The 167,982-nt window shown below is 33.9% G+C and carries 142 protein-coding genes and 4 tRNA genes; 74 read left to right on the forward strand and 72 right to left on the reverse strand.

Annotated features, from left to right (window positions below; genetic code table 11):
• The 3 genes from N4A35_01875 to N4A35_01885 form a co-directional block, all read right to left on the reverse strand.
• The coding region (locus N4A35_01875) for a hypothetical protein (protein MCT4580140.1) at positions 1 to 2,304 on the reverse strand (2,304 nt) is incomplete at its 3' end.
• 97 nt (positions 2,305 to 2,401) lie between these two features.
• On the reverse strand, positions 2,402 to 6,109 hold the full coding sequence (locus N4A35_01880) for a gliding motility-associated C-terminal domain-containing protein (protein ID MCT4580141.1): 3,708 nt from the start codon (positions 6,107 to 6,109) through the stop codon (positions 2,402 to 2,404).
• Between the two features lie 144 nt (positions 6,110 to 6,253).
• Positions 6,254 to 7,294: an ATP-binding protein gene (locus tag N4A35_01885; protein ID MCT4580142.1), complete on the reverse strand. Its 1,041-nt coding sequence runs from the start codon at positions 7,292 to 7,294 to the stop codon at positions 6,254 to 6,256.
• 132 nt (positions 7,295 to 7,426) lie between these two features.
• On the opposite strand from N4A35_01885, the gene N4A35_01890 reads away from it, so the two are divergent.
• On the forward strand, positions 7,427 to 8,872 hold the full coding sequence (locus N4A35_01890; GenBank protein ID MCT4580143.1) for a HAMP domain-containing histidine kinase: 1,446 nt from the start codon (positions 7,427 to 7,429) through the stop codon (positions 8,870 to 8,872).
• Positions 8,856 to 9,545 (forward strand): response regulator transcription factor, encoded by a 690-nt coding sequence (locus N4A35_01895; protein MCT4580144.1) that lies wholly within the window; start codon positions 8,856 to 8,858, stop codon positions 9,543 to 9,545. The genes N4A35_01890 and N4A35_01895 overlap by 17 nt, the downstream gene beginning before the upstream one ends.
• Before the next feature lie 63 nt (positions 9,546 to 9,608).
• Here N4A35_01895 and N4A35_01900 read toward each other — a convergent pair whose 3' ends face one another.
• The 9 genes from N4A35_01900 to ung all read right to left on the reverse strand — a co-directional run bounded on the left by N4A35_01900 (position 9,609) and on the right by ung (position 17,597).
• Complete coding sequence (locus tag N4A35_01900; protein MCT4580145.1) at positions 9,609 to 10,265, reverse strand: hypothetical protein; 657 nt, start codon at positions 10,263 to 10,265, stop codon at positions 9,609 to 9,611.
• Positions 10,266 to 10,331: 66 nt separating this feature from the next.
• Positions 10,332 to 10,862, reverse strand: a complete 531-nt coding sequence (locus tag N4A35_01905; protein MCT4580146.1) for a GNAT family N-acetyltransferase — start codon at positions 10,860 to 10,862, stop codon at positions 10,332 to 10,334.
• A gap of 285 nt (positions 10,863 to 11,147) precedes the next feature.
• Complete coding sequence (locus tag N4A35_01910) at positions 11,148 to 11,852, reverse strand: ester cyclase (protein MCT4580147.1); 705 nt, start codon at positions 11,850 to 11,852, stop codon at positions 11,148 to 11,150.
• A 457-nt stretch (positions 11,853 to 12,309) separates the two neighbouring features.
• Entirely contained in the window at positions 12,310 to 13,296 is a 987-nt protein-coding gene (locus N4A35_01915) for a BtrH N-terminal domain-containing protein (protein ID MCT4580148.1), read from the reverse strand.
• Positions 13,297 to 13,403: 107 nt separating this feature from the next.
• Positions 13,404 to 13,478, reverse strand: a tRNA-Pro gene (locus N4A35_01920).
• A 68-nt stretch (positions 13,479 to 13,546) separates the two neighbouring features.
• Positions 13,547 to 13,630: transfer RNA gene (locus N4A35_01925), tRNA-Ser, on the reverse strand.
• 91 nt (positions 13,631 to 13,721) lie between these two features.
• On the reverse strand, positions 13,722 to 15,110 hold the full coding sequence (locus N4A35_01930; protein ID MCT4580149.1) for an MFS transporter: 1,389 nt from the start codon (positions 15,108 to 15,110) through the stop codon (positions 13,722 to 13,724).
• An 84-nt stretch (positions 15,111 to 15,194) separates the two neighbouring features.
• Positions 15,195 to 16,916: a hypothetical protein gene (locus N4A35_01935; protein ID MCT4580150.1), complete on the reverse strand. Its 1,722-nt coding sequence runs from the start codon at positions 16,914 to 16,916 to the stop codon at positions 15,195 to 15,197.
• Positions 16,917 to 16,922: 6 nt separating this feature from the next.
• Positions 16,923 to 17,597 (reverse strand): uracil-DNA glycosylase, encoded by a 675-nt coding sequence (gene ung, locus N4A35_01940; GenBank protein MCT4580151.1) that lies wholly within the window; start codon positions 17,595 to 17,597, stop codon positions 16,923 to 16,925.
• A gap of 160 nt (positions 17,598 to 17,757) precedes the next feature.
• On the opposite strand from ung, the gene N4A35_01945 reads away from it, so the two are divergent.
• On the forward strand, positions 17,758 to 17,934 hold the full coding sequence (locus N4A35_01945) for a hypothetical protein (GenBank protein ID MCT4580152.1): 177 nt from the start codon (positions 17,758 to 17,760) through the stop codon (positions 17,932 to 17,934).
• Positions 17,935 to 18,027: 93 nt separating this feature from the next.
• Here the strand turns inward: N4A35_01945 and N4A35_01950 are convergent, their stop codons facing one another.
• From N4A35_01950 to N4A35_01960, 3 genes are read right to left on the reverse strand one after another with little or no spacing between them, the layout of a single operon-like run.
• Positions 18,028 to 20,805, reverse strand: a complete 2,778-nt coding sequence (locus tag N4A35_01950) for a DNA gyrase/topoisomerase IV subunit A (GenBank protein ID MCT4580153.1) — start codon at positions 20,803 to 20,805, stop codon at positions 18,028 to 18,030.
• A gap of 9 nt (positions 20,806 to 20,814) precedes the next feature.
• Entirely contained in the window at positions 20,815 to 21,315 is a 501-nt protein-coding gene (locus N4A35_01955) for a hypothetical protein (GenBank protein MCT4580154.1), read from the reverse strand.
• The gene (locus N4A35_01960; GenBank protein ID MCT4580155.1) at positions 21,312 to 23,168 is read right to left on the reverse strand and encodes a type IIA DNA topoisomerase subunit B; all 1,857 of its coding nucleotides are present in this window, start codon (positions 23,166 to 23,168) and stop codon (positions 21,312 to 21,314) included. The genes N4A35_01955 and N4A35_01960 overlap by 4 nt, the downstream gene beginning before the upstream one ends.
• A gap of 226 nt (positions 23,169 to 23,394) precedes the next feature.
• On the opposite strand from N4A35_01960, the gene N4A35_01965 reads away from it, so the two are divergent.
• From N4A35_01965 to N4A35_01980, 4 genes are all read left to right on the forward strand, one after another.
• A tRNA-Val gene (locus N4A35_01965) sits at positions 23,395 to 23,469 on the forward strand.
• 21 nt (positions 23,470 to 23,490) lie between these two features.
• Positions 23,491 to 23,568 (forward strand) — tRNA-Val (locus tag N4A35_01970).
• A 51-nt stretch (positions 23,569 to 23,619) separates the two neighbouring features.
• Positions 23,620 to 23,877, forward strand: a complete 258-nt coding sequence (locus N4A35_01975) for a GIY-YIG nuclease family protein (GenBank protein MCT4580156.1) — start codon at positions 23,620 to 23,622, stop codon at positions 23,875 to 23,877.
• 306 nt (positions 23,878 to 24,183) lie between these two features.
• Complete coding sequence (locus N4A35_01980) at positions 24,184 to 25,317, forward strand: acyltransferase (GenBank protein ID MCT4580157.1); 1,134 nt, start codon at positions 24,184 to 24,186, stop codon at positions 25,315 to 25,317.
• Between the two features lie 94 nt (positions 25,318 to 25,411).
• Here the strand turns inward: N4A35_01980 and N4A35_01985 are convergent, their stop codons facing one another.
• From N4A35_01985 to N4A35_01995, 3 genes are all read right to left on the reverse strand, one after another.
• Positions 25,412 to 27,655: a family 10 glycosylhydrolase gene (locus N4A35_01985; GenBank protein MCT4580158.1), complete on the reverse strand. Its 2,244-nt coding sequence runs from the start codon at positions 27,653 to 27,655 to the stop codon at positions 25,412 to 25,414.
• Between the two features lie 119 nt (positions 27,656 to 27,774).
• Complete coding sequence (gene folE / locus N4A35_01990; protein ID MCT4580159.1) at positions 27,775 to 28,437, reverse strand: GTP cyclohydrolase I FolE; 663 nt, start codon at positions 28,435 to 28,437, stop codon at positions 27,775 to 27,777.
• Positions 28,438 to 28,440: 3 nt separating this feature from the next.
• Complete coding sequence (locus N4A35_01995; GenBank protein ID MCT4580160.1) at positions 28,441 to 28,845, reverse strand: MerC domain-containing protein; 405 nt, start codon at positions 28,843 to 28,845, stop codon at positions 28,441 to 28,443.
• A 329-nt stretch (positions 28,846 to 29,174) separates the two neighbouring features.
• Here N4A35_01995 and N4A35_02000 point away from each other — a divergent pair, with 329 nt between their 5' ends.
• Both N4A35_02000 and N4A35_02005 read left to right on the forward strand, forming a co-directional pair.
• A complete protein-coding gene (locus N4A35_02000; protein ID MCT4580161.1) occupies positions 29,175 to 29,573 on the forward strand; it encodes an acyl-CoA thioesterase in 399 nt (132 codons plus the stop codon).
• Between the two features lie 52 nt (positions 29,574 to 29,625).
• A complete protein-coding gene (locus N4A35_02005; protein ID MCT4580162.1) occupies positions 29,626 to 30,204 on the forward strand; it encodes a pseudouridine synthase in 579 nt (192 codons plus the stop codon).
• Between the two features lie 574 nt (positions 30,205 to 30,778).
• Here N4A35_02005 and tpiA read toward each other — a convergent pair.
• From tpiA to clpP, 4 genes are all read right to left on the reverse strand, one after another.
• Positions 30,779 to 31,537 (reverse strand): triose-phosphate isomerase, encoded by a 759-nt coding sequence (gene tpiA / locus N4A35_02010; protein ID MCT4580163.1) that lies wholly within the window; start codon positions 31,535 to 31,537, stop codon positions 30,779 to 30,781.
• Positions 31,538 to 31,543: 6 nt separating this feature from the next.
• Positions 31,544 to 32,857 (reverse strand): ABC transporter permease, encoded by a 1,314-nt coding sequence (locus N4A35_02015; protein ID MCT4580164.1) that lies wholly within the window; start codon positions 32,855 to 32,857, stop codon positions 31,544 to 31,546.
• Positions 32,858 to 32,983: 126 nt separating this feature from the next.
• On the reverse strand, positions 32,984 to 34,219 hold the full coding sequence (clpX, locus tag N4A35_02020) for an ATP-dependent Clp protease ATP-binding subunit ClpX (GenBank protein MCT4580165.1): 1,236 nt from the start codon (positions 34,217 to 34,219) through the stop codon (positions 32,984 to 32,986).
• A 77-nt stretch (positions 34,220 to 34,296) separates the two neighbouring features.
• Complete coding sequence (gene clpP, locus N4A35_02025; protein ID MCT4580166.1) at positions 34,297 to 34,992, reverse strand: ATP-dependent Clp endopeptidase proteolytic subunit ClpP; 696 nt, start codon at positions 34,990 to 34,992, stop codon at positions 34,297 to 34,299.
• 282 nt (positions 34,993 to 35,274) lie between these two features.
• Here clpP and N4A35_02030 point away from each other — a divergent pair, with 282 nt between their 5' ends.
• From N4A35_02030 to N4A35_02065, 8 genes are all read left to right on the forward strand, one after another.
• Positions 35,275 to 37,113 carry a 1-acyl-sn-glycerol-3-phosphate acyltransferase gene (locus N4A35_02030; protein ID MCT4580167.1) on the forward strand — a complete coding sequence of 613 codons (1,839 nt, stop codon included), beginning with the start codon at positions 35,275 to 35,277 and terminating at the stop codon, positions 37,111 to 37,113.
• 92 nt (positions 37,114 to 37,205) lie between these two features.
• Entirely contained in the window at positions 37,206 to 37,664 is a 459-nt protein-coding gene (locus N4A35_02035) for a T9SS type A sorting domain-containing protein (protein ID MCT4580168.1), read from the forward strand.
• 6 nt (positions 37,665 to 37,670) lie between these two features.
• Positions 37,671 to 39,173 carry a hypothetical protein gene (locus N4A35_02040; protein MCT4580169.1) on the forward strand — a complete coding sequence of 501 codons (1,503 nt, stop codon included), beginning with the start codon at positions 37,671 to 37,673 and terminating at the stop codon, positions 39,171 to 39,173.
• Positions 39,174 to 39,405: 232 nt separating this feature from the next.
• Complete coding sequence (gene dnaK, locus N4A35_02045; protein MCT4580170.1) at positions 39,406 to 41,298, forward strand: molecular chaperone DnaK; 1,893 nt, start codon at positions 39,406 to 39,408, stop codon at positions 41,296 to 41,298.
• Between the two features lie 192 nt (positions 41,299 to 41,490).
• Positions 41,491 to 42,696: a GAF domain-containing sensor histidine kinase gene (locus N4A35_02050; protein ID MCT4580171.1), complete on the forward strand. Its 1,206-nt coding sequence runs from the start codon at positions 41,491 to 41,493 to the stop codon at positions 42,694 to 42,696.
• Positions 42,697 to 42,710: 14 nt separating this feature from the next.
• Positions 42,711 to 44,447: a glycoside hydrolase family 55 protein gene (locus N4A35_02055; protein MCT4580172.1), complete on the forward strand. Its 1,737-nt coding sequence runs from the start codon at positions 42,711 to 42,713 to the stop codon at positions 44,445 to 44,447.
• A 44-nt stretch (positions 44,448 to 44,491) separates the two neighbouring features.
• Positions 44,492 to 44,785 (forward strand): 4a-hydroxytetrahydrobiopterin dehydratase, encoded by a 294-nt coding sequence (locus N4A35_02060; protein ID MCT4580173.1) that lies wholly within the window; start codon positions 44,492 to 44,494, stop codon positions 44,783 to 44,785.
• Positions 44,782 to 45,261, forward strand: a complete 480-nt coding sequence (locus N4A35_02065) for a hypothetical protein (protein MCT4580174.1) — start codon at positions 44,782 to 44,784, stop codon at positions 45,259 to 45,261. Before N4A35_02060 ends, N4A35_02065 begins: the two co-directional genes overlap by 4 nt.
• On the opposite strand, the gene N4A35_02070 is transcribed toward N4A35_02065, so the two are convergent.
• A complete protein-coding gene (locus N4A35_02070) occupies positions 45,258 to 46,142 on the reverse strand; it encodes a radical SAM protein (GenBank protein ID MCT4580175.1) in 885 nt (294 codons plus the stop codon). The two genes, N4A35_02065 and N4A35_02070, sit on opposite strands and share 4 nt — an antisense overlap.
• 58 nt (positions 46,143 to 46,200) lie before the next feature.
• On the opposite strand from N4A35_02070, the gene N4A35_02075 reads away from it, so the two are divergent.
• Together N4A35_02075 and N4A35_02080 are read left to right on the forward strand one after the other, a co-directional pair.
• The gene (locus N4A35_02075; protein ID MCT4580176.1) at positions 46,201 to 47,058 is read left to right on the forward strand and encodes an acyltransferase family protein; all 858 of its coding nucleotides are present in this window, start codon (positions 46,201 to 46,203) and stop codon (positions 47,056 to 47,058) included.
• Between the two features lie 21 nt (positions 47,059 to 47,079).
• Positions 47,080 to 49,386, forward strand: a complete 2,307-nt coding sequence (locus tag N4A35_02080; GenBank protein MCT4580177.1) for a SpoIIE family protein phosphatase — start codon at positions 47,080 to 47,082, stop codon at positions 49,384 to 49,386.
• Between the two features lie 33 nt (positions 49,387 to 49,419).
• On the opposite strand, the gene N4A35_02085 is transcribed toward N4A35_02080, so the two are convergent.
• From N4A35_02085 to N4A35_02115, 7 genes are all read right to left on the reverse strand, one after another.
• Complete coding sequence (locus N4A35_02085; GenBank protein MCT4580178.1) at positions 49,420 to 51,072, reverse strand: ABC transporter substrate-binding protein; 1,653 nt, start codon at positions 51,070 to 51,072, stop codon at positions 49,420 to 49,422.
• Between the two features lie 2 nt (positions 51,073 to 51,074).
• A complete protein-coding gene (gene bshB1, locus N4A35_02090) occupies positions 51,075 to 51,794 on the reverse strand; it encodes a bacillithiol biosynthesis deacetylase BshB1 (GenBank protein MCT4580179.1) in 720 nt (239 codons plus the stop codon).
• A 312-nt stretch (positions 51,795 to 52,106) separates the two neighbouring features.
• The gene (locus N4A35_02095) at positions 52,107 to 52,469 is read right to left on the reverse strand and encodes a GTPase (GenBank protein ID MCT4580180.1); all 363 of its coding nucleotides are present in this window, start codon (positions 52,467 to 52,469) and stop codon (positions 52,107 to 52,109) included.
• Complete coding sequence (locus N4A35_02100) at positions 52,462 to 53,217, reverse strand: DUF547 domain-containing protein (protein ID MCT4580181.1); 756 nt, start codon at positions 53,215 to 53,217, stop codon at positions 52,462 to 52,464. Before N4A35_02100 ends, N4A35_02095 begins: the two co-directional genes overlap by 8 nt.
• A gap of 117 nt (positions 53,218 to 53,334) precedes the next feature.
• Positions 53,335 to 55,998 (reverse strand): TonB-dependent receptor, encoded by a 2,664-nt coding sequence (locus tag N4A35_02105; protein ID MCT4580182.1) that lies wholly within the window; start codon positions 55,996 to 55,998, stop codon positions 53,335 to 53,337.
• A gap of 8 nt (positions 55,999 to 56,006) precedes the next feature.
• Positions 56,007 to 56,639 (reverse strand): carboxypeptidase-like regulatory domain-containing protein, encoded by a 633-nt coding sequence (locus N4A35_02110; GenBank protein ID MCT4580183.1) that lies wholly within the window; start codon positions 56,637 to 56,639, stop codon positions 56,007 to 56,009.
• A 120-nt stretch (positions 56,640 to 56,759) separates the two neighbouring features.
• The gene (locus tag N4A35_02115) at positions 56,760 to 58,562 is read right to left on the reverse strand and encodes a T9SS type A sorting domain-containing protein (protein ID MCT4580184.1); all 1,803 of its coding nucleotides are present in this window, start codon (positions 58,560 to 58,562) and stop codon (positions 56,760 to 56,762) included.
• A gap of 130 nt (positions 58,563 to 58,692) precedes the next feature.
• On the opposite strand from N4A35_02115, the gene N4A35_02120 reads away from it, so the two are divergent.
• Genes N4A35_02120 through N4A35_02130 form a run of 3 tightly spaced genes read left to right on the forward strand, consistent with a single transcriptional unit; the run spans position 58,693 to position 61,470 of the window.
• On the forward strand, positions 58,693 to 59,739 hold the full coding sequence (locus N4A35_02120) for a T9SS type A sorting domain-containing protein (GenBank protein MCT4580185.1): 1,047 nt from the start codon (positions 58,693 to 58,695) through the stop codon (positions 59,737 to 59,739).
• Between the two features lies 1 nt (position 59,740).
• Positions 59,741 to 60,067, forward strand: coding sequence for a nucleotide pyrophosphohydrolase (locus N4A35_02125; GenBank protein MCT4580186.1), 327 nt, complete (start codon positions 59,741 to 59,743; stop codon positions 60,065 to 60,067).
• A gap of 17 nt (positions 60,068 to 60,084) precedes the next feature.
• Positions 60,085 to 61,470, forward strand: a complete 1,386-nt coding sequence (locus tag N4A35_02130) for a SpoIIE family protein phosphatase (protein MCT4580187.1) — start codon at positions 60,085 to 60,087, stop codon at positions 61,468 to 61,470.
• Here N4A35_02130 and N4A35_02135 read toward each other — a convergent pair.
• From N4A35_02135 to N4A35_02145, 3 genes are all read right to left on the reverse strand, one after another.
• Positions 61,467 to 61,994, reverse strand: coding sequence for a YceI family protein (locus tag N4A35_02135; protein ID MCT4580188.1), 528 nt, complete (start codon positions 61,992 to 61,994; stop codon positions 61,467 to 61,469). The two genes, N4A35_02130 and N4A35_02135, sit on opposite strands and share 4 nt — an antisense overlap.
• 88 nt (positions 61,995 to 62,082) lie before the next feature.
• Complete coding sequence (locus N4A35_02140) at positions 62,083 to 62,325, reverse strand: CDGSH iron-sulfur domain-containing protein (protein MCT4580189.1); 243 nt, start codon at positions 62,323 to 62,325, stop codon at positions 62,083 to 62,085.
• A 1-nt stretch (position 62,326) separates the two neighbouring features.
• The gene (locus N4A35_02145) at positions 62,327 to 64,528 is read right to left on the reverse strand and encodes a polysaccharide biosynthesis tyrosine autokinase (GenBank protein MCT4580190.1); all 2,202 of its coding nucleotides are present in this window, start codon (positions 64,526 to 64,528) and stop codon (positions 62,327 to 62,329) included.
• A 278-nt stretch (positions 64,529 to 64,806) separates the two neighbouring features.
• Between N4A35_02145 and N4A35_02150 the strand changes: the two genes are divergently transcribed.
• The 8 genes from N4A35_02150 to N4A35_02185 all read left to right on the forward strand — a co-directional run bounded on the left by N4A35_02150 (position 64,807) and on the right by N4A35_02185 (position 75,001).
• Complete coding sequence (locus tag N4A35_02150) at positions 64,807 to 65,034, forward strand: hypothetical protein (protein ID MCT4580191.1); 228 nt, start codon at positions 64,807 to 64,809, stop codon at positions 65,032 to 65,034.
• Between the two features lie 76 nt (positions 65,035 to 65,110).
• Complete coding sequence (locus N4A35_02155) at positions 65,111 to 65,611, forward strand: exosortase/archaeosortase family protein (GenBank protein ID MCT4580192.1); 501 nt, start codon at positions 65,111 to 65,113, stop codon at positions 65,609 to 65,611.
• Between the two features lie 4 nt (positions 65,612 to 65,615).
• On the forward strand, positions 65,616 to 66,119 hold the full coding sequence (locus tag N4A35_02160) for a hypothetical protein (protein MCT4580193.1): 504 nt from the start codon (positions 65,616 to 65,618) through the stop codon (positions 66,117 to 66,119).
• Positions 66,120 to 66,229: 110 nt separating this feature from the next.
• On the forward strand, positions 66,230 to 67,507 hold the full coding sequence (locus N4A35_02165) for a serine hydroxymethyltransferase (protein ID MCT4580194.1): 1,278 nt from the start codon (positions 66,230 to 66,232) through the stop codon (positions 67,505 to 67,507).
• 22 nt (positions 67,508 to 67,529) lie between these two features.
• Positions 67,530 to 68,804, forward strand: coding sequence for a fumarylacetoacetase (gene fahA / locus N4A35_02170; protein ID MCT4580195.1), 1,275 nt, complete (start codon positions 67,530 to 67,532; stop codon positions 68,802 to 68,804).
• Positions 68,805 to 68,861: 57 nt separating this feature from the next.
• Entirely contained in the window at positions 68,862 to 69,761 is a 900-nt protein-coding gene (locus N4A35_02175) for an alpha/beta hydrolase (protein MCT4580196.1), read from the forward strand.
• A 41-nt stretch (positions 69,762 to 69,802) separates the two neighbouring features.
• A complete protein-coding gene (locus N4A35_02180) occupies positions 69,803 to 72,007 on the forward strand; it encodes a RelA/SpoT family protein (protein ID MCT4580197.1) in 2,205 nt (734 codons plus the stop codon).
• Positions 72,008 to 72,091: 84 nt separating this feature from the next.
• On the forward strand, positions 72,092 to 75,001 hold the full coding sequence (locus N4A35_02185) for a PKD domain-containing protein (GenBank protein ID MCT4580198.1): 2,910 nt from the start codon (positions 72,092 to 72,094) through the stop codon (positions 74,999 to 75,001).
• Positions 75,002 to 75,005: 4 nt separating this feature from the next.
• Here the strand turns inward: N4A35_02185 and N4A35_02190 are convergent, their stop codons facing one another.
• Entirely contained in the window at positions 75,006 to 75,584 is a 579-nt protein-coding gene (locus N4A35_02190) for a TPMT family class I SAM-dependent methyltransferase (GenBank protein MCT4580199.1), read from the reverse strand.
• A 78-nt stretch (positions 75,585 to 75,662) separates the two neighbouring features.
• On the opposite strand from N4A35_02190, the gene N4A35_02195 reads away from it, so the two are divergent.
• From N4A35_02195 to N4A35_02215, 5 genes are read left to right on the forward strand one after another with little or no spacing between them, the layout of a single operon-like run.
• A complete protein-coding gene (locus N4A35_02195; GenBank protein ID MCT4580200.1) occupies positions 75,663 to 76,370 on the forward strand; it encodes a DUF2807 domain-containing protein in 708 nt (235 codons plus the stop codon).
• 11 nt (positions 76,371 to 76,381) lie between these two features.
• Positions 76,382 to 77,002 (forward strand): hypothetical protein, encoded by a 621-nt coding sequence (locus N4A35_02200; protein MCT4580201.1) that lies wholly within the window; start codon positions 76,382 to 76,384, stop codon positions 77,000 to 77,002.
• An 18-nt stretch (positions 77,003 to 77,020) separates the two neighbouring features.
• A complete protein-coding gene (locus N4A35_02205) occupies positions 77,021 to 77,566 on the forward strand; it encodes an RNA polymerase sigma factor (GenBank protein MCT4580202.1) in 546 nt (181 codons plus the stop codon).
• Entirely contained in the window at positions 77,563 to 78,168 is a 606-nt protein-coding gene (locus N4A35_02210; GenBank protein ID MCT4580203.1) for a hypothetical protein, read from the forward strand. Before N4A35_02205 ends, N4A35_02210 begins: the two co-directional genes overlap by 4 nt.
• Positions 78,140 to 79,225, forward strand: a complete 1,086-nt coding sequence (locus tag N4A35_02215; GenBank protein ID MCT4580204.1) for a DUF4097 family beta strand repeat-containing protein — start codon at positions 78,140 to 78,142, stop codon at positions 79,223 to 79,225. The genes N4A35_02210 and N4A35_02215 overlap by 29 nt, the downstream gene beginning before the upstream one ends.
• Positions 79,226 to 79,280: 55 nt before the next feature.
• Here N4A35_02215 and recA read toward each other — a convergent pair whose 3' ends face one another.
• From recA to N4A35_02270, 11 genes are all read right to left on the reverse strand, one after another.
• Positions 79,281 to 80,291, reverse strand: coding sequence for a recombinase RecA (recA, locus tag N4A35_02220; protein ID MCT4580205.1), 1,011 nt, complete (start codon positions 80,289 to 80,291; stop codon positions 79,281 to 79,283).
• Positions 80,292 to 80,353: 62 nt separating this feature from the next.
• Positions 80,354 to 80,800, reverse strand: coding sequence for a thioredoxin-dependent thiol peroxidase (gene bcp, locus N4A35_02225; protein MCT4580206.1), 447 nt, complete (start codon positions 80,798 to 80,800; stop codon positions 80,354 to 80,356).
• A gap of 94 nt (positions 80,801 to 80,894) precedes the next feature.
• Entirely contained in the window at positions 80,895 to 81,809 is a 915-nt protein-coding gene (gene gldN / locus N4A35_02230; protein ID MCT4580207.1) for a gliding motility protein GldN, read from the reverse strand.
• A 36-nt stretch (positions 81,810 to 81,845) separates the two neighbouring features.
• Complete coding sequence (locus N4A35_02235; protein MCT4580208.1) at positions 81,846 to 83,774, reverse strand: ATP-binding cassette domain-containing protein; 1,929 nt, start codon at positions 83,772 to 83,774, stop codon at positions 81,846 to 81,848.
• 98 nt (positions 83,775 to 83,872) lie between these two features.
• Positions 83,873 to 84,829, reverse strand: a complete 957-nt coding sequence (gene gldN, locus N4A35_02240; protein MCT4580209.1) for a gliding motility protein GldN — start codon at positions 84,827 to 84,829, stop codon at positions 83,873 to 83,875.
• A gap of 17 nt (positions 84,830 to 84,846) precedes the next feature.
• Positions 84,847 to 86,634 carry a hypothetical protein gene (locus N4A35_02245; protein MCT4580210.1) on the reverse strand — a complete coding sequence of 596 codons (1,788 nt, stop codon included), beginning with the start codon at positions 86,632 to 86,634 and terminating at the stop codon, positions 84,847 to 84,849.
• Between the two features lie 70 nt (positions 86,635 to 86,704).
• Positions 86,705 to 87,550, reverse strand: a complete 846-nt coding sequence (gldL, locus tag N4A35_02250) for a gliding motility protein GldL (GenBank protein ID MCT4580211.1) — start codon at positions 87,548 to 87,550, stop codon at positions 86,705 to 86,707.
• A 51-nt stretch (positions 87,551 to 87,601) separates the two neighbouring features.
• Positions 87,602 to 89,077 (reverse strand): SUMF1/EgtB/PvdO family nonheme iron enzyme, encoded by a 1,476-nt coding sequence (locus tag N4A35_02255; protein MCT4580212.1) that lies wholly within the window; start codon positions 89,075 to 89,077, stop codon positions 87,602 to 87,604.
• A gap of 118 nt (positions 89,078 to 89,195) precedes the next feature.
• On the reverse strand, positions 89,196 to 90,149 hold the full coding sequence (locus tag N4A35_02260; protein ID MCT4580213.1) for a type IX secretion system membrane protein PorP/SprF: 954 nt from the start codon (positions 90,147 to 90,149) through the stop codon (positions 89,196 to 89,198).
• A 143-nt stretch (positions 90,150 to 90,292) separates the two neighbouring features.
• Positions 90,293 to 90,649 (reverse strand): gliding motility protein GldC, encoded by a 357-nt coding sequence (gene gldC / locus N4A35_02265; GenBank protein ID MCT4580214.1) that lies wholly within the window; start codon positions 90,647 to 90,649, stop codon positions 90,293 to 90,295.
• Positions 90,646 to 91,665: a hypothetical protein gene (locus N4A35_02270; protein MCT4580215.1), complete on the reverse strand. Its 1,020-nt coding sequence runs from the start codon at positions 91,663 to 91,665 to the stop codon at positions 90,646 to 90,648. The genes gldC and N4A35_02270 overlap by 4 nt, the downstream gene beginning before the upstream one ends.
• Positions 91,666 to 91,763: 98 nt before the next feature.
• On the opposite strand from N4A35_02270, the gene N4A35_02275 reads away from it, so the two are divergent.
• Together N4A35_02275 and nadE are read left to right on the forward strand one after the other, a co-directional pair.
• Positions 91,764 to 92,570 (forward strand): PorT family protein, encoded by an 807-nt coding sequence (locus tag N4A35_02275; GenBank protein ID MCT4580216.1) that lies wholly within the window; start codon positions 91,764 to 91,766, stop codon positions 92,568 to 92,570.
• Positions 92,571 to 92,643: 73 nt separating this feature from the next.
• On the forward strand, positions 92,644 to 93,414 hold the full coding sequence (gene nadE, locus N4A35_02280) for an NAD(+) synthase (protein ID MCT4580217.1): 771 nt from the start codon (positions 92,644 to 92,646) through the stop codon (positions 93,412 to 93,414).
• Here nadE and N4A35_02285 read toward each other — a convergent pair.
• Positions 93,411 to 94,073 (reverse strand): DUF4294 domain-containing protein, encoded by a 663-nt coding sequence (locus tag N4A35_02285; GenBank protein ID MCT4580218.1) that lies wholly within the window; start codon positions 94,071 to 94,073, stop codon positions 93,411 to 93,413. The genes nadE and N4A35_02285 overlap by 4 nt on opposite strands.
• A gap of 137 nt (positions 94,074 to 94,210) precedes the next feature.
• Here N4A35_02285 and N4A35_02290 point away from each other — a divergent pair, with 137 nt between their 5' ends.
• The 5 genes from N4A35_02290 to N4A35_02310 all read left to right on the forward strand — a co-directional run bounded on the left by N4A35_02290 (position 94,211) and on the right by N4A35_02310 (position 100,980).
• Positions 94,211 to 95,632 (forward strand): GWxTD domain-containing protein, encoded by a 1,422-nt coding sequence (locus N4A35_02290; protein MCT4580219.1) that lies wholly within the window; start codon positions 94,211 to 94,213, stop codon positions 95,630 to 95,632.
• 117 nt (positions 95,633 to 95,749) lie between these two features.
• Positions 95,750 to 96,682, forward strand: a complete 933-nt coding sequence (locus N4A35_02295) for a GDP-L-fucose synthase (protein MCT4580220.1) — start codon at positions 95,750 to 95,752, stop codon at positions 96,680 to 96,682.
• A 5-nt stretch (positions 96,683 to 96,687) separates the two neighbouring features.
• Positions 96,688 to 98,301 carry a hypothetical protein gene (locus N4A35_02300; protein MCT4580221.1) on the forward strand — a complete coding sequence of 538 codons (1,614 nt, stop codon included), beginning with the start codon at positions 96,688 to 96,690 and terminating at the stop codon, positions 98,299 to 98,301.
• A gap of 73 nt (positions 98,302 to 98,374) precedes the next feature.
• Positions 98,375 to 99,448 carry an undecaprenyl/decaprenyl-phosphate alpha-N-acetylglucosaminyl 1-phosphate transferase gene (locus tag N4A35_02305; protein MCT4580222.1) on the forward strand — a complete coding sequence of 358 codons (1,074 nt, stop codon included), beginning with the start codon at positions 98,375 to 98,377 and terminating at the stop codon, positions 99,446 to 99,448.
• Positions 99,445 to 100,980 carry a hypothetical protein gene (locus tag N4A35_02310; GenBank protein MCT4580223.1) on the forward strand — a complete coding sequence of 512 codons (1,536 nt, stop codon included), beginning with the start codon at positions 99,445 to 99,447 and terminating at the stop codon, positions 100,978 to 100,980. The genes N4A35_02305 and N4A35_02310 overlap by 4 nt, the downstream gene beginning before the upstream one ends.
• On the opposite strand, the gene N4A35_02315 is transcribed toward N4A35_02310, so the two are convergent.
• The 7 genes from N4A35_02315 to N4A35_02345 form a co-directional block, all read right to left on the reverse strand.
• Entirely contained in the window at positions 100,977 to 101,696 is a 720-nt protein-coding gene (locus N4A35_02315; GenBank protein MCT4580224.1) for a 3'-5' exonuclease, read from the reverse strand. The two genes, N4A35_02310 and N4A35_02315, sit on opposite strands and share 4 nt — an antisense overlap.
• Positions 101,697 to 101,735: 39 nt before the next feature.
• Positions 101,736 to 102,866: a CDC27 family protein gene (locus N4A35_02320; protein ID MCT4580225.1), complete on the reverse strand. Its 1,131-nt coding sequence runs from the start codon at positions 102,864 to 102,866 to the stop codon at positions 101,736 to 101,738.
• Positions 102,863 to 103,453, reverse strand: a complete 591-nt coding sequence (locus N4A35_02325; protein MCT4580226.1) for a sigma-70 family RNA polymerase sigma factor — start codon at positions 103,451 to 103,453, stop codon at positions 102,863 to 102,865. Before N4A35_02325 ends, N4A35_02320 begins: the two co-directional genes overlap by 4 nt.
• A 6-nt stretch (positions 103,454 to 103,459) precedes the next feature.
• On the reverse strand, positions 103,460 to 104,191 hold the full coding sequence (locus tag N4A35_02330) for a TonB-dependent receptor (GenBank protein MCT4580227.1): 732 nt from the start codon (positions 104,189 to 104,191) through the stop codon (positions 103,460 to 103,462).
• 87 nt (positions 104,192 to 104,278) lie between these two features.
• Entirely contained in the window at positions 104,279 to 105,301 is a 1,023-nt protein-coding gene (locus tag N4A35_02335) for a PorP/SprF family type IX secretion system membrane protein (protein ID MCT4580228.1), read from the reverse strand.
• 9 nt (positions 105,302 to 105,310) lie between these two features.
• Positions 105,311 to 109,474: a PKD domain-containing protein gene (locus tag N4A35_02340; protein MCT4580229.1), complete on the reverse strand. Its 4,164-nt coding sequence runs from the start codon at positions 109,472 to 109,474 to the stop codon at positions 105,311 to 105,313.
• 51 nt (positions 109,475 to 109,525) lie between these two features.
• Complete coding sequence (locus N4A35_02345) at positions 109,526 to 110,290, reverse strand: hypothetical protein (GenBank protein ID MCT4580230.1); 765 nt, start codon at positions 110,288 to 110,290, stop codon at positions 109,526 to 109,528.
• Positions 110,291 to 110,422: 132 nt separating this feature from the next.
• Here N4A35_02345 and kynU point away from each other — a divergent pair, with 132 nt between their 5' ends.
• The 7 genes from kynU (at position 110,423) to N4A35_02380 (ending at position 119,918) form a co-directional block, all read left to right on the forward strand.
• Entirely contained in the window at positions 110,423 to 111,697 is a 1,275-nt protein-coding gene (gene kynU, locus N4A35_02350) for a kynureninase (GenBank protein MCT4580231.1), read from the forward strand.
• 253 nt (positions 111,698 to 111,950) lie between these two features.
• The gene (locus N4A35_02355) at positions 111,951 to 113,303 is read left to right on the forward strand and encodes an FAD-dependent monooxygenase (GenBank protein MCT4580232.1); all 1,353 of its coding nucleotides are present in this window, start codon (positions 111,951 to 111,953) and stop codon (positions 113,301 to 113,303) included.
• Positions 113,303 to 114,070 (forward strand): hypothetical protein, encoded by a 768-nt coding sequence (locus N4A35_02360; GenBank protein ID MCT4580233.1) that lies wholly within the window; start codon positions 113,303 to 113,305, stop codon positions 114,068 to 114,070. The genes N4A35_02355 and N4A35_02360 overlap by 1 nt, the downstream gene beginning before the upstream one ends.
• Before the next feature lie 89 nt (positions 114,071 to 114,159).
• A complete protein-coding gene (locus N4A35_02365) occupies positions 114,160 to 114,762 on the forward strand; it encodes a hypothetical protein (protein MCT4580234.1) in 603 nt (200 codons plus the stop codon).
• Between the two features lie 149 nt (positions 114,763 to 114,911).
• Entirely contained in the window at positions 114,912 to 116,618 is a 1,707-nt protein-coding gene (locus tag N4A35_02370) for a M23 family metallopeptidase (protein ID MCT4580235.1), read from the forward strand.
• 58 nt (positions 116,619 to 116,676) lie between these two features.
• Positions 116,677 to 118,302 carry a tail fiber protein gene (locus tag N4A35_02375; protein MCT4580236.1) on the forward strand — a complete coding sequence of 542 codons (1,626 nt, stop codon included), beginning with the start codon at positions 116,677 to 116,679 and terminating at the stop codon, positions 118,300 to 118,302.
• An 11-nt stretch (positions 118,303 to 118,313) separates the two neighbouring features.
• A complete protein-coding gene (locus tag N4A35_02380) occupies positions 118,314 to 119,918 on the forward strand; it encodes a tail fiber protein (protein ID MCT4580237.1) in 1,605 nt (534 codons plus the stop codon).
• Between the two features lie 32 nt (positions 119,919 to 119,950).
• Here N4A35_02380 and N4A35_02385 read toward each other — a convergent pair whose 3' ends face one another.
• Positions 119,951 to 121,111: a formimidoylglutamase gene (locus N4A35_02385; protein MCT4580238.1), complete on the reverse strand. Its 1,161-nt coding sequence runs from the start codon at positions 121,109 to 121,111 to the stop codon at positions 119,951 to 119,953.
• 56 nt (positions 121,112 to 121,167) lie between these two features.
• Positions 121,168 to 123,651 (reverse strand): type I DNA topoisomerase, encoded by a 2,484-nt coding sequence (gene topA / locus N4A35_02390; GenBank protein ID MCT4580239.1) that lies wholly within the window; start codon positions 123,649 to 123,651, stop codon positions 121,168 to 121,170.
• A gap of 205 nt (positions 123,652 to 123,856) precedes the next feature.
• Between topA and miaB the strand changes: the two genes are divergently transcribed.
• The 7 genes from miaB to N4A35_02425 all read left to right on the forward strand — a co-directional run bounded on the left by miaB (position 123,857) and on the right by N4A35_02425 (position 129,711).
• Positions 123,857 to 125,275 carry a tRNA (N6-isopentenyl adenosine(37)-C2)-methylthiotransferase MiaB gene (gene miaB / locus N4A35_02395; protein MCT4580240.1) on the forward strand — a complete coding sequence of 473 codons (1,419 nt, stop codon included), beginning with the start codon at positions 123,857 to 123,859 and terminating at the stop codon, positions 125,273 to 125,275.
• A gap of 12 nt (positions 125,276 to 125,287) precedes the next feature.
• Positions 125,288 to 126,541, forward strand: a complete 1,254-nt coding sequence (locus N4A35_02400; protein ID MCT4580241.1) for a sigma-54 dependent transcriptional regulator — start codon at positions 125,288 to 125,290, stop codon at positions 126,539 to 126,541.
• Positions 126,538 to 127,071: an LPS assembly lipoprotein LptE gene (gene lptE / locus N4A35_02405; GenBank protein ID MCT4580242.1), complete on the forward strand. Its 534-nt coding sequence runs from the start codon at positions 126,538 to 126,540 to the stop codon at positions 127,069 to 127,071. Before N4A35_02400 ends, lptE begins: the two co-directional genes overlap by 4 nt.
• 4 nt (positions 127,072 to 127,075) lie before the next feature.
• Complete coding sequence (locus N4A35_02410; protein ID MCT4580243.1) at positions 127,076 to 128,008, forward strand: hypothetical protein; 933 nt, start codon at positions 127,076 to 127,078, stop codon at positions 128,006 to 128,008.
• Positions 128,009 to 128,011: 3 nt separating this feature from the next.
• A complete protein-coding gene (gene secG / locus N4A35_02415; GenBank protein MCT4580244.1) occupies positions 128,012 to 128,344 on the forward strand; it encodes a preprotein translocase subunit SecG in 333 nt (110 codons plus the stop codon).
• A 151-nt stretch (positions 128,345 to 128,495) separates the two neighbouring features.
• On the forward strand, positions 128,496 to 129,407 hold the full coding sequence (locus N4A35_02420) for a DUF6089 family protein (GenBank protein MCT4580245.1): 912 nt from the start codon (positions 128,496 to 128,498) through the stop codon (positions 129,405 to 129,407).
• Positions 129,408 to 129,498: 91 nt separating this feature from the next.
• On the forward strand, positions 129,499 to 129,711 hold the full coding sequence (locus tag N4A35_02425) for a DUF2892 domain-containing protein (GenBank protein ID MCT4580246.1): 213 nt from the start codon (positions 129,499 to 129,501) through the stop codon (positions 129,709 to 129,711).
• A 63-nt stretch (positions 129,712 to 129,774) separates the two neighbouring features.
• On the opposite strand, the gene N4A35_02430 is transcribed toward N4A35_02425, so the two are convergent.
• The 9 genes from N4A35_02430 to N4A35_02470 form a co-directional block, all read right to left on the reverse strand.
• Complete coding sequence (locus tag N4A35_02430) at positions 129,775 to 131,022, reverse strand: T9SS type A sorting domain-containing protein (protein ID MCT4580247.1); 1,248 nt, start codon at positions 131,020 to 131,022, stop codon at positions 129,775 to 129,777.
• 58 nt (positions 131,023 to 131,080) lie between these two features.
• Positions 131,081 to 131,572: a glucosaminidase domain-containing protein gene (locus N4A35_02435; protein ID MCT4580248.1), complete on the reverse strand. Its 492-nt coding sequence runs from the start codon at positions 131,570 to 131,572 to the stop codon at positions 131,081 to 131,083.
• Between the two features lie 68 nt (positions 131,573 to 131,640).
• The gene (locus tag N4A35_02440) at positions 131,641 to 132,810 is read right to left on the reverse strand and encodes a twitch domain-containing radical SAM protein (GenBank protein ID MCT4580249.1); all 1,170 of its coding nucleotides are present in this window, start codon (positions 132,808 to 132,810) and stop codon (positions 131,641 to 131,643) included.
• A gap of 128 nt (positions 132,811 to 132,938) precedes the next feature.
• Positions 132,939 to 133,580: a nucleotidyl transferase AbiEii/AbiGii toxin family protein gene (locus N4A35_02445; GenBank protein ID MCT4580250.1), complete on the reverse strand. Its 642-nt coding sequence runs from the start codon at positions 133,578 to 133,580 to the stop codon at positions 132,939 to 132,941.
• Positions 133,580 to 134,089 carry a HigA family addiction module antitoxin gene (locus N4A35_02450; GenBank protein ID MCT4580251.1) on the reverse strand — a complete coding sequence of 170 codons (510 nt, stop codon included), beginning with the start codon at positions 134,087 to 134,089 and terminating at the stop codon, positions 133,580 to 133,582. Before N4A35_02450 ends, N4A35_02445 begins: the two co-directional genes overlap by 1 nt.
• A gap of 172 nt (positions 134,090 to 134,261) precedes the next feature.
• A complete protein-coding gene (locus tag N4A35_02455) occupies positions 134,262 to 134,879 on the reverse strand; it encodes a hypothetical protein (GenBank protein ID MCT4580252.1) in 618 nt (205 codons plus the stop codon).
• A gap of 97 nt (positions 134,880 to 134,976) precedes the next feature.
• Positions 134,977 to 135,624 carry a hypothetical protein gene (locus tag N4A35_02460; GenBank protein ID MCT4580253.1) on the reverse strand — a complete coding sequence of 216 codons (648 nt, stop codon included), beginning with the start codon at positions 135,622 to 135,624 and terminating at the stop codon, positions 134,977 to 134,979.
• 34 nt (positions 135,625 to 135,658) lie between these two features.
• On the reverse strand, positions 135,659 to 136,132 hold the full coding sequence (locus N4A35_02465) for a GNAT family N-acetyltransferase (GenBank protein MCT4580254.1): 474 nt from the start codon (positions 136,130 to 136,132) through the stop codon (positions 135,659 to 135,661).
• A gap of 163 nt (positions 136,133 to 136,295) precedes the next feature.
• Positions 136,296 to 136,745, reverse strand: a complete 450-nt coding sequence (locus N4A35_02470; protein ID MCT4580255.1) for a hypothetical protein — start codon at positions 136,743 to 136,745, stop codon at positions 136,296 to 136,298.
• Positions 136,746 to 137,128: 383 nt separating this feature from the next.
• Between N4A35_02470 and N4A35_02475 the strand changes: the two genes are divergently transcribed.
• From N4A35_02475 to N4A35_02485, 3 genes are all read left to right on the forward strand, one after another.
• Positions 137,129 to 138,673, forward strand: coding sequence for a tetratricopeptide repeat protein (locus N4A35_02475; protein MCT4580256.1), 1,545 nt, complete (start codon positions 137,129 to 137,131; stop codon positions 138,671 to 138,673).
• A gap of 117 nt (positions 138,674 to 138,790) precedes the next feature.
• Positions 138,791 to 140,218: a right-handed parallel beta-helix repeat-containing protein gene (locus N4A35_02480; protein ID MCT4580257.1), complete on the forward strand. Its 1,428-nt coding sequence runs from the start codon at positions 138,791 to 138,793 to the stop codon at positions 140,216 to 140,218.
• 309 nt (positions 140,219 to 140,527) lie between these two features.
• The gene (locus N4A35_02485) at positions 140,528 to 141,406 is read left to right on the forward strand and encodes a hypothetical protein (protein ID MCT4580258.1); all 879 of its coding nucleotides are present in this window, start codon (positions 140,528 to 140,530) and stop codon (positions 141,404 to 141,406) included.
• On the opposite strand, the gene uvrA is transcribed toward N4A35_02485, so the two are convergent.
• Positions 141,401 to 144,217: an excinuclease ABC subunit UvrA gene (gene uvrA, locus N4A35_02490; protein MCT4580259.1), complete on the reverse strand. Its 2,817-nt coding sequence runs from the start codon at positions 144,215 to 144,217 to the stop codon at positions 141,401 to 141,403. The genes N4A35_02485 and uvrA overlap by 6 nt on opposite strands.
• 118 nt (positions 144,218 to 144,335) lie before the next feature.
• On the opposite strand from uvrA, the gene N4A35_02495 reads away from it, so the two are divergent.
• The 3 genes from N4A35_02495 to N4A35_02505 all read left to right on the forward strand — a co-directional run bounded on the left by N4A35_02495 (position 144,336) and on the right by N4A35_02505 (position 146,949).
• Complete coding sequence (locus N4A35_02495) at positions 144,336 to 145,157, forward strand: mechanosensitive ion channel (GenBank protein MCT4580260.1); 822 nt, start codon at positions 144,336 to 144,338, stop codon at positions 145,155 to 145,157.
• Positions 145,158 to 145,291: 134 nt separating this feature from the next.
• Complete coding sequence (locus N4A35_02500; protein ID MCT4580261.1) at positions 145,292 to 146,059, forward strand: OmpA family protein; 768 nt, start codon at positions 145,292 to 145,294, stop codon at positions 146,057 to 146,059.
• A gap of 131 nt (positions 146,060 to 146,190) precedes the next feature.
• Positions 146,191 to 146,949 (forward strand): OmpA family protein, encoded by a 759-nt coding sequence (locus N4A35_02505; GenBank protein ID MCT4580262.1) that lies wholly within the window; start codon positions 146,191 to 146,193, stop codon positions 146,947 to 146,949.
• Between the two features lie 56 nt (positions 146,950 to 147,005).
• Here N4A35_02505 and N4A35_02510 read toward each other — a convergent pair whose 3' ends face one another.
• Both N4A35_02510 and N4A35_02515 read right to left on the reverse strand, forming a co-directional pair.
• A complete protein-coding gene (locus tag N4A35_02510) occupies positions 147,006 to 147,620 on the reverse strand; it encodes a deoxynucleoside kinase (protein MCT4580263.1) in 615 nt (204 codons plus the stop codon).
• 32 nt (positions 147,621 to 147,652) lie between these two features.
• Complete coding sequence (locus N4A35_02515; protein MCT4580264.1) at positions 147,653 to 148,663, reverse strand: pyruvate dehydrogenase complex E1 component subunit beta; 1,011 nt, start codon at positions 148,661 to 148,663, stop codon at positions 147,653 to 147,655.
• 155 nt (positions 148,664 to 148,818) lie between these two features.
• Between N4A35_02515 and N4A35_02520 the strand changes: the two genes are divergently transcribed.
• From N4A35_02520 to truB, 10 genes are all read left to right on the forward strand, one after another.
• The gene (locus tag N4A35_02520; GenBank protein ID MCT4580265.1) at positions 148,819 to 149,559 is read left to right on the forward strand and encodes an electron transfer flavoprotein subunit beta/FixA family protein; all 741 of its coding nucleotides are present in this window, start codon (positions 148,819 to 148,821) and stop codon (positions 149,557 to 149,559) included.
• Positions 149,560 to 149,562: 3 nt separating this feature from the next.
• Positions 149,563 to 150,501 carry an electron transfer flavoprotein subunit alpha/FixB family protein gene (locus N4A35_02525; GenBank protein MCT4580266.1) on the forward strand — a complete coding sequence of 313 codons (939 nt, stop codon included), beginning with the start codon at positions 149,563 to 149,565 and terminating at the stop codon, positions 150,499 to 150,501.
• Between the two features lie 189 nt (positions 150,502 to 150,690).
• Positions 150,691 to 151,284: a DUF151 domain-containing protein gene (locus N4A35_02530; protein MCT4580267.1), complete on the forward strand. Its 594-nt coding sequence runs from the start codon at positions 150,691 to 150,693 to the stop codon at positions 151,282 to 151,284.
• A gap of 35 nt (positions 151,285 to 151,319) precedes the next feature.
• Entirely contained in the window at positions 151,320 to 153,125 is a 1,806-nt protein-coding gene (locus tag N4A35_02535) for a Na+ dependent nucleoside transporter (GenBank protein ID MCT4580268.1), read from the forward strand.
• 10 nt (positions 153,126 to 153,135) lie between these two features.
• Positions 153,136 to 154,557, forward strand: a complete 1,422-nt coding sequence (locus N4A35_02540; protein MCT4580269.1) for an aldehyde dehydrogenase family protein — start codon at positions 153,136 to 153,138, stop codon at positions 154,555 to 154,557.
• A gap of 9 nt (positions 154,558 to 154,566) precedes the next feature.
• A complete protein-coding gene (locus N4A35_02545; protein ID MCT4580270.1) occupies positions 154,567 to 156,735 on the forward strand; it encodes a hypothetical protein in 2,169 nt (722 codons plus the stop codon).
• Positions 156,736 to 156,812: 77 nt separating this feature from the next.
• Entirely contained in the window at positions 156,813 to 157,706 is an 894-nt protein-coding gene (locus N4A35_02550) for a permease-like cell division protein FtsX (protein ID MCT4580271.1), read from the forward strand.
• A gap of 12 nt (positions 157,707 to 157,718) precedes the next feature.
• The gene (locus N4A35_02555; protein MCT4580272.1) at positions 157,719 to 157,979 is read left to right on the forward strand and encodes a DUF3098 domain-containing protein; all 261 of its coding nucleotides are present in this window, start codon (positions 157,719 to 157,721) and stop codon (positions 157,977 to 157,979) included.
• A gap of 9 nt (positions 157,980 to 157,988) precedes the next feature.
• Positions 157,989 to 158,783 carry an undecaprenyl-diphosphate phosphatase gene (locus tag N4A35_02560; protein ID MCT4580273.1) on the forward strand — a complete coding sequence of 265 codons (795 nt, stop codon included), beginning with the start codon at positions 157,989 to 157,991 and terminating at the stop codon, positions 158,781 to 158,783.
• 3 nt (positions 158,784 to 158,786) lie between these two features.
• The gene (gene truB, locus N4A35_02565; GenBank protein MCT4580274.1) at positions 158,787 to 159,506 is read left to right on the forward strand and encodes a tRNA pseudouridine(55) synthase TruB; all 720 of its coding nucleotides are present in this window, start codon (positions 158,787 to 158,789) and stop codon (positions 159,504 to 159,506) included.
• Positions 159,507 to 159,519: 13 nt separating this feature from the next.
• Here truB and N4A35_02570 read toward each other — a convergent pair whose 3' ends face one another.
• The 4 genes from N4A35_02570 to porV all read right to left on the reverse strand — a co-directional run bounded on the left by N4A35_02570 (position 159,520) and on the right by porV (position 164,194).
• Entirely contained in the window at positions 159,520 to 159,966 is a 447-nt protein-coding gene (locus N4A35_02570) for a hypothetical protein (GenBank protein ID MCT4580275.1), read from the reverse strand.
• Between the two features lie 37 nt (positions 159,967 to 160,003).
• Positions 160,004 to 161,011, reverse strand: a complete 1,008-nt coding sequence (locus tag N4A35_02575) for an OmpA family protein (GenBank protein ID MCT4580276.1) — start codon at positions 161,009 to 161,011, stop codon at positions 160,004 to 160,006.
• Between the two features lie 9 nt (positions 161,012 to 161,020).
• Positions 161,021 to 162,793 (reverse strand): ABC transporter substrate-binding protein, encoded by a 1,773-nt coding sequence (locus N4A35_02580; GenBank protein MCT4580277.1) that lies wholly within the window; start codon positions 162,791 to 162,793, stop codon positions 161,021 to 161,023.
• Positions 162,794 to 162,922: 129 nt separating this feature from the next.
• The gene (gene porV / locus N4A35_02585) at positions 162,923 to 164,194 is read right to left on the reverse strand and encodes a type IX secretion system outer membrane channel protein PorV (GenBank protein ID MCT4580278.1); all 1,272 of its coding nucleotides are present in this window, start codon (positions 164,192 to 164,194) and stop codon (positions 162,923 to 162,925) included.
• Positions 164,195 to 164,504: 310 nt separating this feature from the next.
• On the opposite strand from porV, the gene N4A35_02590 reads away from it, so the two are divergent.
• Positions 164,505 to 166,508 (forward strand): dehydrogenase E1 component subunit alpha/beta, encoded by a 2,004-nt coding sequence (locus N4A35_02590; protein ID MCT4580279.1) that lies wholly within the window; start codon positions 164,505 to 164,507, stop codon positions 166,506 to 166,508.
• A 3-nt stretch (positions 166,509 to 166,511) separates the two neighbouring features.
• Positions 166,512 to 167,348 (forward strand): hypothetical protein, encoded by an 837-nt coding sequence (locus N4A35_02595; GenBank protein ID MCT4580280.1) that lies wholly within the window; start codon positions 166,512 to 166,514, stop codon positions 167,346 to 167,348.
• Between the two features lie 137 nt (positions 167,349 to 167,485).
• Here the strand turns inward: N4A35_02595 and N4A35_02600 are convergent, their stop codons facing one another.
• Complete coding sequence (locus N4A35_02600) at positions 167,486 to 167,842, reverse strand: hypothetical protein (protein ID MCT4580281.1); 357 nt, start codon at positions 167,840 to 167,842, stop codon at positions 167,486 to 167,488.
• Between the last annotated feature and the right edge of the window lie 140 nt (positions 167,843 to 167,982).

The raw sequence follows: 167,982 nt of genomic DNA on the forward strand, positions 1-167,982 counted from the left end.
GCTATTCACTACTATCGTTATTGCATCTGTATCTGTACACATCGTCGCATTCTGAGTTCCTGTTACCGTATAAGTCGTTGTGCTGGTTGGTGTAACCGTATGTGTTTGACCAGCACCAAGACCATTATCCCAGCTATAAGCATCAGCTCCCATTGCGGAAAGACTTACCGAAGCGCCCTCACAAATGGTAGTAACACCAGCATTTGCTGTAACTGTTGGCCCTGCTATTACTGTTATCGTAATATCTTCGGTATCTGAGCAACCTGAAGCATTGGTTCCAGTTACGGTATAAGTATTGGTTGCTAAAGGAGTAAATGCTGTACCATCCGTCACTCCATTATTCCATGAATAGTTTACAGTTCCTGTACCTGAAAGTGTCACAGAAGTTCCTGAACAAATTGTACTACTTCCCGAATAATTGATTCCTACTGTTGGTAGCGCTCCAATAGTCACCCCTATTGTTGTACTATCAACACACCCATTAGCATCTGTTCCAACAACCTTATATAAACCATTAATCGTAGGCGTAAAGCTAACACCATCTGTCACCCCGCTATCCCAAACATAAGATACACCTCCACCTCCAGTTAAAGTAACGCTTTCTCCAGCACATATACTTGTTCCAGGAGAAGCATTTGCTGTAATGGTTGGAGGAGTATTCACAGTAATTGTTATCGTAGCTACACTATCAGAAGTATTTGGGGCAACACAATACCCTTCACCTGCCACACTATAAGTTGTCGTTGTTGTTGGGCTCACCCAAATGGTATCTGTTGAATCAACTAAAGTTCCTGTTGCGTAGGAACCTGTATACCAAAACCATTCTCTCGTTGAATTTAAAGAACTTGAAGAATTAAGCACCAATTGTACAGAATCTCCTAAGCATATTTGAGCTGATGGCGTTGACGGATTTATTTGAGGGACATTAGCTTGAATACATTGTTGAAAAAAATGCACAGCTCCAATAGAATCTGTATCTGGTTGACTAGGAGGGCTAATCATTGATACAGCGTTTGCATTATTTTCGTCGGTCATATCTCCTATTGCTCCAACGATTAATTTATCATTATCTACCGCTATACAAGATCCAAAAGTAGTTTGCCCAATATTATGAGAGGCTGGAATCAATTGAGTTCCTACACCATAACCAGCCACCCCAAATGGATCGAGCTCATAAGAATAAACTGCTCCCCTAAAAAAAGTAAAACCAGCGCTTTCAGCTGGAGCACCAACGAAAAGCTTATTTCCTTCCATTTCTATTGCTGCTCCATATCCCCCAAACGACAAATTAGTAGTCACATTAGAGACTCTTCCCCCCAACAAATTCCATGTTGTTGAATTCAACCTCTCGAACACTTCTATTTTACCTACTACTTGAGTTCCTACATTATGTCGTGGTGCTCCAGACACGATTCGATCTCCCTCAATTCCTACGGCAAGACCATACTCATCAAAAGGATTCCTTCCCGTCAAGACTTTCTTTTGCACAAAATTCCAAGTTGCACCAGTTTTTTCATAAATGTAAATTGCTCCTGAATTGACTACATTATTCATCCCATTTTGATCTCGATCCTGTTGTGGAGCGCCAACAACAGCTCTCCCTGCACTTGTAATCCCAACAGAAAAACCAAAATGATCATTAGTCACACGATCAAAGGCTACTACTTTTTGCACAAAATTCCATACACCTGTATTGTCTTTTTCATAAAAATATGCACTTCCACCATCAACACCTACAGTCACTCCATCTGCCTCTATCTGATCTGATCTTGCCCCGACAATCATCATATCGCCATCCAAATCCATTGACCAACCAAACAATCCAGAGGGAAGACCTCTATCAGGGGCTACCATTTTCCTAACAAATGTCCAAGTATTCCCTACCAATTCATACACATAAATAGAGCCAGATCTAAAAACATAGTTACCTCCGATTTCATCTGTAGCATCTTGTGGAGCTGAGACTAATATCTGTCCCTCATGAATTTTTACTGAGTAACCAAATGTACCAAGTGCAATTCTATCAGGAGCAACTATCTTTTGGTAAAAATCCCATTCTCCATTATTATTTCTCTTATACACAATAGCAGACCCAGCAAAATCTACATAGTTTGATTCATTTTGATCCTCATCATCTCCTGGAATCCCAACAATAGCGAAGTCTCCATTGACATCTACTGAAGCTCCAAAGACGTCAAAACGTTGCCTGTTAGCATCTACTTTTTTCTGTAGATAATCATAAGTCTGGCCATTTATAGCCAGACAAAAAAACAATATAGTAACACCTATAATAAATCTTAACATGTTTCACACTTTAGAAGCAAAAACTAAAATTAGTTTTTTTTTTAGTTTTCCAAAACTCTAGTTTCATCTATTATCAACTTTAGCTTGGAATTACATTTTAGAAAACAACACATACATTCCCCTCTTTGATTTCAGAAGTTCCATCGTAATAATCGACCTCAACATAATAAACATAAACACCAGAAGGTACCAGTTCGCCTCCAAAAGCACCATCCCAACCGATCTCTTTATCGGTTGATTCAAACATTTTATTTCCCCATCGATCAAAAACAACAAACTTTAAAGATTCAAAACCTTTCCCTCTTACATAGAACACATCATTATCTCCATCGTTATTAGGTGAAAATACATTCGGCAAAAACAAATGATAATCACACGATTCTGTTAAATGCACACTTGCTTCAACATCTACTACACAATTGTTTGCATCTTGAACAGTCACTGTATAAACTCCTTCTCCCACCTCCGAAAGCACCGAAGAAGTTTCTCCTGTACTCCATTCGTAACTATATGGAGCAACTCCATTTGCTTCAACACTAACCTCTCCATCAACATCTCCAAAACAAACGGTATCGTCCTTAGCGACGACCACTAACTCTGGATAAACTTCAATATTTATTGTATCAGATGCATTACAAACACCATTTGTTGTATAAACAATCTCATGTACTCCTTGACCTGCAATTGCAGCATCAAAAGCCCCTGTTACAGCATCCACGCCAACTCCTTGCCATGTTCCCCCTGGAGTAATCGCCTCTAAAACCTGAATTGGAACTCCTCCACACAGTGGGAGAACAGGGGTAATTGTAGCATCTTCTTGTTCATTAACTAGAACTGAAACACTTGACTCTCCAGGACATCCATTTGCACTTGTCACTAACACCGTATATAAATTTGTACCTACAGTAGGAACAAAAGGAACTCCATCAACCACGCCATTACCCCATGTTGGATTCAGTCCATTTCCTAAAGCTGTTAACTCAAGTGTATCCCCCTCACATAAACTTTGTCCTCCTGCTGAAGAAAAAGCCGTTACATTAGGTGATTCATTTACCGTTATTGATTGGGTAGCTGTACCCACACAGCCATTTACATCTGTTCCTGTTACGGTATATACAATATTATTTCCTATCGGTGGATAATAAGCCATATTATCAACAATTCCAACATCCACTCCAGCACTATCCCAAACATAGGTTACCCCACCAAAACCTGTTAACAACACTGAATCTCCTGAACATATAGAACCAGACGGAGACACGGACGCACTAATTGCTGGCAAGCTAAACACCTCGACATCTATGGTATCAGCTCCCGTACATCCATTTGCATCTGTTGCAGTAACTACATACTCTGTACTTCCTAAATTTGGTATAAAAGCAACTCCATCGGCAACTCCATTATTCCATGTGTAGGTAGTAGCTCCGCTTCCTGTTAGAGTTAAACTCTCCCCTATACATAGAGAATCATTTGGAGAAGCATTAGCAGCAATTACAGGTAAATTATTAACAACAATAGTAATCACATCCGAATCTGTACATCCTGTAGCATTTTGTGTTCCTGTTACGGTATAAGATGTAGTAGTACTAGGAGAAACAGTATGACTTTGACCACTTCCTAACCCATTTCCCCACAAATAAGAATCTGCTCCAGCAGCAGATAATGTAACTGAAGCCCCATCACATATTACTGTAAGACCAGAACTAGCTGTTACCACTGGTCCAGCCACAACAACTATTGTTGTATCTTCAGTATTAGAACACCCCGAAGCATTTGTTCCTGTCACCGTATATGTAGTCGTTGTTGTTGGTGTAAAAGCTACTCCATCTGAAACACCATTATCCCATGAATAGCTTGTAGTGCCTGTTCCTGACAATGTTATTGAAGTCCCAGAACATATTGTATCACTACCTGTATAATTAATTCCTACAGTAGGTAATGTTCCCACAGTCAAATTAATGGTTGTACTATCTACACAACCATTAGCATCTGTACCGATAACTTTGTATGTACCGTTAACTGTTGGTGTAAAACTAACTCCATCTGAAACGCTATTATCCCATACATAAGTAACACCACCACCACCTGTTAAGGTCACACTTTCACCCGAACATAATATTGTACCTGGCGAAGCATTGGCTGTAATTGTTGGTGTAGCATTCACTGTAATAGTTATGGTTCCTACACTATCAGAAGCATTTGAAGTAATGCAATACCCTTCACCAGCAACACTATAGGTCGTCGTAACAGTTGGACTCACCCAAATGGTATCTGTAGAATCTACAAGAGCTCCTGTTGCATAGTTCCCTGTATACCAATACCAATCTCTGGCTGAATTTAAAGAACTTGAACCACTAATTACCAATTGTATAGAATCTCCTAAACAAATTTGAGCAGAAGGGATAGATGAACTAATTTGAGGAATATTCGCTTGATTACACTGTAAGAAAAAGTGAATAGCCCCTACAGAATCTGTATCTGGCAAACCTGGAGGACTAACCATCGGAATAGCGTTTGCCCCATTTTCATCGGTCATATCTCCAATTGCTCCCACTATTAGTTTATCATCATCTACAGCTATAGAATTTCCAAAAGCCACTTGCCCTGTATTATGAGGCACAGGCAAAATTGGTACTCCTGCGCCATAACCCGCTGGACCTGAAGAACTTTTTTCATAAAGGTAAACATTTCCTTTTCCAAAAGTAAAACCAACACTTTCAGCTGGAGCACCTACAAATAGTTTATCTCCCTCCATTTCTATTGAGGTCCCATAAGCACCTAAAGAAAGGTTAGTTAACACATTAGAGACTCTTGTTCCCAATGAATTCCAAGTGGTAGCATTTACTCTTTCAAAAACTTGTATTTTTCCAACTACTTGCGTTCCTACATTATGTCGAGGAGCACCTGCAACAATTCTATCATCTGAAATCCCTACGGCAAATCCAAATTGATCATCAGGACTTCTATTATTCAAGACTTTCTTCTGAACAAATCCCCAAACTGCTCCAGTTTTTTCATAAATATAAATAGCCCCTGCATCAGTTATTGTATTCAATCCATTTTCATCTAAATCTTGCTCAGGAGCACCTACAACTGCTCGCCCATCCCTTGATATAGCAACAGCATGCCCATATTCATCATCACCGTTTCTATCAAACGCTACTTTCTTTTGAACAAAATTCCATACACCTGAACTATTTTTTTCATAAAAGTAGACACTTCCACCTCTTGTTGTAAAAGTGATTCCATCTTCTTCAAGGGGATCTTCAGTAGCGCCTATGATCATTAAATTGCTATCTACAGCTAAAGACCAGCCAAAAAAGCATTTTATATTTCCTCGATCTGGTGCTACAATTTTTTGCGTAAATGTCCATGTAGAACCAACCAGTTCATATACATATACAGATCCAGACTTATTGATATTGTTGTTCCCTGTTTCATCGGTATAATCATGAGAAGCAGCAACAAAAATTTGTCCTTCCTCAATAGCTACAGCCGATCCAAACAATGCCCCATTAATTCTATCTGGCGCCACTAATTTTTGATACACATCCCAGTTACCATTATAACTTCTTTTATACACAATAGCAGAACCAGCAGAATCTATAAAGTTTTGCTCATTCTCATCCTCATCGTCTCCCAACATCCCTACAACAGCAAAATCACCTTCTACATCAACGGATAATCCATAGTTATCAAAAGCTTGCCTATTAGCATCGACTTTTTTTTGAATATGGTTATACTGAGCCTTTAAAACAAGACTAAAAACCACAAGAATTCCTATTAACAGAATTTTTTTCATCATTATAACACCTAACTTTAGCTAGTAAATATACTTTTTTTTTTAAGACTTTCAAAAAGAAGTATTTAGCTCAAAAGCAATTCCATTTTTTTACTCATCAATAACTAATGCTTCACCCTTAATTCTGCTACTTTTATATAATTTTATTTAAACTTTTTTTAATGAAAAATGAAAGACTGACCCCTTACCAAATTCACTTCTCACACCTATTTTCTGTTGGTGAGCTTCAATAATATGCTTAACTATCGACAACCCTAAACCTGTACCTCCTGCATGTCTTGCTCTACTTTTATCTACTCTATAAAAGCGCTCAAACAAACGGCTTAAATGCTCTTTAGAAATACCTATTCCATCATCTGCTATTTCGATCAACACATGATCCTCAGCATCAAACAGTTTTACTTTTGTAGCTCCGTTTTCATTACCATAGTTTATCGAGTTGTTAATTAAATTAATCAACACCTGCTCTATTTTATCTTTATCACAAAACACTTTTTTACTCTCAAAATCTGACAAAAGCGACAAAGTAACCTTTTTCGTTTTTGCTTTAATTTCAAAACTATCCAACACATCTTGAACCAAGGCAACAATATCAACTGAATCTTGGTGCAACACAATCCTTCCTGTTTCGATTTCAGTAACCATATCCAAATCCTCTACCAATCTAGTCATCCTGTCCACTCCCTTATTGGCTCTCTCCAAAAAAACACGGTTCATTTTTTCATCTTCCAAACCTCCCTCTAACAACGTTAAAATATAACCTTGAATACTAAAAATAGGTGTCTTTAACTCATGTGCTAAATTCCCTAAAAACTCTCTCCTATACTCCTCTTGCTCTTTTAACTTTTCTATTTCTTCACTCTTTATTTTTCCCCACTTCATCACTTCTTTTTCTGCTTCCCCTAAAACATCCTCCCCCATACTTAAATCCACTTCTTTATACCCTGAGTCATTACTATGAATCACACGGTATAACAGACGAATTTTGGACGTTATTAAGCTTTCTAAGAAAAAATAAACGACCCCATAGCTAATCGCAAAAGATGCAACTGCCACGACAAAGAAACGAGACACATATATTCTTTCATCAAACACTATTTGAAACAAACTAGAGATCACAACAGAAGCTACCGCTAATATTGAAGCCACTACTAACGAAAACTGTTTAGGCGTTTTAATTTTTTTCATAACAACTAACCTTTATTCGCCACAAAGATACACCCTTTATTTGGATATTTTACTTCTTTAAACCCCTGTTAAATACTGTTAAAGAGCAACATCTTTTTAATTTATGATGTATTTTTGATATGCTTTGTGATTATGGTTAAAAAACATTTAATACTCATTTTATCAATATTAAGTAGTACTGCACTAATCGGTATTATTGCAATTCAAGCTTTTTGGATCATGAGTACTATTAATCAAAGAGAGCTACAATTTGATGCTGCCATTAAAAAATCTCTTATTGAAGTTATACACAATACCAATAGATATGAAGCTATAAAAAAGTTAAATTCAGACAAAAAGACGCAACAATTATACAACCTCCTAAACAACAACCTGAACCTATCTAAACAGTTAGGCAGCAACACTCTGGATAGCACCCTAACGATTAATGGAAATCTTCAAGAACTTTGGGGGAACCAGCAGAACATTATGGAGGAATTAGTAAAAGAACTTTTTACTCAAAACTCATATAAAACAATTGAAGAAAGAATACCTCAACCAACTTTAGACAGCATTATTGGATCTGTTTTCACAAAAAACGGCCTTAAAGTCAAGTATTATTTTGGTGTATTTGACAGAGCTAACAACCTAATATACACCAACAAAAGTGATGCTATTGATCAGCTTTTAAAAAGCGACTATCGTTTAAACCTATTCCCCAATGATTTTTTTGGATCGCCAGCTTATCTAGGGTTTATGATTCCCCACCAACGAGCCTATGTCTTCAAATCTATGAGTCTACTTTTAATCCTTTCCACCCTTTTTATCATCATAATTATTTTTACTTTTTATCACACATTCACCATTATATACAAACAGAAAAAAATCTCTATCATAAAAAATGACTTCATTAACAACATGACGCACGAACTTAAAACACCTATTTCTACCATATCACTTGCTTGTGAAGCACTTAGTGACAAAGATTTAGGAAGTTCTGAAACGACTAGAAACAGGTTTGTTTCAATGATAAATGAAGAAAATAAAAGACTAGGGGTTCTTGTAGAGAACGTTCTCCAAAGCGCAGTATTGGACAGAGGTGAAATCCAACTTAAACCAGAACCACTTGATATCAACTCCATTATTGAAAAAGCAGTTAAAAACGTTATTATTCAAGTTGAGAAAAAAAACGGAACAATTGCTATCGAATCAAAAGCCACAAACACCAATATTATTGCTGACAGAGTACACATCACCAATGTCATCTACAACTTATTGGATAACGCTAATAAATACACCCCAGAGTCTCCAAAAATAAACATTTCTACAGAAGATGTTGTGAATGGAATAGTAATCAAAATAAGAGACAACGGAATAGGTATCTCAAAAGAGAATCAACAAAAAATATTCGATCGACTCTACCGTGTTCCAACAGGCGACAGACATGATGTAAAAGGCTTTGGACTTGGATTAAGCTATGTTAAAGCAATTATTGACAAACACCACGGAAAAATTACAATAAACAGTTCTCTTGGAAAAGGAACTACTTTTAGTATTCATCTACCATTAAAACCAGAAAATTATGAGCAAAAAAATTAAAGTACTACTTGTTGAGGATGACCCTAATTTAGGGCTTCTTTTATCTGAATACATTAACGCCAAAGGCTACGAATGTACACTAAGAGTGAACGGACAAGAGGGATACGACACTTTCATTAAAGACGATTTTGATTTCCTAATTTTCGATGTAATGATGCCCATCAAGGATGGCTTTACACTAGCCAAAGAAATTAGAGGAATTGACAAAGAAATTCCTATACTATTTTTAACAGCAAAATCTTTAAAAGAAGACACACTAAAAGGTTTTAACGTTGGCGCTGACGACTATATGACCAAACCATTTAGCATGGAGGAACTGCTTGCAAGAATGAATGCTATACTCCGAAGAATTCCAACGCAAGACGAAAACGAAAGCGGACATTATGAAATCGGCTTTTTTGACTTTGATTATAATCAGCAAATCCTTTCTCATGGTGAGGAATCCAATAAGCTTACAACTAAAGAGAACGAGCTTCTTAAGCTACTTTGCAAAAACAAAAACGGGGTACTAGAACGAAACGATGCCTTAAAAGCCGTTTGGGGAGATGACAACTATTTCAACGGAAGAAGTATGGATGTTTATATTGCTAAACTCAGAAAACACCTAAAAGCTGATCCCAGCATTGAAATAATCAATATCCACGGTAAGGGCTTTAAACTTCTAGCAAAGTAATTTTAACATTATACTGAAATAAAAAAACCGTAGCGCTATAACTCTACGGTTTTTTTATCAAATTTATTTAAAATTCAACTCATCAAAATCTGCGATTTCAGATAATAAATGCAACTTTTGAATAACAAAATCCTCCCTTTTACTCACAAACACTTCCTCATTATTCTCTTCTGAATCCTGATTCACATTTTCCCTCACCTCTTTCTTTTTTGTCAGAAAATCAATACTCATTTCCCTTATTACTACTGGTCCATTTTCCACACTTAAGTTATAAGCAACCAGTTCTAAATCAGATTTCTGACACCTAAAGATATAGCTCCATGCCCCATACTTCCCATAATCATAATGAATATACAACTTCTCATTTTTTATTTTCAAAGAGAGCACTGGAGGAAAACATCCCCCTCCATCCTCATTTTCAGACGAAAAACACTTTAGGTTTTTGATTGCCAAATAATATCGATCAGCACGAGTCAAATAAACCAAAATACCTCGTCTATTTCGGTCTACTTCTTTTCCAAATCTATTGACAACAAACTTCTCCTCTTCAGTTCCTTTTACTATTACAACACAATCATCTACTCCATCGTTATTCAAATCTCCCTGAACTCTATCTACCTCCTTATACCCATTGGGCACAGAATAGCTTTTCTTGCTATTTTGGATAGAACAACTCATCATTCCTCCAATGCTTATTAAGAGTACTAAAACTTTATTCATCAAACATGATTTGTACAACATTTAGATTACCCGCTCAAACACATTACTTTTTAGCTTATAAAGAACCTAAACATTGAGTTTAGCGTAAATATCAACACTAATATACTTCCCTTTTTTTACTTCACAATCTTTCATTCTTCCCTCATATTCAAAATCTAGTTTTGACATTGCCTTTTTACAATTTAAATTATCTGACTCTACAAAACCTTCAATTCGATGTATCCCTAGCTCATTAAAACCATAATCACAGATTAATGGCATCACTTCTGTCATGATTCCTCTCCCCCAAAACTCTGGAAGTAACCAAAGACCAATTTCGGCTTTATTATGTTCTTTTGACCATCCATTCAACCCAGCCGCTCCATAAAACGTCTGCTTATCGACTGAACAAATGGCCCACCAAAATTGCTCAGCCTCTTGAAACCAAGACATCTGCTCTTTTGTGGCTTCGAGGCTATCAAAATTCACTCCATAATACGCTATGACTTGAGAATTAGAGAGCCCTTTATAAACATTATAAAGATCCGTTTCTTCTATTTCTCTTAACAAAAGCCGTTTTGTTTGGATAGGCAAAACCTTTTTTTGTTCATTTTCCATACCATACAATTTTAAAACAAAAATCACCGTAAAACAAATGCTTTAAACTTTTATCTTTTATCTTAATAAGGCTGAATATTTCGAAATTTTGGTAAAAAATATTAAAGTATTCTTTGAATTATAACAGTGAATTATATAAGCAGTAGCGTTTTGTATGCCACAACCTATCAAACCGCAATAAAGTTTAAGCGGACTACAGGCCTAAAATTAGACACTTCCTAACTACTGCTTATAAATTACCTGTCGTCTTTATTCGTTATCTATTAACAAATTAACATTATTAATTCAAATCATTCCGTTTGAATGAGCCATTGTCTCAGGAATCACTTGTTTAACAACCCAATATTCTACAATTAATTGGTTTGACAACCTATAAATTTCATACTGCACAAATCGAGTTTCTTTCTTAGTTATCACAGCTTGTGTCAATACAAAATTCTTTTCACCAATCACTCGATGAAGCTTAAAATTATCATAATCCATTTCAAAATCAGCTATTGATAGTTTAGAAGATAAAAAGGCTGATGTTTGACCCATACGTTTTTCAATCAAGATTTGATTTACAAACCCCTTCACAACCTCCTTATTTACCTCTGTTTGTTCCTGATCATCAATTTCGACAGTTCCAACAACTCTTGGTAACGAGTCAACGATTTCTTGAACAGCATCCCAATGTTCTAAAATTAAACCGTTTTCAATTCGATAAAAGTCTACGGTAGCATTTTCCTTTCCCATAAATTCAATTTGTGAATGAACTGCCACAAAATCACCCTCACTCAGAAACCGCATGAATGGTTGCTTTGGATTTTTAGGCTTAGGCATTTGTTTTAACATTGTCATAAACTCCATAAACCCACTTTTTCCAGTTTTCACTATCGGGTTATGTTGAATGTAATTATCCGCAAGTACTTTATCTGCAAATTTCTCATCTCCTAGTCCAAATACTTTGGAATAAAAGTCTATTATAAGTTGTTTGTTTGAATTTTCCATTTTCAATTCAGTTTTAATGTTATTCTTTTCTGAATTTGTTTTACACGAAACCATAAGAATCACGCAAAACACTAAAGATATATTTCTCATATCTTCTTGTTGTTTAAATAATTATAAAATTTTTGATTACTTATCAATTAGACACAACAATCCCTATAGAATAATGGGCTTGCCAATTAAGTATCTACTTGAAAAAAGTCGGAATTTTCAGAGAAGAAATTTTGTATGTATTAAAACTAATTTTCAACACGACAAACATACAAAATCATATTTTACTCCTCAAACCTTTTTACTGAAAATTTTCAGATAACAATCTTCTATCTTGCCCAATATTAAATAACAACAAACATAATAATAGTAGTCAACTTCGCGACACTTCCTATCAATTTACAAGAAAATTGATGCGAGCTACATTTCTTGAAGACACTACTATAGCAACTATTGTTTTTAAACCTTGCTAAACGCTAACATTTTTCAACCTCTCCATAGCAACTCTTTCTTTTTCAGCTATAGTTAATAAAACATTCGAAGCCTCATTGACATATTTTAAGTCACTTGTCTCTCCAGCTTTATAAAACAATTCAGAAACATTTTTCCAAAGTTGCGCTATTTCTTTAAAATCTTGATATGCTTCATTAATTCCCTCTATTTGTAGAATTTCATTACTCTCTTTTAAAAAGTCTCTGTACAAGTTTCTAAAAAGAGCCCCACCTGTTCCTGCTCTTTCCATTAAAACAGATGTTGTTTGAAAATCTCTTTTTATATCCTTACTATTTTTAAACCACTTTTTGATTTCTGTTGCAGTCTTTGCGATACCTTTGTAGCTTATATTTTTAATTGATGGATTCAAATATTCATTTGCATTATTATTGATAGCTGTTTTAATCGCAATTTTCAACTCTGTTAATTCACCTTTACTACTGATAGTATAGCTTCTATTTCTTGAAGACATTGGCCCTTTTTCATTTCTTGCCAATTCAAGATTCTTTAATGACGTTTTAACTTGTCCTCCTTGTTGATCTGTATCAATCAAATATGCAAATTGTTCATCATATCCATACATTGCAACATAATGACCTGCAAAATGAATTTTACTTGAGAAATACTCCAAATAGTAACAATCTAACTTTACCCCAACAGCTTTACCCGAATCCAAATGACTTTTAACATTATCCCAAGCTTTCTTAATTGATGACGTTTCTTTAACGTCTAAATCCAAATTTAAATTTCTACAAATATTCTCCGTTAAAATATCAGGCTTAACTCTTCCTCCAATAAATGGAAAATCCATAATTTTCATATTCCAGAAAATATAACTCAACCCCTCTCCTAATCCGAATAGCATTGGCTCTGAAAGATGAACCCCTATTTGTTTAAGCAAACTTCCCGTTGCAGTTGATTCACAATGTTGTCCAGCAAATGGTTTAAAGTTTTCTATTCTCATATCATTTAAATTGATGACTCCCTTTTATTACAAGCTGAAAGGTATATGAAAAAGATGGATCTATAAACAAAAAAAGTCCTGTACTTTCGTACAAGACTTTTTCTTCGTCGGGATGGCAGGATTCGAACCTGCGATCTCCTGGTCCCAAACCAGGCGCCTTGACCGGACTGGGCCACATCCCGAACTGTCAAGCGACGGCAAAGATAACAAAATTAATTTAACCTCATTAAATTTCTTTGCCTTTTTTTTGCGGAGAGACAGGGACTCGAACCCTGGCAACGTTTTACCGTTGACAGATTAGCAATCTGCTGCATTACCACTCTGCCACCTCTCCGGTCATTCTTTATTTAAGAACTAATCGAATATTTAAAACTTTGTCTTAAATTTCGGATTGCAAAAATAGGGATGATTTTTTAATTACACAACTAATTTGCAACTTTTTTTATATCTTTTCTTGGAACAAATAATAAAAGTACCAAACCAACAATAAAAAAGATCATCAATGCCATAACAGAATACCTTATATTAAAAGCATCTTCCAAGAATCCAAAACTAATTATACCGATAGTCATCCCTATCTTTTCTAACACATCATAGAAACTAAAATAAGAAGTAGTATCAGTTGTATCTGGCAACATTTTAGAATAGGTTGAACGAGATAATGACTGTACACCTCCCATCACTAAACCAATAAAAAATGCCGTAGTATAAAACTCAAATGGTGTATTAACAAAATAAGCTCCTCCACAAATCAAGATCCATATCACTACAGCAATCAATAGTACTTTTATATTCCCTAATTTTCCAGATAAAAATGAAAATAAATAAGCTCCAGGTATCGCGATTAACTGTATCAGGATAATACTGATTATCATGCTTACTTGCATTCTCGAGGCTACTTCAGGAATTTTATTAACCTCCATCATTCTTGCCTCTTCTGAAAGTCCTAAAGGTATCCCAGACAAATCGACATCTAACCCAATAGACCAATCAATTGCATTGGTACCGAAAAATTGAGCCATGGTCATGATCGTTTGCACAGCCATACTATAGATAAAGAATGCTCTTAGAAAACGTCTAAGGCTTTTCAACGTCATAAACTCTCTCCATACTGACCTTAACTCTTTATAACCACTTGACAAGATATCTTTACTAAACTTCTCTTCTTTGTATGTATTTGGCAAGTACATATAACTAATTTGAGCAAAACCAAACCACCATGCTCCAGTTAGTAAGAAAGCATAGCGCATCATTTGCACTTTTTGTTCTGGACTTTCTTGGCTCATGACCATTGCCAATGAAATTCCCAACAATACCACACTTCCTACATATCCCAGAGAAAATCCTTTTGCACTTAAATTATCATGATCTTTTCGCTCTGCCACTTCAGGTAAATACGAATTATAAAATACTAAACTTCCCCAAAAGCCTAAATTTGCAGTAAGAATGATAAAAAATTGAAAGAACACTGGTAAACTCTCAAAAAAGTACATTGAAACACACGAAGCTACACCGATATAATTGAAAGTCTTCATAAAGAACTTTTTGTTCCCCACATAATCGGCTATTCCTGATAAAATTGGAGAAAGCATAGCTACAAGTAATAGAGATATAGCAATGGTATAACTATAAATTCCAATTCGAGAGAAACTTCCGCCAAGAAACTCAACTACTTCAGGCATTTTAACCTCGTAAAACAAAGGAAAAATAGCTGTGGTAATTACTAAAGGATAAACAGAATTGGCCCAATCATAGAAAGCCCAAGCATTCATGACTTTCTTATTTCCTTTTACAGACTCTATACTTTTTGACATTCGTTCTATATTTAAAAAACACACTCTAAGCAGAGTAGATTTTCGGTAAAGATATAAAATCTATTGACTAGCTCTATTAATTGTTTAGAAAAAGCTCGTAAAACCAAAATGAATCTTTGCTGCTCTTAAATATACAGGAGCTCCCATCTGACTTCCTAGAGCATAAGAAAGTGAAAAGATACCTGGACTAGTCTCAAAGCTAATTCCCGCACCAAAACTATAGGGTTGATCAAAAAGATAATTTTCTCCTACATTTTTTTCTAACCAACCATAATCACCAAATACATATATATTAGAATTTTGCTCTAATAGATAGCGGTACTCCAAACTTGCTACTGCATAACTTGAAACAAAAATAGATTCTTCATCAAATCCTCTTATTGTTTGAATTCCTCCTATTCGGTACAGTTCATTGGTAAAAACATTCTCGTTATAAAATGAAGCTCCTCTCCCTCTGAGCATTATGGTTGCTTTTCGTTTAATTGGAATAAAATAACGTAATTCCCCCTCAATGTTGTATACAAAAGTATTTAACCTTACATTTTCATAGATTTCTTCTGGTAATGCCTGATTTTGTTTTATTCTTTTTCCTCCAACACTTCCCCCAATATTAATTCCATATCCTTTTCTAGGATTAAAACGATAATCTAAATTCTGCAACACGACATTTATTCCATAATTTCGTTTTGTTACGTCTGCATATTCTGGAAGTACTGAAATATTTTGATAATTAGCCGTTGAAAGCAAATTTGAATTTTTATTTTCATAAAAAAACATCACTTTATTCATTCCTGAAAACACGTAATCCACTCCCATTCTTAGATTGGCATCAACAAATGTTGTATCTCTTTTATAAATATTTAATTTAGTATCAACCCCAAACCCTGTATTAAACAGAAAAGGGTAATTAAAACCCAATTTTAAATCTTGAGTCAACTGTTGTGTTTGTCTCCAATTAAACCTTATAAATTCTCCTTTATAGAAACTATTGAGTAACTTCACATCCACGTCGCCGGTTAAAGTAATTGCCCCGTTTTGATCTGGCTGAACTCCCAAAACACCATTAAAATTATTCGACTTAACTGTATTTAGATAGAGGTATACATTACACTTCTTATTGATAAATTCTACCTCAACACCTTTACTCTCTTTCAAATAAGGTATTTCTTTTATTCTTAGCGCAATTTCTTGCAAGGCTTTCTCATTATAGATATCACCAGGCTTAAGTTTAATGGCATTATAAACAGTTGGAATCGAAACCTTATCATTCGTTTTGATGTAAATAGAATCGATAGTAATTAATGGTCCTTTATCCAAAGCTACCCCGGCAAGTATTCCCTCTTTTTTTAGTTCGACATCTTCCAATTGAATACGAGCAAAAGGGTACCCACTGTTTTCCAACAGCTTAATCGTCTTTTGAAACAACACCTTTACTTCTTTCGGAGAAAATGGGACTTTTGAATACAACTTTTCTCCATAACCTACTTTACTTAAGAAAGCAACTGCTTCATGCTCTACTTTTAAGCTAGCCCATTTATAAGAATTTCCTCTATGATATTTCACCCGAATTTCTTTTAAGGAATCTATACTTTTAACTTGATCAACACTTGCCTCTAAATACCCTTTTTCGATCTCTTGATAAACAATTGTTTTTAATTGCTCCCTATACGTTTCAATTTTTAGCTTGTTAAATAATTTCAACCCCTCTGCTTCTTGATCATTGACATAAAATTTCCACCCCCTATCTTGCGCTTTTACCAACAAAGAAGTAACAAAGAATAACAATATAAATAACCAGCGCTTCATTTAAAACTAGACGATTTTCCAATCAATTGCTTTTTCTCCTCGCTTTTTTAACACCTCATTCACTTTTAAGAAATGTTGATTCCCAAACCAATACCCTCTATTCGCACTTAATGGTGATGGATGTCCTGAAGTCAATACTAAATGTTTGCTCTTATCTATCAATGCTACCTTACGCTTAGCAAAGCCTCCCCACAACAAAAAAATCACATTTTCTTTTTGATCAGAAATTGCTTTAATCGTTGCATCAGTAAAACGTTGCCATCCTATATCTTTATGTGCATTTGCCTGCCCTTCTCTAACCGTAAGCGATGCATTCAACAAAAAAACTCCTTGTTTGGCCCAAGGTGACAAGTCGCCACTTTTGGGATAAGGAAAATCAAAATTATCGGAAACCTCTCTAAAAATATTTTGAAGTGATGGAGGGTGTGGCACTCCTTCATTTACCGAAAAGCACATCCCATTGGCCTGACCATAGCCATGGTAAGGGTCCTGACCAATAATCACAACTTTAATCTCTGATAAAGGCGTCATATTATACGCAGAAAAAATACTTGCTCCTGGAGGGAAAATTCTATATTGACTTTTTTCTAAAAGTAATTTCTTTTTTATTTCTGAAAAGTAATCAGCTCTAAATTCCTGACTTAAAGCCGCTAACCAAGACGATTCAATTTTAGGTTCTATTGTCAATTTTAATGGTTTTATGTTAATAACTTTAAAAAACTATCTATTGATTTTGGAAACAAATAATAATATGTTTGCGTTTCAATTAGACTAATTTACTGAATTACTTCTGCAATAAAAGGGGATTTTGTAAATTTTTAGCACTACAAAAACAAACACTATGAAAACGACAAAAGTATTAATTCTAGCAGGAGCCATTTCATTAACGTTAAATTCATGTTTTTTATTTCGTTCTAAACACGAAAGCTGTCCTGCATATGGAGAGGAGATTAAACAACAAAATGAATTGAACCAAGATTTAAAAAACGAAAGAATTAAAGCTACTCAAGAGGCTTAATTCTTTTTCCATATAAATTAAAAAACTCAACTAATAATTAGTTGAGTTTTTTTGTTTATACCTAGTTTAAAAAAAGAATGCTTTATTTTTTTATCAAAACAAACTCATTTGATCTTCATCTTCCTCATCTGTATCTTTTATTGCTCCTTTACTGTCTTTTTTAGACGCTTCTTCATCTGTTGTATTCGTGACTTCCCACTCCACCTCTAAAGGCCCCTCATCGGGTTTTGCAACGGGCTCATTTTGATCCTCAACAACATCACCAATAACTTCTTCAGAACTTTTCACTTCTTCTACCTCCCATTCTTCCCCCTCTTCAGGCGGCAATAACGCTATTGACTTTACCTTAAGCTTTGTTAATTGATTTCCTTGGGCTTTCAATCCTTTAATGTCTATTAACTCATTAACATGTTCAAACTTATCGGGCAAATGCTTAGTCTCTTTAAGATGTTTATTGTAAACAATCTGAATTTTAGGCTCTTTTTGAGTTGTCGCAACGACTAAATGCGCTCCTTCTTCTTCAGAAATAAACAACACAGGTTTAGTCGATGACTCTGCCAAGAAACGCTTCACATAGTACAGTTCTTTCTCTTGATTCCAATAAACACAAGCAATTGGTCGTTCAGGGTACCATTTCTCAATATGGATTAACCCATCACCAAACTTAGTTGCCAATTCAAATCCACTCAATTTATAATGCCCCGATTCATGTAACGTCAAGATTTTATCATCTCCTCTAAATTCTCCTAACAAGGTCCCTCTTCCCTCATCATTTAATCTTCTAACTACACTATCCCACCATACTTTTCTAGCTGCTAATGTTGAACCACCAACTTCTTTTTGTTCTACTTTGCTAATTAACTCTTTAGTTGCACGATTTCCTTTTGACCCTCTACCTTTAATTAAGAGTTCCCCAAAATCAATTTCAAAACGAATTTTCTTTAAATGTGGACGTGGTCGAAGTTTCACCGAGACGACTTCCCTTCTCCCGTTAGGATTAGCAGTAAAATACAAAAGTTTAGAACCTTTGCTTCCAGTAGTTAAATCGTACTCTTTATCACGTGTAATGCTACTAACATGAAAACGCTTCATGTAAGACACTTTATCTTTTCCATCCTGATAAATCATATGATAAATCGTACGTTTATCTCCTTTTTTCCAAACAGCGCAATGGATAATTCCCTTTCCAACAAACTTTTTATCAGCAACCTTTGTCACCAACATCTTTCCTGTCTTAAAGAATACAATAACATCATCTATCTCTGAACACTCTGAAACGAACTCATCTTTTCGAAGGGTCCAACCTATAAAACCTTCTTCTTTATTAACGTATAGTTTTTTATTGGATACAATTACTTTTTTCGCTGAAATACTATCAAACGTCCTTATCTCTGTTTTACGTTCTCTCCCTTCTCCAAATTTATTTTTTAAATCTCTAAAATAATCTACAGCATATTGCACTAAATTATCCAAATGATGCTGTACCTCTTCTATACCAGCTAAAATCTTTGCAATAACTTCATCTGCTTTATTCGAATCAAACTTAGAAATACGTTTAATCTTTATTTCTGTTAATCGAACAATGTCTTCCTCAGTTAAATCTCTATATAATTCAACAACACCCTTAGCTTTATTTTTACGGTTAGGAGTAGAAATATATTGGTGCATTCCTTTATCAATAGCTCCTACTACACCTTCCCAAGTTTCCTCCTCCTCGATATCTCTATAGATTCTATTTTCTATAAAAATTCGCTCTAAAGAAGCCCAATGCCATTGACTCTCCAATTCTCTCTTCTTAATCTCCAACTCTAACTTCAACAACTCTACGGTTCTATCTGTTGAATTTTTAAGCATTTCGTTTACACTGATAAAAACAGGTTTATTCCCCTCTTCAATAACAGCAGCATTAGGTGAAATAGAGATCTCACAATTTGTAAATGCATATAATGCATCAATCATTTTATCTGGAGAAACTCCTGCAGGCAAGTGAATCAAAATTTCAGCTTCTGCAGCTGTATTATCTTCTATTTTACGTACTTTAATCTTATTTTTATCGTTGGCTTTTACAATAGAATCCATCAAAGAATCTGTTGTTGTTCCGTAAGGAATCTGATCGATCATCAATGTCTTTGCATTAACCTTAGTAATGTTGGCTCTAACTCGAACTTTTCCACCTCTTAGACCACCATTATAATTACTAAAATCAGCTTTTCCTCCATGAGGAAAATCTGGATATAAATCGACTTTTCGCCCTCTTAAATAATCAATTGAGGCGTCAATTAATTCAATAAAATTATGCGGTAAAATCTTACAAGCCATACCTACAGCAATCCCCTCAGCCCCTTGAGACAGTAACAATGGAAATTTTATTGGTAGGTTTTTGGGTTCTTTATTTCGACCATCATAAGAAGATAACCACTCAGTTGTTTTTGGGTTAAAGACTGTATGCAACGCAAATTTTGTTAGACGTGCTTCAATATACCTTGGTGCAGCTGCCCCATCTCCAGTCAATGTATTCCCCCAGTTCCCTTGGCAATCGATCAACAAATCTTTTTGTCCAATTTGAACCATTGCATCCCCAATAGATGCATCTCCATGAGGGTGATACTTCATCGTATTACCAATAACATTGGCTACCTTATTGTACCGACCGTCATCTAACTCTTTTAGAGAGTGTAATATTCTTCGCTGAACTGGTTTCAACCCATCTTCTAGTGCTGGAACTGCACGTTCTAAAATCACATAAGATGCGTAATCCAGAAACCAATCTTCATACAATCCTGATAGAGGAATTACATCCACTCCATCACTATGGGTATCATTCTCGTCGAAAGCATCCTCATTGAATTCGTTCTCGTTTTCTATACTCATAATTGCACTTTATTTTCTTAGTCCCTTGTAGGTTATTTCATCGAACAACACCCAACCTCTAGCCGTTGGATAACATTCTTTTAATTTAATCTCATATTGTGTTCTATCTTTTGAAAAAACGATATAAATATCCGCACCATTTACACTGTCTTTATCAAAATTCTTGTAGTCCACCCAATCATAACTGGTCGCTTCCCAAGCTATATCTTCACCTTTTATTTTTTCGAGGGTCTTCGCCAAACCATCGTTGACCTTGGCCACTTTTTTAAGCAACTTTTTCTTCTTCTTATCCTTTTTCTTATCAGACAAACTACTTTTATTCAAACGTTCATCAACATCAGCCTCTGTTGCAATGTAAGCTCTAATAGTAGCTGCATCTCCAGTTTTAATTGCATTAAACAAAACCTCTCCCATTTCTTCAGGTGAAGCAGACACTTGCTCTACTTGCTTTTCTCCTCCACATGAAAACAACAACCAACTTAATATGGCTACTAAAACTATATTTCTCATTTTTCTTCTGTCATTTTATCGACATCCTCTTCATACTTTAAGTTTTCGATAATGAAATTTTGTCGATCTTGTGTATTTTTCCCCATATAGAATGTCAATATTTCCTCTATACTTTGATCTTTCCCTACAATCACAGGCTCTAAACGAATATCCTCTCCGATAAAGTACTTAAACTCATCTGGTGAAATTTCTCCCAATCCTTTAAATCGAGTAATCTCAGCATTTTTCCCCAACTTATCTATCGCGTTTTTTCGCTCAATATCTGAATAACAATAAATCGTCTCCTTTTTATTTCTAACCCTAAACAAAGGTGTTTGTAATATCTTTACATGCCCTTTCTTTACTAAATCGGGAAAGAACTGTAAAAAGAATGTCAACAACAGTAATCGAATATGCATCCCATCTACATCAGCATCGGTAGCAATAATCACATTATTGTATCTTAAATTCTCTAATCCATCTTCTATATTTAAGGCTGCTTGAACTAAATTAAACTCTTCATTTTCATAAACGACCTTTTTGGTTAACCCAAAAGAGTTAAGAGGTTTACCACGCAGACTAAATACAGCTTGTGTACCAACATCTCTTGACTTAGTAATTGATCCACTTGCCGAATCCCCCTCGGTAATAAAAATAGAGGTTTCCTCTCTTCTATCATTCTTTAAATCATTAAAATGAATCTTACAATCTCTTAATTTTTTATTATGAAGATTAGACCTTTTAGCTCGTTCTCTTGCGATTTTTCTAATTCCGCTTAATTCTTTTCTTTCCTTTTCTGATTGTTTTATTTTATTTTCTAAAACTTGAGCTACTTCAGGGTTACGGTGCAAGAAGTTATCTAACTTTTCTTTTAAAAAGTCCATTACAAAAGCACGCACAGATTTTCCTCCTGGTTCTATATCTAAAGACCCCAATTTTGTTTTTGTTTGGGATTCAAAAACGGGTTCCATAACTTTTATACTCACTGCTGCGACTATAGACTGGCGAATATCAACAGGTTCATATTTACCAAAAAAATCTTTAATCACCTTAGCTACAGCTTCCCTAAAAGCCCCTTGATGCGTCCCTCCCTGTGTTGTATGCTGCCCATTGACAAATGATGAATAATCCTCACCATAACTTCTCGCATGTGTAAAGGCAACCTCTATATCTTCCCCCTCTAAATGTATTATTGGGTACAATGGATCTCCATCCATATTGTTTTCCAATAAATCTTTCAGTCCATTTTTAGAGTGAAAACGTTTACTATTAAAATGAATCGTTAGCCCTCTATTTAAATAACAGTAATTCCAAAATAACTTTTCTAAATAATTATTTTTGAAATTGTAGTTTTTAAAGATGTCTCCATCTGGAACAAACTTAACGTACGTTCCATTTTCCTTGTCTGTATCTACAAGATCGAACTCATTGATAACTTCTCCTCTAGTAAATTCAACGGTCTTCTGTTGCCCCTCTCTAAATGACTGAACTTTGAAATAAGAAGATAAAGCGTTAACAGCTTTTGTACCAACCCCGTTCAGTCCTACCGACTTTTTAAATGCCTTAGAGTCATACTTTCCTCCCGTATTCATCTTGGAGACAACATCTTTAACTTTCCCTAAAGGAATTCCTCGCCCATAATCTCTTACAGAAACAGCTCCATCTTTCAGTTTAAGAATAATCTTTCGACCATTCCCCATAACAAACTCATCAATAGAGTTATCCATTACCTCTTTAACCAGGATATAAATCCCATCATCTGCAGAAGTTCCGTCACCTAACTTTCCTATATACATCCCAGGACGCATACGAATATGTTCTTTCCAATCTAGTGACCGAATATTATCTTCCGTATATTCTACTTTTTCAGACATAAAAAATTTAGAAATTAATTGCAATTAGCTCAAAAATACTTAAAACACTCATATTCAAGAGCCAAAATCTTTTAAATTATCAACATAAATACTGTTAATAGCCATATATTTTCTATCAATTAAAAAAAAATCAAATATTTTTCTATTTACTATTGTCAATTAAAAAAAATGACATATATTTGCACCCGTTATTTTGCTAAGGCGATATAACAACTCTCAAATGAGAGGGCGATTAGCTCAGTTGGTTCAGAGCACCTGCCTTACAAGCAGGGGGTCGTAGGTTCGAATCCTACATCGCCCACAACATAACCTCTTATTAAGAGGGCGATTAGCTCAGTTGGTTCAGAGCACCTGCCTTACAAGCAGGGGGTCGTAGGTTCGAATCCTACATCGCCCACCAAAAACAAAAGCTTCACCTTAAACAGTGAAGCTTTTTTTATACCCCTATATCATGAATTTATTTTACACTTATATTCTATACTCTGAAAACTTAAATCAATACTATATCGGATATACTGGTGACAGTTTAGACAATAGAATCAAAAAACATAATGCAAACCACAAAGGATTTACAGGAAGAACAAAGGACTGGAAAATAGCCTATTATGAAACCTTTGATAATAAAACTGATGCTCTAAAAAGAGAAAAACAAATTAAGAATTGGAAATCGAAATCCATGATTATAAAACTTATCAGAGCATCCCGATAAAATCGGGAGGGTCGTAGGTTCGAACCCTACATCGCCCACCAAAAACAAAAGCTTCACCTTAAACAGTGAAGCTTTTTTTATACCCCTATATCATGAATTTATTTTACACTTATATTCTATACTCTGAAAACTTAGATCAATACTATATCGGATATACTGGTGACAGTTTAGACAATAGAATCAAAAGCAATCCAATTATAAACTAAAACAACAGTATCTGTACAATAAAGAACTTAATATGCAAACTGCTTTATTAATCTTTTATTAGTAATATTGCTAGAGTAATTTCTTTTATTAAATAGAATAATGGACAAAAAAATTTATTTCCCTAACTTAAATGGACTAAGGTTTATTGCTGCTTTTTTAGTAATAATTCATCACCTTGAGCAAATAAAGTCAGTTTATGGTATAGAAAATTATTGGGAAAGCATTCCCTTTATAAAAATAGTTGGAAAACTTGGGGTGGTTTTATTTTTTGTTCTTAGTGGTTTTTTAATAACATACCTATTATTAGCTGAAGAAAAAGCTTTTAAGAAAATCAGCATTGTAAAATTCTATATGCGTAGAGTTCTGCGTATATGGCCGTTATATTTTCTCATTATAATCTTAGCTTTTTTTGTACTTCCCAACATTGATATCTTCATTCTACCTGGGTTTGAAAAAGATGTTATTTATTCTAACCTACCTTCCAAACTACTGCTATACGCATTTTTCTTCCCAAACTTGGCGCTTTCTTTATTAGGCACTGTTCCGTTTGCATCACACACATGGTCTATAGGGACTGAAGAACAATTCTACTTGGTTTGGCCTCTAATTTTAAGTTACATAAAGAAAAATCGAATAGTAGCAATGTTAGCTATTATCATTTTCTACATTTGCTTTAAATTCTTTTTACAAACATCTTTTGCAAGTAGTTATGTTCCTTACAGTAATATTCTACTCGCATTCTGGAATTCATTCCCAATTGATTGTATGGCCATTGGTGGCTTATATTCAATTCTGCTATTTCGAAAAAATAAAATATTAAAATATTTAATTCGAAATGATGTATTTTACTTTTCTATTTTTCTTGTTTCTATCCTTATGCTTGCAGGAATAAGAATACCTTACATTCATTATGAATTTTATTCTGTTTTCTTTGGATTAATTATTCTGAACTTCTCTGTTAATGACAAAATAAAACTATCATTGGAGAACAAAACTCTAAACTATCTTGGTAACATCTCATACGGATTATATATGTACCATCCCATAGCTATTGTTTTAGTTACATCGATCTCTCTATCATTAGGTTTATCAACAAACTGGATTCTATACCCACTTAGCGTTATCTTAACAATACTCATAGCCGATATATCATACCGATACTTCGAATCTTTTTTTCTTAAGTTTAAAAAGCAATTCTCTAATATCTTAAGTGGGAACAATAATTTTAAATAAAGCGCTTACGCTTTCTTCTTTGCTACTTAACATTTCATCCTGAAGCTATAGAGCTGATCTAGAATTAATGCCTGAAACGCTCCTTTTATTCTGTTTATTGTTTGATCACTTTTTTTACAAAAACTTGATCCTCAATAACAAAAACACACTGATAATTCCCTCTAGAAAGCTTTGATATCTCTTCCTGAAAGCTGTGCTTACCTATAGCTACGGGTAAATCTCTCTTTAGCAAAACTTTTCCCGTTACATCCATCAACAAAAATTGACCTTTGCCATTTTTATTTGAAGTAATCAAATAATCCAAAACTCCACGAACAGGGTTCTGTAATAATTGAAATGAGAACGCAGCTATAGGACTTTCCAAAACCCCAACAGAATTAAGTACTGTTATCATTGATGAAAGGGTATCGTTATCACATGTTGCACTTTCTGCGATTAAAGTCACTTCATAGCTTCCTTCACTAAAATACTCAGACCAAGGATGCTCTCCTGTACTAGTTAAACCATTTCCAAAATCCCAGACATAACTATCGGCATGACTTGAACCATTCGTAAAATAGGCAATTGCACCAGGTAAAAACAGGGTATCAGTTGAAAAAGTATAATTAGCTATAGCATCAGGCAATACTGTAACAGCTATATTTTGTGTTACCATATCATTATTCCCATTATTTGAAGCAACCAAAGAAACAGTATAAGTACCACTATGCTGATAACTTACAGCTGGGTTCTCAAGACTTGAATATGGACTTCCTTGACCAAAAGCCCACAGAAATGAATCAGCATTTTGAGAGTTATTCGTAAAATAAATGGAATCTCCCTCACAAATTGTGGTCGTTGAAAATGAAAAATCAGCTACTGGTAAACTACCTCCTACAGGAACTCCTGTCCCTAAATATTCTAGTGATGGTTGACTTTCATTATACCCATTATCATATGCCGTCACAAGAAAGTGTGTATTAGCTGGCACAGTATTTAGATTGACTGTTACACTCGTTCCTCTAACATAAAATGCAACCACATTACTGATATCAGAAATATCAATTGGAGAACTGGTTGAAGCATAAACATTATAATATTTTACAGTATCTAAATCTGACGGTAAAGCAGGTACACTCCAACTGATTTGATAGCTCCCATTATTATGGTTTACACTTGATATAACAGGGGCGTTTGGAGGTAGACTATCTTTCCATGGCATGGACGGAATGTTTGCCGGATACAAATACTTTGAGTTTTTTAATTGTGTCATTAAACTATTCGTATTACTATAAATATCATAGGCACTAAACATCGCCTGACCTTTACCTTGATTATTTCTAGCTCCGTCTACTTGACTTAAAATTTCAAATGCTGACCAGTTATTGGCTAACATTCTATATGCAGCTACACCAGGATAAACATGCCTTGAATTGGCATTTTGGACCCAATCATTTACCAAAACATTAAACATCGGATTGGTATTGATATCCCAATATATTTGAGGACAAAGGTAGTCATGTTTATTTTCAACCATCCACTGTCTTGAGTCTTGATAAATTTCGTGATACCCCTCCCAACCAGTAGCATTAGGTATGTTTTGATAGATTCCAATAGGTGCACTTCCGACTTTAACATCAGGTTTTAATTGTTGGATTGTATCATAAGCTTCTCTTACAAATTGATTAATATTTTCCCGTCTCCAGTCAGCAAGTGGCACTCCATTTCCATAAGTATTATATTGTACAGCATCATTAAAATTATCATCAGGATATCGAATATAGTCGAACTGTATCCCATCTACCTCATAGTTATTTACCAATTCAGCAACAAGTGAGACTAAGTAATCTTTGACTTGTGGAACCCCAGGATTTAACCACCATAATGTTGTTCCACTAGAACTCACCCACTGTGTTATCCACGACGGGTGCTGATTAGCAACATGTTGAGCTGAAGCCGGCGAACTAGTTCCTGAATGGACATTATAAGTTACAAACCAAGCGTGCACTTCCATTCCCCTAATATGCGCTTGTTCTATGACATATTCTAATGGATCCCATCCTGGAGACTGCCCTGAAGTACCTGAAAACCATCTCGCCCATGGCTCTATGGTTGAATTATAATTAACATCTCCTCTGACTCTAGCTTGAAAATAGATGGTATTAAAATTTGCATCTAGTAAACTATCTAAGATTCCTTGCAACTCTAATTTTTGAGCCGACTCGCCTGTTGTTTTTGGCCAATCAATATTCCAAATAGTCGTTAACCAAACTGCCCTAACTTCTTCTTTAGGGTGGTTTTGAGCATTAATAGCCACCGCAAAGAACAACATAAAAAGAAATGATATAAAAAGCCTCATCTACTAGATATTTAATCAATATTAAGGCTATTTACTGTGATTTCAAAATAACTTAGAAATCATTCCCAAAGTACTTTAATTTTCTTTCTAGCGCTTTACGATATCTTGTGTTGGTACTCCTACACTTTCCCCATTGATATTAATTCATAAAACTCATTTCTGACAACTTCATCCTCAAAGTCTCCACCATGAGCTACTGATGTTGTAAAACTAGATTTATCTTTTATTCCCCTAGAAGACACACAAAGGTGTTTTGAATGAATAACTACAATAACACTCTCAGTTCCCAGAGTTCTTTGTAAATCATTACAAATCTGTTCACACAATCTTTCTTGAACTTGCGGTCTATGTGCATAATAATCTACCAATCTATTCAACTTAGATAAACCTATCACCTTATCATTAGGAATATATCCTACATGAGCATAACCAATCATAGGTAAAAAATGATGCTCACAAGCAGAATCAATGACAATATCTTGCTCAATCAACATCTTTTTATAATTATACTTATTATTAAAAGTCGTTGTACTTGGTCTATTTTTAGGGTTTAACCCATAAAACAATTCTTTAACATACATTTTTGCAACTCTTGATGGTGTCCCTGCTAAACTATCATCAGATAAATCTAGACCTAACTCTTCCATAATTTTTGAAAAATGATGCTTTATATTCTCTATTTTTTCCTCATCTGATTTAACAAAAGCATCAGGCCGTAAAGGTGTTTCTACACTTGTTGAAATATGATTATCTCCTATAAATTCTATTTTCTCGCTTTCCATAAACTATTTATTTTCTGATTGTACACATACGCCATCTTCACAGCTACAATACTTTTTGTTATATAAATGTAAACCTATTAACATTGCAGAAGGAACATGCTTCAAAACACTTGGAATTGAATAGCCACCTACACTACTATTTATTATTACTAACACAAAAGCTATCCAACTTGCCCAAAAAGCATATATCATCCATTTTTTTGTTGTGTATTTAACCGATGTTGCTACTGCAAAAAAAGAGATTATAATAAAAGCATAATCTAAGTATTGCCACCATTCAGGTGATGATTCACAACAAGTTGCTGTACATGTCTGCGCAACAAAAAGAAATGGTGTTATCGTACAATGTACAATGCATAGTGTACTAAAAAACGCCCCTAAAACATCAGATTTTCGTGTTAGCAACATGATTATTTTTTATTTAGGCAACAAAAATAACACTTTTTATGCAACATTGTTGCATTTTATAAAAAAAGACTGATTAATATTAATGAACAACATCCTCACAATATTAAAAGTTAGCATCAACTGTTAAATGAAAAATGAAATCAAGCAAAGCATTTTGCTTGGTTAAGGTTACTAATTTGAAATAAGATTCATCATTATACTAAATTAATACTCAATTATTAGATTCATTACTTCAAGCAAAAGTTGTAAATTAGTGGAAACGAAATGGAGGGAATAACAATATTTCTATTTTAATATTAGCATGTATAACCATATTAAAATTAAATACGATGAGATTTCATACACGACAATGGGTAAAACCTGAAGACTTAAACCCCAATGAAACATTATTTGGAGGGAGGTTATTAGCATGGATAGATGAAGAAGCAGCTCTCTATGCTATAATACAACTCGAAAATACTCGAGTAGTCACCAAACACATGAGCGAGATTAACTTTATGTCTTCCGCTAAGCAAGGAGATATCATAGAGTTAGGATTAGATGTTGTTAAATTTGGAAAAACATCATTGACACTTCGTTGTGAAGCAAGAAACAAAATGACAAGAGAAACAATTTTGACAATTGCTTCTATAACAATGGTTAACCTGGATGAAAATGGAAAACCCAAACCTCATGGTAAAAAAGCAATAGAATATGTAAAAGATAGGCTAAAAGATAGCCAAACTTAACATAAATATTCTTCACCTCTTATTAATAAGATTTATATTTCACCATTCCCTAATGCTCAATCACCGTCACTTTATCATACATAAACCCTATGGATTTTTATCTCAATTCATCTATGAAGGTAAAAGAAAAAAGAAAAAAGGGCTGCTTGGCTCTCTCCATGATTTTCCTGATGGTACCATGTCAATTGGTCGTTTAGATGAAGATTCGGAAGGATTATTACTACTAACTACTGATGGTAAAACAAGCCATGCTGTAAGAAGTAAAAAAGTAGAAAAAGAATACTATGTTCAAGTTGACGGTAAGATCACCCCCGAAGCGATAGAACAACTAAAAAAGGGCGTTGAAATTGGTATAAGAGGAACAAAATATATGACTTTACCATGTAAAGCAAAAATGCTATCTCCTTCCCCCATTTTCCCTGAAAGATCAAGAAAAATACGTGATGAAAGGCATGGCCCAACTACTTGGGCTTCCATCACAATAACTGAAGGAAAATTTAGACAAGTAAGAAAAATGACCGCTGCTGTTGGCTTCCCTACTCTTCGATTGATTAGGGTTAGAATAGGTAACATTCACCTAAACAACCTCATAAGTGGTGGAGTTATAGAAGTTGAAGAATTAATCTTTTAATTATATGATGGACAACATTCTTGATGATACACCATATAAAAATGAAACTATACTTTTTTCAAAAGCATCAATAATAATTACAAGTATTTTGTTTTCGCCTATTTATGGAGGGTATTTATATTGCAGCAACTTAAAATTTGTAGGTCAAAAAAATAAAATCAATCGTACATTTATAACAATAGTCCTTTGCTACCTATCAATTTTATTACCTCTTATGGGATTTGAATACCCTTCAATATCATTTTACCCCTACAAATCCTTTTTTATTGCAGTTTATTTCTCCCACTTTATCTCTTCTATTTTTATGACAATAATTCTATGGAATAAACAACTACAAAAAATAAGCTATACAACAATTTTTCCTTGGTACAGATTTATCAGTATTGTAATTATAGAGTTTGCATTAATAGTATATAGAACCTGGATTTATTCTGAAAATTATACCCAGCTTAACTTTCCATTACCAAGACATTACATTGATTTTTCTTTACTCAGTTTATTCTCTTTTATTTTTTATTTTTCTTTGGGTGATTTTGTAATTCGGCTAATCTCCAAGCGAAAGAAAAAGTCATAACTATTTCAAAAAACCATTAACAACAGGAATAAATGTTTCTGTTTTTAATGCAGCTCCACCTATCAACCCTCCGTCTACATCAGGATTAGCAAACAGTTCTTTTGCATTCGCTGGCTTACAACTACCTCCATACAAAATGGAAATTTCTTCAGCTATTGTTTGCCCATATTTTTCAGCTAATAACTCTCTTACAAACTCATGTATTTCTTGCGCTTGCTCGGGGCTAGCAGTTACACCAGTTCCAATTGCCCAAACTGGCTCGTATGCCAAAATTACTTTAGTAATTTGTGTTTCATCTAAGTGAAATAGGGCTTTGACCACCTGTTCTTTAACTGTATTAAAATGATTCCCAGCTTCTCTTTCCGCTAGCACTTCCCCAAAACAATAAATCGGAGTTCTGTTGTTTTCAAGCAATACATTCACTTTTTCTTTCAATAACTCGTTGGTTTCCCCAAAGTACTCCCTTCTTTCAGAATGTCCAACCAAACAATATTGAACACCTATACTTACTAACATTCCTGCAGAAAGTTCACCAGTATAGGCACCTTTCTCATGCTCACTACAGTTTTGAGCTGCCAAACGAATACGATTAGTTTTAATTTGAGAAAACTCACTTAAATAGATTGAAGGAGGAGCAACGATAACCTGCACATTTTCATCTAATTGAGTTTCATTGCTTACTAACCCGTTATACAAAGCCAGCGCTTCTTGATGATTCATATTCATCTTCCAGTTTCCTGCAACTATTTTTTTTCTCATATTTTTTTAATTTATTCTTACTCTTGGATCTAAAATCCCGTATATAATATCTACTAAAATTGTAATTAACACAAAAAATGATGAAACAACTATTACTGCGCCCATAATTAAAGGTAAATCATCATTTTGTAACGCCGTGACCAATTCATTCCCTAAGCCATTCCATCTAAATACTCGTTCTACAAAAACCGAGCCTGCTAATAATGATGCAAACCAACCAGATATTGCTGTAACAACAGGGTTTAAAGCATTTCTTAAAGCATGTTTTATGATGACCTTATAATGAGAGAGTCCCTTTGCTTTAGCCGTTCGTATATAATCTTGAGATAACACCTCTAACATCGAACTTCTAGTCAACTGTGTTACAATTGCCAATGGTCTAATTCCTAACGTAAGAGTTGGCAAAATAAGATTCCCCCAAAAATAACGATCTTCAGCAGTAACATCATCAAAATCAACCAATGGACCTTCTGGATCTAATCCTGTTCCTGGAAGCGGAATTGAATTCCCTAATAAGTCTATTTCTTGAAAATTAAAAATACTATAACCAGCTATATATAACACCCAAATTCCTACACCAATAAACCAACCTTTAAATCCCCAACCTAAGATTTTAGTTAAGCTTAGGGATACATTTTTATTGCTATTTAAGTACTTACTAAATACCCCTACTACAACAAATAAAAACAGGAGTATAAAAGGGAAAGTAGGTAAATCTAATTGTTCAGACCAAACCAATCCTCCTACAGTAGAGATGATATAGGCTACAAAAAATGATGGGGCTGACATTCCAGTAACTGCAATTAAAAATGTTGACGTATCATAAAATGTACCTTTATTGATAGCGGCTATGATCCCTAATACAATACCAATAAGAGTGGCTATCCCCACAGCTGAAAGCGCTAATATTGCTGTATCTGGCAGTTTTTCCTTAATCACCGCCCAAACATCTCTTCGCGTACTATACGATCTCCTTAGGTAAGGAGCCTTTAATACTAAAGCTGATTGATCAGAAAGGCTCAACAAGGTATACTTCTCACCATATTTTTGCTCATCTAAATGGTAGTGGCTTTCTTGATGATTTGAATGCAAAGAAATAAAAGACAAATCATTTAAATAGAGTAAATACCTTTGACCTAAAGGTAAATCCAACCCTAAATCTTTTTCGATATTTTTAATAATCTCTTCAGTTGCATGTTGACCACCAACCATTAATGCTGGATTTCCTGGCTTAGCATTAAACAGAAAAAAAATAGCCGTAACTACTCCAAAGAGCACCAAAAAGCCATAAATTAATTTCTTAAATGCAAACTTAAACATCCGCCTAAGATAGCAATAAATTATAGTACATCACTTTACACTAGTGAAAGGTTGAGTTATTTTTAATAAAAAAATCCAAATTTCAGTAGAAATTTGGATTTAGTATCTATGAATAAACTTACTTAATTAAGCCATAGCTTGTACTTGACTAATTTTCGATTTACTAAACTTTAATTTTGCATATTCTAAATCAATAACTAATTCAGTGATATCATTAGATGGAGCTTCAAACATAGCATCAGTAAGAATAGCTTCGCAAATTGAACGCAATCCTCTTGCTCCCAGTTTTAAATCAATAGCTTTTTCCACAATAAAATCTAAAACTTCTGTTTTAAATTCTAACTTAATATCATCTAACTCAAATAGTTTTACATATTGCTTTACTAACGAATTCTTAGGTTCAGATAATATTCTTAAAAGGGTTTCTTTATCTAAAGGATTTAAATGTGTTAACACAGGAAAACGACCAATCAACTCAGGGATCAACCCAAACTGTTTAATATCTAACTGGTTAACATAAGAAAGAATATTTTCTTCATTAAACTCAATAGAATCATCATTTGAAAATCCTATTGCTTGAGTTTTTACTCTCCTTTCAATAATTTGCTTAATACCGTCAAAAGCACCTCCACAGACAAATAAAATATTTTTAGTATCTATCTTAACCATCTTCTGATCAGGATGTTTACGACCTCCTTGTGGAGGTACACTCACAACAGACCCTTCAAGAAGCTTAAGCATCGCTTGTTGAACCCCTTCTCCTGAAACATCTCTTGTTATAGAAGGGTTATCACTTTTACGAGCGACCTTGTCTATTTCATCAATAAAAACAATCCCTCTTTCAGCTGCTCCAACATTATAATCAGCAGACTGAAGTAACTTCGACAAGATACTTTCTACATCTTCTCCTACATAGCCAGCTTCTGTTAAAACGGTAGCATCTGCAATTGCAAAAGGTACATTTAATAGCTTCGCAATCGTTTTAGCTAACAATGTTTTACCTGTACCTGTTTCCCCTACTAAAATCACATTGGATTTTTCAATCTCTACCTCATCTTCTTCTATTGCTTGATTTAATCTTTTGTAATGATTATAAACAGCTACTGAAAGTACTTTTTTAGCATCATCTTGACCTATGATGTATTGCTCTAAATGAGCTAAAATTTCTTGAGGTTTTAATAAAGTTAACTCAGAATTTCCAACATTTTGAATTCTAGCAGCAGCATCTTCTTTTACGATAGCTTCGGCTTGAACTGCACAATTATTACATATATGAGCCGATATTCCTGAGATTAGTAAATCTACTCCTGGATCATCCTTAGATTTACCACAAAACGAACATCTAACATCGTTCTCTTTCATTCTTCTTTTTTTTAAGGGCTACAAAAAACCACCTTAACAATAAGGCGGTTTTTTATCTATACTATTTTATTAGTTAATTATGCTTTTGGTTTACGTTGTAACACCTCATCAATCATTCCATAATCTTTTGCTTCCTGTGAAGTCATCCAGTAATCTCTATCACTATCAGCCCATACATCATCATACGGCTTTCCAGAATGATCTGAAATAATTGTATATAACTCTTTTTTCAATTTCTGAATCTCACGAGCTGTAATTTCAATATCAGAAGCTTGCCCTTGAGCACCTCCTAAAGGCTGGTGAATCATTACTCTTGAATGCTTTAACCCCGTTCTTTTTCCATCTGCTCCAGCACATAATAACACTGCCCCCATTGAAGCTGCCATTCCTGTACAAATTGTAGCGACATCTGGGCCAATATACTGCATCGTATCATAAATCCCCAAACCTGCATAAACCGATCCTCCAGGTGAGTTGATATAGATCTGAATATCTTTCTTAGCATCAGTTGATTCTAAAAACAATAATTGTGCAGTAATGATATTCGCCACATAATCATCAATTCCAGTCCCTAAGAAAATAATTCGATCTCTCATCAAACGAGAAAACACATCCATAATAGCTACATTCATTTGACGCTCCTCTATAATATTTGGAGTCATCCCTACTGGAGTTCTTCCCATTGCTGAGATATAATCATCCATAACCATACTAGAAATACCTCTATGCTTTATTGCATACTTTCTAAATTCGTTTGTATCAAAATTGTTCATTCGTTTCGTTTTTATTGAACTCTAAAAGTAATCATTTTTTTTACACGCTTCCTATTAATTCTTGCTTTAGTTAAGTCTATTTTAGGAAAATTTCACATTCTTTTCAATCATAAAAAAAACTATTCTGCTCAAAAAAAAGTAAGACCCAACACTTCTAACCCTCTAAAAAACAAACTAATAAAAAACAAACCATCATTTTTTTATGATAAGCTTTTCTTTTTTATTTATCCTTATGATGCGCTATCTTCACCTATATTTGTTACCAACTATAATAAATCAATCATGTTATACTTTTTCATACCTATAGTAATATATTTTGTTGTTTTTATTGTTTTTCCATACAAAACACTTCAAATAACATTAAGAACTATAGGTAAGGTTATCTTCAATAAAAAAAGAATTGGATACACCATTCCTAAATCTGGAGGAGCTCTCCTTATTGCTAATCATATTTCTCATTTAGATTTTATTTTGATAACCTTAGCTACTAAACGTAAAGTTTACTTTGTAATGTATGATAAAATTTATTATCACAAAGCTGTTCATTGGCTACTAAAACGTTTAAACATGATACCAATTGCTCCTACTCGCCCTGGAAGCTCTGATAATAATTTAAAAACATTTAATGAAAGGTGTCATAAAATAATAAACAGCGGGAACATTGTTGTCATTTACCCCGAAGGAACGGTTTCAAGAAATGGCCACCTTTTAGAATTTAAAAGAGGGATGGAGTATATAGCTTCAGGTATTACAGCTCCCATAATTCCTCTACATGTATATGGAGCAAATGGTAGTCCATTCACTTTTTCTCTTCAAAAAAACGACTTCTTTAAATTCAAATTATCGAACTTAAGAAAACAAATTATCATTAATGTTGGTAAGCCACTTAGCAACACCACATCTGCATTTCAAGCTAGACAAAAAGTATTAGAATTAGCAGCTGAAAGTGCGTTTTATGCGCATTCAAATAAATACGAAAATTTTACTAATGCCATTTTTAAGCAAAAAAATAACGCGGTATTATTGATGAATCATTCCGCTCCTATTACAGCTAAGGAGCTTAAAATTAGCACTATTGAATTCGCTAAGCAACTTAAACAGATCGTTAAACAAAAAGGCGTTGCAGTAGTTTCTATGGAGGATGAGTTAAAACTAATCCAAACTGTTTTGGCCTTGAGTTATTTAGGAAAAAAAAGCATCTTAATTGATCCCAATGACTTCAATAACTATCTGAGTGATTTAAAAAATAAATACAGTAATTGCATAACATTAACAGATAACCGTTCTATCATTGACGGTATTGATGTGAATACATTCAAATTAAAAACGTCTTTTAAAAGTAAGTTCATTGCACTCCTCCCCTACCTAATCTTTCGAATTACTAGGATGAAAAGAAAATCTGCCACCAGCTTTTCAATTGGGTTTAGAAACTTTAACAATGAAGAGCTAATCATAGACCAACTATCTTTAACAAACATTAATGCTTTTACAGAAAGCATTTCCAACACACACAATATAGCGCAATACGGTTTAACACTTAACCTAAAAAACACCTATTCTGCTATTGGTTTTTTAACTAAAATAGCGCTTCCTGTAATGAAAGGCCTTTCTGCTATTATTAATCATGATAGAAAGAGTATAGCCATTGCAAACACGTTAATAGGGGAACAAACTCAAATTGAAGCATTATACCAAAATACATTGCAAAAAAACTGGGAAAGCATTAAATACATTATTACCGACTATGACCTCAACAAAACAATTGTATCATTATTAGAAAATCAAAACACGAAAATATTTAAAGCTACGGGAATAGAGGGAATTGTTGGCTTATTGAGTATCAACACTCCTAACTATAGAGGTAAAGATATCGCTGGGAAAGTGCTCAAACAAGACGGTAATATTCCCTCCACATTTGGCCGACCAGTTCAAGGAGTTGCTGTAAAAATCGTAGATCCTAATGACAAAACCAAAGAATTAGAAGCTAATGAAAAAGGGTTAGTTTTAGTAAAAGGTCCTCTAGTAATGCATCCTACACACAATACTCCCTTTACTTGGGTTGAGGTTAACTTAAGAGGTTACCTTAACCAAAAAGGATACTTACAACTACTCGTCAATTAACTTCCCTCAAGTACCACTCTACCTAACACTAGGTATTTGAATCGATCACAACATCGAATAGTTTTGTTTAAACATTAAGCAAAACTATTTCTATGTTAAAAAGAATCATATTGGCTTCATTCACCTTAAGTTCATGGGCTTTAATTGGACAAGAGGTTATTGCTCCAGCAGGAAATGCATTCAACAATGGAGGCACTCATTTGTACTGGACCATAGGTGAAACAGTTGTTTCCACAGAGGACGACGGGAATAATATTATTACTCAAGGATTCCACCAACCACAAGTCACAGTAAGTACTGTAGAAGAACAACTTACTACCACATTCTCCATTTTCCCTACCCCTGTGACTAATATTCTTACAATAAAAGCATCTAAGGCGAATCCAAACACCACTGCTTTTATTTCTGATTTGAATGGTAAAAGCGTCCGATCATTTTTACTTACGGAATTAACAACACAACTTAATATTGAAGAACTATCATCGGGTATTTATCTTCTAACAATCAAGGAAGATGATACAATGAATACTTATAAAATCATAAAAAAATAAATTTGTATGAAAAAAATTATACTTTCACTTGCTTCATTTTTTGCTTTTGGATTTTTTGCTTTTGGTCAGACACCACAAAAAATGCAATACCAAGCAGTAGCGAGAGATAACTCGGGAACAATAATCGCCAATCAAGCTGTCAATTTTAAAATAAGTATTGTATCTGGTTCTGCCAATGGAACTGTTGAATATACAGAAACACACAATGCCAACACCAATAACTTTGGACTTGTTAATTTACAAATTGGTAGTGGGACAGTTGTTTCAGGTGCTATGAATACAATTAATTGGGATGCCGCTTCTCATTATGTAAAAATTGAAATGGATGCCAATGGAGGAAGTAATTACCAACTAATGGGAACGTCACAACTTTTATCTGTGCCTTATGCTCTTCATGCTAAAACAGCTGAAAATACTTTTAGTGGAGACTATAATGATTTAACGAACCAACCAACTTTATTAACCTCACCAGATGATGCAGATGCTGATCCTACTAATGAAATTCAAACATTGTCTATTAGCGGTTCAGATTTAACATTGAGCAATGGTGGAGGCACAATTACACTTCCAATGTCAGGAGGCAACAATGGCATAATCACTATTGACAATACCAACTTCAATACAGTTACTACTGGAATAGACGACATTGTAAACATACAAGGAACAATTAACCTAACCTCTAATTACAACAAGTTAAATTATGAGGGGATGTCAATATCAGGAGGTCAATTTATAGGAACAGGAACTGAAGAAATTAGCTTTCAAGACATTAGTGTCATTAAAGGCGTAAAATTTGAAAATGTGACCATTGATGCCGCTGAACAAACCGTTTTTATTGGCTGTAGTTTTACCAACATTTCCGATTTTGGTTTTAATGCAACATTTAACGGATGCTATTTTAACAACTGTAATGTGGGAAGTACTGGAGCTATTGGTTACATCACCAATAGTGAAATCAACAACTGCGATATCAATAGAGTAGTTTCAATTGCCAACTCAAAAATCAGAGATTCAAAGATTGGAGGAGACTTTAATTCTTCTACGTTTTATTCGGTAGGTAATCTTGTTGGAAACACAATTGACGATACTGAAGTGCACTCAAAAAGTGGAAACTTTACAGGAAACAGCTGTGACGATTTTGTTTTATACCTCTATGAGGGAGGGAAACATTCTATTACAGGAAATAGTTTTGACGATGTCTATACTTTAACAGGAGGAAGCAGTCATATTGTTATTAACATGGCTGGAAGCGCTTTAACAGACATCCATATTTCTGGCAACTCATTTTTTGACACAGGAGCTTCTCCATACATTAGCCTTACAGGAAATTTTACAGGATCATATAATTTGGTTAAAATTTCTGATAATTCTTTTGTTAGAGGTTCAAATGCCATTACAGACGCTAGCGCTAACGTTCGATTAGTGGTAACAGAAAACGCTTTAAGAAATGTTAGTTTAGGAGTATCCAATGGAGGAACAACTATCGTAAGAGATAACGATTCATTTTAATTCCCCCAAAATTGAGGATTGAGGCGAGTGATTAGAGCTGCTTACATATAGTAAGCAGCTTTTTTTATGTCTTTTTTTCAGTATTATAGTTATTTAGATGTATAGCAACTGTCGCTTTGTCAGAGAAAATAAGAAAAATGGCATATAATTTTCTTTTTTTTTAGATGGCACAAGAATTGACTAAAGAGAAAATGAAAACAAAAAAATAACGAACTAATTAATATATCGTAAAATGGGAAAAATAATAGGTATCGATTTAGGAACAACCAACTCATGTGTTTCTGTAATGGAAGGAAACGAGCCAGTTGTTATTGAAAATGCTGAAGGAAAAAGAACTACTCCTTCAATTGTAGCTTTTATAGAAGGTGGAGAACGTAAAGTTGGTGATCCAGCAAAACGTCAAGCAATTGTTAACCCAACAAAAACAATTTCTTCTATTAAAAGATTTATGGGAAATTCATTCTCAGAAGTTTCTGAAGAAATAGGTAGAGTTCCTTATAAAGTAGTTAAAGGAGATAACAACACTCCAAGAGTAGATATTGATGGTAGATTATATACTCCACAAGAAATTTCTGCGATGGTACTTCAAAAAATGAAGAAAACTGCAGAAGATTACTTAGGTCAAGAAGTATCTGAGGCAGTAATTACTGTGCCTGCATACTTTAACGATTCACAAAGACAAGCGACTAAAGAAGCTGGTGAAATTGCTGGATTACAAGTAAAAAGAATCATCAATGAGCCTACCGCTGCTGCATTAGCATACGGAATGGATAAAAAAGGTGTTGATCAAAAAATTGTAGTATTCGATTTTGGAGGTGGAACACATGATGTATCTATCCTTGAATTAGGAGATGGTGTATTTGAAGTATTGTCTACAGATGGAGACACTCACTTAGGAGGAGACGATGTAGATGACAAAATCATTAACTGGTTAGCTGATGAATTTAAAAAAGATGAAGGGTTAGACTTAAGAGAAGACCCAATGGCATTACAGCGTTTAAAAGAAGCTGCTGAAAAAGCTAAAATTGAGTTATCAAGTACAACTTCAACTGAAATAAACTTGCCATACATTATGCCAGTAAATGGTGTTCCAAAACACTTGGTAAGAACATTAACTAGAGCTAAGTTTGAGCAACTAATTGACGATTTAATTAAAAGAACTATTGAGCCTTGTAAATCTGCCTTACAAAATGCAGGATTAAACACAAGCGATATTGATGAAATTATCTTAGTAGGTGGATCTACTCGTATTCCTGCTATTCAAGAAGCAGTTGAGAAATTCTTTGGAAAAGCTCCATCAAAAGGAGTTAACCCAGATGAAGTTGTTTCTTTAGGTGCAGCTATTCAAGGAGGGGTATTAACAGGAGAAGTTAAAGATGTATTGTTATTAGATGTTACACCATTATCTTTAGGTATTGAGACAATGGGAGGTGTAATGACTAAATTAATTGATGCTAACACAACTATTCCTACTCAAAAATCTCAAGTTTTCTCTACAGCTGTAGATAACCAACCATCTGTAGAAATCCATGTATTACAAGGAGAGCGCTCAATGGCCGCTGATAATAGAACAATTGGTAAATTCCACTTAGATGGATTACCTCCAGCGCAAAGAGGAGTTCCTCAAATTGAAGTAGCTTTCGATATTGACGCTAACGGTATCATTACTGTAAAAGCTACAGATAAAGCTACTGGTAAAGCGCAAGATATTAGAATTGAAGCTTCATCTGGACTAAGTGAAGAAGAAATAGAAAAAATGCGTCAAGAAGCTGAAGCTAATGCAGATGCTGATAAAAAGAAGAAAGAAGAAATTGACACCTTAAATCAAGCGGATAGCTTAATCTTCCAAGTTGAAAAGCAACTAAAAGAAAATGGTGATAAATTACCTGCTGACAAGAAAACAGAAATTGAAGAGGCGTTAAAAGAGTTAAGAATGGCTCACGCTTCTAAAAATGTAGAGCAAGTAACCCCAGCTATGGATAAATTAAATCAAATTTTCCAAGCTGCAAGCCAAGACATGTATGGAGGAGCTCAAGGACAACCTGAAGGACAAGCTCAACCAGGAGGAGATGCAAATAACGGAGGAGACGAAGAAGTAACTGACGTTGATTTTGAAGAAGTTTAATCAAACTTAACTTAAAAATAAAAACACCTTTTGAATTCAAAAGGTGTTTTTTTATGCCCAAAAATAAGTTCCCTATCAAAAAATAAACCTTCCCTACTTGACTTTTTAATTATTATATTTTAGATTTATACTAGCTGAATTTAAAAAAAAACTCGCTAGATTTTATTGTTTCACCCCATCAACCCCTACAAAATGATTATCCCCCAAAAGCACCCCAATGAAAAGCTAAGGCTTGATTACCTTAGATCTCTCAACATTTTAGATACACTTCCTGAATCTGATTATGATAACTTAACACAAATCGCTTCACAAATTTGTGGTACCCCTATATCTTTAGTTAGTTTAGTAGATGACAACCGTCAATGGTTCAAGTCTAAATTTGGAATAGAAGCTGAAGAGACTCCTAGAGACTTTGCTTTTTGTTCACATACGATCAATGAAAATGCCCCCATTTTTATTGTTGAAGACGCGACTAAAGATGTACGATTTCACGACAATCCCCTAGTAGTGGGAGCACCACATGTTACATTTTATGCTGGAGTTCCTTTAACTGATAGCAACGACTTACCAATAGGCACTTTATGTGTAATCGATAAAGAGCCTAGACACCTAACTCAATATCAAAAGGATTCCCTCATAGCTCTTGCCAAACAAGTTGTTAATCTACTTATACTGAGAAGGCAAAACATCACATTAACCAAAACATTGATTACACTCCAACAAAAAAATAAAGAGCTTGAGAACTTTTCAACGATTGCTGCACATGATTTAAAATCTCCATTAGTAGGTATTACAAGCGTTTCAAAATTACTTGCAGAATCCTACCATTCACAAATAGACGCTGATGGACAGCACATGCTTAATCTTCTTGCACAATCTTCAAAAAAATTAGCCAATATGATTGATAGTCTCTTGACTTATAGTAGAGCTAGTGCTATCAATCAAAAAAAGAAAAAAGATATTACTATTGATGAACTAAAAGAAGGGATTACTGCCTTATTTAAATGTCATGAAAAATTTGAGTTAACATTTGTTACCAATGAGGTAAAAAAACTACAAATTAACCCAACTATTCTAAATCAAATTATCGTGAATCTGGTCTCCAATGCCATCAAATACAATGATAAGCCTATTACCTCTATTGAAATAGGGATTGATGAATCTGCTCACTATTATGAGTTCTATGTTCAGGATAACGGTCCTGGAATTATGGAGAAAGACCTTGACAAAATCTTTATGATGTTTGAAACAGCTGCTACTCAAGATAAATATGGAAACCAGGGAAATGGAATTGGTTTAGCCATTGTCAAAAAATTAGTGGAACGAAATGGCGAAAAAGTAAGGGTCAGTTCAAAAATAGGAACAGGCACAAAATTCTCATTCAATCTAAAAAAATAAAAAACACATCAATTATGAAACACCTTTTTGTATCTTTTCTTTACTTCTTTTTATCCTACATTTATGGTCAAACTCCCATCCACGTATCCCAATTTGGGGCTGTTGGTGATGGTACAACAAATGATTATACTGCAATACAAGCTGCAATTGATAGTGCTGCTCAAACGGGATCTAAAGTCCTTTTTTCAGCCAAAACATACGCTATAGACAACACCTTAAAACTGTATGGTGGAGTAAACCTTATTGGAGAAGGAAAGGGTGCAACAGCTACCTCTACTCCATTTAACGGTACAGTAATCAAAAACATAGGTACTAAGTTGACTGTAAAAATTACTGGACATAATGCGGGTCTACACAACTTAACAATCTATGATACCGACAACGCAGGAGCTGCTGGAGGGGTTAAAATAATAGCTAACAACAGTGACATTGAAAGCATTATTCTTAAGAGCGTTTTAATCTTTGGCTTCACAGATACTTTTGCACTTAAACTAAAAGCCAAAAATGGAGGCGGAATTAGTTATTGCTCATTCTACGACCTAAGAATTAGACATGCGAAAATCGGAATACATATTGACGAAGATGAATCTTCTTATGTTAATTCAAACTCTTTCTACCATGGAGCAATTTCTGGTGGAGGTTTTGATTATTGTTTTCTAGCTGAGGGGGGGAATAACAACATTATTAATGCTATGATTATGGAGCCTTACACTTCTATTAAAGGACACTTTGTCGTTAAAGCGGGCGAAGTTATAGGAAATGACATCAGAATTGAGGGCGCTCAACAACCACAGCATGTGCCTTTAGTCGAATTTAAAGCAGGAACCAAAAATTCTATTCTAAATGGAACTTACTCAGGTGGCCTAACGATAGACAATGGCGATAATACTATTTTATTTAAAAGTGGGAAATCTCTAGGATACCACAACCCTAATTCCAATCTTTTTATTAATTCTAGCTTAAAAGGAACTGCAAACAATACCATTCCATATTGGGAAATTGGAAACACTGCCATAGTCGTCAAAGAAGTTGCTGATGAAATTTATACCAATCAGGAAGTCATTGAACTAACTATTCCACCAGGAATCACTTCCTATTTAAGACCTTCTCCAACGTTTTTACCTAAAGTACTTTCTAATTCAAAATATGAAACGGTTAATTTTGGAGCATTTATAAAAACCGATAAAAGCGATATTATCACTACGATCTGTAAAGCTCCATCAGGAACCGCTACAAGCCTTTACCACCCTGGAAATGACCAATGGCAACTTATTGGTATGACTAGTGCAATATCTGCTACAATCCCATATGATCCTAAGTTTTATATTGATAATTCTAGTTCTTCTGACTCTACAAAAATATACCTGACCTCCCCAACGCTTAACTTTGGCATTACTCCTCCAAAAATTGAAGCAGCACCAATAACTACTTCTGGAGGAATTTTAAATGGTACATTAAGTAATAGTATAACTGCTGTTAGCACACCTACTAGTACATTTTTAACTTTACCTAATTCAGGTAATATTTTTGAGGTTAATGGAACAAATACTATAGCTAGAATCAACCATTTATCCAATGATCGAATGCCTAAAGGAACCGTTATTACCCTTTTATTCAATAATGCAGGAACAAGTCTTGTTAATGGTGCTTATATTAAATTACTTACTGGTTATACATCAACACTAAATAGTTCAATCACACTCATTTCAAATGGAGATGGAACGTGGAGAGAAATGAACAGAAACCTCTAATAGTGCCTTATTTTTTTTAGCTTTGGCTACTGTAAAAGTTAAAAATGGACACACTCAGTAAAAAAGCTATAGAAAAGCACCTCTCTCAATTAGAGGGCTGGAGCTATAAAAATAACACCATCTGTAAAACCTATCGTTTTTCAGATTTTGATCAAGCTCTAAAAGCTATTCATTTGGTTGGTGATTTAGCAAAATCGTTAAATCACCATCCAGACTGGTCAAATTCCTATACACAACTTTCCCTATCAATTACCACCAAAGACATTGGAGGAGTCAGTGATTTAGATTTTAAATTTGCTTATCAAACTCAGGCGCTACTCAAAAATCTTGCACTATGAATATTGCTTCAATTACAGAAATAAGAAAAGAATTAAAAACAATTCCCAAAGAACAATTAATACTCATTTGTTTAGAATTAGGAAAGTTTAAAAAGGAGAATAAAGAGCTTTTAAACTATATTCTTTTCGAAAAAGAGGATGAGCACAGGTTTATAACAGCATTAAAGTTAGAGGTTGAATTAGAATTCTCTAAGATTAACACCAACAGTTATTTCTATATCAAAAAAAGTGTCCGTAGAATATTAAGATTGATAAAGAAGCACATCAAATACTCAAAGAAAAAAGAAACAGAAGCTGAATTATTGATTCATTTTTGCGAACAATTACAAAACATTCATCCTTCAATAAAAAATAACACAACGCTCTACAATATTTATAAAAGACAACTTATTTTGATTGAAAAAGCACTATTGAAAATCCATGAAGATTTACAATATGACTTCGAAGAATCAATTGAAAAACTGCGAAACTTTTAAAGTCCCCTCATCCATTCTGGTCTGAGATTCTCTTGGTTATTTAGTGCTGCTTTAACCTGATTTAAAAGTTGTTCTTTGTCTTTTCCTAATCGACCTTTCAACACTAAGTAATTAGATGCATGATCACTTCTAAACACCGTATCTTCTAATTCTAAATTTTCGATAAACAACTGTAATTCTTCAAGCACTTCTCTTTTGGATAGTTCTATAAATTCTCCTCGATACTCCTCTTTATATTTTTCAACACCATAAGGAAAACTAAGCACCAAAGTTGATGCAAATTCGGGCTGTGTTTCATTCAAAACCTTAGCAGAATTAAGCGCATGTTGATGTGTCAAGTTTTTACCTCCTAACCCTATCAACACCATTACGGAAGCTTTAATACCTGCTTGTTTTAACTTGAGCATTGCCTCCTTTGTAGATTGATAAGTTTCTCCTTTGGAAATATTTTCTAAAACGGTATCATCTCCAGATTCAATCCCTACGTACAACAGTTCTAGTCCAGCTGCCTTTAATTGCTTTAACTCTTCAATACTTTTTTTATTAATATTCGAAGGTAAAGCATAAGCTGAAATTCTTCTCACTGTAGAAAAATTAACCTTTATTTCATTACAGATCTGAATGAGGCGTTTAGGAGATAAAACAAAAGCATCCCCATCGGCTAAAAACACTTTTTGTATTGGAACTTGAAGTTGGGCAACTTGTTTTATTTCTGCTTTTATCTCCTCAAATTTTCTTACGGTAAACTTTTTGGTTTTATACATTTCACAAAATGCACATTCATTGTTACTACAACCTAAAGTAACCTGTAAAATTAAAGACCTTGCTTCACTAGGTGGTCGAAACAATGGTTCGTGATAAGCGATTGGAAAATACATCATTAAAAACAAAGATTTATTTCAGTATTTTTTTGTATGTTTATTAAAGCAAAACAAAAAAATGACCAAATACCTTAGGCCTAAAGATACATATAGAATTCCAAATGAAAAAACTGGAGAAGTAATTCATAAGATTGTCAAGTGGTATTTTAAACCAGAATATATTGGGTTAGAAAATTTAGCTCACGACCAACCTGCATTGTATGTATCTAACCATACGTTACTAGGATTAACAGATGGACCTTTATACATGGCTAAATTGCTTCACAAAAAGGAGATTTATTTAAGGCCTTTAGTTGATAAAATGCAGCGACACATTCCCATTTGGAGAAAATTAATGTCTGATTTCGGCGGTGTAATAGCGACGAAAGAGAACTGTAAAGAACTAATGCAGCAAAAACAGCACATCCTTGTTTTCCCGGGAGGAACAAATGAAGCCTTTAAAAATGATGGAGAAGAATACCAATTGATTTGGAAAGAACGATATGGTTTTGTAAAAATGGCCATTGAAAATAACTACCCCATTATCCCTATAGCTGGCTTAGGGGGAGATGAGTTATACGATATTGTTTTAGACAAAGAAGATATCATGAACTCTTTCGTTGGTAAACTTTTAAAAGACAGTGGAATTGCCAAGAAATACCTAAAAGGCGGGGAAAATATTCCACCTATTGTGGCGGGATTAGGAGGTACTTTTTTACCTAAACCTAAGCGTATCTATTACAACTTTGGAAAAGCTATTAATACCAGTCAGTATCATCAAAAAGTAACTGATGATATTTTAGAGAAAATCAGAATTGAAGTTGAACTCGAGATATACAAAGGGATTGTAAAAATGATTGAATATCGCCAAAAACATGGATTAAAAGACAATAGTTTTATTCGTAATTTATTAAATAATTATAATTTTAAACTTTAGATAGCACTCACCAGAAGAAGTATGAAAAAATTATTCCTTTTTATTCTATTATTCCCTTTGTTCAACTACGGTCAAACTGACTACATTGACTCACTCACTCATAGTACTTATCACACTCCGCATGAAGATGATTCTGTCCAGATGTTTAATTATGTTTTATTGGTTCGAGCCCATATCGCTAATCAAAGTCTTGACTCACTTTTACCAGTTTCAATAAAGGCGATTGAATATGCCAAACAAACTAACAACCCTGAACATTTAACTACTGCATACAACCTTAACGGTGTCTATTATAAAACTAAAAAGGAGTTTAAAAAAGCGATAGAAATCTTTAATATTGGAAAACAATATGCCGAAAAAATAGCTGGACCAGCCAGAATTAAATGTGTATTATATCACAACCTCAACCAATCTCATAATATTTTAGGAAATATTGACTCTGCTGTTTTTTATGCTGAAAAAACATATCAAGCTGCTGTCGCTGCTAAAAATGTAAAATTTCAATCGATATCATTAAGCGCTAAAGCCAGTTACAACATCAAAGTTGGGGCCTATGATAGTGCTCTTGAAAATCTTAATAATTCCTTAAAGTTAGCTATTGATTTACAGGATACTTCAAGAATTATCTCTGCGAATTTAGATATAGGTAAAGTATTGGCAGACAATGATAAGTATGATGAATTAATTGTTTTATACAATAAATTATTAGAAGATTATGATTCTATAACTCTTTCCTCTAAAATGGATTTAATTAATCTCAATATGGGGGCAGCTTATTCTGAATTGGGCAACCAAGAAAAATCTTTAGAACATACTTATAAAGTTTTAAATTCTAACAGTAACCTTAGGAGAGGGCTTGCACATGGTAACATTGGAGAAACCTTTTTAAAACTCTTAAATTCTGGAGTTCCTCCCTCTAAAATTCCTTTATTACAAAATGTAAATTTAGAACATGATGAACAACAAAATGAAGCAATTATTCTCAATATAATTTCTGATCATTTTACCAAAAGCTTTGATGATTTCGACGAAATTAATGCTGCTAATTACAAAGTTTTTCCTTTAAAAAACTTAGGTGAATATTATGATTACACTAAAGATTATAAAAAGTCTGTTCAATCATTTGAAGAAGCTTGGGCTATTGCAGAAGAAAAGAACTTAATGTATGAGAAAAGAGTTATTGCTAAACGTCTTTACGAGCAGTACAAACAATTAAACAAAGCTGAACAGTCCTTAATTTGGCATGAAAAATTTGTGGAAATATCAGATTCATTAAATTCTACTGAAAGTCAACAAGAAGTAGGAAGGCAACTCGCTCAATTTGAGTTTACCAACATTCGTTTAAAAGATAGTTTAGAACAAGTTAAAAAAGATGCTATTCAACAGCTTCAAATTGAACAACAAAATCAAAACATCAAGAATGAACGTTTAAAGAAATATTACTTATATGGCGGGTTAGCAATAGCCTTATTTTTGTTATTATTTTTATTTAGAAGGTTTAACATCACTCAAAAACAAAAACGACTAATTGAACTGCAAAAAGCAGCCATGGAAGAAAAGCAAATTGAACTTTCTAAAACACATTTAGCAATTAAAGATAGCATTAACTATAGTCGAAAGATTCAAAAAGCAATCTTTCCTTCTCAATCAGAAATAACTTCAATTTTCCCCAACAACTTTGTTTTATTTAAACCTAAAGACATCGTAAGTGGAGATTTTTACTGGTGCTATGAAGCTAACAACAAGAAAGTAATTGTACTTGGTGACTGTACTGGACACGGAGTTCCTGGTGCTTTTATGACGATCATTGGAATTAATATATTAAAAGAAATTTTACATGACGAAATTTATGAGAGCGCTGAAATTCTTAAAGCTGTAAATCATAAGTTGAAAAACAGGCTCAATCAAAACAATGATAGTATTAACGATGGTATGGATCTTGGCGTTTGTGTAATTGACGATCAAATGATTGAATTTTCTGGTGCGCACTTCCCTATCTACCACGTTAGTGAAAATCAACTTGTTGAGTATAAAGGAAGTAATATCTTTTTAGGAAATGATGATGAAGTGGGAACGATCAAAACCCACTATATACCTTATCAAAAAGGAGACTTAATCTACCTGGTTACGGATGGATTCCCAGATCAAAGAGGTGGAGAAAAAGGAAAAAAATATTACTACAAACCTTTAAGAACTTTATTACAAAGTAACGCTAAACACCCACTCAAACAACAAAAAGAAAACATCAATAAAGAATTTGAGAGTTGGCTAAAAAATAGTAATCAAAAGCAGATGGATGACGTTTCCATCATTGGAATTAAATTTTAAAGTGACCGAGCTATACTTAATAAAGTTATCGCATTAATTATTCTGGTTTAAAACTCTTACTTTCTTAAGTGATAAAGCATTTAAAGAATTACTTTGAATACCTTCAACATTTTGATTAAAAAATCTTAATGTTTCTGCATAAAACAAAGGTATAGCTGGAGATTCATCGTGTAATATCTGATTCATTTTTTTGTACAACACCATACGGTTACGCTCATCTTTTTCAACTTGGGCTAATTCAAAGAGAACATCATATTCTTGATTTTTGAAATGGGTATAGTTGGAACCAAATTCAGGATAAAAGTTTTTACTATAAAATAATTGGAAATAATTAATTGCATCTGGAAAGTCTGCAATCCATGACTTCCGATAAAAATTAGCCTCAAACTGCGCTATTCGTTGATTCATTGAAGAAACAGAGTTCATATCCACCTTAATTGTTAGTCCTATTTTAGAAAGCTCTCTTTGTAAGTATTCACACATTGTTTTATATTCTGGCGTTGCAGAAAGTGTTATTACAGGAACCGCCTCACCGCTCTCATAACCTGCTTCTTTAATTAACAACATTGCCTTTTCAATATCATACGAATATCCCTCTATACTGAAGTCCTCAAAACCTGGCATTCCCTGAGGTATAAAGCCCTTCGTCGCAGGAACCCCTATATTATTCCTAAGGTATCTAACCATTGCTTGTCGATCTATAGCATATCCTATTGCCTGTCTTATCAATTTATTTTTCAAAGGATTGTTTTGATGATGGTCATTTTCATCCATTAGAATTCCTAAATAGTCGGTATTTAACCAATCTATTTTTTGTAGATAGAACGAATTCTTTAGCTCCTCATTTAGCTCTCCCTCTCCATTAAGTAATTGGTCTTTATCATCTTCATTCATCCCAGAAATCATCTCTAAATTCCCAGATTTAAACTTGATAAACTCTTGGTGCTTATCTTGTATAAAATAGACAGAAACTGCATCTAAATAAGGTAAACGTACACCTTTATGATCTGCTTCAAAGTAATGTTGGTTTTTAGCCATCACTAACTTTACATCTTTTTTCCATTTCTTAAGATAAAAAGGTCCTGTTCCTATTGGGTGAAGGCCAAAATCATCACCAAAATATTCCACGACTTCATAAGGAACAATGGTACAATAGGGTAATGATAATTGGTAAATCAATGAAGGTTGTGGAGTACTTAAATGAATAACGACTGTATTTTCATCAATAGCTTCAATAGCTTTGAAATCAGGACTAGAATTATCCAGATTTTGAAAAATATATTTTCCTGGCGACGCAGTTGTTGGATCGATAATTCTTAAAAAAGAATACACAACATCACTTGCCGTTACTCTTCTTGTTTCTTTACTTCCAAACAAGTCGCTCCTGTTGAAATAAACATCCTCCCTTAAATTGAACTGATAAGTTAACCCATCTTCAGATATTGACCAAGCTTCAGCAATAGATGGTTCCACATTTAAGTCTTTATCTAGACTCACCAACCCATTAAACAATTGTTCTATAGCTAAAAAGTCTTCAAACCTTCTTACATAGGCTGGATCAAGCGTTGAGATTCCTGCTGACTCATTATACCTAAACACTGTTTTTTCTTGCTCCTTTCTTCTATCGTCTTTTAATTGACATCCCCATAAGAAACTAACAGCAATAAATAGAAAGAGTGCTTTCATAACTATTTTAAATCAAATAAATTATTGACTCCCATACTTCTCTCAACGGTAAAACCTTCTCCAAATCTCGCTCCAATTATTCTACCAAAATTTGCAGCTCTACCCTTTAAATACTCTAAAAATTCTGGAGAAGAAATTGGAGTCACAGGCCCTTTATCATCAGGGTTATAAAACTGCGTTTTATAGGCCATTATCGCTTCCATTTTTGTTTCGTAAAATTCATCGATACCAACAACAAAGTCTGGCGTGATCCAATTATCCTGGACATACCTGTAGACTACCTTTGGTCTCCATGGTTTCTGTAAACTTCCATCATTTTGTTGGGTACCTATCTTTACTAAACCAGATAAAAAGCAAGCTCTAGAAACTAAATCTCCCCCTCTTCCATGATCTGGATGCCTATCTGATACCGCATTACACAATACAATTTCTGGTTGGTATTTTCTAATTTGATGAATAACCTTTAATAAGCTCGTTTCATTGATTTCAAAAAAACCATCTGCTAACTGTAAGTTTTCGCGGACTTCAATTTTCAAAATTTCAGCTGCTACATGCGCTTCTTTCATTCTTGTAACAGCTGTACCTTTAGTTCCTAGTTCTCCTAAAGTTAAATCTACAATTCCTACTTTATAACCTTGAGCTATTTGTTTAAGAATTGTCCCTGACGCTGCTAATTCCACATCATCTGGGTGAGCTCCGAAAGCTAAAACATCTAATTTCATACTATATATTGAGATTATCTATAAAGATAATTCAAGATCTTCAGAAAAAATACGTCTGAGCTAAAACTTATTGAAACAGGGGCGTTAATAATTATAATAAAATGCAATAAAAAAGGGGATACTTACGTATCCCCCGAAAAAATCAGTTGCTAAAAGCAACTTTTTATTTGACTACCCCGATACAAATATACAACGTATTTACATTCAAATTTTCAATTTTCGACCAACCTCCTCAAAAAAAAATTCTACCCAGCTTTTTCTTCGTTTAAATTTCAAAACACTACGTATAAACACGCATATTTACATCGGTCTTTATGCTAATCGCTGTTTAATATATTTTATGAACTCCTCAGTTGTCTTGATTTTATACCAATCATCATTGGCAATTAAAACTTTTTCTTTTCCATCAATTATTTTCAACACAAAAGGAGGCGTAAACCTCCTTTTACCTATATTGACTTCATCTTTATAGATAAACTCAATATCATAATCTAATGACTGAATAAAAGTCAACCACTCTTCTTTAGGCCTAAAGCTTCCATGTGTTAATGCACATAGTTCACAATTATAAGTTTTAGGACTAATAATTTTATGTGCAAAATTTGATGCTTTATAAAACCAACCAGATTGAGCATTATACACAAAGACTAATCGCTTTTCAGCTCCACTATTCATTCAAGTTCCAATTGTATTCTAAATAACTTATTTTAGCAGAAGTAGAGACTTTTGTCCCACTATACTTATTGATGTATTCAATAATATTTCCATTCGAGAAATCCTTAGCATACCACTCAAATATCTTAGATATTTTAACCGTGTTTGCTCCCAATTGATTTTTTGTTTTATCAGCAAAAAATTGTTTAGTAACCATTCTTAACTGCGAAGAAAGCTTTTCTGCCGTATATGCTTCATTTAATAATTTAGGACACGATACAGAAGCACAATTAATAGCAAAATGAATTCTTGACTCCCCCATTTTTCTAAGAATATTATTTTCTACATCACCTAAGCTATAAACTTTACCTGCTATTTTTATAAACTTCTTATCCCAAGCTTTATCTATTTTCATAATACTACTAGTAGGATAATGCTCTACAATCAATTGAACAGTAAATGCATTATATACATTAATCCAATAAGCCAATTTTTCATTTCTTGACCAACTACTCGTTGGGCTTTTTGCTTTTAAAGCGGTTAAATAGTTATTCAACTTAACTCTGTCGGCTTTAAATCCTTTGTAATTGACCTTACCTGTACTGGAAACATTTTTTTTCAACAATTCATTCCATATAGAATGATCAAATGCTGCTACATCTGCTACTTCAATACTCTTAATTTGAACAGGTTCTTTGTCTAAAGCATAAGTTCCCGAACTTAGCAACATAACCCCGCTAATTAAACTCAATGTTATTCTTTTTTTCATAGTGTTTGGTGTAATTATATTATCATCAATTTAGCACTTTGGTTTAGTACTACAAAATAAATACCAAAGTCATTTCTATCTATAAGTTGAAAAAAACGATAATTACTGACAAGTTTTTTAAAATTGTGCCACTAATTTTAGGTTGAGTCTTCTTGAAGTGAGAAAAGAAGGAATAGAGTATTGCCTTCCTGTAACATCTGTTATCCATGTATAATTAATGGTATTAGCAATATCTAACAAGTTAAACACTTCTAAAGAAAGCCACATTTTATCAACTTTTTTCAGTAATGACTTCTTACTAAACTTACTTCGATTGGTATGCTCCCCTATTAAGTCTTTACTAAAACCAATATCTACCCTACGATATAAAGGTGTTCTTAAAGTATCTGGGTAACGCTCTGCCCCAGGAGGTCCGTATGGTAATCTAGAACCAACAGCAACAGTTAAATTCACTTTAAAAGTACTCCATTTTATTTTTTCGGTATCCCATTCTTTAGGCATTTTATCCTGAAAAAACATCGAAAAACTGATACGTTGATCTGTTGGCCTAGGAATGTAACCTGGATTTACTTTGGTACTATCCACTGCAACGTCGTCTGCAGTATAACCAAAGATAATTTGTTCTCCACTTGCATTAAAATAGTTATAATAATAATCATCTAAAATATCCTCTTCTGTTTTTAAATAAGATAATGAGGCATAAGATTCTATTCCCTTGATAAACTCCCCATTCACTTTAAAGTCTAAACCTTGTGCATAGGCTTTTGCATTATTTTTTCCATAATACCTTATTCGAACATTATCAATTTCATAAGGGATAATGTCTGACATTAATTTATAGTAAGCTTCTGCACCAAACTTAAAGGGTCTATTTTTGATAAAGAAAGTATAATCTGTTCCCAACACAAAATGGATGGATTTCTGAGCTCGTATAGCTGGGTTTAATTCTCCTGATAAATACCTCATTTCTCTGTAAAAAGGAGGTTGATAATAAAAGCCTGTAGCAAATCTAAAAGACACATTTCTTCGGTAAATATCATTATCCTTAATAAAAAACCATGCAGGCTTATAGGTTAGGTTAAATCTAGGCGAAACAACAGTTTGATTATTGTAAGTCCAGTAATTTGCTCGAACACCTAAATTCGCATTTAAATAACGACTGGAGTAGAAAGTGGTATCTAGATAATAAGATGTATCACTAGTAATTACTGAATCTTGAATAATAACTTTAGTAGAATCAAAACTAAAATCTCTTTCAGTTTGAACAAACCCTGTTAGTCTATTAGAGTTTAATTCAGTTTGGCTTTTCAATAAATAGCTTAACTCTAAATATTGGTAATCTTGAGCTGATGGTAAAGTATATCCGACAGAATCTGCTGGGTGAGGAAGATTAAATCGAGCTGAATCTATATACGTCCATTCACTTAACTTATCGTTAATCAATTCGTGTTGAAACTTAGTACCAAAACTCCATTTATAGCGATCGCCAAAATATCTTCCCTGAACTGAAGCATTAAATACCGAAGCATCTAAGGTATTTCTAGCATGCTCCAAAAAAGCTCCAACCCCACGATTAAATGCTACCTCACCATATTCGTCGCTTCCCAAATCTCGCTCCAACTCATCCAACTTATATTCGCCTAGCAAATCGAAATTTTCAAAAGCTTTTGAACGATAATAGGAAGTAATGTAATTCAATTCAAGTTTATCAGACAATTCTTGATTCAACTTTAAGGCCCCCATATATGTTTCAAACTCTGTGACTTCTTGCCCCTCATAAAACACAGTAAATCTTAATGCTTGGTTGATTGAACCAAAACTCGTCTCCCGATTTTGTGGCACCACTAAATATTTATTTTTAGAATAAGTTCCAAACAAGGTCAATTTTGTTTTCTCATTCAAATAATAATTATACATTCCTTGATAATCAATAAATGTAGGTTTATAATCTCCTTTAGTATCTAATGCTCCTAGTAAATAGGAATTGGTTCGATATCTTACACCAGTAATAAAGTTAGAACGTGTGTTTATGGTATCTTCTACATGAGCTGCAGCCCCCAATAAGCTAGCTGTAAATGACCCTTTGAAACGCTGGGGTTCTCTGTAAGTAATGTCTAAAACAGAAGATAATTTATCTCCATAATTTGCATTAAACCCACCTGCTGAAAAAAGAATATTATCGACTAAATATGGGTTAACAAAACTCAACCCTTCTTGTTGACCAGAACGAGCCAAAAATGGTCGATAAACTTCTATTCCATTAACATATATTAAATTTTCATCAAAATTTCCTCCCCTTACATTATAGCCGGCAGACAACTCATTATTTTGAGAAACCCCAAATTGTGAAAACTGCAACACATTTTCAAGATTTTCAGATGGCGCTGAAATTTGACTAGGCTTAATTGGGTTTTCCCACCTTTCTAAAGTTCCTATTTTAGGCTTTTTGCCTTCTACATTTACAACTCCTATGGAAATATAATCCAACTTAATATCAACTTTTTTAAGTTCATTCGGACTCAGTGTAAAAGCTACTTTCTTAGGGCTATATGCAACGCTAGAAATTTTTATTATAGTTTTCTTATTAGCAGGAATTATTAACTCAAATTCACCTCTTTGATTAGAGACTGTTCCTCTTTTGGTTCCTTGAATACTAATATTAGCATCTTTTACAGGCTGCTCAATCTCATTTTTAATGACACCCATTATCCGAGCAGTATTTTGCCCTAAAATACTAACTCCAAACAACAAGAATAAGAGAAAAAAAATACTTCTAACCATTAGAATGCTTATTGCCTTTTAAAGTCTCCATTTTTCCATGACTGAATAAATTTAGACCAAGCTATAGGGTTTAAAAGATTGTTGGGTGGTAATTGACCAGCGTAATATAGTTTATTTTGTACTTGTTGCATTTGATAATTATAATTCATACTTCCATTCATTGGAATACCATCAGCCATTTCTTTTAATTCAGCCTGTGCTAAATTATGGACAGCTCGTTTATAATCATCATTAGGGATTTCAACATTGACAAAAGCTTCTGCAAATTGCTCTTTAGAAGGCCATGGGTAGATGACGGCTACTGGAAGCATTATTGTATCAGTTGTTAGCACATGTATTAATGAATATCGATCTTCTTTTAAGGTATCTGGAATAACATAATAAGAAGTTTTAAACCCAACTGAAGAAAAGCGAATCGAATCACCTTTATGGGCAACAAAAGAGAAATAACCGAAATAATCTGAAATCGTTCCACGCTTAGAAGACTTATCTAAAACAGTACAATAAGGCACTGGTTCTAGGCTATCCCCAGAAACGACTACTCCACTAAATTGTATTAACTGATGGCGGGTTGTATCCTGTGAAAACACGACTACTTTTCCCAATAACAAAATCACAATTACTACAATCCAATTTTTCATTTTATCGATATTAAAATTATAACCTATAACTATTTTCTTTGGTGTTATATTGTGTAAAAATACAAAAAAAGCCTTGAGAAAAATCCCCAAGGCTTTTTAATTTTTCGATTGATATTTTAGTTATTTGGCAACCACCATAGATTTAGTTATTGTTCCTTGATTGGTTGTAATTGTATACTGATAAACCCCTTGTGACATTTCATTGGTGTTTACATTAATCGCATGCTTTCCTTTTGCTTGATTGATTTCAGTATTTGTGAAAATAACTTTACCATTGATATCAGTAATTTTTAGCGTAACATCAGATTTTTCGTTTAAAACATATCCAATAACTGTTTGCCCTTTTGCTGGATTAGGTCTATTCTGACTTAAAGTTACCAACGCTTCATTTTCTTTTATACCTACACCATAATTTTCAAAATCTAAACGAATGGCCGGAACAAATCCCCATCCTAAATATCTATTGACAGCATTATTAGTTCCAAAAGGACCGTATACTGTTGTCGAAAGATCAGGGTTCCCTCCATTATTGGCACTTAAAACAATTGGCTTATCTTCTGCAAAATCAGACTCTATTTCTATAATATATTCTTTATTTGCCTCTAAAGTTACTGGTGTAGCTAACCTTATTGACGTCCAGTTACCAATATCAGATGGAGCCACATTATAATCAAGAGCTAACAACTCATTCACATCTTGTATTCCTGAAAGAACCTCATGAATTCTAAGTGTATAAAGCTCGTTAGTTGACGTCCCTTGTTCAAATTTAACATCTACCTCATATAACGTTACTTCACTTGTAATTAGGTAGCTCGCTCCAACGGCAATTAGGTCATCATCATCAAAAGTTCTTGTTGAAGTCGTTTCCTTATAATGAGACATCGTAAACTCTGTAATATTATATGTACTTGTACCAACATTATCACTTCCCTCTTCATCTGTAGGAAGCGTAAATGTTTCTGTTAGACTTTCTATAACAGAAGGTGTATACGTTGAGTTTGTTGTCCAAATAGTATCTTTATCATAAGGTTCGATAGAATCCAAAACAATCGTTTCTGTATATACACTTCCAGATGTAGAACCACTGATATCAATAGCTACTGAAACATTATATTGAGTTTGCGTTCCTTTATTGACAATAACTGCACCTGTTTGCGCTATTGACGTTTGGCTTGTTGGCAATTCACTAAATTCTTGAGTTTGATTAAAGTTTGCATCAAACACATCTGCCACAGCTAAATTATTACTCAAAGCATCAAGAACAACAACATTATCTAAATTGAACTGAGCGCCATCTTGCCCTGTATAATGAAAAGCAAATTTCACTTGATTCATTCCAGCTCCAGTAAAGTTACTAATATCTACATACGCTGTTGTCCATTCATATTGTTCCCAATCATTACTATGAGTCGCCTCTAATAAGGTGGTATCATCTTCCACCCATAAAGTATCACTCCAAGTCGCTCCATTGTCTGTTGAAACAAATAAGCTAATATCAGCAAAATCATTAGGGGCCACATGCCAGTGAATACTTGTGTTAAAGTCAAATTGTAAATGAACAGTAGAAGAACTAGGAGTTGATAAATCTATTGCAGGCGTTTCTAAATATTCATCATGAACATCAGTTGCATTATCGAATAAAACAGAAGCACAGCTTCCTGGGTTCCCACCAGAGTTAGCATGCCATTCTTGTTCAGCAGTCGTTATAGTTGAAGAAGAACCACTGTACTCAGTCCATCCTGCAGGCGGAAATGTTCCACTCTCAAAATCTTCAGATAAATAGGATGCTTTAAGCCTAGCTGGTTGTTGCTTAGACGATTTAACATTTTTATTCTTAGCCGTATAATCCCCAAAATAACTACTCTGAGCTAACAAAGTAGAAGAGGCTAAGATAACACTCAAAGAAAGGTAGATATTTCTCATGTTAATTTAATTTTAATTTATTGTTATCACAAATTTAGTGTTTTTTACTGACTGCTATTGGTTTTTTTATCAACAGCGATGAATTAATCGTCTGTTTTTCTTATTTTTAGCCCAAAAGAATACCAAAATTATGAAACAGCTTTTACTCTTCATTCCACTTTTACCACTATTAACATATGGACAAATAACCATCTCCGATAATAATTTCCCTAATAGTGGCGACCAATATGTATATAGTAATGCTAACACAAATGGTTTGGACATTTCTTTAACTGGAAGTAATATAAGCTGGGATTACTCCCAACTTACCAATATAAATCAAGACACAACCACCTATGTAGCTGTTACTTCTACCCCATTTGCTTATCAGTTTTATTTTAACAACTCTTTTATTTACCCAGACTATAAAGCTGATTATGGTATTAAAGGTATTGAGATCAATGCCTTTAATCAAGTAACGATTTCTGATGTTTTTAACTTTCACAAAAAAAATAGCTCTTCACTTGAAATGGTTGGTTTTGGTGCAAACATCAACGGGATACCAGCCTCAATTAAATATGATACTATAGATCAACTATACCCCCTACCCCTTAGCTATGGAGCTAGTGATTCAACCTCGGCATATTACCTCTTAGATGTTCCTTCTCTAGGAGCTTATGGTCAACATATACAAAGAAAAGTAGCAGTTGATGGTTGGGGAAGTATCGTAACACCTTACCAAACTTACAATCAATGTTTAAGGGTAAAAACTACCTTATACCAAAGAGACACACTAAAAGTTCAGCAACCTTTCCCTTTACCAGGTGTAGCGTTTAATAGACCTGTGCAAACAACATATGAATGGTTTGTAAACGGTGTAGGCGTTCCTGTTTTTTCAATAACTCAACAAGGAAATACGATTTCAAATGCCAAATATCTTGATGCCAACACCTCTAGTTTTGTAGAACATCAAAATAACTTTGACCTCAAAATATATCCTAATCCATCTAATTCTATCATCAATATTTCTACTTCACAAAAAGATGGTACGATGCATATCATTGACTACTCTGGAAAACTTCTTTATTCAGGAGCCTACAAAACATCAATTGATATTTCAAATTATCCTAAAGGTCAGTATGTTCTCACCTTAACTCATGAAGGGCAAAAAGGTAGTTTAACAATTCAAAAACAATAAGATGACCATTACTGAAGCTCAAAACATCGTTGACAAATGGATTAAAGAATATGGTGTTCGTTATTTTAATGAATTAACCAATATGGCTATGCTTACCGAAGAAGTTGGTGAAGTTGCAAGAATTATCGCGAGAAGATATGGCGAACAATCTGAAAAAGAATCTGATAAAAACAAAGATTTGGCAGACGAGATGGCTGATGTCCTTTTTGTTTTGATATGCCTCGCCAACCAAACAGGAATTGACTTAGAGCAAGCATTAGCTAAAAACCTTAATAAGAAAACGCAAAGAGATGCCGATAGGCATATCAATAATAAAAAATTGACCTAATTGATATGATTTAATTGATGAATTGGTGGGGTAAAATATCGAACCTAAGTGTTAAGGCTGAAATGAACAGTTCAGAAATAAGGTCTTTACAACTCACCAATCGACTTATTTTTATCTCTGGAATTTTAGCGAGTTGTTATATTCCTATTTTAATATGGATCAATGCTTTTTGGATGACCTTGCAACTAATCCTACTTTCCTCAGTTGCTTTTGTCTTTTTATTTTTCCCAAGAAATAGTAAACTAAATCATGCCACTCCAATCATTGCTTTAGCTGCTATTTATCATATGGCTACTGTTTCTATTGTCATTCCAGGAAGTCAATTGGAACTATATTTAATACTTATTGCTTTAATTCAACTTGCTGCAATTAAAAACCACAGCCTGTCTTATCTTATTTTTGGAACGAGTATTTTTGCTTACTTCCTCAGCGTTTATACACAGACATTTATTACTCCAATTATTGTGATGACTGAAACGCAACAATTAGTAATGGTAATTTTAAATATTTTAGGAGTCTTCTTAGGTGGCTTTTATCTTGTTTTTCAGATCAAATTAACAAACTATAAATATAAAAATGACATCTTAAAAGAAAGGCAAGAGGTCATTAATAAAAATAAGAGAATTGAACGTCAAGTGGGGATAATTGAAGATGCACACAAAGAAATTACGGATAGTATCAATTATAGTAAACGTATTCAAAATGCGATTTTGCCGTCTCAAAAGAAACGAATCAGTCTCTTACCCAATTCTTTTATTCTATATAAACCTAAAGATATTGTTGCTGGAGATTTTTATTGGGTTGAAGAAAAAGGAAATCAAACATATTTTGCTGTAGGAGATTGTACTGGACATGGAGTTCCTGGTGCGATGATGAGTGTTATATGTACCAATGCTTTGAATAGAGCCCTTAATGAATATAACACCCTATCCCCTGACAAGGTCTTGAATAAAACACGTTCTTTAGTAATCGAAAGTTTGGAAACCAATCTTAACAATGTTAAAGATGGTATGGACATCGCTCTGTGTTCGATAGAAGGACAGACCTTAAACTATGCGGGAGCCAACATTAAATTATACATCATTAGAAATAATGAAATCTTAGAATTTAAACCAGATAAACAACCCATTGGCCAATACATCAAGGCAGCAACACCATTTAACAACCACCTTATAACATTAGAAAAAGAAGACTGTATATATTTAGTTACAGATGGCTATGTAGATCAGTTCGGAGGAGAAAAGTTAAAGAAGTTTAAAACACCTCAACTAAAAAAAACGTTATTAGAAGCTTGCAAGCTACCTATTAACCAACAAAAAGATTTTTTAAATCAGACCTTTGAAAATTGGAAAGGGGGCTTAGAACAGATTGATGATGTTTGTATTATGGGAGTCCGTATTTAATACTTAGCGGTTAAAGCTACTTCTATCTTATCTGAAAAACCTTTTATTTTTGCATTGTCTAGCCCAAACATTGTCCCATCAATCATAAAAGAAGCTTTTATTACTGTTTCTCCTGATTTATTGGTTAGCAATCCATGAGTTGAAAAAGGAACAGTTACGCCTTTAATAGTCATATCACCTTCTACTTGAACAATGTGGCGTCCCTCTTTATGAATAGCAGTACTTGAAGAGATTTTACCTGTAAATTTTGCAGCAGGAAACAAACTAGCACTCATATTATTTTCATTAATAAAATGTTCTTGCATCAATCCTTTTTTAAAAACAAAACTTTCGATAGGCACAACAAATAACACCGTTTTTTTATCTAAGTTTATTTTACTCTCAAAAGTATTAGTCTGAGCTTTTACCTCTTTTTTCTCAACAGCATGAAAAAGAATATTTCCTGATTGAACTGATTTTTCTTGAGCCCAACCAACAATTGAAAGTCCGATACAAGTTGCAAATAATAACAGTAAATTTTTCATGTTTGATTTTTTTATAAATGTAGTAATATTTTTAAATGTTCTCTTCTATTTTTCTATGAATCTCCAAAATTTAATGACCATAATGTACTTATAAGGCTAAATGTGCTCCATCACAATATGGAGGGTTTGCTGTTAATTTACAAGTACACAAATTAGCTTGTTGCCTAAATTTTGATTGAAAAACAAGTGGTTTAATTGTCGTTTCTCGATGTTCCCCATCACAGAATGGTTGAGCCTTAGACCTTCCACAAGAACACCATACGTATTGTTTCTGTCTTTCTAGCATAACTGTTTCAGGAATTTTCCCAGCAATAAGTGTTTTACTCTTCATCTTACTTTTCTTCATAACCATAACCGTAACCATAGCCATACCCGTAGCCGTAACCATACTTACCGTAATACGTTTTCCATTTCCCTTGCTTCACTCCATTTAATACGAGCCCAATATGCTGCCCATCCACTTGTTCTATAATATCCTCTAGGAAATCAACTCCTTTTTTATTTGCTTTCTGAGTATTCATTACAAACACAGAAGTATCTACTTTTTTCAATAAAACTACGCCATCACTCACTAAACCTATAGGTGGGGTATCAATAAACACATAATCATAATGTTCTTTAACATAGGTCAGCAAATCATCCATAATTGGTGACAATATCAATTCAGACGCATTGGGAGGAACAGGTCCACTAGATATAATATCCATGTTTTCTTTAAAAGGTTGAATAGCCTCTTTTATTCCGCTATTCCCACTTAATATTGTTGACGCCCCCTTTTGGTTACCTATGCTTAAATATTTATGAATTTTAGGTTTATGCATATCAAAGTCGATCAACAATACTTTTTTACCCGAACGCGCATAAATCATTGCTAATCTTGAAGAAGTAAACGTTTTTCCTTCTCCTGGATGAATTGAAGTTACTAACAACAAATTCGACTGCTCTTTTTGATTCAAGTAACTCAGTGATGTTCTAATCCCTCTTAAAGCCTCAGTTATATTCGCTTTGGCTGGAATATCTATTGTTACATCTTTTACAAAAGGTAAGCTTCCCAAAATTGGGATTGATGTATTCTCAGACAGTTCTTTAATATTCTCATAACGACTATAAAATACTCCCCTAATAAACGTTAAAAACACAGCAAAACAGACTCCAATAAAAACATACATCAAAATCACACTATTTGCACTAGTTCCAACTGTACCTAACACACGAGATTTTTCAATTACTTTTGTTTGAGGCACTATCCCTGATTTAGCAATAAAAGTATTTGCTCTTTTTTCCAATAAGAAAACATATAATTTTTCATTTACTTCTAGTTTTCGATTTACAGATAAGATATCTCTTTTTGTCTTCGGAATACGCTTCACTAACGTCTCAAAATGCTGAATTTCCTTATCTAAATCAACTATCTTCTCTTCAATTGCATTTCTTGTATTTGAAACATAAATCAAAATATCTTTTTTCTGAGAGACAATTGATTCTTGTAGTTTTTCTAATTCTTGGTGATTACTTTTCACCTTATACGACAAATCAATCTTTTTGGTTTGAGTTTCGTAAAACTTAGTCAACGCTATTTTCAAATAAGGGTCACTTTCCAATACATAAAATGATGGAGGCATTAATTTATCTTCATTAGCTTCAATGACATATTTTTTTAAATTATCCAATGAATTAATATCCAATTCCAATTGTCTTCTTTGCGTTTCATAGGTAATCAATTGGTCAAAATAAACTTGCGATTCTCTATTTAAATCTAATATTCCTTTTTGGTCTCTCATCAACTCCAGTTCACTACTGATAGAATCTAACACTTCTATTACATTGTCTAACTGTTTCTGTATATAATTCTGGGTATTATCATTAATAAACAACTGGTTTTCTAGGGTGTATTGAATATAAACCGAACTCAAAGTATCCAAGAACATCTTTGCTCGAATAGCAACAGGATCTTTTAATGAAATCGTTAATATAGAGGTATAATCAATGTTTTTAATCTCCATATTTTGAATCACACGGCTAACCCAATATTGCTTCGAATGAGGTATAAACTGATATTTTGTTTGTGACCTCAGCTCTTTATTTTTCGGTGTAATTAACGATTTATTGTGTGCGGTTAGAATATACTCATTTGTAATTGCTTCTTCATCAAATTTATGTTCATAGACCTTTAACTCTCCATCCACTTCTATTTCGACTCTATAACTAGCACTATCAATGTAATAAAAGTCAAATTTACGTTCATATAAAGACTGGTTTAACAAAGTAACATCTACCCTAAATGGGCTGCTATTAAACATCTCATCTGTTCTAATTCGACCTACGATAAAATAGGAGACATCAAAGTTAAGTTTGGAAAGAGATTGTTCGACTAAATCATAAGATTTTAAAATTCTCATTTGATTTAATATATCTCCATAGACGTTATACAGTCCAATATTACTATTAATTGAGTTTTGATAATCATAAACATCATTAGACTTCAATAAAATCTGAACTTGAGCACTATAATCTTTTACTGATTTGTAACTCATAAATTTACCTACTACACAAAAAAACAATGGAAAAACGATAAAAAGATACCAGTTTTTTGCCATTATCTTCATCACCCACCTCAAATCCTTGAGGGATACTAATGTTTCTTGTTGTTGATTATTATTCAAGCTTCAATTTTTTAATTCAATTATGACAAATATAAGACAACCCACTAAAAGGTTGATATATTTTATGAATAATTCTATTTAATAATAACTAATTCTTAACAACTTATGCTTTTCAATAAAAAAATTATGTCTATATTTGTTCTTAGGAAATGAAATTTTTCAAATACATATCTCTACTAATTTTATTACTATCATTAGTATCCATTGTGTATGGACAACCGGCAGGTGGAGGACCACCTGGAGGTCCTGCAGGTGGTGGCCCTCCTTGTTGGCCTCCTCCATGTATACCTGTTGATGGGGGAATTAGTTTTTTGCTTGCAATTGGTGCTGCTTATGGTGCTAAAAAAGCTTATCAAAACATAAAAGAAGAATCATAAAATACAAAAAGTTGAACTTTGGTTCAACTTTTTTAGTTTAAATAAAAATTAAACCTTAATGCTCAAAAATCCATTTTTGAAATTTATTATCACATTTGCAGTATTAGTTATTTTGTGGTTTAGTTTTTATGAAAACATATATAGTTTATTTGAAGGCGATATTCAAAGGATTATCTCTATTGAATTAGCTCATCAATCCACTTTTTTCATCCAACTGTTAGGTTATTCACCAATCATTGATACCTCAACAGATTATGTTATCACCTCAGTTGAGGGAGATTATATCAACCATGGAGTTTGGATTGGAGAACCTTGTAATGGGCTTAAAGTCTTTGGTTTATTTGCGATATTCATCCTAGCATTTCAAGGGAAGTGGATTCATAAATTATGGTACATTCCTCTAGGAATATTTATTTTACACCTCGCAAATGCTATTAGAATAGCTGTTTTAACTATTATTTCTGCTGAAAACCCTACTTTACTGGATTTTAACCACAATATTACTTTCCAAGTACTCGTCTATTCAATCGTATTTGGACTATGGTATTTTTGGGTCAATAAATTTTCTAAAAAATAGAACGTTGAATCGTTTTTTAAAATATGGAATTGTCGGTTTGGGAATATGTTTTATTTTCTATCTAGATTTTGTACGCGACTATATTTTTAAAAACATTGGTTTTCAAATTTACTACCTACAGCATCTTTCACCTGATGGAACAGCATCAATAGATAGTTACACAGACTCCTTTATTGAAAGTTTTATTAAAGACTACTCTATTAAAGAGTTGAATAATTTAAAGTGGCTATTTACCGCTATTTTTAGTTTCTTATTTGGGGCACTGGGCGCCATCATCAATGGTATTTTTTACCAAACAAGTAAAGTTTCTTATTATTTCTTTATACTCTACACTATTCTTTTCTTAAGCGCTTTTATTATTTATACTAGCTCTTATTTAAGCGCCAACTATACATTTCAAAACAAAGCATATTTAATTGCTATGGAAATTGCTCATTTTTTGCAATCATCACTTCCTACGCTATTCTTTTTAGTTAGCTTTAAGCTATTCTATTTAGATAAAAAATAGCTTTATTTTTCCTCATCTATTCAACACTTTTGATTATTTTTGTTACGGTAGTTGTTGGAACAAAACAAGTACCCTTAATACTAAAACACACAATAATAAATACGCTACGTATGACTCAAGACAATCAAGTATTTGACTTAATCGAACACGAAAGAGTTCGTCAAACAGAAGGAATAGAATTAATAGCATCTGAAAATTATGTGAGTGATAATGTAATGAAAGCTGCAGGTTCAATTCTAACCAATAAATATGCTGAAGGGTTACCTAACAAAAGGTATTATGGAGGTTGCGAAGTTGTTGACCAAATAGAATTGTTAGCTATTGAAAGGCTAAAGCAACTATTTGGAGCTGAATGGGTAAATGTTCAACCACATTCAGGGTCACAAGCTAATGCCGCAGTTTACCTTGCCTGTTTAAAACCAGGAGACAAAGTCTTAGGTTTTGACTTATCTCATGGGGGACATCTTACACATGGTTCACCTGTGAATTTTTCTGGAAAACTTTACACTCCTGTTTTCTATGGAGTGGAAAAGGAAACTGGATTAATAGACTATGATAAAGTAGAAGCTAAAGCAATTGAAGAGCAGCCTAAAATGATTATTTGTGGGGCCTCAGCTTATTCTAGAGATTGGGACTATAAAAGATTAAGAGCAATTGCCGACAAAGTAGGTGCGATATTATTCGGAGATATTTCACATCCTGCAGGATTAATTGCTGCTAAATTGCTTAACAACCCTTTACCGTATTGTCATGTTGTTACTACTACTACTCACAAAACACTAAGAGGGCCTCGTGGTGGTGTAATAATGGTAGGTAAAGACATGGAAAACCCTTGGGGAATTACTACTGCTAAAGGAACTGTAAGAAAACTATCATCACTATTAGACTCTGCTGTTTTTCCTGGAATTCAAGGAGGGCCATTGGAACATGTTATAGCAGCTAAAGCTGTAGCATTTGGAGAGGCATTATCTCCTGAATTTATTACTTATGGTAAACAAGTGATTACTAATGCAAAAGTAATGGCTGATGAATTAGTAAAAAGAGGTTATCAAGTAATTTCAGGAGGGACAGAAAACCATTCAATGTTGATCGATTTACGTTCGAAAAACATTACAGGAAAAGAAGCTGAAAATGCACTTGTCAAAGCCCATATCACAGTAAATAAGAACATGGTTCCATTTGACACTCAATCTCCTTTTGTGACTTCTGGTATTCGTTTAGGAACACCTGCTGTAACCTCAAGAGGAATGAAAGAAACTGAAATGATTCAAATTGTTGATTTTGTAGATCGAGTAATTATGAACCATGAAAATGAACAAGAATTAGAAAACATTAAAGAAGAAGTTAAAAATTTCATGACTGAGAGACCTCTTTTTACATGGAAGTAAAACCACACAATATAAAAACAAGATGAATATAAAAGCAAACGACCCTACTTTAAAATCTTGGATAACTGTTCCAAAAAACAGTGATTTCCCTATTCAGAATTTACCATTCGGGATTTTTTCATTAGAAGGAGACACCCCTAGAGTAGGAGTTGCCATAGGTACGAAAATAGTGGATTTAAAAAACCTTTTTGAATTAGGCTATCTGGGTGATACACCTTTTGAATTAGCCGATTTTGATGCAGCGGTTTTAAATCCTATGATGCTAAGAGGTAAACAAGCGACTAGAATGCTTAGAAATAGAATTTCTGAATTATTAACTATTGATAACTCAGAGCTTCAAAACAACCCTGAAGAAGCTAAACAGATCATCGTAGAAATGTCTGACGCTCAAATGCATTTACCTGTATACATTGGAGATTATACGGATTTTTACTCTAGTGAACAACATGCTTATAATGTTGGATGTTTGTTCAGAGACCCCAAAAATGCATTAATGCCTAACTGGAAACATATACCTGTTGGTTACCATGGTCGCTCTTCATCCATCATTGTTTCTGGAGAACCTATCCACAGGCCAAAGGGTCAAAAAAGACCAAATCCAGAAGAACCTCCAGTATTTGGTACATCAAACTTACTTGACTTTGAATTAGAAATGGCTTTTGTTACTTATCAAGGTAAACCACTTGGAGACCATATTACAACAGCTGAAGCTGATGATTATATATTCGGTATGTGTTTATTTAATGATTGGAGCGCTAGAGATATTCAAGGTTGGGAATATGTTCCACTAGGGCCTTTCCTTGGAAAAAACTTTGCTTCATCAATAAGCCCTTGGATCGTTACTTTAGACGCTTTAGAGCCTTTTAGAGTTCCTGGACCAATTCAAGATCCAAAAGTTTTACCATATTTAGAGTATGAAGGTGATAAGCACATTGCTATTAACTTAGAAATGGCTATACAACCTGAGAACGCTGAGGCTACAGTAGTATCTGACAGTAACTATAAATATATGTACTGGAATATGAATCAACAGTTGGCGCACCATACCATTAATGGTTGTAATATCAATTGTGGTGATATGATGGCATCAGGAACAATATCAGGACCTGAAGAACATGAATATGGATCTATGCTTGAGATTTCATGGAAAGGAAGTAAAAGTGTTGAAATGAAAGATGGATCTCAACGAAAATTCATTCAAGATAACGATACTGTTATTATGAAAGGATATGCTGAAAATAGCCAAGTTAGAATTGGTTTTGGAGAGGTCAGCACAAAAGTTCTTCCCGCTAAATAATTAATCTATTGATTTAAAATAAGCTCTATAAATCTATTTATAGAGCTTTCTTTTTTTATGGATATCCAACACGAAAAATATTTTTTAAAAATAACTGAGAACGACACGATTTGTCTACATCGGTTTTACACTCAAAAAGAAAATAACAATCCAGTATTTATGTTACATGGAGCAATGGAAAATAGTAAAATTTTTCATAGTAAGTCCCAAAAAGGATTTGCTCCATTCTTAGCTAAAAATGGGTATGATGTTTTTGCTGTAGACATGAGAGGAAAAGGTGAAAGTTTCCCAAAAGTTTCTAAACTAAATAAACAGACTCAAACAGATCAAATTCTTCAAGATATTCCTTTGTGTTTATCAAAAATCACCGAACTTACTGGCAAAGAGACTTTCCATTTTGTAGGCCATTCATGGGGAGGTGTTTTACTACTTTCTTTTTTAGCTAGATTTCCAGATACCAAGGTTAAGTCAGCTGTTTTCTTTGGTAGTAAGAGGCGAGTATCCGTCTTTACACTTCGACGAGTATTTTATATAGACCTTATGTGGAATGTCGTTGGAAATCTATGGGGTAATTTAAAAGGTTACGTTCCTTTTACCAAGATGAAAGCAGGTTCTGACGATGAACCTCTAGCTTTTTATCGGGAAATGAATCACTGGGTTTATAGCCGATCATGGAAAGATAAAAATGATGCTTTTGATTACAAAGCCCAATTACATCAAATAGACCTCCCTCCTATTTTATACTACACAGGAATAAAAGACCATACGCTTGGAAATCAAAAAGATGTACGCTTACTCATAAAAGAAACAGGTATAAGACAAGCTTCAAAATTTGTTTTATTAAGTCAATCAAACAACAATTTGGTTGATTATGATCATATCAATATTTTGACACACCCCAAAGCAGAAAAGGATCATTTTATTGAAGCTCTTGAATGGATTAATGATCATTCTTGAATTAGAATTATTATATTTAGATTAAATTATAAACTTTTGCGATGGAGATAGATTACGAAAAGGAAAAAATAGATATAGAAAATGCCTACCAGGATTTAATAGCTTCTGTTAAGGTTCAATTAGATGAAGAAGACGTAAAATTTATAAGAAAAGCATTTGATGTTGCGGTTGATGCACACAAAGAAATGCGAAGAAAATCTGGTGAACCTTACATCTTTCACCCTATAGCTGTTGCAAAAATTTGTGCAGAAGAAATAGGCCTTGGGGCGACATCTATAGCTTGTGCATTACTTCATGACACGGTAGAAGATACAGATATTACCCTTGATGATATAGAGGCTTTATTTGGATTAAAATCACGAAAAATAATCGATGGTTTAACCAAAATGTATGGAATTTTCGATTTATCAAAGTCTGCTCAAGCTGAAAATTTCAGAAAAATGCTCTTAACTATTCCTGAGGATATTCGTGTTATTTTAGTTAAGCTCGCCGACCGACTACATAACATGAGAACGTTAGGTTCTATGCGTAAAGATAAGCAATTAAAAATTGCCTCTGAAACCTCATACCTATACGCTCCTTTAGCGCATCGTTTAGGGTTATATGGAATCAAATCTGCACTAGAGGATTTAGCTTTAAAATACACACATCCAGAAGAATATAAAGAGATAGAAGAAAAGCTTGAAAAATCGAAAGAAGTTAGAGAGCGTTTTATTAGACAGTTTTCAGTTCCTATTATAGAGGCATTGGATAAGCATGGAATAAAGTACTCCATTAAAGGCCGTACTAAATCGATACATTCTATCTGGAATAAAATACACAACAAGAATGTTGCTTTTGAAGAAATATACGATGTTTTTGCCATTCGAATAATCATTGATGCTGAACCAGATTTAGAAAAGTCTGAATGTTGGAAAACCTACTCCTTAGTCACTGATTTTTATCGTCCCAACCCAGATCGTTTAAGAGACTGGGTCTCTCACCCTAAACAAAATGGTTATGAATCACTTCATACAACTGTTATGAGTCCAACAGGTAAATGGGTTGAAGTTCAAATTCGAACAGTGAGGATGGATGAAATTGCTGAAAAAGGATTAGCTGCTCATTGGAAATACAAAGAAAATAAAGATCAAAAGAGTGGGTTCGATCAGTGGATCTCTCAAATAAGAGAATTAATTGAAAGTAAGGATAGTGATGCGCTTGACTTTATTGATGATTTTAAATTGAACCTTTTCTCTGATGAAATCTTTGTATTTACTCCTAACGGAGAACTTAAAAACTTACCGAGTAATGCTACTGCTTTAGACTTTGCTTTTGAGATTCATTCAGAAGTAGGAGCAAAATGTATTGGAGCAAAAGTTAACCACAAGTTAGTACCTCTTAGCTATAGATTAAAAAGCGGGGATCAAATAGAAATACTTACATCAGCAAAACAAAAGCCTAAAAAAGATTGGCTCAATTATGTTGTTACATCCAAAGCCAAGTCTAAGATTAAATCTTCATTAAAAGAAGAAAAGAAATTAATTGCTGCTGATGGGAAAGAAATTCTTCAACGTAAATTTAACAGTTTAAAAGTTGAATTTAATGAAGCCAATTTAGGGGAACTCTTAAAACTTTATGAGCTATCTGAACATACAGAAATGTATTTCCAAATTGCAAAAGGTAAATTAGACCTCTCAAAGATAAAGCCTCTAATTCAAAAAGGAGGAGCCTTAAAATACGGTTCAGTTAGGCAAACCATAAAAGAATCTTTTGAAAACCTTTATAAAAAAGTAACCAGTAAAAAAGAAGAGCTTGTTATTGGAGATAGTAATACTAAATTAGATTATAAGTTAGCACCTTGTTGTAACCCTATTATGGGTGACGATGTCTTTGGTTTTATTACCATTAATGATGGCATCAAAATACACCGAAGTAATTGTCCAAATGCTAAGCAGTTAAGAGCTAATTATGCATACAGAATTATTAATGCTACCTGGAAAAAAGAAGAAGCTACTGAATTCTTAACAGGTGTAAAATTCTCTGGTTTAGATAATGTAGGACTGGTAAATGAAATCACAGGGTTTATTTCTAAAGAAAAAAATGTCAACATGAAATCAATAAGTTTTGACTCCAATGACGGAATTTTCGAGGGGAAAATCATGCTTTATGTTGATGATAAACAGCATCTTTATGATTTAATTGAACACTTAAAAGAGCTAGAAGGTATTGAAAAAGTAGAGCGTATTGATTTACAAAAAGATTAATAAAAGCAACACTTTAACGAACTTTTACGTCTTTAACTAAAGTTGACTCTTATGGTCAACTCTAACACTTATTCACCCACACCTATGAAAAATTGGATTTTAACTCTTATCCTAGTTTTTGTTACAATGTTACTTAAAGCCCAATGTGTAACAAATGTCAATTTAAATACTTGGTCAAAACGCGGCCCATCTTCTGCAGGAAACTGGGCTGTTTCTAGTGGAGGTACTTCGGTATCACAATCGATCAATGGTTCACCTACATTTTTTGTGAATCCTCAGGATTTAATTAATGTTGAAATCACAGGTCGTTTTGGCGTTTCTTCAAGTGCTGGAGATGATGATTTTATAGGCTTTGTTGTTGGCTATAAAGAACCTTCAGGAACTGGATCAAACTACGATTTTATCTTATTCGATTGGAAGAAAAACATCAATCAAAACGCACCTGCGCGTACCATGTTGTATGATGTGAATGGGAATTCAACAAATACCAACTTTTGGGCGCATACAGCGACTGCTCCAGGTGTTTTCAACCTTTTACAAAATAATTCATCTTATCCTGGATGGGTTCACGGTGTGACTTATAACTTCACTTGTTTATATACTTCCTCTAGAATCGTTGTTAAAATAGAAAACGATACCGTAGCTGATGTTAGTGGATGCTTTGAGCCAGGGAAATTTGGCTTCTACAACCTATCACAAGGTGGTGTAAACTACTCTAACTTTTCTTATCGATCTGTAAGTGATTTCTCTATCGCTAATGACTCTATTTGTATTGGAAACTCTATCGCTCAAAATGAAGTTGATTTAGATATTTTTTGTTATGACAATAGTGTAAGCAATCCATACAATACAATTAGATGGGAAATGGGAGATGGAACTGTTTTCAATGATAGTACTGAATTTTCGTATAGTTATACAACAGCAGGTAGTTACAACATCGAATTATATACTGAAGATTTAGGTGGATGTATTGACTCCATTACTAAAACAATCAACGTATTTGACCCTAATGTTTCTGCTGGGCAAGACATCACGATTTGTACTAATGGCACAGTTCCTATTAGTGCCACACCTACCGCTATTGCTCCATTAAGCTATTCGTGGAATTCAGGAGAAACAACCAATGCGATCGCACCTAACACAAGTGGTCAATATATTGTAGAAATTACTGATGCAGCTGGTTGTACCAATACCGACACTATGAACTTAACGATACACGAAGTGCCTCAAGCTGCTCCAGCTGCCCTTGCTGTATGTTTAAACGATCAAACAAGTATGACAGACAATAGTACTATTGGTACAGGAAGTATTACAGGATGGCAGTGGGATTTTGGAGATGGTAACAACTCCAATTCACAAAACCCAACACATACTTATGCTAATGATGGTACTTATACAGTACAATTGACTGTGACCTCTGACCAGAACTGTACAAATACACAATCTATAGCATATACCGTTAATGAATTACCAGTCAGTAACGCTGGACTGGATTCCTTGTTAAACTGCTCTAGAACTTCAATTATTTTAGATGGTTCAGCATCAGATAATGGAGCCAATTATAGCCATCAATGGAGTACTTCTAATGGAAATATTGTATCTGGAGGAACGACATTAACGCCTACAATTGATTTAACAGGAACCTATGTGATTACTACCACGAATACTACAACAAATTGTGTTACATCGGATAGCCTTATGATTACAATAGATTCGATAGCTCCTATTAGTAATGCTGGACTAGACACGGTTATTACTTGTATTCCAAATGTTAACTTAGATGGATCTGGATCTTCTACAGGTAGTAATTATCAATACCTTTGGTCGACTACAAATGGAGCAATTAATACGGGAAGTACCTCTACAACTCCAAATGTGACAGCAGTTGGAAAATATTACCTATTAGTTACAGACAATAATAATGGATGTACGACTATGGATTCTGTTAATGTTGGCATTGATACCATTGCTCCAAATTCAAATGCAGGCTTGGATACCCTTCTAACGTGTAGTTACCCTACAATTAACCTTATGGGGGAAAATTCTTCTACAGGAAGTCAATACACTTATTCTTGGACAACCTCTGATGGAAACATTGTTTCAGGAGGAACAACTCAAGCCCCATCAATAGATGCTGTAGGAACCTATTTTATTACAGTATTAAATACGATTAATAATTGCTCTTCTACAGATTCTGTAAATATTGGAATTGATACTATTGTTCCTGTAAGTAATGCTGGTACTGACTCTATTGTAACTTGCTTGATTCCTGAAATAGTACTAGATGGAAGTCAATCATCTTCTGGGAACTATAGCTATCTTTGGAATACAGTTGATGGCCAAATTGTAAATAATGCTACAACAACAGCTCCTACAATTGGGCTTGGAGGTTATTATTACCTTACAGTAACCAATAATTACAATGGCTGTACAGCAATAGATAGTGTACTTATCTTAGAAGACTTAACTGCTAATGTTTCCATTTTATCATCAAACACACCAGTTGATACCATTATTGGTGAACCGATTTTACCTGTTGATTTTTCTTGGATTGGAGATCCTGGAACTGTAGAATGGACATTAGGAGATAATAACTATTCAACTGATAGTTCATTTACACATAACTATACTTTAAGAGGCAATTACACTGCTTACATTAAACTTACAGACAATGAGGGATGTATCGCTTATGATACTGTTTATGTACAAGTTGGTGCAAGAGACATTATTTTCCCTAATGTTTTTACGCCTAATGGAGATGGGGTAAACGAAATTTTTTCGTTTAGAGGTGAGAAAATCAAAACTTTTGAATGTTTAATTTATAATCGATGGGGACAAGTTATTTATCAATGGGACGCTCCTGTTGGCGGCTGGGATGGTAGAAGTTTTTCAGGGAAAGAACATCCTAATGGAACTTATTACTATTTCTTAAAAGCTATCAATAATGATGGTACAAAAATAGAACAGCAAGGTAATTTTATGCTAATGAGATAGGGACTTAATGCCCTATCTCTATAAAAAGCTCTCTTCCCAGTCTTTCTTTGATCGACTCTTGAGTAATTTCCATTTCTACTGAGGAAAAATGAGGTGTGAATAACTTCAAATAATCTTCTTTATATCCTCCAAAAGGGGGATGTTCCTTATAGAGTTCATCGTGAAACATTAAACCTACTAATTTCCCTTTTTCACCCAGTAACTCTTTCACCTTCATCACATAATCATTCCTTAAACTTGGATTTAAAGCGCAAAAGAATGTTTGTTCGATGATGTAATCAAATTCTCCTTTATATTCAAAAAACCCTCCCACATGAAAGTTTTTAAATTCAGGAACACGATTTAAGAAACTTTTTTTTGTTTCCTCAGCTAAATCAAGTAATGTGATATTTTTAAATCCTTTATTGAACAGGTATTCCCCCTCATAAGCACTTCCACAACCTGGAATAAGTATTCGTATTTCTTTATCTTCTATTTGATCAAAATAATTCGTAATGGCTGGAGCAGGATAACCAATATCCCAACGATGGGTTTTATCAATGTATCTGTTGTTCCAATATTCTGCATTTAAATTTATTTTCATTTTTTTTTTTCGACTTGATGCAACATTTAATTTTTTCGTTGTCTACTAATAACAAGAAACCAAAATTAATAAACCTAAATGATGAAAAAAATAGTTTTTATAATATCTACAACTTTACTTGTAGCCAGCTGTTCAAAAATCAAAAAAGAATCTTCAGGAAGTATCGTTACTGAAGAGCGAATAATAGGAAATTTCAATACGGTTGAATTAATTGATAATATTGATGTTTTTTACACTCAAGATTCTATCCAATCATTGAAAGTTGAAGCTGGCGAGCATCTTATAGATTATATCAAAACAGATATTGTCAATAATAAACTTGTAATTTACGAAGCGAATAATGATATCTTAAATACGAAAAGAATAAGAGTTTATATCTCTAATGATAGTATTAACGCTGCTAAAATTGAAGGAAGTGGCAACTTTAATGGAAACGACATGAATTGTTCTCATTTTGATCTCGCTTTAATTGGCTCTGGAGACGTTAACATTAATGCTACTTTATCTAATTATAACATTACGCTCTCGGGCTCTGGAAATATAAACTCTACAGGAAGCAGTCACCATCAACAAATAGAAGTTAAGGGAAGTGGAAATGTAGGAGGGAAACATTTTTATACGAATAACGCTACTGTTCTATTAAGTGGGAGTGGTAACATCACCTTACAAACAGGTATCAGCCTAATTGCCACTCTTACTGGTTCTGGAAACATATACTATTATGGAAATCCATCTTCTGTAACCACCTCTGTTACGGGGAGTGGAACTATTGTTCACCAAAATTAAAACATACAGCCATGAAACAATTATTTATTACAACTCTATTTTTTTTATGTATTGGAGCTTCAGCACAAGACATCGTCAATGAACAACAAACACTTTTCGGTAGTCATAAAAAAAGTGTGAGGGGGTATATTGCTCTTAATCACAAAGCAATAACGCTAAACAATCAAATTGGTTTATTAACAGGAGGAGAACTCTCGTTAGTTTTTAACCATAAATTAAATGTGGGGGTATTTGGATACGGTATGTACAACGATGTACAGAGTAACTACATTGATCACTACAATCATAGTTATTTCTTTGAATATGGAGCAGGAGGATTAAAACTAGAGCCTGTTTTCTTTAGTAACGCTGTTATTCATTTTACGCTTCCTATTGAGGCTGGTATTGGAGGTGCAGCTCTTAACAGAAGTAGGTTTTATCATGAAGATTTTGAATGGAATGTTGACCATAATTATGATATATTTGGCTTTGTTGAGCCAGGTATAAAAGCTGAGGTTAACTTATTTAAAAATTTAAGATTTGCTGGAGGAATAGGCTATCAATTTACAGATGTTATTAATTTAGCAAACACAGAAAATTACCCACTGAATGGTTGGACAATTAATGCAGCATTAAAATTAGGGTGGTTTTAAAGAATTGGTAATAACGAAGTGAACTCCTTTATCAAAATAACACCTGAATTAATCGAAGATTGCAAATCAGGGAATCAGTATGCCTATAATCAAGTTTATTATGGCTGCGCAAAAGGAGTATTCAATTCCATTATCCGAATTGTTAATCACAGAGAGGAAGCTGAAGATATTTTACAAGAAACCTTTATAAGTGCCTTTAAAAATATCGAAAACTTCAGAAATGAATCTTCTCTTTTTGGTTGGATCAAAAAAATAGCGATCAATAAATCTTTAAACAGCCTGAAAAAAAAGCAATTACAATGGTCTGAAACTTCTATTGAAAACTTAAATATTGAGGAGGAAGAAGATGAATGGGACCATGTAAAACTTAGTGTAAATGAAATCGCCCAGCAATTAAACAACTTACCCAATGGCTATCGTTTAATTATATCCTTATATCTATTTGAAGGTTATAGTCATAAAGAAATAGCTCAAGAGCTTGGAATTAGTGAATCTACATCAAGAACTCAATATGTGAGAGGAAAAAAGAAATTAAGAGCACTCTTAAATACTGTTGCACTATGAAAGAAAAAGATCAATTAAAAGAATTTATAGAAGCTAATCGAGAGGCATTTGACACTGCCACTCCTCCTAGCATAGATTTTTCAAACTTAGCTGATGAAAAGCCAATTATTGAAACGTCTAAGCCCATAAAACGAATGAACTGGGGCTTTATTATGAATATTGCTGCTACGGCTCTTATTTTAATTGGCCTAGGAACGATGACTTATCACCTAGTTAAACCTAACAATAATACGGCTCTTCCTATGGTAGAAAAGCAAGCAACAAATAATAATGTAGCGTTTAGTTTTTCACTCGTTTCTCAAGAAATGGCTGAAGTTGAAAGCTACTATATTCAACAGGTTAATCATAAGCAACAACAGGTTTCTCAATTAGGTTATTCCGATGAAATCAAAGAAGAACTAATCCTTCTTGATGAAGAGTTTAATGCACTCAAAAAAGAATTAGGAAATGGAGTAGACGATCAACTAATTGTAGAGGAAATGATCATGAACTACCAATTAAAATTAGACCTTTTAGAAACGGTCTTGAATAATAGCAATACAGCAGAAAGTAAATCATCAAAAAATGAGCACCATGACACGAATTATACTATTTATTATTAATTGTTTGCTATTCGCTAACATTTTGGCCAATACCAAAGACGATTTTGAAGATTCCAAAACAATCAAAAAAGTGGTTAAATCTAGTGAAGATTTTGAGCTGGAAATAGAAAATAAACATGGGAATATCAAAATTGAAAACTGGGATAAAGACAGTGTTTCAGTTGAGGTCTATATCAAAGTAGAATCCTCAAACCTAGATCGACTTTCAACTATTTTAGACAATATTGATATTGATTTCAATGCTTTTAATGATTACTTAGGGGTCTCAACCGAATGGAATGATATTGGTAAAGGATTTAAAAACGATGTATTAAAGCTGTTTGGAGAACAGTCTGTAAAAGTAGCTTATACAATAAAAGCTCCTGATTATATCTCTGTTGACATAACCAATAAATATGGGAATGTTTCTTTTGGTAATTTTAATGGAAAAATAAAACTTAATGTTTCTCATGGAGATATTAATCTTAGAACTGTTTCTAAACTAAAATCTATTAAATTAAAGTACGGAAAATTAAAAGCCAAAAAAATAGAAAAAGGTGATATTTATGCACGTTTTGCTAAAATTAGAATTGATGAAGTAGATCATGTTGACTTTGATTGTGCATCCAGTGAACTTGAAATTGAAAAAGCAGATCGAGTACTCATCAAATCTGTTTCTGATGATATTGAAATTGAAAAAGCAAACAGCGTTCAAATCAATGCCTCTTTTACAGATATCGAAATTGAAGAACTAAATACTTTACTGAAAGGTAATATTAAGCATGGTAACTTGGATGTGGATCTATTAAACAGCGCTTTTACTGAAGTTACGCTAAACGGTCAAAGTACTGATATTGAGCTCAACTTTAATGAAGACGTTTCTTTTGATTATTTTGTTCAACTAGAAAAAGGAGAAGCATTTATTATTCCCTCAGCTGGAAACAAGCTAAAAGCTGATAATTTATTTGATCATATTCATCAATACGAGGGCTCCTTTGCTAAAACCAATTATAAGGATAACGCACCTAAGATTAGAGTAATCGCAAAAAATAGCTATATACAATTTGACATTGAATAATAAAAAAAGGCTGTATTCATATAAATACAGCCTTTTTATTTTGATCTAACTTAGATTAATTTTCTTTTAAAGCCTCAACAACTTTAGCCTCTAACTCCTCTAACAATTCAGGGTTATCTTCCAATAATTCTTTAACAGAATCTTTTCCTTGCCCTAATTTAACATCTCCATAGCTATACCAAGAACCACTTTTCTTAACAATTTCAAATTCTACCCCTAAATCAATAATTTCTCCTACTTTAGAAATTCCTTTCCCATACATGATTTCAAATTCCGCGGTTTGGAATGGCGGAGCAACCTTGTTTTTTACAACCTTTACTCTCGTTTTATTTCCTATTACCTGATCTCCACTTTTCAATTGGCTACTACGTCTAATATCAACACGAATTGAAGCATAAAATTTTAAAGCGTTTCCTCCAGTTGTTGTTTCTGGGTTACCAAACATTACCCCTATTTTTTCTCTCAATTGATTGATAAAAATACAGCAAGTATTGGCTTTATTGATCGAAGCTGTTAACTTTCTTAAAGCTTTAGACATCAAACGAGCTTGTAATCCCATCTGACTGTCCCCCATTTCTCCTTCAATTTCTGCTTTAGGAGTTAGGGCTGCTACTGAATCGACAATTAAAATATCAATCGCTCCTGAACGAATTAAGTTATCTGCAATTTCTAATGCTTGTTCTCCATTATCTGGTTGAGAGATTAGCAAATTATCGACGTCTACTCCTAATGCTTTTGCATAATATGGATCAAACGCATGTTCAGCATCAACGATTGCTGCAATTCCCCCTTGTTTCTGAGCTTCTGCAATGGCGTGAATGGCTAATGTTGTTTTCCCTGAAGACTCAGGTCCATAAATTTCAACGATTCTTCCTTTTGGAAACCCTTGAACCCCCAAAGCTCTATTTAATGTTATTGAACCACTAGAAATAACTTCCATTTCCTCTGTAGTACGATCTCCCATACGCATAACAGCTCCTTTTCCATAACTTTTATCTAAGCGATCTAAAGTTGCCTGTAATGCTTTTAATTTATTATTATCTAATGTATCTGCTTTCTTTGCCATTGTGTTTTGTTTTGTTTATCCAAAAGTATAACCTCACAACGTATTTTTTTTACGTTCTAAAATTAAGCTTCTAAAATTTGTTCTGTGTGTACTTTAGTTTTAACTTTTTCAATGAGTTTAATAATGATCCCATTTTCAATTACAAAAGTTTTTCGGTAAATCCCCTCAAACTCTCTTCCCATAAACTTTTTGGGTCCCCAACATTCATAAGCATTAATCACTGCTTTTTCTTCGTCAGCTATTAACTTAAATGGTAAACATTGCTTTGCAATAAAGTTCTGGTGTCTTTTCTGACTATCGGCACTTACACCTACGACCTCATACCCTTTGCTTTTTAATAGCTCATAATTATCTCTTAAATTTTGAGCCTCAAGTGTGCAACCAGGAGTACTGTCCTTTGGATAAAAATATAAAATTAATTTTTTATCCGAATAATCAGCTAATTGAATAGGTTCTCCGTTTTCATCAACACTAATAAAATTAGGGGCTTTATCTCCAACTTTTAACATAGTTTCTTCTTATTTTAACTGCTATCAAAGTTAAAAAAACAGAGCTGGAAAAAGGTATATTGTTTTAGAAGTTTATTAACAATACTAAACTAATTTAAAAGTTCCATAAATCATGTTCTATTTGAAATATTTGCTTTTTTAATCGCTCAGCTTCCAACAAAGCATCTATTCCATCATATGGTTGATCAACAAATCGATCATACACATTGCTTTCCTTATGGATATATGAAGCAAAGCGTCTTTTTGTAAATAGATCATCGAATGACATTCGCATCGCATCATTATTTGAATTGTACACCCATGCATTTTGGAATAAATAACGACATTCAGGATAATATAACCAGAATAAATTCTTTTTTCCCATAACATCTCCTGTCTCAGAATTAGTAAAATAAACCACAGGAGAGATTCCTACAATTCTCACATCCATTACCGATCTTTGCTTATCAAAAAACCAATCTTCTTTAATTTCGTAACGGATAATATCCTTTGCTGTGTATTCATTTACTACCGTTTTAAATAATTGATCTCCTGTATTTTCATCGTAAACAAACTCATCATTTTCATCCATTACAGGAACTTCTTCAGTTGAACCAAAAAAGCTTTCTAGTTCTTTTTGAAATTCTGGGTCTTGTGCATTACCATTTTGAGCTTTTACAGGATATTTAAATTGATCATCTAATTCTGATTTAGTTGCATAAATGGTTAAACCTCCTTCGATTAATGCTCCACATTTGATAACATCCCATAAAGACATTCGATCGGAAATGGGTACTAAAGGATAAAACAAGGGGTGATTCAATTTTTCTCTTAAATCAATGGTTCTCCATATTCTTTTAGACCAAATAACATCTGCCGCTCTCAAACTAGCGTATTGAACAACTCTTTTGGTTGGAACATGCTCTTGAAGGTATGCTCCATCTAAAACATTATTTTCAGACCAACCTCCACATTGAGAATAGCCTACATAATGTACTATTATAAACAATAACCAAACAGACCTACGCATCACAACTTAATGGTACGCAAACAGTTAGTTTATGTTTCACCCCTCATTCAACAAACTTAATAGAGACTCCTTTTGCTCTTCTAATTCTTCCCAGTCTGACATTTCTGAATTAAGCTTAGTTTTTAATCCCTCTAAGTCATCAAAAAGAGTGTTCTCAGCATTCGCTGTAAAATCAAAAGCGCTTATTTCTTTTTCCTTCTCTTCTATTTTTAATTCTAATTGATTTATTTTCTTCTCAACATTTGCAATTTGAGAGTTAGTCTTATTGAGCTGCCCATTTATTTTTTTAAGATCTTTATCTCCAACAGGCTTTTCTTTCTTTATTTTTTTTGTTTTAGTTGCTCCTTTTTCAGCATTTTCTTTAGCAACTTTTGCTAAACGGTCTTTAACTGATTCAAAATAAATACTAATGTTATTTTCTTTGATATAATACAAACGATCGCTTAAACCATCTAGAAAATCCCTATCGTGAGAGACTATCAATAACGTTCCTGTGTATTCTTGCAATGCATTTTTTAATACCTCTTTAGAGATAATATCTAAATGGTTAGTTGGCTCATCTAATATTAAAAAGTTATAGGGCTCTAACAATAGTTTACATAACGCTAATCTAGTTTTTTCACCACCAGAAAGTACTTTGACTTTCTTGTCTATATCATCTCCTTGGAAAAGGAAAGATCCCAGTATCTCTCGTATTCTTTTTCTGACTTCACCTGTAGCTACATCATCAATGGTTTCAAAAATAGTTTTATCAACATCCAATTTGCTAGCTTCATCTTGGGCAAAATATCCAATCTTTACATTATGCCCTAACTTTATAGCCCCCTCATAATTAGTTTGGTTGACCATCATTTTAATAAATGTTGACTTCCCTACACCATTTTTACCAATAAGCGCAATTTTTTCTCCTTTAGCAATATTGAATGTTAGTCGTTCAAATATTACTTTTTCAGAAAATGATTTTGAAGCCCCTTCAATTTCTGCTACCAATTTTCCAGATGGAGAGGGTTCAGGAAATCTAAATCTTAAACTAGATGCATCAGTTTCATCTACTTCTATGATTTCCATTTTGTCAATTTGTTTAATCAAACTTTGAGCAAATGCAGCTTTATTAGCTTTAGCACGATATTTATCAATCAATTTCTGCTTATGTTCAATTTCTTTTTGTTGGTTTTTCATTGCAGCTAGTTGCAATGCTCTTTCTTCCTCCCGTCTTACTAAATAGGTAGAATAATTGCAATTATAGTCATATACTTTTCCACTATTAATCTCAAGTGTACGATTGGTAATATTATCTAAGAATTGTTTATCATGAGAAATCAATAAAACAGCTCCAGGATAACGTTTCAGGTAATTTTCTAGCCAATCTATTGATTCAATATCGAGGTGATTCGTTGGCTCATCCAATAGTAATACATCAGGCATTTGTACCAATAGTTTTGCTAATTCTACACGCATTTGCCATCCACCACTAAACTCATTCATCGGACGATTTAAGTCTGCTTCAGAAAACCCCAAACCTTTTAGAATCACTTCTGATTGCTCAGCCACATCATTTCCGCCTCGCATATTAAATGCATCATTTAATTCAGCTAATTCATCTAAAAGAGCGAGAAAAGAATCAGATTCATAATCTGTTCTTGTTTCTAATTCCACATTAATTTCTTCCAGTCTAGATGTAATCTTCTGAATTTCGGAATTAGCCGTCTTCACTTCATCAATGATAGGTTGAACAGAATCGGTAAACAACTCTTGAGGTAAATAACATAATTTGAGATCTTTTGCTATGGCTACACTACCCTCAGTTGGTTTATGATAACCCGTCAACAATTTTAACATGGTAGACTTTCCAGCTCCGTTTTTACCGGATAGCCCAATTTTATCAACTTTAGTTATACGAAACGATACATCTTTGTATAATTCTTTTCCTCCTAAAAAGAGTGATAATTTGTTAACTGAAATCATAAAGTGATTGATTAAATATTAGGTACAAAAGTAATATTAAAAAACAAAAAAGCTCACTATTACTAGTGAGCTTTCAAAATAATAATATAAAGTTGTATTTATAGATTCCAAACATCATGTTCTATTAAGAACATTTCTTTTTTGATACGTTCAGACTCTAATAAAGCATCTACACCATCATAAGGTTGGCTAATGTTTCTGTCAAACACGTTACTTTCTTTATGAATAAATGAAGAAAATCTTCTTTTCCAAAACAAATCGTCAAAAGACATTCTCATAGCATCGTTATCTCCATTGTAAACAAAGAAGTTTTGGAAAGTATAACGACATTCTGGGAAATATAACCAAAATAAGTTTTTCTTCCCCATGATATCACCTGTTTCCTGATTGGTATAATGAACTACAGGAGAGATTCCAATAATTCTAACATCCATTACAGAACGTTGCTTATCAAAAAACCAATCTTCCTTGATTTCATAACGAATAATCTGTGATGAAGTATATGGTACTGCTTCTGTTCTAAACAACTGATCTCCTGTTTCTTCGTCATATACAAACTCATCATTTTCATCCATAACGGGAACTTCTTCAGTTGAACCAAAAAAGCTTTCTAGTTCTTTTTGAAATTCTGGGTCTTGTGCATTACCATTTTTAGGTTTAACAGGAAATTTGAATTGATCATCTAAATCTGCTCCTAATTTATAAACTGTCATAGCCCCTTCTTCCAACACTCCATATCGAATCACATCCCAAAGAGATCTTCTATCAGATAATGGTTCTAATGGATAAAATAGTGGATGATTGATCTTCTCTCTAAGATCAATCGTTCTCCAAACTCGTTTTGACCATAATACATCAGCTTCTCTTAGCGAAGCATACTGAACCACTCGCTTGGTTGGAATATGTTCTTGCACATACACCCCATCCAAAACATTTGACTCTACAGTAACACCTGAACTTGGCAATACTTGTTGAGCAGAAATAGTATTGAATAAAATTCCCTGTGTGGTTAATACAGTAAGTAAGGCGGATATTTTAATACAATTTTTTAACATAATTCCATCTATTTTAATTACTTCAGTTTAAACGATAAACCTCCAATAGGTTGAGCTCTACCACTAGGTCCTTTAGCTTTTATATTCGTAAAAGTTAACATTGACTTCGCTGGCATCTTTTTGATAGCGTTTTTCATTTCTCCAGATAATTTACTACTCTTAGAAGAAATTGATACAGGTTGACCTTTTTTCATTACAACCATATCAAAAGATACTACCTCGTATTTTACATCTAAAGGACTATCTCCAATTTTAGCTGTCAATTTTGATGCCGCTTTTGCCAAACCTCTACTTAATAATGGTTTATCAAAAGTTTGATTAGCAAAATAAGCTTGTGGTTTAGGTAAAGCAAAGATTCTAAACTCTTTATCTACAATCTTTACAGATTTTCCATCTTTATCCTTAGCAGTGATACTTAATGTAGCTTTTTTTGCACTACCAGATACTTTTGCAATAAATCCATCTTTACTTTTCGAGATTTTAACACCTCCAGAAGCAGATAAGTTTACAGTTGATGGATCATAACCAGAAGCTGACACTTCAATTTTGTTATCCCATCCTCTATATAATACATTCATTTCTGAATTTGCAACAGCTCCATTAGGTGCTCCAACGCTATATTTAAATTTCCAAGGTTTCCATTTCTTTACACCTTTTTCTTTTACTGCAATAGATCCTACTACATTGTGCTCTCCTACACCACCACTTAAAGCTAAAGAAGCTCCTGCTTGACCTTTAAACTCTTTCATCGTCCCTTCAGCTCTAGTAGTATCATCAATCCAATACTTTAATTCCATTTTTTCAGTAGAATCATAAGCTGCAATCATCACTTTTAATCCTAAAGAATCACCTTGGTTAATATAACTTGTACTAGAGAATGCCAATGGTTCAATTTTGTTGAACTTAAATGTTGGAGCAGAAACTCTACCCGATACACATTCTATAGCAATTGCTTCGGCCATTTTTACGTCATTCTTTAAAGATGTAAAAATTGTTGCTGCTGCTACAATTACAGCGTGATCGAATTGATAAGCAACCCAAGGATACTCCTTATGGTGGTTATGAACTACTTCAGGTACTGTAAGTAAATCAATAATTCTTTTAATTCTAGCTCTATCCTCAACATGAACAGTAGCTAAAGCTTCTTCAACACTCTTTTCATACTCCTCTACACCGTGGTGATCATCATGAGGCCTTTTAATTTTTGAAGGATCAATGAAGTATTTTTGAATTTTACCACCTTTCTCTTCTTCAAATTGAGCAGTCATTTGAATAAGACTATCTCTAAAACTGAACAATCTAGATTCAATAGCAGCTCCTCTCTCATTAGGTTCTAAAGTACCTTCTTTCATAAATAAGTGTGGTGCTGTATCATAATCATCTTTTTTAGATATAGTATCCATGTTCATTAACTTTAGATATCCTGCTTCATCCTCTACATAGAATGGAACTGGAACAAGCGGGTCACATACATTAATCATACTTCCAGCTTCTGAAACATAGAAATTAGATGTACTTTTAGCTAATTCTCTAATTTCGCTTGCTTTAGCCTGAATAAGCTCTACTTGTTTGATATCTTCTTTCGCGGCCTTTGTTGACTTCATCTCTGTCAACTTATTATCTATCTTAGCCATCATACCTTCAGTTGTACCATTTGTCAACTCTGCGGCATGCTCAAACTTCTCATTAATTGTTAAAAATGCACTAAGAATAGACTTAGATACGTTCATCGCTAACAGGGCCATCAGTACTAAGTACATCAGACCAATAAGTTTCTGTCTAGGGGTTTCTTTTCCTCCTCCCATAATTTTAGTTTTTTAATAGGTTAATACTTTCTTAAAATTGAATTTTGAATTAATAACAATCTAATTGGTATTAAGCTCTATTACCACCACTCATAGCAGATAACATATTTCCATAAACTGAGTTTAACTCTGTTAAGTTCTTACTTAACTCAGCCATCGTTTCTTTATATTTCTTAGTATCATCTAATGATGCGTGTAAATTCGTCATCAATTCATTGATACCTCCATACATCTTCTCAGTAGTTTCTAAGTGTTCAGAAGCTCCTTTTAATTGCATTTCATAAACATTATTTAATGCTGATAAGTTTCCTGAAACTTTTTGCATTGCTTCTCCAAAGTTAGCTCCTTCTTCTTCTGTAGAAGTTAACCCCATTAATGAAGTTGCAGCTTCTTCATAAGCTTCAGATAATTTTCCAACTCTAGATGATGCTGATTTAATATTACCAACAAATTCTTCTGTTGCTGCTGAAGCATCAGAAATGCTTCCTAATTGATTTGCACTAGTGCTTAAGTTTCTTAATCCATCTCCTAAACTAGCAATTAATTCTGGTTCTATTTTAGCTTCAGCTAACATACCATCTAATTGCTCTACAACAGACCCATTATCTTCAGTACTTTCTTCAATAGCTTCCATTACTTCTTCTTCTTCAGCTACTGGTAAAGCATGCTCTCCATCTGCATGACCTAAAGCTAACTCAGGGTAAACAAGTGTCCAATCTGGATCTTCATGTAATGGTTCAAATGCAGATAACACGAATATTCCTGCCTCCACTAACAGTCCAATAGTAAGCATGGGACCTGGGATGTGAAGAATTTTAAATAGTGCTCCTACAATTACAACAGCTCCTCCCCATCCGTAAACGAATTTCATTACTGTTTTAAACTTTCTACTTTCAAAAAAACTACTTCCACTCATTTTTCCTTGTTTTATTTGTTTGACTTTATATTATTTCTAATTATTGCTTATTTATTGATCTCCCTCTTTATTTGCTCCTCCTCTACCTAAATAAGACATGACATTTCTAAATCCAATGTATGACTTAGCAGTATCTTGATACTCATATGATCGAGATCCTGTTTGTAAGAAATATCCTATATCTTTCCATGAACCTCCTCTAATAACTTTTCTTTTCATTGATGGAGGATCATGATCTAATGCATGATATTTATATTCAGGATTCAAATCATGAGAATACTCATAAACTGATTCATCATAAGCAGTACTACACCACTCAGCTACGTTACCTGCCATACAGTATAATCCATAATCGTTAGGATGGTACCTATCTGTTCTAACTGTATGAAAACCACCATCTTCCATATACCTCCCTCTCATTGGTTTAAAGTTTCCTAAGAAACAACCACTAGAGTTTCTGATATAAGGTCCTCCCCATGGATAAGGGCTTCCATCTAATCCTCCTCTAGATGCATATTCCCACTCCGCTTCTGTAGGCAATCTAAAGTCTTGTACATAAGATTCCCAATTTGCATGTCTATAGCTATTCATTAATTGGGTTCTCCATACCCCAAAAGCATTAGCTTGTTGCCAAGTAACTCCTACAACAGGATAACCATCGTAAGCAGGATGCCAAAAATACATATTGGTTTGTGGTTCATTGTAGCTATAAGTAAAATCTCTTACCCAACATAAGGTATCAGGATAAACATTAATGATTTCATGAATAATAAACTTAGAACGATCTTCGTGCCCTCTTATAGCATTATTTTGACCTTTGCTATTTCTATATCCTAAATCTAAATCTTGACCTCTTTTGACTCCTGGTTCATAAGGGAAAGGCTGATCTGGATTATTCATATCCTTTCTATGCTCAGTATCCTCTTCATATTCTGCATTCGATAGCTTTTTAACTTTAGGACGCCCCTTAATAGCAGCCTCCTTTAAATCGATCCAATAGTATTCGAATTTTAACTTTCTGACATCTAACTCTAAACGGTTATAAAAACGCTCATTTTCAGGCAAAAAGAGCTCCGCCAACAACGGATATTGCTCATTACCAGCATACTTAGCAAAATCTAAATTTTCTCGCCAATTTAAATTCCAATCTTCTGCGTCTTTTTCTTCCAATTCATCATCTAAAGTAGGAACTAACCAAGTTGTCTCATCTTCTTGACCTAAAATTCTTCGTGCGATTGAATCCCTAACCCAAAAAACAAATTGACGATACTCATTATTATCAATTTCCATTTGATCCATATAGAAAGCAGCTACAGAAACTGTTTTTGTTCTTGTGTAGTGAACAAAAGGAACATCTTCATCACTTTGTCCCATTTCATAACTACCAGCAGGAATATATAACATTCCATAAGGGTCATTATGATACCAAGTTTGTCTACCTAAAACACCAACTAACTCTCCTCTACTTCCACTCCCACAGCTAATAAGTGTTACTGCGATGATTGCGAAATACAATAATTTTTTCATATTACCTCTTTTGTTAATTTAGCTTCACTTTGTTTTCAACCTCAAAATGTTAATAAATTAATGTTTTGAGTAGCTGTTAACGAAGTGCAGCAAATAAAGTTACAATAATCTTATTTTTTTATAAGAATCTTGGGTTTTTTGATTTCTGTAAGACTGGTGGTTTCTCTAAATTAAAGCAGAAGTTCAACATAAAGTCGTGTGTACCACTACTATAATTTTTAATTTGTGAAGTTGTAATTCCATACGAGTATCCTGCTCGTAAGGTTGCATTTTCTGAAAATTTGTGTTGATATCCTAACATAGGTGCAATAGCATCGCCCAATCTATATGTTAAACCTCCCCAAATCATATCTTTGTATAAAGCATTTACATTTAAGTCGATTTGAGTAGAAGCAATATCAGATTTTACCAATACGTTTGGTCTTAATTTCAAAGTTGGATTTATATCATGTGTATAACCAGCTGTTAACCAGTAGTGGTGTACATTTTGAACATTTAAATCTAACATTTCTGCTTGTCCAATATGGGTTGCAGACAAACCGAAATACATATTAGGGGCATAGTAAAACGCTCCAATATTAAAGTCTGAAACCAACTCACTAATATTAGACACATCTCCCAATACTCCTCCTGTATTAATTGTTGGATCTGAAGAAGCTGGAGTTCCATCTGGGGTTACCCATGTTGCTTCTATACTTTTCTGAACAATACCTCCAGAAACACCAATTCCTAAAATACCTGTTCCAATACCACCTAAGTGATAAGAGTAAGATAATCTAGCGATATTATTTTTCTCAAAACCTAACCGATCGTTTAAGTAAGTAAGTCCTACTCCCCCTCTTAACAATTTAACAGGAGCATGAACATTTACTAAAGCAGTAGTTGGATTCCCCTCGAATCCTGCCCACTGTTCTCTTCCCATAACAGTTCCACAGATAGAATTCGTAATCCCTGCATAACCAGGGTTAAACGATAGATTATCAAACATGTAGTGTGTAAATTGATAATCTTGTTGAGCTGTTCCTGCTAAAGCAGCAACGAAAACAGATAATGCTGTAATTATTTTTTTCATAAACTTCTGATAATTAATCAGTTAAATTAAACATGCAGTTTTACCACTAAACTACAAGTTCGCTAAAGTATATATTTTTTATTAGTATTCAAAAAATTAAACGAGTTTTCTATGTGTACATCACAAAGAATTGTTAATAACTTTTATGGAGCATCAAACTTCCCTGTTGACTTAATTACCCCCATTTTTTCTCCAAAAAACTCAGCAAAATCTCTCATCGCTTCCCCAATACCATCTTCGCTTGTTGCCCTTTGAAATGTATCCGCCATTGTGATGTATGTTTGAAAGAAAAACTTATTCATTTCTTCAACAGACATTTCTTTGGTCCACAAATCCATTCTCAAAGTATTCTTCTCCTTTTCATCCCATACAGAAAGCAAAAATGCTTTAGCTTGTTTAACTTCTTCTGAAGCATCGCTTGCAGACCAAACTATTTTTTCTGGTACATTATTGACATCCAATTCAACTGTCAAATTGATTTCACTTGTTTTTTTACTCATCGATTTCCGTGCTTATATGCTCTTAATATTTTTAGACTATTTTTTTCTTTCAGCAAAGATAAAACATCTACGTCATTTTCATCGACATAATCTCTAACTATTTGCCAACCTACCCAAATACCAACTTTTGATGGAGATTCATTAGGCAGACCTTTAGTAAAAGGTCCATCAACAATATACTGATTGATCGTCATAGGATTTTTAGTATAAAGTACTTCATCATCTACCAATGTTTTCCATATATTATTTTCATTGTTTTGTACCCAATTTAGCTCTTCAGGGGTATAATTTATTTTTACATCATCAGAAACATCTGGTAAAACAGCATCTAACAAATACATAATTTTCCCTAACTCGATTATCTTTGAAACGAAATCATCTCCTGCTTTTTCATCATAAAAACGGTTCAGCAACCAATACTTCATCCCATCTGCCACCATATACCTTTTATCCATATCATTTTTAATAAACTGTGGCAAAACATCTATTGGAATTCTTTTAACACTCCTATTTTCAGGACCTAAATACATATCCAAGCCTATAGCTAATGTATTTTCCATAGGAAATATTTTAGCATTAAAGTTGGAGTAAAACGTCACTAAATCTGGCAAAGAACTATCTGGAAAATAATAATGATAATAAGCAAAAGCCTTTTCAAAGCGCTTTTCATACGCACTAAAATCCTTAAATTCTGCATCTATATCTCTATATATACTTCTAATGACTGAATCTTTTCTGAATTGACTTAACCGAACTCCTATAGCAGGATCGTGAGCAGATCCCTCAACAATCATCTTAGCAATAAATGATTCATATAAAAAGCCATACTTCTCTAATAACTTCCTATTCAACCCATCAATATCAGTTAACCCATCCTGAAAAAGCTCTTGCTCCATTCTATGACACTCTATATCAACATCACTTCCAGACACATCAACAGCTAAAGGGTCAGAACTACAAGTGACTAAACTCAACGTTATTACAACTATAAATACTACAAAACCTATTTTATACATATTCAAAAAAGATGTTTTAAAAGTGTTAAAGATAAAATTTTATTAGATTTGCAACCAACTAAAAACTATTTTAGCTAAATACATTTATTATTTAAACTATGAAAAAGATATTATTACTAAGTATCGCTTATCTAATTGGAAATCTTTCTTTTGCTCAATTAGACAACAACGAAAATAATGTTAAAAACTTTAGGTTTGGTTTAAAAATCGACCTTTCTGTTGATTGGATGAAACCTGAGGACCAAAGAAATTTCAAAAGCAACGGTAGTAGTGTAGGCTATGGATGGGGAGCACAACTAGAGTATAGGCTAAATAAAACAGCTTCTATTGTTACTGGCTTTGGATTACAAACTGCTAGAGGTAAAATTGATTACATTGGAGCAACCTCTTTTGACAGTACTTATTACATACTTAATAACGATCAAGAATTTGTTGACTTTGACACCACTAATTTTTCTGGGAACAATTTATACTGGTTACAGAATAGGAACTACAAAATCAACTATGTAACCATTCCAATCGCTTTAAAAATGAAAACCAAAGAAATTGGTTATTTCACCTATTATGGTACTTTTGGTTTAAATCTAGGAATAAAAACCAAATCAACGGTAAATGATGAAGTAGTTTTAAATACTAGTACCAATAAGACCAACATTGAAAACCTTGACATCAGCAGTGAAACATCGTTCGCTAGAACTGGTTTAATCATTGGCGGAGGTGCTGAGTACACTATATCAGGAAATACAGCTCTATTTTTTGATGTAACCTACAACTACTTCTTTTCTAATGCTGTAAAGAAAAACGATAAGTATTTAGGAGTTTATAAAAATGGTGACTTTAAAAACGACATCAATCAAAAATTTATACCAGGAAGTGTTGCTCTTACAGTAGGCGTTCTATTTTAATCAACATTAACAATACTTTAAAAGCCTGAACTTTATTCAGGCTTTTTTTTATTCACTTATCTCGTATAAAATAATGACAGCTAAATCTAAAATTGACTTTATCGTAAACTGGTTAAACAACTATGCAAACAAAGCTAATATTAAAGGGTTTGTTATTGGTGTTTCTGGCGGAATTGACTCAGCAGTAACCTCTACACTTTGCGCTTTAACTGGAAAAAAAATTATTGTTTTAAACATGCCCATTCTTCAACCTCCATCTCAATTTGACAGGAGTAACGAACACATAGCATGGCTAAAGTCAAACTTTAACTCCATTACATCTTATACTACTGATTTAACAACTACTTTTGAACAAATCAGCAAAGACTTACCTCACACTATTCAAGACCACTTAACAATGGCTAATGTCAGAGCTCGATTAAGAATGACCACACTCTATGCTTATGCAGGCCATCATGGATATCTTGTAGCTGGAACTGGCAATAAAATTGAAGATTTTGGAGTTGGTTTCTTCACAAAATATGGTGATGGAGGTGTCGATTTGTCTCCTATTGCTGACTTAACCAAGACTGAAGTCTATGAGCTTGCAAAAGAACTCAAAATCATTGATAGCATACAAAAAGCTAAACCTACTGATGGTCTATGGGATGATGACAGGAGCGATGAAGATCAAATTGGCGCTACATACCCAGAATTAGAATGGGCAATGGAATATATTGACAACAATAAAACAACTGAACTTTCTGAAAGGGAGCAAGAAGTACTGTCAATATACACTAAATTAAATAAAGCGAATCAGCATAAAATGCAGCCAATACCTGTGTGTATATTACCCAAAAACTAAGTTTTATTGCGTTTTTTCTTACGTAACAACTTTTTCTTGGCCTTGAGTTTTTTTCGTTGTGCTCTTTTTCGTTTCCTCGCAGCTTTCTTCCCCCTTTCAGTTACAGGAGGACGAGGTTTAGGTATTATTTTACCAGCTTCTATTTCTTTCAACACCCTATCTAATACTACGTCTTCTATTTCAGGCGAATAATATTTTTTTAATGTTGTATTATTTAATTTTAAAACAGCTTCCCATGACTTTGCTTTAACTTTACCTCGGTATTTCTCTACAATTTCATAAGCAGTCATACCTGTTTCTTTATGTAAGATCTTCATTAAAAAATGTCCCCTAGTTATTGTCATCTGACTGATTTCATAACCAAACTCTTTTTTCAATTCTTTATAAGCTTTTTTTATATATTTTTTCTTTTGCTTCTTTGAATCAATCAACTTTAGGGTATCCTCTACCTCATTAAACATATCGGCAGCCAATACGGAATACACATAGATTTCTTTAACAAAATATTTCGTTCGACTATATTTTCTTAGATAAGCTGAATCATCAGCAACAACATCTACGCCCTCTAAAAAATACGAAAGGGAATCATCCTGAATCTGCGCAAAAGTAAATTGCACTCCCAACAAAAGAATAATATTTAAACTATACCACTTCTTCATCTTACAACACTATCCATCGTTTTTTTAAGTTTATAAAACAAAACATATACCAATTATTGTTCAAATATACCTTTGGCTAAATAATTGTAATACGATATAAAAATAAACTTATTTTTGTTCTTTATATTTGATTCTGTATGAATAAATTATTACTAATAACATTTACGCTCTTTACATACACTTTGGTAACAAGTCAAGTAGATGCCGTACTTACCGTTAAACGTTTCAACTCCCCAACTCAACCCTACATCGAGAACTACATCAAAATCTATGCTAATAGTATAGCCTTTAGAAAAGAACCTTTTGACGGAGTACAATACAACATACAGATCACTCAATTAATCAGGCAAGACACCAATATTATTGATTATAAAAAGTACACCCTCAAAAACTTAGACAGTTCCAAAAACATTATTTTAGATGATTTGATTGACCAACAACGATTTTACGTTCTCAACAATCAAACATACACCATAGAGGTTATAATAGAAGACTTATTAACCTCTGCGATGATCCCTCTAACAATTGAAAAGGATATCAAAATTGACTTTCCAGAAACCCAAATTTCTATTGCCGACATTGAACTTATTGAAAGTTATGCCAAAGCTGGCTCAGAAAATATTCTGACAAAATCTGGATACAATATCTTACCCATGGTAGAGGACTTTTTTGGAAATGATTTTGATAAAATAGCTTATTACACGGAGATATACAACACCTTAACCCAGCTTGACAGCAATGGAAAGTACATTGTCACTCAGTTTATCGAAAATTATGACAACAAAAGAATTGTAGGTGACTTTAATAAGATCAAAAGGTATACATCTACTACTATACAACCTATATTAAAAATCTGGGACATTGAGAGTTTACCAACAGGAAACTACCATCTCGTTGTTCAAGTCCGTGACAAAAACAATACTGTATTAGCAGAAAAAAAACAACGTTTTCAAAGGTTAAACCTAAGGGAGAGTGTACAAATAAAAGACCTTAACAAACAAGAATACATTAACACATTTGTCGATAACATTCCCAAAGACTCTTTGAATGATTATATAAAATGTCTATCTCCTATTGCAAGTGAACTTGAGCGAAATACGATTAATAATCAACTTGAAGAGTTAAGTGAAAACATGAAAAGAGAGTTTATTTTTCAATTTTGGAAAAATAAAAATGCTGAAAATCCTTTAAGAGAATGGGTGATGTATCAAAAAAGAGTGAGATATGTTCAAAAACAATTTAGCACTAGAAACAATCTTGGCTATGAAACCGACAGAGGAAGAATATACCTACAATATGGAATGCCCAACAGTATCAACGACAAGCCTAATTCGAACTACTCCTATCCATACCAAGTATGGCACTACTATAGAGCTGGTAAATTCAATAATAAAACCTGCATCTTTTATTCTCCCAACATGATTGGTAATGAATACATTCTATTACACAGCGATATTCCTGGTGAAAATAAAGATATCAATTGGCAACGTACATTAAAAAAACGTTCTTCTGGAATAGATAATGAAGAGCTAAAACATCAAAGTTGGGAACAGTATTAACCTCAATCAGCCCCCTTTTACTTCAAAAGATCAATTCTTTCAAAGGATCTATCATCTTGATGAGCATTTCTTAAATGATATGTTTATCTTTGGAAGATCCACTAGAAATAGATTTCGATGCAAAAAAATAGCAAAATATATGTTGCAGGCCACAGAGGGATGGTTGGGTCAGCTTTGGTAAGAATATTAAAAGAAAACGGATATACTAATATTATCTGTAAAACGTCTAGTGAATTAGATCTGAGAAATCAAAAAGCTGTCAATGATTTTTTTGAATTAGAACAACCTGAGTATGTTTTTTTAGCCGCTGCTAAAGTAGGGGGAATTCATGCAAACAATTGTTACAGAGCCGAGTTTTTATATGATAATCTAATGATAGAAACTAACATTATCCACAGTGCTTATCTGAATAATGTTACTCGTTTACTATTTTTAGGCTCTTCTTGTATCTACCCCAAAATGGCTCCACAACCTTTGAAAGAAGCGTACCTACTTACTGGAACATTAGAGCCTACCAACGAGCCTTATGCTATCGCAAAAATCGCTGGAATTAAACTTTGCGAAACTTATAAAAGTCAATATGGTTGTGACTTCTTTTCTGCAATGCCTACTAACCTTTATGGACCTAATGACAATTATGACTTAGAAAACTCCCATGTATTACCTGCTTTAATACGTAAATTTCACACTGCAAAAATTAACAATGAAGAAAGTGTCGAAATATGGGGAACGGGTGCTCCAAAAAGAGAGTTTCTACATGTAGATGACCTTGCAAAAGCATGTTTATTTTTAATGCTTCACCCAAGCCCTCCATCTTTATCAAACATTGGTTGTGGTGAAGATATCAGCATTAAAGATTTAGCCTTGACCGTGAAAAAGGTTACCGGTTTTGAAGGTTCTTTAACTTTTGACACTTCTAAGCCAGACGGCACGCCTAGAAAACTATTAGACATGTCTATATTACACCAACTAGGGTGGAAACACGAAATAAACTTAGAAGAGGGTATTCAAAATGTTTACCAAGACGTTCTTGACAAAAATATATTTTAACCCAATTGAACAACGTCACAAACATATTAGTTAAAATCAAAAAGATCCTGCTTCTTTTTGGGGGAATATTTTCTACTGTTTTTTCTTTTTCCCAACACCAAAATCTACCGATAAACTTTGGGCTATCTCAACAACTTGAATACAATAAAACAACCCATACTAAGGAAAAGCAAAGGTTATTTCATTCGGCAACCAAACCCTATATTACCACCTTTACACCATTAGCGTATTCTCAAAAAATATACAACGACACGGGAAAATACTATTATGCTTTTACTGAAAAACTATTTCAGAAAAATCTTTTATCTGTAGCGGAAGATGACCTAAAATTGGTTGCTGATCCTTTATTTAACTTCTCCTATGGTAAAACCACTGCAAATGATTCTCTTTATAAAATATCTAACAATACCAGAGGTATTAGAGTAGCAGGAGACATTACTAAGAAGTTTTCATTTGAGACTCAAGTTTATGAGACTCAAGTCTTTTATCCCCATTACATAGACAGTATTGCTAACATCAAAGGAACTGCTTTAGGTATTGGTCGATCAAAAAAGTTTAAAGAAACAGGACATGATGTTGCCATGTCAACTGGTTATGCTAGTTACTCTCCCAACCAAGATATTAATATACAATTTGGACAAGGCAAACACTTTATTGGAAATGGGTATCGCTCTTTGTTACTATCAGACAATGCAAGTCCTGCTCCTTATTTAGGGATAACGTTACAGTTTCTGAAAGACAAATTCCAATATAGAAGCATTAATAGTTGGATGCAAAGTTTAACGAGGTTGCCTGCTACAAATTCAGCAGAAGCCCTATTCAAAAGAAAAGGAGCTTCTTTTAAGTATCTATCCTTTATTCCCTCCTCTAATCTTCAAGTAGGGCTATTTGAGGGAGTGATCTACCAGAACTACATCGACTCTATTGGACATGTTGCTCTTCCCTCTTTGTTTTACATACCTGTTATTGGACTTAATTCTTCAATTAATGGACTTTCAAACCCACATAACTCTATCGTTGGAATTAATATTAATTACCAAATCAAAAATAGCTTCTCTATTTATGGGCAACTGATGATGGATGATGTCAAAAAAAATGGAATACAAATAGGAGCTAAATGGTTTAATTGTTTTAATAGTCTTAATAGCTGGGTTCAGGTCGAATATAACTCTGCTTCAGCAAACGCTTATTCAACTATCAATGCACAAATACTTCAATCATATACACATACCAACCAAGAATTAGCGCATCCATTGGGTGCCAATTTTAATGAATTCTTAGTTATGGGACATTTTGAAAAAGATCGGTTATTAGCTACAGGAAAATTTGTTTATTATCATCAAAAAAGCTTTTCTTCTCAAGGATTATCTTCTAGTCCATTAATAGCTACGGATTTAAACTCTAATCAATCTATACTTTACAACAAAAATGTCTCTTTTTCTGCAATAGAAGTGAGTTATTTATTAAATAGAAAAACAAACATGCAACTATTTGGCAGTTATAACTATAGGAACGAACATTACAGCTCTTCAGATTTTCAAATCAACACTAATAATTTTGAATCTTTTTGGATGCTTGGTTTTAGGACTACTCTACTTAATTTCTATCACGATATATAAGAGAGATAACAAAAACTATTACAAACTTCAATTAAAAAGACTTATTTTTGTTAATTGATTTAATTATAATTACATGGCAGGAGAACACATTTTGTGGCTTGGTTTTTTAACCGCTTTTTTTGTTGTTTTATTAGCAACTCCCTCGTTGATTAAAGTTGCGAAATTGAAACACTTAGTAGATGAGCCAAGTGAAGAACGAAAATTGCACACTCGTAGTGTCCCTACTATTGGTGGAATAACCATATTTGGAGCTATTGTTTTCTCCTATTCTTTATGGTTTCCTGATGAGTTCTCATACATAGAAAATGCTTTAATTAATTTTAAAACCATTGTTGCTTCATTGATACTACTTTTCTTTGTTGGCGTTAAAGATGATATTATTGGAACTGCCCCAATGAAAAAATTAGCGGCCCATTTTATCGTAGGGTTTATCATTGTTATTATGGCTAACATAAGAATAGAGAGTATGCATAATATTTTTGGTATTAACGAACTCGATTTATGGCAAAGCTACATTATTTCCATCTTTACCTATATCGTAATTGTGAATGCCTACAACTTAATTGATGGATTAGACGGACTAGCTGGTGGAATTGGATTTATATCCTCAGTTTCATTTGGGTTACTATTTGCTTTTTCAGACAATATACCTTTGGCATTACTTAGCTTTGTTTTATCTGGAGCGCTATTAGGCTTTTTAATCTTTAATTTTTCTCCCGCCAGAATTTTCATGGGAGATTCTGGCTCGCTAACTATTGGAGCCATTATTAGTGTATTGGTTTTTAACGCTATTAATATCCCACACTCAAAGTTACCCGAACTCATTCAAGATGTTAACCTCCCTATTCTTGTAATTAGTATTTTAGTATATCCTTTAGCAGATACCATAAGAGCTTTTACGTTAAGAGCTTTTAAAGGAACCTCTCCCTTTACTGCGGACAAAAATCATATCCACCATAAATTTATTGGTATTGGATTTAACCATGCAAAGACTGTAATTACTTTATACATCTATAACTTAGTCATTATTGCTTTTGCTGTTTTTATTAGGATTCCAAACGCTACGTTAAATTTATTTATACTTATTGGAATAGCCTTGTCTATTTCTATTATACCATCTATTATAGGAAAAATAAGTAAAAAATGAAGCTTACGATTTTCATAGCACTTCTGACATCGATCTTTTATAATCATATAAGAGGGCAACAAGAAATCCTGCCAATATACAATGGTTTAAACAATAGGTATACTGCTCAAATCAATGAGATAGAAAATTTTCACACAGCAATCCAACCTTACAACTTTAACCAAATACAAACTACCTATAGTGACAGCAATTCTACTAACAATAAACTTGATTTATTGAAAAAAAAATATAGAACTAACGCCTCTAAGTATTTTATATCACCAATAGGTGTTGGTAATTTTGGACTAAATAGCTCCAATGGCAACATCAATTACAACACTGCTATTGGAGCACTTTTTCAATATAGTTTTTCTTCCAAATTTGCTACTGAAATCAATTACAAATATTGGGTATCCGAACAACCCAATTATATTGACACCTCGATTTTTTCTAGCAAGATTCTCCCATCAGTTGGTAGATATGGATTAATCCCGTCCCAAACCAATGGTATACATGATTTACAAGGGCATTTATCTTATACTCCTAATCGTTTTTTTAGTTTTTTATTAGGTAAGGGGAACCATTTTTGGGGAGATGGATATCGCTCTTTTTTATTATCTGACAATGCCAGTTCCTACCCTTTTTTTAGAATTGAAAGTACTTTTTGGAAAGTCAAGTACACAAATCTATATGCTTGGCACACGGACATCTCTAGCGGTTCAAGCCAACAAAAGTTTTCCGCATCCCATCACTTAAGCTGGAACATTATTGAGGGACTTAACTTTGGATTATTTGAGACCGTTATATGGGCCGGACAAGATACTTTAATTAATAGAGGCTTTGACATCAATTATATTAATCCCGTAATTTTTTACAGACCTGTTGAATACGCCCAAGGATCTAATGACAACTCTATATTAGGAATCAACTTAAAAGGACGAATAAAAGGTCGACACCTATTATATGGACAACTATTGCTGGATGAGTTTTTACTGGCTGAAATTAGAAGTGATCAAAACTGGTGGGGAAATAAATATGCCATCCAATTGGGGTACAAAAACTATAAATTGTTTAACAACCCCAATCTTTCTTTTTTAATTGAACGAAACATCGCTCGCCCTTTTACCTACTCTCATATTACCTCTACTTTAAATTATGGACATTTAAACCAATCGCTAGCCCATCCTTTAGGCGCTAACTTTAAAGAAACTGTAGAAATGCTTTCATATAAACACAAAAAATGGACCTTTAGTCAACAAGCGAATTTTATCAGTTATGGCGCCGACTCTTCGAATGTTAACCATGGCGGGAATATCTTTTTAAGTTACAAAACTAGAAATGGGGAATATGGTCATAAATTATTACAAGGAGATAAACATCGAATATTTTTTAATAAGATAACAGCCAACTATCGTTTAATTGACGCCATTAATCTTAATGCTTTTGCTTCCGTAACTATCAGAAGTGAAAACACCCCATACCAGAATCAAACAGACTTTTTTATTAACCTGGGGCTAAAAACTCAATTATGGAATAGCTATACAGACTATTAAGTACTAATCACAAAATCATCATCAATTAAAGGTAATCCTTGGTATCTTAAAAACAGTTGGATAGTAGCAATCACATCTTTTTCACAGTAAATAATTATCCTATCCAAATCTTTCTCTTCATAAAAAACATGAGCAACTTGACTCCCATCAATATCATCTTTAGGTGTTGGGATATTAAAGACATAAGTTAGTAACTCTAGCGAAGTATAGTGTTTATAGTCACCAAACTTCCATAACTCCATTGTATCTAGATGCTTGACCTCCCATGGCTTTTTACCTCCCGTATTTAATATATTAGGCAACTTCAACCCATTAATCAGTATTCTTCTTGCTAAAAATGGATAATCAAACTCTTTTCCATTGTGCGCACACAACAAATATTCGTACGAATTAAATTTTGAATTAATTAGATCGATAAACTCCTGTAATAATTGGTGTTCATTTTCATGTGCAAAAGATTTTAAACGAATTTGCTGCTCTCCCCCTTTTTGAACAATTAATCCTATTGAAATACATGCTACCTTAGCAAATTCAGAATAAATCCCAGCCCTTTCATAAATTTCCTCTGCTGTCTTCTCTTCACGTTCCTGCAAAAATCTTGTTTTTTTATCCCAGAGTTCTTGACCTCTTTCATCTAACTCTTGATAATCGTATACAACGGGTACTGTTTCGATATCAATAAAAATAATTTTGGATAAATCTTGAATTGGGAGCATTGCGTTCGGTTTAAAATTCCATTCCAAGATAACAAATTATTATTGACTGCTTAGTTCCTCGGCTAATTTTATTGCTTGATCATGGTAGAAATCATTTCTCTTAATAATTTTCTGAAGCACAATATATGCCTCTTTATTCCTCTTTAAATCGAACAAAGCTAAGGCAGAGTACCACTCTCCCTCTTGTCGAAAAGTATCATATTGATGTTCGTTAACCACTTTTAAATGCTCTAAAGCTTTTTCCGATTGATTGATATTATAGTAACACAATGCTGAGTAAAAGTGAGCATTTAAATCAGAAGGATGTTGTTTTAAAATCTCTTTATATCCTTTTAGTGCCTTTTTAAATTTATTTTTCCTAAAATAAAACTGGATATCCTCTAAATAAGAAGAATAAGCTACTTTTTTCACTACTAATTCATGAGATGGCTCATCAATAGCACTTGAACCATTCTCTCTATTTGCGGGGGTTCCAGTCAATACAAAAACATTTTTTTGAATTGTATACCCTGATTTTATTTTAGAATAATTGACATTAATTAGCCCATTCAACGAAATTAACGGCACTGACTCTGTGGAGACTTCTTCATTTTTTTTAACCTCTATTGCTTTCAATTCTGGACCGTCAACTTTTTCTAATGTAACGATTTTCGCAACAGTATCCATTTCAACAGCTATTAAATTCTTTTTATTTTGCTGTTCCTCTGTTACTTTATGATAATCAACTTGAGCGTTGCTTTCCTTTAGTTCAGACACTTCTATAGCACTATCTGATAATTCTAAAATTGGAGTTGGAGTTGGAGCTTTAATATTTGGGGACTCTTCTAACTTTGGTTGGGGTAAATCAGTAACACTATTCAATACGATTAACCCTTCTTTTTTAGTTGGGTACAATTGATAAACAGCAATGCTAATACCAGTTAGTAAGCTTAATAAAACACCCCATTTAAAAACTAAACTATTGGAAAAAACTTGAGGTTGTTTATTCGCTAACTTATGAAGACTGGTAAAAGCTTTTGGGTTTTGCTTATAACCATCTAATGCATCGCGATAAAAAGAATTCTCATTTAATTCACGTTCAACTATCACTCGATCTTCTTTGGAAAGGTTTCCATCCAAATAATCCTTAAACAATTGTTTATTGAACAATATTTGATTTTCTTTTTTCATTGCTCTTCCCTTATTAATGTTTGGTAATCATTTTTCAATAATAGCCCTAATTTTCTTTTTCCATTCTGAATATAGCTTTTTACTTTCTTCAGTTCAAATCCAGTCAATGCAGTTACTTCTGCATAGCTATTTTTTTGTAAATAAAATAGTTGTATACAAATACGTTGCTCTTCTTTCAACTCTTCTATTTTTTGTTCTAACAGTTGGTACATTGTTTCTTCATTTTGCTTCTGAAAAGCAATGCCCTCTTCGCTTTTTAAGACCTCTTCAAATACTGAATAATCTACTGTATAGTAACTTTTTTTCCGAAGTTGCTGCAAACAATAATTTTTAGTCACCATATACAACCATCCATTAAAATTAGAAAGTTGAGCAGTTTTTAAATCCTCCATGAGTTTTTCAAAAATAAGTATAACAGCATCTTCACTATTCTCCACAGATTTTAAGTACTTTAAGCATACACCGAAGACGATATGATAATACCTTTCATATAGCACTCCGATGTATTTATTGTTATACTTTTTTTGATACTCAATCACAAGCTGCTCATCAGATAATTTCTCGATATGTTTTTTCCTTAAAAACAATAGGTTTTATTGATTTTGTTGTTGTTTAGCTTTATGTGCATTATATAAATCGAAATAGCTTACAGTTTCAACGATAATAACTCCTCCTGTAACATCTCCATACTGAGCTGGCACACCTCCTGTATACACCGACATATTCCCGATAGCTCTACCTGGTATTCCTGCTAGGCTGGTTGATTTAACGCCATCGATATAATACCCTACATCTCCTGTTCTTGCTCCCCTAATATTTACTCCTCCCTCGCTATCTACAGTAACACCAGGTACTGTTACACTAATTAACTCCACAGGACTTCTCATCAACGGACTTTGCTGAATTTGTTTCATCCCTATACTTTGAATAGAAGGGTTTCCTATATCGATAATTGGGGTAGTCCAAGTTTCGATAACAACTTCTGGAAATAATGTACTATTTTTCAGGTAACAATCTTTTATAAAGCTTATTTTCTCTGGTCTTACCTCTACTCCTGCTATTTCTGCGTTGGTCATTCCCACAAAAGAAATTGTAACATTGTATACTCCTGGCTTAAGCGGTTTTAGCTTAAACTTTCCATCAAAATCGGTTGTTGCTCCAACTAATTGCTCTCCAACTTTTACGTAAACATTGGCGAAAGCTAACGGGTCACCAGTCTCTTCTTCAAAGACTTTCCCATGTATTTCTCCAGTATTGTTTTGTGCCTGTATACCTACTGCTAACAGTAGTAGTACTCCTAATAATATTTTTTGAATTGTTTTCATATCTATATTTTTTAAATGATTTTTCTTCTTTATTAAACGACGTTCATTTATATAGATACCATTACATTCAATATTCCATAAAAAAAATTATGTTTTTCTTAATTTTGTTCGATTATCAGCTAAGAAGCCTTTATAAGTTAGCGAAACTTCTATTCCTCCTCTCGATCTTGTTGCTGTTTTAAACTTAGAAACATTAGTATCATAACTCAACCCCAGTCTAAAATTTCTGTAATCAATTCCTGCTACAACAATTAATGCATCATTAACACGGTAATAAGCTCCAAAATCAATATAAGATTCATCTGCATAAGTTGTATGTGAAGATGATTCTTTCATAACACTTCTATACAAAGCTCCTAATAATACTTCATTGTGCTTACCTTGTTTTACATACATTAACTTAGGAACGATTCTTCTCATAGAAAGCGAATTCCCTATAGGCGTTTCATAAGTTGCATGCACAACGAGTTTAGAAGGTAATCGATCTCCTGAAAACAAAGTATAATTCGGTTTATTCACATGAAAGTAAGCTATACCACCAGTAAAGATTTCATCATCTTTAATTCGACTTTCTACAAGCACTCCTCCTGATAAATCGATGTATGCTTTAGCTGAATTGGCAAAACTCTCTCGTGTTGGCAATGTCGAATTATACTCATGATTCACAAACTGATTATCCCATGATAATTCATCAACCATAACACTATTTTGAGCATAGCCTCCTTGTAACCCCAAAGACATTTTTGTATCTCGACCGACTTCTTGGATTGCAGACAATGATAGGTTAAATTGGTTTTGTGTCCATTTGGAAGTTCCAGCTCTGTCTTGAGCAAAACTCAGTCCTACACCAATATCACTCAAGCCTTTTTTAAATGGTCTTTGCTTTAAGAGATTCATATCATAAGCAACAGAAAATGTAGTATAAGGCAAACCAATACTTCCCCATTGATTTTTATAGTTATTAGCTATTCTAAAATCTTTTTGTAAAACACCTGCATAAGCTGGATTTAAGGCAGTAACATTCACATCAAATTGAGAAAAGTGTATGTCTTGCCCATAACTATAACCTCCAATAACTATTAAACAAATTATATAATAATATCTTTTCATATCTCTTTTTTATCGCATTAACGAAACATCTCCTTTAAACTTTTTCCCCTCTCCATTTATTGCAGTTTGTAAATACCACATATAAACACCTTCGTTTGCTGGTTTACCATTTATTGTCCCATCCCATCCTATCGACTCATCATTAGATTCAAACACTTTTTTCCCCCATCTGTCATATACAGAAAAGTAGATTCCATTTAGATACCCCCTTACATACAAGACATCATTTTCTCCATCTCCATTAGGCGAAAATGCAGTAGGGACAAAAACATTCTCAATAGGAACTATAATTACTTGTCGATAAGCTGTACTCGAGCAACCATTGGCATTATACACTGTTAATTCCACTAAATAACTCCCTGTATCGGCATAGGTATGCAATGGATCAAAATTAACACTATCCAAAGCGCCATCATCAAAATTCCACATCCAGATTACAGCATCAGTACTTGTGTTAACGAAAGTTATTTCTGAAGCTGTTACAGGAGTATTATCTGGTGTTAGACTAAAATCAGCAATTGGATAATCGAAAGTGGTAATTAATCCTGGCGACTCAACGGTATCTTTACATCCTACAGTATTCGTTACAATTAAATTCACATCATAAGTCCCGGCATTTTCATAACAATAGCCTTCATACTTATTACTTCCCTCTCCATAACCATTTTCAAAACTCCAATTCCAACTAGAAATTCCAGTACTATCTTCCGACTGGCTAGCAAAATTAACGCATATAGGAGCACACCCACCCGTAGTGTCTTGTGTAAAAATAGCAATGGGCTGATGTTTTACTTTTATAGTATCTGTGTTTAAATTGACACACCCCATATCTGAAACCACTTCAAGTGTTACTACATAATCTCCATGCAAACCATAATTGAAAACAGGACTCTCTTGAGTTGAAGTTGTTCCACCTACATCTCCAAAATTCCATTGGTACGTAATATTTGATCCACTTGAAATAACAGATGTATTCGTAAATACCGTTGGTGGCTCATTCACACATACTTCTGATGCTACAAAACTTACTTGGGGTAAAGGATGAATCGTTACACTCTGTTGCAGATTACTTGAACAATTCTCATTTGAGATTGCTGTCAAAGTGACATCATAAGTCCCCGGAGCTTGGTAAGTATAAGTAGGATTTTGACTATTAGACGGATTAGATAGATCCCCAAAGTCCCAGACATAATTAGTAATTGCCCCAGGAAGGTTGATAATGCTATTATCTGTAAAAGTCACTGCATCTTCTAAACATTCATCCTGCATTGAGAAAGCTACTTGTGGCATAGGATAAATAGTTACACTTCCTACTGCTGTGTCTTTACAGTTTTCATTAGTTGTTACAATTAATTCTATAGGGTAAGTTCCTTCTGAAAAATATCCATGCGTTTCGTTCTGGTTTGTCCCATAATTTAAATCACCAAAATCCCATTCCCATCCTATAATCGTCCCTGAATTGATTGTCGACTGATCTGTAAATTCAGCAGCTACATCTTGACACACATTAGCTGTAGAAAAATTAGCGATAGGAGCTTCAAAAGCTTCAACTATTCTAGACACTGTATCTAAACACCCATTGGCTGTCGCTACGATTTCAGAGACGGTATAACTTCCTGCCATTGTATAAGTATGATAGGGATTTGCAATTGTAGACTGAATTGGAGGTGTTGTGGTCTCACCAAAATTCCATCCGTATGAAACAATAGCATCTCCAACAACATTCGATGCATCAACAAATGATAAAGAATCATACCAGCACTCAGAAGTATAGGTAAAATTAGCAGTTGGTTTTGGAAAAATTTGAACAGGCATTGTTGTATCTTTAGTACAACCTAAAGCACTTGTAATGGTTAATCTTGTAGTATAAGAGCCAGCTGTAAAGGTATGATTTGGGTGTTGAGTTGTGTAATCAACAACACCATCATCTTCTATATCCCAACTCCAAGCATTTATAATTTCAGGAGCTGATATTGTACTAAGATCATTATAATTCACCTCTAAATATTCACAACTATCTACCAAACTAAAATTAGCCACAGGAATCTCTCCCACTACAACATTAATGGTATCCTCAGTACTACATAAAGGAGCAAAAAAGATATCATCTATAGCAAAATCAGCCCCTGAGCAAATCATCGTTAACTCTCTAACACAAATATCAACTGAGGTATTAGTTCCTGAATTCCAAATTTGATTGAGTTCCTGCCAATCACAAGGTGTTGTTGATGTTTGTATTGTCCCTCCTATTTGAGTTCCATTAACAAAAAAGCCAATATTTGCTGTTGATGGCGTTGCATTAGCATTCGTAGCCCAAGCAGAAAATATATAATCGGTATTGGGAGAAACATCTATCGTTTGGCACCATAAATCAGATCCTCCTGCAACTCCATTTGTTCCACATGCTGCATCAACCAACATTAAATTACCAGTTCCTGTTGTATGATCATTACAATTAGCCCCCCAAAGTGTAGCTGTTGTAACAAAGGAATATCCACCTTGCTGCATTCCTGTAGGAAAATAATTATACTGACTTGTAAAGCCAACATTTCCAGCTTCAAAGTCTCCATTCTCCACAAGATTTTCTCCTACATTAGAAACTTTTACAACATATACACCTGTAGTATCAGCCAAAAAAGTTTGACCAGCATCTCCATTATGCCATTCATAGTAATCATATCCTGCACCTGCATCAAGTGTCAGTGTAGCTCCATCACAGAGCGTTGTATCATTCCCTAAATTAACTTCATTAACAGCTGTTATCGTTATTGTATCATAAATACTATCAATAAAACACGGATAATGAGCCACAGATAACACGGTATAATCACCTGGTACTGCATACTGTATCGTAGGCTCCCATGCTGTTGAATTTGGAGTTGATGGTAAAGGAGTTCCTGTTTGCTCCCAAAACCAATCAACATTCAACATACCTGTAGTATCGGATAACTTAAAGTTTGTTGTTTCATTATAACACAAATAAGAGGATTTTATCCTTACTGGTTCAGCGACAAAAAATGCTGGAAAAGCTGGTAGCCCCAATATAGAATACATATTTGTACCACTAAAAGTATTTACTCCAGCAATAGAAATTCCATTATCATCATAGTTTGCTCCAACTCCTAAGATATTAGGATTATTAATTACTCCCAACCTGGTTTGACTCTGTAGCGCAGCATATATTTTCCCATTTGGAGCTAATTGCAACCCACACATTCGATAACCTACTGTATTTGCTGTGGTTCCTACAATTGTTTGTGAAGCAACAAATGCAGCTTGATTAGGAGCTAATAAATCATACTGATAAATATTAGGATTATTTAATCCCGTAAAATAAACAACATTGTTATTAGGTGAAAATTCAGAGCTGTAAGAATTCCCCCCTAAGGTTTGTGTAAACTTAGTGGTTAAAACTCCAGTAGCATTATTAAAATCAAAGACCTCCAAATTAGGAGCTGATCCATTGGCCACACTTACCAATTTACTATTGGGTGAGACTTTAATAGAACCCGTTGCATTTACCCCAGTAGATACTGAAGCACTAATCACCGGTGTTAAATCAACTCCAGTAGGTTTAACATGATATGCTCTCATATTCGTATTTCCTACCTCTTTCCCAATTATCCAATAATCGCAACCGTTAGCATGTTTAGCTACATTTGCCCCCTCTATAGTTGTAGTTCCAAACAAATGAATATTTTTATTGGCCGCCACAACATCTCCCATACCTCCATTTAGGGTCATATCTACTTCTGTATATCGAACTCCAGCATTAACCCCACCAGCTGAGGTTCCATTACTTACTTCTATGGTAACAATATAATACCCATCATATCGTTTAGTCGTATAATTATATGTTGCAGGTTTAGGGCAAATAACTGCTGACTGTGTTGAACTTGGATTACCAAAAAGACCTGTTCCATTTGGCATCAAATTATGATTCTCATCCCATACATTTCTTCCATCGGTATAAAATACTAAACGGCCATCTTTTCCACTAACAGCAGCACTCCCCTCTGATGTAGTTAACCTCCCATTATTTAATACTGTTGGAGGTGTAGTAGAAAAACTTAACCCCGCATAACTACCAAAATACCAATTATTCCCCTCACTTTGAGTATACGCATACTGAACCAGCACGACCAATAAGAATAACACACACTTTTTCACCATATATTCTAGACGTTTATGACCCCTTTATAGTTGCCACTACCAAAATTAAGATTAAAAATGAGACAAAACAAACGTTTTAAGAACACCTTTGTAAAATTGCCATTTAGTTAGCTTCTGTTCTTTGATTGCTCCATGATCCCAATACTTAACATTTACTATATTGTTTCCCATATAACAAATATCTTTTAACACAATATAGTGCCATGGATTTCTAAACCACTTTCCTTTACTCTCCCAACTTATTGTACGGTATAACAAAATTATTTGTTGCTTTTGTTTTAAGAGCATTCGAATTTGTTTGACATTCCACCCTAAAAACATAGAATTTACAACGTTAAGCTTCAGCATATTCTGCAGTAAATTCAAAATCTCAGATGGCCAAGTCATTCCCTCCATCGTACCCTTTTCGAATCCTAAGCTTGTATTTTCCTTGAATCGTATTGCTCCAATTAACACCAAACTAACCCCATTAAATCCTTTAGTAGGTTTAACATAACGAGCCCAAAATTCAACTCGATCTTTTTCCTGAATTTTATACGCATTGATTTCTCCTACGCCTTCACAATATAAGTGTATCGCGAATTTAACTAATTGAAGTAATTCAGACTGAGCAACCACATGAATTACTGCAGCAACTCCACAAGTATTTTTAGATTGAAACAAAAGTTCGCCCTGTGAAAGAATAAACTTTTTTAAACTCTTAATAAACTCCTCTTTGTGAACATGTGTAAAAATAGTTTTTGAAGAGGTTTTATTTTCAAACTCATCACATAAGATTAATGCTTTTTCTATAATATCTTCGTTTATTAGATTCAATTTTACACTCCTTACTTAAATTAATATATTCTCGTATATTTGTGAGAGCTTCAACTACTACACATGAAAACAATCATTTAAGTAAAATGTTTAGTTCCATGTGAAAGATAAAAGTACAACAAAAAAGAACACATGAAATATACTAATTCGTTAGCTTTTGCCAAAGAACTTGACGCAAAAGACCCTCTAAAAGACTATAGAAAGGCATTTATTTTTCCCTCTTTCACCGATAAACCAGTTGTTTACTTCACTGGAAACTCTCTTGGTTTACAGCCTAAATCTGTTAAAGCCGCTATTAATACCGAATTAGATGATTGGGGAAAATGGGGAGTAGAAGGGCATTTTGAAGCACAAAACCCTTGGGTATCCTATCATGAACTCTTGACAGAAAAAACAGCTCGTTTAGTTGGAGCTCTACCAAAGGAAGTTGTTGTTACTCATAGTTTAACAACTAACTTACATTTACTCATGATTTCTTTTTATCAACCCCAAGGGAAAAGGAATAAAATAATTTGTGAGAAAAAAGCTTTTCCTAGTGATCAATATGCTATACAATCTCAAGCAAAGTTACATGGTTTTCAACCAGAAGAGGTCATTATTGAGGTAGGGCCAAGAGCTGGTGAACATCTCATTCGTGAAGAAGACATCCTTGCTAAAATAAAGGAAACTGGTGATGAACTTGCCATGATTATGATTGGAGGGGTAAACTATTATAGTGGTCAGGTTTTCGATATGAAAGCCATAACAGAAGCAGGACATAAAGTAGGGGCAAAAGTTGGTTTTGATCTTGCTCATGCAGCAGGAAACATCAAATTAGAGTTAAATAACTGGGGGGTTGATTTTGCTACTTGGTGTTCGTATAAATATTTAAATTCTAGCCCAGGTGGCGTTAGCGGTCTATACATTAACGAAAAACATGTAGACGACGAAAACCTCCTACGCTTAGCAGGATGGTGGGGACACAACAAAGAACAACGTTTCTTAATGGCCGATGAATTTCAACCAATACCAACAGCTGAATCTTGGCAATTAAGCAATGCCCCAGTCATAGCTATGGCAATTCACAATGCCTCACTTTCTATTTTTGATGAAGTTGGTATGGATGCATTAATAGAAAAAAGAGACCAACTTACTGGTTATCTAGAGTTTATTATCAATGACATTTCAAGTAGATACGAAAATGTAAACTTTGAAATAATAACACCTAGAGCCCCCTTAAAAAGAGGAGCTCAGCTTTCTATTCTAGCTCATGGTAAGGGTAAAGAATTATTCAACTTTATAGCTAAAGAGGGAGTTGTCGCTGACTGGAGAGAACCCAATGTTATTCGAATTGCACCAGCCCCACTTTACAACAATTATGAAGACGTCTATCGATTTGGAAAAATTCTTGAAGAGGCGCTTAGATGATTAGATGATTAGATGATTAGATGATTAGATGATTAGATGATTAGATGATTAGATGATTAGATGATTAGATGATTAGATGATTAAAGTTTAAAAATAAAATGGAAATAACCAATACACATATCACACAATTAACTTTACAAGCATTCGTAATACTGATATTGGGATTGGTTTTGTGGCGTTTAATGGTTGCTTATTCAAAAAAATCATCTAAACCTAAAGGAAGCACTTATTTTGACACAAAATATAGAGATAAATGGAAAAGGAAGTAATAATAGTCGGAGCTGGACTTGTAGGATCATTATGGGCAGTTTACTTGACTAACGCAGGGTATAAAGTTCGTATTTATGAAAGTCGTTCTGACATCAGAAAAGCTGAAATTAAAGCTGGAAAATCAATTAATTTAGCATTATCTGATAGAGGATGGAATGCTCTAGAACACGCTGGTATTTCGGGGGAGATACAACCAATAGCCATTCCCATGTCTGGAAGAATCATGCATAGCCTAAAAGGTGACTTAACCTATCAGCCTTACGGAAAAGAAAACCAAGCTATTTATTCAGTTTCTAGAGGTGACTTAAATAAAAAAATGGTTGAAATTGCCACTCAAAAAGGCGCTGAAATTTATTACAATGAAAAGTGTATTGACTTAGACTCCCATAAAGGGACGATCACTTTCGAAAACACACAAACTAAAGAGCTACAAACGATACATTCTAAATTAATTTTTGGTGCTGATGGAGCTTTTTCAAAAGTAAGGTATGCTGGTTTACAAAAGTTACCTCGATTTAACTATAGCCAAAAATACATTGAAGATGGTTACAAGGAACTGTTACTACCAGCCAATGAAGACGGCAGTTATAAATTAGACAAAAATGCTCTACATATCTGGCCTAGAGGTCGTTTTATGCTAATTGCTCTACCTAATGATGATGGCTCTTTCACGTGCACGTTGTTTATGCCTTATGAAGGAGATAAAAATGCTTTCGAGTCATTAGATACTGATGAAAAAGTAATTGAGTTCTTTAAAACAACTTTTCCCGACTTTTACGAAATTATGCCTAATCTATTAGAGGATTGGCATCAGCACCCACTTTCAGGTTTAGCAATTATTCGATGCTTCCCATGGACCAACCATACAACGGCTTTAATTGGTGATGCAGCCCATGCTACCGTTCCTTTCTATGGACAAGGTATGAATTCAGGCTTTGAGGATTGTTACGTATTAAACACTTTAATGGAAGAACATAACCATAATTGGGATACCATATTTAAAAGCTATGAAAAATTAAGAAAACCTGATGGAGATGCGATTCAAGATTTATCGCTACATAATTACTACGTTATGCGTGACTATGTAGCTGATCCTAAATTCTTACTGCAAAAGAAAATTGAAGCTCATATTTTTGAAAAACATCCAGAAAAATGGATGCCACTCTACAGCCAAGTAACTTTTAGTCATATCCGCTACTCTAAAGCATGGAAAGTTGGTATGCAGCAAGAGGCAATCATGAAAGAAATTATTGAACTTCCAGAGATTGAAGAAAAATGGAATAGCAAAGAAATAGAACAAATCATTTTAGAAAAATTAGATAACATATCTGAATAATGAACAAAGCTCAAATATTCATATTACTCCTTACCTTTTTTACAACTTTCTCTGGGAATGCTCAAGATATTTTTGGGAGACGTAAAAAAGACCTTATTGAATACCGTTCCTATCGTATGGGAGGATGGTTATTTGCTCCTGGACTTACCTACACACCATCTTGGGTACCAAAAGATGATAAAAGGGACATTAATCCAAATGGACGATTAGCTGTTTATGGAGAAATAGGACGTTTCCAAATTTTCTATGAAGGAGGAAACTTCTTTAACTACCTTGATTATAGCCTAGCTTATAAAAGATTGAGCGGTTCCGAAAAGTACAATGATTTAAAATCTGTTTTTAAACAAAATTTTGTTTTAGGAAACTTTAATTTAAATAACATTATTCAATTAAGTGACTACACCTTTATTCAAAATAGTTTAGGTGTAAACTTAGATTATAAGTTTTCCGAAAAATATGATAACGTAAATGGTTCTGGTAACGAAAACACCAATAATCTTTTATTTTCCCTACACTACAAAATAGGCTACGGAATTAAAGCCAAAAACAACTTGTTTATCATCCCAAGTATTGAGGTTCCGATTTTAAATGGATTAGAATGGGAAAATGGAAAATCCACTTATGGCATATTTAGCAGTAGGTATAAGCCTGTTATTTTTTCTGTTCGCTTTGCATTCCTAAGAAAACGAGGAAGAGACGCTTGCCCTGACAATGGATTAAGCCCTGAAGACAAAAAGAAACAAGAAATGCACATGATGGGGCAATGATAACTAATAATTAGATAATGAGCGAATTAGATGATGAGATGATGAGATGATGAGATGATGAGCGAATGGAATAATTATCGGCATAGAGAATGCAGCAGTTTTTTGATTTTTTATTAAAAGCATTCCTAATCTTTTTTATTTTTTCGTCGTTTGCATGTACCAATGTAAAGCACAGAAAGATTCATCATACGAGATTTAACGCTTCCGATTTTGACAGCAAAAATTTCCTCTATGACACAATCAGAATTAGTGTTTTTAAAAAAGGTTATGACGGATCCATCAATATTTACGATGATACCGAATACAACAGCTTAGAACACAAACTTCATTTTATTAAAGAAGATGGCCCTCCACATCATCTCTTATTAAACAACTTCGAAAACAGTATAGATACATTATATTATAAATCAAATTCCAACTATTACATCATCTACAGTTTTGATTCAATAAATGCTACGCTTAATAGAACATCGTATTACAAAGAAAAAATCATTAGTAAAGGAACATACAACATCGATAGTTCTTTCTTTTATACCGAAAGAATTTACAATAACATTAACGGAGCCTGGCTTGATTCTCTGCACTTAATGAAAGCTGTAAAAGCAACTAGACACGGTGAATGGTTTTATTTTGATTCTTCGGGCAATATTGAAACAACTAAGAAATACTATTTTGGTAAAATTTTAAAATAGTTAAGAGCTTTATTCAACAAAACTAATTATCTCATTCGCTCATCACCTATCCCCAATATCTTAACGGCATTGTGTTTGTATCTATTTAAAAGAATTATCGCCTAAAACAAATTTTAGTTTAGTTTTAGCTTTCTAAAAAATAGTGAAACATGCACAAATTACTCATCATAATTTTTAACCTATTTATACTGGGCTTAGCTTTTGGGCAAGTCCCTTATGACTCGACCAATTTTAGAGCACCTTTAAACATTCCTTTAGTTCTTGCAGGGAATTTTGCTGAATTGCGTTCTAACCATTTTCATACTGGTCTAGACATTAAGACCAACCATAAAGAGGGGTATCGAATTTATGCCATTGACTCTGGCTATATCTCTAGAATAAATATTTCACACTGGGGGTACGGAAAAGCTATTTATGTTACCCATCCAAATGGCTATACTTCTGTTTACGCGCACTTAAGAAATTTCCCCAAAAAAGTAGAGAAATTTCTACGTAAAAAACAATTTGAGCAAGAAACAGAGACGCTAGACATACAATTAACTCCAAACGATCTTCCAGTAAAAAAAGGAGAAGTCATTGCCTATTCTGGAAACACAGGAAGTTCTTCAGCACCCCATTTACATTTTGAAATTAGAGAAACCGCATCTGAGTTTCCTGTCAACCCGTTATTATTCAACTTTGATATTCAAGACAATGTTAAGCCCGATATTTTTAACATTAAAATCTATCCAATAAATGGCTCTATTAACAATCGGTTTTCCGAAAAAGTATATTCAACTACAGGCAGCAACGGCAAATACACTCTTAAAGAAAATCCTACAATCACCTTAAATGGTGCTATTGGTTTTGGTGTTCATACTATTGATAGACTAAATGCAGCACGTAACAAATGTGGAATTTACACTATAGAATTAGAATTAGATGGTCAAAAAGTATATCAGCAAACAATGGAAAAATTAGATTTCTCCACCAACAGATATATCAATGCCCATAAAGACTATTATGAGTATCACAAAAGAAGAAGAAGTTTTCATAAATCTTTTAAAACAGCAAACAATGACTTAGAAATTTATTCTAATTTAAATAACAATGGAATTCTCCGTTTTACTAAAGACACTACTCATCAATTAAAATATATCATCAAAGACACATACGGCAACACATCAACTTTGGAATTTAAAGTAAAATCAACCAGTCAATCAATCCCACGACCAACCACTAAAGAAAATGCCACTGCAACCCAAGCTTTTTCTATGGAAAAAGATGGTTTTATTGCTAAACTAGAAGATAAAACACTTTATGAAAACACTCAAATCAGCTACAGCACTGATAAAACCTTATATTCTTCTGCTCCTCTACACAAATTTGGAAATAGTGAAATTCCTCTCCAAAAATATTTTGTCATGAAAATTAAAACGCAAGGAATTTCTAAAGACAAAGAAGAGAAAGCTGTTGTTGTAAAAATTAGCGACGACAAAAGAAAAGCTTTTGCTAAGGGAGGAACATTCAAAGATGGATGGGTTGAAACGAAAGTAAGAGACTTTGGGAATTACACTGTAAAAGTTGATAGCACAGCTCCAGTTGTAACACCTGTAAACATTAGTAAAAACAAAGTTATCACCACACAAAATAACATTCAATTTAAAATCAGCGATAACTTAAGTGGTATCAAATCCTACAAAATATACATTGACAAGAATTTTAAGCTGGCTAATTATATTCCTAAACGAGGGACACTTACACTTCACTTTAATGAATACAATAAATTATCAAAAGGAGCTCATAACCTCAGAATCATTGTGGTAGACGAAAGAGGCAATAAAACGGTAAAAGATTATCCTTTTAAAAAGCAATAACAGTCTTTATCCTTTTAGACTGGATTTTAAAATTTAAATAGTATATTTTTGTTCTGTTATGAATAGATTTATACTTTCTTTGCTGTGTTTGATTGCCATCAAACTTTCGGCTCAAAACGTGGGAATTAACCAACCCTCACCAACACATTCTTTACATATTTCTCCAATCAATAATGGAGACGATCCAATCCGAATAGATGGCTTACAATCTTATAGTATTGGCGACACTTCACTTTTAATCATTAATAACTCAACTGGAGTTGTAAAGTATATTACTTCAAGTGATTTTGTTAACTTAATTAGTAATAATTCTGGTCTCGGGACAGATGATCAACAATTGGATAGTTTAATTTTAAACAACTACATTCTTACAGCTTACCTTGAAGATGGGGGAAATGCTTCTGTTGATTTAACTGCTATACGTGATAGTGCGATAAACTACTTAATTAATAACTCTGACACCTTATTCTCTACATCTTTTACTGACAGTATCATTAGCACTTTATACAATAACGCTGATACTTTGCTTTATAACAGTAATTTCATTAACAACCTGAGAGATTCTATTGATACCGATGTGGATAGTATAAGACTGAATGGCACAATACTTCATGTTTATGAAAATGGAAATGACCTCACAGCTGATTTAAGCTCCTTATCTGACAATGATAATGATCCAACTAATGAACACAATACCAATGCATCTTTAAGTGGAAATATTTTGAGCATTACCGACGCAGGCGGAAGTATTACTGTTGATTTAACACCGCTTATCAATACAGCTGTGGCTAATGCTATTCCCGCTGGTTCAGTAACTGCTTTTGCAGGCTCATCTGCTCCAAGTGGATACTTAGTTTGTGATGGAAGTGCTGTAAATAGAAGTACCTATCCTGATCTCTTCTCTGCCATTGGGACAATGTATGGAGCAGGCGATGGTTCTACGACATTTAATTTACCCAACTATAGTGGTCAGTTTTTAAGAGGAGTCGATAATGGAGCCGGAATTGACCCAGATGCTGCCACAAGAACAGACAGAGGTGATGGGACAACAGGAGATGCTGTAGGGACTAAACAAGGGAATGAACTACTTGCTCATAACCACACTGTAAACCCTCCATCTACTAATACCAGTACTGATGGAGCACACACTCATACTGTTGACCCACCTGTTACCAACACCAGTACTGATGGAGCTCACTTTCATACTGTAAATCCCCCAGCAACGAACACTAATTCAACTGGAGCACACACCCACTCTATTGATCCTCCAGCAACAACTACTAGCACTAATGGGAATCATTCTCATTCAACTGTTACTCAACTCGGGAACAACACTAATGGAGGACCTGACAACTGGGGAGTGCAACATTCCGATCCTGGAGGAGGAAACTGGGGAACCTATACTGGCTCAACATCTGCAGCTGGTAATCATGCTCATACGGTTAACATACCTGTCTTTAATTCAGCGGCCTCTGGAAACCATTCTCATTCAGTTGATATCTCTCAATTTAACTCTGGAAATAGTGGCAATCACTCACACACAGTAAATATTGCTCAATTCAACTCAGGAAATAATGGAAACCACACCCACAGCGTAGATATTGCTCAATTTAATTCTGGAAATGTCGGAGGAGCAGAAACGAGACCTACAAATGTTTCTGTTCTGTGGTGTATTAAATTTTAAAACCAACAACTATGTACCAATTAAAACTTATAATACTAACCCTTTGTATAAGCACACTAGGGTATGCGCAAAATGTAGGAATCAACCAACCTTCTCCTACGCATTCATTGCATGTTTCACCAATCAACAATGGAGATAATCCTATTAGAATTGATGGTTTACAATCTTACAGTATTGGAGACACCTCTCTCTTAATTATCAATAATAACACAGGGGTTGTTAAATACATCTCTTCAACTGATTTTGTAAATTTAATCAGCAACGGTTCAGGTCTTGGAACAGATGACCAGCAACTAGATAGCTTAACTTTAAACAATTATATCCTCACAACTTATTTAGAAGATGGAGGTAACGCCTCTGTGGACCTAGTTGCTATTCGCGATAGCGCCATTAGCTACTTAATCAATAACTCAGATACGCTATTCTCCCCTTCTTTTACCGACAGTATTATTAGTACACTGTATCATAATGCTGACACCTTACTTTACAACAACAATTTTATTAGTAGCCTTAGAGATTCTATTGATACAGATGTTGATAGTATAGTCCTTAACGGAACAACATTGCATATTTATGAAAATGGCAATGACCTTACTGCTAACCTTAGCACTTTATCTGATAATGATAGTGACCCTACGAATGAATATAACAATAGCTTTTCTTTATCAGGGTCTGTTTTACAAATTTCTGATGGCGGAGGAACTATAACTGCCGACCTTGCTCCTTTAATTTATTCTGTTCAAACTCCCGTTGGAGCTATTTTTGCTTTTCCTACTGCTACTCCACCTTCGGGGTATTTAGTATGTAATGGACAAGCAGTAAGTAGAACAACCTACAACAATTTATTTTCTCTTATAGGAACAATGTACGGAGCAGGGGATGGTTCCACAACATTTAACCTACCGAACTATAATGGGCAATTCTTAAGAGGTTTTGATAATGGAGCTGGAATTGATCCTGATGCTGCCACAAGAACAGATAGAGGAGATGGGACAACAGGAGATGCTGTAGGGACTAAACAAGGGAATGAACTACTTACTCATAACCACACTGTAAACCCTCCATCTACTAATACCAGTTCTGCCGGAGCTCATACACACACAGTAAATCCACCGGCTACCAACACCAGTTCTGCTGGTGCGCACACACACAGCATTGACCCTCCTAATACCAATACTTCAACCAATGGTGGACACAACCACAGCGGACGAACAGGAGGAGTTTCTACATTTGATGCTGGAGCTTGGATACCATACGACGATAACTTATCAAGTAATACAGTAAATGAAACAAGCGTAGCGCCAACTACTTGTGGAAATCCTTGGAATGGACATGGGACTGTTGGAAATTTTCTTGGAACAATGGGATGCTCTAGGCTAAACCACACGCACACCATTGCTACTGACGGTAGCCATGCCCATAGTGTTAACATTCCTGCATTTACCTCTTCTTCTTCAGGAAATCATACACACAGTGTTGACATTCCTCAATTTAACTCAGGAAATAATGGTAATCATACACACAGTGTTGACATCGCTCAATTCAATTCAGGGAATGTCGGAGGTGCAGAAACGAGACCTACGAATGTTTCTGTTTTATGGTGTATCAAGTTTTAATAAAAAAAGCGCATTAAATAATGCGCTTTTTTTTATTGTAATTTCTGGTAGGTCTTCCACCAAAGATCAGGAATCTGTTGTTGGCTAGCATCAATATAGTCTTGGTAATTACAAGGAACTAAATGGTGCCTTTCAAACCGAACTCTCTCATGAGGTGGATAAGGAATTTCCATCCACCATCGATCAGATAAGTCACTTTTATAAAAAACCAGCTCATGCTCGGTATTTTCAATATGAATTCGATATTTAGTATAACTTTTCTTAGACCCAACTGGAAAATCTTTCTTACGATTGATAAAACCATCTAAAATACACCAAATCATCTGCCCCATTAATTGTGATGACATTGCATTTTCAACATCTAAAGTAGAGTTGTATTCATACAAACCAATACTAGTTAACTTATCACTCATTCCAGCATAACGCAAGATCTGACACATTTGCTCTGCATAAAACCCATTGGGAGTTGCTGCTTTATTAGCTTTAAAGTCAGAAGCCCTTATCGCTGAGACATCAACACTAATCATATCAGCATTTCTAACAATAGGTTCTGTTTTCGAGATGTCTGATTGTAATTCTCCTAAGCGATAGATATCAAAATACAAATCCTCCATTAACTTTTTGTCAATAGGAGACACAAAGTAAGTCTGATAGCCTAAAATACTTGCATTAAACAAATAATTAGGCTGGTGTAAAATAATTTTATTTAAAAAAGCTTTAGAAGAAAGCTCTTGATTAGCCTCCCCAATATCAAATTGATTATCGATGATGGCTAAATTTACTGTTTGCTCTAACTTCTCATAAGCTTTATAATTGGCATAAGTCAGTTCTTGACTTCCTCCAATTATAATAACAAACACATCTTTTTTTATTAATTGCTCTACTACTTCGCTTAAAGCAAAATAAGTATCTTCTTTGGATGCTCCAGCTTTTATATTTCCTAAATCAACAATAGGTAAATCTTCTCCTTGTATATACAATTGATACAGCTCTCTTCTTACCTCATCAGGTGACTGCGCGCATCCTTTATTATGCTCCCCTCCTCTATCTTCCTGAACTCCTACAATAGCAAGCTTAGCCTGCTCTATATCAGGAAAACTATCTTCGGTATTGAAATCGGTGTAATCCCCTATTGTTCCTTTTTTAAAATCATCAGGCGGAACTACACTTTCAAAGTAAATACTAATATCCATCTTTTATTTCTTGCGAAACTCGTATCGCTCTTTATGTAAGACGAACCAAAGGTTTCTTATTTTTTCTTTTTAGCTGTTGTCTTTCTTGTCTTTTTCTTTGGAGCATTCTCTTCAATAATTGCTTTCACTTGCTCTAAAGTTAATTTTGCTGCATCAGTCGTTTTAGGCATTTCTATTTTAGTCTTGCCTTTTATTATATTAAATCGACCCCATCTTGCTTTCTCAACTCTTATTCCTTCTGACTCCCAATTATGAATAACCTTCTCTATCTCTTTCTTTTTCTTCGTTTCAATTAATTCAACAATATCATCATGAGATAGGTTATCAAAATCATACTTCTTATTGACATTGATAAACATTCCATTCCATTTAATAAATGGACCGAAACGGCCTTTTCCTTTTTGAACTGGCAACCCTTCATATTCATCAACTGGAGCATCTGCTTTTTGCTTTGCTACAATGAGCTCAACTGCTCGATTGAAGTCTACATCTAATGGGTTTTCCCCTTTTGGCAATGATACATAAGCTTTTCCATATTTAACATAAGGTCCAAATCTACCATTAGAGACTATTACTCCCTCGCCCTCATATTTACCTAAATCCTTTGGCAATAAAAATAAATCTAATGCTTCCGCTAATGTTATACTTGATAAAGATTGGTTGGCTTGTAAACTCGCATACTGTTTCTCTTCATCATCCTGACTTCCTATTTGAGCCATAGGACCAAATTTCCCTATTCTAACACTAACCTGTTTTCCTGATTCTGGATGCGTTCCTAAAATACGTTCTCCACTAGCTCTATCAGAATGCTCTAAAGTGTGTTCTATATTTTTATGAAATGGGGAATAAAACTTCTCCAACATTTGAGTCCACTCCATTAAACCTTGAGCGATATCATCAAATTCTTTTTCGACATTAGCTGTAAAGTTATAATCCAATACTTTACCAAAATGCTCGATTAAGAAATCATTCACCACAAAACCAATATCAGTTGGCATCAGCTTATTTCTATCGGCTCCATAGACCTCTTTTTTGACCTTTCTGTCAACAGTCCCACTTTCCAATACAAATTGAGTATAATTTCTTTCTTTCCCCTCTTTTTCTTTTCTTTCTACATATCCTCTTTTTTGTATTGTACTAATAGTTGGAGCATAAGTAGACGGTCTTCCAATACCTAATTCTTCTAATTTTTTAACTAAAGATGCTTCCGTATATCTAGCTGGAGGCCTAGTAAACCTTTCTGTTGCAGTGATAATTTTGGAAGTTAAAGCTTCTCCAATTTTTACAGCAGGTAACATTCCTTTTTGTTCATCATCATTTTCATCATCTGTTCCCTCCAAATAAACTTTTAAGAACCCATCAAATTTAATGACCTCACCATTAGCGACAAACTGCTCAGAAGCTCCACTAACATCTATCGTAATTTTAGTCTTTTCTAATTCAGCCTCAGCCATTTGAGAAGCAATGGTTCTCTTCCAGATTAACTGATACAATCTTTGCTGTTGTGCATCAGCACCTGCACTATGCACTGCAAAATTAGTTGGTCGAATGGCCTCGTGCGCTTCTTGTGCACCAGCCTTGTTTGTTTTAAATTTTCTTGTTTTAGAATAAGCTTTTCCGTAAGCAGAAACTACCTCTTCTGCAGCGTTTTTAACAGCAAAATCAGATAAATTCAAAGAATCTGTTCTCATGTACGTTATTAACCCTGCTTCATATAAACGTTGTGCAAGATTCATAGTTCTTGCCACATTATACCCCAACTTTCTACTTGCCTCTTGTTGTAAAGTAGATGTTGTAAAAGGAGGTGCTGGTTTTCTGACAGCAGGCTTCTTTTCTAAATTATTGATCGTAAAAGTAGCATCAGCACATTTATGAATAAATGCTTCAGCTTCTTTTTCTGTTTTGAAATTTTTTGATATTTCAGCTTTAAAAACCTTTCCATTAACGACAAAGTCTCCTACAACTTTGTACGAACTGGTGGAATCAAAGCTTTCTATTTCGCGTTCCCTTTCAGCAATAATTCTTACAGTTACAGACTGAACTCTTCCAGCTGACAATGATGGTCTTACTTTTTTCCACAATACAGGAGATAATTCAAAACCTACGATACGGTCAAGAATTCTTCTTGCCTGTTGTGCATTTACCAAATCAATATCAATCGTTCTTGGAGTAGCAATTGCTTTTTGAACTGCCTGTTTAGTAATTTCATTAAAAGTAATACGTTTTACTTTCTCTTCTTTTAACTTTAACGTTTCCTGTAAATGCCAAGAAATCGCTTCCCCCTCACGGTCCTCATCCGTTGCTAACCAAACAATCTCAGCAGCTTTCGACAATTTCCTTAACTCTGCTACCACTTTCTTTTTATCATCAGAAACTTCATAATTTGGAGCAAAATTATTTTCAATATCTATCGCTTCTCCTTTCTTAGCCAAATCTCTTACATGACCAAAACTAGATTTAACAATAAAATCTTTTCCTAAATAGCCTTCAATAGTCTTGGCTTTAGCAGGAGACTCAACAATTACTAAGTTTTGCGCCATATTAATTTTTCTTTTTCTGATGTAGTTAAAGCAATTTCAATCTGCAAAGGAATAAAAATAAATCGCATTGTTCAAATCTTAATTTAAAAAATGTAATTTCAAGTACAATAAAACGTTACGATATCAAGACATTGAAATACTTCACGTCATTTTGTCAGTATTTGAATAATAACTACCTTTGGATTTTAAATTTGATAGGAGATAAATGAGTAAAGAGATAGATGAATCACTTCAGGGCACAGCTACTGTATTGTCTAGTATAGATAATGAAAATGCTAAAAAGTTATACTTGGAAAGTTATGGGTGTGCCATGAACTTCTCTGACAGTGAAGTAGTAGCATCGATACTAAAAAAAGAAGGATATACCACAACTCGAGACTTTGAAGAAGCAGATGTTGTTTTTGTAAACACTTGTTCAATTAGAGATAAGGCTGAACAAACTGTAAGACAACGCTTACACATTTTTAAGAAACGTAAACGACAAAAACCAGGTTTGGTTATCGGCGTTTTAGGTTGTATGGCAGAACGATTAAAAGACAGTTTATTAGAAGAGGAAAAATTAGTCGACTTAGTTGTTGGACCAGATGCATATCGTGATTTACCTAATCTATTAGAAAATGTTCAAGGAGGGCAAAGGGCTGTTAATGTTCTTTTGTCTCGAGAAGAAACCTATGCTGACATCAGTCCTATTCGTCTTTCTGAAAATGGGGTGACTGCATTTATTTCGATTACAAGAGGATGTGATAATATGTGCTCTTTCTGTGTAGTGCCTTTTACTAGAGGTAGAGAAAGAAGTCGAAATCCATTATCAATTGTAGCCGAAGCTAGAGAATTAGTTGAAAATGGTTATAAAGAAGTGACCTTATTGGGTCAAAATGTAGATAGCTACAGATGGAATATTAATAAAAAAGGGGAAATTGAAAATCCAGCTATTCCTACCACTTCTTTTGCTGAGCTATTAGAAATGGTGGCTAAAGTATCCCCAGAATTACGTGTTCGTTTTTCGACTTCCCACCCTAAAGACATGACTGATGAAGTTTTGTACACAATGGCTAAGTACAAGAACATCTGTAATTACATCCATTTACCTATTCAGTCGGGAAGTAATGAGATGTTGAAAAAGATGAATAGGAACCATACTGTAGAATGGTATTTAGAACGTATTCAACGAATTTTTGAGATCATTCCTGATTGTGGAATATCCACTGATATCATTACTGGATTCTGTGATGAGACAGAAGAGAATCACCAGGATACTATAAAATTATTTGAGCAAGTTAAGTTTAATTTGGCTTATATGTATTTCTATTCTGAGCGTCCTAAAACGTTGGCAGAACGAAAGTTTGAAGACAATGTTCCAATAGAAATCAAAAAACGACGTTTAAATGAAGTCGTGGCTATTCATAGAAACAATGCTTTAGAGCAAAACAAAAAACAAATTGGAAAAACCTTTGAAGTATTGATTGAAGGAGCGCCTAAAAAGAATAAAGAACAATTTAGTGGAAGAACTTCGGAAAACTTCTATGTTGTATTTCCAAAAGCAGGGCTTAAAAAAGGAGAATATATCAATGTTAAAATAACTGATTGCTCTTCAGCTACACTAATTGGTGAAGTAGTCAACTAAAACGCAACAACTATGAACAGTACAATACAACAAGTTAAACAACGTTTTGGAATCATTGGTAACTCTCCTGGATTAAATAGGGCGTTAGATGTAGCTCTACAAGTTGCCCCAACAGACATCTCTGTTTTAATTACTGGAGAAAGTGGTGTTGGTAAAGAAATTATTCCTCAAATTATTCATCATTATAGTGCTAGAAAACATAACGAATATATTGCTGTAAACTGTGGTGCTATACCTGAGGGGACTATAGATTCAGAGCTATTTGGACATGAAAAAGGTGCTTTTACTGGTGCTCAAGGTAGTAGAAAAGGTTATTTTGAAGTAGCTAATGGAGGGACTATTTTCTTGGATGAAACAGGTGAGCTTCCACTTCAAACGCAAGTCCGCTTATTAAGAGTTTTAGAAACAGGTGAATTTATCAAAGTAGGTTCCTCTAAAGTCATCAAGACGGATGTTAGAATTATTGCTGCGACCAATGAGAATTTGGGTTTAGCGATACAGAACAATAAGTTTAGAGAAGATTTATTCTACCGTTTAAGTACTGTTCCTATAACCCTTCCTCCACTTAGAGAGCGACGTGAGGATATCCACTTGTTGTTTAGAAAATTTGCCTCTACTTTTGCTGATAAATACAGGATGCCTACTATACGTTTAACAGATGAAGCTATTCCAGTATTAAACGGTTATAGATGGCCAGGAAACATTAGACAACTAAGAAATTTAACGGAGCAAATTTCTGTCATTGAAAAAGAGCGACTAATTACTCCTGAAATTTTACTTAAATACCTTCCTAAAGAGCATGAGCAGAACCTTCCTAGCGTTATGGGGAATCAATTTGGAACGAGCGGAACCGGGAAGCAACAAATGGATCAAGATTTAATTTTAAAAATTATTGTTGATCTTAAGAAAGAATTGGCTGAGACCAAAAAAGCTGTTGCTCAACTTCTAAAGGGGAATGCGAACTTTGAATCGATTAGTGATGATACACATCTTACTTCTTATCCTAATGACATCATTCCTACCAACCCAGCAATTACTTACCCTGTAGCTATTGATCACACGCCTAGTTATGATAACGACTATCACGAACCTATTCAGGAGCACATTGAAGTAGAAGAATCGCTATCGTTAGAGGCTAGAGAAAAAGAACTAATCATTAAAGCCCTTGCTAAACACAAAGGGAAACGAAAACATGCGGCCAAAGAATTAGGAATATCAGAACGAACGCTTTACAGAAAGATAAAAGAATACGAAATCACTAAATGAAACGAATTGTAAAAATAAGTTTATTGGTTGTTATAGCATTGAACGCCTGTGCTCTCCCTCAATTTTCCTTCAAAGCTGGAGGAAAGGGCGGAGAAGAAATTCCTGGAAAAACAATTCAAGTTGATTATTTTGAAAATCGTTCTGCCTTAGCAAGTGCCAATACCAGTAATGTTTTAACAGAAAATCTAAAAGATTTAATGCAATCACAAACCAAGCTTTCCTTGGTCTCTAACAATGCTGATTGGAAAATATTTGGAGAAATTACAGATTATAAAGTAAACCCGATTAGTATTCAAGCCAATTCAGAAGCTGCTGCACAAAACCGTTTTACGATGACAGTAGTGGCCAATTGTATTTACGTTACTCCAGAAAATAAAGATAGTGTGGTCATTGATAATGAAAGAATCACATTTTACACAGATTTTAGTAGTTCATTAGATTTCTCTTCTCAAGAGGAAAGCTTGCAAGAGGAAGTCATTGAACAAATCACTCAAGCAATATACGATAAAGCTTTTGGAGGCAGCTGGTAAACCAATGATATTTAATATTGAAAATATAACCCATTACTTGAAAGACGAGCAAGCTTTAAAACAAGCTGACGCTGAAGCTTTAAAACAATTTGTCCAACAATATCCATACAGTGGACTATTGCAGTTGGTTTATTGTAAATACTTACACCTACACAATGACGTTAGATTGGAAGCTCAATTAGAACAGTGTGCTTTGGTCGTAAATGATAGAAAAAGGGTTTATGAACTATTATTTCAACCTACTCTACAAGAACAAATTACCGAACATGATGAGCTCTTAAATACTAGCCCAGAAGAAAAGGAAATAGAATCAAAGGTTAACGAAACTTCTTCTTTAGAGGATACTACAACTGTTTCTGCTACAGAAAAAACAACACTTCCAACTCCAGAAATAGCTAATGAGGAGCAAGAGCCCGAAGAAAAAGAAAAAGAAAAAGAAAAAGAAAAAGAGAGAGAACAGGCTAAAACATTAGATGAACTAGAAAAGAATATACTTACTGAAGCAGTCAATGCCAGTATACAAGTAGATATTTCTGAATATCAATTTGATGACGAAACTCCTCAAAAGGAGAAACCTGTTCAATTAGAAGAAGAAAAATTAGAAACAGAACGTTCCTTTGTTAATTGGTTTGATAAGCCTTCTACTCCTCCCCAAAAAACGAAGACCACAAAGACCATCATTGATGACTTTTTAAACGCCAACAATACTGAAAAAAATAAAAAAGAGGTCTTCTCACCATCCAATATGGCGAAGATGAGTTTAGTTGCCAATAATCAGTTTGTTACAGAAACATTAGCTACAATTTATGCTAAACAGGGACAAATTGATAAAGCAATTGAAATTTATCAGCAATTGAGCTTGAAAAATCCAGAAAAAAAGACTTTCTTTGCAAGCCGAATAAGATTTTTAAAAGAGAAACAACAACATAATAAATAAGATATGGATATTTTAATCGCAGTAGTTTTAATATTAGCAAGTGTATTATTAATTGTAGTGGTTATGGTTCAAAACTCAAAAGGAGGAGGATTAGACCAAAGTTTTGGAGTAACAAACCAATTAGGAGGAGCTGCTCAATCTACTGAAACTATAGAAAAAGTAACATGGTACCTAGCTGGTGGTATTGCTGCTTTATGCTTAGTTTCTGTGATGTTTGTAAACAGTGGTTCTACTTCAAGTGGAAGTGTTAAGACAGGGATTGAAAGTGGTGGACCTAATACAACAGTAACTACGCCAAATGTAACACCTCAACCAACTGGTACAACTAGTAACTAAATATTAAATTAATATTATATTTTGACAAGCCAATTTAAATGATTTTAAATTGGCTTTGTTTTTTATTAAATTCGTCCAATAGATTACCTCAACAGACTTGAAAATAACATTATTAAGCAATATATTTGCCTCAAAATTAGTTAACTGTTAGGTGAAAACTGTTTTAACATCGCTCTATCTTCTCATTATTGCAGGAACTTTGCATGCCCAAGGATTCTACAGTAGTAATGCTTGGAGGACCAAAAGAGTAGAATTAGTAGGAGGCGCTGGAGCCTCTAACTTTCTTGGAGATTTAGGAGGGCGAGATCGAGTAGGGTCTAATTTTGTTTGGGATTTAGAGTGGGTAAAAACGCGTTATGCTGCTCACATAACCTACCAATATTACTTAGCTGAAAAAATTGCCATCAGACCTAGTTTCTATTTTGCTAGAGTTTCGGGAGATGATGCACTAACGCAAGAACGTTATCGTAATCATAGAAACCTAAATTTTGTTTCTAACCTATATGAGTTAAGTGTTACTGGAGAATACCAATTTCTAAAAGAGAAAATAGGAAACATCTATGGTGTAAAAACATCTACCGGAAAGAAGTTAGGTTTAAAAAGTAGTTCTATAGGAATTTATGGGGTTGCTGGAGTCGGAATTGTTTTTTACAATCCTAAAGGGCGTGGACCAAATGGAGCAAATGTTGCGTTAAGAAAACTAGGAACTGAGGGACAAGGACTTCCTGGTGGGCCAAAAAAATACAAACCTGCAACTGTTGTCGTCCCTATGGGGGTTGGATTTAGAAAGTCTATAGGAAAAGATATGGGGCTCAAGTTAGAGCTTACCCATCGTTTTACCTTTTCTGATTATATAGATGATGTAAGCACTAATTATTACGATAATGCAGACATAAGAGCATCAAAAGGAGATGTCGCGGCTTACCTTGCTGATCCTTCCAATAAAAATGACGGATTAAACAATACTCACCATGGACTGCAAAGAGGCGATCCCTCAGATAAAGACAGCTATATGTTTTTAACAATTTCTTTTTACAAGAGAATCAAAACCAAAATTAAATAACCTTTTTATTGTTGCATTGTGACAATTATCACCAATTGTTGCCCTATTCTTTTCTCATATTTGTCGTATACAAACGTTAATCAAATACATTATGAAAAAGAACATGGGAAAAACGGATAAGATCATTCGCTTAGTATTAGCTTTAATAATGGCTGGACTATATTTTGGAAATATTGTTTCTGGAACTTTCGGACTAATACTCGTTGTACTCACCATTATTTTTGTAGCTACTTCTTTTATTAGTTTTTGTCCTTTATATTCAATATTTGGGATTAATACCTGCACATTAAAAGAGCACAAATAGCCAAAATAAAAGCCCATTCTAATAAAAATAGAATGGGCTTTTCTTATGTTTAAGTAACTATTTTTAGAATACCATAATCTTAGCAGATACAGGCGTACCATCTGCAATAATATTCACCAAATACATTCCTGGTGTTAAATCAAGTAAATATTCAGAGATTGAAGAAACATCGTTAAATTGTTTATTTACGACTTCTTTTCCAGATAAAGCAACAATGCTAAAATCAAGTGCTTTATAGGTTTGTTCAAAATACACATTTAGCAATTTATTTGGTGCATCAAAAACAAGCTCGGCAATAACCTCTTCATGTTGTTGTACACTAACTGGTCCGCCTACAGTAACTTCCATTAAAACTGGTAAGTGATCGCTCATATAAAACAACGAACGTGCGACATCTTGAGGTACAGCATAATTATATCCATCGTTAATAGAACCATTATAATGTTCTCCATCTTGACCTACAGCTTCATAAGAATTGGTAACATATTTAGCTCCTTGAGAACCGTTTAAAATATCATTGGAAACAAAAATAATATCAAAACGATCATCCATTCCACCTGTAGATCCTCCTGCATAAGGATTATTAACAGATGAAGCTCTTGTACTTTGAGTATGCACATCTCTATAATTGTAATTATTGTTCCAAGCTCCTGCTTGACCAATTGGGTCAAATAAATTTAGTGTCCCCCCTGTTGTCAACTCAGTATAAGCAGATTCTGAACTGGTGTACATATTAAAATCACCGCCTACAATTACATTTCTTGTACGACTATTATTAGTTAAGTAATTTTTTAACGCCTGTGCTGCCGATTGTCTTTGTTGCGCTTCAGTTGGAGATGAAGTTCCGTTATTACCTGCCTTTAAATGGCAAGCATATAAATACATAAATGTAGTATCATTAGTTTGTGCTAAATTAGGGTCTTTATAATACACTTTATATTCACTTAAGGCCCTAGGACTTGCATTAATATTAGTTTGTTCAACAAAACCTATCTTATTTGAATTATAATACAAGTGATTATCGGTATCTGTTCCATTAGCGTCTTGAAACACTGCTTGCGCATAATGATTGACCCCATCCACATTGAGTGCCTGACTCATGATTAGATTTGCTCCATAGGTGCTTCTCAACTCATTAACAATAAAGATATCTGGTTGTACATATTGAATAATGTTCTTCAACGTATCAGCTCGAGCCGGTACATCTGGAAATTTCAACAAATTGTAATACATTATTTTTAAGTTCTCTTGAGAGAATAAAAATGTACTCAATAAAAGGGCGGTCAATACCAAAGTAAATCTTCTAATCATAACGGGGCAAATATAATTAGAATTTATGAAAAGGGCTGTTTTTCTTCTTGCTAAGACGTTATTCAGCTGCTATCTTTATGGCTTTCAACCTTTTGACATACATAGGATCAGTAGCAAACCCCACTTTTTTTAAGAAAGCATAGTAATCTCCACCTTTGTAGTGCCTATCTTGCCAACGTTTGTAATAACGTACACATTCTTGCCAGTTATCGTACGACAAGTATTTCTTTTTATAATAAAAACCAAAAATATTATTCTTATTGAGCGAACAATGTGTACACTTAAACCACCCTGTTTCTTGGATCGCCTGCCTTAATACAATATCAGCATGTTGCACCCCTTCTTCGATTAATAACTCTCTTAAATTTTCGACAGTCAATAATGCATCATCTTCTGATGGTGGATTACTAAATGTAAAACTACTCAAGACAATAAACAAAGCTGTAACTCCTACGATTTTCTTCGTAAAGCGCTTCAATTTCTTTTTAGCTAATCTATACGCGATTGCATTGTTAGAAATACGTTGTTTTTTTGATTGTGTTAATTTCATTTTTCAAAAATTGCGGGTGCAAATGTATTCCATTTTTTTGAATCACAAAATTTATTTAACAATTTTAGTTAAAAGACTGAAAATGAATCATTTCTCATTTTATTCAACACCATTACTTGTTGTTGAAGCTGCTGATATCCTTTTTCATCATCTTTGGCGAAAAGGTATTTCTCTATGGCTTTAAGTTCATCAACAACTAATTCTTGCGCTTTGTTTTTTCTTAACCAAGCAACATGTTCTTTCAATAGCTGCTTTGCTTTTTGCTTAATTTCCTTTGGTAACACCTGAATATTATAATAGTTAGGACGTTCCAATAAATTGAGATAAATAGCATCTACAGATTGAATCAATTGATGTTCAAAAAAGTAACGATGTAAATCGAATAGCTGCAAAATATTTAGCGCACTTACAGTTGGAGCAATCTCAATCATTACATGTGGACATTCAGCTTTAATTTTTCGGATATTTTGAAGTAACTTTTCCCATTTCAAACCTTTACGAATCACCTCTACTCTTTCCGATAGGGCATCAATACTAATTGAAAGATGGACATTCTTTAACTGTTTCCAATACGCTAAAACCTCTTTATTTTTTAATTGAAGTTGAGAAAGGTTAGTATTGTAACGAATCCGAGTGTTAAAGGACTGCTTTTGAATTAATAAATCTAAAAAATCATAATGTTCTTCCATCAACAAAGGTTCTCCCCCTGCAAAATAGACTTCTTCTAATTCATCACTATAGCTTACAATATCTTCTATTAACTTGGTATTGTCTGTTGTTGCTTTAATGATTGCTTTATCTCCAAAATTATTTTTTAACACCTTGGCTTCTTCAAACCAACTCGAACTCGCTCCATGCCAACAGGTTCTGCATTTTAAATTGCACACATTACTATAACGAATATCAAGATAAACCGGTTTAGTTGGGTGAACATTTTCCAATGCAATAGGAATATAATCACTAAATTTTTCCAAGGTTTCTGTTCGTATACTTGCCTTACCTGCTGCTTCTTTATGATAACAAATTGAACAACGTTTATCTTTTTCTCCATCTAAGAGTTGGCTTCTAAAACGATTAATTTTATCGCCATTCCAAACCGTCTCTACAGACTGATTCCGAACACTACCGTAGGTAATTGAAGTATTACAACACGCATTGGCCTTACCATTGGTTCCAATGTACAAATGCACCCAAGGCATCAAACAAAAACTATCTTTTAATTCTTTTGGTAATGACATTTATTGCTGTTCTAGTTGTTGAATCACGAAAATAATTAAATAAATAGGGTTTAGAGCTCTCTTTTTTAGAATGTGTAATCTAATCTTAGATATTTCCATTTTTAAACTTAATGTTGATAACAATCACCTTACTTTAACACCAAATCTTCGATATCTAACTTTATTAACTCCCATACTTTTTCCTTATAACAGATTGGTAAAAAATCACCCTCAGCTTTTGAAAAATCTATCATTTTTTCCAGTAATTCATGTTTTGAGGATCCATACGGATATCTTTTAATATAAAACCCAATCATTTCATCTAATGTATAGATATCCAAGAGTTCATGGATATCCCAAAAATCTTTTTTACGCCCTCCATTTGCAATGACTTCAAATTTCATCGCAGCAACTTCCTCAATACTTGAGAACCTTATCCCACTTTCAATTATACAAGGAAAGACAAAAGTATCTGTATAAAACAGATCTAATTTTACTAATTCATGCTCATTATTACCTACAAAATAAGATTTTCCAATCCCTACCATTCCAACAGAAGGTTTCTCAACATAAGAAAAAGCTTCAGTCAATCTAGTTTCAAGTAAAGAAAAATCAATACTCCCATAGTCTGCATCTGTAAACAGATCAATATCAACTGATTTCCGATGTCCCAATTGAAGGCTTAATGAAGTACCTCCTACAATCCTAAAACTATCCAACTCTTTCATTGACATTAACTGTTGAAGAACATCCCAGAGTAAGTTTGAAACGGTATTAAGGTATAGTTTCATTATCTTAATTCATATACGCTAACGTTTCTCTCAAAAGAAGGCAGATAACTTCCATCAATTAACCTGACCTCCTCTACAACCACCTCTTTTCCATAAAAAGCTATTATCTCATTAATTTCGATATCATTTCCTCTTTCTAAAATTCGTTGAATAATGGCTTTTCTATTTTTTACCCAATCCAATTTCCTCATATCTGTATCCCAAAAAACTACACTTCTTATTTTAGTAAGATCTGGACCTGCTACTATTTCTGCCTCTGCTTTTACTTTCACATCGTAACTTGCCTGCAGTAACATAAAGTAATCCATTTCTGTATTAAAAACTTTAGACAGTTTAATGGAAAGACTAGGATTAATCCCTCTTCTTTGGTTGACTATAGCGCTGATAGTCTGCTTGTGCTCTCCTATTTCTTGGGCCAACTCAGAACTTTTTAAGTTCTGTTTGCTCAATTCCCTTTTTAACAACATCCCTGGATGTATCCCCTTTATCTTATTTAAGTTCGGTAACATGCTTGAATCGTATTTAACAGGAAGATACAAAACATTTTGATAGTAAACAAAATTGTTTACTATCAAATAGAGTAATTACATTATTTTTAACAGAAAGGCTTCATTTTATATCTTTTTAATACACCAAGCAATAAACAAACTCCCGAAATTCATGTCCAAAGATGGAGTTGAATTACTCTCTATCATCTAAATAACTAGCAGGTCCATGATAAAGTATACCGTTTACAGATTCGGTCTCTCTTTTAAATTGTTCCAGATTGATTGCTCCATCAAAAGTACCTGAATAAATGACTTGCTTTCCTATTTTAAATTTTAATCGAATTTTTGTTTTATAAGAACCCTCATATTTTTTTATTGGTACCATCACACATTTTCCAGCGGGTAACTTTAATGGACTAAAATAACTATTTCCACAACCGCTATATACCCAATATTCTATTGGTTGCCAATCTCCATTCTTATCAATCGCTTCCTGAATCATGATCAAACTTCCATCTTGTCTATCTGCATTAAAAATAGAATCTGTTGTGTTGACCAAGTAAGCTGTAAAATACCCCTTGGGAGCATCTCCTAACCATACAAAGCTCATGGTCTTTAAATCTTTAGGTTTTTGTTGTGTATTAAATTGAAAATAAAGTGCATTGGGCTTCACATCAATTAGAGTTGAATCGATAGTTAGGGGATCACTACTCTCATAAAATGCTCTTTGATTACCTTTTGAACGCTCCTTTTGTCCATACCCCACACCTATACTAACAACAACAATTAATAGCAAAATAATATTTTTCATACACTTCTATTTTATAAACCTAAGTACTTTCCAAAACTCAATAAAACTTAAACCTTATTTTAGGGTGTTTTATTGTGTTTTACAAGAGATATAATAGCTATTTCTCTATAGCAGTTTCAGGAGGGACAATTACTGAGCTTACATAAAACGCAGCGAGTGAATGAGGCATTTTAAAAATACGCATCAAATCTGCAACACCTTCTGCATCATTATAAATCCAAGTGCCATCATGGTCTCCTAATCCTAATTCTTCAACATCAATGGTGATAGGTATTAATTCTCCATCATCATTGTATTGGCACTCAAACAAAGCATCTCCTTCCCTAATTGATGAATCATAATAGTATTTAGTCGTTCCATTCCAATAAGGGACTTCATTTTCTATATCATCTGTAAAGCTGGAAACGATAACTTGATTCTCTTTATCAAAGACGGTATTAAATATCGTACTTAAAACCTTAGTACTTTCATAACAATACACCTTCTCATACCTCAACTCTCCTATAGTTTGTCGTGTACCTATAGAAATCTGTACACCTTTTAGACTGGGATTATTCAATATTTCAGAATGTTTTTGATCTCTTTCCATAAAAACCTCAAACTCAACCAACGCTCCATTTTTATACACCTCTTTCTTTTGATACGCTCCTTTGACCTCAGCTGGTTCTGCATAATAGTCGTCTGTAGGTAAGTCTACCTCTTTTATGACTTCATTCTTTTGGTTTTTGTAGATTATTTTTTTCATTGAGACTATTTTGAAGGAAAAAAAGCAATGAAGTTTACACTTCCAACTTATAAAGATACTCTTCTACCTCTTTTCCTCTTCCATTAGCAAAATCGGTATTTGTTCCTATTTTAAGAAAACCATTTCTTTCTAACACTTTTTGAGAACCATAGTTATCATATACAACTCTCCCCAAAAGTGGTCGATGCATTTCAATCTCAAGAAATAACCTTACTGCTTCCGAAACAATACCTTTTCCCCAATATTTTTTAGCTAAAGCATAAGTAATATCTGAGTCACCTCCCATTACAAACTTTACAACACAACCTACAACAATTTCATCTACTAGAATCGTTTGCATATTTACAGAATCTACAGACAATAACCGTGTCCATTTCTCTAGATAGCCCTCCTTATCATACGGATCTTTTGCTGTAAAAGCAGCCATAATAATAGCATCTTTATCTGCTTGGTTTTGGGAAAAAACTTCTAAATCTGATGTTATAGATTTTTTTAGTGTTATGTTCATGAATACAAGTTTATTACTGGCAAAGAAACTATTTTATTCTGGTATAGTCTCATCTTTTTTCTATGTCCTATCTCTGCAATACTATTTACAAAATATTCGTACCACTTTTTATTTTCATCTACATTCTAGTCCATAGAATCTATTGCCTCTTTTACAAATGTTTTTATTTCCAAAATTCCCACCATTTTTTATTCATAGACATTTCCCATTTACTATATTGTTTATCTATGATTAGCTTGAGCTTTTCATAATTATCCCAACTATTATTCACTTGAAAAACTGAATCGAAATTTGATGCTAATAAATTCGTATAATCATTAAAATAACCTCCAGATTCATAATAATACTTTGTAAAATCAAGCCCCTTTCTATTTAATTCTTGCTCCCAAAATTTACCATCACAGTAATCGAATAAAAACGCTCTTCCAGTAATCGATCTACTTCTCACATTCTCTACCCCTTCTTTTGATTCTTCTTTGTGAAAATCACTAATCAAATCATTATTTATAATCCATGCAAGGTACATTCCTATATGCGTACCACTATTTTCCTCTGGCAGGTTTTCTGGATAATCTTCATTTAAGTGCCAATCTACTCTGTCTATTGATGCCATTTTATTTTGTAAATAACGAAATTATATAAGATTAGTGATATACTTTAAAGATTCATTTTTATCATTTATACACCAAACAATGTAGATAAAACTACTTTATTCCATCTTAGTTTTTTTCAAAACAAAGATACCTAATAATGTAACTCAAAACCTCTTTTTTTTCTACAGCACTTTTTTTATTTCCTATTCCTTAACCGTCATCTTCTCGATACATTTTTGTTTTTTCCAAAAACAAAAACACTCGAAGTGACTAAAACAATGAGATAATTAGATAATGAGGTAATAAGATAATAACACCATCTCTCTTCTTTCTTCTATCTTCTTTACTCTATTCTCTTAACTCTATTTTCCTCCTAAAACATTTTGTCGTTAATTTTTAAACCATGATTTTTGCAAACTATATGCAAAATCGACCAACATATTTTCCTGCACTCTTGTTTGCGTTTACATTTTTATTTTGTGGTTTTTCTGTAAAAGGAAATCAATCCTTAATAGATTCTCTAAAAACAGAACTAAATAAGAGCTTACCTGATACTGTTAAAATTGAAATGCATTATCATTTAGCTGGGTTATCGATTTATAAAGACATCCAAGTCGCAGAGCGACATGTTGATACGGCTATACAGCTGTCTTTAGACCGCAACTTTATAGATGGTATTGGAGAGGGATATGGTTGGAAAGCATTTACCAACCACCAAAAAGGGAACTTTAGTGCCGCAATCGATTGGAATTTAAAATGTTTAAAGATTATTCAAGAACAGGGATATGAAAGTGAATACCCTAGAATACTTAACAATTTAGCAACTTTACATTTGGAATTACACAATTACTCCCAAGCCAAAGACTATTATGAACAGTGCATTACCATTAACGAAAAGAATGAACAGTTTAAAAGCTTAGGCTCTAACTACAATAACCTCGCTTTGATCTATCGGAACTTAAAAGACTGGAAACAAGCAGAACATTTTTATAAAAAATCAGAAGATATCCGCTTATCTATTCACGATTCTATTGGTTTAGCTTCTACCTATAGTAACTTAGGAACACTGTATGAAGACCAAGAGCGTTTAAATACTGCGTTGACCTACTATCAAAAAAGTTTATCACTCAGGTTACAAAAGTCAGATCGAAAAGGTATAGCGACTTCACAATATAAAATTGCTCATATTTTTTTACAACAAAACCAACTAACAGCAGCGAATCAATATGCTGACCAATCTTTAGCATTAGCCACACAATGGAAGTTTAAAGCCATAGAAAAGGAAGCTACAAAAGTTTTATACCTTGTTTATAAAGCTAAAAACAATTCTAATCAAGCACTTTACTATTTAGAACAATACAAACAATTAGATGATTCCTTAAACAGTATCCAAAACAAAAAGAAAATCATTGAAAGTGAATTCAAATTTGAATACAATAAAAAACATGTGATAGACAGTATCCAAAATGAAAAAATTCTGTTACAAAACGAGATTTTAGAAAAAGACAATAAAATTAAATCAAAAACACTGGCACTTCAAAAACTTTGGATTGGAGTTATTATTTTAGCTTTATTGACTTCGATTGTTTTCTTAACTTTAATTCGTAATAAAGCGAAAACCAATGAAGAATTATTAAGAGCTGAAATTAAAAATCGTTTAAACGATATTGTTGTCCTTCAAGAAGAATTAGAAGAACATAAAAAACAACCTAAAATTGCCTCTCAAACAATTAATTTTGCTTTACAAGATAAATTATCTCAACGCGAACAAGAAGTTTTAGACTTACTTATTTTAGGGCTTCCTAATAAAGCAATTGCCGACAAATTATTCCTATCTGTCAACACCATTAAGTCGCATATTAACAATTTATATGTAAAATTGGATGTCAACAACCGAACGCAAGCTGCTGTTAAAGGAAGTTTACTACAATCCCAGAAAAACAACTAAATCTAACCTTTTTTTTAACTAATTTCACCCATTTGGATGAGTTAAAATTCATTGTCATCCGTTAGTTTTGGCCATCATTTTTCAATAGAAATGATAAAACCAACTAACATCAAAACAATGTATACAACCACAAAAAAATCAACCGTATTATTATTGCTAACTTTTGCCCTATCTGCTGTTTTTGGGCAAGTTAATTTTGGAAAACTAAAAGACAAAATAAAAGTCCCTACAACAACCAATTCTAGTAACTCTTCTTCAAAATCAAACGCAGGTTCTAATTCCAATACCTCTACCAATTTTGCCAATAAAGGAAGAGCATGGTATGTAAGCAAAACAAATGGTTCAGGACAATTAGGTACCAAAGAAAGACCGGCTAAAGATCTGGGAAACATCATTCATCATTTAAAACCTAATGACATCATCTATATTGCTGGTGGTATCTACAAGAGTAAAGGATCTAGAGGTTCGGATGAAATTAATGTTCCAGTAAAGATCTACGGAGGTTACGACGAAACATTTACCAAAAGAGATCCATGGGGGGCTACTCAAACTATTTTCACAGGAACCAATGAGTATATGAAACTCACTCAACCTCGTTTATACATTCGTACAGACCAACAAAGAGAAAGTAACGGACAAAAATCAACAGGTTCATCTATTATTGTCGACGGAATTGTGTTTGATAATGGACCTAGAAATAGATACCATCAAAATAAAGATTTAGCGATTCGAAGAAAAGCAAGTCCTAACTCTGGACAAAACCCAAGTCCAGAATCAGGAGGAGTAGTAATTGTAGCGAGTAAGTTTACCAATGTAGCGGTTCAGAACTGTGTAATTATGAATACTGCACCAACAGAAGGCGCTCTATCTGTACGTATTTTCCATGGTGCTAAAGGAATTATTCAAAATAATTTATGCATTAACAATACCGGTTATGGGATTCACATTCGTTCAGGATATACAGGTTCAGATCCTAAATTGGTTCCAAACTTTGAAGTAAAACACAACACATCGTTATTCAATTGGAAACATGATGCTATTGCTTCTTATGGAGGAAATGCTTTAGCCTGTGATCAGTATTTAACTGCAACTATAGAAAACAATGTATTTGGATTTGGCCATCAAGGTGGAATTTATAACCCAGGAGCAAAAATCACCCTCAATAACAACTTATTTACTGGAAATTCTAAATACGACTATAAGGAACGTAACGACATGATGAAAGTAGATGATATTTTAGATGAGTCTACCGTTTTAGATCAGAACAGTATAGGAAACAAAGCAATGCTCATTAAAATTCCAATGGCAGAGCGTTGGGCCAACATCTATGGATCTAGAAAAGAAATCTCAAGAGAGGAAGTTGATGCTTCAGTTCACGCGAGTAATTCAGGAGCAAACCAATTGAGAAGTATGCTTGGCTTAAACTTACAAGCAGGAGGTACAAATATCGATGCTGAAATCTTTTTACCAAAATTAGAGATAGCTGAAGCTATACCAGTAGGATCATTACCTTGGGATGGAAAAGGTTGTCAAAAACCACAATAATACCATTTGTGATTTGAATTTACTTTAAAAGAAAAGGAAAAAGAATAATTTTATTTCAGTAAATACAAACTAAAAATGGTAGAACTATGCTACCAACAACAAAAAGACACCCCATACCCCTTAATATAATTACGGCAAGAAACACCCATCAGTTTCTTGCCGTTTTGCTATTAACTAACGCTGCTAAACAAACAATAGTCTTTCAAAGCCACGCCTTATGAAGAAAATCAAGATAAACTGTGTGCGTAAGTTATGTCGAATTCACGTTAGCTAACAAAAGAGTCTTATCTTTGCTTAAAATAAATTGCTATGGCAAAATTCACCTCAATTTTTATCATCTTCTCTACCTTTGGATTTATCAGCTGTAATTCTAGTAATAAAGAACAACAAGAAATCGTTACAGAAGAACCAAAAATAGCTTCAGAAATAATCGATTCAATTCCTGCAATTGATCCACAAGAAAAGTTAAAACAAGCTTATCAATTATTTAAAGAGGGAAATGATCAAAAATCCATTGAACTGGCGAATGAAGTCTTAGCCATAGGACGAACAACAAAGAACGACACCTTAGTTGGACAAGCGTTGACCTCATTGTGTCGTAATGCACAACGAAAATTAGATACTTTACGTTTAGCTGAATTAAGTGCTGAATTAGTAACATTAAGTGAAGCAACAGGAAATCAAAAATGGATGATGTACAGGGCACACATGAATGCAGAAATGTGGCGTTTAATTGGAAACATGGACAAAGCTGAAGCTTTTTATAACGAAAGTATGGACATCAGCTTTAAAATAGGAGCGACAGGAATGTACACTATCGATCACTTTAATAAATCCTTTGTTTCAATCGCCAAAGGAAATTATTCTGAAGCGAGAACACTGATCAACAAATACTACCTACTTGCTACTCCTAAAGGAGAAGCACCACAGGACGCTTATGGTTTAATCGCATTAGCTTATTTATTGGAACAAGAACAGAACTATCATGGAGCACATGAAGTAGCAACCGTCACAAGAAAATTGTTTAAAGAACAAAATATATTTCCAGAGCCACCTGATGAAAAACCTCTATTAGCCGTAGAAAAAGCTATACTAGAAAACTTAGATGAAGTTACTCGTCAAAAAATCAGTAAAGTAGCAACTTCTGAGTCTGTAAAAAGTCTTTTGGAGAAGTATCTTGAATTATAACTTCTCCTTTAAGTATTGTCCTGTATACGATTTTTTCTCTTTGACTAAATTTTCAGGTGTTCCTGCAAAAACTAAATCACCTCCATTTGCACCACCTTCAGGGCCTAAATCAATCACCCAATCGGCACATTTAATGACTTCTGTATTGTGTTCGATAATCATTACCGAATGGCCTAAATCAATTAGAGAATAAATGGCTGTTAACAATTTATCGATATCATGAAAGTGCAAACCTGTAGTTGGTTCATCAAAAATAAAAAGCGTTTTATTTTTGGCATTTTTCTTCGATAAAAACGAAGCCAATTTAATACGTTGTGCTTCTCCTCCACTCAATGTATTACTAGACTGTCCTAATTGAACATATCCCAATCCTACATCTTGTAATGGTTTAATTTTGGTAATAATTTTTTGTTCTATACGATCTAAATTTTGTGCAAAAAAATCAATAGCATCATCCACAGTCATGGTTAAAATATCATGAATATTTTTTCCATTATAACGAACTTCTAAAATGTCTTCTTTAAAGCGTTTTCCATTACAGACCTCGCACTCTAAATGTACATCTGCCATAAACTGCATAGAAACGGTGGTCACCCCCTCTCCTTCACAAGCATCGCAACGCCCACCTTCTACATTAAAACTAAAATGTTTGGGTTGATAACCGTTAATTTTAGACAGTTGTTGCTGTGCAAACAATGCTCGAATATCATCATACGCCTTGACATAAGTCGTTGGGTTCGATCGTGAACTTTTTCCAATAGGATTTTGATCTACAAACTCAATCTCAGTAATTGCTTTAAGGTCTCCACTTAATCCTTTAAAAGCACCAGTTTTATCTGCTGTTCCTCCATGGATCTTCTTCAATGCAGGATATACAATTTGTTTAATCAATGTCGATTTTCCACTACCACTTACCCCTGTTATAACCGTTAAGCATTCTAATGGTAATTCTACTGTAATGTTTTTTAAGTTGTTCTCTTGCGCTCCTTCGACCACAATACTTTTACTCCATTTTTTTCGATTTTTTGGGACAGGTATTTCCAGTTTATTCGTTAAATACTTAGCTGTTAAACTTCGATCACCATCAATCAACGCTTTGTGATCTCCTTGAAACACTACTTCTCCACCAAAAGAACCAGCCATAGGTCCCATATCAATAATTTCGTCAGCGGCTTTCATCACTTCTTCTTCATGCTCTACAATAACAACAGTATTGCCTAAAGCTTTTAATGATTTTAACACCTTTAATAGTCTAAGGGTATCACGAGGGTGCAAACCAATACTTGGCTCATCAAGAATATACATTGATCCAACCAAACTACTTCCTAAAGAAGTTGCCAAATTAATACGTTGAGATTCTCCTCCAGAAAGTGTATTCGACATTCTGCTTAACGACAAGTATCCTAATCCCACATCACTTAAAAAAGCTAGTCGAGAATTGATTTCAATAAGAATTTGTTTTGCGATTGTTTGATCATACTCATCCAATTCCAGCCCCTGCATCATTATTTTCGCTTCATCAATACTAGAAGCTGCTATTTCTGTAATTGAATATCCTCCAACTTTTACATAATTAGCATCCTTACGCAAACGAGAACCTTTACAATCAGGACAAGCTGTTTTCCCTCTGTAACGACTCAACATTACACGGTATTGAATTTTATACAATTGAGCTTCAACATCTTTAAAGAATAAATCTAAACCTCCAAAATAATCATTTCCTTTCCATAACAAATCAACTTGTTCAGCAGTTAATTCATTAAAAGGTTTATGAATAGGAAAATCAAAACGATGTGCATTCATCACTAAGGCTTCGTTCCACACTTTCATCTTTTCTCCTCTCCAACAAGCGATTGCACCCTCATAAATCGACAAGCTTTTATCTGGAATTACTAAATCCTTATCAATTCCCAACACATTTCCAAATCCCTCACAAGTAGGACAAGCCCCAATAGGATTATTAAATGTAAAAAAGTTGACAGATGGTTCAGTAAATGTCATTCCATCCAATTCAAACTTATTAGAAAACTTACGTTCAATTACTTTTTCTCCAAAACGAATAATGGTACATTCCCCTTCACCCTCTAAAAATGCTGTTTCTGTTGACTCTGCAATTCTAGCTCTGGCTTCATCGTCTAATTCTCTTTTCATTAAACGATCTATTAGCAATTGTGGCGCTAATGCGACTAATTCTTTTTCCGTTTTATCCAACAACGCATCAATTCTTTCAATTTTTTGCTCAACAATAAGACGCGAAAAACCTTGATCAATTAAAATCTCTAGTTGTTTTAAAAACGGTCTTCCCTTTGGCGGAGCGATTCGACAAGCAATCACATATTTTTCTTTATCCTCAAAAGACGCTATGTATTTGACAACATCAGCAACACGTTCCTTTTTAACTTGCTTACCAGAAACAGGAGAGTACGTTTTTCCAATTCGTGCAAATAACAACTTTAAATAATCGTATATCTCAGTAGAAGTGCCTACAGTAGAACGTGTATTACTACTATTTACTTTTTGCTCAATGGCAATTGCAGGAGCTATTCCCCGGATACCATCTACATCTGGTTTATCTAATTTACCTAAAAACTGTCGAGCATAAGAACTCAAACTCTCTACATACCTACGTTGCCCCTCAGCGTATAATGTATCAAAAGCCAGGGAAGACTTTCCAGAACCAGAAAGCCCAGTAATGACTGTCATTTTATTTCGAGGAATAGCAACATCGATGTTTTTTAAGTTATGAACACGAGCTCCTTTAATCAAAATATGACTGTGATGCGATTTATTTTTAAATGAATTTGATGCCATTTCGAACAATTTTCATCAAAAATAACATCTTTAACATTTCTATAACTTCAAACCTTAAAGAATCTTTGTCTATACAGCTATAAAAATATAGATTGCGTCGAATTTAAATACAATTATTATGGAAACTATTACAAATGCACTATCTGGTTTTTTAGGTGGAGCTATGGAAGGAATCGGTCAATGGGCTCCTAAATTATTAGGTGCTTTAATTGCTTTAATCATTGGACTTTGGATCATCAGGATGGTCATGAAAGGAGTTTCAAAATTATTTGAGACCAAACACATTGACGAGACCCTTAGGCCTTTCTTATTAACATTATTGGCTTTCTCTATGAAAGCAATGTTATTTATTTCAATTGCAGGTGTTGTTGGAATACCAATTGCAGCTTTTTCAGCATTAATTGCTGCGGCTGGTTTAGCTATTGGTATGGCATTACAAGGCTCTTTAGGACATTTAGCTTCTGGCGTAATGTTATTAATCTTTAAACCTTTTAAAGTTGGCGATTTAATTGAAGTTGATGGAGAACTTGGTTTTGTTCAGGAAATCTCAGTTTTTGTAACAATCATCAACACTTTCCAAAATAAAACTGCCATTATTCCTAATGGAACAATTACTGCATCAAAAATTGTCAATTATTCTAAAATTGGAAACATTAGAGCTGACATTCCCTTTGCTATTCGCTACGACGCTGACCAAGACAAGGCTCAGGAAATTGTCATGAATATTTTAAAGAATTCGGACAAAGTATTGCAAACACCAGCTCCATCTGTTTATATAACAGAATTAGGTGATAGCGCTGTACACTTTGTTGCGTTACCATACTGTACAGTAGAAGACTACTGGGATGTATTTTGGGGGTTAAGAGGAGAAATCAAAAAACAATTAGGAGAGAATGGCTTTAAAGCTCCATTCCAACAACGTGTAATTACACAAGCTTAATAGCAGATATAAAAAAAGTGTAGTTAAAAAGTAAGAGATTTATCATTTTCTTATTTAAAGCTTCTAATTATATTTGCGTCGAATTAAAACAAACTTAAGTATAAACTTATATTATTAAATAATAATTAATTAAAATGAAAAGAATAGTCAAAAGTACTTTGTTAATCGCTGGAGCGGCTTTAGTTTTTGGAAGTTGTGCAACATTAGCTAAACAACACCGCAAAGGGCAATCTGTAACTTTAGATCCTGAGCAAAAAGGAGCATTAGTTTTTGTAAATGGTGAATACAAAGGAAAATCTCCTGTAGTTTTAGAGGTAAAGCCAAAAGAGAAGTATGAAGTAACTTATTTAAAGAAAACTTACCTTTCTAAGACATTTAATGTTGAAAGTAAAGTTCTAAAAAAATGGGTAGTAAGAGATTTATTCTTAGGAGCAGGAATTGGTGCACCTATAACTTTCTTTGTAGATCATGTAACTGGAGCTTGGAAAGGTGTTGACGACAGAACGATTCCAAAATCGTTAACGCACTGGAGTAAAGTAGAAAACCCAGCTGATTACTTAAACCAACTGTTCCAAATTGAAGATTTATATTTTGAAACAGGAAGCGCAAAAATTAAAACAGCTTCTTATACGAACTTAGATAAGTTAGCTGGTATTCTAAATACTTACAAAGAAATCAAGTTAGGAATTCACGGACATACTGATAAAACAGGAAGTGCTGACCTAAACCAAAAACTATCGAACGATAGAGCAAACTCTGTAAAAGAATACTTAATTAGTAAAGGTGTAGCTACAGAGCGTTTAGCTCCAGAAGGACACGGACCTAGCTTACCAGTAATTAATGAAGATAATGAAGAAGCATACAAATACAACAGAAGAGTTGAATTTGAATACAAACTTTAATTGATCAAAAACCTTAATTAAAAAACTCGTTATCTAGCTTGGTAACGAGTTTTTTTGTTTTTATCCTTTTCCTTATAGCTCCTTAATATTATTGTTAACTTTGTAGTATACGCCCCAAATTATACTAAATCATGAATAAAACAATCATTTATGCAACGATAACTATTGGAACACTTTACACCAGTTGTGCTTCGATGGCTAAAAAAGAGTTAACCCAAAAAGTAGACTTTAACTTACAACAAGATAGTTGCCACGTTTTGGTTGATGGAAAATACATTGGTAAATCTCCAATATCTTACGACTTAGATATAACAAAAGAGCACGCAGTAACTTATGCCAAGCTTTCTTATTTACCACGAACATTTAAAATAGAAAGTAAGCGAAACAACAAATGGGTGGTTAAAGATCTTTTTGCTGGTGCTTTGATTTTTTCTCCGCTAACACTTTCGAAAGACAGTAAAACAAAAGCTTGGAATGAATTAGATACGAGTAATATGCCTACTGAATTGGTTCATTGGGAAGAAGCTTTGCCTCCAACAGATTACCTCAACACGTTATTTCAAATAGAAGATTTATACTTTGAAACAGCGAGTTATAGAATTTCAAGCAAGCACTATAAAAACATTGATAAACTAATTTCCATTTTTAAAAAATATCCTGATGTAAAAGTTGTCATTCATGGCCACAGTGATAAAAAGGGAAATGAAGCCAACAACAACTCATTATCCGTCAAAAGAGCTGAAGCTGTTAAAAAGCACCTCATTAATCAAGGGATTCAATCAGAACGTATTATTACAGTTGGACATGGATCTTCACAGCCTGTATATAATGATACAGATCAAAGTTTATTTTATCAAAATAGAAGAGTTGAATTTGAGTATGTACTTTAATAAAAAAGCCTAAAACAAATTTGTTTTAGGCTTTTTAAATACTATTTAATTTCTTTTTAGAATAAACCGTGTAACTCAGCATCAATCGCTTGAATAATGTTTCCTAAATCCTCTGGGTTATCTCTAAAGTTGTTTTCTTCAACATCTATAATCAATAACTTACCTTTATCATAAGTTGAAATCCAAGCCTCATAACGTTCATTTAAACGTTTCAAATAATCGATACGAATACTTTCTTCATAATCTCTCCCTCTACTTTGGATATTTTGAACCAACTTAGGCACTCCAGCTCTTAAATAAATTAATAAATCTGGTGCAGATATAAATGACTCTAACAAGTTAAATAATGAGAAATAATTCTCAAAATCTCTCGTAGTCATCAATCCCATCGCATGTAAGTTAGGAGCAAAAATAAAAGCATCCTCATAAATGGTTCTATCCTGTATAATTGTTTCAGAACTTTGCTTAATATCTTGAATTTGAGTAAATCGACTATTTAAGTAATATACTTGCAGGTTAAAAGACCAACGTTGCATTTCATCATAAAAATCCAATAAATAAGGATTCTCCTCAACATCTTCAAAGTGAGGTTTCCAATTATAATGTTTTGCCAAAAGATTGGTTAATGTTGTCTTTCCAGCTCCTATATTTCCAGCAATAGCAATATGCATGTTGATATTCTTTTTATAAGTTAATTTCCTAATTAGCTAACGTAAAGCGTACTTTTTATCGCTTCAATTAACTTTTTAATATTTGGTAATGCTTCATCAATTAAAGGTTGAGCAAAAGCAAATGGAGTATCTGTTTGTGTAACTCTATGTACAGGCGCATCTAAATAATCGAAAGCATAACGTTGGATATGGTATGCTAATTCACTTGACATTGAAGCAATTGGCCAGCTTTCTTCCAACACTACACAACGGTTTGTTTTCTTAACAGACTCTATGATTGTTGGATAATCAATTGGGCGAATAGTTCTCAAATCTATAATTTCGCACTCAATACCGTCTTTAGCTAATACCTCCGCAGCTTCGTAAGCAACTTTGATAACCTTACCAAAAGAGACGATAGTAACATCTGAACCTTTACGTTTTACCGCAGCTTTTCCGATAGGAATAAGGTATTCATTCTCTGGAACCTCTCCTTTATCTCCATACATTTTTTCTGACTCCATGATTAATACAGGATCATTATCTCTAATGGCAGATTTCATTAACCCTTTAGCATCATAAGGATTGGATGGAGTTACCACTTTTAGTCCTGGTACATGCGCATAAAATGATTCAAAACTTTGTGAATGCGTTGCTGCTAATTGTCCAGCAGTACCATTACCTCCTCTGAAGACGATAGGACAGCTATATTGTCCTCCGCTCATTTGCAACATTTTCGCTGCACTGTTAATAATTTGATCTGCTGCAAGAATAGCAAAGTTCCATGTCATGAACTCAACAATTGGCCTTAACCCATTCATAGAAGCTCCAACAGCAATACCAGCAAAACCAAGCTCAGCAATAGGAGTATCTATAACTCTTTTAGGACCAAATTCATCTAACATTCCCTGGGAAACTTTATAAGCACCATTGTATTCTGCTACTTCCTCTCCCATTAAAAAGACATTTTCGTCTCTTCTCATTTCTTCGCTCATCCCTTCTCTTAGGGCTTCTCTGAATTGAATTTCTTTCATGTAATTGTTGCGTTTTAGGTTAACAAAAATAGTCTTTCTGTTTGAAATAAAAAACTTCCAATGATGAAAAGTAAATATTTAAATAAAGTATGCGTGCATAACATTTTTTTTTATTACTTTTGAGAGAATTAAAAAACTAAACGATCACATTGATCAATATATATTAACATTAATCAAGTAAAATTATGAAATTATTAGTTTGTATCAGTAAAGCACCAGATACTACATCTAAGATTGCATTTACTGATGGAGACACCAAGTTTGATGAAAACGGTGTTCAATACATTGTAAATCCTTATGATGAGTGGTATGCATTAGTTAGAGCTTTAGAATTAGTTGAAGCTAACGGAGGTACAGTAACAACCATCACTGTAGGTACAGCAGCTGATGATCCAACAATAAGAAAAGCATTAGCAATTGGAGCAAATGATGCAGTAAGAATTGATGCAGAACCAACAGATTCTTACTTTGTTGCAAAACAAATTGCTGATTATGCAAAAGACAATGGGTTTGACATTGTTTTAACAGGAAAAGAAACTATTAACTACAATGGAGCTCAATTAGGAGGAATGATTGCTGAGTTTTTAAATCAGCCTTACGTTTCTTTAGCTGAAAAATTAGATGTTGCTGGGAATGTTGCTACTTTAGAAAGAGATGTTGCTGGAGGATCAGAAGTTATTGAAGTGAACACTCCATTTGTATTGAGTGCTGCTAAAGGTATGGCTGAACAAAGAATTCCTAACATGAGAGGAATTATGGCAGCTAGAACTAAGCCTTTAAATGTCGTTGCTCCATCAGGTTCTGAAGCACTTACAGAAGTTGTTTCATACGAACTACCACCAGCTAAATCAGCTTGTAAGTATATCGATGCAGACAACATGGACGAATTAGTAGATTTATTACATAACGAAGCAAAAGTTTTATAAGATATGTCAGTAATAGTATTTGTAGAATCAAAAAATGGAAACGTTTCTAAAGCAGGTTTAGAAGCTGTTTCTTATGGAAGTAAAATTGGAGATGTTACTGCTGTAACTTATGGAGATGTTGATGCTTCTGTATTAGGAGAATATGGTGCTAAAAAAGTTTTAGTACATAAAGGATTGAGCGTTGCAAACGACCAACAAGCCACAAAATTAGTTGCTGCAGCTGTAGCCGAAACTGGAGCTGAAGTGGTAATCTTCTCTCAAGATCAAACAGGAAAAGCTATTGCACCAAGAGTTGCTGCTGCATTAAATGCAGGACATGCTTCTGGAGCTATAGATTACCCTAAAACTGACGCAGGTTTTGTTGTAAAAACAAATGTATTTTCAGGAAAAGCATTTGCTAACGTAAAAATCAACTCAGATAAAAAAGTTGTTTCTTTATTACCCAACTCTTTTTCACCAGAAAAAGTTGGAGGAAGTGCTGAAATTTCTGAAGTTTCATACGATTTAGGAACTGCAGGAATCACAGTAAAAGAATTAAAATCTCAAGGAGAAGGTGTTCCATTACCAGAAGCTGAATTAGTTGTTTCTGCTGGTAGAGGATTAAAAGGACCTGAAAACTGGGGAATGGTTGAAGATTTAGCTGAAACCTTAGGAGCAACAACTGCTTGTTCTAGACCAGTTGCTGATATTGGTTGGAGACCTCACCACGAACATGTTGGGCAAACAGGTTTGGCAATTCGTCCTAACTTATATATTGCTGCTGGTATTTCTGGTGCTATTCAGCACTTAGCAGGTGTAAATGGTAGTAAAACTATTGTGGTAATTAACACTGATAGTGAAGCTCCTTTCTTTAAAGCTGCTGACTATGGAATTGTTGGAGATGCTTTTGAGGTATTACCAAAGTTAAATGAAGCGATCAAAAAGTTTAAAGCTGCTCAATAAAATTTTGTAGTTATAAATTCATTAAAACGTCCTATTAAATTCTAATAGGGCGTTTTTTTATTCGCTAAATTGTTATTAACTAACAGTCAATTTTTAAAACAAAATGAAAAGAAAGGCATACAGCCAACAAAATATTATTATTTTCGTATCTAGAGATAACTTGAGTGGATTAAACTCGAATCCCTATTTATGGAAAAAGTAAAATTAAATATCGTTGGGCTATCTTATAGTCAAACACAATCTGGAGCTTATGCGCTCGTTTTAGGTGAGGAAAAAGGAAAAAGGAGATTACCCATTATTATCGGAGGGTTTGAAGCTCAAGCCATAGCTATTGAGCTAGAAAAAATGGCTCCAAGTCGTCCGTTAACACACGATTTATTTAAAAATTTTGCAGAACAATTTGATATTCATATCAATGAGATTATTATTTATAATTTAGTTGAAGGCATTTTCTTTGCAAAACTCATTTGTGAACAAAATGGAAAAGAAATAGAGTTAGACTCTAGAACTTCAGATGCCATTGCTCTAGCTGTTCGTTTTAACTCCCCTATTTACACTTATGAATTTGTATTAAAAACAGCTGGTATTGTTCTAGAAGATGACAATTATTCTGATGACTCTGAAAATGAAGAACTTGTTTTAGAAGAGGAAAGTCCTAACGAGACTATAGAGACATTATCTACTGAAGAGTTAAACACCCAACTAAACGATGCTATTGAACAAGAAGATTACGAAACAGCATCTAGAATTAGAGACGAAATAAATAAGAGAGAGAACAAATAATCCTTTCTAATCTCACTAATATTTTTAAGAACATTATGAAGTACCTATATCAATCATTACTTGTTTTAATCTTTTTAATTATTAGTGTCCCCCTCTCTTTTAGTCAAAGTCTAAAAGAGCGTATTGTTGCTGAGTGGAAATTAGCCGAGACCGTCTATACAGATGCTACACACACTCCTTTTGATACCAACAGCTATTTTTTAAAAATAAATGCTAATGGTAGTTACGCTTTTAATTTAGGAGAAGATCCTACAGACACTACCAAAGGAACTTGGGAATTAACCAATGAGACATTAACACTATACCCACTTGCTGATAACTTTTCAATTAAGGTGGATTCAGCCTTTATCGAACTAGATTCTTCGAATAGAGAAATCAAATTTTACGCAGATGGCAATCACTTTATGTCTAATAAAAATGGGCAATTAGAACAAAAAGTTGCGCTATTAAATTTCGAGATCACCGAAAGTAGCGAAGGACAATTACATCTAAAATCTGGTGAAGAGACTTCTGTATTCCATATAAAAAAATCAAAACCTCAAGCTGAACCAAGTTTTACTTTCTCTTCTATTATCAGGGGATTAATTGGGATGTTCTTTTTGGTGCTTATAGCTTGGTTATTTAGTACCAACAGAGGGGCTATTGACTGGAGATTAGTCGGAACTGGACTTTTATTTCAATTAATCATAGCTGTACTTGTTCTAAAAGTTGGTTGGATAGAATACGGTTTTGAAAGAGTTAGTAAAGGCTTTGTTGGTTTAATTGAATATACCAATTATGGCGTTGACTTTTTATTTGGTCAATTTGGCATAGGAAAGATACAGTCTCCGCTTTTAAACTTTGCTTTTAAAATCTTACCAACTATTATCTTTTTCTCAGCATTAATGAGCTTATTATATTACTGGGGAATATTACAAAAAATCGTTTACGTATTTGCTTGGGTCATGAAAAAAATCATGCGCCTTTCAGGTGCAGAAAGTTTAGCTGCAGCAGGTAATGTATTTTTAGGACAAACAGAGTCTCCATTATTAGTCAAACCTTATTTAGGTAAGATGACCAAATCTGAAATTATGTGTTTAATGACCGGAGGAATGGCAACCATTGCTGGAGGGGTACTTGCTTCTTATATTGGTTTTCTTGGAGGGGACGATCCTGAACAACGTGTCTTTTTTGCCAAACACTTATTAACGGCATCCATAATTTCCGCTCCAGCAGCTATTGTAGCCGCCAAAATTTTAGTTCCTGAAACAGAACAAATTAATACAGACCTTTCTATTTCTAAAGATAAAATTGGTACCAATGCATTAGAAGCTATTTCAAATGGTACTTCTGATGGCTTAAAACTAGCAGTCAATGTTGGTGCGATGTTGTTAGTTTTTATTTCCTTAATGGCGCTAGGTAATGGAATTTTAGGATGGATTGGTGGATTTGGAGGAATCAATGATTGGATTGCTGCCAACACACAATATTCAGTACTTTCTTTTGAATTAATTTTAGGATATATAGGAAGACCTATTGTTTGGGTTATGGGAATTGATTGGTCTGAATCTATTTATGTTGGAGAACTATTAGGAACAAAGACAGTTGTTAACGAGTTTGTTGGGTATATCAAACTTGGAGAAATGAAAAACGCTGGTGTATTATCTGAAAAATCAGTAATCATGAGTACTTATATGTTATGTGGCTTTGCCAATTTTGCTTCTATTGGAATTCAAATTGGAGGTATTGGAGCATTGATTCCTAGTAAAAAAGGATTATTATCTCAACTGGGAATGCGTTCTTTGGTTGGCGGAACTGTTGCATGTTTATTAACGGCAGTTGTTGTAGGAATGATGTACTAAACCTAACATTATGAGTCCACAAAGTTTTGATTATTCCGATCTTTTTAAGCTCCAAAAACAGCATTTTCAATCTGTTTTACAACAGGAACGTTTATACGCTAGAAAAGAACGGTTACTGAAAATTAAAAAGTGGATCAAAAAACACCCAGACTTAATTAAAAAAGCGCTTTATAAAGACTTTAAAAAGTCGCCTCAAGAAGTCGCTATATCTGAAATTAAACCTGTAATTGGAGAAATTAATACTGCCTTAAAAAAACTTCGTGATTGGCATCAACCTCAACGCGTAGGAACTCCACTAACGTTAATTGGAACTCGAGCAAAAATTGTTAAAGAACCTAAAGGAGTAACGCTAGTCATCGCGCCATGGAACTTTCCTTTTATGTTGGCCATTGGACCAGTTATCTCAGCAATTGCTGCTGGTAATACTATTGTGCTGAAACCATCAGAAATGACACCTCATACTGAAAAGTTGATCCAGCAAATGATCGAGGCTATTTTTGATAAAAAAGAGGTTGCTGTTATTACTGGAGGAATAGAAGAAACCCAAGCATTATTAGAATTACCTTGGAACCATATTTTCTTTACAGGAAGTCCACAAGTTGGAAAAATCATCATGCAAAAAGCTGCTAAACACCTCACTTCTGTGACATTAGAACTAGGAGGAAGAAATGCAGCAATTATTACCAAAAACACCAACTTAAGAGCTACTGCAAAAAAGCTAGCTTGGGGAAAGTTCTTTAACAATGGACAGTCCTGTGTCTCTCCAAATTATCTATTAATTGATGCAGAAGTAAAAGAAGCTTTTATCAATGAACTTAAGTATGAATTTGTAGAAATGTATGGAAACTACCCCAAAGAAATAAAGGCTAATCCCGCTATAGCAAGAGTAGTTAACCACAAACATTTCCAAAGAATATGTAAGCTTGTAGATCACACACTCTCAGCTGATGGCAGTATTGTTTTTGGAAATCACAGAGATGCAGAGGAAAACTACCTTTCCCCTACTATTTTAACCATCAAATCTACTGATTCTCCCATTTTTCAGGAAGAAATATTTGGACCTGTTTTGCCTATTTTAGAATACAGAAACTTGGATGAAGCTCTAAAAATAATCAATGCAGTAGAACCTGCTTTAGCACTTTATATTTTCTCTAATTCAAAGCGTACACAACAAAAAATTATAAGAAATACTTCCGCAGGAACAACAGTAATTAACGATACCACAATTCAATTTGCTCACCCAAATTTACCTTTTGGAGGTATTGGAATGTCTGGAATGGGAAAAGCTCACGGCTATTTTGGTTTTCTAGAGTTTACCAATCAACGAGCTGTCTTAAAACAAAGAAAGAAATTGACTACCTCACAATTAATCTACCCAAAATATAATGCAATTAAAAACCTAATTATCAAGTATATTACTTGGTATGAGTAAACAACAATTATGAAATATTTTGTACTACTATTACTTACGACAGCAACCTTTGTAGTTGCTTTTTCTCAAAATATTGGAATCAACCAAGCCAACCCTACCAATTCGCTTCATGTTTCTCCTGTTAACCTTGGAGATAATCCCTTGCGTATTGATGGCGTACAAGCCTATGCTGTTGGAGACACTTCGCTTTTAATGATTAATACAACTACAGGTATTGTTAAATACATTAACCCTGCTGATTTTGTTTCTATTATTAGTGGTGGTGCTGGCTTAGGAACAGACAATCAAAACATTGACAGTTTAACATTGAATGGACTTACATTAACTACTTTTATTGAAAATGGAAATCCTGCCAATGTTGATTTAACTCCACTAACTGATAGTGCTGTTAATAATATCATCAATAATGCTGACACCTTATTTTCAAGCAGTTCTTTTATTGATAGTGTAACAACATTACTATATAATAATGCTGATACTTTATTAAGCAACACGACCTTCATCAACAATTTAAGAGATTCCATTGATACAGATGTTGATAGTGTGACACTTACAGGTACTACCCTAACCATCTACGAAAATGGTAATGGTGTATTTGTTGATTTAAGTTCGTTGAGTGATGCTGATGCCGATCCTCAAAATGAAATTCAGGATTTAAACTTAACAGGAAATAACTTAACCATTACCAACAACTCCACTCCCACTGCAATAGATTTAAGTCCGTATTTAGACAATACTGATGCGCAAACGCTTTCTTTATCTGGAAATACGTTAACAATTAGTAACGGAAATAATGTCACACTAACAGACAATGTTAATGATGCTGACAGTGATCCAACCAATGAAATTCAAACCATTTCAAAATCAGGAAGTACTGTTACATTGAGTAATGGAGGCGGTTCTTTTACTGATGATGATACTCAATTAACCGAAGCTCAAGTAGATGCTTATGCTAATAACAATGGCTATTTAACATCTTTTACCGAAGTGGATGGCTCTGTTACCAATGAGTTACAAACCATTTCAAAATCTGGAAGTACTGTTACGTTGAGTAATGGTGGAGGATCATTTACTGATGACGACACTCAATTAACTGAAGCTCAAGTGGATGCTTATGCTAATAACAATGGGTATCTGACTTCTTTTACTGAGGTCGATGGCTCGGTTACCAATGAGTTACAAAACCTTTCTTTAAGTGGAACGACTTTGAGTATTAGCAGTGGGAATAATGTTAACCTAAGTGCTTTTAATGGTGATATTACAGGGGTAACTGCTGGCGTTGGATTAACGGGCGGAGGTACAAATGGAGCTTTAACGATTAATGCTGCTGCTAATAATGGAATTACAGTTAACGCTGGAGCGGATAGAATCCAATTAGGGGGAGCTTTAGTTCAAAACACGACAATAACAAATGGTAACTTTGGAATGACCTTTAACCTTAATGGCACAGGTGATTTTACCGTTCAAGATGCAGGGGTAAGTCACTTTCAAGTTGCTGACAATGGGCTTACTTTCTTCGGTGATGATGCTTATTGGAGAGATGGAACTACTGGCGGTACCAACTTGATGTCGCTCATAGACGATGGGGATGATGGGAGGTTAAGAATTTATGAAAATGGAGTGCCTTCTGTTGACTTAGATGCCAACTCTCAATTTGTCTTCAATGAACAGGGGTTAGACAGAAATTTTAGAGTAGAATCAAACAATAACTCAGCAATGCTATTTGTAGATGCCGGCACAAATAGAGTGGGATTAGGCATTACAGGACCATCCAGCACTTTAGATGTGAATGGTAATGCTAGAATTAGAAATATTCCTACAACTTCTTCGTCTGCTGCTGCTCCTCTATATGCTGATGCTAGTGGAAATATCTATAAAAAAACCTCAACTTTTAATAGTGGGGTTAATGGTTTTAGTATTTTGCCCTCTGGTATGATTATGCAATGGGGAACAATTACCAGTGTTCCTTTAAACCAATCTTTTAACACGGTTACTTTTCCTATTGCTTTTCCAAATGCCTGTAGAAACGTTCAAGCTACTATTCATCGAAATGCGGCAATCAGTGGAACAGTAGCTACTGTTGTTAGAAATGTAAGTAATACTGGATGCCAAATAGCTGGAGACCATGATACCAGCGTTAGTACAGGTAATATTAATTGGTTTGCTATTGGCTTTTAAATAACAATTTTTAACCCATTGTTTTTCATTATTCTGTTCTAAAATAGTACATTCGCAAAATAAAATTCAAGTAAAAAGTGAGGACAACTGGTAAAATAAAGACAACTGAAGTTTCTACGGTATTAGGAATGTCTTTATTGCTATTCTTATTAGGACTTTTAGCTTATGTATTGGCTATCACTAATTCAGCAGCTAAAGAAATCAAACAGCAGTTGGTTGTTGATGTCTATTTTAGAGATGATGCTCGAGAGATTGATGTTAGAAAACTTGAAAAAGAATTATTATCCATGCCAGCTGTAATTGCGGCAAACTATATTTCAAAGGATTCGGCCAAGGCAATTCTTATGGAACAACAGGGAGAAGATGTTTTTGAAATTATAGATGGTGTAAATCCTTTAAAACAGCTGATTGTTGTTAATCTTGGTACAGCTTATGTCAACAAAGACTCTGCTGCTGTTTTTAAAGAAACTTTATTGGCTAAAAACGAATACATTATTGATGAAGTATTTTATAATCAAGCCCACTTTTTAGAAATTGGACAATCGTTTAATAAGCTGAAAATCTTCTTATTAATCGCTGCACTTTTACTACTAATCATAGCAATATTGTTGATTAACAACACTATTCGATTAGCGGTATTTTCTAAACGTTTTTTAATTCGTACGATGCAATTAGTAGGAGCTAAATCTTCCTTTATAAGGAGACCATTTTTACGTTCCTCAATTATTCAAGGGATTATTTCTGCTTTTATAGGTATTTTATTACTGCTTGGAGCAGGATATTTACTTGCTGAGTTCAATCCACAATCCATAGAAAGTATTACGGCATCTGTAGCTATTTTTGACCAAGAAATGCTTCTAATAGGCTATATTTTTGGAGGAATGATTATATCAGGTATTCTTATCAGTTATATTTCTACATTTTTTGCTTTAAATAAATATCTTTGGATAAAAACCGATAAACTTTTTTAAATAACATAGACCATGTCGAATAACAGACTAGCAATTCCAGTAGAGAATTACAAATACATATTAATTGGATTAATTATAACCGTAATCGGCTTCTTCTTAATGGAAGGTGGCGGTTCTGAAGATGTCAATGTCTTTATTGAAGAGGAACTGTTCTCTTTTAGAAGAATAACCCTAGCTCCTTTTGTGGTGATGACAGGCTTTGGTATTGTATTATATGCTATTCTAAAGCGTCCTAAGCAGAGTGAACCTACTTCAAATTCTACTGAAGAATAATTATACTGAATGGATACTTTATCAGCGATTATCCTTGGTATTATACAAGGTTTAACAGAGTTTTTACCCGTAAGTAGTAGTGGACACCTGGAATTAGCTAAAGCTTTTTTAGGAAGTGATGCTATTCCCAAAGAAAGTATGTTGATGACTGTTGTTCTGCACTTTGCAACAGCTTTAAGTACGGTGGTTATTTTTAGAAAGGATCTTTTTCAAATCTTTAAAGGATTATTAGCTTTTAAATGGAATGAAGAGTTTCAATTTTCAATTAAGATTGTTATTTCTATGATACCAGCAGCTATTGTTGGTGTGCTATTTGACGACATCATCGAATCTTTTTTTAATGGACAGATACTATTGGTTGGGGTTATGCTAATCTTAACTGGAGGCTTACTATTCTTAGCCGATAGAGCTAAAAACACGAATAAAGACGTTTCATACATAGGAGCTTTAATCATTGGAATTTCGCAAGCTATAGCAATTCTTCCAGGAATATCTAGATCTGGAGCTACGATATCTACATCTGTATTAATGGGGATTGATAGAGAAAAAGCAGCTCGTTTTTCTTTTTTAATGGTTGTTCCGCTAATTTTTGGGAAAATAGCTAAAGATGTTTTAAGTGATGATTTTACCCTTTCCAATGTGAATACTTCGGCATTAGGTATTGGTTTTGTTGCTGCATTTATCACTGGATTATTTGCTTGTACTTGGATGATTTCTCTTGTAAAGAAGAGTAAATTAGCTTATTTCTCATTCTACTGTTTTATAGCGGGTATTACAGCTATTATTTGGCAATTTAACGCATAGTTTATGGCATCTAAAATCTATAATTTTAGAAAAGGAGAAATCCTATTAGTAAACAAACCTTTAGAATGGACGTCTTTTGATGTAGTCAATAAATTAAGATACCCACTTAAAAAGAAATACAATATCAAACGCTTAAAAGTTGGTCATGCAGGAACTTTGGACCCTTTAGCGACGGGATTGTTGGTAATTTGTACAGGAAGGAAAACCAAAGAGATTACTTCTTTTATCAATGATGTTAAGGTTTACACTGGAATTATTCAATTGGGGGCTACTACTCCATCTTATGACTTAGAAACGGCTATTGACAACACTTTTGAAACGGCCCATATTACGCAAGCTTTAATTGATGAAATTAAACTTCAATTTTTAGGTGAGCAAGATCAAGTTCCTCCTATATTTTCTGCTAAAAAGGTTAACGGTAAAAGAGCGTATAATGCCGCTAGGAAAGGAGAGAATATTGAGCTAAAACCCAATAAGATTACAATTTTTGAATTGGAATTAGCCTTAAAAGAGAACCATGAAATTCATTTCTATGTTAAAAGCTCTAAAGGCACCTATATTCGTTCTCTAGCACGCGATATAGGTAAAGCACTAAATTCCGGTGGGCACTTGACTAAACTCCATAGAGAAGCTTCTGGAGCATTTGACATTCAAAATGCACAAAGTATTGAGTATTGGCAAAAAGAAATCAATGAATGTGAAGTAGGTGATTTGGAGTTGTGATGTTAAATTAAATTTATTCCTTTAATTTAAAACCATAGAAAGCACATCTATTTCTTGAAAACATTTTTACATCTCCTTTTTTATTGAGAAGTTCTACAGCCTTTAGCCATTGTTCGTGAGTAATAGAGGTTGTTGAATTTAAACTTCTATAGTGATTATAAGACCAGTAAATATCAATTTCTTCAATATCTAAAAACTCTTCTACATCAATATAACGAGCTATAAAATCAAATTCAACAATTTCATTTTCACATTCTATTCGAATGCCAAAACCGTGTCTTAAAAATCTTGTTATACCAACATCATTAAAAGATCCTGACCTTGGAATTCCATTATGATTCGGATTTTGTATTACCCAATTATCAACAGATAAATTATATAATTTCCAAAGTTTTTGAGTTCTTAAAAGATACGCTCTTAAATGCACTTTTACTAAGTCATCTAAAGAATTAAACTCCATATTAACCCCAATAGATCTCTAGAATACTTTGTTTTGATTACTTAGAAATAATCTCAAACAACTCATCTAAGTTAGGAATCAAAATCACTTCAATTCTTCTGTTCTTAGCTTTATCATTTGGATCAACTGGTAAATATTGACTTCGTCCAGCTGCTGAGATTGTTGCAGGGTTGATACTCGAATTTCCTAACATAATTTCTACAACACTTGTTGCTCTCAACACACTTAATTCCCAGTTGTTCTTAGGGTGTGTAGAAGCGTTCATTTTATCAGTATCAGTATGTCCTTCTACCAATACTTCTAAATCTTGTTGGTCTTGTAAAACTTTCGCTAAAGAAATTAGAGCAGACTTTCCTTCTGTATTAATTTTAGTACTTCCAGATGGGAACAGTAACTTTGCTTCCATACTAACATATACTCTTCCATTTTTTTGTTCTACAGTTAGTCCTTTGTCTTTGAAACCTAATAACGCTGCAGCTACTTTATCTTTTAATGCATTTACGGCTGCATCTTTACTCGCTATTAAATCTTCTAATTCTTTAACACGTTGTTCTCTACTCTTTAAGTCAGCAGATAGTTGATTTAAAGTAGCTTCTTTTTTGTTTAATTGAGCCTCTAAAAGCTTTAATTCTTTTTCCAATCGGTTTAATTCATCTTCTTTACGTTGCAACTCAAGACGTGTTGCATTTAAATCATTCATCAAACGTTGATTTTCAATTGTACTTCCGCGTTGTAAATCTTCTAATTGTTTTTGAATTCTCATATTCAGGGCATCAATTTTATCATATTGACGCTCTTTCATTCTTAAAGATTTACCTAAAAGGGTCGTATCAGACTTTAGTCTACCAACACTTTTATCGAGCACATCTATCTTAGATTTTAACTCAGCATTTTCGGTTTCATAACCTAAGTTTTGGGCCTTTACACTCTTTAATTCATCAGAACAAGCAGCCTCTTTCTTTTCTAATTCTTCAAATTTTCTTGCAGGTACACAAGCAGTAATTGTAGCTAAAGAAACTGCTACTAAAACGGTTAATTTATTCATTCTTTAAATTTAAATTTTCGAAGTAAAAAATACATTTGATAAATCACGATAGTCCATTGCATTAATAGGAAGCCCTACTACATTTTCTTTAACTAGTCTTACATAGTCGGCATAATACAACGGTAAAAAGGCCGCATCTTCTATTAATATTTTATCACATTCTTGGTATAATCGAACTCTTTCTTTCTCATCTGCGGTTTGCATTGCTTTTTCAAATAAAGCATCAAATTCAGGATTAACATATCTTGCAGAATTTACCATAGAAAAGGCATGAGGATCCTTTGGTACTGTTCTTCCGTAATACATTTCTAAAAATGTTGAAGCATCTGGATAATCGGCAACCCACCCTCTTCTTGAGAATTCCATTGAACCTGTTCTCATCTTATCTTGTATTGTGGTAAATGGTATCACATCTATGTTTACATGGATTCCTAAGTTCTTTTGGAACATATTATATAAAGCCTCAGCTACTCGGGTATTAATCCCTCCCCCATCACTTAATGTTAATGTTAAACTAGGAAAACCATCTCCATTAGGATAACCAGCTTCAGCTAACAACTGTCTTGCTTTTTCTGGATTAAACTTATAGCCATTAACAACAGAGTTGTCATAACCTGGGAAATTTGGAATTACACCATGATGTGCAGGTTCTCCGTCTCCTCTTAGAACATTTTGTACTAAACTTTTTCTATCGATAGCATAACAAAAAGCCTTACGAATTCGAATATCTTTAAAAATTTCCCCTGTATGCAAAAAGTCATAATTTTGAACATTTAATGCTGCTGTTTGTTGGTAAACAAAAGCAGTATTTCGACCTTTTATTGCTTCATCTAATCCTACCAATACTGCTTCCATTTCATCTACAGGAAGTTTTGAAATCATATCTAAATTGTCTTTCTTAAAGTTTAGTAACTCTGATTTTTTATCTCTAGTAAAAGTCACTTTAACTAAATCTAGATATGGTAATTGATTTCCATACTTATCTTTTCTCCAATAGTTAGGGTTTCTTTTTAAACGAACCTGATTCCCTTCTTTTACAGCGTCTAACATAAAAGGTCCTGTTCCTACGGTATGATTTCTTAAATCTTCACCATATTTTTCAAAAGCTTCTTTAGGAAAAATCCAACAAGCATTGTGTACTAAAACCTTAGGAAAGAAAGACATTGGTTTTACCAAACTAATTTCCAAAGTATAATCATCAACTACTTTAATTCCTTCTACACCACCAGGAACTTTTTTCCCTTGGCTTGTCTTTTCATAATGCTCATTAACTCCTTTGACTTTATTTTGAAAGATATAAAATGTGTTGTTTTGAGGATATGCAGTTCCCAATAAATCGTAACAGTACTTGATATCATGAGCTGTTAACTTTCTTCCTTTCCCATCCTTAAAACATGCATCATCATGGAAGTATACATTCTCTTCCAATTTAAACGTCCATACCGAAGCATCTTCATTTGGTGTAAAACTCTTAGCTAAACAAGGCAATACGTCTAATGTCTTCTCGTCTAATTTGACTAAACTTTCGAAAATTTGATTGCCAATATGAACACTAACCTCATCATTTATCCCTTGTGGAAATAGCGTTTTAAAAGTTGAAGATTCATTCATTCTAAAAAGCCCTCCATATTGAATTTGAATATCTTCTCCATGTTGTTTTACAGTTCCTTGCGCAACTCTATTTTCAACCTTTTGGATTTTTTTTTCAGCTTTTTCACCTCCACAATTTACAAGCAGGAATATACTACAAACCCAACCTATATACTTTACCGTCAACTTCATATAGAATAAATTTTGCCTAATAGTAACAAATATACAAGAAAATACCACATTTAATAAAATAACTAAAAAAAATAGCCTGATTTCAATTAAAATCAGGCTATTAAATCTATTTTTCAGTTTACTCAGTGCTTATGCATCATCCTTTCCTTTTTCTCCAAAATTAAACAATAATGAAAAACGGATGGTATTGGCAATTGGGCTTTGTTGAGTTAAAGCCACTAAATACGATAAATCCAATTGGAAAACTTGAAAACGAACTCCAGCTCCCATTGATACAAACTGACGGTTTCCTTTTGTTGGTGCTTCATAAAAATAACCTGCTCTAACAGCAAAAACGTTATTGTATAAATACTCCCCACCAGCAGAGATGTTGATTTCAGATAATTCTTCTTTAAATCGACTTCCCTTTTCAACTTCTACTGTTGTCCCATTATCATCTGTAATTACAATTCCTGGAGCATCAGAAAAAGAACCAAAAATACCAGAGGCTACTCCAACATCGTTACTTCTTCCAGAAAACACAATTGGATTTCCTTCGATATCATAATCTACTAATCCATTAGTTGTTTTATAAACAGGTGCTGTTGGCACTAATAATTTATTCGCATCTAATGCTACAGTAAACTTATTAAAATCATCTATTTCAACATTTAAAGCAGTTCCTAACCTAAGGTTAGTAGGAATAAAATCTCTATCAGCACCATCTGTATATGCCATTTTAGCTCCAATATTCGAAACGTTTAATCCGGCAGCCAAAGTAGCTTTACGTTCTTTAATTTCAAATTCATTGGATTGATAATATCCTGAAACATCTGCTGCAACCGATTGTCCTGCCTTAGTATTTGCTCCTTGAACTGAAGTTCCTCCAGTTAAATTAGAATTCACATATCTTGCTGCTAAACCTACCGAAAAGTTTTCACTTAGTTTTCTAGCATAAGCACCGTCAATAGCGAACTCGCTAGGATTAAAATCTCTAATTGTTCCCCCTGTTTGATCTGTAAAAGTGATGTTTCCAAGAGAAAAATATCTTAAAGACCCACTCACTGAAGAAAAGTCATCAATCTTTTTATAACCTGTAACATAAGCTAAATTGATGTCATTAACTAACCTTCTCAACCAAGGAGAATAAGACATTGAAAACCCTGCATCTTTTTCAATAAAAGCTAACTTAGACGGATTCCAATGTATTGAATTTGCATCAGGGCTAATTGCAACTCCTACATCTCCCATTGCACCAGACCTAGAATCAGGCGTTATCAATAAAAACGGTACTGCAGTTGTAATGGTATTAATTTGTTTCCCTGCTAATTGCTGAGATGACAATTGAGCATTTACAACCGAACTTGAAGCTAAAACACCTCCTGCGAGCAATGTGGTTATTTTGGTTTTAATGTTCATCATTTAATAATATGTGAAAAACAAATATACGTAAAACCTCTTTCTTTTATTGTCTATCAACATCTTTTTTTTGTATTTCCTTTTAAAAGTGAATATCTAGCAAAGTTTTTTTTACTTTTGAAAACAGAAGTTCTTATCAATCCTTTTATTCAATAGAAATTACTGTTTTTAGGGCTATTGGTGTTAATTTTTAGAAACATAGCTAGGCTATTGCTTCTGATAAAACACCTCCATAAATCTTAAGAATAGCTTAATTTCATTTGTATAGGTTTAAGAAGCACTTCACTAAACAGAGAACTTAATATAATTACACATGTCTATACCACAATTAAAACCTTTAAAATTTAATCGTAAAACATTAACTGATGAAGAGTTGATCAACTTTTATCATTCCTTAATATTACCAAGATTAATAGAAGAAAAAATGTTGATTCTATTGAGGCAAGGAAAAATTTCTAAATGGTTTTCTGGGATTGGGCAAGAAGCAATTTCGGTAGGGTGTGGATTGGCAATGCAAGAAGATGAATTTATGCTTCCTATGCATAGAAATCTAGGTGTTTTTACAACAAGAAAGCTGCCTTTAGAACGCTTATTCATGCAATTTCAAGGAAAAGAAAATGGTTTTACCAAAGGTCATGATCGTTCTTTCCATTTTGGAACAAAGGAACATCATATTGTTGGAATGATTTCTCACCTAGGGCCCCAACTTGGAATTGCTGATGGTATAGCATTGGCTAACAAATTAAAAGAGAATAAAAAGGTAACGATTGTTTTTACTGGTGATGGAGGAGCTAGTGAAGGTGATTTTCACGAAGCATTGAATGTTGCCGCTGTATGGGATTTACCTGTGATTTTTGTTGTTGAAAATAATCAATGGGGATTATCGACTCCATCTAAGGAACAATTTAGGTGTAAACAATTTATCGATAAGGGAATTGGCTACGGAATGGATACTGTTCAAGTAGATGGGAATAACATTGTTGACGTTTATGAAACCATTCGTAAGGCTAGAACCTCTATTTTGAAAAATCCTAGACCTATTCTTGTTGAATGTATGTCTTTTAGAATGCGTGGACATGAAGAAGCTTCAGGAACTAAATATTACCCTGATGGAATTCAAGATGCTTGGGCAGTAAAAGATCCTGTTGATAATTTTGAACGTTTTTTAATCGATGATGGTGTATTAACACAAGAAGCCATTGATCAAATTAAAGCTGAGATTAAAGCCAAAATTAATTCGAAATGGAAAGAAGCAGACAATGCTCCAGAAATTCAAGCTGATACGCAAAGAGAATACAACTACCTTTTTAAAGCTTTTGATAATAAAACAATTGCACCATTAACTGATAACAAAACCGAAAAACGTTTTATCGATGCTATTTCTGATGGATTACGTCAATCTATGGAAAGGCATTCCAACAGTGTAATTATGGGGCAAGATATCGCTGAATATGGAGGGGTTTTTAAAGTAACTGATGGGTTTGTTGAACAATTTGGGAAAGAGCGTGTTCGCAATACACCTATTTGTGAATCGGCCATTGTTGGTGCTGCACTTGGTTTGTCTATCAATGGATATAAGGGTATTATGGAGATGCAATTTGCCGACTTTGTTACTGTTGGGTTTAATCAAATTGTCAATAATCTAGCTAAATTGCATTATCGTTGGCAAGAAAACGCAGATGTTGTGATACGTATGCCTACTGGTGCTGGTGTTGGTGCAGGTCCATTTCACTCTCAAAGTAACGAGGCTTGGTTTTTCCATACACCAGGATTAAAAATTGTTTACCCTGCTTTCCCTGGCGATGCAAAAGGACTTTTGGCTGCTGCTATAGAAGACCCTAACCCTGTGATGGTATTTGAACATAAAGCATTGTATCGAAGTAAAAGTGAACCTGTTTATGATGATTTTTATACGACAGAAATCGGAAAAGCGAATATCTTAAGAAGTGGTAGTGATGTAAGCATTATCACCTATGGAATGGGGGTTCATTGGGCTTTAGAAACCTTGGATGAAAATCCGGATATTAATGCCGATTTAATTGATTTAAGAACATTATTACCTTTGGATACAGCTGCTATTTTTGATTCTGTTAAAAAAACAGGCAAAGCAATTATTCTACATGAAGATTGTTTAACTGGGGGAATTGGAGGTGAAATTTTAGCGTTAATCAATGAAAATTGTTTTGAACACCTGGATGCGCCTATATTTAGAAGTGCTAGTTTAGATACTCCAGTACCTTTTGCTCCTGCTCTAGAAGCGGACTTCTTACCTAAAAGTCGTTTTAAAGAACAACTGAAAACATTAATTAATTATTGATTTATGAAACATTTCACATTGTTTACGTTCTTATTGATTGCTCCTTTTTTATATGGACAAAATGATACAGATGCCGAAGGGGGAAATCTCTTTTTTGGATTAAACCTTGGTGGTTTCCAATCGAATAACAAAACTGCTGTCATCTATAATGGTAATGTGACTACTTATGGTGTAAATTATTTTTTTCAAAATCAATTTATTCAACCTGAATTAGACCTTTATTTTAAATACGACTATAGAATTGAAAGTTTTGCCGACCCTTCCTTAATGCGTTACCGACCAGCATTTAATATCGGGGGACACGGAGGTATTAGATTGAGCGAAAATGCATCTATTTATGCGGATGTAAACATCTTAAAGTTAAACGTTGAAGATTTTTTTACTGTTGCTATTAACAACCCTAATGATCCGACAGTTATTGGGGAAACTTATGAGCAGATTCCAATCTTTGGAGAAGAAAGTAGAACAAACATTAATCTAGGTATTCAATCTAACTTTTATAACGAAAATGGGATTACAGCTTATTTTAATCTATTTGGGAATGTCAACAATACTAGACTAGAAAAAAACTATTTTGTAATTAACAATAAGGTCTACACAATTGTTCACAATGCTATTGCTAATGGGAGTAATAATGGTCAGGTAAATTTACAACAAACTGTTCCTCCAGGGGGAGTTGGTTATGGTGGAGGTGCTGGATTGGGCGCTAAATATAAGTTTAACGAAAAAATTACGTTTGATGTTAACTATTATGCCATTTACACAAGAACAAACATGAACGTTGATTTAAGACCATTTGGATTAAATCATGCGCTTATAGCCCGTATTATTTGGGGATAATATTTATAGTTTTAAATGCTTTATTTTGGGGCAATAACTTGCCTATTTCACATACAAACATATATACGAAAGATGATCTTTTGTTAAGTGATAACCTACTGTATATAGTAAAATATTGGTTTTAGGTACCAATGGATCTAAAGCAAAAACCTTTCCAACCTTGGGTCATGCATTCTAAATCTAGAATTTACACTATTCCCTTTCCCTTTGATTTCGTTATCAATCTCTTGACTATGAAATCCATAACGATAATTCTCTCCCCCATGTCGCCCAGATTTTAACATTCCAAAACTATAGAAATCCGAATACGACTTAACATCTGCAATATACTGTGCTCCATGTTGATAAGCTACATCTACGATCTTAGGATTATAAATCCGTGCTCCTGATTGGTAGAATGTAAAATCTGCCATCATATTGGCTGGGTTGGTTTCTTCTACTTCTCTTAAGAGTTCACTGTTTCGGTAATAACGGATTTTATTGCCAACTCGCATGACTCGACAAAGGTCTAAACAATGCCTATCTCTAATTCAATATTTCAAACTCAATACAAACCACGTTTGGCTTGTATTTTTAAAAGTAACATTTCTATTTTTCACATACAACATTATATACGAAAGATTACCTTTTGTTA

The organism is Flavobacteriales bacterium (assembly GCA_025210295.1).
Taxonomy (GTDB): domain Bacteria; phylum Bacteroidota; class Bacteroidia; order Flavobacteriales_D; family Parvicellaceae; genus S010-51.

Bases quoted from the DNA above. Each gene is read 5' to 3' on its own strand.
- N4A35_01880 (MCT4580141.1), bottom strand. From the start codon at position 6,109: ATGATGAAAAAAATTCTGTTAATAGGAATTCTTGTGGTTTTTAGTCTT.
- N4A35_01885 (MCT4580142.1), bottom strand. From the start codon at position 7,294: ATGAAAAAAATTAAAACGCCTAAACAGTTTTCGTTAGTAGTGGCTTCA.
- N4A35_01890 (MCT4580143.1), top strand. From the start codon at position 7,427: ATGGTTAAAAAACATTTAATACTCATTTTATCAATATTAAGTAGTACT.
- N4A35_01895 (MCT4580144.1), top strand. From the start codon at position 8,856: ATGAGCAAAAAAATTAAAGTACTACTTGTTGAGGATGACCCTAATTTA.
- N4A35_01900 (MCT4580145.1), bottom strand. From the start codon at position 10,265: ATGAATAAAGTTTTAGTACTCTTAATAAGCATTGGAGGAATGATGAGT.
- N4A35_01905 (MCT4580146.1), bottom strand. From the start codon at position 10,862: ATGGAAAATGAACAAAAAAAGGTTTTGCCTATCCAAACAAAACGGCTT.
- N4A35_01910 (MCT4580147.1), bottom strand. From the start codon at position 11,852: ATGGAAAATTCAAACAAACAACTTATAATAGACTTTTATTCCAAAGTA.
- N4A35_01915 (MCT4580148.1), bottom strand. From the start codon at position 13,296: ATGAGAATAGAAAACTTTAAACCATTTGCTGGACAACATTGTGAATCA.
- N4A35_01930 (MCT4580149.1), bottom strand. From the start codon at position 15,110: ATGTCAAAAAGTATAGAGTCTGTAAAAGGAAATAAGAAAGTCATGAAT.
- N4A35_01935 (MCT4580150.1), bottom strand. From the start codon at position 16,916: ATGAAGCGCTGGTTATTTATATTGTTATTCTTTGTTACTTCTTTGTTG.
- N4A35_01945 (MCT4580152.1), top strand. From the start codon at position 17,758: ATGAAAACGACAAAAGTATTAATTCTAGCAGGAGCCATTTCATTAACG.
- N4A35_01950 (MCT4580153.1), bottom strand. From the start codon at position 20,805: ATGAGTATAGAAAACGAGAACGAATTCAATGAGGATGCTTTCGACGAG.
- N4A35_01955 (MCT4580154.1), bottom strand. From the start codon at position 21,315: ATGAGAAATATAGTTTTAGTAGCCATATTAAGTTGGTTGTTGTTTTCA.
- N4A35_01960 (MCT4580155.1), bottom strand. From the start codon at position 23,168: ATGTCTGAAAAAGTAGAATATACGGAAGATAATATTCGGTCACTAGAT.
- N4A35_01975 (MCT4580156.1), top strand. From the start codon at position 23,620: ATGAATTTATTTTACACTTATATTCTATACTCTGAAAACTTAAATCAA.
- N4A35_01980 (MCT4580157.1), top strand. From the start codon at position 24,184: ATGGACAAAAAAATTTATTTCCCTAACTTAAATGGACTAAGGTTTATT.
- N4A35_01985 (MCT4580158.1), bottom strand. From the start codon at position 27,655: ATGAGGCTTTTTATATCATTTCTTTTTATGTTGTTCTTTGCGGTGGCT.
- folE (MCT4580159.1), bottom strand. From the start codon at position 28,437: ATGGAAAGCGAGAAAATAGAATTTATAGGAGATAATCATATTTCAACA.
- N4A35_01995 (MCT4580160.1), bottom strand. From the start codon at position 28,845: ATGTTGCTAACACGAAAATCTGATGTTTTAGGGGCGTTTTTTAGTACA.
- N4A35_02000 (MCT4580161.1), top strand. From the start codon at position 29,175: ATGAGATTTCATACACGACAATGGGTAAAACCTGAAGACTTAAACCCC.
- N4A35_02005 (MCT4580162.1), top strand. From the start codon at position 29,626: ATGCTCAATCACCGTCACTTTATCATACATAAACCCTATGGATTTTTA.
- tpiA (MCT4580163.1), bottom strand. From the start codon at position 31,537: ATGAGAAAAAAAATAGTTGCAGGAAACTGGAAGATGAATATGAATCAT.
- N4A35_02015 (MCT4580164.1), bottom strand. From the start codon at position 32,857: ATGTTTAAGTTTGCATTTAAGAAATTAATTTATGGCTTTTTGGTGCTC.
- clpX (MCT4580165.1), bottom strand. From the start codon at position 34,219: ATGAAAGAGAACGATGTTAGATGTTCGTTTTGTGGTAAATCTAAGGAT.
- clpP (MCT4580166.1), bottom strand. From the start codon at position 34,992: ATGAACAATTTTGATACAAACGAATTTAGAAAGTATGCAATAAAGCAT.
- N4A35_02030 (MCT4580167.1), top strand. From the start codon at position 35,275: ATGTTATACTTTTTCATACCTATAGTAATATATTTTGTTGTTTTTATT.
- N4A35_02035 (MCT4580168.1), top strand. From the start codon at position 37,206: ATGTTAAAAAGAATCATATTGGCTTCATTCACCTTAAGTTCATGGGCT.
- N4A35_02040 (MCT4580169.1), top strand. From the start codon at position 37,671: ATGAAAAAAATTATACTTTCACTTGCTTCATTTTTTGCTTTTGGATTT.
- dnaK (MCT4580170.1), top strand. From the start codon at position 39,406: ATGGGAAAAATAATAGGTATCGATTTAGGAACAACCAACTCATGTGTT.
- N4A35_02050 (MCT4580171.1), top strand. From the start codon at position 41,491: ATGATTATCCCCCAAAAGCACCCCAATGAAAAGCTAAGGCTTGATTAC.
- N4A35_02055 (MCT4580172.1), top strand. From the start codon at position 42,711: ATGAAACACCTTTTTGTATCTTTTCTTTACTTCTTTTTATCCTACATT.
- N4A35_02060 (MCT4580173.1), top strand. From the start codon at position 44,492: ATGGACACACTCAGTAAAAAAGCTATAGAAAAGCACCTCTCTCAATTA.
- N4A35_02065 (MCT4580174.1), top strand. From the start codon at position 44,782: ATGAATATTGCTTCAATTACAGAAATAAGAAAAGAATTAAAAACAATT.
- N4A35_02070 (MCT4580175.1), bottom strand. From the start codon at position 46,142: ATGATGTATTTTCCAATCGCTTATCACGAACCATTGTTTCGACCACCT.
- N4A35_02075 (MCT4580176.1), top strand. From the start codon at position 46,201: ATGACCAAATACCTTAGGCCTAAAGATACATATAGAATTCCAAATGAA.
- N4A35_02080 (MCT4580177.1), top strand. From the start codon at position 47,080: ATGAAAAAATTATTCCTTTTTATTCTATTATTCCCTTTGTTCAACTAC.
- N4A35_02085 (MCT4580178.1), bottom strand. From the start codon at position 51,072: ATGAAAGCACTCTTTCTATTTATTGCTGTTAGTTTCTTATGGGGATGT.
- bshB1 (MCT4580179.1), bottom strand. From the start codon at position 51,794: ATGAAATTAGATGTTTTAGCTTTCGGAGCTCACCCAGATGATGTGGAA.
- N4A35_02095 (MCT4580180.1), bottom strand. From the start codon at position 52,469: ATGAATAGTGGAGCTGAAAAGCGATTAGTCTTTGTGTATAATGCTCAA.
- N4A35_02100 (MCT4580181.1), bottom strand. From the start codon at position 53,217: ATGAAAAAAAGAATAACATTGAGTTTAATTAGCGGGGTTATGTTGCTA.
- N4A35_02105 (MCT4580182.1), bottom strand. From the start codon at position 55,998: ATGGTTAGAAGTATTTTTTTTCTCTTATTCTTGTTGTTTGGAGTTAGT.
- N4A35_02110 (MCT4580183.1), bottom strand. From the start codon at position 56,639: ATGAAAAATTGGATTGTAGTAATTGTGATTTTGTTATTGGGAAAAGTA.
- N4A35_02115 (MCT4580184.1), bottom strand. From the start codon at position 58,562: ATGAGAAATATCTACCTTTCTTTGAGTGTTATCTTAGCCTCTTCTACT.
- N4A35_02120 (MCT4580185.1), top strand. From the start codon at position 58,693: ATGAAACAGCTTTTACTCTTCATTCCACTTTTACCACTATTAACATAT.
- N4A35_02125 (MCT4580186.1), top strand. From the start codon at position 59,741: ATGACCATTACTGAAGCTCAAAACATCGTTGACAAATGGATTAAAGAA.
- N4A35_02130 (MCT4580187.1), top strand. From the start codon at position 60,085: ATGAATTGGTGGGGTAAAATATCGAACCTAAGTGTTAAGGCTGAAATG.
- N4A35_02135 (MCT4580188.1), bottom strand. From the start codon at position 61,994: ATGAAAAATTTACTGTTATTATTTGCAACTTGTATCGGACTTTCAATT.
- N4A35_02140 (MCT4580189.1), bottom strand. From the start codon at position 62,325: ATGAAGAGTAAAACACTTATTGCTGGGAAAATTCCTGAAACAGTTATG.
- N4A35_02145 (MCT4580190.1), bottom strand. From the start codon at position 64,528: ATGAGTTACAAATCAGTAAAAGATTATAGTGCTCAAGTTCAGATTTTA.
- N4A35_02150 (MCT4580191.1), top strand. From the start codon at position 64,807: ATGAAATTTTTCAAATACATATCTCTACTAATTTTATTACTATCATTA.
- N4A35_02165 (MCT4580194.1), top strand. From the start codon at position 66,230: ATGACTCAAGACAATCAAGTATTTGACTTAATCGAACACGAAAGAGTT.
- fahA (MCT4580195.1), top strand. From the start codon at position 67,530: ATGAATATAAAAGCAAACGACCCTACTTTAAAATCTTGGATAACTGTT.
- N4A35_02175 (MCT4580196.1), top strand. From the start codon at position 68,862: ATGGATATCCAACACGAAAAATATTTTTTAAAAATAACTGAGAACGAC.
- N4A35_02180 (MCT4580197.1), top strand. From the start codon at position 69,803: ATGGAGATAGATTACGAAAAGGAAAAAATAGATATAGAAAATGCCTAC.
- N4A35_02185 (MCT4580198.1), top strand. From the start codon at position 72,092: ATGAAAAATTGGATTTTAACTCTTATCCTAGTTTTTGTTACAATGTTA.
- N4A35_02190 (MCT4580199.1), bottom strand. From the start codon at position 75,584: ATGAAAATAAATTTAAATGCAGAATATTGGAACAACAGATACATTGAT.
- N4A35_02195 (MCT4580200.1), top strand. From the start codon at position 75,663: ATGATGAAAAAAATAGTTTTTATAATATCTACAACTTTACTTGTAGCC.
- N4A35_02200 (MCT4580201.1), top strand. From the start codon at position 76,382: ATGAAACAATTATTTATTACAACTCTATTTTTTTTATGTATTGGAGCT.
- N4A35_02210 (MCT4580203.1), top strand. From the start codon at position 77,563: ATGAAAGAAAAAGATCAATTAAAAGAATTTATAGAAGCTAATCGAGAG.
- N4A35_02215 (MCT4580204.1), top strand. From the start codon at position 78,140: ATGACACGAATTATACTATTTATTATTAATTGTTTGCTATTCGCTAAC.
- recA (MCT4580205.1), bottom strand. From the start codon at position 80,291: ATGGCAAAGAAAGCAGATACATTAGATAATAATAAATTAAAAGCATTA.
- bcp (MCT4580206.1), bottom strand. From the start codon at position 80,800: ATGTTAAAAGTTGGAGATAAAGCCCCTAATTTTATTAGTGTTGATGAA.
- gldN (MCT4580207.1), bottom strand. From the start codon at position 81,809: ATGCGTAGGTCTGTTTGGTTATTGTTTATAATAGTACATTATGTAGGC.
- N4A35_02235 (MCT4580208.1), bottom strand. From the start codon at position 83,774: ATGATTTCAGTTAACAAATTATCACTCTTTTTAGGAGGAAAAGAATTA.
- gldN (MCT4580209.1), bottom strand. From the start codon at position 84,829: ATGTTAAAAAATTGTATTAAAATATCCGCCTTACTTACTGTATTAACC.
- N4A35_02245 (MCT4580210.1), bottom strand. From the start codon at position 86,634: ATGGGAGGAGGAAAAGAAACCCCTAGACAGAAACTTATTGGTCTGATG.
- gldL (MCT4580211.1), bottom strand. From the start codon at position 87,550: ATGAGTGGAAGTAGTTTTTTTGAAAGTAGAAAGTTTAAAACAGTAATG.
- N4A35_02255 (MCT4580212.1), bottom strand. From the start codon at position 89,077: ATGAAAAAATTATTGTATTTCGCAATCATCGCAGTAACACTTATTAGC.
- N4A35_02260 (MCT4580213.1), bottom strand. From the start codon at position 90,149: ATGAAAAAAATAATTACAGCATTATCTGTTTTCGTTGCTGCTTTAGCA.
- gldC (MCT4580214.1), bottom strand. From the start codon at position 90,649: ATGAGTAAAAAAACAAGTGAAATCAATTTGACAGTTGAATTGGATGTC.
- N4A35_02270 (MCT4580215.1), bottom strand. From the start codon at position 91,665: ATGTATAAAATAGGTTTTGTAGTATTTATAGTTGTAATAACGTTGAGT.
- N4A35_02275 (MCT4580216.1), top strand. From the start codon at position 91,764: ATGAAAAAGATATTATTACTAAGTATCGCTTATCTAATTGGAAATCTT.
- nadE (MCT4580217.1), top strand. From the start codon at position 92,644: ATGACAGCTAAATCTAAAATTGACTTTATCGTAAACTGGTTAAACAAC.
- N4A35_02285 (MCT4580218.1), bottom strand. From the start codon at position 94,073: ATGAAGAAGTGGTATAGTTTAAATATTATTCTTTTGTTGGGAGTGCAA.
- N4A35_02290 (MCT4580219.1), top strand. From the start codon at position 94,211: ATGAATAAATTATTACTAATAACATTTACGCTCTTTACATACACTTTG.
- N4A35_02295 (MCT4580220.1), top strand. From the start codon at position 95,750: ATGCAAAAAAATAGCAAAATATATGTTGCAGGCCACAGAGGGATGGTT.
- N4A35_02305 (MCT4580222.1), top strand. From the start codon at position 98,375: ATGGCAGGAGAACACATTTTGTGGCTTGGTTTTTTAACCGCTTTTTTT.
- N4A35_02310 (MCT4580223.1), top strand. From the start codon at position 99,445: ATGAAGCTTACGATTTTCATAGCACTTCTGACATCGATCTTTTATAAT.
- N4A35_02315 (MCT4580224.1), bottom strand. From the start codon at position 101,696: ATGCTCCCAATTCAAGATTTATCCAAAATTATTTTTATTGATATCGAA.
- N4A35_02320 (MCT4580225.1), bottom strand. From the start codon at position 102,866: ATGAAAAAAGAAAATCAAATATTGTTCAATAAACAATTGTTTAAGGAT.
- N4A35_02330 (MCT4580227.1), bottom strand. From the start codon at position 104,191: ATGAAAACAATTCAAAAAATATTATTAGGAGTACTACTACTGTTAGCA.
- N4A35_02335 (MCT4580228.1), bottom strand. From the start codon at position 105,301: ATGAAAAGATATTATTATATAATTTGTTTAATAGTTATTGGAGGTTAT.
- N4A35_02340 (MCT4580229.1), bottom strand. From the start codon at position 109,474: ATGGTGAAAAAGTGTGTGTTATTCTTATTGGTCGTGCTGGTTCAGTAT.
- kynU (MCT4580231.1), top strand. From the start codon at position 110,423: ATGAAATATACTAATTCGTTAGCTTTTGCCAAAGAACTTGACGCAAAA.
- N4A35_02355 (MCT4580232.1), top strand. From the start codon at position 111,951: ATGGAAAAGGAAGTAATAATAGTCGGAGCTGGACTTGTAGGATCATTA.
- N4A35_02360 (MCT4580233.1), top strand. From the start codon at position 113,303: ATGAACAAAGCTCAAATATTCATATTACTCCTTACCTTTTTTACAACT.
- N4A35_02365 (MCT4580234.1), top strand. From the start codon at position 114,160: ATGCAGCAGTTTTTTGATTTTTTATTAAAAGCATTCCTAATCTTTTTT.
- N4A35_02370 (MCT4580235.1), top strand. From the start codon at position 114,912: ATGCACAAATTACTCATCATAATTTTTAACCTATTTATACTGGGCTTA.
- N4A35_02375 (MCT4580236.1), top strand. From the start codon at position 116,677: ATGAATAGATTTATACTTTCTTTGCTGTGTTTGATTGCCATCAAACTT.
- N4A35_02380 (MCT4580237.1), top strand. From the start codon at position 118,314: ATGTACCAATTAAAACTTATAATACTAACCCTTTGTATAAGCACACTA.
- N4A35_02385 (MCT4580238.1), bottom strand. From the start codon at position 121,111: ATGGATATTAGTATTTACTTTGAAAGTGTAGTTCCGCCTGATGATTTT.
- topA (MCT4580239.1), bottom strand. From the start codon at position 123,651: ATGGCGCAAAACTTAGTAATTGTTGAGTCTCCTGCTAAAGCCAAGACT.
- miaB (MCT4580240.1), top strand. From the start codon at position 123,857: ATGAGTAAAGAGATAGATGAATCACTTCAGGGCACAGCTACTGTATTG.
- N4A35_02400 (MCT4580241.1), top strand. From the start codon at position 125,288: ATGAACAGTACAATACAACAAGTTAAACAACGTTTTGGAATCATTGGT.
- lptE (MCT4580242.1), top strand. From the start codon at position 126,538: ATGAAACGAATTGTAAAAATAAGTTTATTGGTTGTTATAGCATTGAAC.
- N4A35_02410 (MCT4580243.1), top strand. From the start codon at position 127,076: ATGATATTTAATATTGAAAATATAACCCATTACTTGAAAGACGAGCAA.
- secG (MCT4580244.1), top strand. From the start codon at position 128,012: ATGGATATTTTAATCGCAGTAGTTTTAATATTAGCAAGTGTATTATTA.
- N4A35_02425 (MCT4580246.1), top strand. From the start codon at position 129,499: ATGAAAAAGAACATGGGAAAAACGGATAAGATCATTCGCTTAGTATTA.
- N4A35_02430 (MCT4580247.1), bottom strand. From the start codon at position 131,022: ATGATTAGAAGATTTACTTTGGTATTGACCGCCCTTTTATTGAGTACA.
- N4A35_02435 (MCT4580248.1), bottom strand. From the start codon at position 131,572: ATGAAATTAACACAATCAAAAAAACAACGTATTTCTAACAATGCAATC.
- N4A35_02440 (MCT4580249.1), bottom strand. From the start codon at position 132,810: ATGTCATTACCAAAAGAATTAAAAGATAGTTTTTGTTTGATGCCTTGG.
- N4A35_02445 (MCT4580250.1), bottom strand. From the start codon at position 133,580: ATGAAACTATACCTTAATACCGTTTCAAACTTACTCTGGGATGTTCTT.
- N4A35_02450 (MCT4580251.1), bottom strand. From the start codon at position 134,089: ATGTTACCGAACTTAAATAAGATAAAGGGGATACATCCAGGGATGTTG.
- N4A35_02455 (MCT4580252.1), bottom strand. From the start codon at position 134,879: ATGAAAAATATTATTTTGCTATTAATTGTTGTTGTTAGTATAGGTGTG.
- N4A35_02460 (MCT4580253.1), bottom strand. From the start codon at position 135,624: ATGAAAAAAATAATCTACAAAAACCAAAAGAATGAAGTCATAAAAGAG.
- N4A35_02465 (MCT4580254.1), bottom strand. From the start codon at position 136,132: ATGAACATAACACTAAAAAAATCTATAACATCAGATTTAGAAGTTTTT.
- N4A35_02470 (MCT4580255.1), bottom strand. From the start codon at position 136,745: ATGGCATCAATAGACAGAGTAGATTGGCACTTAAATGAAGATTATCCA.
- N4A35_02475 (MCT4580256.1), top strand. From the start codon at position 137,129: ATGATTTTTGCAAACTATATGCAAAATCGACCAACATATTTTCCTGCA.
- N4A35_02480 (MCT4580257.1), top strand. From the start codon at position 138,791: ATGTATACAACCACAAAAAAATCAACCGTATTATTATTGCTAACTTTT.
- N4A35_02485 (MCT4580258.1), top strand. From the start codon at position 140,528: ATGGCAAAATTCACCTCAATTTTTATCATCTTCTCTACCTTTGGATTT.
- uvrA (MCT4580259.1), bottom strand. From the start codon at position 144,217: ATGGCATCAAATTCATTTAAAAATAAATCGCATCACAGTCATATTTTG.
- N4A35_02495 (MCT4580260.1), top strand. From the start codon at position 144,336: ATGGAAACTATTACAAATGCACTATCTGGTTTTTTAGGTGGAGCTATG.
- N4A35_02500 (MCT4580261.1), top strand. From the start codon at position 145,292: ATGAAAAGAATAGTCAAAAGTACTTTGTTAATCGCTGGAGCGGCTTTA.
- N4A35_02505 (MCT4580262.1), top strand. From the start codon at position 146,191: ATGAATAAAACAATCATTTATGCAACGATAACTATTGGAACACTTTAC.
- N4A35_02510 (MCT4580263.1), bottom strand. From the start codon at position 147,620: ATGCATATTGCTATTGCTGGAAATATAGGAGCTGGAAAGACAACATTA.
- N4A35_02520 (MCT4580265.1), top strand. From the start codon at position 148,819: ATGAAATTATTAGTTTGTATCAGTAAAGCACCAGATACTACATCTAAG.
- N4A35_02525 (MCT4580266.1), top strand. From the start codon at position 149,563: ATGTCAGTAATAGTATTTGTAGAATCAAAAAATGGAAACGTTTCTAAA.
- N4A35_02530 (MCT4580267.1), top strand. From the start codon at position 150,691: ATGGAAAAAGTAAAATTAAATATCGTTGGGCTATCTTATAGTCAAACA.
- N4A35_02535 (MCT4580268.1), top strand. From the start codon at position 151,320: ATGAAGTACCTATATCAATCATTACTTGTTTTAATCTTTTTAATTATT.
- N4A35_02540 (MCT4580269.1), top strand. From the start codon at position 153,136: ATGAGTCCACAAAGTTTTGATTATTCCGATCTTTTTAAGCTCCAAAAA.
- N4A35_02545 (MCT4580270.1), top strand. From the start codon at position 154,567: ATGAAATATTTTGTACTACTATTACTTACGACAGCAACCTTTGTAGTT.
- N4A35_02555 (MCT4580272.1), top strand. From the start codon at position 157,719: ATGTCGAATAACAGACTAGCAATTCCAGTAGAGAATTACAAATACATA.
- N4A35_02560 (MCT4580273.1), top strand. From the start codon at position 157,989: ATGGATACTTTATCAGCGATTATCCTTGGTATTATACAAGGTTTAACA.
- truB (MCT4580274.1), top strand. From the start codon at position 158,787: ATGGCATCTAAAATCTATAATTTTAGAAAAGGAGAAATCCTATTAGTA.
- N4A35_02570 (MCT4580275.1), bottom strand. From the start codon at position 159,966: ATGGAGTTTAATTCTTTAGATGACTTAGTAAAAGTGCATTTAAGAGCG.
- N4A35_02575 (MCT4580276.1), bottom strand. From the start codon at position 161,011: ATGAATAAATTAACCGTTTTAGTAGCAGTTTCTTTAGCTACAATTACT.
- N4A35_02580 (MCT4580277.1), bottom strand. From the start codon at position 162,793: ATGAAGTTGACGGTAAAGTATATAGGTTGGGTTTGTAGTATATTCCTG.
- porV (MCT4580278.1), bottom strand. From the start codon at position 164,194: ATGATGAACATTAAAACCAAAATAACCACATTGCTCGCAGGAGGTGTT.
- N4A35_02590 (MCT4580279.1), top strand. From the start codon at position 164,505: ATGTCTATACCACAATTAAAACCTTTAAAATTTAATCGTAAAACATTA.
- N4A35_02595 (MCT4580280.1), top strand. From the start codon at position 166,512: ATGAAACATTTCACATTGTTTACGTTCTTATTGATTGCTCCTTTTTTA.
- N4A35_02600 (MCT4580281.1), bottom strand. From the start codon at position 167,842: ATGCGAGTTGGCAATAAAATCCGTTATTACCGAAACAGTGAACTCTTA.